Annotated in this window: 194 protein-coding genes, 4 tRNA genes, 1 pseudogene and 1 riboswitch (2 of these 200 only partly in view); of the genes and pseudogenes, 81 read left to right on the top strand and 118 right to left on the bottom strand. The window is 51.8% G+C overall.

What is annotated here, in order from left to right:
• On the bottom strand, positions 1-848 hold the 5' portion of the coding sequence (locus ACO2Q8_RS19135) for a tryptophan 2,3-dioxygenase family protein (protein ID WP_423346453.1). It extends 100 nt beyond the left edge of the window; 848 of the gene's 948 nt are visible here — the first part of the coding sequence; the start codon lies at positions 846-848; the stop codon falls past the left edge of the window.
• A 102-nt stretch (positions 849-950) separates the two neighbouring features.
• Positions 951-2,324, bottom strand: a complete 1,374-nt coding sequence (gene radA, locus ACO2Q8_RS19130; RefSeq protein WP_423346452.1) for a DNA repair protein RadA — start codon at positions 2,322-2,324, stop codon at positions 951-953.
• 201 nt (positions 2,325-2,525) lie between these two features.
• Between radA and ACO2Q8_RS19125 the strand changes: the two genes are divergently transcribed.
• Together ACO2Q8_RS19125 and ACO2Q8_RS19120 are read left to right on the top strand one after the other, a co-directional pair.
• Positions 2,526-3,218, top strand: coding sequence for a porin family protein (locus ACO2Q8_RS19125; RefSeq protein ID WP_423346451.1), 693 nt, complete (start codon positions 2,526-2,528; stop codon positions 3,216-3,218).
• 170 nt (positions 3,219-3,388) lie between these two features.
• Positions 3,389-4,081 carry an outer membrane beta-barrel protein gene (locus tag ACO2Q8_RS19120; protein WP_423346450.1) on the top strand — a complete coding sequence of 231 codons (693 nt, stop codon included), beginning with the start codon at positions 3,389-3,391 and terminating at the stop codon, positions 4,079-4,081.
• A gap of 114 nt (positions 4,082-4,195) precedes the next feature.
• Here the strand turns inward: ACO2Q8_RS19120 and ACO2Q8_RS19115 are convergent, their stop codons facing one another.
• Positions 4,196-4,609: a LytR/AlgR family response regulator transcription factor gene (locus ACO2Q8_RS19115; RefSeq protein WP_423346449.1), complete on the bottom strand. Its 414-nt coding sequence runs from the start codon at positions 4,607-4,609 to the stop codon at positions 4,196-4,198.
• A gap of 261 nt (positions 4,610-4,870) precedes the next feature.
• Positions 4,871-5,302: a LytR/AlgR family response regulator transcription factor gene (locus ACO2Q8_RS19110; RefSeq protein WP_423346448.1), complete on the bottom strand. Its 432-nt coding sequence runs from the start codon at positions 5,300-5,302 to the stop codon at positions 4,871-4,873.
• A 213-nt stretch (positions 5,303-5,515) separates the two neighbouring features.
• Between ACO2Q8_RS19110 and pheS the strand changes: the two genes are divergently transcribed.
• The 4 genes from pheS to ACO2Q8_RS19090 all read left to right on the top strand — a co-directional run bounded on the left by pheS (position 5,516) and on the right by ACO2Q8_RS19090 (position 10,251).
• On the top strand, positions 5,516-6,568 hold the full coding sequence (pheS, locus tag ACO2Q8_RS19105) for a phenylalanine--tRNA ligase subunit alpha (protein ID WP_423346447.1): 1,053 nt from the start codon (positions 5,516-5,518) through the stop codon (positions 6,566-6,568).
• 261 nt (positions 6,569-6,829) lie between these two features.
• Positions 6,830-8,107, top strand: coding sequence for a DUF937 domain-containing protein (locus tag ACO2Q8_RS19100; protein WP_423346446.1), 1,278 nt, complete (start codon positions 6,830-6,832; stop codon positions 8,105-8,107).
• A gap of 180 nt (positions 8,108-8,287) precedes the next feature.
• Positions 8,288-9,268, top strand: a complete 981-nt coding sequence (locus ACO2Q8_RS19095; protein WP_423346445.1) for an SDR family NAD(P)-dependent oxidoreductase — start codon at positions 8,288-8,290, stop codon at positions 9,266-9,268.
• Positions 9,269-9,333: 65 nt separating this feature from the next.
• Positions 9,334-10,251, top strand: a complete 918-nt coding sequence (locus tag ACO2Q8_RS19090; protein ID WP_423346444.1) for a tryptophan-rich sensory protein — start codon at positions 9,334-9,336, stop codon at positions 10,249-10,251.
• 80 nt (positions 10,252-10,331) lie between these two features.
• Here the strand turns inward: ACO2Q8_RS19090 and ACO2Q8_RS19085 are convergent, their stop codons facing one another.
• Both ACO2Q8_RS19085 and ACO2Q8_RS19080 read right to left on the bottom strand, forming a co-directional pair.
• A complete protein-coding gene (locus ACO2Q8_RS19085) occupies positions 10,332-11,108 on the bottom strand; it encodes a hypothetical protein (protein WP_423346443.1) in 777 nt (258 codons plus the stop codon).
• Between the two features lie 97 nt (positions 11,109-11,205).
• Positions 11,206-12,879 (bottom strand): sensor histidine kinase, encoded by a 1,674-nt coding sequence (locus ACO2Q8_RS19080; protein WP_423346442.1) that lies wholly within the window; start codon positions 12,877-12,879, stop codon positions 11,206-11,208.
• 408 nt (positions 12,880-13,287) lie between these two features.
• Between ACO2Q8_RS19080 and clpB the strand changes: the two genes are divergently transcribed.
• From clpB to ACO2Q8_RS19065, 3 genes are all read left to right on the top strand, one after another.
• Positions 13,288-15,933, top strand: coding sequence for an ATP-dependent chaperone ClpB (gene clpB, locus ACO2Q8_RS19075; RefSeq protein WP_423346441.1), 2,646 nt, complete (start codon positions 13,288-13,290; stop codon positions 15,931-15,933).
• 200 nt (positions 15,934-16,133) lie between these two features.
• Positions 16,134-16,373 (top strand): hypothetical protein, encoded by a 240-nt coding sequence (locus ACO2Q8_RS19070; protein ID WP_423346440.1) that lies wholly within the window; start codon positions 16,134-16,136, stop codon positions 16,371-16,373.
• Positions 16,370-16,747 (top strand): type II toxin-antitoxin system VapC family toxin, encoded by a 378-nt coding sequence (locus ACO2Q8_RS19065; RefSeq protein WP_423346439.1) that lies wholly within the window; start codon positions 16,370-16,372, stop codon positions 16,745-16,747. The genes ACO2Q8_RS19070 and ACO2Q8_RS19065 overlap by 4 nt, the downstream gene beginning before the upstream one ends.
• A gap of 423 nt (positions 16,748-17,170) precedes the next feature.
• Here ACO2Q8_RS19065 and tnpA read toward each other — a convergent pair whose 3' ends face one another.
• From tnpA to ACO2Q8_RS19050, 3 genes are all read right to left on the bottom strand, one after another.
• Entirely contained in the window at positions 17,171-17,635 is a 465-nt protein-coding gene (gene tnpA, locus ACO2Q8_RS19060; protein ID WP_423346438.1) for an IS200/IS605 family transposase, read from the bottom strand.
• A 117-nt stretch (positions 17,636-17,752) separates the two neighbouring features.
• On the bottom strand, positions 17,753-18,835 hold the full coding sequence (locus ACO2Q8_RS19055; protein ID WP_423346437.1) for an SDR family NAD(P)-dependent oxidoreductase: 1,083 nt from the start codon (positions 18,833-18,835) through the stop codon (positions 17,753-17,755).
• An 82-nt stretch (positions 18,836-18,917) separates the two neighbouring features.
• Positions 18,918-20,495 carry an alpha-isopropylmalate synthase regulatory domain-containing protein gene (locus tag ACO2Q8_RS19050; RefSeq protein ID WP_423346436.1) on the bottom strand — a complete coding sequence of 526 codons (1,578 nt, stop codon included), beginning with the start codon at positions 20,493-20,495 and terminating at the stop codon, positions 18,918-18,920.
• Between the two features lie 353 nt (positions 20,496-20,848).
• On the opposite strand from ACO2Q8_RS19050, the gene ACO2Q8_RS19045 reads away from it, so the two are divergent.
• The 4 genes from ACO2Q8_RS19045 to ACO2Q8_RS19030 all read left to right on the top strand — a co-directional run bounded on the left by ACO2Q8_RS19045 (position 20,849) and on the right by ACO2Q8_RS19030 (position 27,380).
• Positions 20,849-21,244, top strand: coding sequence for a T9SS type A sorting domain-containing protein (locus ACO2Q8_RS19045; protein WP_423346435.1), 396 nt, complete (start codon positions 20,849-20,851; stop codon positions 21,242-21,244).
• A gap of 311 nt (positions 21,245-21,555) precedes the next feature.
• The gene (locus tag ACO2Q8_RS19040; protein WP_423346434.1) at positions 21,556-24,393 is read left to right on the top strand and encodes a PAS domain S-box protein; all 2,838 of its coding nucleotides are present in this window, start codon (positions 21,556-21,558) and stop codon (positions 24,391-24,393) included.
• Between the two features lie 118 nt (positions 24,394-24,511).
• On the top strand, positions 24,512-25,483 hold the full coding sequence (locus tag ACO2Q8_RS19035; RefSeq protein WP_423346433.1) for a Na/Pi cotransporter family protein: 972 nt from the start codon (positions 24,512-24,514) through the stop codon (positions 25,481-25,483).
• A gap of 25 nt (positions 25,484-25,508) precedes the next feature.
• Entirely contained in the window at positions 25,509-27,380 is a 1,872-nt protein-coding gene (locus ACO2Q8_RS19030) for an alkaline phosphatase (protein WP_423346432.1), read from the top strand.
• Positions 27,381-27,404: 24 nt separating this feature from the next.
• On the opposite strand, the gene ACO2Q8_RS19025 is transcribed toward ACO2Q8_RS19030, so the two are convergent.
• The gene (locus ACO2Q8_RS19025) at positions 27,405-27,611 is read right to left on the bottom strand and encodes a helix-hairpin-helix domain-containing protein (RefSeq protein ID WP_423346431.1); all 207 of its coding nucleotides are present in this window, start codon (positions 27,609-27,611) and stop codon (positions 27,405-27,407) included.
• A gap of 238 nt (positions 27,612-27,849) precedes the next feature.
• On the opposite strand from ACO2Q8_RS19025, the gene ACO2Q8_RS19020 reads away from it, so the two are divergent.
• Positions 27,850-29,052: an NAD(P)/FAD-dependent oxidoreductase gene (locus ACO2Q8_RS19020; RefSeq protein ID WP_423346430.1), complete on the top strand. Its 1,203-nt coding sequence runs from the start codon at positions 27,850-27,852 to the stop codon at positions 29,050-29,052.
• Here the strand turns inward: ACO2Q8_RS19020 and ACO2Q8_RS19015 are convergent.
• Together ACO2Q8_RS19015 and ACO2Q8_RS19010 are read right to left on the bottom strand one after the other, a co-directional pair.
• Positions 29,049-29,558, bottom strand: a complete 510-nt coding sequence (locus ACO2Q8_RS19015; protein ID WP_423346429.1) for an O-acetyl-ADP-ribose deacetylase — start codon at positions 29,556-29,558, stop codon at positions 29,049-29,051. The two genes, ACO2Q8_RS19020 and ACO2Q8_RS19015, sit on opposite strands and share 4 nt — an antisense overlap.
• 335 nt (positions 29,559-29,893) lie before the next feature.
• Positions 29,894-31,039, bottom strand: a complete 1,146-nt coding sequence (locus tag ACO2Q8_RS19010) for a redoxin domain-containing protein (RefSeq protein ID WP_423346428.1) — start codon at positions 31,037-31,039, stop codon at positions 29,894-29,896.
• 261 nt (positions 31,040-31,300) lie between these two features.
• Between ACO2Q8_RS19010 and ACO2Q8_RS19005 the strand changes: the two genes are divergently transcribed.
• The 4 genes from ACO2Q8_RS19005 to ACO2Q8_RS18990 all read left to right on the top strand — a co-directional run bounded on the left by ACO2Q8_RS19005 (position 31,301) and on the right by ACO2Q8_RS18990 (position 36,896).
• Positions 31,301-32,776 (top strand): M48 family metalloprotease, encoded by a 1,476-nt coding sequence (locus ACO2Q8_RS19005; RefSeq protein ID WP_423346427.1) that lies wholly within the window; start codon positions 31,301-31,303, stop codon positions 32,774-32,776.
• Between the two features lie 101 nt (positions 32,777-32,877).
• Positions 32,878-35,061: an alpha-galactosidase gene (locus ACO2Q8_RS19000; RefSeq protein WP_423346426.1), complete on the top strand. Its 2,184-nt coding sequence runs from the start codon at positions 32,878-32,880 to the stop codon at positions 35,059-35,061.
• 313 nt (positions 35,062-35,374) lie between these two features.
• Positions 35,375-35,710: a hypothetical protein gene (locus ACO2Q8_RS18995; RefSeq protein ID WP_423346425.1), complete on the top strand. Its 336-nt coding sequence runs from the start codon at positions 35,375-35,377 to the stop codon at positions 35,708-35,710.
• A gap of 118 nt (positions 35,711-35,828) precedes the next feature.
• Positions 35,829-36,896 (top strand): NADH:flavin oxidoreductase/NADH oxidase, encoded by a 1,068-nt coding sequence (locus tag ACO2Q8_RS18990; RefSeq protein ID WP_423346424.1) that lies wholly within the window; start codon positions 35,829-35,831, stop codon positions 36,894-36,896.
• A 28-nt stretch (positions 36,897-36,924) separates the two neighbouring features.
• Here the strand turns inward: ACO2Q8_RS18990 and ACO2Q8_RS18985 are convergent, their stop codons facing one another.
• The 3 genes from ACO2Q8_RS18985 to ACO2Q8_RS18975 all read right to left on the bottom strand — a co-directional run bounded on the left by ACO2Q8_RS18985 (position 36,925) and on the right by ACO2Q8_RS18975 (position 39,189).
• Positions 36,925-37,410, bottom strand: a complete 486-nt coding sequence (locus ACO2Q8_RS18985; protein WP_423346423.1) for a VOC family protein — start codon at positions 37,408-37,410, stop codon at positions 36,925-36,927.
• A gap of 90 nt (positions 37,411-37,500) precedes the next feature.
• Positions 37,501-38,013, bottom strand: coding sequence for a DinB family protein (locus tag ACO2Q8_RS18980; protein ID WP_423346422.1), 513 nt, complete (start codon positions 38,011-38,013; stop codon positions 37,501-37,503).
• A gap of 18 nt (positions 38,014-38,031) precedes the next feature.
• A complete protein-coding gene (locus ACO2Q8_RS18975) occupies positions 38,032-39,189 on the bottom strand; it encodes a serine hydrolase domain-containing protein (RefSeq protein ID WP_423346421.1) in 1,158 nt (385 codons plus the stop codon).
• A 220-nt stretch (positions 39,190-39,409) separates the two neighbouring features.
• Here ACO2Q8_RS18975 and ACO2Q8_RS18970 point away from each other — a divergent pair, with 220 nt between their 5' ends.
• Positions 39,410-40,651, top strand: coding sequence for a DEAD/DEAH box helicase (locus ACO2Q8_RS18970; RefSeq protein WP_423346420.1), 1,242 nt, complete (start codon positions 39,410-39,412; stop codon positions 40,649-40,651).
• Positions 40,652-40,733: 82 nt separating this feature from the next.
• Here ACO2Q8_RS18970 and ACO2Q8_RS18965 read toward each other — a convergent pair whose 3' ends face one another.
• Positions 40,734-41,804, bottom strand: coding sequence for a sensor histidine kinase (locus ACO2Q8_RS18965; RefSeq protein WP_423346419.1), 1,071 nt, complete (start codon positions 41,802-41,804; stop codon positions 40,734-40,736).
• Between the two features lie 137 nt (positions 41,805-41,941).
• Positions 41,942-43,018 (bottom strand): sensor histidine kinase, encoded by a 1,077-nt coding sequence (locus tag ACO2Q8_RS18960; RefSeq protein ID WP_423346418.1) that lies wholly within the window; start codon positions 43,016-43,018, stop codon positions 41,942-41,944.
• A 214-nt stretch (positions 43,019-43,232) separates the two neighbouring features.
• On the opposite strand from ACO2Q8_RS18960, the gene ACO2Q8_RS18955 reads away from it, so the two are divergent.
• On the top strand, positions 43,233-43,997 hold the full coding sequence (locus ACO2Q8_RS18955; protein ID WP_423346417.1) for an SDR family NAD(P)-dependent oxidoreductase: 765 nt from the start codon (positions 43,233-43,235) through the stop codon (positions 43,995-43,997).
• A 224-nt stretch (positions 43,998-44,221) separates the two neighbouring features.
• The gene (locus ACO2Q8_RS18950; RefSeq protein ID WP_423346416.1) at positions 44,222-44,650 is read left to right on the top strand and encodes a YopX family protein; all 429 of its coding nucleotides are present in this window, start codon (positions 44,222-44,224) and stop codon (positions 44,648-44,650) included.
• A 104-nt stretch (positions 44,651-44,754) separates the two neighbouring features.
• Here ACO2Q8_RS18950 and ACO2Q8_RS18945 read toward each other — a convergent pair whose 3' ends face one another.
• The 4 genes from ACO2Q8_RS18945 to ACO2Q8_RS18930 all read right to left on the bottom strand — a co-directional run bounded on the left by ACO2Q8_RS18945 (position 44,755) and on the right by ACO2Q8_RS18930 (position 48,479).
• Entirely contained in the window at positions 44,755-46,104 is a 1,350-nt protein-coding gene (locus ACO2Q8_RS18945) for a hypothetical protein (protein ID WP_423346415.1), read from the bottom strand.
• 72 nt (positions 46,105-46,176) lie between these two features.
• On the bottom strand, positions 46,177-47,592 hold the full coding sequence (locus tag ACO2Q8_RS18940) for a Dyp-type peroxidase (protein WP_423346414.1): 1,416 nt from the start codon (positions 47,590-47,592) through the stop codon (positions 46,177-46,179).
• Between the two features lie 12 nt (positions 47,593-47,604).
• The gene (locus tag ACO2Q8_RS18935; protein ID WP_423346413.1) at positions 47,605-47,964 is read right to left on the bottom strand and encodes a hypothetical protein; all 360 of its coding nucleotides are present in this window, start codon (positions 47,962-47,964) and stop codon (positions 47,605-47,607) included.
• The gene (locus ACO2Q8_RS18930) at positions 47,961-48,479 is read right to left on the bottom strand and encodes a DUF5675 family protein (RefSeq protein ID WP_423346412.1); all 519 of its coding nucleotides are present in this window, start codon (positions 48,477-48,479) and stop codon (positions 47,961-47,963) included. Before ACO2Q8_RS18930 ends, ACO2Q8_RS18935 begins: the two co-directional genes overlap by 4 nt.
• Positions 48,480-48,678: 199 nt before the next feature.
• On the opposite strand from ACO2Q8_RS18930, the gene ACO2Q8_RS18925 reads away from it, so the two are divergent.
• Positions 48,679-50,646 carry a tetratricopeptide repeat-containing sensor histidine kinase gene (locus ACO2Q8_RS18925; RefSeq protein ID WP_423346411.1) on the top strand — a complete coding sequence of 656 codons (1,968 nt, stop codon included), beginning with the start codon at positions 48,679-48,681 and terminating at the stop codon, positions 50,644-50,646.
• 16 nt (positions 50,647-50,662) lie between these two features.
• Here ACO2Q8_RS18925 and ACO2Q8_RS18920 read toward each other — a convergent pair whose 3' ends face one another.
• From ACO2Q8_RS18920 to ACO2Q8_RS18905, 4 genes are all read right to left on the bottom strand, one after another.
• On the bottom strand, positions 50,663-51,067 hold the full coding sequence (locus ACO2Q8_RS18920) for a hypothetical protein (protein WP_423346410.1): 405 nt from the start codon (positions 51,065-51,067) through the stop codon (positions 50,663-50,665).
• 34 nt (positions 51,068-51,101) lie between these two features.
• Complete coding sequence (locus ACO2Q8_RS18915) at positions 51,102-51,743, bottom strand: response regulator (protein ID WP_423346409.1); 642 nt, start codon at positions 51,741-51,743, stop codon at positions 51,102-51,104.
• 212 nt (positions 51,744-51,955) lie between these two features.
• Positions 51,956-53,899 (bottom strand): C1 family peptidase, encoded by a 1,944-nt coding sequence (locus ACO2Q8_RS18910; RefSeq protein ID WP_423346408.1) that lies wholly within the window; start codon positions 53,897-53,899, stop codon positions 51,956-51,958.
• 44 nt (positions 53,900-53,943) lie between these two features.
• The gene (locus ACO2Q8_RS18905) at positions 53,944-56,568 is read right to left on the bottom strand and encodes a VWA domain-containing protein (protein ID WP_423346407.1); all 2,625 of its coding nucleotides are present in this window, start codon (positions 56,566-56,568) and stop codon (positions 53,944-53,946) included.
• Positions 56,569-56,801: 233 nt separating this feature from the next.
• On the opposite strand from ACO2Q8_RS18905, the gene ACO2Q8_RS18900 reads away from it, so the two are divergent.
• The 6 genes from ACO2Q8_RS18900 to ACO2Q8_RS18875 all read left to right on the top strand — a co-directional run bounded on the left by ACO2Q8_RS18900 (position 56,802) and on the right by ACO2Q8_RS18875 (position 63,946).
• The gene (locus ACO2Q8_RS18900) at positions 56,802-58,199 is read left to right on the top strand and encodes a glycosyl hydrolase (RefSeq protein ID WP_423346406.1); all 1,398 of its coding nucleotides are present in this window, start codon (positions 56,802-56,804) and stop codon (positions 58,197-58,199) included.
• Positions 58,196-59,074: a sugar phosphate isomerase/epimerase family protein gene (locus ACO2Q8_RS18895; RefSeq protein ID WP_423346405.1), complete on the top strand. Its 879-nt coding sequence runs from the start codon at positions 58,196-58,198 to the stop codon at positions 59,072-59,074. Before ACO2Q8_RS18900 ends, ACO2Q8_RS18895 begins: the two co-directional genes overlap by 4 nt.
• Before the next feature lie 154 nt (positions 59,075-59,228).
• Complete coding sequence (locus tag ACO2Q8_RS18890) at positions 59,229-60,374, top strand: Gfo/Idh/MocA family protein (protein ID WP_423346404.1); 1,146 nt, start codon at positions 59,229-59,231, stop codon at positions 60,372-60,374.
• Positions 60,371-61,141: a 3-ketoacyl-ACP reductase gene (locus ACO2Q8_RS18885; protein WP_423346403.1), complete on the top strand. Its 771-nt coding sequence runs from the start codon at positions 60,371-60,373 to the stop codon at positions 61,139-61,141. The genes ACO2Q8_RS18890 and ACO2Q8_RS18885 overlap by 4 nt, the downstream gene beginning before the upstream one ends.
• Before the next feature lie 133 nt (positions 61,142-61,274).
• Positions 61,275-62,576 (top strand): Gfo/Idh/MocA family protein, encoded by a 1,302-nt coding sequence (locus ACO2Q8_RS18880; protein WP_423346402.1) that lies wholly within the window; start codon positions 61,275-61,277, stop codon positions 62,574-62,576.
• A gap of 125 nt (positions 62,577-62,701) precedes the next feature.
• Positions 62,702-63,946 carry an MFS transporter gene (locus ACO2Q8_RS18875; RefSeq protein ID WP_423346401.1) on the top strand — a complete coding sequence of 415 codons (1,245 nt, stop codon included), beginning with the start codon at positions 62,702-62,704 and terminating at the stop codon, positions 63,944-63,946.
• Between the two features lie 16 nt (positions 63,947-63,962).
• Here the strand turns inward: ACO2Q8_RS18875 and ACO2Q8_RS18870 are convergent, their stop codons facing one another.
• Positions 63,963-66,365, bottom strand: a complete 2,403-nt coding sequence (locus ACO2Q8_RS18870; RefSeq protein WP_423346400.1) for an ATP-binding protein — start codon at positions 66,363-66,365, stop codon at positions 63,963-63,965.
• Positions 66,366-66,596: 231 nt separating this feature from the next.
• Positions 66,597-67,016, bottom strand: a complete 420-nt coding sequence (locus ACO2Q8_RS18865; protein ID WP_423346399.1) for a response regulator — start codon at positions 67,014-67,016, stop codon at positions 66,597-66,599.
• A gap of 467 nt (positions 67,017-67,483) precedes the next feature.
• On the opposite strand from ACO2Q8_RS18865, the gene gyrA reads away from it, so the two are divergent.
• The 3 genes from gyrA to ACO2Q8_RS18850 all read left to right on the top strand — a co-directional run bounded on the left by gyrA (position 67,484) and on the right by ACO2Q8_RS18850 (position 72,020).
• Complete coding sequence (gene gyrA, locus ACO2Q8_RS18860; protein WP_423346398.1) at positions 67,484-70,033, top strand: DNA gyrase subunit A; 2,550 nt, start codon at positions 67,484-67,486, stop codon at positions 70,031-70,033.
• 73 nt (positions 70,034-70,106) lie between these two features.
• Positions 70,107-71,540 (top strand): hypothetical protein, encoded by a 1,434-nt coding sequence (locus ACO2Q8_RS18855; protein WP_423346397.1) that lies wholly within the window; start codon positions 70,107-70,109, stop codon positions 71,538-71,540.
• A gap of 87 nt (positions 71,541-71,627) precedes the next feature.
• Complete coding sequence (locus ACO2Q8_RS18850) at positions 71,628-72,020, top strand: hypothetical protein (RefSeq protein ID WP_423346396.1); 393 nt, start codon at positions 71,628-71,630, stop codon at positions 72,018-72,020.
• Between the two features lie 225 nt (positions 72,021-72,245).
• Here ACO2Q8_RS18850 and ACO2Q8_RS18845 read toward each other — a convergent pair whose 3' ends face one another.
• From ACO2Q8_RS18845 to ACO2Q8_RS18825, 5 genes are all read right to left on the bottom strand, one after another.
• Entirely contained in the window at positions 72,246-72,950 is a 705-nt protein-coding gene (locus ACO2Q8_RS18845; protein ID WP_423346395.1) for a diphthine--ammonia ligase, read from the bottom strand.
• Positions 72,951-73,074: 124 nt separating this feature from the next.
• Positions 73,075-74,190 carry a YncE family protein gene (locus ACO2Q8_RS18840; RefSeq protein WP_423346394.1) on the bottom strand — a complete coding sequence of 372 codons (1,116 nt, stop codon included), beginning with the start codon at positions 74,188-74,190 and terminating at the stop codon, positions 73,075-73,077.
• Positions 74,190-76,109, bottom strand: coding sequence for a TonB-dependent receptor plug domain-containing protein (locus ACO2Q8_RS18835; protein WP_423346393.1), 1,920 nt, complete (start codon positions 76,107-76,109; stop codon positions 74,190-74,192). The genes ACO2Q8_RS18840 and ACO2Q8_RS18835 overlap by 1 nt, the downstream gene beginning before the upstream one ends.
• 84 nt (positions 76,110-76,193) lie before the next feature.
• A riboswitch (cobalamin riboswitch) is annotated at positions 76,194-76,396 on the bottom strand.
• Between the two features lie 175 nt (positions 76,397-76,571).
• Entirely contained in the window at positions 76,572-76,982 is a 411-nt protein-coding gene (locus ACO2Q8_RS18830) for a helix-turn-helix transcriptional regulator (protein WP_423346479.1), read from the bottom strand.
• 150 nt (positions 76,983-77,132) lie between these two features.
• Positions 77,133-77,951, bottom strand: coding sequence for a 2,3,4,5-tetrahydropyridine-2,6-dicarboxylate N-succinyltransferase (locus tag ACO2Q8_RS18825; protein WP_423346392.1), 819 nt, complete (start codon positions 77,949-77,951; stop codon positions 77,133-77,135).
• Between the two features lie 1,013 nt (positions 77,952-78,964).
• Here ACO2Q8_RS18825 and gap point away from each other — a divergent pair.
• Positions 78,965-79,954 carry a type I glyceraldehyde-3-phosphate dehydrogenase gene (gap, locus tag ACO2Q8_RS18820; protein ID WP_423346391.1) on the top strand — a complete coding sequence of 330 codons (990 nt, stop codon included), beginning with the start codon at positions 78,965-78,967 and terminating at the stop codon, positions 79,952-79,954.
• Between the two features lie 34 nt (positions 79,955-79,988).
• Here gap and trmB read toward each other — a convergent pair whose 3' ends face one another.
• From trmB to ACO2Q8_RS18790, 6 genes are all read right to left on the bottom strand, one after another.
• Complete coding sequence (gene trmB / locus ACO2Q8_RS18815; protein ID WP_423346390.1) at positions 79,989-80,648, bottom strand: tRNA (guanosine(46)-N7)-methyltransferase TrmB; 660 nt, start codon at positions 80,646-80,648, stop codon at positions 79,989-79,991.
• Positions 80,649-80,650: 2 nt separating this feature from the next.
• Positions 80,651-81,946, bottom strand: a complete 1,296-nt coding sequence (locus ACO2Q8_RS18810) for a bifunctional folylpolyglutamate synthase/dihydrofolate synthase (protein ID WP_423346389.1) — start codon at positions 81,944-81,946, stop codon at positions 80,651-80,653.
• Between the two features lie 6 nt (positions 81,947-81,952).
• Positions 81,953-82,891, bottom strand: a complete 939-nt coding sequence (locus tag ACO2Q8_RS18805; RefSeq protein WP_423346388.1) for a hypothetical protein — start codon at positions 82,889-82,891, stop codon at positions 81,953-81,955.
• A 170-nt stretch (positions 82,892-83,061) separates the two neighbouring features.
• Entirely contained in the window at positions 83,062-84,132 is a 1,071-nt protein-coding gene (locus ACO2Q8_RS18800) for an SPOR domain-containing protein (RefSeq protein WP_423346387.1), read from the bottom strand.
• 21 nt (positions 84,133-84,153) lie between these two features.
• The gene (locus tag ACO2Q8_RS18795) at positions 84,154-85,848 is read right to left on the bottom strand and encodes a TonB-dependent receptor (RefSeq protein WP_423346386.1); all 1,695 of its coding nucleotides are present in this window, start codon (positions 85,846-85,848) and stop codon (positions 84,154-84,156) included.
• Positions 85,849-85,920: 72 nt separating this feature from the next.
• Positions 85,921-88,953, bottom strand: coding sequence for a tetratricopeptide repeat protein (locus ACO2Q8_RS18790; RefSeq protein ID WP_423346385.1), 3,033 nt, complete (start codon positions 88,951-88,953; stop codon positions 85,921-85,923).
• A 106-nt stretch (positions 88,954-89,059) separates the two neighbouring features.
• Here ACO2Q8_RS18790 and ACO2Q8_RS18785 point away from each other — a divergent pair, with 106 nt between their 5' ends.
• Positions 89,060-90,916, top strand: coding sequence for a M61 family metallopeptidase (locus ACO2Q8_RS18785; RefSeq protein ID WP_423346384.1), 1,857 nt, complete (start codon positions 89,060-89,062; stop codon positions 90,914-90,916).
• Positions 90,917-90,935: 19 nt separating this feature from the next.
• On the opposite strand, the gene ACO2Q8_RS18780 is transcribed toward ACO2Q8_RS18785, so the two are convergent.
• Positions 90,936-91,184: a hypothetical protein gene (locus tag ACO2Q8_RS18780; protein ID WP_423346383.1), complete on the bottom strand. Its 249-nt coding sequence runs from the start codon at positions 91,182-91,184 to the stop codon at positions 90,936-90,938.
• Positions 91,185-91,237: 53 nt separating this feature from the next.
• Between ACO2Q8_RS18780 and ACO2Q8_RS18775 the strand changes: the two genes are divergently transcribed.
• Complete coding sequence (locus tag ACO2Q8_RS18775) at positions 91,238-92,308, top strand: tetratricopeptide repeat protein (RefSeq protein ID WP_423346382.1); 1,071 nt, start codon at positions 91,238-91,240, stop codon at positions 92,306-92,308.
• Here the strand turns inward: ACO2Q8_RS18775 and menD are convergent.
• The 6 genes from menD to ACO2Q8_RS18745 all read right to left on the bottom strand — a co-directional run bounded on the left by menD (position 92,305) and on the right by ACO2Q8_RS18745 (position 99,816).
• Positions 92,305-94,050 (bottom strand): 2-succinyl-5-enolpyruvyl-6-hydroxy-3-cyclohexene-1-carboxylic-acid synthase, encoded by a 1,746-nt coding sequence (menD, locus tag ACO2Q8_RS18770; protein WP_423346381.1) that lies wholly within the window; start codon positions 94,048-94,050, stop codon positions 92,305-92,307. The genes ACO2Q8_RS18775 and menD overlap by 4 nt on opposite strands.
• A gap of 156 nt (positions 94,051-94,206) precedes the next feature.
• Positions 94,207-95,070, bottom strand: a complete 864-nt coding sequence (locus tag ACO2Q8_RS18765) for a sigma-70 family RNA polymerase sigma factor (RefSeq protein WP_038118528.1) — start codon at positions 95,068-95,070, stop codon at positions 94,207-94,209.
• A gap of 119 nt (positions 95,071-95,189) precedes the next feature.
• On the bottom strand, positions 95,190-97,331 hold the full coding sequence (pnp, locus tag ACO2Q8_RS18760; RefSeq protein WP_423346380.1) for a polyribonucleotide nucleotidyltransferase: 2,142 nt from the start codon (positions 97,329-97,331) through the stop codon (positions 95,190-95,192).
• 199 nt (positions 97,332-97,530) lie between these two features.
• Positions 97,531-97,806: a 30S ribosomal protein S15 gene (rpsO, locus tag ACO2Q8_RS18755; protein ID WP_379841009.1), complete on the bottom strand. Its 276-nt coding sequence runs from the start codon at positions 97,804-97,806 to the stop codon at positions 97,531-97,533.
• Positions 97,807-97,896: 90 nt separating this feature from the next.
• The gene (locus ACO2Q8_RS18750; protein WP_423346379.1) at positions 97,897-99,417 is read right to left on the bottom strand and encodes an LptF/LptG family permease; all 1,521 of its coding nucleotides are present in this window, start codon (positions 99,415-99,417) and stop codon (positions 97,897-97,899) included.
• 6 nt (positions 99,418-99,423) lie between these two features.
• Positions 99,424-99,816, bottom strand: a complete 393-nt coding sequence (locus ACO2Q8_RS18745) for an START-like domain-containing protein (protein WP_423346378.1) — start codon at positions 99,814-99,816, stop codon at positions 99,424-99,426.
• A gap of 111 nt (positions 99,817-99,927) precedes the next feature.
• Here ACO2Q8_RS18745 and ACO2Q8_RS18740 point away from each other — a divergent pair.
• Positions 99,928-100,001 (top strand) — tRNA-Met (locus ACO2Q8_RS18740).
• A gap of 86 nt (positions 100,002-100,087) precedes the next feature.
• Here ACO2Q8_RS18740 and holA read toward each other — a convergent pair.
• From holA to ACO2Q8_RS18710, 6 genes are all read right to left on the bottom strand, one after another.
• Positions 100,088-101,107, bottom strand: a complete 1,020-nt coding sequence (gene holA, locus ACO2Q8_RS18735; RefSeq protein ID WP_423346377.1) for a DNA polymerase III subunit delta — start codon at positions 101,105-101,107, stop codon at positions 100,088-100,090.
• Positions 101,108-101,148: 41 nt separating this feature from the next.
• Positions 101,149-101,754: an ACP phosphodiesterase gene (locus ACO2Q8_RS18730; RefSeq protein ID WP_423346376.1), complete on the bottom strand. Its 606-nt coding sequence runs from the start codon at positions 101,752-101,754 to the stop codon at positions 101,149-101,151.
• 12 nt (positions 101,755-101,766) lie between these two features.
• The gene (locus ACO2Q8_RS18725; RefSeq protein ID WP_423346375.1) at positions 101,767-102,267 is read right to left on the bottom strand and encodes a deoxycytidylate deaminase; all 501 of its coding nucleotides are present in this window, start codon (positions 102,265-102,267) and stop codon (positions 101,767-101,769) included.
• A 226-nt stretch (positions 102,268-102,493) separates the two neighbouring features.
• Positions 102,494-103,837, bottom strand: a complete 1,344-nt coding sequence (locus ACO2Q8_RS18720; protein ID WP_423346374.1) for an ABC1 kinase family protein — start codon at positions 103,835-103,837, stop codon at positions 102,494-102,496.
• Between the two features lie 95 nt (positions 103,838-103,932).
• Positions 103,933-104,601 (bottom strand): TetR family transcriptional regulator C-terminal domain-containing protein, encoded by a 669-nt coding sequence (locus ACO2Q8_RS18715; RefSeq protein ID WP_423346373.1) that lies wholly within the window; start codon positions 104,599-104,601, stop codon positions 103,933-103,935.
• A gap of 31 nt (positions 104,602-104,632) precedes the next feature.
• Positions 104,633-105,124, bottom strand: coding sequence for a YajQ family cyclic di-GMP-binding protein (locus tag ACO2Q8_RS18710; RefSeq protein WP_423346372.1), 492 nt, complete (start codon positions 105,122-105,124; stop codon positions 104,633-104,635).
• Positions 105,125-105,326: 202 nt separating this feature from the next.
• On the opposite strand from ACO2Q8_RS18710, the gene ACO2Q8_RS18705 reads away from it, so the two are divergent.
• Positions 105,327-106,595: a T9SS type A sorting domain-containing protein gene (locus tag ACO2Q8_RS18705; protein WP_423346371.1), complete on the top strand. Its 1,269-nt coding sequence runs from the start codon at positions 105,327-105,329 to the stop codon at positions 106,593-106,595.
• A 3-nt stretch (positions 106,596-106,598) separates the two neighbouring features.
• On the opposite strand, the gene ACO2Q8_RS18700 is transcribed toward ACO2Q8_RS18705, so the two are convergent.
• From ACO2Q8_RS18700 to ACO2Q8_RS18685, 4 genes are all read right to left on the bottom strand, one after another.
• The gene (locus ACO2Q8_RS18700; RefSeq protein WP_423346370.1) at positions 106,599-108,692 is read right to left on the bottom strand and encodes a ComEC/Rec2 family competence protein; all 2,094 of its coding nucleotides are present in this window, start codon (positions 108,690-108,692) and stop codon (positions 106,599-106,601) included.
• On the bottom strand, positions 108,692-109,141 hold the full coding sequence (locus ACO2Q8_RS18695) for a GNAT family N-acetyltransferase (RefSeq protein ID WP_423346369.1): 450 nt from the start codon (positions 109,139-109,141) through the stop codon (positions 108,692-108,694). The genes ACO2Q8_RS18700 and ACO2Q8_RS18695 overlap by 1 nt, the downstream gene beginning before the upstream one ends.
• 105 nt (positions 109,142-109,246) lie before the next feature.
• Complete coding sequence (locus ACO2Q8_RS18690) at positions 109,247-110,524, bottom strand: M43 family zinc metalloprotease (protein ID WP_423346368.1); 1,278 nt, start codon at positions 110,522-110,524, stop codon at positions 109,247-109,249.
• Between the two features lie 40 nt (positions 110,525-110,564).
• Positions 110,565-111,512, bottom strand: a complete 948-nt coding sequence (locus tag ACO2Q8_RS18685) for a PhoH family protein (protein ID WP_423346478.1) — start codon at positions 111,510-111,512, stop codon at positions 110,565-110,567.
• A gap of 378 nt (positions 111,513-111,890) precedes the next feature.
• On the opposite strand from ACO2Q8_RS18685, the gene dnaB reads away from it, so the two are divergent.
• A complete protein-coding gene (gene dnaB, locus ACO2Q8_RS18680; protein WP_423346367.1) occupies positions 111,891-113,537 on the top strand; it encodes a replicative DNA helicase in 1,647 nt (548 codons plus the stop codon).
• Between the two features lie 75 nt (positions 113,538-113,612).
• Here the strand turns inward: dnaB and rlmD are convergent, their stop codons facing one another.
• Positions 113,613-115,058, bottom strand: coding sequence for a 23S rRNA (uracil(1939)-C(5))-methyltransferase RlmD (rlmD, locus tag ACO2Q8_RS18675; RefSeq protein ID WP_423346366.1), 1,446 nt, complete (start codon positions 115,056-115,058; stop codon positions 113,613-113,615).
• Between the two features lie 68 nt (positions 115,059-115,126).
• Between rlmD and ACO2Q8_RS18670 the strand changes: the two genes are divergently transcribed.
• A complete protein-coding gene (locus ACO2Q8_RS18670; RefSeq protein ID WP_423346365.1) occupies positions 115,127-117,376 on the top strand; it encodes a gliding motility-associated C-terminal domain-containing protein in 2,250 nt (749 codons plus the stop codon).
• Positions 117,377-117,649: 273 nt separating this feature from the next.
• Here the strand turns inward: ACO2Q8_RS18670 and ACO2Q8_RS18665 are convergent, their stop codons facing one another.
• Positions 117,650-118,111: a CHRD domain-containing protein gene (locus ACO2Q8_RS18665; protein WP_423346364.1), complete on the bottom strand. Its 462-nt coding sequence runs from the start codon at positions 118,109-118,111 to the stop codon at positions 117,650-117,652.
• Positions 118,112-118,288: 177 nt separating this feature from the next.
• Between ACO2Q8_RS18665 and ACO2Q8_RS18660 the strand changes: the two genes are divergently transcribed.
• Positions 118,289-119,098, top strand: coding sequence for an SDR family oxidoreductase (locus ACO2Q8_RS18660; RefSeq protein ID WP_423346363.1), 810 nt, complete (start codon positions 118,289-118,291; stop codon positions 119,096-119,098).
• A gap of 74 nt (positions 119,099-119,172) precedes the next feature.
• Here the strand turns inward: ACO2Q8_RS18660 and ACO2Q8_RS18655 are convergent, their stop codons facing one another.
• A complete protein-coding gene (locus ACO2Q8_RS18655; RefSeq protein ID WP_423346362.1) occupies positions 119,173-119,715 on the bottom strand; it encodes an SH3 domain-containing protein in 543 nt (180 codons plus the stop codon).
• Between the two features lie 308 nt (positions 119,716-120,023).
• Between ACO2Q8_RS18655 and ACO2Q8_RS18650 the strand changes: the two genes are divergently transcribed.
• The 3 genes from ACO2Q8_RS18650 to ACO2Q8_RS18640 all read left to right on the top strand — a co-directional run bounded on the left by ACO2Q8_RS18650 (position 120,024) and on the right by ACO2Q8_RS18640 (position 120,989).
• Positions 120,024-120,096: transfer RNA gene (locus tag ACO2Q8_RS18650), tRNA-Lys, on the top strand.
• 70 nt (positions 120,097-120,166) lie between these two features.
• Positions 120,167-120,239: transfer RNA gene (locus tag ACO2Q8_RS18645), tRNA-Lys, on the top strand.
• A 207-nt stretch (positions 120,240-120,446) separates the two neighbouring features.
• A complete protein-coding gene (locus ACO2Q8_RS18640) occupies positions 120,447-120,989 on the top strand; it encodes a DUF4136 domain-containing protein (protein ID WP_423346361.1) in 543 nt (180 codons plus the stop codon).
• A 47-nt stretch (positions 120,990-121,036) separates the two neighbouring features.
• On the opposite strand, the gene ACO2Q8_RS18635 is transcribed toward ACO2Q8_RS18640, so the two are convergent.
• Positions 121,037-121,426: a DUF3127 domain-containing protein gene (locus ACO2Q8_RS18635; RefSeq protein ID WP_423346360.1), complete on the bottom strand. Its 390-nt coding sequence runs from the start codon at positions 121,424-121,426 to the stop codon at positions 121,037-121,039.
• A gap of 134 nt (positions 121,427-121,560) precedes the next feature.
• Between ACO2Q8_RS18635 and elbB the strand changes: the two genes are divergently transcribed.
• The 3 genes from elbB (at position 121,561) to ACO2Q8_RS18620 (ending at position 123,400) form a co-directional block, all read left to right on the top strand.
• Positions 121,561-122,250 carry an isoprenoid biosynthesis glyoxalase ElbB gene (elbB, locus tag ACO2Q8_RS18630; RefSeq protein ID WP_423346359.1) on the top strand — a complete coding sequence of 230 codons (690 nt, stop codon included), beginning with the start codon at positions 121,561-121,563 and terminating at the stop codon, positions 122,248-122,250.
• A 308-nt stretch (positions 122,251-122,558) separates the two neighbouring features.
• Positions 122,559-122,640: transfer RNA gene (locus tag ACO2Q8_RS18625), tRNA-Leu, on the top strand.
• Positions 122,641-122,782: 142 nt separating this feature from the next.
• Positions 122,783-123,400: an SOS response-associated peptidase gene (locus ACO2Q8_RS18620; protein ID WP_423346358.1), complete on the top strand. Its 618-nt coding sequence runs from the start codon at positions 122,783-122,785 to the stop codon at positions 123,398-123,400.
• A gap of 8 nt (positions 123,401-123,408) precedes the next feature.
• Here ACO2Q8_RS18620 and ACO2Q8_RS18615 read toward each other — a convergent pair whose 3' ends face one another.
• Positions 123,409-124,011, bottom strand: coding sequence for a deoxynucleoside kinase (locus ACO2Q8_RS18615; RefSeq protein WP_423346357.1), 603 nt, complete (start codon positions 124,009-124,011; stop codon positions 123,409-123,411).
• Positions 124,012-124,096: 85 nt separating this feature from the next.
• On the opposite strand from ACO2Q8_RS18615, the gene ACO2Q8_RS18610 reads away from it, so the two are divergent.
• Positions 124,097-125,053: a rhodanese-related sulfurtransferase gene (locus tag ACO2Q8_RS18610; RefSeq protein ID WP_423346356.1), complete on the top strand. Its 957-nt coding sequence runs from the start codon at positions 124,097-124,099 to the stop codon at positions 125,051-125,053.
• On the opposite strand, the gene ACO2Q8_RS18605 is transcribed toward ACO2Q8_RS18610, so the two are convergent.
• On the bottom strand, positions 125,033-125,545 hold the full coding sequence (locus ACO2Q8_RS18605; protein WP_423346355.1) for a GNAT family N-acetyltransferase: 513 nt from the start codon (positions 125,543-125,545) through the stop codon (positions 125,033-125,035). The two genes, ACO2Q8_RS18610 and ACO2Q8_RS18605, sit on opposite strands and share 21 nt — an antisense overlap.
• Before the next feature lie 90 nt (positions 125,546-125,635).
• Here ACO2Q8_RS18605 and surE point away from each other — a divergent pair, with 90 nt between their 5' ends.
• Together surE and ACO2Q8_RS18595 are read left to right on the top strand one after the other, a co-directional pair.
• Entirely contained in the window at positions 125,636-126,463 is an 828-nt protein-coding gene (surE, locus tag ACO2Q8_RS18600) for a 5'/3'-nucleotidase SurE (protein ID WP_423346477.1), read from the top strand.
• Positions 126,464-126,488: 25 nt separating this feature from the next.
• The gene (locus tag ACO2Q8_RS18595; protein WP_423346354.1) at positions 126,489-128,069 is read left to right on the top strand and encodes a GH3 auxin-responsive promoter family protein; all 1,581 of its coding nucleotides are present in this window, start codon (positions 126,489-126,491) and stop codon (positions 128,067-128,069) included.
• A 376-nt stretch (positions 128,070-128,445) separates the two neighbouring features.
• On the opposite strand, the gene ACO2Q8_RS18590 is transcribed toward ACO2Q8_RS18595, so the two are convergent.
• Together ACO2Q8_RS18590 and ACO2Q8_RS18585 are read right to left on the bottom strand one after the other, a co-directional pair.
• On the bottom strand, positions 128,446-129,081 hold the full coding sequence (locus ACO2Q8_RS18590) for a LysE family translocator (protein ID WP_423346353.1): 636 nt from the start codon (positions 129,079-129,081) through the stop codon (positions 128,446-128,448).
• Positions 129,082-129,083: 2 nt separating this feature from the next.
• Positions 129,084-129,632 (bottom strand): NUDIX domain-containing protein, encoded by a 549-nt coding sequence (locus ACO2Q8_RS18585; RefSeq protein WP_423346352.1) that lies wholly within the window; start codon positions 129,630-129,632, stop codon positions 129,084-129,086.
• Between the two features lie 870 nt (positions 129,633-130,502).
• Between ACO2Q8_RS18585 and ACO2Q8_RS18580 the strand changes: the two genes are divergently transcribed.
• Complete coding sequence (locus ACO2Q8_RS18580; RefSeq protein ID WP_423346351.1) at positions 130,503-131,438, top strand: sugar phosphate isomerase/epimerase family protein; 936 nt, start codon at positions 130,503-130,505, stop codon at positions 131,436-131,438.
• Positions 131,439-131,525: 87 nt separating this feature from the next.
• Here ACO2Q8_RS18580 and folE read toward each other — a convergent pair whose 3' ends face one another.
• On the bottom strand, positions 131,526-132,257 hold the full coding sequence (folE, locus tag ACO2Q8_RS18575) for a GTP cyclohydrolase I FolE (protein ID WP_423346350.1): 732 nt from the start codon (positions 132,255-132,257) through the stop codon (positions 131,526-131,528).
• Complete coding sequence (locus ACO2Q8_RS18570) at positions 132,220-132,636, bottom strand: 6-pyruvoyl trahydropterin synthase family protein (RefSeq protein ID WP_423346349.1); 417 nt, start codon at positions 132,634-132,636, stop codon at positions 132,220-132,222. The genes folE and ACO2Q8_RS18570 overlap by 38 nt, the downstream gene beginning before the upstream one ends.
• Before the next feature lie 657 nt (positions 132,637-133,293).
• On the opposite strand from ACO2Q8_RS18570, the gene ACO2Q8_RS18565 reads away from it, so the two are divergent.
• Positions 133,294-134,526: a sugar MFS transporter gene (locus tag ACO2Q8_RS18565; protein ID WP_423346348.1), complete on the top strand. Its 1,233-nt coding sequence runs from the start codon at positions 133,294-133,296 to the stop codon at positions 134,524-134,526.
• Between the two features lie 241 nt (positions 134,527-134,767).
• On the opposite strand, the gene ACO2Q8_RS18560 is transcribed toward ACO2Q8_RS18565, so the two are convergent.
• On the bottom strand, positions 134,768-135,844 hold the full coding sequence (locus ACO2Q8_RS18560) for a hypothetical protein (protein ID WP_423346347.1): 1,077 nt from the start codon (positions 135,842-135,844) through the stop codon (positions 134,768-134,770).
• A 536-nt stretch (positions 135,845-136,380) separates the two neighbouring features.
• On the opposite strand from ACO2Q8_RS18560, the gene ispG reads away from it, so the two are divergent.
• The 5 genes from ispG to ACO2Q8_RS18535 all read left to right on the top strand — a co-directional run bounded on the left by ispG (position 136,381) and on the right by ACO2Q8_RS18535 (position 141,080).
• A complete protein-coding gene (gene ispG, locus ACO2Q8_RS18555; RefSeq protein WP_423346346.1) occupies positions 136,381-138,402 on the top strand; it encodes a (E)-4-hydroxy-3-methylbut-2-enyl-diphosphate synthase in 2,022 nt (673 codons plus the stop codon).
• Positions 138,403-138,501: 99 nt separating this feature from the next.
• Entirely contained in the window at positions 138,502-138,690 is a 189-nt protein-coding gene (locus ACO2Q8_RS18550; protein WP_423346345.1) for a DUF6728 family protein, read from the top strand.
• Complete coding sequence (locus ACO2Q8_RS18545; RefSeq protein WP_423346344.1) at positions 138,687-139,040, top strand: MmcQ/YjbR family DNA-binding protein; 354 nt, start codon at positions 138,687-138,689, stop codon at positions 139,038-139,040. The genes ACO2Q8_RS18550 and ACO2Q8_RS18545 overlap by 4 nt, the downstream gene beginning before the upstream one ends.
• A 63-nt stretch (positions 139,041-139,103) precedes the next feature.
• The gene (locus tag ACO2Q8_RS18540) at positions 139,104-139,652 is read left to right on the top strand and encodes a tetratricopeptide repeat protein (RefSeq protein ID WP_423346343.1); all 549 of its coding nucleotides are present in this window, start codon (positions 139,104-139,106) and stop codon (positions 139,650-139,652) included.
• Between the two features lie 216 nt (positions 139,653-139,868).
• Positions 139,869-141,080, top strand: coding sequence for a hypothetical protein (locus ACO2Q8_RS18535; RefSeq protein ID WP_423346342.1), 1,212 nt, complete (start codon positions 139,869-139,871; stop codon positions 141,078-141,080).
• Position 141,081: 1 nt separating this feature from the next.
• On the opposite strand, the gene ACO2Q8_RS18530 is transcribed toward ACO2Q8_RS18535, so the two are convergent.
• The 3 genes from ACO2Q8_RS18530 to ACO2Q8_RS18520 form a co-directional block, all read right to left on the bottom strand.
• Positions 141,082-142,275: a DUF255 domain-containing protein gene (locus ACO2Q8_RS18530; protein ID WP_423346341.1), complete on the bottom strand. Its 1,194-nt coding sequence runs from the start codon at positions 142,273-142,275 to the stop codon at positions 141,082-141,084.
• A gap of 118 nt (positions 142,276-142,393) precedes the next feature.
• A complete protein-coding gene (gene gldC / locus ACO2Q8_RS18525; protein WP_423346340.1) occupies positions 142,394-142,744 on the bottom strand; it encodes a gliding motility protein GldC in 351 nt (116 codons plus the stop codon).
• Positions 142,745-142,891: 147 nt separating this feature from the next.
• Positions 142,892-143,644, bottom strand: a complete 753-nt coding sequence (locus tag ACO2Q8_RS18520) for a DUF4197 domain-containing protein (protein WP_423346339.1) — start codon at positions 143,642-143,644, stop codon at positions 142,892-142,894.
• A gap of 192 nt (positions 143,645-143,836) precedes the next feature.
• On the opposite strand from ACO2Q8_RS18520, the gene ACO2Q8_RS18515 reads away from it, so the two are divergent.
• The 3 genes from ACO2Q8_RS18515 to ACO2Q8_RS18505 all read left to right on the top strand — a co-directional run bounded on the left by ACO2Q8_RS18515 (position 143,837) and on the right by ACO2Q8_RS18505 (position 147,080).
• Positions 143,837-145,090, top strand: a complete 1,254-nt coding sequence (locus tag ACO2Q8_RS18515) for a competence/damage-inducible protein A (RefSeq protein WP_423346338.1) — start codon at positions 143,837-143,839, stop codon at positions 145,088-145,090.
• A 12-nt stretch (positions 145,091-145,102) separates the two neighbouring features.
• Complete coding sequence (locus ACO2Q8_RS18510) at positions 145,103-146,443, top strand: dihydrolipoamide acetyltransferase family protein (protein WP_423346337.1); 1,341 nt, start codon at positions 145,103-145,105, stop codon at positions 146,441-146,443.
• Between the two features lie 109 nt (positions 146,444-146,552).
• A complete protein-coding gene (locus ACO2Q8_RS18505; protein WP_423346336.1) occupies positions 146,553-147,080 on the top strand; it encodes a 5' nucleotidase, NT5C type in 528 nt (175 codons plus the stop codon).
• Between the two features lie 69 nt (positions 147,081-147,149).
• On the opposite strand, the gene ACO2Q8_RS18500 is transcribed toward ACO2Q8_RS18505, so the two are convergent.
• The 6 genes from ACO2Q8_RS18500 to ACO2Q8_RS18475 all read right to left on the bottom strand — a co-directional run bounded on the left by ACO2Q8_RS18500 (position 147,150) and on the right by ACO2Q8_RS18475 (position 153,796).
• Positions 147,150-147,962 carry an acyl-CoA desaturase gene (locus tag ACO2Q8_RS18500; protein ID WP_423346335.1) on the bottom strand — a complete coding sequence of 271 codons (813 nt, stop codon included), beginning with the start codon at positions 147,960-147,962 and terminating at the stop codon, positions 147,150-147,152.
• 116 nt (positions 147,963-148,078) lie between these two features.
• The gene (locus ACO2Q8_RS18495) at positions 148,079-148,750 is read right to left on the bottom strand and encodes a DUF4159 domain-containing protein (RefSeq protein WP_423346334.1); all 672 of its coding nucleotides are present in this window, start codon (positions 148,748-148,750) and stop codon (positions 148,079-148,081) included.
• 89 nt (positions 148,751-148,839) lie between these two features.
• Complete coding sequence (locus ACO2Q8_RS18490) at positions 148,840-149,544, bottom strand: 16S rRNA (uracil(1498)-N(3))-methyltransferase (protein WP_423346333.1); 705 nt, start codon at positions 149,542-149,544, stop codon at positions 148,840-148,842.
• Between the two features lie 17 nt (positions 149,545-149,561).
• Complete coding sequence (locus ACO2Q8_RS18485; protein ID WP_423346332.1) at positions 149,562-150,131, bottom strand: hypothetical protein; 570 nt, start codon at positions 150,129-150,131, stop codon at positions 149,562-149,564.
• Between the two features lie 92 nt (positions 150,132-150,223).
• Positions 150,224-151,432: a M28 family metallopeptidase gene (locus tag ACO2Q8_RS18480; RefSeq protein WP_423346331.1), complete on the bottom strand. Its 1,209-nt coding sequence runs from the start codon at positions 151,430-151,432 to the stop codon at positions 150,224-150,226.
• Positions 151,433-151,606: 174 nt separating this feature from the next.
• A complete protein-coding gene (locus tag ACO2Q8_RS18475; protein WP_423346330.1) occupies positions 151,607-153,796 on the bottom strand; it encodes a glutamine synthetase III in 2,190 nt (729 codons plus the stop codon).
• A gap of 308 nt (positions 153,797-154,104) precedes the next feature.
• Between ACO2Q8_RS18475 and ACO2Q8_RS18470 the strand changes: the two genes are divergently transcribed.
• Together ACO2Q8_RS18470 and mtaB are read left to right on the top strand one after the other, a co-directional pair.
• Positions 154,105-155,937 (top strand): LTA synthase family protein, encoded by a 1,833-nt coding sequence (locus ACO2Q8_RS18470; protein WP_423346329.1) that lies wholly within the window; start codon positions 154,105-154,107, stop codon positions 155,935-155,937.
• A 121-nt stretch (positions 155,938-156,058) separates the two neighbouring features.
• Entirely contained in the window at positions 156,059-157,390 is a 1,332-nt protein-coding gene (gene mtaB / locus ACO2Q8_RS18465; RefSeq protein ID WP_423346328.1) for a tRNA (N(6)-L-threonylcarbamoyladenosine(37)-C(2))-methylthiotransferase MtaB, read from the top strand.
• Positions 157,391-157,538: 148 nt separating this feature from the next.
• On the opposite strand, the gene ACO2Q8_RS18460 is transcribed toward mtaB, so the two are convergent.
• From ACO2Q8_RS18460 to ACO2Q8_RS18450, 3 genes are all read right to left on the bottom strand, one after another.
• Positions 157,539-158,867, bottom strand: a complete 1,329-nt coding sequence (locus tag ACO2Q8_RS18460) for an ammonium transporter (protein WP_423346327.1) — start codon at positions 158,865-158,867, stop codon at positions 157,539-157,541.
• 73 nt (positions 158,868-158,940) lie between these two features.
• Positions 158,941-160,158: a porin gene (locus ACO2Q8_RS18455; RefSeq protein ID WP_423346476.1), complete on the bottom strand. Its 1,218-nt coding sequence runs from the start codon at positions 160,156-160,158 to the stop codon at positions 158,941-158,943.
• A gap of 362 nt (positions 160,159-160,520) precedes the next feature.
• On the bottom strand, positions 160,521-160,874 hold the full coding sequence (locus ACO2Q8_RS18450) for a 4Fe-4S dicluster domain-containing protein (protein WP_423346326.1): 354 nt from the start codon (positions 160,872-160,874) through the stop codon (positions 160,521-160,523).
• Between the two features lie 185 nt (positions 160,875-161,059).
• Between ACO2Q8_RS18450 and ACO2Q8_RS18445 the strand changes: the two genes are divergently transcribed.
• Positions 161,060-162,079, top strand: a complete 1,020-nt coding sequence (locus ACO2Q8_RS18445) for an acyl-CoA reductase (protein ID WP_423346325.1) — start codon at positions 161,060-161,062, stop codon at positions 162,077-162,079.
• Between the two features lie 26 nt (positions 162,080-162,105).
• On the opposite strand, the gene ACO2Q8_RS18440 is transcribed toward ACO2Q8_RS18445, so the two are convergent.
• Both ACO2Q8_RS18440 and ACO2Q8_RS18435 read right to left on the bottom strand, forming a co-directional pair.
• Positions 162,106-162,903: a glycoside hydrolase family 16 protein gene (locus tag ACO2Q8_RS18440; protein WP_423346324.1), complete on the bottom strand. Its 798-nt coding sequence runs from the start codon at positions 162,901-162,903 to the stop codon at positions 162,106-162,108.
• Positions 162,904-162,940: 37 nt separating this feature from the next.
• Positions 162,941-163,768: an alpha/beta hydrolase gene (locus ACO2Q8_RS18435; protein ID WP_423346323.1), complete on the bottom strand. Its 828-nt coding sequence runs from the start codon at positions 163,766-163,768 to the stop codon at positions 162,941-162,943.
• A 158-nt stretch (positions 163,769-163,926) separates the two neighbouring features.
• Between ACO2Q8_RS18435 and ACO2Q8_RS18430 the strand changes: the two genes are divergently transcribed.
• The 6 genes from ACO2Q8_RS18430 to ACO2Q8_RS18405 all read left to right on the top strand — a co-directional run bounded on the left by ACO2Q8_RS18430 (position 163,927) and on the right by ACO2Q8_RS18405 (position 169,665).
• A complete protein-coding gene (locus ACO2Q8_RS18430; protein ID WP_423346322.1) occupies positions 163,927-164,634 on the top strand; it encodes an esterase family protein in 708 nt (235 codons plus the stop codon).
• A gap of 158 nt (positions 164,635-164,792) precedes the next feature.
• Positions 164,793-165,278: a DinB family protein gene (locus tag ACO2Q8_RS18425; RefSeq protein WP_423346321.1), complete on the top strand. Its 486-nt coding sequence runs from the start codon at positions 164,793-164,795 to the stop codon at positions 165,276-165,278.
• A 50-nt stretch (positions 165,279-165,328) separates the two neighbouring features.
• Complete coding sequence (locus ACO2Q8_RS18420) at positions 165,329-166,432, top strand: ATP-grasp domain-containing protein (RefSeq protein WP_423346320.1); 1,104 nt, start codon at positions 165,329-165,331, stop codon at positions 166,430-166,432.
• A 25-nt stretch (positions 166,433-166,457) separates the two neighbouring features.
• Entirely contained in the window at positions 166,458-167,558 is a 1,101-nt protein-coding gene (locus ACO2Q8_RS18415; RefSeq protein WP_423346319.1) for a carboxylate-amine ligase, read from the top strand.
• Positions 167,559-167,601: 43 nt separating this feature from the next.
• Positions 167,602-168,411 carry a type 1 glutamine amidotransferase gene (locus ACO2Q8_RS18410; protein WP_423346318.1) on the top strand — a complete coding sequence of 270 codons (810 nt, stop codon included), beginning with the start codon at positions 167,602-167,604 and terminating at the stop codon, positions 168,409-168,411.
• 63 nt (positions 168,412-168,474) lie between these two features.
• Complete coding sequence (locus ACO2Q8_RS18405) at positions 168,475-169,665, top strand: hypothetical protein (RefSeq protein WP_423346317.1); 1,191 nt, start codon at positions 168,475-168,477, stop codon at positions 169,663-169,665.
• An 87-nt stretch (positions 169,666-169,752) separates the two neighbouring features.
• Here ACO2Q8_RS18405 and ACO2Q8_RS18400 read toward each other — a convergent pair whose 3' ends face one another.
• Positions 169,753-170,652 carry a hypothetical protein gene (locus ACO2Q8_RS18400; protein WP_423346316.1) on the bottom strand — a complete coding sequence of 300 codons (900 nt, stop codon included), beginning with the start codon at positions 170,650-170,652 and terminating at the stop codon, positions 169,753-169,755.
• 97 nt (positions 170,653-170,749) lie between these two features.
• Between ACO2Q8_RS18400 and ACO2Q8_RS18395 the strand changes: the two genes are divergently transcribed.
• Positions 170,750-171,937, top strand: a complete 1,188-nt coding sequence (locus ACO2Q8_RS18395; protein ID WP_423346315.1) for an aspartate aminotransferase family protein — start codon at positions 170,750-170,752, stop codon at positions 171,935-171,937.
• Positions 171,938-171,969: 32 nt separating this feature from the next.
• On the opposite strand, the gene ACO2Q8_RS18390 is transcribed toward ACO2Q8_RS18395, so the two are convergent.
• The 4 genes from ACO2Q8_RS18390 to ACO2Q8_RS18375 all read right to left on the bottom strand — a co-directional run bounded on the left by ACO2Q8_RS18390 (position 171,970) and on the right by ACO2Q8_RS18375 (position 177,853).
• Positions 171,970-173,103 (bottom strand): efflux RND transporter periplasmic adaptor subunit, encoded by a 1,134-nt coding sequence (locus ACO2Q8_RS18390; protein ID WP_423346314.1) that lies wholly within the window; start codon positions 173,101-173,103, stop codon positions 171,970-171,972.
• On the bottom strand, positions 173,087-176,374 hold the full coding sequence (locus ACO2Q8_RS18385; RefSeq protein ID WP_423346313.1) for an efflux RND transporter permease subunit: 3,288 nt from the start codon (positions 176,372-176,374) through the stop codon (positions 173,087-173,089). Before ACO2Q8_RS18385 ends, ACO2Q8_RS18390 begins: the two co-directional genes overlap by 17 nt.
• Before the next feature lie 48 nt (positions 176,375-176,422).
• Positions 176,423-177,097: a FadR/GntR family transcriptional regulator gene (locus ACO2Q8_RS18380; RefSeq protein ID WP_423346312.1), complete on the bottom strand. Its 675-nt coding sequence runs from the start codon at positions 177,095-177,097 to the stop codon at positions 176,423-176,425.
• A 117-nt stretch (positions 177,098-177,214) separates the two neighbouring features.
• Positions 177,215-177,853: a Uma2 family endonuclease gene (locus ACO2Q8_RS18375; RefSeq protein WP_423346311.1), complete on the bottom strand. Its 639-nt coding sequence runs from the start codon at positions 177,851-177,853 to the stop codon at positions 177,215-177,217.
• 182 nt (positions 177,854-178,035) lie between these two features.
• Between ACO2Q8_RS18375 and ACO2Q8_RS18370 the strand changes: the two genes are divergently transcribed.
• Positions 178,036-180,141, top strand: coding sequence for an HRDC domain-containing protein (locus ACO2Q8_RS18370; protein ID WP_423346310.1), 2,106 nt, complete (start codon positions 178,036-178,038; stop codon positions 180,139-180,141).
• 92 nt (positions 180,142-180,233) lie between these two features.
• Here ACO2Q8_RS18370 and ACO2Q8_RS18365 read toward each other — a convergent pair whose 3' ends face one another.
• Positions 180,234-182,411, bottom strand: coding sequence for a penicillin acylase family protein (locus ACO2Q8_RS18365; protein WP_423346309.1), 2,178 nt, complete (start codon positions 182,409-182,411; stop codon positions 180,234-180,236).
• 210 nt (positions 182,412-182,621) lie between these two features.
• A pseudogene (gene trxA, locus ACO2Q8_RS18360) lies at positions 182,622-182,948 on the bottom strand (thioredoxin); the annotation flags it as partial.
• A gap of 264 nt (positions 182,949-183,212) precedes the next feature.
• Here trxA and ACO2Q8_RS18355 point away from each other — a divergent pair.
• A complete protein-coding gene (locus ACO2Q8_RS18355; RefSeq protein WP_423346308.1) occupies positions 183,213-183,641 on the top strand; it encodes a hypothetical protein in 429 nt (142 codons plus the stop codon).
• Positions 183,642-183,694: 53 nt separating this feature from the next.
• Here the strand turns inward: ACO2Q8_RS18355 and ACO2Q8_RS18350 are convergent, their stop codons facing one another.
• From ACO2Q8_RS18350 to ACO2Q8_RS18285, 14 genes are all read right to left on the bottom strand, one after another.
• Positions 183,695-184,039 (bottom strand): DUF86 domain-containing protein, encoded by a 345-nt coding sequence (locus tag ACO2Q8_RS18350; RefSeq protein ID WP_423346307.1) that lies wholly within the window; start codon positions 184,037-184,039, stop codon positions 183,695-183,697.
• A complete protein-coding gene (locus tag ACO2Q8_RS18345; protein WP_423346306.1) occupies positions 184,036-184,347 on the bottom strand; it encodes a nucleotidyltransferase family protein in 312 nt (103 codons plus the stop codon). Before ACO2Q8_RS18345 ends, ACO2Q8_RS18350 begins: the two co-directional genes overlap by 4 nt.
• A gap of 13 nt (positions 184,348-184,360) precedes the next feature.
• On the bottom strand, positions 184,361-187,915 hold the full coding sequence (gene dnaE / locus ACO2Q8_RS18340; RefSeq protein ID WP_423346305.1) for a DNA polymerase III subunit alpha: 3,555 nt from the start codon (positions 187,913-187,915) through the stop codon (positions 184,361-184,363).
• A complete protein-coding gene (locus tag ACO2Q8_RS18335; RefSeq protein WP_423346304.1) occupies positions 187,915-188,175 on the bottom strand; it encodes a type II toxin-antitoxin system RelE family toxin in 261 nt (86 codons plus the stop codon). The genes dnaE and ACO2Q8_RS18335 overlap by 1 nt, the downstream gene beginning before the upstream one ends.
• On the bottom strand, positions 188,168-188,359 hold the full coding sequence (locus ACO2Q8_RS18330) for a hypothetical protein (RefSeq protein ID WP_423346303.1): 192 nt from the start codon (positions 188,357-188,359) through the stop codon (positions 188,168-188,170). Before ACO2Q8_RS18330 ends, ACO2Q8_RS18335 begins: the two co-directional genes overlap by 8 nt.
• Positions 188,360-188,490: 131 nt before the next feature.
• A complete protein-coding gene (locus ACO2Q8_RS18325; protein ID WP_423346302.1) occupies positions 188,491-188,661 on the bottom strand; it encodes a DUF6922 domain-containing protein in 171 nt (56 codons plus the stop codon).
• 10 nt (positions 188,662-188,671) lie between these two features.
• Positions 188,672-189,703 (bottom strand): PD-(D/E)XK nuclease family protein, encoded by a 1,032-nt coding sequence (locus ACO2Q8_RS18320; protein WP_423346301.1) that lies wholly within the window; start codon positions 189,701-189,703, stop codon positions 188,672-188,674.
• A 6-nt stretch (positions 189,704-189,709) separates the two neighbouring features.
• The gene (locus ACO2Q8_RS18315) at positions 189,710-190,234 is read right to left on the bottom strand and encodes a hypothetical protein (RefSeq protein ID WP_423346300.1); all 525 of its coding nucleotides are present in this window, start codon (positions 190,232-190,234) and stop codon (positions 189,710-189,712) included.
• A 1-nt stretch (position 190,235) separates the two neighbouring features.
• Positions 190,236-190,685, bottom strand: coding sequence for an RES family NAD+ phosphorylase (locus ACO2Q8_RS18310; RefSeq protein ID WP_423346299.1), 450 nt, complete (start codon positions 190,683-190,685; stop codon positions 190,236-190,238).
• Entirely contained in the window at positions 190,685-191,086 is a 402-nt protein-coding gene (gene parS / locus ACO2Q8_RS18305; protein ID WP_423346298.1) for a type II toxin-antitoxin system Xre/ParS family antitoxin, read from the bottom strand. The genes ACO2Q8_RS18310 and parS overlap by 1 nt, the downstream gene beginning before the upstream one ends.
• Before the next feature lie 81 nt (positions 191,087-191,167).
• On the bottom strand, positions 191,168-191,971 hold the full coding sequence (locus ACO2Q8_RS18300; protein WP_423346297.1) for a hypothetical protein: 804 nt from the start codon (positions 191,969-191,971) through the stop codon (positions 191,168-191,170).
• A gap of 91 nt (positions 191,972-192,062) precedes the next feature.
• Positions 192,063-193,256 (bottom strand): NRAMP family divalent metal transporter, encoded by a 1,194-nt coding sequence (locus ACO2Q8_RS18295; protein ID WP_423346296.1) that lies wholly within the window; start codon positions 193,254-193,256, stop codon positions 192,063-192,065.
• A gap of 88 nt (positions 193,257-193,344) precedes the next feature.
• The gene (locus ACO2Q8_RS18290; protein WP_423346295.1) at positions 193,345-197,109 is read right to left on the bottom strand and encodes a hydantoinase B/oxoprolinase family protein; all 3,765 of its coding nucleotides are present in this window, start codon (positions 197,107-197,109) and stop codon (positions 193,345-193,347) included.
• A 170-nt stretch (positions 197,110-197,279) separates the two neighbouring features.
• On the bottom strand, positions 197,280-199,805 hold the full coding sequence (locus ACO2Q8_RS18285) for a PIG-L family deacetylase (RefSeq protein ID WP_423346294.1): 2,526 nt from the start codon (positions 199,803-199,805) through the stop codon (positions 197,280-197,282).
• A 222-nt stretch (positions 199,806-200,027) separates the two neighbouring features.
• On the opposite strand from ACO2Q8_RS18285, the gene ACO2Q8_RS18280 reads away from it, so the two are divergent.
• A complete protein-coding gene (locus ACO2Q8_RS18280; RefSeq protein ID WP_423346293.1) occupies positions 200,028-202,235 on the top strand; it encodes a sodium-translocating pyrophosphatase in 2,208 nt (735 codons plus the stop codon).
• A 91-nt stretch (positions 202,236-202,326) separates the two neighbouring features.
• On the opposite strand, the gene ACO2Q8_RS18275 is transcribed toward ACO2Q8_RS18280, so the two are convergent.
• From ACO2Q8_RS18275 to trpS, 4 genes are all read right to left on the bottom strand, one after another.
• Positions 202,327-202,893, bottom strand: coding sequence for a 50S ribosomal protein L25/general stress protein Ctc (locus ACO2Q8_RS18275; protein ID WP_423346292.1), 567 nt, complete (start codon positions 202,891-202,893; stop codon positions 202,327-202,329).
• Positions 202,894-203,017: 124 nt separating this feature from the next.
• Positions 203,018-203,959, bottom strand: coding sequence for a ribose-phosphate pyrophosphokinase (locus tag ACO2Q8_RS18270; RefSeq protein WP_423346291.1), 942 nt, complete (start codon positions 203,957-203,959; stop codon positions 203,018-203,020).
• 141 nt (positions 203,960-204,100) lie between these two features.
• Positions 204,101-204,667 carry a phosphatase PAP2 family protein gene (locus ACO2Q8_RS18265; RefSeq protein ID WP_423346290.1) on the bottom strand — a complete coding sequence of 189 codons (567 nt, stop codon included), beginning with the start codon at positions 204,665-204,667 and terminating at the stop codon, positions 204,101-204,103.
• A 104-nt stretch (positions 204,668-204,771) separates the two neighbouring features.
• Entirely contained in the window at positions 204,772-205,746 is a 975-nt protein-coding gene (trpS, locus tag ACO2Q8_RS18260; protein ID WP_423346289.1) for a tryptophan--tRNA ligase, read from the bottom strand.
• A gap of 142 nt (positions 205,747-205,888) precedes the next feature.
• Here trpS and ACO2Q8_RS18255 point away from each other — a divergent pair, with 142 nt between their 5' ends.
• Together ACO2Q8_RS18255 and ACO2Q8_RS18250 are read left to right on the top strand one after the other, a co-directional pair.
• A complete protein-coding gene (locus tag ACO2Q8_RS18255) occupies positions 205,889-206,599 on the top strand; it encodes a DUF2461 domain-containing protein (protein ID WP_423346288.1) in 711 nt (236 codons plus the stop codon).
• Positions 206,600-206,656: 57 nt separating this feature from the next.
• Positions 206,657-207,661: a type I glyceraldehyde-3-phosphate dehydrogenase gene (locus ACO2Q8_RS18250; protein WP_423346287.1), complete on the top strand. Its 1,005-nt coding sequence runs from the start codon at positions 206,657-206,659 to the stop codon at positions 207,659-207,661.
• Between the two features lie 6 nt (positions 207,662-207,667).
• Here the strand turns inward: ACO2Q8_RS18250 and ACO2Q8_RS18245 are convergent, their stop codons facing one another.
• The 3 genes from ACO2Q8_RS18245 to ACO2Q8_RS18235 form a co-directional block, all read right to left on the bottom strand.
• Entirely contained in the window at positions 207,668-207,970 is a 303-nt protein-coding gene (locus tag ACO2Q8_RS18245) for a GNAT family N-acetyltransferase (protein WP_423346286.1), read from the bottom strand.
• Positions 207,971-208,136: 166 nt separating this feature from the next.
• Positions 208,137-208,547: a DoxX family protein gene (locus ACO2Q8_RS18240; protein ID WP_423346285.1), complete on the bottom strand. Its 411-nt coding sequence runs from the start codon at positions 208,545-208,547 to the stop codon at positions 208,137-208,139.
• Positions 208,548-208,654: 107 nt separating this feature from the next.
• Positions 208,655-210,733, bottom strand: coding sequence for a TonB-dependent receptor (locus ACO2Q8_RS18235; RefSeq protein WP_423346284.1), 2,079 nt, complete (start codon positions 210,731-210,733; stop codon positions 208,655-208,657).
• Positions 210,734-210,893: 160 nt separating this feature from the next.
• Between ACO2Q8_RS18235 and ACO2Q8_RS18230 the strand changes: the two genes are divergently transcribed.
• The 5 genes from ACO2Q8_RS18230 to ACO2Q8_RS18210 all read left to right on the top strand — a co-directional run bounded on the left by ACO2Q8_RS18230 (position 210,894) and on the right by ACO2Q8_RS18210 (position 215,855).
• Positions 210,894-211,982, top strand: coding sequence for a sensor histidine kinase (locus ACO2Q8_RS18230; protein ID WP_423346283.1), 1,089 nt, complete (start codon positions 210,894-210,896; stop codon positions 211,980-211,982).
• Between the two features lie 16 nt (positions 211,983-211,998).
• The gene (locus ACO2Q8_RS18225; protein ID WP_423346282.1) at positions 211,999-213,045 is read left to right on the top strand and encodes a sensor histidine kinase; all 1,047 of its coding nucleotides are present in this window, start codon (positions 211,999-212,001) and stop codon (positions 213,043-213,045) included.
• A gap of 82 nt (positions 213,046-213,127) precedes the next feature.
• Positions 213,128-213,706 carry a Crp/Fnr family transcriptional regulator gene (locus ACO2Q8_RS18220; RefSeq protein ID WP_423346281.1) on the top strand — a complete coding sequence of 193 codons (579 nt, stop codon included), beginning with the start codon at positions 213,128-213,130 and terminating at the stop codon, positions 213,704-213,706.
• Between the two features lie 73 nt (positions 213,707-213,779).
• Positions 213,780-214,892: an NADH:flavin oxidoreductase gene (locus ACO2Q8_RS18215; RefSeq protein ID WP_423346280.1), complete on the top strand. Its 1,113-nt coding sequence runs from the start codon at positions 213,780-213,782 to the stop codon at positions 214,890-214,892.
• Between the two features lie 186 nt (positions 214,893-215,078).
• Positions 215,079-215,855 carry a LytR/AlgR family response regulator transcription factor gene (locus tag ACO2Q8_RS18210; protein WP_423346279.1) on the top strand — a complete coding sequence of 259 codons (777 nt, stop codon included), beginning with the start codon at positions 215,079-215,081 and terminating at the stop codon, positions 215,853-215,855.
• A gap of 9 nt (positions 215,856-215,864) precedes the next feature.
• On the opposite strand, the gene ACO2Q8_RS18205 is transcribed toward ACO2Q8_RS18210, so the two are convergent.
• The 7 genes from ACO2Q8_RS18205 to ACO2Q8_RS18175 all read right to left on the bottom strand — a co-directional run bounded on the left by ACO2Q8_RS18205 (position 215,865) and on the right by ACO2Q8_RS18175 (position 224,199).
• Positions 215,865-216,335: a hypothetical protein gene (locus ACO2Q8_RS18205; RefSeq protein WP_423346278.1), complete on the bottom strand. Its 471-nt coding sequence runs from the start codon at positions 216,333-216,335 to the stop codon at positions 215,865-215,867.
• Positions 216,332-216,778 (bottom strand): hypothetical protein, encoded by a 447-nt coding sequence (locus ACO2Q8_RS18200; RefSeq protein ID WP_423346277.1) that lies wholly within the window; start codon positions 216,776-216,778, stop codon positions 216,332-216,334. Before ACO2Q8_RS18200 ends, ACO2Q8_RS18205 begins: the two co-directional genes overlap by 4 nt.
• A 104-nt stretch (positions 216,779-216,882) precedes the next feature.
• A complete protein-coding gene (locus ACO2Q8_RS18195) occupies positions 216,883-217,452 on the bottom strand; it encodes a Crp/Fnr family transcriptional regulator (protein ID WP_423346276.1) in 570 nt (189 codons plus the stop codon).
• Positions 217,453-217,552: 100 nt separating this feature from the next.
• On the bottom strand, positions 217,553-218,890 hold the full coding sequence (locus ACO2Q8_RS18190; protein WP_423346275.1) for a sensor histidine kinase: 1,338 nt from the start codon (positions 218,888-218,890) through the stop codon (positions 217,553-217,555).
• Between the two features lie 277 nt (positions 218,891-219,167).
• Positions 219,168-221,435 (bottom strand): aconitate hydratase, encoded by a 2,268-nt coding sequence (locus ACO2Q8_RS18185; protein WP_423346274.1) that lies wholly within the window; start codon positions 221,433-221,435, stop codon positions 219,168-219,170.
• 210 nt (positions 221,436-221,645) lie between these two features.
• Complete coding sequence (locus tag ACO2Q8_RS18180) at positions 221,646-222,419, bottom strand: glycosyltransferase family 2 protein (RefSeq protein ID WP_423346273.1); 774 nt, start codon at positions 222,417-222,419, stop codon at positions 221,646-221,648.
• Positions 222,420-222,492: 73 nt separating this feature from the next.
• Positions 222,493-224,199 (bottom strand): LIC_10190 family membrane protein, encoded by a 1,707-nt coding sequence (locus tag ACO2Q8_RS18175; RefSeq protein WP_423346272.1) that lies wholly within the window; start codon positions 224,197-224,199, stop codon positions 222,493-222,495.
• Between the two features lie 258 nt (positions 224,200-224,457).
• Here ACO2Q8_RS18175 and topA point away from each other — a divergent pair, with 258 nt between their 5' ends.
• Entirely contained in the window at positions 224,458-227,004 is a 2,547-nt protein-coding gene (gene topA, locus ACO2Q8_RS18170; RefSeq protein ID WP_423346271.1) for a type I DNA topoisomerase, read from the top strand.
• Positions 227,005-227,100: 96 nt separating this feature from the next.
• Entirely contained in the window at positions 227,101-227,814 is a 714-nt protein-coding gene (locus ACO2Q8_RS18165; protein WP_423346270.1) for an SIR2 family NAD-dependent protein deacylase, read from the top strand.
• Here ACO2Q8_RS18165 and ACO2Q8_RS18160 read toward each other — a convergent pair.
• Together ACO2Q8_RS18160 and ACO2Q8_RS18155 are read right to left on the bottom strand one after the other, a co-directional pair.
• On the bottom strand, positions 227,792-228,682 hold the full coding sequence (locus ACO2Q8_RS18160; RefSeq protein ID WP_423346269.1) for a YitT family protein: 891 nt from the start codon (positions 228,680-228,682) through the stop codon (positions 227,792-227,794). The two genes, ACO2Q8_RS18165 and ACO2Q8_RS18160, sit on opposite strands and share 23 nt — an antisense overlap.
• 173 nt (positions 228,683-228,855) lie before the next feature.
• Entirely contained in the window at positions 228,856-229,191 is a 336-nt protein-coding gene (locus ACO2Q8_RS18155) for a hypothetical protein (RefSeq protein WP_423346268.1), read from the bottom strand.
• A 193-nt stretch (positions 229,192-229,384) separates the two neighbouring features.
• Between ACO2Q8_RS18155 and ACO2Q8_RS18150 the strand changes: the two genes are divergently transcribed.
• The gene (locus ACO2Q8_RS18150; RefSeq protein WP_423346267.1) at positions 229,385-230,266 is read left to right on the top strand and encodes a bifunctional 5,10-methylenetetrahydrofolate dehydrogenase/5,10-methenyltetrahydrofolate cyclohydrolase; all 882 of its coding nucleotides are present in this window, start codon (positions 229,385-229,387) and stop codon (positions 230,264-230,266) included.
• Between the two features lie 55 nt (positions 230,267-230,321).
• Here the strand turns inward: ACO2Q8_RS18150 and ACO2Q8_RS18145 are convergent, their stop codons facing one another.
• Positions 230,322-230,686, bottom strand: partial view of a hypothetical protein gene (locus ACO2Q8_RS18145; RefSeq protein ID WP_423346266.1) — the end only. Its footprint extends 2,524 nt past the window's final position; only the last 365 of its 2,889 coding nucleotides appear in the window; its start codon lies beyond the right edge, outside the window — the gene reads right to left on this strand; it ends in the stop codon at positions 230,322-230,324.

Here is a 230,686-nt window from a genome sequence, read left to right as displayed (position 1 = left end):
CAGTTGGTTCCGCCGGTGGTTTTGATTTCGTCGGTATTTCGGTGCAAATACCGCATGGCCGATCGGAGGTGCAGCGATTTCCAGCGGACGTTAAGCCGGTGGTCGTATTCGCGGAGCTGAGCGATCAATGCATCGGTTTCTTCGCCGGTTTGCCGGACTTGAAGGAACCGTTGCCAAAGGTTGCGACTTCGGTATTCGTCGGCGAGCCGGATGAGCCGGTCGGTGTAATGACTTTCAAACTGCTTCAGCGTCAGGGTTTTCTGCTGGGTAGCTAATTCTGTAGCACCAGCCAGCCAATACAGGAATGGGAACCAGTTGGCCACGGATTGCTCCGGATCGGTTTTGGCGGGAAAATCACCGGCCAGCAAACGAACGAAATCCGTCGAGACGATTTCGATTTCCCGAAACTGCACGGATTGAAAACCGCTTGACGGTAGCAGGGCCATCCTGAATTTCAGAAATTGTTCTTTCTCCATGCCGTCGATCATGACGGCATACGAATTCTCCAGCAGTTCGAAATAGCGGTTGATACGTTGCAGCCGTTCGGCGAAGAACTGAGCCGTCAGGGCCGGATGGTAGGCAATCTGATGGACTTCGTGCAAAATCAGCTTGAAATACAGTTCGGTGCTTTGGTGATACGTAATAAAAATCAGTTCATCGGGGTAGGCCGTGCGCGGATTCTGGAGCGATAACAGGGTTTCCAGGTGAATGTAATCCCAGTAGGTCAGGTAATCGGCCTGCAACAGTCCTTCCAGGTAAGCCGACAAATCCTGGCCCATAGCCGCGTATTTTTCAGCGAGTTGATGGAGTTTATCGGTCAGGTCGGCCGGGAGCGTTTCGTTGGTCATACTAATGTGGAGACGGTTTTCAGGAACAGCCCCTAATTTCCACAAAAATCGGTTCAGAAACCCGACAACTATGGTAAGCTATCGGGTTTCTGAACCATTTTTTTACATCAAAACCCCCTGAAAAACTTCGTCAAGTTTGCTGACGGGCCTGATTTTGATCTTAAAGCTACTGGTATCCAAGCCTTTGGTATTGTACTTGGAGATGAAGATCTGTTTGAAACCGAGCTTCTCTGCTTCCAAAATTCGCGCTTCGACCCGGTTGATGGCCCGCACCTCACCACCCAGGCCCACCTCGGCCGCAAAGGCGATGGACGGCGAAATCGCAATGTCCTCATAACTCGACACAATGGCAGCACAGACCGACAAATCGATGGCCGGGTCCTCAACTTTAAGGCCACCGGCGACGTTCAGAAACACGTCCTGCTGGCCGAGTCGGAATCCCCCTCGTTTTTCCAGAACGGCCAACAACATCTGCAACCGCTTGGCATCGAAGCCGGTGCTGCTCCGTTGCGGAGTGCCGTAGTTCGCTACGCTCACCAAGGCCTGAATTTCAATGAGTAACGGGCGGTTTCCTTCCATCATCGAGCCGATGGCCACCCCGCTCAGGGCTTCGTCGCGCTGTGAAATCAGAATTTCCGACGGGTTGGTCACCTGCCGTAAGCCGGTGCCCTGCATCTCGTAAATCCCCAGTTCGGAGGTGCTGCCGAAGCGGTTTTTGGTCGTTCGCAAAATCCGGTACGTCGTGTGCCGGTCGCCTTCGAAGGTTAGCACCGTATCGACCATGTGTTCGAGTACTTTCGGACCGGCCAGCGAACCTTCTTTCGTGATGTGCCCAACCAGGAAAACCGGCGTGCCGCTTTCCTTGGCGTATTTCATGAATTCGGCCGTACACTCCCGGACCTGCGAAACGCTGCCGGACCCGGATTCGACGAGCGAAGAATTCATGGTCTGGATGGAGTCGATGATCAGGACTTCGGGCTCGAAATGTTCGACGGTCCGGAAGATGTTCTGGGTCGAGGTTTCCGTCATGATGTAACAATCACTAACGGGGACGGGCAGCCGTTCGGCGCGCATCTTGATCTGCTGTTCGCTTTCCTCCCCCGAAACGTATAACACCCGCGTGTCGGTCAAACCGAGCGCAATTTGCAGCAACAGCGTTGACTTCCCAATACCCGGCTCTCCGCCGATCAACACCAGGGAGCCGGGAACGATACCGCCCCCCAGCACTCGGTTCAGCTCGGCATCGGGTGTCAGGACGCGCTCCTGCTCCTCGTAATTGATTGCATGAATGGCTTTGGGTTTGGCCGCCGTTTTGGGCGTAGCGGTGGAGCGCCAGTTGCCCGGCGAAGGCTCATCCTTCGTCAGAACCTCTTCCACAAACGTATTCCATTCGCCACAGGCCGGGCACCGACCAAGCCATTTGGGGGCCTGATGGCCACAATTCTGACAGAAAAAAGTTGTTTTTGTTTTAGCCATTAAACCTTTGGTTACAATCGGGCTTCTAAGCAGGGTGCATGGGCGGGTAGGGGACAAACCGCCGTTGCGTGTCTTGCCTGAAAACCAGATTTGCAAAGAACGTGGTATACACGTTTAGTAACAATATACGAAAAAAAACCGGCTTTACATAGTACTCTAACCACCGTTCTCGTTATCCATTCATTCTAACTGATCATCTACATGAAAAAAATCCTTCTTTTGGGTTTGGTACTGTGTTTACCAGCCCTGACGTTCGCCCAGTTCAGCATTGGGATCAAGGGCGGGGTCAATCTGTCGAAATTTACGATGGGTGACTTCGTGACGACCCGGCTGAACGCCAACGGCACCCCCCAGGTGAATGTCAGCGGCCAGGTCATTCGGGATAACCTGCGGGAGAGCTTCGACAGCAAAACCGGCTGGGCCTACGGTATTTACACTCGATTCGGGCGCAACCTGTACATTCAGCCCGAGTTGCTGGTGTCGTCGAAAGGGGGCTCGTTTGAAATTGTTCGGGATGTTGATGGGCAACCCACGAAAGAAACGGTTTCGATCCGAACGACCAATTTCGATGTGCCTTTATTGCTCGGCCTGAAAGGCGGACCCATCCGGGTCGTAGCCGGGCCGATTCTTTCATTCCGGGTCAGCGATGATCAGAAATTGCGGGATGCCCTGCGCGATTATACATCCGGCAGTCTTAATAATGCCCTCGCCAGAGCTTCCTATGGCTACCAGCTTGGCGTGGGCCTGGACCTCGGGCGGTTTGGGATCGACGTTCGGCGGGAGGGCAGTCTATCCGATGTTTCCGCCGTCAATCTGGGGAATGATGCCGACTCCGAGCAATTCAGCCAGCGGTTGAAATCGTGGCAGGTAACACTAGCCATGCGGTTATTTTAAATAACGGATTTGATCGGGTAGCCCCGCAGGCTCAGACGTTGCGCTGAACCTGTGGGGCTTTTTGTTAAATGACCATTGTCATTCACTACCGTTTGCACACAATTTGAACGGAAAATAAGTCCTGGCTACTACCTTTCGGTCTATTTTTCATTTACTAAAAAACAATACTGATGAAACGTTTTCTTGCCGTTCTTCTGCTGGTACCGGCTTTTTCGTACGCGCAGTTTGGTGGGCGTGGTAAATTTCTGACCGTTGGCCTGAAGGTGGGGGCTAACTTCTCGCAACTCAAAACACTCGAATTGCAAACTCCTCGTTTAACGGCGGGCGGAGTGCCGGTTACTTCCGGGGGGCAAATTGTGTATGATTTTTTCCGGAATAACGACAGCCGGACCACCGGAATCGTTGGAGGAGCTTTTTTCCGGTTTGGCCGCAAATTATACCTGCAACCGGAAGTGTTGATTTCGGCAAAAGGCGGAAAATTTGATTTGATTCAAACCGGGCTGGCCACGCAGTCAGTCAATGTCAACTTTACGACCTTCGATGTGCCGGTTTTGCTGGGTTTTAAACTGGGGCCGCTCAGGCTGAACGCGGGACCGATGATGTCGCTCACGATTTCGGAAGACAAAAAGCTGAAGGATGCTTTTAATCAATATACCACGCAGCCCATCGAAGAAACGTTCAAGCAGGCGGTTTTTGGCTATCAGGCCGGAGCCGGACTCAGCCTGGGCGGTATTCAACTCGATCTGCGTTACGAAGGAAACCTGTCGGATTTGTCCGAGATCGGTATCGAAGCACCGAATAACGATGCCCGGTTTAGCACCAAAACCAGCCTCTGGCAACTGACGGTCGGATTTGCTTTTTAAGAAGATAAAGATAAAAAAACATGCCGTTGTCCCGTCCCGAAAGGGAGCCGACAACGGCTGTTCTGCTCAACTAACCCAAAATAAACCGTATAAGTACAAATTTTATCGGAACAATCAGCTAAAAAGTGATTGCATGAAGCCATTCAACCGCTGGCTGATTTCTTTCATCCGGCGCCGAGAGATAGTAACTTCCTGCCCGTCAGTCAGTCGAACGATCCGCTCAGTAGCAAAAACACTGAACTGAACATAAGCGAGGTTGATGATCGTCGATTTGTGGATTCGCAGGAACATTGACTGATCGAGCATCTGCTCGAAGGCTTTCAATGTTTTGGAAACCAGGTACCGTTTTTTGTCGCGCGTCGTGATAAACGTGTAATTTCCTTCACCGTGAAGGCTCACCACGTCATCGACCGAGATCATGATGTTGCGGTTCAGATAAGGCAGCGCGATGCGGTGGGCGTTGCGCTGGTACATCCGGGGGAACAGCGGTTGTAAGGTCGAGGTAGAAGGATAAGCGAGCGTTTCCATAGCGATCGTGCGATTAGAGTGTCTTGTTTCGTTTTTTGTTGTTACTGATAAGACAAAACTAATCCTTTAGACCGTTCGCTAAGAAAGAAGGCTTGACATTCAGAGGCTCAACTAATTGTTAAGCGGCTGAATATCAAGCCTTTATGTTCTAGATTGTCTGATTCGTTCCCGTATATCTCCTTGACCAATCACGTATTTCTACGTATGGACGGTTTGCGTATACTCCGTGTCGGGCTGCGCGGTATACGCGGTAACTGTGGATTACCGGAGTGGAGTGGGCTGAAAATTACGGATGCGGTCCATAAAGTTTTGAGCCCGGCGACGGGAGATTTTCACTTGCTGGCCATCGTTCAGTTCCAGTTCGCCTTCTTTCTTGACATAAAACCGACGGACATAGCCCAAATTGACAATGCATGATTTATGAACACGAACGAAGGCTTCGCCGTCCAGCAACTCTTCGTATTCTTTTAAGGTACGCGATACCAGCATGCGGGTGCCATCTTTCAGGAAAAAATTCGTGTAATTCCCGGAACCTTCCAGCCTAACAATTTCTTCCAACGAGATGGTCCGTTTGCGATCATAGAAGGGGATCAACAGTTTTTGGGCAATTGAGGAAGTGGACTTTTTTTCCACACTTTTGGGGAATTTTGTGGACACTTGGTCGAAGAGATTTTCCTTCAGGATGGATTCCATAAGAGATCAAGTAAGAAAGTGTAACAATGGATACCGACTGACTATGAACGCTTTACCTCTGTATGTGCATGTGAATCAAGGCAGTTCATCAATCGTCGTTTAGCTATACCGTTCCCAAGAACCGTACCGCAGACGGGATGAACGGTCAATAGCCTTGTTTAACGGAGTTGGTAAATGGTTATCTTTGCACGATCAGGATTGAAGAAAAATCGTATGCTGAATAAGGTAAAGGAGATCTATCAGGAAATTGAGCAATGGGAAATCCAGTCTAAAGATAATCTGGAGCAATTCCGGCTGCGTTACGTTGGTCGAAAAGGGATTATTGCAGAATTATTTGAACAACTCAAGCAGGTGCCGCAGGAAGATCGGCGTGCCGTGGGGCAGGAGTTGAATACCCTGAAAGATTTCGCACTACAACGGTTTAAAGAGTCCAGCACGTCGCTGGAAAATGCCCGACACGAAGAGATCGAGGTACCCGTCGACCTGACGTTGCCTGTTGTTCCTAACCTGTACGGGACGCAGCATCCATTGACTATCGTTCGTCAGCAGATCATTGATATCTTCGGCCGGATTGGGTTTAGTGTGGCCGACGGCCCCGAAATCGAATCGGATTGGTATAATTTCGGAGCCCTCAATTTTCCGGATAACCATCCGGCCCGCGACATGCAGGATACGTTTTTTGTGGAAAAGAAAAGCGAAGGTGCCCCCGCCGATTTGCTGCTCCGGACCCATACCTCGAACGTGCAAATCCGGCTGATGGAACATCAGCGTCAGAATACGGCATTCCGGCCGATTCGGGCGATTATGCCGGGTCGGGTTTACCGCAATGAGGCTATTTCGGCCCGTGCCCACTGCATGTTCCACCAGGTCGAAGGGCTGTATGTTGATCGAAATGTTGGGTTCAAAGACCTGAAAGATACCCTCTACCACTTCGTTAAGGAGATGTTTGCCAAGGATGTGAAAATTCGTTTTCGTCCGTCGTACTTCCCGTTTACCGAACCGAGTGCTGAAATCGACATCTCTTGCCAGATTTGCCATGGCAAGGGTTGCAACATTTGTAAATACAGTGGCTGGGTCGAAATTGCCGGTTCCGGCATGGTTGATCCGAACGTATTGAGCAATTGCGGTATTGATCCCGAGGAATTTACCGGTTATGCCTTTGGGATGGGAGTGGAACGGATCACACAATTACGTTATGGCGTCAACGATTTGCGGCTTTATACGGAAAACGACATTCGCTTTTTGCGACAGTTCCAGGGAGCTTGATCGATCAGGGGGAGAGATTGGGGTGCGAAGGAAGAAGTAGTTGAGGAGTTTACATATATTTTCTCCTATTTATTAACTCTTTTTTCTAACTTCTATCCTTTTGCTTCTTTTTTTTGTCTAAAACTTAAGGCAGGAACGTAAGATCCTGCTTCTTACTTCCTTTTTTTGTCTAACTTTATCACTCCTATTGTATTCGTCAGCCGTGTGTTTTCGGATGTGGGCTTTGTGTTGATGTAAGAGTTACCTGGCAATCGAGTATTTATGAATTTATTGGTCGAACTGAAAGAAAGCTTAACCGATGCGGTCGTTTCCCGCGCAGCGTATTACGTGGATGAAAACCCGGATAAAACGCGCATTGCGCTGGAAGGGTTGATTCACACCGTGGTAGCTGGTCTGATGAAACGGACGACGACTGAAATCGGTGTCAACCAACTCTATAATGCAATCCAGAAAGGGAAATTTGACGGTCAACTCGTCGTCACGTTTCCCGAACTGATTCGCGATCCTGAACAAACAAACCGGCTGGCCGAACAGGGGAGCAACAGCATCAGCCACTTGCTTCCGGCCATGAAAAGCGCCATTGGTCTGGCCATTTCCGGCTATGCCGGTATCAAAAACTCTGCGGCTATTACCCTGCTGGGTTTGGTGACTCCGTTGGTATTAGGGACCCTGAATCGGCTGGTGATTGAGAAGAAACTGGATGCCGACGGTCTGGCGGTTTTACTAGCCGATCAACGGGATCATTTGGTCGAAACGACGCCGGAGCGGCTCCTTGACCGCATCGCCGAAGGATTGAATATTCAACAATTGCTGGCGGTAGGGGTGACGCCCGCCAAACGAACCGGTTTTGCCGAACGTGCCCCGATCCCGGAACGGCAGCGGTTTTTGCCTGAGCCCGAAGAAGAAAGCAACGGCTCGCTGGTGAAGTGGGGCGTTGGAGCGCTGGTCTTGCTGGCCCTGGCCGGAGCGGCTTATTACATCTGGAACAATACGCAAAGCTATTCTTCCGAAAATGAGCAGGAGGCCTTCTCGACCGAATTTGTTGACTCGACAGCTATCCCGCCAACCGATAGCGCCCGGCTTCGGGCGGTGAATTCCGTACGGCCGGATTCAGCCGCATCGACGACCTTGACCTCGCCCGCTGGTGCATCGACAACGGCGCTGGCGGCCTACCTGACCAATCCCCAGCTTCCCGCCGGAAAAAGCTTCCGGATGCCGACCCTGGATTTTGAACCGGGAACCGACCGGCTAAAACCCGCCGGAACCGCTACGGTTGAAGCACTGGCGGCCTTGCTGAAAAATAATCCCACAGCCCAGATTCGGCTGGTAGGCTATGCTAACGATGCCATTCCACCGATGGGCAATAAAGCGTTGTCGATTAATCGGGTTTTAGCCATTAAAAACCAACTCATCCGGTCGGGAATTAACTACATCCGTGTTGATGCCATCGGCCTGGGTACAGGCATCAAACCCGGCGACTCGACGGCCATCGGCAAACCTCGTCTGAAGCAGGTCGATGTAAAGGTTGTGATTAAGTAATATTGAGAAAAGACAGTAGAGGTGGACGGTTCTTCCCCTCACCTCTATTGTCTTTTAACCCACAAACAAATTTTTTCCAACATCTGCCGTTGCTGCTGGTTAGCTGTGAAGGATCGGGTGGCCGATGCTATTGCCTGGGCTCCCGTCTGTTTATTCAACGGGTTAATCTACACAAACGGTATGGAAGCAAAAACCGGAAAAACCGCGCTGGTCACCGGAGCCACCAGCGGTATTGGTCGTGAACTGGCCAATCTATTTGCGAAAGATGGGTACAACCTGGTGCTGGTTGCCCGCAGCAGCGAAAGTCTGAACCAGATTGCGCAGGAATACGAGCAGCAGTTTGGCATCACGGCCACGCCCCTTGCCAAAGATCTGACAGACCCCAAAGCCCCCGAAGAAATATTTGACGAAACACAGCGGAGAGGTATTCAGATCGATATGCTCGTCAATAATGCCGGGATGGGCGAGTACGGGCATTTTGCCAATGAAACCGACCTACACAAAGAACTGAGCATCATTCAATTGAATGCGACGGCTCTGGTGCATTTGACAAAACTCTACCTCAAAGAGATGGTGAAGCGGAATGATGGTAAGGTGTTGATGCTGGCGTCGATTGCCTCCGTCATGCCACATCCGTTGATGGCGGTATACGGGGCGACAAAAGCGTTCATTTTGTCGTTTACCGAAGCGTTACAGAACGAGTTGAAAGATACCAATGTCAGTGTGACGGCTCTCCTACCGGGTGCTACAAACACGGATTTCTTCGCTAAAGCCGGAGCGGAAGGCACACGGGTGCATCAGATGGCGCAGCAAACCGAGGCCGAGAAAGTAGCCCGGGATGGTTACGAAGCCCTGATGAAAGGAAAGGAAAAAATCATTTCCGGCCTGATGAACAAAGCACAGGTAGCCATGTCCCACCTATTGCCGGATGAGATGGTGGCGGGTTCAATGCGGAAAATGCTGGAACGTCCGGTAGAATCGAAAAGCGAATCTGATCAGACACAGTTGATTACAGCCATTGCGGTTAGCGTGGTGGCGGTTACGACCCTGCTCTGGGCGTTCGGAACCATCGATCGGACCTGGAAACCGGATGCCGGGGCGTTTCGGCGCAAGGCTCGTTCCACTGGCAAGTCGTTGCTGGACTCCCTGTCCATGAATTGATTGAACCAGTACAGGAACCGCAAGCGGAGCGGTTCCTGCCCATTCTTATCAATCGCCTAAGCAACATGAAAACTTCACTATGGTGGCGCATCGGCACCGCTGCGCTGGTGCTTGGCAGCATTGTATACACCTCAACCGCTCCCCGAAAGGCGATAGCTGCCCGAAAGAACAAAGAGGAAGAGATTGACGGAGACACGGTGTTGCCTGAATACCGACGCACATTTGATGAAAATCCGCTTTTGCCGGACACCTGGACGTTCGGAGCGGTTTGGTCGACCATTTACGCCGGAACCGCAGCATACGCCATCCACCAGGCACTGCCGTCGCAGGAGAACAACGCACGGTATCGGCAAGCATTACCCTGGCTGGCAGCCAGTTATGCCCTGAACGCCGTTTTTGGGAAATTCTTTGCCAAACCGGGGATGGAAGACCAGATTGGAGCGGATTTGGTCACCAAAGCGACTTTGCCGTTAAGTATTGGCTTGCATCAGGCGCTGGAAATTGGGCAGACCAGGGTAGAAGGGCCGGAAAAATACCTCCGGATTCCGTTTAGTCTGTACGCGGGCTGGCTGACGACCGCTACGGTAGTCGGAACGCCCAATTTGTTGCTGAATTTGAAGGTCTGGAAGCCCGATTCGCAGCGCGACACCCCGGTTTTTGTGGGGATTTTGGGTGCCACTACCGGAGCCGCCTATACCATCGCCCGCCGGCTTAACGACCCATTTTACCTGTTGCCTTTTGTAGCCGGTTTTGCCGGAATTGCTACAAAACAGTACGGAAAAAACAAGGTGGTTGCTCTGCCCGCGGCTACGTTTTCGCTAGTCACGGCCGGTATTGTCGCTAAATGGGTACCTAAAGGGAAATTTGAACCGATCAATCGCAAGGTCATCGAGATTCAACCCGGTGAGGAAGTGATTGTCTTTGACCGGGACGACGAACCCCAAAACGAGGAAGCTGAGTCATATTCCTATACCTCGCTTTGAGGGGAGTGGGGCAGAGGGCAAAGGGCATAGGGTAGCTGACAACGATCTGCGGAGCCCCCTTTGCCCCATGCCCCATGCTTTTACTCACAAGCATACGAATAAACCTTCTTCCGGTTAGAAACCGCCGGGTTGCCGGTTTCCTGTAACAACAGCGACATCTCTGCTGGAAGATCGTTGCGATAGACATAGGTGGCGGTATAGCCGTAACCAAAATCCCGGTATTGAACCGGATTGTTAACGCTCAGGTAATGGCTTTTATCCACCAGCATGGAGATCAGCGGGATAAGTTGAAAAGCCGGTTGGCCAACGAAAGGTGATTTCTTGGCGTCGTACTTGTACTCAGCTTGCAGTTCTTCGGGGCTATCGTCCTCGGCAACGAAAACTTTGGTTACATTTCCAGCAGCATCGTATTCCATGCGTTTGTAATAATTCCGCAATACGGCCTGTCCACCGACGGTAATTTTCGTAATCCGGTTCTGGGCGTCATACGTGGGAATAGCCGTGGTTGTCCGCCCATTTTCCTGCGCGCTGATCGTAGCGATTCGGCCATTGGCGTCGTAGGTAACGGTGTGTACTTCATTGCCCAGGTTTTCGAGTTGGGAAGTGCCGACGGTAAACGTTGTGATCCGACCCTGAGCATCGTAGGTAAATGCAAACACATCAAAGGAGAATTGCCGAATGGCCGACACCCGGTTTTGGTTGTCATACACAATCGTTACTGAGCCAGAGTCAAAGTATAAATCAGGCACTTCGGTCACCCGGCAGTTTTGGCTCACCGGATCCGGTTTGTCATTGCCCCCGCAGCCGGTAAGACAAAGGAGTACGATATAAGTGAGTAGCTTGGTTCGGGCCATCATCTGCAAAAAACAGCGGTTTTCGTCGTAAACATCGGAATTGTCCGGATTATTTCATAACAGTCTACTCTTCGTTTTGAGACACCGATGCTCGCTTGAATCATACTTTAAATTTTATCTCGAAAACCGTCCCACCGATGGCGGGATCAGAATCGAAGCGAAAAACGGCATCCAGTTGAACCGCCTGCGCCTGAATCAACGACATTCCGAACGAAGACTTCCGAGACAGCAAGAGCGTATCGGCATGCGATGCCACCAGCGGCTCGGGGCCGCTCAGGCCGGGGCCGTTGTCAGTAACGGTTAATTCGATGCTGTTCTTCGTACGCACACACTGGATTGAATACCGGGGAAAGGCCGTATACGGGAAGGCATACTTGCAGGCATTCGTCGTTAACTCATTCAACAACAACCCCAGCGGAACCGCTTTGTCGGCGTTCAGGTAACCGGCGTTTAGCTCAAAGTCCGGATGGAGATGAAGATAGCCATAGGCCTGAAGAACCCCCTCAACCAGTTCCCGGATAAAGGTATTGACGTTTACTTCGGCCAGCCGGTCGCCATCATACAGTCGCTGGTGGAGGATGGCCATGGACTGGATGCGAAGCTGACTTTCGGCCACGGCTTTTTTGGCCGCCGGGTCCGACAACCGCCGGGATTGCATTTGCAGAAGACTCGATACGACCTGCAAATTATTTTTGACCCGGTGATTTTGCTCCTTGATCAATTCTTCATTCTTCAGGCTTATGCGCTGATTTTTACGGGAAAGCTTGAAAAACAAAAAACTAGCCCCAACAGCCACCAGCGCCAGCGTAGCCAGTGTAATCGTCAGGTATTCCTGGGTTTGCAAAGCAGCTTTCCGAAGGGAGATCTCCTGTTTCTGCGCTTTCAACTGGTGTTCCTTCTTCTGCGTTTGGTATTCCACTTCCAACCGGGCGATGGCTCCCTGGCGGTCGGCCAAAATGGCTGATAATTCAAGGTCATGGGCTTTTTGTGCGTGTTCGAAGGCTTTTTTCCAGTCACCAATAGTCGTGTAGTACGCAATGTAATTCTGCTGAAGATACCGATGCTGAATGTATTCCGTCACCTGAAAACGTTTGTACAAATCGTCGGCCTGTTTTACCATTTCTTTTGCCAGGTCCGGTTTCTTTTGGATAACGTGGATCGAGGCCAGGTTGAGCAGGAGATTGATCTGATCGGGGCGATTTTCCAGACGGGTTTGAATCGCCAGCGCGGTGTCCAGATAGGGTTTAGCCTGCGGACTTTTTTGGGTTTGCCACAGATAAGTGCCTAATGCTGTATTGACAGTGGCAATCGCCAACGGATCGTAAAGCTGATGAGCGATGTGTTGAGCTTTGTTCAAGTAATATAGGGTACTGTCGGTTTTCGACGTACGGGTTTTGGCTAAAACCGGATCGGTCGTGTGCAAATCGGCCAGGGCCAGGTAAGCCCGGATCAGCCCATTCTGGGAACTGATCCGCTGAAAAACGCCCAGCGAAAGCAGGGCAAATCGGCGGGCCTCTTTGGTATGACTTTGCTGGGTTTCGGTAATATACAACCGGTGGTAGAGCCGTCCTAACTCAAACGAGTCGCCGTGGGGTTCGAGCACTCGCAATGAATTCAGCAACCACCGTTGAGCTGTTAAAAAATCACCGGCAGCGTTGTAAATTTTTCCGTACAAATAATACGATTCGGCCAGGAGCCGATAATCATCTTTCTGCTTTGCTACCCGATGAACGGAATCGGCATAGGCTATTTTTTCGGTTTGCTGATTAAGCAAGGAGTTATCAGGATTTAATTGAGACGCCACTGAGTCGATTGGATGAAACAGCAACCACAACCACCAACAACAGAAAAGGTAAAAAATAAGCTTCATAACGTGCATTCACAATATCTACGCAGCAGGGCAACTAAAGTTACAGGAAAGTCTAGAGACTATAAAAGTTTGTTACCAGCTTTAGAGAATTCTGATCAAACCTTACCTTGTGTTAATTCAGCCAACTACCACCAATGTGGCCGTGAACTTACTATTTCTGTGCCAAAATGACGTTTTAAGTTCTTCTTTTCGACGAATAAACGACAATATGTCCGGAAAAAAGACTTGGCCTTTGGTTTGTTATTTCAGGTATGACATTGAAAACCGATACGGGTCCGAAAAGGTTAAAACCGTATCCAACTGCCCACAACCATGAACTTGAATACGTACACCATCAAAGCGCAGGAGGTTATCCAGCAGGCAGCCCAGATTGCGCAGGGAAATCAGCAGCAGACCGTTGAAACCGGGCATGTGCTGAAAGCGATATTGGACGAAGACCCGAATACGATGGGTTTTTTGTCGAAAAAAACCGGTGTCAACGCCAGTCGGCTTACACTGGCGCTGGATGCCATCGTGAACGGATACCCGAAAGTGTCGGTCGGAGCACAGGGTACACCGAATATTTATTTGGGAAATGACCTGAATGCCGCCCTGCAGCGGGCTACGGGTTTCTTGAAAGAGTTTGGCGACGAATACGTCAGCATTGAGCTGATGCTGCTAGGCTTGGCGAGCGGGAAAGACGCCGTCGCCACTTTGCTGAAAGATGTCGGTTTCACCGAGAAAGTTCTGAAAGAAGCGATCAAAGAATTACGCGGAAAAAATAATCCAGTGAAAGATCAAAACGCGGAAGCTAAATACCGTTCGCTCGAACGGTACAGCAAAAACCTGAACGAACTGGCCGAAAAAGGGAAAATCGACCCCGTGATCGGTCGGGATGAAGAAATTCGGCGGGTGTTGCAAATCCTGAGCCGCCGGACCAAGAACAACCCCATGCTGCTGGGCGAACCCGGTGTTGGGAAAACCGCCATTGTAGAGGGGCTGGCGCAGCGGATTGTGCAGGGCGATGTACCGGAAAACCTGAAGTCGAAGATCATTGTGTCGCTCGACATGGGTTTGCTGATCGCCGGGGCTAAATATAAAGGCGAGTTTGAAGAACGGCTGAAAGCGGTAATCAAGGAAGTGACCGATTCGGAAGGCGAAATCATTCTGTTTATTGACGAAATTCACACCCTGATCGGGGCAGGTGCCGGGGGCGGAGAGGGCGCGATGGATGCGGCCAACCTGCTGAAACCGGCCTTGGCTCGCGGGGAACTGCACGCCATCGGGGCCACCACGCTGAAAGAGTACCAGAAGTATATTGAGAAGGACAAAGCCCTCGAACGGCGGTTTCAGGCCGTGATGGTCGATGAACCGGATGTTCAGGACGCCATCTCAATCTTGCGAGGTATTAAGGAAAAATACGAACTGCACCACGGCGTCCGGATCAAGGACGATGCGGTAATTGCCGCTGTCGAACTGTCGAACCGCTACATTTCCGACCGGTTTTTGCCCGACAAAGCCATCGACCTGATGGACGAAGCGGCTTCCAAAATGCGGCTGGAAATTGACTCGGTTCCAGAAGAACTTGATGAACTGAATCGCCGGATCATGCAGTTGGAGATCGAACGCGAAGCCATCCGCCGGGAGTCGGACCGGGAGAAGGAGAGCGTCCTGAACAAGCAGATTGCCGACCTGAACGAGCAGCGCAACAGCCTGAAAGCCCGCTGGGAGGTCGAGAAACAGTCGGTAAATGAGGTTCGGACGTTGAAAGAGCAACTTGACCAGCTCAAGTCGGAAGCCGAGCAGGCCGAACGCTCCGGTGATTATGGCAAAGTGGCCGAGATTCGTTACGGTCGTCTGCCCGAAGTTCAAAAACGGCTGGACGAACTCGTTAAAAAGGAGGGCGACGAACAGAACCTGTTACAGGAAGAAGTGACGTCGGACGATATTGCCGAAGTGGTGGCGAAATGGACCGGGATTCCCGTGAGCCGGATGATGGAATCCGAACGCGAAAAACTGCTTCATCTGGAAGATGAACTGGCCAAACGCGTTGCCGGGCAGGAAGAAGCCATTCAGGTGGTGGCCGATGCTGTGCGCCGGAGCCGCGCCGGGATGCAGGACCCCAAACGACCGATCGGATCGTTCATCTTCCTGGGAACCACGGGGGTCGGCAAAACTGAGCTGGCGAAGGCGCTGGCCGATTACCTGTTCAACGACGAGAACTCGCTGGTGCGGATCGATATGTCCGAGTTCCAGGAGCGTCACGCTGTTAGCCGCCTGATCGGGGCTCCTCCGGGTTATGTTGGTTACGACGAAGGTGGTCAGTTGACCGAAGCCGTGCGCCGAAAACCGTACAGTGTCATTTTGCTGGACGAGATTGAAAAAGCGCACCCGGATGTGTTCAATATCCTGTTGCAGGTGCTCGACGACGGTCGGCTGACCGACAGCAAGGGCCGGGTTGCCAACTTTAAGAATACGATCATCATCATGACCTCGAACATCGGCAGCCACATCATCCGGGAGCGGTTTGCCAACCTGGAAGACTGGAACCGCGAGCAGGTCATCGAGGATACGAAAGACGAGGTGTTCGAGTTGCTGAAACAAACGCTGCGCCCCGAATTTCTGAACCGGATCGACGAGCTAGTAATGTTCCAGCCGCTGACCCAGCGCGAGATTCGCAAGATCGTCAACCTGCAATTCAAACACATTCAGGACCGCTTGTCCGACCAGGGCATCACGATTGAAGCCGATCAGGAAGTGCTCGACAAGCTGGCGAAGGAAGGCTTCGACCCTCAGTTTGGTGCCCGTCCGCTGAAACGGGTCATGCAACGGCGCATCCTGAACGCCCTGTCGAAAGAGATTCTGGCGGGCCGGATTCAGAAAAACGCGATCGTCGGCATGATGCTGAACGAAACGGAGGAAGGCAAAGACGACATCATCTTCTACAACCTGGACAAGGTCGTGCCGGAACTGGATTAATCGAGCAGTTTTCAGTATTCAGTTTACCGTATTCGGTGCTTCGGTGGAATGGCCTTTTGGGCCGATACACCGTAAATCGAATCACGGCTTGTAGACGACAAAGTGAGTAGGGAGTTGGAACGCCCGGTTGCTCCTCGAAGCGGCCGGGCGTTTTTGGTTTCTGTTCGGAATCTGATTACCTTGGTTAAAATTGGATGCCTATGCAAACGTTCGTTGTGGAAGTGCTAAATGAGAAAGCCGTCTCTCTGTTAAAGGACCTCGAAAACCTGGACATTATTCGGTTGATCCCGCAGGAGTCGATGCCAACAAAAACCGCATTAGCTGACCCGGCGGCCGGGCGACTTTCCGAGCAATTCCGGGGTTCTATTTCTCCGGACGTGGCGGCTGACCTTCATCGTCAACTGGAAGAAATGCGGAACGAATGGGAGAGAGGCATTTGATTGATACCAATGCATTCATTGATTATTTTGTCGGATTGATGCCGCCAAACGGTCTGAACTTTATGGACGGTATTTTCAATACCGGGCCGATCATCACATCCGTCATTTGCCAGATTGAGCTATTGGGTTTTCAAATGGCTGAAAACGATTATCAAACGATTCGGAAATTACTTACAGTCGCCGAAATAATCCCATTAGTCGATTTGACTATCATCGAAAAAGCAATTTTGGTGCGCCGGGAAACGAAGCTTAAATTACCTGATGCGGTAATTGCGGCTACAGCCCTAATTCGGGATTTAACTCTTATAAGCCGAAACGAGAAGGATTTTGCGCGTGTCTCGGGCTTAACGTTGCTAAATCCGCATTCACTTTAAACGCAGTTCCATCGTCGGCCTGATGCTGAACGAAACCGACGAGGGCAAAGACGATATTATTTTCTAGAACTTGGATAAGTTCGTGCCGTGAACTGGATTAAAACCGGTGATTACTAAGTGAGTAGAAATTTTAAACGCCCGGTTGCTTGTCGAAGCGGCCGGGCGTTTTTGGTTTTTAGCAGAAGGTCGCGTTAGCGACCCAATGTTTGTAGAAATCGTTGCTGACCACAATCACAAGTCGCATAGCGACGAAACCGTCGTTTGAGATGGTCCTGGTTCGGTCGCTACGCGACCATGACGCTAGGTTCGCCCTGGTTTCTACAAACATTGGGTCGCTAACGCGACGTTTTAGAGCATGAAGTGGTCAGCTTCTTCTACCGTTGGGTCGCAACGCAATATATTTAAAACAAAGAGGTTGCTGTTCTACTCTTCTAGTGGTTTGAACAAATATCGTTCGTCGTAGGACACGTTGAATTTCTGTAGAAATGTGGTGTATTCTTCCAGGAATGTCTTCTGGCGATGGTGTTCTTCCTGATTAATAATGTATTTGACGACCTTGTCAATCTGAGAGTGGCTATATGAGAAAGCGCCATAACCGGCCTGCCACTCAAAACGGCCAGTGACCAACTGTTGGGTGTTAATCCAGCGGGAGGAGTCGCCTTTAAGATCCTGTAAAAGGTTGGAGATCGACTGATTAGGGTTTAACCCCAGAAAAATGTGGACATGGTCGGGCATGCCGTTAATGGCCAGCAATTTATGTCCCTGATTCTGCACAATTCCCGTCATGTAACGGTAGAGGTCTTCTTTCCAGGTGCTGCGGATTAAACCGTGTCTGTTTTTAACTGCAAATATGATGTGCAGATAAATTTGCGTGTAGGTGTTTGGCATCGGACAGAGGAATGGTATGGCCCTACAATAAACGAAAACCCGCCAACAAACCGAGGTCGTTTTACACCACCGGATTTATTGACGGGTTAAATAAGCGAAACGAGATAGCCCCCTCCTTTACGCCAGCGCCGACGCAACGGTTTCCCTCGCCTTAGCGACGACTTCCTTCGCCGTCGAAACCGCATCTTTGACGCTATTCAGACCGCTGATCAGGGAATCTTTGACATCCTCGTAGGTGGCATCGGCACCGGACTTAAGCTTACCGGCCTTGTACCGATACCGGGCTTTGTCGTAAGCACTGCTGTTTGAATACGCCAGCGCGACGGCGGCTCCGGCAATCACAACCGCAGCCAGGCCGATCCCCCAGGCCCAGGCAGCTTTGTGGGTGTTCTCTTCGGCAGGGTGTTCTTTTTTCGGCTCCATGGTCTTGCGCATCATGCCCGCCACCATTTCCTGAGGAGCCATGTAAGCCATGATTTCCTGCGCTTTGTTGCCCAGACCGCCCGGAATAACTTTGTGCGAGCCTTTCATCAGGGCGTTGTAGGCATCTTTGGCCACAACCGCCGGATCGTCCAGGTTCTCCGTTACTTTGGTATTCGAAGCACCGGCTTTGTTAAAGAAATCCGTGTCCGTGGCGTTGGGCAGCAGGGCCGTTACCGTCACCTTCGTATCCTTCAGTTCGTTGACCAGCGATTGCGTGAAGTTGTAAACGTAGGCCTTAGTCGCAGCGTAAACCGCCATCAGCGGCATGGGGGTGATCGATGCCAGCGACGCCAGATTGAGAATTTTACCTTCATTCCGGGCTACCATGTCGTTCAGGAAAAGTTTGGTTAGCAACGTGGTAGTCAGCACGTTGAGGTGAATCAGCGCTTTTTCTTTTTCCCAATCGGTTTCGTTGGCAAACTTGCCGTACAAGCCAACACCGGCATCGTTGACCAGAATATCAACCTTAATATCCTTGGCCTTAACCTGCTCATAAACATCGCGGGCGGCATCTTCTTCCGACAGATCTTTCGTGATCACCACGGTTTCAACGCCGTACTCATCCCAAAACCGGCCACCCAGTTCGTTGAGCTTGTCAGTACTGCGGGCCACCAACACCAGGTTGTACCCATCTTTTGCAAACAAGTTGGCCAGCTCCTGGCCGATTCCACTGGAGGCTCCCGTAATCAGGGCTGTTTTGCTTTCCTTCGTTATCATATCCGTATGCAGGGTTGATTGCTGAGAACCTAACTCCCAAGACGGTCAGATGGTTGGAAAAAAACGACTGATTGACCCATTTTCAGGGACTTTGCAAAACCAGGCGTGTCGACAAATCGACCGTTGCCGGTTTGCTACCGGCATTCATGAGGTTGAGCATTTTCTGCGTAGCCTGGATGGCCGAAACCGTCTGATCGGAGTCGAGACCGCGCGTTTTCACCTCCCGGTTATCGATAATCCAAGTAATGATGGTTTCGCAGAGGGCATCGGTTTTTCCGCCGGGCGGAATCCGGACGGCGTAGTCGGTCAAGACAGGTAAATCGATTTGTTTGCGGGCGTATATCTTCCGCAGGGCGTTCATGAAGGCATCGTACTGGCCATCGCCTTGTGCATTTTCTTCGAATACTTCGTCCCCAATCTTAATCTGTAACGTTGCCGACGGACGCAATCCGCGCGAGTGCGTCAGCACGTAATTCTGAATCACAACGTGCTCTTCAAACAGATTGCTGTCGAGCACATCCGAAATAATGTACGGCAGGTCGTCGGGGGTCACCATCTCCTTACGGTCACCGAGTTCGATAATGCGCTGGGTGACTTTTTTGAGATCTTCGGGCGATAGCTGGAGCCCAAGTTCCTTCAGATTTTTTTCAATGTTGGCTTTACCGGATGTTTTGCCGAGGGCGTACCGCCGTTGCCGACCGAAGCGTTCGGGCATCAGGTCGTTGAAATACAAGTTCTTCTTGTTGTCACCATCGGCGTGTATCCCGGCGGTTTGCGTAAACACATTTTCCCCAACGACCGGTTTGTTGGCCGGAATCCGAAAACCGGAAAACGTCTCGACCAGCTTGCTAACTGCATACAGCGCCTGCTCATCGACGCTGGTTTCAATCTCGGGCATAAAATCGTTTAAAACCGCAATCGCCGACGCCAGCGGAGCATTCCCGGCCCGCTCACCCATGCCATTGACGGTCAGGTGAATACCGTGTGCGCCCGCCCGCACGGCTTCCATAACATTCGCAATGCTCAGGTCGTAGTCGTTGTGGGCATGAAAATCAAAATGCGAAGACGGATAGCGGTCGACGATTTGCTTTACAAATGCATACGACTGTGCGGGCGTGAGTACCCCAAGGGTATCGGGCAGCAAAATGCGTTCGATGGGCAGCGTCGTCAGGAAATCGAGAGACTGAAAGACGTATTCGGGCGAGTTCAGCATGCCGTTGCTCCAGTCTTCCAGGTAGACGTTGCATTGAATGCCGCAGGTCCGCGCCAGCGTAATCACCTTTTCAATATCCGCAAAATGTTCTTCCGGTGTTTTCCGAAGCTGATGGACGAGGTGATTCAGCGAGCCTTTCGTCAGCAGGTTCATGACCTGCGCCCCGGCTTCGAGCATCCAGTTGACGGAGGTGTCGCCATCGACAAAAGCCAGTACTTCAATTTTATCAAGAAAACCGTTGTCGGCTGCCCATTCGGTGATTTTTTTGACGGCGCGAAACTCTCCGTCCGAAACCCGGGCCGAGGCCACTTCGAGCCGGTCAACCCTCACTTCCTGGAGCAACAACTGCGCAATCGTCAATTTTTCGGCAGAGGAAAACGACACGCCCGAGGTTTGCTCGCCATCGCGCAGCGTCGTGTCCATGATTTCAAGGTAACGTCTGGTCATTTTGCGGAATAAAAACAGAATTAGTCGCAAATTTCCGGATTTCTCTTTGGATCACCTACAAATGAGCCGAATATCGTTTGTATCTACTTAAAAATATCAGCCTTCAAGTCCAACCGAACATTTTAGTTTGGGGATTTTGGGATAGGAACACGGATTAGAGGGATCAAATGGATTAAGACGGATAATCCGTTCTAATCCGTGTTCCTATCCCACTCGTTTACCATTCAACCGGTTTTGCGACCGTTAAAGTACTATGTATTGCAAGGTACCTTAAGAGTCGACTACCTTTGACTCATCAAAACGCCACAATGGCAGTAAACAACAAAGAAAAGAACCTGTAAACAACAAATCGTATGAAAACGCTATTCACTTCCGCATTAATTGCCCTGACGTTTGCCGCATCAACTTCATTTGCCACTGACAACAAAGACGAAAAAGCGAAACCCAAATCAACGTTCCAAACGGGAGTTTACCCGATGGCAAACAGCATGAAAGTGGGTGTGAACATCCGCAAGGAAAAAGAAAGCAACGTCAACGTCCGATTGATCGATAGCAACGGCTACACCCTCGCAACAAAACGGCTGCGGAAAGGCAGCGAGTCGGCAAACCTCCGTTTTGATTTGCAACAATTGGCCGATGGGCAGTATACCGTCGAAATCTCGGATGGCTCGATGACTGAAGTAAAAACCGTAAAACTGCAAACGAGCACGCCGGTTGTTGAAACCACCCGCTTAATCAGCATGAACTAAGTAAAATTGCACGGTTTTTGAAATCCGGCTGAAAAGCCGGATTTCTGCGTTTTAACGGAATTTAATCAGATTCAGTAGTTCATTCTGGCGGCTCACGGCATAGTTGTTGCTTGAAAAAGGATGATATTACTGCTATATTGGCAACGCGTTCATTTTTCACTCAACGTAAACGACACGCTCAGCTAATCCGGTTCTAGAGTTACAGCAAGGGGAAATACTCAGGCGGTTTGTTGAAAAACGGTTCGACATGGTAAGTACCTGATTGCGAAGGGAGTAACTTAAGACGGTTTCAGCGATGACAGCCCGACTCTATGATGTCCCCACAAGAAGACCTCGAACGCCGGCTTGCTCTGGAGCGGCAGGCTCGTCAACAGGCAGAGGCCATTCTGGAAGAAAAAGAACGGGAACTTCGGGAGGTGCGTCGACAACTCTACCTGCTGAAAGAAAGTCAATCGGCTACCCAAGATTCGGCCGAAAGCGAAGGTGAGTTTCGGCATTTGGTGGACTCGGTCCAGGACATTATCTTCAAAACCACCCTCGACGGTTTTTTTACCTTCGTGAATCCGGCGGTCGAACAGTGCCTTGGCTACTCAAAATCGGAAATTATCGGTCTCAACTTTGTCAACCTGGTCTTACCTCCTTGGCGGGCCACACTCATCGATTTTTACCAGAAAATGATTCGACAAGGGCTGTCGGGAACGTATACCGAGTTCCCGGTCAGAGCCAAGGATGGTCGTACGGTCTGGATTGGGCAGACCGTTCGCCGAATCGAAGAAGAAGCCGGGCCGGAACTGGTTGCGGTGGCCCGCGACATTACCGAACGGGTCATTAACGACGATGCATTCCGGAGTACGCAGGCCCGGTTAGCCTCGCTCATCGCCAACCTCCAGACCGGTTTGTTGATTGAAGATGAAAACCGTAACGTCGCGCTGGTCAATCAATTGTATTGCGACCTGTTCGGGATCACACTGACTCCCGATGCCCTGATCGGAAAAAAGTACCTGGAATGGGCTAATCCCTCCCCAACGCTCTTCACCGACTCCCAGCTATTCATTCACCAGACGGAGGAGCTTGTTCAGGCCCGGCAAACGGCGGTCAACCAGGTTTTTGAGCTGACCAATGGCCGTGCGCTCAAACGAAATTATTTCCCTATTTTTCTGGAAGGACAGTATCGGGGCCATCTTTGGCAATACAACGATATTACGGAAACATTCCGGACCAATGAAGAAACCCGGAAAAGTGAAGAGAAATACCGGGGCATCATGAACCGGATGGAACTGGGTCTGCTCGAAGTAGATAAAAATCAGGTTATAAAACGCGCCTACGACCGATTTTGCCAAATGGTTGGCTACAACGAGGAGGAACTGATCGGGCAAAGGGCCGACTTGTTGCTGGTGCCGACGGAGTTTAATGAGCATTTGAAAACCCAACAGGAGCACCGGGAAACGGGTGGAGCCAGTTCGTATGAATTGCAATTGATTCGGAAAGACGGTTCGCGGATCTGGGTATTGGTCAGCGGGGCGCCGATCCTGGACGAAACCGGCCAGGTCGTCGGTTCGATGGGTATTCATTACGACATTACCGGTCGAAAAAACCTGGAAGTCGAACTGGCGAAGGCCAAGCAGGTGGCCGAGAGCGCCCGCCATACCGAAAAGCAATTCCTGGCTAACATGAGCCACGAAATTCGGACGCCCCTCAATGCGATCCTGGGCTTTTCAAATCTGCTGGAATCGACAGCGCTGAGCAAAGAACAGAAGGAATTTGTCGATTTTATTCGGACGGCGGGCAAAAACCTGCTGACGATTGTGAACGATATTCTCGATATTTCAAAGATTGAAGCGGGCATGTTGCCCCTCGAAAGCATTCCGTTTTCGATCACCTCGCTGGTCGATTCGATCCGGACGATGCTCGATGCGTCGGCTACGGATAAAAACCTGATGCTGAGCGTCTCGACAGATTCCGACCTCCCCGAAGTGGTGTTGGGTGACCCGACCCGCCTGACGCAGATTTTGCTTAATCTGCTCAGTAACGCCATCAAATTTACCCGTCAGGGCGGGGTCAGCGTACGGATTGAAAAACGGGAGGAAATCGACGGTGAAGTCCGGGTGCGGTTTACGGTTGAAGATACCGGCATCGGTATGGATAGCGCCATCTTGCCCCACATTTTCGAACGCTTCCGACAGGCCAGTGACTTTACCACCCGGTTTTACGGCGGTACCGGTTTGGGGCTGAACATCGTCAAATCGCTCACGGAAATGCAGGGGGGCTGGGTGACGGTGGAAAGCCAGCTTGGGGTAGGATCGCGGTTTACACTCGAAATACCGTACAAAATTGCGCCCCCACAGGTCGATCAAGGCTTAATGACCAGCGAGAACTCCAAAGTTGTCGTTCCGCATGAGGTAAAAATCCTGGTGGTGGAAGATAATGTGATGAATCAACGGCTCGCACTCCAGGTCCTGAACCGGCTGGGGTACACTGCCCAGGTCGCCGAAAATGGGCAGAAAGCACTCGACTGGCTGGAAACCGAAAATGCCGACCTGGTGCTGATGGATATTCAGATGCCGGTGATGGACGGATACACCACAACGTACCACATTCGGAATACGCTGAAGAGCCGGGTTCCGATTGTCGCCATGACGGCTCACGCGCTGGCTAATGAACGCGAACAGTGTTTACAGGCTGGAATGAATGATTTTATACCCAAACCGTTCCAAATCGAAGAATTACAGCGAATCATGCGAAAATACTTGCCTACTGTTCCCACTCCGGGGCAGAGCCATAAGCCTTCATCAACACCCCAACCATCGTTTACCGTCGAGCCGCTGCTGGACGCCGTCGGTGGGGATATGGAATTCGCGCAGGAAATGATGAGTTTGTTCCTGGTGCAGACCCCGACCGAAATTGACCAATTGCGGGAATTTATTCAGGCGGGCGATGTGATGGCCATCAAACGGCTCATTCATACCCAAAAGGCTGTCATCCAGACGTTTGGCCTCACCGAAGCCGCCCGGTTGATCACGACCACCGAAAGTCAGATTGCCGACAAAAAACCAATGGCCGACTTGTTACCGCTCCTGAATCAGTACCTGCAAGTCCTCGAAGCCGAACTTCCCGCGATCCGAAAGGTTCTGGAGAGCCCGGATAAATAAACGCCTTGACGACGCTCATCGGACTATTGCCGGTTTTTTTAACAAAAAGATAACCTTTTCAATCGATCGATTCCGCGCTCCGGGCCGTACCTTCCCTTCCATTTAATCGTTGGACGCGATGCCCTACGTCAAAATTGGATTGCTGGTGCTGGCCGGTCTGGTGCTTTTTTTATTTGCCCTCAACTACCTTTCGGAAGGACTGAAGGCGGTTTCCGGTGAAAAAATGCAGGACTGGCTCCGGAAATTCACCCGAAATGTCGTTTCGGGCGTGCTGACCGGCATGGTGGTTACCACGCTGCTCGACTCTTCCTCGGCGGTTATCATCATGACCATTGCGCTTGTCAATTCAAAGGCGCTGACCTTTCGGCAGGCGGTCGGGATCGTACTGGGTGCCAACATCGGAACCACGTTTTCCAGCGAACTGATCGCGTTCGACATCGGACAGTGGTCGGGTGTACCGATGGCGGTCGGGTTCGGCCTGATGATTCTGGCCCGGCGCGAAGCCCTCGCCCAGTGGGGACAGGTCATACTCGGCTTCGGCATGCTGTTTCTGGGTTTGTTTTTGATGGAAGAAGCCGTCGAACCCCTGAAAAACCTGCCCGCCGTGGTGGAATGGATGAAAGGCCTGGCCGAACCCTGGCGCGGAGCCCTGACCGGTGCGGGCGTGACGGTGTTGCTGCAATCGTCGTCGGCCACCGTGGGTATGTCGGTGGTGCTGGCGGGGCAGGGGTTGCTGACGCTCGAAGCCGGAATTGCCGTCATGATGGGGGCCGAACTGGGTACCTGTGCCGATACGCTGGTCGCGTCGGTCGGCCGAACGAAAGCCGCCGTTCGCACCGGCCTGTTTCACCTGCTTTTCAACCTGACATCAATTGTCGCGGGCTTGTTGCTGATTGAACCCTTTACCGAACTGGTTCACGGGCTGAGTCATTCCGCTCCTCTGGGCCGTCAACTGGCCAATGCCCATGTCCTGTTTAACGTGATTGGGGTGCTAATGGTGCTACCGTTTGCGGCTTCTCTGGCGGGCCTACTCGAACGGTGGATTCCGGATCGGGCTTCTGCAGAACACCAAACCGTTTTATCCCACTGAATTTAGCTGAATCCCACTCCGATTCATGAAAAAGCTTTTTGTTGTTACCGGTATGCTGACCGGTTTTTTATCCCTTTCTTCCCTGGCTCAACCCAAGATGCTCTACACGACCGCACAGGCGCATTCGCACAATGATTACGAACAACAAATTCCATTCTGGCAGGCCTACCACCAAGCGTTTGGTTCGATCGAAGTGGACGTTCATGCCCAAAACGGAACGTTGTATGTAGCGCACGACGCCGGGGATATCGATCCGTCCCGCACCTTCGAAACCCTGTACATTCAACCCCTTGTTCATCAAGTTCAGATCGGTAAGGGGCAGATTTACCCAAAAACCGCTCAGCCGCTTCAACTGCTGGTCGATCTGAAAACCCCCGCTGAACCGACGCTCTCATTGCTGGTGAAAAGCCTTTCCGTTTACCCCGAAGTCTTCGGGACCGGCGGACCGGTTCGGGTGGTCGTCAGCGGCAATGTGCCAAAACCCGACCAGTTTACAAACTACCCGGACTGGCTGCTGTTCGACGGTCGACCGGAGGTGGATTACACAAGTGAGCAATTGAAACACATCGGGCTCATCAGCCAGTCGTTTCTAAACTACACCCGCTGGAACGGCAAGGGGCTGATTGTGAAATCGGAACGGGAAAAGATTCGGGAGGTGATCCGGAAAACGCACGAGCAAGGCAAGAAATTGCGGTTCTGGGCCACACCCGACAACGTAAACACCTGGAAAGCACTGATGAACCTGGGCGTCGATTACATCAATTCCGACCACATCACCGACCTCGCCAACTTTCTGAACAGCCGACCGACGGCCGAATACCGGAACGAACGTGCGCACCCGGTTTACCAGCCCACGTTTCGGAACAACGACAGCCGGAGTCGGGTTAAAAACGTTATTCTGCTCATCGGAGACGGCATGGGACTCGCCCAAATCTACGCCGGAATAACCGCAAACCAGGGCCAGTTGAACCTCACCCAACTGCTGAACATCGGTTTTTCCAGAACTAGTGCGGCTGATACCTACATCACCGATTCGGCGGCCGGAGCGACAGCGATGGCGACGGGGGAGAAAACCAATAACCGTTCCATCGGGGTCGATTCGCTGGGGAAAAAGCGGCCCGCCATTCCAACGCTCATTAAACCCTGGCAGATGGTCAGCGGGTTGATCAGCGCCGGAAGTATCACCGATGCCACCCCGGCTGCGTTTTATGGTAACCAGCCCGACCGGTCGTTCGAGCGGGAAATTGCCGCTGATTTTTTGCAAAATCCGGTTGAAATTCTGATTGGCGGGGGCTACCGGTTTTTTCAGGAAGAAAAAGTCCTCGACACCCTGCGGCAACGTGGATATGGTGTAGGCAACCAGTTCGACCAACTGGAAACGCTGAAAGCTCCTTTCGTTTTGCTCGACGATCAGGCCGTGGTTTCGGTCGGGCAGGGCCGAAAGGATTTTCTGACCACCAGCCTTCGCAAGTCGCTCACGGAACTGGGCCGCAATCCGAACGGGTTTTTCGTAATGGCCGAGGGGGCTCAGATCGATTACGGGGGCCACGCCAACGATGTCCGGTATGTGGTGCAGGAGATGCTCGATTTTGACAAAGCCGTGGGCGAGGCCCTGAGGTTTGCCGACCAGAACGGCGAGACGCTCGTGGTTGTGACGGCCGACCACGAAACCGGCGGGCTGACGCTGCTCGATGGTGATCTGAAGCGGGGGTACGTGGATGGGCATTTCAGTACGAACGACCATACGGGCGTTATGGTGCCGGTTTTCGCCTATGGGCCACACTCGCTCGACTTCCGGGGCGTGTACGAAAATACCGTCATTCACCACAAGATCATGACCATTTTGCGCCAGTATCACCGCCAGCCCCGGGCGCTTCAGAGCGCGGTCGCGCATTGAGCAACTGCCTGGAAATGATATAATTTAGGTCCTGGGCGGAGAGGCAAAGGAGAGATTTTGCTCGGCCAGGGCTGTTTTGAGGACTTGCAGTGCTTTTTTCCCAATGCCATGCAACTGCAAAAATTCTTTTTCCGAATACTGCGCCAGTTGCTCCAGCGTGTGGATGCCCGCTCCAGCCAGCGCGCGTTGGGTGGGTTTCGCTAGTTTTTCGAGCGGAAGAGGACGAGCCATTAGTGGTCGAATTTAGGAGTTCAATGACCGTAAATGTAGCGTGAAAAACCGGGTTCGAGAGGGGAGAAGGCGACAAAGGGAGGGTGTTTTGCGCCAAAATAGACCACCTGTTTTGGTAAAATTCAGTAAACTGCCTGAATGCCAAAACCGTGTGCCTGTACACAGCGTTAACCTTCGGAAAGAGCAATGGCGAAAAGGATAGAACAATTTTTGCCAATTGTCTTTTTATTCACCAATCATGAACGTCCACTCGAAAGAACCTTTTTGGCTGTTGAAAAACGGCCTGATGAATCCGTATCCATCCTTACGCAAACCCCTCACCTGTGAGGTGCTGGTGGTGGGGGGCGGCATTACCGGCGCACTTATGGCTTATCACCTCGTTCAGGCCGGTTTTGACACCGTTGTGATCGACAAGCGCAACGTCGCTACGGGGAGTACGGCCGCCAGCACTGCCATGCTCCAGTACGAAATTGACACGGCGCTGCACGATCTGATCCCGATGATCGGCGAAGAGGGAGCCGTTCGAGCGTACCGGTCTTGCCTGGAAGCCATTGGAAAAATCGACCGGCTGGTGAAAACCGTGAAAAGTCGGTCCGGATTCCGCAAGAAAAAAAGTCTGTATGTGGCGGCCCGGCCCGATGACGAGGATTTTCTTCGTCAGGAGTACGAAACCCGGCGTCAGCACGGGTTTCGGGTCGAATGGTTCAACCGGCCGAGCCTGAGCAAACGGTTTGGGCTGGCAGCCAATGCCGCCATTTGTTCGTCCGACGCGGCTGAAATCGATGCTTACCATTTCGCGCATGATCTGCTTCAGGCTGCTGCTGAAAAAGGCGTTAAGATTTTCGATCACGTGGAAATTCAGTCGACCGACTACGATCCGAACGGCGTTCGGGTTCTGACCACGGATCTGGCGCAGATCGATGCCCGGCATGTTGTGTACTGCACCGGGTATGAGTCGCAGGAAATGTTGCCCAACAAGGTAGTGAACCTCAAAAGCACGTTTGCTATCGTCAGCGAACCCATACCGGAGCTTCCGGCGGCTCTGCGGACAATGCTCTTGTGGGACACTCAAAAACCGTATCTCTACCTGCGGACGACGGACGATAACCGGATTCTGGTGGGCGGTGGTGACGAACCGTTCAAAAATGCGGTTTTACGTGACCAGCTCATCGACAAAAAACAGGAGATGCTAACTGAGCAGGTACGCGAATTGTACCCGGATTTACCCTTCATCCCCGATTTGGCCTGGGCCGGAACCTTCGGCGAGACGAAAGACGGCTTGCCGTATATCGGAGAGCACCCAGACTTTCCGCACAGTTATTTTGCCCTCGGTTTTGGCGGCAACGGCATCACGTTCAGCGTAACAGCCGCTGAATTAATTCGCGATCGGTTGCAGGGAAAACCGGCTGACGAACTGCACTGGTACCGATTCGGCCGCTAATCCGTTTCGGCTAGTTTTTGCCCATAAAGCTGGTAATTTTCTTCATCAAAACACACAAACGTAACCTGACGGATGGACGTGGTTTCGTTCGTCAGGTAACTTTGGACAGTATCTATGGCGATCTCACAGGCTTTTTCTTTCGGAAAACCGTACACACCGGTACTGATATTGGGAAAGGCTATGGTATGCAGGCCCTGTTCGGTCGCGATTTCCAACGCCCGGCGGTAGCAGCTTGCCAGAAGGCCCGGTTCATCCAGATAACCACCCCGCCAGATTGGTCCGACCGCGTGGATTACGAACCGGGCTGGTAGCCGGTAGCCTTTGGTCAGCTTGGCGTCGCCGGTGGAACAGCCGTTCAACGCCCGGCACGCTTCGAGGAGTTCGGGTCCGGCCGCACGATGAATCGCGCCATCGACCCCGCCCCCGCCGAGCAGGCTCGAGTTGGCGGCATTGACAATCGCATCAACCGATAGTTGGGTAATATCACCCTGAATAACCTGTATCATCTGGATTAACGTGAATTAAGGACTATTCTCTGGTTAAGTTTTTGACATTAAGCGCCTAATGAACTAGGCGATGAGATTTGTACTGCCAACTGAACGGTCCAACTCATGCCCCTTTGTCCTTGCGCCAGGCAATATCGCCGACAACAATGGGGCGTTATGGAAAGCTTTATTCACTGCTATAGGGAGCCAATGCTTTGGCAACCGAGGGTGTTTGAACAGGTTGGTTACCGAGTTCGATCAGCAGGGCATACCGTTTGTTCCCCAACTTCGTCGCAAGATGAAGAGTACCCTGCTGGCCGAACTTACATAGACTAAACGGGGCCGACCCGGAGGCACTATTGAATCAGTTCCTGAATTTTCTTCGCCAGTTCCGCGCCCCGCAGGTTGCGGGCAATGATTTTGCCGCTGGGATCGAGCAAGAAATTGGCCGGGATGCTGTTGATGCCGTATTGTTGGGCAACCGCGTTTTTCCAGCCTTTCAGGTCGCTGACGTGCGCCCAGGTGAGGTTGTCTTTCCGGACCGCGTTCAGCCAGTTTTGCCGGTTATTGTCGAGCGAAACGGAAAATATGGTAAAATTTTTGTCCTTAAAGGTAGCGTAAGTTTGCACGAGGTTCGGATTCTCCTCCCGGCACGGACCGCACCAACTTGCCCAGAAATCGATCAGCACATATTTCCCTTTAAATGATGAGAGCTTGATCTCCTTTCCAAGGGAGTCGGTCTGTGAAAAATCAGGCGCTATTTTACCTACATTCAGGCGATTCATAATGTCGATCTGTTGCCGGAAAAACTTTGCCTGCATCGACTGGCCGATTTCCCGCGTTTCCAGAAAGGTCAGCATGCTGTCGGCACCGGCCAGATCGTTCAGGCTCATCAACAAGCCTACTACATTCACACTGGCCGCGTTGTCGGGGTGATCTGAAATGAACTTCTTGAAACGAACCTGATCCTGCCGGACGGCTTCGTCGCGCTCCCGAACGGCCTGTTCCATAGCGAGGGCGTTGTTGGTGGCCCGGGCACTGGCGTACTTCGTTTCGGATCGTTTGTACCGGTTGACAATGGCGGTGTCGGTCATCATTTTTTCCAGTTGCTGCCGAAGGGCTTCCTCTTTAGAGCCCGTAATTCGAATGGCCCAAAGGGAATCGGCGTTGCCCGTTATGCGGATAGGGGAGTTTTCGAGATAGAAAAACTGCCGACCCGGTTTTCCTTCTACGCTGAGACCGAAAAAGGCGACCTCGTCGAGTTTGCCTTTAAATGAAAACTGTCCTTTGGCATTGGCCGTCGTCGTGTCGGAATGCTGTTTGGTTTTATAGAAAGAGTTTTCGGTTAAAATCACCTTTCGATTGGCCGCATTTTTCAACGAACCGCTGATCGTATAGCCACTCCCTGGAGCGGGGCCAGCGTTTTTTTTGACGGAAGCGGATTGGGAAAATCCTTCCGAAGCCAGAAGCGATAACAACGTACAGGCGACAACGAACTTCATAAGTCAGGTGTTTGTGAAACCGAATTTACATAAAAAAACAGGATACACTTCGGGAAGTGTAGGTGCATATTTTCGGGTTCGTCGTGAATTTACATGGCAGAAAACTCTAATTTACCGCCTGAAGAATTCCCTGCAAACAAAATGGGGGGGATTTCCGGTTTTAGTGAAAACCGGTTTTCGGAGGAAGGAGGACTAAAACCGGTCACTAACGGTTGCCCAAAACCGCGTTGAATCAGTCAACTCCTGAAAATCCATCTCGTCATGCACATGAATCGTACGTTCACCCGACTGCTTTTATGGAGCGCCTTGCTCAGCTTTTCCGCCTGTTCCCGCAACCCGGTTACCGGAAAACGCGAATTATCGCTGATGTCGACCGAGCAGGAAATCGCCATCGGTAAAGAATCCCATCCTTCGGTTGTTACCAGCATGGGGCTGTATGAAGATAAGAGGTTAAATGAGTTTATTAACGAAAAAGGCAAGGCAATGGCGCGGATTTCGCACCGGCCGGATCTGCCGTACCAGTTTTACATTGTCGATTCACCCGTTGTCAATGCCTTTGCCGTTCCGGGCGGTTACGTTTATTTCACCCGGGGCATCATGGCCCATTTCAATAACGAAGCCGAGTTTGCCGGTGTCCTGGGGCACGAAATCGGGCACATCACAGCTCGCCATTCCGCCCGCCAGCAAACCAGCCAGTTGCTCGGCACGCTCGGCATGATCGGTGGGGCTATTCTGGTGCCGCAACTTGGGCAGAACATCGAAGCGTTGCAGCAGGGCCTGGGGCTTTTTCTGTTGAAATACAGCCGCGATCATGAATCGGAATCGGATAAAATCGGGGTGGAATATTCGAGCAAAATCGGCTACGACGCCAAGCAGATGGCGAATTTCTTCGGAACCATCAAGCGGATTTCGGATAATGCCGGGCAAGTCGTGCCGACGTTTATGTCGACGCACCCCGACCCGGGCGACCGCAATGCCAAGGTGAAGCAAATGGCGACAGCCTACCAGCAACAAAATCAGGGGAACTTCAAAGTCGAACGGGAGCGGTACCTGCGGATGATCGACGGGCTTCTGTACGGTGAAGACCCCCGGCAGGGTTTTGTCGAGAACGATGTATTTTACCATCCCGAACTGCGGTTTCAGTTTCCGGTTCCCAAAGGCTGGCAGCACCAGAATTCACCTTCCCAGTTCCAGATGGCGCCCAAAGACGGCAAATCGGCCATGATTCTGATGCTGGCGAAAGGTAAATCGCTCGACGAAGCCGCGCAAACGCTGGTGCAGCAACTGAGCCTAAACGTTCTGGAAAACGCAAAGACGACCATCAACGGCAATCCAGCGTATGTGCTCATCTCCCAGCAAAAACAACAGCAGCAACAGGGCCAACCCCAACAACAGCAGGACCCGCGCAGCACGCTTCAGATCGGTACCTGGCTGATTCAGTATAACAACGCCATTTACGCCCTGCACGGGCTGTCGGCTGCAAGCGATTTTCAGGCCGCCTTTCGGACCTTCAAACCCGTTGCCGAAAGTTTTCGGGCGCTGACCGATTCGGAGAAAATCAATCGTAAAGCCGACCGTGTCCTGGTCCGGGAAGTTCCTCGGGCCGGAACGTTCCGCGAGGTCATGGGCAGTTTGGGGATGCCCGCCAGTCGGCTGGAGGAACTCGGCGTTCTCAACAGCCTGCGTCCGGACGATAAACTGGAAAAAGGAAGTCTGATCAAAATCATCGGCAAATAGCCCAAAACCGGATCGGAGACGTAGTAAAGGTCAGGCAGGAATGATTGGCAGGGTGCTAAAAAACGGCTAAATTTCCCGCCTGACCCGAAACCGTCCGTCCGATGTTCTTCAAAAACTGGCTACCTGTCTGTTTACTGGCCACCTCTTCGTTGGCTCAACCTTTACCGGCTTACCAACCCACGGCAGTTAAAGGCGACTGGCTGCTAGCGCCGGTTGTCCAGAAAGCGGGTGTTTTTCAGGCCAATCAGGGCCGGGAACTGGTACTAGCGAATGGACTCATTCTTCGGCGATTTCGCGTGCAGCCCAATCTGGCCACCATTGATTACCGGAATCTGACGACGAATGAGCAGTTTATCCGGTCGGTGAAGCCCGAAGCCCTGGTGGTGCTGGACGGGCAGAAATACCGGGTCGGTGGGCTGGAGGGGCAGACTGAACATGCGTACCTGAAAGAAGAATGGGTCGATGGCTTTACGGCCAATCCGGCTGACTTTCAGTACCAAGGCTTTCGGGTATCGGCTCTCAAACCGGCCGTTACCTGGCAGCCCCGGACCTGGACGATGAATCCAAAACAACCGGCCGGGCAGGAACTGAGCCTGACGTTCGTGTCGAAGCAACCGGCCCTGCAGGGCGTGGAGGTGGTGGTGCATTATGCCCAGTACGACGGCATTCCGACCCTTTGCAAATGGGTGACAATCGCAAACAAAACCGGTCGGACGCTACGCATCAACCAGGTTGTCAGCGAGGTGCTGGCGACGCCGGAAGAGGAGTCGGCGGTGGTGGGCAAGCCCGACCAGATGAAAAAACCGCAGCGGATTTATGTCGAAAACAACTTTGCGTTCAACAACGCCATGCGGTACGAGTTGTCGGACCAGGCCAGCCACTGGAAAACCGACTCGCTTTATACCTCGCAGGTTAACTACAATTTCGAAACACCCTGTTTGCTGGAAGTGTACCCCACAGCAGGCGTCGGGATCGACCTCGAACCGAATCAGACCTACACCTCCATCCGCTCGTATGAACTGCTGCTGGATTCGTACGACCGGGAGCGGAATGGCCTGGCCCGGCGGAAGTTTTACCGAACCATCGCACCCTGGACGACCCAGAATCCGATCTTTATGCACCTGGTCAGTACCGACCCGGCGGTGGTTCGGAACGTAATCGACCAGTGCGCCGAAACCGGGTACGAGATGGTCATCCTGAGCTTCGGCAGCGGTCTGAACATGGAAGACGTGAGTCCGGAAAACATTCGGAAGTTTAAAGAACTGGCCGATTATGCGCATTCCAAAAAGATTCTGCTCGGTGGTTACTCGCTCTTCAGCAGCCGCCGGATCGACGACGAAACCGACGTGATTGACCCGAAAACCGGCTTGCCCGACAAGGGCGCTTTTTTCGGTCATGCACCTTGTCTGGCCAGCGCCTGGGGCCTGGCGTATCAGGACAAGCTGAAGAAATTTATCACCGAAACCGGTTTTGATTTGCTGGAACACGACGGCCCGTATCCGGGCGATGTCTGTGCATCCGTCAAGCACCCCGGCCACAAAGGCCTGCATGATTCGCAGTGGGTGCAGATGGAAATGCAGAAGGGGTTGTACCGGTTTCTGAACGAAAAGGGCGTGTACATCAACGCGCCCGACTGGTATTTTCTGGATGGCACGCATAAGATTGCGCTCGGCTACCGGGAAGTGAATTTTTCCCTCTCTCGCGACCAGCAGAAGCTGCTCAACCGGCAGAATATTTACGACGGAACCTGGGAAAAAACGCCGTCGATGGGCTGGGGATTTGTGCCGCTGACCAAGTACCAGGGCGGAGGCCCCGAGGCCGTGCTCGAACCGCTCAGCGAACACCTGGGCGACTACGAACAACTGATGATGCAGTATTACGGGGCCGGGATTCAGGCCTGTTACCGGGGGCCACGGCTGTATGATACCGAAGCCACGCAGCAGACCGTCCGCCGGGTGATTGATTGGTACAAACGGTACCGGCTCATTCTCAATTCCGACCTGATTCACCTCCGCCGACCCGATGGCCGGGATTGGGATGGTATGCTGCACGTCAATCCGGCTTTGCCCGAAAAAGGTCTGGCGATGCTCTACAACCCGTTGAAAACCAGTATTAGACGAACCATCAAATTGCCCCTGTATTACACAGGCTTACAGGAAACCGCTTCAATTCGCGTGGGCGAGGGAAAGCCCCAAAAATACCCGCTGAACCGCAATTACGAAGTGGAATTGACCGTAGAACTGGGCCCGGAAAGCTACCAGTGGTTAGTCATCGAGGGGCCGTAAATCGCGGAATGAGCTGGCTTTGTATAGAAATAGTTATAAAATAGACTAGTTTTCTTATTTAAGGTTTTTGCTATATTTTTCGGAGAATATGTTGATAGTTTGGTGATTAACATATACGTTTGCGTCATAGACTTCAAAAGCGTTGAGGCCGCTTTCGCTTAAATATTCAATTTGTGCCTCCGGTCAGCCTGCCGAATTCACCATCGGCTGACTCATTTCCCAAACGTATTTATTCATCCGGGCAGTTGTCGTTTATTGCAGACTACAGACAAAGCGCATCCGGTTTTGGCAACTGCTCCCAACTTTCAGCACCATGAGCCGTTATTCCGTTTTATATCAGTTCCGAAAAACCTATTTCCAGCTTCCCTGCGAAACGTTAGCCGAAGCCCGTCAGACGCTGCGTCGGCTGTATACCAAAAAGAATAAAAAACCGATTGGCATCTACGATGCCAAAACCGAGCTTTTCGAGTGGGAAACTGTCCGCCAACAGCAATTTAATCGCTTAACCGTGGAGGAGCAGGGCCGACTGGGCAATGAAATGATTGCGATAGTACAGCAGTTGCGAAGTCGCGAAGAGCACGCCGGACCGTCGGCAAGCGAACTTCAGCCCGACATTCTGCAACGCCCGGTTTTCCTGTTTCACGATTGATTACCCGTGTTTCGCACCAACAGAGATCTGAAAACTCAACCGGTTTTTCGAACTCCAACCGTTTACGCTTGGTTTACAGGATACGGTTTACAGTATACCTATCCCCATTTACAACATTATGCCTGATTTATTTAGCCCACTCACCATCCGCAGCATTACGTTCAAAAACCGGATTGCGGTTTCGCCCATGTGTCAGTACTCCAGCGAAGACGGTTTTGCCAATGACTGGCACCTGGTTCATCTGGGGAGTCGGGCCGTGGGCGGAGCGGGCCTCGTGTTGACGGAAGCCATTGCGGTTTCGCCGGAAGGTCGGATTTCGCCCGACGATCTGGGCATCTGGAAAGACGAACACCTGCCGTTTCTGAAACGGATTACGGCCTTTATCGAAGCCCGGGGCGCCGTAGCGGGGACGCAACTGGCCCATGCCGGCCGGAAGGCGAGCCATACCCGGCCCTGGGATGGCGGAAAGATCATCACGCCGGAGGCTCCACGTGGTTGGCAAACGGTAAGTCCAAGTCCGGTTCCCTTTATCCCGGCCGAACCCGAGCCGCTGGAACTGGATGCAGAAGGTATTGAGAAGGTGATTGCCGACTTTACGGCTGCGGCCCGGCGGTCGCTGGAAGCCGGTTTTAAAGTGATTGAAATTCATGCCGCCCACGGCTACCTGATTCACCAGTTTCTGTCGCCCCTGAGCAATCAACGAACCGATCAGTACGGCGGTTCATTCGAAAACCGGACGCGATTTCTGCGTGAAATCATCGAGCGGATTCAAACCGTGTGGCCGGAAGAATATCCGATATTTGTGCGTGTTTCCGCTACCGACTGGACCGAAGGCGGCTGGACGCCCGACGATGCCTCGGCCCTGGCCACCCAATTGAAACAAAAAGGTGTCGACCTGATCGACTGCTCCACGGGTGGGAATGTGGCCGGTGCGAAGATTCCGATTGGACCCGGTTATCAGGTGCCATTTGCCGAAAAAATCAGGAAGGAAACCGGGATTCTGACCGGAGCCGTCGGCCTGATCACCACGCCCGAACAGGCCAATGCCATCATCGCCGACGGTCAGGCTGATCTGGTGCTGATGGCCCGAGAACTCTTGCGCGACCCGTATTTCCCGCTGCATGCCGCCCAGGCGCTTGATGCCGAAATCACCTGGCCGTCGCAGTATTTGCGGGCGAAGCGCTAAAAACCGGTCGGATACGCAGGTTTGGAAGTCAGGCCGATTCCTGCAACAGCACTTCCAGATCCAGCGGCCGGGTGTACATTTCCAGCGAACCATCCGGTTTTTGCGGCCATTGCTCACGCGGCCGGTCCCAGTACAGTTCGACACCGTTCTGGTCAGGATCGTTCAGGTAGATGGCTTCCGAAACACCGTGGTCCGAAGCCCCGGTGATGCCGTAATTCGCTTCGACCAACCGGCGAAAGGCGACCGACAAATCCCGGCGCGTAGGGTACAGAATGGCCGTATGAAACAAGCCCGCGCTCCGAACCGGGGCCGGGGGCGCATCCTTGCTGTACCAGGTGTTCAGCCCGATGTGGTGGTGGTACCCCCCCGCCGAAATAAAGGCGGCATCTTTGCCATATGTGGTGACCAGCGTAAACCCGAGCAGGTCGCAGTAGAACGCCAGCGCCCGCTCCAGGTTCGAAACCTTCAAATGAACATGGCCGATGCGTGTATTATCCGGTATGGTGTAAGCCATAAGGAGTTAAGAGTTAAGAGTTATGAGTTAAAACTTCCAATATCCAGTAGCAAGCAGCCGCTCTGCGGCATCTAGTAGCCAGCATCCAGTTTATCCAGCCTCCACCACCCGGGCGGTGACGAGGAGTTGGCCGAGGTGCCGCTGGGTGTGTTCGGCGGCATGGAACAGCAGACCGAGAACCGTGGAAGGCAGTTGCGCCCGGCCAATGCCCCGGAAGTCCGTCAGCGTTTGCTCGTCGGTGGCTTTCAATTGGTCGAGAGCTTTGTCCACCTGTTCATGAAACCGATTGAGCAAATCCTGAACCGGCGTTTCGGATTCGAACGGTTTTCCTTCGGCCGCCAGCCAGTCGCGCTGGGGTTGGGAGAGGGGTTCAGCGCGGGCGTAGGTAAACAGCCGGTCGAGTACGCCGGTCAGGTGCTGCAAATGGAAGCCGACGGAAGCCACGCCCGCCGGTTTTTGCCAGAGTTGATCGGCCGGAAAATGCGTCAGGGCTTCACTGAGTTCCTCGCGGGCCTGTAACAAAGCGTGAGCGACGGGTTGCAGCAGGAGCGGAATGCCGTCGATGGGCCCGCGTTGCCAGACTTCCAGTTTGGGTGTAGACATGAGTAAAGCGGTATTGGGTTAGTTCATAGCGGCCAGGACGCGCCGGATCAACTCGTCCGGATTGCCGTCGTGCCAGCGCCAGACGATCACCAGATCGTGTTCCGGATCGATCCAGATGAGGTTGGAACCCGCTCCGATGGCGGCAAAACTCGTGGCTGGTGCGCTCGGCCAGGCTTTCTGTTCGGTGTTGAGCCACCACAAGTAGCCATAATCCGGCCCAACCGGTCCCCGCTGAACCGACTCTTTGAGCCAGTTGGCCGACAGGAGTTGCTTGTCCTGCCAACGGCCGTTTCGCAGCACCAGGTAACCAAACCGGGCTTCGTCGCGGGTGCTGATCCAGAGACCACCGCCCCAGCGCGTGCCGCCACTGACCGACGACATCATCTTGCCGTCGATGTTGACCCGGGCATTCGGGTAGCCAACATAGTGCCAGGTGTGCGACGCGCCAATGGGGTCCATAATTTCGTCTTTCAGCACGTTCGGCAGCGGTTTTTTCCACAAGCGAAGCAGCGACAGGGCCAGCCGGTTGACCCGCACGTCGTTGTATTCGTAAAACGTACCCGGCGACTGCACGGTGCGCGGTTTGCGTTCTCCGCGCCCGTAGGCTTCCTTACCGACAAAATCGTGCTTTTTGCCCCACAATTCACCTTCCCATTCGCTCGTTTGCCGGAGGTGATGTTCCCAGGTGATGGGGCGGTTTTGGTCGGAGTCATAACCACCGTCCTGAATGGATTTCGCCACCGGATCGTGTACATCCCGGATCAGGCCCCGGTCGAGAGTCAGACCCACGAGGGTTGACAGGAAACTTTTGGCTACGCTGTACGTTGGATCGGGCCGGTCGGTTTCACCCCATTCAGCCACGATGTAACCATGCCGGAGAATCAGGCCGTTCGTCCGGGCGCGGTCGGCGGGAATGGGGCCGAGAAGGCTGCCGAAGATCTCCTCCTGGGTCGAAAAATCGGGCGGCATCTGTTTCGTTTCCTGTTGTTGAGCGAAAGTCACGGCCTGCTTCAACCGGTCCGCATTCATGCCGACCTGCTCCGGCAGGCGGGTTTCCCAGGCTGGGCCGGGGGGCGGATAATAGGGGTTTTGCGCAGAAACCGAAACCGTAGCCCAGAAGGCCAGCGAAAGGGAAAACCAAAGGGCAAAAACCGGCGTATTGTTGAAACGGATCATATGGAAAGCTATTTCGAACCGGTTCGGGGGCGTCGCGCTGAATCGAGTCGGATAAATCGGCAAAATAAACGAATCAGACGAAAACCGGAAGCCCCTTCACTGGTAAAATCGAAGGACGGTTTATCTCGCTAAATCCGGCCGGGCACGGAAAGAATTTGCTTAAATTCACGTATTGTTGTTATATTGACCAAAATCTATCTAAAACCTACAGAAATTAAACTTGAAATTCTCAGACTTTGGCTTCGATGATCGATTAATGGAAGGGATCGATGCCATGAATTACGATACCCCCACACTTGTTCAGGAAAAGGTAATTCCGCTCATTCTGGAAGGAAAAGACCTTATCGTTTCGGCCCAGACGGGTACGGGCAAAACCGCTTCCTACCTGCTTCCGATCCTGAATAAGATTACCACTGCCGGGCCCGATGATCACATCAAAGCGCTGGTGATCGTCCCGACCCGCGAACTGGCCATTCAGATTTCGCAAAACCTCGAAGGCTTCTCGTACTTCACCTCCGTCAGCTCGATTGCGGTGTACGGCGGGGGCGACGGCGCTTCTTACAGCACGGAACGCCAGGCGCTGTCGGTCGGGGCCGACATTGTGATTTGCACGCCAGGCCGGATGATTAGCCACCTCAACATGGGGTACGCCAAAATCGACAAGTTGCAGTACCTGGTGCTGGATGAAGCCGACCGGATGCTCGACATGGGTTTTTATGGCGACATTGTCAAAATCATCTCGTTTTTGCCGACTAACCGGCAAAGCCTGTTGTTGTCGGCCACGATGCCGCCCAAAATTCGGGAGCTGGCCCGGAAAATCCTGCGGTCGCCGGAAGAGATCACTCTCTCGCTTTCCAAACCGCCCGCCAAGATTGTGCAGGAAGCGTTTGTGGTTTACCAGAAACAGAAGATTGCGCTGGTGAAGTACCTGCTGAAAGAGCATAATTTTCCGTCGGTGCTGATTTTCTGTTCGCGTAAAGAAAACGTCAAGCAGTTGGCCCGGGAGTTGAAACAGGCCGGTTTTGCCGCCGAGCCGATTCACTCGGATCTGGAACAAGCCGAGCGGGAACAGGCGTTGCTGGCCTTCCGAAGTCGGAAACTCAACATTCTGGTCGCGACCGACATTCTCTCGCGCGGGATCGACATCGACAACATCGACCTGGTCATCAACTACGATGTGCCGCACGACGGGGAGGATTATGTTCACCGGATTGGTCGCACGGCCCGGGCCGAAACCACCGGAATTGCTTATACGTTCATCAGCGAAACCGAGCAACGCAAGTTTGCCGCCATCGAACGCCTAATCGGCACACCGGTCACGAAAGTCTCGCTCCCGGCGCACCTGGGCGAAACGATGGAATACAACCCCGGCAAAGGCATTGCGAATGCCCAGCGCAAACGCCGGATGAACGCCAAAAAACGCCCCTCTCATCGGAAAAAAGGCAGCAATCCTGAAAAATGAAGAGTTAAGAATGAAGAGTTAAGAGTTGGCTGACGCATTCTATTCCTGCGGAGCTAACTCATCACTCTTCATTCTTAACTCATCACTCTTTTTTCGGTTCCATCAGCGGCAGGGCGACGGTAAAATGCTCGGAGTCGGCGGTTACGATGGGGTCGTTTTGGGCAAGCAGGCGGTATTTAGCTGCGATGTTGGTCAGACCAACCTGATTCGATGCGATTCGGCCGGTTTTTTGCTGGCGATTGTTACGGACCACCAGACGGCCTACTTTGGTGGTTTTGATTTCGATCAGCAACGGTTTGTTGGGGTGAATCACGTTGTGCTTCACGGCGTTTTCGACCAGCATCTGCAGCGTCAAGGGCGGGAGCAGGTATTGTTCGAACAGCTGGGCTACCTGGATGTCCAACTGAATACCGGCCCCATACCGGGTTTTCAGCAAATGGAAATACGACTGAATAAAGGTCAGTTCGGTTGCCAGCGTCGTCAGTTCACCTTCGTTGGTCTGGAGCAAATACCGGTACACTTTCGCCATCTCATCCACAAATTCTTCGGCCCGATCAGGTTCGTCGGCAATCAGCGACGACAGCGAGTTCAGGCTGTTGAACAGAAAGTGCGGATTGACCTGGCTTTTTAGACTCTCGTACTGACTTTGCAGGTTAATTTTCTTCAACTGTTCTTTTTCCAGGGTATTTTCCCGCCAGCGATTGAGGGAGTAAACGCTTTCGTCGATTCCGACCGAGACCAGGTTGGCAATCAAATTTATGGCGAGAATACGGCTGGTTGCTTCGGGGTTGTGCTGGTAGCCAAACAGGTGAAATGTATCGTAAAGGTAAATGCCGCCCAAAATAAAAAAAGGCGTCACCAATATGAAAACAAGTAGTAACCGCCAGACTCGTTGCCAGGTCTGGCCCAGGTTCGGATACCGGCTGACAACAAACTGGGTCAACTGATCGAGGGTCAGCAGACAAAAACTGGCAATGATCAGATTCATCAATGTTGCCAGTGCAAATGTACTTATGTCCGAAAGATACCGGTCGCCGACTACCCAATACGAGATTATCGGAATAAACCAGGGAAACAACAGCAGGAAGTGCCATTGGCTTTGCTTCCGCAACCGGGGAAATCGTTGAAGTAAGTTTCGTAAAGCGGATCTCATGGAACGACTGTCTCCTTAAAGCTAGGGGTTTTGGCACACGTAGATGCGGGCAAACGGTTTAACTGCCAAATTCCAGGGTTGAATTGATGCTAAAAAGCCATGAAGCGGGATTTTTCTGGCTACTTCCTGGTACATCACTAACTAGTCTGTTGCCGCAGGTAGGTGGGAAGTAACGGCAGTGAAACCTCGAACTGAGTATCGGTTTCGGTCACCTGTACATCCTGCTGACTCCATTGACGGTATTTTGTCATGAGCGTGGCCAGCCGGGTCTGCGATAAATCCATACGGACGGGTTTGCGCTGTAAGGAATTCCGGACGACCAACCGGTTTTCCGGCGTGGTTTCGATCCGGATTTGTAACGGTTTGGCAGCACTCATGCTGTTATGTTTGATGGCATTGTCGATCAACGTCTGGAGGGTTAACGGAGGAAGCAGGTGATCTCCCAAAACCGCATTGACAGCTAGTTCGACACGCAGACTTGCCCCATACCGAGTTTGGAGCAGGTCGGAATAGCTGGTTATGAAATCAAGTTCCTGCTGAAGCGAGACGTGTTGGTGCGTATTTGCCTGAAGCAGATACCGGTATACTTTTGAGAGCTGGTCGACAAACGCTTCGGCTCGCTGCTGGTCTTCGCCGATCAGCGAGGAGAGGGAGGTCAGGCTATTAAACAGAAAATGCGGATTAATCTTCATTTTAAGGGTATCAAGCTGGTGCTGAAGCGTGGCTTGTCGCAGCAACTCGTTTTCGGTTTGGTCGAGATACCATTGACGATAGGTATAAAAGGCATTCAGGGCGACACAGAAACAGAGATCGAAAACCAGGCCCAGGACCAGAATGGGTTGAACGGTTTTCCAGGAAAACGGAACGCCCAGATCCGGAAAAAGACTGTAAGTGTACACATCCAGCCCGGCCAACCCGACTGTCAGCAACCCAACCAGCGCCACCATCACCAGCGTCCGGAGCGTCGATTGGTGAGCCCCCGGATACCGGCGAATGACTCCACGGACCGCCAGGGTCAACGTAATAACCGAAAACCAGTACAGAACAAAGATAAGAGCCGTCCCCAGCAGAAATGTATCTCCTTCTTCGAAATAACGGGGACCGATAAAGTAGTAGTTACCAATTGGAAACAGCACGGGCATCATCAACAGATGGTACCCAAGTTCCCAGCGGGAAAAGAACGAAGTAAGTCGTCGGAGAGACGGGTGAATCATGAGCAAGGCCATCAAGAGGCCAAACGTTCAAAGTTTTCCTAAAGTTACGGTTTTTGAACGATATCGGGATGCAAAGAGAAAGTATACCTGCTCACCGTGACACTGCAAAGAGCAGAATTGTGTAACCGAAAGCCCTGTTTTGCACGAAACGTTGTCAAAGTTTTCAAATTTGGAACATCTTTGTGCCAGTTGTTTCCGCCAATTGTTTTATTTCATGAATTTCCAAACCCAGACTGCTGTTGTAACCGGTGCGGGGATCGGCATTGGATTCGCCATTGCCCGCGAACTGGCCCGGCAGGGCGCATCTGTTCTGCTCAATGACCTTGACGAATCCCTGGCCGAGCGGGCAGCCGCAGCCATCCGGCAGGAGGGTGGCCGTTGCGTGGCCTGTGCGGGCGATGTTTCCGACGTGACGTTCATCCAGAAGCTGGTCGACCGGGCCGTCGCTGAATTCGGTAAATTAACCATCGTAGTGGCCAATGCCGGGATTACCATTTTTGGCGATTTTTTTGACTATCAGCCCGATGCTTTCCAGAAAGTGGTTGATCTGAACCTGCGGGGTAGTTTTTTTCTGACCCAGTTGGCTACCCGGCAGATGCGCACCCAGCGTGAAGGTGGTAGTATTCTGTTGATGTCGTCGGTCGTGGGCCATCAGGCACATCCGGGTCTGGCGGCTTACGCCATGACGAAAGCCGCCTTGGAGATGTTAGCCAAAAATCTGGTGCTGGATTTGTCGCCGTATGGGATCAATATCAACGCGGTAGCTCCCGGCGCGACACAAACCGAACGGACCCTGGACGATCCGACCTACGTGCCAATCTGGTCGCGCATCACGCCAATGGGCCGCCCGGCGACCGTCGAGGATATTGCGAATGCCGCCCTGTTTCTGGTGGCTCCCCAGTCAAGGCATATCACGGGCCAGAGTCTGGTTGTCGATGGCGGCTGGACGGCCGTCAGCCCTCCGCCGGTAGCCGAATAAACTCAAAAACAGCCAACGGGCCGGTTTTAGGTGCCCGGATACCAATGCCCAAAAACCGTTTGTGTATATCCGTTTATTGGGCTAAGCCAATTAACCGTAAATCTTATGTCGTTAACTTAAAAGTTTTAGAAATCCGATAAAAAGGTACTTTCCGGTTTTAAATCTTTCGATTTATAACATATATTTGCTAGTATCTATAGTATAACTAAAATAGGGTTAAGTTTATGCAACCTCTTCAATCGCGCATCTGGGACGGTCAGAAAATGCACTACCTGACCGGACTACCCTTAACCACAGAACCTTTTCTGACCATCTGGTTGCAGGATGCTCTGGCGCTGGCCAGCCAGTTCCCGGAAACGGACGAGTTGACGCAGACCAACAGCGCTTCCTGGCGGTTGATGCGCACCATCGGTCAACCGGATCAGCTGGGAACGTTGTTGTACGAAAATGACTTGGTCGAGTGGGACGGTCGTATCTTCGAGATTGCGTGGTCGAGCCAGCGGTGTGGGTACGCCCTGTTTCAGCCTTTCGGAACCGGCGGTTTTCCGGCGTTTTCGCTTAGTGCTCCGCACGCCCGCCAACTGCGGGTTCTGGGCAACCGGTTTGAAACGCCCCAGTTGATGGAACGGCGGTTTTTGCGGCAGGCAGCATGATGAGAACCTGCTAAATGGACTTTGGTCTTTCCCGTTCGAAAAAGGCCATAAGATCAAATCTTATAGCCTTTTTCGAACGGGAAGTAGAATTGGAAATATTTGAGCTAATTGCGTTCAACACGATTGGTGATGTTGTATGAGATTCCCAGAAAAAGGGAGGGTCTCAAGACTTTTTCAGTTAAGTCGTCAATTTTTGTTGAATCAATGGGATAGTCGTCTCCCCGGATATAGCCTGCTTTTAACCGGTTGACTTGTAGGAAACTGACACCACCATTAATCATAAGACGCTCTGTTTTTCCCAGAACAAGAGAACCGCCCAGGTAATACGCTGCTGTGAGTGCGTTTTCTTCCTTGAACCCTGCGCCAACTCCCATCATGATTCCGGCGGCATAACTCTTGCCGGTACGCTGGTAAGCATGAAGCATGGCGGCCACGCCCGGGCGCAGGAAATTGGAGTTTGCGCCCCGGGTCAAGGCTCCCTTTCCATCTGACGTTGGCTTTAAATAATACCGTTCATCCCTGGCTTCGTATCCCACGGAAAAATTTGATCCTACGCTGAAATCGGCTTTCCAGCCTTTTCGAACGGGAATTTCTACGTTTACTTCTTTTGATGCTTCATGTGGCAGTAAAGCATTGGTTTGATCAGGCTCGATGGAAATGGTAAAAGCCAGGTAATCGCCTTCTGCTTGGATTGCCGGTGAGATGACTGAAAAGTTTTTGGGATCCAGCAGGGCATTTTGCAGGAGGTCGACATCTTCAATCAACTTGATCAAATCTTCCTCATCCACATCATGATACCCTTCTTCAAATCGTTCGAGAGCGCTTTCAATACGTTCGTCATCGTCGGTGGATGGCGTACTTTTAGCCGCCTGTTTAGCCGCTTCATACTGCATTTCTGCTTTTTGGTAAGCGTCCATAAAACCCTGGACGTGAGCCTGCATAACCGGGACAGTGAATCGAGTCGGCAATGTACCAAGCATTGTACTGTGATTACGCCAATTCTGTTTGGCAATCGAAATAAGAGTAGCTCTTCGGTATTTTATTGACCGAACCGCATTGGCTTCAACCACAAACAAACTGCATAGCCTCACCAACTCATCCATGACTACTCGAAAGTTTCCGGCGGTAGCGACCTTTAACTTATCCATATCATTTTTAGCCGCTTCTGCTTTCGAGGCTCCTTCTGTTGCTTTTGAAGCCGATTGTGTAGGTTCAGGTAACCGGAATAAGGTCTGTAGTTCGGTTGGAATAGGCGTGACATAGGTGATGTTTGAGCCTTTAATTGTTACTTTATAGCGAAAGGTGTTAACATTATTTACCGTAAACTTGACCATTTCGCCGGTTTTTTGGGCGTTCAAATTGTCAACTATGCCTGTTTCGAAGTCAAATCGTTGACCATAGGCCAGCCGCATACTCACAGTTGCGACAAGGAATAAAGTTAAAAAGGGTTTCATGATAGGTCGGATTAAGGGGACATACTTTTTATTTGTGCTGGTCAAAGGCCTTCGTTCTGTCGATACCGGTTATTATAATCGATCGACGTTTTCCAAAAAATTCATGCTGGGGGCAAAGAAGTACTCTCCGCCTTTCATATGCACAAATTGGCCGAAGGCAGCGGATTTCAGGGTGCTGAGGTCCCCATATTTTGTGGCATAAGTACCCTCTACTCGGGGTAAACCCTGACCAATAATTGGATCCAAACCATCCAGTTTTTGGGGGTCAAAATTTGGAAATTTCGAATTGTTGGCCCAGGACTTCTGTATGAATTCAAATTGATTTTCAATACTGGCCTGGTAGCTCATGAACAGCAAGCCTACTCCTTTCTCGGGTTTGTTATAGATCTGACCGTCGCTCGGGTCGTCGGTGCGGGTGCCAAACGGGATGCCCCGCCGGGCCATCATATGCGTTTTAGCCTGGGAAACCCCACCCGGCACGTCCGAGCGTGGGTTGGTTTTTCGGGTGTGGCCGTGGAAAGGACACTTTGAGTTTTCGCTTTTTGTGTAATCAAAATTGTTCCAAACGGCCCCGTGAATCATTCCTTCGCGGTCACTCATTTCAATTGGTGTCCCATCTTCAAATCGGCCGACCAGCATAGCTCCGGCTCGTTCCCTGGCCTCATTCGTCAGCCCCAGTAGGTCGGCCAGCGCGCTTTCGGCCAGCTTGAAACCCTTCACATCCTGCTCCAGTTTTCGGAAAACGAAGTAGCTGCCAAACGCGCTGGCATTAGTCTGGTCAGCAAAAGGGTCTTTTACCAACACTAATTCCTTTTCGGCACTGGGGTTGAATTTAAAATCGGCCGCTGCCTTGATGTTGTTGGCGGCTTTGTAGGCATCCAGTTCATCTGTAAAAAACAGGGGCTGAGAGACTCCATCGACGTAGCCGAAGTGTTCGATTCCGGCCCCTTCGGCATTAAATAGCGCTTCGCCCCGTTCCAAGGTGGTGATGCGTCCGAAATCCCGGATAGACTCCCCGACCCGTTCAATGGCCTCCGTCAGGGCATCGGGATTTGCGTGGGCTAGTAACAACATGAAGTGGTTATCGGCCTGATGACCAATTTCCCACTCTGATGGACCTGGGTCATTAAGCTGGGCTTTCTTCATTCCCTGCTGAAAAGAGTTGTCCGAAAACCGGTTTTTGGCTCCTGTACCGAACAGGTACTCATACCCAGCCGCGCTGATGTGAACACAGGCAAATAAGCCGGTATCGACTTGCCCTTTGCTTTCTTTGAACAGGATGTTATTCCGCAACTGCTCATAACCGGAGTGAACAATGGCTTCTTTGCCGGTTACCAGGCTTTTTAACCAGGCTTTCGCTTCCGGAACCTGACCGGCATAGCCAAGGATAAACAAATTAGCCGTATGATGCCGACCGTGGGCTTTGAGAATGTTGCCCTGAATGCCTTCAAACAGGGGGCGGTTTTGCGGATCGAGTGGGTTTAACATGGGGAGTTTGATTTATTTTTTAGGTAAAACTTTAGTCAATACACCTTCTATAAAATCAGTTCCGGCGTACCCGGCGGCAATAATCGCGAGTTGGACTTCCTTCGTAAATTCGCCATCCGGGCGGCCCAGATTCGCCAAACAACCGGCGACGAAGCCGATAAACAGCGACAGCCAGAGTTGCCGGACATCAAAGTGGTTGTCGAAGGCGGTTTTGGCGTCTGCGGTACTGGTGGAGGCTTCCGCAGTGGCTTCTTCGCGCAATTTTTTCAAGCCGACAATGACCCGAATGCCCTGCCCAATCAGGCCGAGCAGTCCGCTCAGCAGAAGGTTGATCAGAATACATTCGGCCGAGGTACATTCAGCGTTCATCATTTTAGGAGATTAGAGGTTGATACCAGATGGTTACGGTGGGGAATTCGATGCGGCTCAGGGACCAGGTCCGGCATCACGGGCCTGTGTCCGCTGATTTCAATGAATATTTTTTCTTTTTTGGCGGTTTTGTTCAGCAATTTCATCAAGCTGTTCAGGGTGGCTCTCGAATTGCCGACCCGATTGGGGAGGATGCCGGAACCCACCAGCAGACAGCCTTCCGTGTGGGCCGCTACGTTGCCGCTGTGAATCCGGATTCCCTCAAAACCTGGTACGTTCAGGAGTAGCGGCAACTGCTTTTGAAACCGTTCCGAAAAACTAAGGATGATTTCGTACCTCCCTGTGGGGATGGCGGTTTTCCCGAAGACCTTGTTTGCCAGTAACTCGGAGTGGCTCATGGCGCTGTGCAGCCCACGCTCCCGGTCTTCCAGAACAAAACAGAAAAAATGCCCGTCGATCGAGAGCGCGCCCAGGGTCGACTGATCACTGAAATCCTTCCGAATCAGGCTGAGGTTCATGGGAATTAATTCCGTTAAGAAAGGTTTTGAATCACTAGGGTCGGACGAACGTTTCCGGCCGTTGACTAACCCAAAGGTCGATAAGCCATGCTTGTTACCAAATCCTTGATTCTGACGATTTTGTATCCTGTAATTTGAGGATATTTACCTGATTGAAAATAGGTTCATCTTGCGTAAGTTTGTTCCAAACCGGTTTCCTATGAAAAAACTTCTGCTTTTTTGCTGTTTACTGGCGGGAACGGGATCGGCGCTGGCGGGCGAAATTGATAGCCTGAAGCGGGAATTGAGTGCGTTTCGAATTAAGCCTGAAGGCCCTGCCCGCGACTCACTCCGCTGCCAGATTTTGATGGGACTCATGCGGGCTTACATGGATGTCGACGTTGATTCAGCCGAGTATTATAACCAGTTGTTACGCACATTTTGCCAGATGGCCAAACGGCCGAATGAACTAATTTATGCGTACCAATACAAGGGCTATCTGTATCAGGTTCGGGGCGATTATCACCAGAGTGTCTGGCACTATTTCAAAGCCCTCACGCTGGCAGATTCACTGGACCGCTACGCCCGGATGGCGGGATCGCACCGGGGACTGGCCCATGCCTACGCGAGTCTGAAGCAATTCGACAAAGCGAAACACCACATTTTGGAAGGGTTACGAATGCTCCGGAAAGAATCGGATGCCAACGTCGAACTGGGCATTCTGAACGTTCAGGGAGCCATGTACCGGGAACAGGGAAAACTGGCCGAAGCCCTGGCGGTTAACCAGCGGATGTATTCCCTGGCCCGGCGCGAAGGCGAAACCTGGTACGAATCGCACGGCTTACACGCGATCGGTTGGGTTTACATGGAAATGGGCGACCTGACTACTGCACTCCGTTGCTACGAACAGGCCCTGTCGCTGTGCCGACAAATCGGCAGTATCGACCTGGAAGGCAGCATTCTGCTCCATATTGTTGACGTATACGTCCGACGTCAGAAATGGAAAGTGGCGTTGCGGTATTGTTATCGGGCCCGCCAGACCGCCCGTCAGGTCAAAAACAGTAGCTTGGTGGCGGAAGCCGAAGAAAAATTATACCGGATTTTCCGCCAAACCAACCAGCCCGCCCCTGCCCTGGAAGCGTACGAAAATTTTGTGAACCTGAAAGACAGTTTGTCGAGGGAGAAAAACCAACACCGGATTGAAACGCTTCAGGCCCAGTATGATAATGAGCAGAAAACCAATGCCTTGCAGGCCGAACGGATGAGTCGGCTGGCCGAGCGGAACCGAAGCCTGCAACTTGCAAAAACCCGTGATGGCCTGTTTCTGGGCATCGTCGTGGTGGTGCTGATTGTCGCCCTGCTTTTCTGGAATAACCGGCGGTTGCAGGCCAAGAACCGGCAGATCAACCGGCAACGGGTCTTGTTGGAAATGGCCCGGAAAGAACTGGCCGATGTGAACAAAAACCTGGAAAACCGGGTGGAAGAACGCACCCGGGAGCTTGTGAAAGCCAATCAGGAATTGATCCGGAAGAATGAGGAAATTAAACAGGCTCACTACCGGGGGCAAACGGTTGAGCGCAAACGTGTTGCGCTCGAATTGCATGACAATCTGAGCAGCCTGCTGAGCGCGGTAAGCATGAGCATGCAATCGATTAATCCGAAAAACCTCACGGAACCGGAGCAATCGGTCTACCAAACCGTTCGGCAACTGATTCAAAACGCCTATGCCGAAGTCCGGAATATTTCGCACAACATTCTGCCCGCCGAACTCGAACGGGAAGGACTGACCCGCACCTTGAGCACGCTGGTCGACAAACTAAACCAAAGTTCCCCCTTGCAAATTTCGCTGACCATCACCGGTTTGCAGGAACGGCTGCCCATCGAAATCGAATTCAACCTTTACAGCATTACGCTGGAATTACTTAACAACGTCATCAAACACGCCCAGGCTACTACGGTCGGCATAAGCCTGTTCCGGACCGATGCCGGGGTCGACCTGACGGTCACCGACGATGGCATCGGGCTGCAACCCAGTCAGGCCAAACGGGGTATCGGGTTGCAGAACATTCAGACCCGGCTGGACGCCCTCGGCGGTACCTTCAACACGGTTTTACCCAGTGAAAAGGGCACCTGGATACTTATAAAAATTCCCATTGAAACCGTGAGGATCAATGGGAATCTTCCATAAAGCGATTTCAGACCAATTAGCCACGGGATTTGGGCGGTCCCGATGGGTTCATCTCGGGAGAGTCCGTTGAGGCCTGGAGGGTGTCCCAGTCGCCAATCCCAGGGTTCAGGTGCCTGATGGTAGCAATATTTTGATCAAAACCCTCTTTGTTAAATTCGGCAATTAGGTTGATATCAAGTACTTTAACTACTTCGTCTTTGTGTAAATACACATAAATCGGTTTTAAGGCCGAAATAGGCTCAAATTTATCATCAAGGGGAGTCAGGACCAGGGCCGGACCCGGTTTGGCCGCTGCTGGATCGGTTTCGGTCAACGATTGAGGGTCGCTGATGTACCCAAGCTGGACGCGTCCCTGTAACAAAATGTACTTTAATGTGGAATTAGTTGTTTGGGGGATGGGGTAAGGAATTGGATTTTCCATCTGTAAAGCGAGCGTTAAAAGTGAAACAGTTTGGTTAGATAAGATTATATTTAATCGCGTACTTCACCAACCCAATCGTAGTCTGTACGCCGAGCTTCTGCATCAGGTGCTTGCGGTGCGTCTCCACGGTGGTCGGGCTGATGAAAAGTTTCTCGGCAATCTGCGTTCCCGAATATTCCTGCGCAATCAGTTTCAGCACATCCAGTTCGCGCTGTGTAATCGCAATTTTCTGCGGTTTTTCGGCATCGGGCGTAAACTCGATACCGGTGTCGTTGGCTAGTTGCAGCATCACCTGTTCACTGTAAAATTTGTTGCCTTTGGTAACCAGCTTCAGGGCGGTTTCCAGTTCATGCCGTTCGGCGCTCTTCAGCACATAGCCGTCGGCCCCGGCCCGGATGGCTTCCTTGATCGCTTCGGGCTGATCGGCCACCGTCAGCAGGCAGATTTTGACCTGCGGAAACCGCTGACGGAGCTGAAGCGTGAGTTCAATCCCGCCCATAACGGGCATCTGCACGTCGGAAACGACCAGATCAATGGTGGGATCAACTTCCAGGGCAGTTAGCACCTGTTTTCCGTTCGTGTGTTTGGATACCACCTCAACCCCTTCGATACTCGCAAGAAGCAGGGCGAGGCTGTCCAGTAAAATTCGGTGGTCTTCAGCAATAAGAATGCGCATAAGCTTGACTGTCAGTACTACAATCTGGTCAATAAACCACCATACACCAACCGCTATCAATCAAAATGTCGATTTTTACCGGTATGTGCTCCTGACCTGAAAAGAAGGTGGGGTGGATATAGATTTGATGGTAAAGGTCGGGGACGGAACCGTGCGATTCCATCCCCGGGTTTACGGATTTTACATCCTTAAATTTGAGGATATTCGCGAGGCTAATTCATCAGTTGCAGGCGTTTTTCCCGATTGGAGGATGCCGACCGCATAAACGTCAATTCAGGCATAGCAGCTTGTTTGCTGCTGTCGAGAATGCGCGCCAGCGTGGCTTCCACCGTTGGCCGGTCGTCGTCGAAATCGCCGTGGTGCCGGGCCGTCGACTTCTTGCGCGGATCTTTCGACTCCGTGTTGGGCGATTGAATCCATTCGGCCCGTTTGGTTTTGAACAGCGCGGTCAGTTCCGGGTCTTCTGCGACAAACTTCGCCATGCCCAGAATGGGTTCGCCGTCCCGGAAAAGCGGAATCCGGGGTTTGGCTTCAAACGCGTTGGACACCAGATAAAGCAGCGACTTGTTGTAAATTCGGGCGCAATGATCGTCCTGCTCGGCTTCATCGGTCAGGGTGAAAAGCGAAAACCGGTTGATTTTCCCCGATTGCAGCGAGGGCATGTACAACTCTTTGAAAAGTTTGACGGTAATCGCCGGTGCCCACAGGGTACAGGAGGCAATTTTTAATCCGAATTCGTCCGTCAGGGCCTGCACAACCGGCGCATGAAAGATACTGCCCGCGCTATGGCCGACAACATGAATTTCAACGTCTTCTTTTTTCGCCAACTCGGCCAGTTGTTCCAGGGCGAGCCGGGCACCACCGGTTTTCCGCATGGCCAGGCTGGCGTTTTCTTTCATTTCATCCCACTGCATTTTGCCCATCAGCAGCCGGGCAACCGGTTCCAGGGCATCGTCGAGCCGGTCGAGCATAAAGTCTTTGCTGGCATCCAGAATTCCTTCGGGGCGCCGACGTTTCAGGGCATCCTGCAAAATATTCGTGGCCGTCGACCAGAAATCGGTGTGCCAGATGAAGGAAATCGGGTAAATTTCGGCTTCCAGCAAGGCCGGACGGTAGTCGGCCAGTCGCTGGACGGCCGCTTCTTCACCGACCAAACCGCCGTGAGCATAGAACAAAATCCGCTTCTTTTTCCAGTTTTTGGTTTTCTCGGGGAAATCTTCCTGAAAAATTGTTTCCACCTCGGCGGCTGAAGTGCCAAAACTGCCGCCCTCATTCAGCCGCCCGTCGTTACCGATGCTGATGATGTGGGGACGAAGTTCGGAGAAGGCGTAGGCGTTGGACTTGCCGGAAGCCGCTGCGTTGCTGATGGCCACCGACTGCGGTTCGGCCAGCCGGATTGGCGCTCCCAATCGGGCCACCCACACGTCCGTTCCATTGACCAGCCAGTCGTCGTAGGTAATCAGGGCAAAACCGCCACTGCCCCAGTCCGGCCCCCAGGAGTTCTGAATCCAGAAACCGCGCTCTTCGTAGGCAACAATAGCAAACGCGTGCCCGCCCAATACCTGGTTCGAGAATCGGATAATCCCGCTTTCGTTTACCTCCTGCCAGCCCTGGTGGACCGTTGCGGTGGCATACAAAATGCCCACTTCGGCCATCGCGCTGTGCATCGCCACCAGGTCTTTGTGATTCACCCGGTAGTAAGCGCCCAGCGGCCGCTTGCGGGCATCGGAGGTACGCCTTTCGGTCAGACGCTCATTTTTGGCTGTGGCTACGTAGGGCCAATGTTCATCGGCGCAGATGCCGTGTTTGTGCCAGCCTTTCATGGCACCCCTCGCGCTGGAACCGCTGTAATCTTCCCCGGGCCATTCGTCATACCGCCGGGCCATTTCATAAATCATGCGTGCGCTCACCGGAACCGGGTCGGGTACAACTTTCCGCCGAAGCAGCAGGTAATTGGCCACCGTTGCCAGCCCGAAACCGGTGCAGGCTCCTTCCTGACCCTGGTCCAGAATCGGGACTTTCCAGTTTAGGTATTCCTCCAGATCGATGCGAACCGGAACTTCATACAGATTGGAGACGTAAATTTTGTCGCGAAAATCAAGCGTATCAGGCCGGGCCGTAAACTGTCGTTCAATGGGTTTCTTGCGGGCAGACATAGGAAGTTAAGAGTTAGGAGTTAAGAGTTAAAAATGGGGGTAGGTCAGGGAGATTTTTTGGCCTGGGCTTCGAGGATGAGCTGTAACTGAGCTTTTTCTTCCGTTACGTGGTCATAACTGCCTTGTCCTAAGGTGGCTAGCTTTTTCAGATTTGCTGAATTGACAACGTTTCGGCCAAAGGTTAACACCGTTAAGTGAATGTCTTTTCGGGCGTGTTCTCCGACCGATTCATAGGTGGACTCGCTGATCGGAAACTCCCCGTCGGTGGCCAGGATGATGCGGTTGTTGCCGCCCAAAATGAAGTGTTTGTCGGACACTTTGTAGGCGGTTCGGAGGCCTTCGTTGCCGTCGGTTTCTCCGGTCGATCGGAGTTGGTCGATGGCGTGGGCAATTTCTTCCCGATTAGAACCGGAGGTTGGCGGCAGGACTACTTTGCTCTTTCCTGAGTATACCACAACCGAAACCTGGTCTTCCGCCCGCAACAGCGGCAGCAGGGATTTAATGGATTTTTTTAACAACGGCAGCTTGTACGGCGATTCCATCGACGCCGACACGTCGAGCAACAACACCAGGTGGTTGGTAGCAAAACCGTCGAGGGTCAGAGCGGCTTCGGTCGGCACCGGCTTCGGTTCTGCAGGGACTCGTTCGGGTTCAGAGACGTTGGGGGACTCAACCGGTTTCGCGGGTATCGGACGTTGAAAAGCAAACCAGTTCGGCTGGTTGATCATTTTCAGTACCCCGGTTTTTGCCAGTTCGCTGAATTTGTTGTATTCATACACCAATTGGTTGTTGTAGAAGTAATAAAACGATTCGTAGGGATGCGAACCGTAATACGCACCCATTGCCGGAATCGGTTTTACGTTTGGCACCAACTCCGCAAACCGCCCGGAGTTTTCGGCCAGGTCCTCATACGGCGAATACGGGCACAAACCGTTGTTTCGTCCGTAGCGCGTGAGCCCTTTTAGGTTTTTGTATTCGTCGGTAATCAGCGTCCGAACTTCGTTTTCTGCCGTTTTGGTGTCTGGTAATTGACCGGTTTTACCCTTAAAATAATCCTTCATTCCGAATAAAACCGCCCGGTCCAAATCCAACGCTTTCAGCAGCGCCTGACCCGCCACGTGCCATGAACTGGTGGGATTGCCCGGTTTATAACTCTCGTGAATCCGGCGCACGTCGGCATATAATTGCTCCTTTTTCTGGTCGAAGGTGTCGAACAAAACCGCGTACCGGTCCAGAATGGCGTCCGAGCGCTCCAGCCGGTCCTGTTCGTACTGTTTCGCCTGGGTGTAGCCAATCAGCTCGATGCTCAGGCCGTCCATCTCCTTCAGGATGTTCATCAACACCTCGGCCTGCGAATTGAGGACGGTCCGGTAGGGCTCGGGAACGGCCCGGCTCCGGTTAACCAGCAAGGAATAGTCGGCCGCCGGAATTTTAAACTCATCGTGCCGATACGTCAATGGGCCGCGCCGACGGTGCCATTCCGGATAGCGGTGGTACTCAGCTTCTGTCTGATAATTCCGCGCCTGAAGCTGGAGATGATTCATCTGCCGCAGCGACTCGTTGATGAATTCCACGTACGCATTCAGGGCGTGGAAGGTAGCATCGGGAGCCGGACTGGCCGACGGTTTTGTCTGGAACGGAATCAGGGGGGCGTCTTTAAACGGGGGAGTACGGGTAATTCGCGGTGCTTCTGCCTTCGGGGCTTCCAGCGCAAAAACCGGACTGAATTTTGGGTAGTCGAGCAAGTGCCGGGCTGGTTTGCTGTAGTTGACAAACGACTCGTAAAAAGCCAGCAAATCGTTGTTGTAGTGGTTGATCAGGCTGAGATACACCTCGTTTCCGTGCCGGGCCGACTGCCGGGCGGCAAAGGTGTAGTTGTTGATTGCGGTTTGTTTTACATCCTGAATCGAGTGCAGGGCGCTTTTGAACGAACCAATCATGCTGGAAGCCGGGTAAGCGATACCGGTTTCGTCGCCAAAACCGCTCAGTTTTCGGGCGTCGGCCAGCATGCTGTCGCGGATACTGTCGACGGGCCAGTCGGCTTTCAGGCTTTCGTCGAGGTAATACGGCCAGAGCGCCATCGTTCGTTGTTCGCGCTGCAAAATCTGGTGCATTTCGCGCTCCAGTTTCAAGTAAGGGTCGCGGGCATCATAGGGCTGGTGCTGGCGGTAAATCCGCTGAATCTGGCGGTACATGGCATCTCGTTTGCGGCTAATCTGGCCCGCTTTTTTTTGCAAGTCGGCCAGCAATTCATCCGATTTTTTCAGCCCGTCGCGCTGGTAATCTTTTAGTCGGACGTAGGTTTCCAGTGCTTTTTCCGATTGATCAAAGGCTTCGAGCAACTGCCAGAGGGCTTCGGTTTCTTTATTCAGTAGCTGAAATTCCTGGGCGCTTAGACCAGATTGGGCGGTTTCGAGGGCTTTCCGGTATTCGTATTCTTCCAGTGGGCCCGACGATGATAAGCGGAGTAGCGTTTCCGTTTTTTTTCGAACCTGTTGACTGGCTTCGTAGTAGGAATCGAGCATTCGCATCCGCTCGAAAACCACATCGGCCGAGCGGTTCAAAAAGGCAACGTAATGATTTAGCGCCTGCGTGGGTGGGTTCCGCTGAGCGAAAACCGGGCTGAACGCAGCGGCAAATAACAGGGTCAGGAAGACGGTGGTGTGCATAATGGTTTCAGAATCAACCGGTCCGCAAGTTCTGATCTTTGTTGCAGGATACTGTTACCGTTCACGAAAAACCGCCCGGATATGCGGTTCCAATTGGACCGTGCTGCGACAACAATCCGGCATTTTCTTGAAAATTGACACTATTTTTCCCGGAATACGGTAATTCCGGGGCGGTTTTGACTTCTATGGATAAATTAATGCCCTTTCGCCTGTTTCCCGATTTTTCCTGACCAATGATTCAAATCAACAACGCCCTTCAACCGGCCGACTTTACCACCCGACTTCAACAGTTCTGGGACTTATCCGCCCAAAAAATTAACCTGATCGACACCCACTACGACACCGCCAAAGGCTCCCCGGTTTTCACGGTGCAGGGTCATTACACCACGCGCGGCTGGACCGAGTGGACGCAAGGCTTCCAGTTTGGTTCATCCATCCTGCAATTCGACGCCACGGGCGATACGCATTTTCTGGAAACGGGTCGGCAAAAAACGCTCACGGTCATGGCTCCGCACATCAGCCACGTCGGCGTCCACGACCACGGGTTCAATAACGTCAGTACGTACGGCAACCTGCTGCGACTGATGCACGAAGGCCGGATTGCCTTCAACGAGTGGGAAAAGAATTTTTACGAACTGGCGCTCAAAATCTCCGGGGCCGTGCAGGTCAACCGCTGGACGACCATCAAAACCGGCGCAGGATCGTCTGCCGGTTTTATCCACTCCTTCAACGGGCCGCATTCGTTGTTTGTCGACACCATCCGCTCGTGCCGGGCTGTGGTGCTGAGCCATAGCCTGGGTCACGTTTTTCAGGGCGAGGGCGACGTGGTGATCAACCTGCTCGACCGGGCGCTGCAACACATGAAAGCCACCGCCGACTACTCAGTTTTCTACGGCGAGGGCCGCGATACGTACGACCTCTGGGGCCGCACGGCGCACGAAAGTGTATTCAACACGAAAGACGGGAATTTCCGCTGCCCGAATTCACAGCAGGGCTACACCGGTTTCTCGACCTGGACGCGCGGCCTGGCCTGGGCCATGTGCGGTTTTGCTGAACAACTGGAATTTCTTGATACCTTCGAAAAATCGGATCTGGAACCGTTCGGCGGCTGGATGGTTATCGAAGCCTACCTGCTGAAAGCCGCCCGGGCCACCTGCGATTTCTACATCGAGCACACGCCGGTGAATGGCATTCCGTACTGGGACACGGGTGCGCCCGGTCTGACAAAAATGGGTGATTACCTCAATCGGCCCGCCGATCCGTACAACGATTTCGAACCGGTCGATAGCTCAGCGGCTGCCATCGGGGCGCAGGGAATGCTTCGTCTGGGCAAGTATTTGTCCGAAAAAGGAGAGATCGAAAATGGCCTTCGGTACTGGCAGGCGGGATTAACGGTGTTAGATTCGCTGTTTGCTGAACCCTACCTGAGCACCGATCCGGATCACCAGGGATTGATTCTGCATTCCATCTACCACCGGCCTAACGGCTGGGATCACGTTCCGCAGGGCAGCAAAATTCCGTACGGCGAATCGAGCATGTGGGGCGACTACCACGCCCGCGAAGTGGCGCTGTACCTCCAGCGGATACTGAAAAACGAAAAATACTACACCTTTTTCGGTGCCCTGGCATGAGTACGACCCAACCCACCGAACCGGCATTCCGGGAATCTCCATTCGGGGAATCTCCATTCGGGGACTTTTCAAAACTGTGCGTGCATACGATCACGACCAAACCGTGGTCGGTTGAGGAAGCCGCCGAGCAGTTTGCCCGCTCGGGCATTGGCGGGATAACCGTGTGGCGCGATGCCCTCGCCAACCGAAACATTCACCAAACCGGCCAACTCCTGCGGGATCACAACCTGACCATCGTATCGTTATGCCGGGGCGGTTTTTTCCCGAACCTGGAAGCGGCTGGTCGTCAGGCGGCCATCGACGACAACCGCCGGGCCATCGACGAAGCCGCGGAACTGGGCGCACCCCACGTCGTGCTGGTGTGCGGGGCTGCACCGGGTCAGCCGCTGACGGAATCCCGCAAGCAAATCCGCGACGGCATTGCTGCCCTGTTACCCCACGCCGAAGCCAATAATGTCCGGCTGGCGATTGAACCTTTACATCCGATGTATGCCGATAATCGCTCGGCAATCAACACCTTAGGGCAGGCCAACGACATGGCCGAGGAGCTCAATTCGCCGTATGTGGGCGTGGCCGTCGATGTCTATCACCTCTGGTGGGACCCGACGCTGGAGCAGGAAATTTACCGCTGCGGTAAAAACGGGCATTTGTATGCTTTCCATATCTGCGACTGGAAAACGCCGACGCTCGATCTGCTCAACGACCGGGGGCTGATGGGTGAGGGCTGCATCAACGTTCGCCAGATTCGGTCGTGGGTCGAAGCCGCCGGTTTTGGTGGATTCAACGAAGTCGAAATCTTTTCAAACCGGTATTGGGCGGAAGATCAGAAGGAATTTCTGGAAAAAATCAAGCACGGTTATTTGTACCATTCGTGAAAAATACCCCTAAATCCCCTGAAGGCCGGGCGGCCGGTGCCGGACTTTTTGCATCCGGATGTTGCTGTGTCCAAGTCCCCTTCAGGGGATTTAGGGGTATTTTTATCCATTAAACCATTCAATCATTGTTAACCATTAAGCCATCCATTTACCAGTGAAAGAACACAAAGTCGGTATTATCATGAACGGCGTTACGGGCCGGATGGGTACCAATCAGCACCTGCTGCGCTCCATTGCTGCGATTATGAAACAAGGTGGCGTTCGGGTTGGATCGGACGAGGTCATTATGCCCGATCCGATTCTGGTGGGCCGAAACGCCGATAAACTCGAAAAACTCTGCCAGCAGTCGGGCGTCACGCGAATGACAACCAACGTCGATGAAGCCCTGGCCGATCCTAATAACCTCATTTATTTCGATGCCCAGACCACCGGTCGCCGGGCTGAGGGCGTCCGCAAAGCCGTCCAGGCCGGAAAACACGTTTACTGTGAAAAACCGACGGCCGTCAGTACCGAGGTGGCGCTGGAATTGTACGAACTTTGCAAAGCCGCCGGTTTGAAAAACGGGGTCGTGCAGGACAAACTCTGGCTACCCGGTTTGCTGAAGCTGAAGCGGCTGATTCAGAATGACTTCTTTGGGAAGATTCTGTCGGTTCGGGGCGAATTTGGCTACTGGGTGTTTGAAGGCCATACCATTCCGGCCCAACGGCCTTCTTGGAACTACCGCAAGGAAGACGACGGCGGGATCATTGTCGACATGCTCTGCCACTGGCGGTATGTACTCGACAATATTTTCGGCAAAGTGAAAGCGGTTTCCTGCCTGGGGGCGACGCACATTCCGGAGCGGATCGATGAGCTGGGAAAACCGTATGTCGCCACCGCCGACGATGCCGCGTACGCGACGTTTGAACTCGAAGGGGGCGTCATTGCGCAGTTCAACTCCTCCTGGACCACCCGCGTCCGGCGCGACGACCTGCTGACGTTGCACGTGGATGGCACAAAAGGATCGGCGGTGGCCGGGTTGCGCGAATGCTACATTCAGCACTACGGCAACACCCCAAAACCGGTCTGGAACCCCGACATTGAACAGCCGATCAAGTTTTTTGAAGGCTGGGCCAAAGTGCCGGAGCAGGAACCGTTCGACAACGCCTTCAAGGTTCAGTGGGAATTATTCCTGAAGCACGTCGTGAAAGATGAGCCGTTCCCCTGGGATCTGCGGGAAGGTGCCAAAGGCGTTCAGTTGGCCGAAAAAGGCATCGAAAGCTGGGAAAAACGGTGTTGGATCGACATTCCGGAGTTATGAGAAAAGTAGCTTTCGTAACGGGTGGTAGTCGGGGAATCGGCTATGGCATTGCCGAGCACCTGGCGAAAGCCGGTTTTGACCTGGCGATCAACGGCGTTCGTCCGGAAGAAGCGGTTGGGGAAGCTCTCAACGGTTTGCAGGAACTGGGAGCCGACGTAATTTACTGTCAGGGCGATATTGCGTCGAAAGACGATCGTAGCCGGATGCTGGAGCAGATTAGGGCGCATTTTGGCCGTTTGAATGTGCTGGTCAACAACGCGGGCGTAGCCCCGAAAGAGCGCCGGGACATTTTGGAAGCAACGGAAGAAAGCTTTGAGTACGTACTCTCGACCAATTTGCAGGGCGCATACTTTCTGACGCAGGCGGTGGCCAACTGGCTCGTACAGCAAAAAACGGAAAGCGCTGATTTCGAAGGAGGTATCATTACGATTTCCTCGATTTCGGCGACGGTGGCGTCGGTCAACCGGGGGGAGTACTGCATTGCGAAAGCGGGTCTGAGCATGGCGACGCAGTTGTTTGCGGCTCGCTTGGGTGAGTTTAACATTCCAGTGTACGAAGTTCGGCCGGGCATCATCCGCACAGACATGACGGCGGGTGTGGTTGGCAAATACGACAAACTGATCGACGAAGGGCTGACCATCCAGAAGCGCTGGGGGTATCCCGACGATGTGGGCCGGGCGGTGGCCGCACTGGCCCGCAACGACTTCCCGTACTCCACCGGCCAGGTGATCATGGTGGATGGCGGGATGACGATTCCGAGATTGTAAGTTTGAGTGAGGTTGTTACACAGGGTTAATCAGGGAACATCAGAGGTAACCGGAGTATCCCTGATAACCTCTGATGTCCTCTGATCAACCCTGTGTAACAACAACCTTAAAATTCTCCTAAACCCCCTAAACCATGAAAAACGCAGACTCCCGGAGGACTTTCCTCAAAACCGCAGCCACCGGCTCTCTGGCCGTGCTGGCTTTGCCAACCATTATTCCGGCGCACGCTTTCGGCGCTAACGACCGCATCCGGGTCGCCGTCATCGGCGTCAACGGGCGCGGTAAAAGCCACATTTCCGGATTTTCCGCTTTGCCCAACGTGGAGGTGGTCACGCTCTGCGATGTCGACAACGTAGTGTCGGCCCAGCGCGCGGCTGAGTTCGAAAAAACGTATGCCCGTAAAGTGAAAACCGAACAGGATTTGCGGAAGGTGTACGACGACAAGAACATCGATGCCGTGAGCATTGCCACGCCCAACCATTGGCACGCGCTGGCGGCCATCTGGGCCTGTCAGGCCGGAAAGGATGTGTACGTTGAAAAACCGGGTACACACAATTTGCGCGAAGGCCGAAAATTGATCGAAGCGGCTGCGAAATACAATCGCATCGTGCAGCATGGGGTGCAACTCCGCAGTTCGACGGCCATTCAGGAAGCCATCAAACACCTGCGCGACGGCCTGATCGGGAAGGTTTACATGGCACGGGGCCTGGTGTACAAATGGCGTCCGGATATTGGCAATCAGGGCAACGGCCCGGTTCCGGAAGGACTGAACTGGGATTTGTGGCAGGGACCGGCCAAAGCCCGGGCGTTCAGCAAAAACTACGTCCACTACAACTGGCACTGGTTCTGGGACTACGGCAACGGCGACATCGGAAACCAGGGCATTCACGAAACCGACCTCGCTATGTGGGGCCTGGATGTGGGGTTGCCCGAAGAAATCAGTTCGGCCGGGGGGAAATACCTCTGGAAAGACTGCAAGGAAACGCCGGAAGTGCTGACGTCGACCTACAATTACCCCAAAGAAGGCAAGGTGATTCAGTTTGAAGTGCGTCCGTGGATGACCAACAAGGAAGATGGCGTCGAAGTTGGCAACCTGTTTTACGGCGACAAGGGCTACATGGTCATCAATGGTTATAACGATTATAAAACTTTCCTGGGCAAAGAGCGCACACCGGGTCCGGCGGGCCATGCGGGGGGCGACCACTACCTGAACTTCATCGAAGCTGTGCGCTCGCGCGATAAATCAAAGCTGAACGGTCCGGTCGAAACCGCCCATTTGGCGTCGGGGCTGGCCCATTTGGGGAACATTGCCTACAGGTTGGGTCGGCAGTTGAAGTTTGATCCGAAAAAAGAAGAATTCATCGGCGACTCCGAAGCCAATTCGCACCTGAGCCGCCAATACCGCGCCCCCTACGCGCTGCCGAAGCAAGTATGATTTTTCGTTTAAGGTTTGACGTTTAAGGTTTAACGTAGCCTGAATATCCACTTAAACTTCGTCTGAACACCTTAAACCTCATTCGGACAACCTTAAACGTCAAACCTTAAACCTTAAACGAAAAAATGATTCCGCAACCGAAAACTGAAAAAAGCCTGAGTAGTCAATTGCTGCAATTGCCGGTCATTGTGGCCGCATTAGGCTACCTGGTGGATATGTACGATCTGTTTCTGTTCAGTGTCGTGCGGGTTCCGAGTCTGAAGGCGTTGGGCGTCGAAGGCCCCCAATTGTTGCCTGAAGGGATTGCTCTGCTGAACTGGCAGATGGCTGGGATGCTGCTGGGGGGTATTTTCTGGGGCGTTCTGGGTGATAAAAAGGGGCGGTTGTCGGTGTTGTTCGGGTCTATTCTGATCTATTCGCTGGCGAACATTGCCAATGGATTGGTTAACAGCCTGCCGATGTATGCGCTGCTGCGGTTTGTCGCCGGGGTAGGGCTGGCCGGAGAACTGGGCGCGGGGGTGACGCTCGTGACGGAAGTGCTGCCGAAGCAGATTCGCGGGTATGGAACCACAATCGTCGCGACGATGGGCGTTCTGGGTGCCATCCTGGCCTATTTCGTGGCCGACCTGTTTGCCTGGCGGGTGTCGTATTTTGTGGGGGGCGGTTTAGGCCTACTGTTGCTGATCCTGCGGGTGAACGTGTTCGAGTCCAGTATTTTTGAAGTGGTGAAAGAACGGCAGGTGAAGCGGGGCGACCTACTGATGCTGTTTAACCATTCCGGTCGGTTTTTGCGGTACATCCAGTGCATTCTGGTTGGCTTGCCGATCTGGTTCGTAGTCGGGATTCTGATCACCTTTTCGCCCGAATTCGGCGAAGCAATGGGGCTCGACGAACCGGTGGTCGCCGGAAAAGCCGTCATGCTGGCTTTTACCGGGCAGGTTTTTGGCGACATCGCCAGCGGTTTGTTGAGTCAGTACTTCAAAAGCCGCCGGAAAGTCATTGCCGGTTTTGTGCTGGTTTCACTAGTCTTCGTGCTGGTCTACCTGCTGGGATCGCTCAAAGACCTGAACACGTTCTACCTGGTGTGCGTCCTGCTGGGTGTAGCCAACGGTTACTGGGCCTTGTTCGTGACAATTGCGGCCGAATTGTTCGGAACCAACCTGCGGGCGACGGTGGCGACGACCGTGCCGAACTTTGTCAGGGGCGCAGTTATTCCGCTGACCTCCCTGTTTGTTTACGGAAAAGAACAGTTCGGTACGCTTAACAGCGCACTCGGCGTTGGTTTACTCACGACGGCTTTGGCACTGGTGGCCTTATACTTCATGGAAGAGACGTTCAAAAAGGATTTGAACTATGTAGAAACGGACTAGATTCGGGCCCATTTTTTCATTCCGACCGGGAGAGGTGGTGCAGGATCATGCGGGTGAGTGTGCCGGTATTGTACGGTTTAACGAGGACTTCATCGAGTCCGGCGCGCCGGGCTTCCTCGCCCACATCCTGGGCCAGGCTGGCTGTTACGGCGATAATGGGCAGGGTTTCCCGGCGCTCCCGCATGATGCGGGTGGCTTCGAAACCGTCCATAACCGGCATTTGCAGGTCCATCAGCACCAGTTGGTGGCGGGTTGAATCCAGCATGTCGACGGCTTCCCGACCGTTGTTCGCTACATCGACCGTAGCGCCCAGCCGTTCGAGCACACTTTTGGCTAATATAACGTTCATGGCGTTGTCTTCCACGAGCAGAATACAGATGTCTTTCAACGGTTTTTCGCCAGGCCCGGACTTGGTTTCGGTCATGGTTTTGGGGGAAGGAGGTACTTTGGGAAACGTCTGGGTAAAATAAAATCGGGAACCTTTGCCGGGGGCACTGCTCAGGTGCAATTCGGTTCCCTGAAGCTGTAAAATCCGGTGGCTGATGCTCAGACCCAGCCCCGTGCCGCCATAGCTGCGCGAGTGAGACGAATCAGCCTGCGTGAAGCGGTTAAAGATCAGTTCCTGTTTTTCAGGGGCAATGCCGATCCCGGTATCGTCAACGGCAAACGTAACGGTGATCGACGAATCGGTTTGCGCGTCGACCACCAGACTCAACCGAACTTTACCTTCCTGGGTAAATTTTAGGGCATTGTCGACCAGGTGGGTTAAAACCTGGGCCAGCCGGGTCGGGTCGCCGATCACCTGGTTTTGGAAAGCCGGGTCGATTGATACATTCAGATGGAGCCCTTTTTCGTCGGCAGCCGGGCGGTACGTCGATGCAATGTTGGTCAGGATGCTGGCTGGATTCATCAGAACACTCTCCATCGTAATTCCGACCGCATCCATCCGGTTAAAGTCCAGAATATCGTTGACAATGTGCAGCAGATTCCGGGCTGAAAACAGGATGGAATCCAGATGCGGTTTCTGATCGGGGCGGGGTTTGTCCTGCTCGAGCAGTTGCGTCATGCCTAGCACGGCGTTGAGTGGGGTCCGGATTTCGTGGCTAATCGTGCTTAGAAATTCATTTTTAGCCCGTAAGCCCTCTTCCGCCTGATTGCGGGCTTGCTGAAGATTGAAGGCAAACCGGTACGACAGTACCAGGGATTGCAGAAAGAAAAAGCTAACGTAGCCGACAAACAGGACGAGATTTTCCGGGTAGGCGATTTGGAAATACTTAAAAATGATCATGATAAAAACGGCCAGCAAAACGCCGGTGCTCATCAGCGAATAGATTGCTCCGGGGCGATTCCGGCGGGCGGCCAGCCAGTAGATATAAAAGGCATAGGTGATGTACAGAAACATCAGACCCAGGAAAGGATTGATCAGGCGCGTGAAGACGGTGGGAGGGAAGACAATAGTTATGGCCGAAAATAAGGCGCAAATCAGGGCCATACCCCGAATGATCCACGGGTTAACGTCGGCAGGATACAGTGAGCCTGTATAGAGGACGAATACGAGCACACCCAGAAACAGCGACAAATATTCAAGATGGAGCGTCAGCGACCAGGCAGTGTCCTGAAACAGCGAATGAAGTGCGTAGTGATCCGTGCCGATGACCCGATAACTGTACAGCAGACAGAATAGTGAAAAATACAACATGCTGATTTCGTGCCGCCCGAACCAAAATAAACCCAGAAAAAACAGCCCGCCCATAAACAGGCAACCCGTCAGAAAAAACGTAAGCGATCGGTCCCGTTGAAGGGTAAGTTGCAGGGTATCGACAGGCCCGAGCCGGATCGATTTATAAACACCCCCTTTCGAGTGTTGAAAATTGGCAACCTGTAGCAGCAGCCGTAGTGTATCGCCGGTGGACGGAATGGGTTGGACCTGCGTTGACCAGAAGGGCGTTGTCGTCTGCCGGTTTGTTCCGGGAAAACCGCTGTGTGCCAGTTCATTTTGATTCAAAAATAGCCGGTAGGAGGTGTAGGCATCCGGCAGAAAAAGGGCTAGCTTCGGTCGGTTGGGGGGGAGCAAAACCGTTAACGCATAGGTAGCGTACCCGTAGGCCGGAATGGGATTGCCCTGCCAGGTGTGCAGGGTCCAGCGTTGTGGGAAGCGTGTGAATTCGAAGCGGGTTTCGGGATCGCCGGGTTTTCGCAGCGACTGCCAGTACCATTTCCAGGTTCCGTTCAAGGCAAGTGTTTGGCGTTGAAGGTCAACCGCTCGCAGATCCAGTAACCCCTGACGGGCAACCGGCAGGTCCGATTTTCCGTTTCCTATCCCCCAATAAGTACATCCTGACACCAGAAAAATCATCAAACCGAGAAGTCCCGGAACAGGACGACGATCGGCCATTCCTGAAAGGGAACGGTTTTTCATACCACTTTTCAATTCCTGCGTTGAGTTCAAAAGACTATCGATTACCAGACAAAGACCTTGCCAGGGACCCGTAGTATTTACTTAGGTTAAATTCGGCCCGAATCAGCCCGGCTGCCAACGAAAACGTGTTGAACCAGTGCGTAATTATACGCATCCGTAACCCTTCGTCCAACAGGTTCGATTACAGGGTGCACGGATACGGCTTATCAGTGTTGATTAACCGGGTTTTATTTAGTTATTGGCAGGAATGCGGGCGGTGTTTAACCAAAATGAACGAATTTGTTCCACCAGTTGGGTAAGTTGCTGGTAGCCGGGGGGTTTGATCAAATATGAATTGGCTCCCAGTTCATAGCAGCGCGTAATGTGTTCGGGCAGCGAAGAGGTCGTTAGGATGATAACCGGAACCGAGCGATAGATCGGATTGGAACGCAGTTCGTTGAGGGTGGCAAACCCGTCCATGCGGGGCATATTCAGATCCAGAAAGATGAGCGCCGGTAGTTGCCGCGTACTTTCTAACTGATTGAGTAGTTCGACTCCGTCTTCCGCAAAAAGTACCTCGCAATCAACCCAACCGGCATCGAAAACAGACTTGAAAAGTAGCCTATCGTCGTCATCGTCGTCAGTAATAATGATACGGTATTTGCGGGTCATTCAACTCAGGGATTGGGGCCAGTGGATAGTGCTTCTTCATTCAAAGATAAGTAATATATATCAAATACAATTTCTCCCTGTCACAAAGATTTCCATTAGCAGTATATACTATGTTTTGTTATAAAGCATACATTTTGGTAAGATTTGGCTGTTTGTTACTAAATAGCAATATTTTGTAACTTATTTGCACGCCGGGAGACTGGGTGTTATTTGGTAGTCGATTGGCCTGATCGGCCCGATTCGGGCATTGGCCGGGTTTGCGGTTCCGCGTACCTGTCCGGAGGTAGTAAACCCCGCAAAAATTGTACTTCACACGGCAGATACTTTTATTTGTGGCGATTTTTTTGCATATTTGTATGATACGCGCCTTGTCTAACAGACCGTGTCCCGTTTGACAGGTTTCGATCAGACGGCTCCACTTTTTAATCATCGCTTCGTCCGTTTATCGGACAGAGATTGAACTTCTTATGGCAGAAGAGACAGAAGAACCAAACGAATCCACCAAGATTATTCCCATTAACATTGAAGACGAAATGCGCGGAGCTTACATCGATTACTCGATGTCGGTCATTATTTCCCGCGCCTTGCCCGACGTCCGCGACGGCCTGAAACCGGTACACCGCCGGGTGTTGTTCGGAATGGCGGAGTTGGGTGTCAATTACAATAAACCGTTCAAGAAATCGGCCCGGATTGTCGGGGAGGTGCTGGGAAAATACCACCCCCACGGCGATGCCTCCGTGTACAGTACGATGGTGCGGATGGCCCAGGACTGGTCGCTGCGGTATCCTTTGGTGGACGGACAGGGAAACTTCGGTTCCATCGACGGTGACTCTCCGGCGGCCATGCGGTATACCGAAGCGCGTCTGAAGCGGATTGCCGAAGAACTGCTGACGGATATTTACAAAGAAACCGTTGATTTTCAGCCGAACTTCGACGACTCGCTGGAGGAGCCAGCCGTGATGCCGGCCAAACTTCCGAACCTGTTGTTGAACGGTTCTTCGGGTATTGCCGTCGGGATGGCCACAAACATGGCGCCCCACAACCTGACCGAAGTCGTCAACGGCATCGTGGCGTATATCGATAACCACGACATTACCATCGATGAGTTGATGGAACACATCACCGCGCCGGATTTTCCGACGGGGGCCACGATCTACGGCATTGAGGGCGTCCGGAGCGCTTTCCGCACCGGCCAGGGTCGGGTGGTGCTGCGGGCGCACGCGACAATCGAGGAAAACAAGGGCAAGACTCAAATTATCGTTACTGACATTCCGTATATGGTTAACAAGGCCGTGATGCTTGAGAAAACGGCGGAGTTGATCAACGACAAGAAGATCGAAGGGATTTCAGCATTTCGGGATGAGTCGGACCGCGACGGCTTGCGCGTCGTTTATGATCTGAAACGGGATGCGGTGCCCAACGTGGTTCTGAATAACCTTTACAAGCATACCCAGTTACAATCGGCGTTCAACATCAACAACGTGGCCCTGGTGAAAGGCCGCCCGGTTTTGTTGAACCTGAAAGACCTGATCCGGTATTATGTAGAGCACCGTCAGGAGGTGATTACCCGCCGGACGCAATACGAACTGCGTGAAGCCGAAAAGCGGGCGCACATTCTGGAAGGGTTACTGATTGCTCTGGATAACCTGGACGCGGTGATCGAATTGATCCGGAGTTCGCGCGATCCGGAAGTAGCCAAAACTGGGTTGATCGAACGCTTCCAGTTGTCGGAAGTGCAGGCGAAGGCCATCCTCGAACTGCGGCTGCAACGATTGACGGGACTCGAACGCGACAAAATCGTGGCCGAATACGAAGAACTGGCCCGTTTGATTGCGGATTTGAAAGCCATTCTGGCCAGCGAAGAGAAGAAGCTGGAGGTGATCCGGGAGGAACTCCTCGAACTCAAAGCCCGCTACGGTGATGTTCGCCGGACGGAAATCAACGTGCTGGGCGATGGCAACATCAGTGACCTGTCGCTGATTGCCGACGAAGAAATGCTGATCACGATTTCGCACCAGGGGTACATCAAACGGACTCCGCTGACCGAATACCGGGCGCAGAGTCGGGGAGGGGTTGGTTCGCGGGCGGCCAAAACGAAGGAAGATGATTTCACGGAGCATCTCTTCATGGCGACCATGCACAACACGCTGCTGATTTTTACGCAGAAAGGCCGCTTGTACTGGTTACCGGTGTATGAATTACCCGAAGGTGCGCGTGATTCGAAAGGACGGCCGTTGGCAAACTTCATCAACATTGAGTCCGATGACAAGGTGCGGGCGGTGATTAACGTGAAGGACCTGAAAAACGCCGATTACATCAACAACAACTACATTGTAATGTGTACCGAGCAGGGGACGATCAAGAAAACCCTGTTGGAAGCGTACTCACGCCCGCGCCAGAATGGAATTATTGCCATTACAATCAATGAAGAGGAGGGCGACCGGCTGCTGAACGTCTGTATGACCAATGGACAGAACGACATCATCATTGCGTCGAGCCAGGGCAAAGCCGTCCGGTTTAACGAAAGCCGGGTTCGGCCGATGGGTCGGACAGCCGCCGGGGTTCGCGGGATCAACCTGGAGGAAGGCGTGAAAGCCGTCGGAATGGTGTGTATCGGCCGCGACGACGCCCAGTTGCTGGTTGTATCGGAGAAAGGGTTCGGCAAACGTTCGCCGATCGATGAATATCGCACGACCGACCGGGGCGCTAAAGGCGTCGGAACGCTGAAAGTGACCGATAAAGTGGGTAATCTGGTGGGCATTCTGGAAGTGACGGACTCGGATGACCTGATGATCATCACCAAAGCAGGAACCGCGATCAGGATGCATGTCGAAGAGGTACGGGTCATTGGCCGGAATACCCAGGGTGTACGGCTGATCAACCTGCGTGATGGCGACGAAATCACGTCGGTAACCCGGATTCCGCGCGAGGAAGATGAAGAAACGGAGGGGCCGACTGAGGGTACTGAGCCCCTGGCGGAAGGGCCGGAAACGGCTGAGCCCGATCAAATGGCTTGATATTCCCATAAATTATTCGGTACTTTCCAGCATTAAAGTGAGAAACCAACGTTCAACCCCAAATTCTAGTAATATGAAACGACTCTCGTTCTTTCTACTGGCGGGATTTTTATCAGTAGGAGCGTACGCCCAGCAAGGCCTGGATGCTCTGACGGAGAAAACTTTCCAGGCTGAGAAAGAAAAAAGCGACAAGGCCATCACGGATGAGAAAGCCTCTGTCAAGCCGAAAACCTGGATGGACCGCGCTAAAACCTACGAGTCTATTGCCACGCAGGCCATCAAACTTGACTCCAATGCTGCTAATGTTGCTTACGAAGCGTACAAGAAAGTCATTGAGTTAGACAAGGATAAAAAAACCGGTGGTCCGGGCAAAATGGCCAAAGAAGCCGAAGAAGCCCTGAAAGGGCAGGCGTTGTTCCAGGCTTTTATGAACTCGGGTATTTACAAATACCAGGCTAAGAATTTCAAAGACGCTTCGGCGCTGATGACCCGGGCGGGCGAGATCAATCCGAAAGATACTACGGCCGCTTTGTATGCTGGTATTTTCTCGCAGAACGCCGAGAATAAAGACGCTGCCAAGGCTAATTTCGAGCGGTACATTGCCAATGGCGGGAAAGATGTGTCGGTGTATACGACGTTGGTAAGTCTATACTACCAGGATAAGGAAATTGAAAAAGCCCTGGCCACGATTGACAAAGGAGTTGCCAGCCTGCCGAACAGCAAAGACCTGAGTACGCAGAAAGTAAGCATCCTCGTGTCGACGGGTAAAGAAGACGAAGCGGTGGCTGGTTTGAAAGAGCTGATCGCCAAAGAGCCCAATAACGTTCAGAACCTGTTAACGGTTGCCTCCATTTATGACAACCGTGTCATTAAAGGATCGGATGAACTGAACAAGCTGGAAAGTAGCGCGAAAAAAGGTCCGAACGCGGCCAAGCAATTGGAAGAAGAAAAAACCGTCCTGAAGGAGTCGCAGGCAGAGCTGGCCCGGTTGACGGCCCGCCAGAAACGCGAACCCAAAAATGTAGACGTGAAAAACCAGATTACCCGCGTGAAGCAGATGATCACAGAAGCACAGGGTAAGGTTGCCAACCTGGAGAAAGAGGTACAGGCACAGGCCGGTCAGGCCAACAGCGGTTCTGAGCAGAAAATTGCCGATCTGAAGAAACAAATCGACAGCGATCGCGCCGTTGCCCGGGAGTATTACGGCAAAGTGTTGCAGGTCGATCCGAACCATTATGATGCCAACTTCAACCTGGGTGCTTCGTACTTCAACGAGGCCATTCAGGTGCGGAGAGTGGTCGAGTCGATGGATATGAAAGATTACCAGACCCGCGGTAAAGAAGTTGAAGGCCTGGCATGCGGTAAATTCAAACAAGCGCTGCCGTATTTCAAAAAGGCAAAAACGATCAAGGACAACGAACAGGATCTGAACGATAACCTGACGAACCTGGAAAATGTCCTGAAACAGTTTGAAGAAAAGAAAGTTGCCTGTGTCGAAAGCAAGTAACGAAAACCAGTTCTGATAAACAGGGCACTCAGCAAAGGGTGTCCTGTTTTTTTGCCAGTATTTTGAATCGCCAGGATAACGACTGTGATGCGGATCATCTATTTTTTAATGGCATTGGGCATAGCGCTAGTGTTCTACTTAAGTTGGATACCGTCTCCGTCGATGGAGCGAGTATGGTTTATTCCTGATTGGTTGGCGCGCTGGAGCGATAGGCAAACCAATGGCGATTTACGAACTGCGATTCCGTTTTTGTTTTTAGGAACCATGATCGGAGTCCGGTTTTCCCAAAACACAACTCCCGCAGTCACCCGGTGGATACTGGCTTTTCTGGGACTGACTTTTATTGCAGTCATTGCTGAGTTGGGGCAATTGCTGCTGCCGCATCGGTATTTTAAAATAATGGATATTGTGTGGGGTAGTGTGGGTGCGTTCGTCGGTTTGAGTATGGGTTACCTTACCGGACGTTTGATGCGGGGGTGATAATTAAATTATGGGGAATTTTAGTTAACATAATATAAATTATGCAACAATTATTTTGAGCTAAAGTTAGGCTGGATTCTGGATTGTAAAACGCTGATTGGTAGATCTTTGTATAAAGTAGTGTAGATGAACGGTTTATGGATTCACGTGGAACAATTTCCCTGATAACCTTTGATGTTCTCTGATTAACCCTGTGATCCAACAGGTGTTATTACACAGAGTTGATCAGAGAACATCAGAGGTTATCAGAGTTAGATCCTGAAATATAAACGCCGTATCCCAGTTCCCGGCTTGCGAATACGACCGCCAGGCAACCTCGCCTTTCTGAAACAAAACCGGTTTTTGAAAAACTGGACCGTCGTAAACAAACGAATGATACTCGCCATTTTCCCCACACGGATCGACGTTCGGCGGTAGCTCATCCAGTAGCGTTTCATTCAGCTCCCGACCAGCCCAACTTTCCGGCAAATGATTGGCATTCAGGCAAACCAGGACGGCTTTGAAGCCGGTTTGCGAAAATAACCTGATCAATGAAACCGTATCCTGCTGCCATAACGGAAACACGCCAATCAAGCCAAGTTCGTTCAGCAGTTGTTCGCGGTATTGCCGTAAATCTTCCAGAAAAATGTCACCGTAAATGACGTGTGAAATTCCCTGAGCCTTCAACTCCGCCAGTTGGTGTTTTAGGATGTTGGTGTAAACTTCCATAGAAACTTCACCCGGTAAGTTGATGACATACAGCGGTAATCCAATCGAGATCGCCTGAGCTTCGATGAGTTCGGTCCGGACGCCGTGCATACTCACCCGATTGAATTCCGTGTTATCGGTTGTGAGCAGACCAACAATCTCAATGTCGTCAAACTGACGCCCCAAAAATAAAGCGAGGGCTGAATCTTTGCCCCCGCTCCAACTGATAATGGCTTTGTTCATACAAACTGGATGAGCTGGATGCTAGATGTTTTGGATACTGGATGCTAGATACTGGCTGTTCTGGATTTCATCTACCTTTTTCAAGTATCCAGAACAGCCAGCATCCCATCCAGTATCAAGTTTCTCATTTAAAGTAAAAACCGGTTGGTGCGATTTCTGCCCGGACTGAATCGATCAGGGTGCCGTTGGGTTGGAATCGGTACACATAGCCTGCCTGACCGTACGATGGCGTGAAACCGGCGTAGATCGTTCCACTAGTGGGATCAATGTCTAAGCCGGAAAACAGGCGGTTGATAAACGGTGTCGTGGCCGGAATGGTCGTATCGTTTACTGAAAAGCGGTACGTCTCTCCTTTCTGTTTGAAGTTATCGGCCGGATCGTAAAACGAATACACGAAATAAATCGTCTGTTTGTCGGGGCTCATTCGGAACGTGCCCGGCGATTTGGTGGTGCTCGTGCCGACTTTTAGGCGGTTTTCGACAGCCTTTGTCTGGGGATTGACCCGGACAATTTCATTGCCTGAACTTATCCAGAGCTTGTTATTGGCATCGACGCCGACTGGACTTGGATTGGTACCAATTTCAACTGGCGCTTTCACGGCATCGGTATTGATATCGATTACGGTCAGATTTTTTACCTCCCCGACTGAACCCAGGAAAACCTCATTGCCGACAACGACCATCGCTTCCGGACCTTTCGGTACGTTGATCTTTTTCGTAACCGTATTCGTGCTCAAATCAACAACGGCAACGTAGCCCGGATCTTTGTAAAAGGTGCCGTTAGCAAAATCGCCCGAAACATCCCAGCAACTTACATACGCTTTGTTGGTTCCGACTTTGACGGCATACCGGGGATTTTCAATTTCCGGCGTTTTTAGCGTTGCCAGCGATTTAAATGTATTCGCATCGATAATTTCCAGTTTATCCTGAGCGGCTGTGCTGTTGTCCACCAGGATGAGACCTTTCCCGTCGACTTCTGCGTAGCCCTGCACCCCGCCAGTAAGCGTTCGTTGGTTGACGAGGGAAAAAATGTCATAACTGGCCGTTTTGGAAGAGCGGTTAAGAAACGACAACGAGCCGTTGTTTTGCAGGAAGTTACCGGAATTGATCACTACCACGCCGGAGCCGTAGGGCACAGCGGCCGGGTCGTCGTTGTCATTCTTGCAGGACCAGTTCAAGGCGACAAGCAGCGAAAGAGCCAGCTTTAGGCGGACTGCTGAGGCAGTATTCATTTTTTTCATCAGATTTTATTACTAGTTAGATTGCAAACTACTTGGACGGAATATGAGCGCCCCGGCATGGCGTTGCGCTTGACATTGAGGTAAACGGTATCGAAGACGTTGTTGATTTGTCCCTGAATGCGGGTTTGTACCGGACCGAATTTGGCGGTGGTTTCGAGCATTATGTTGGTCAGCACGAAACCGCGCAGGAACTGAATGTTATCGAAGGTGGTGTATTGCCGGGAGTTGGCCTGAGTCTGCACGGTCAGGCGGGTATTTCGTCGGGCAACAAAGGCGGTGAGTCGTCCACTGTGTTTGGGAACGAACACGAGTTGTTTGCCAACAATGTCCTGGGCGTATACGTTGTACACACGCTCCTGGCTGGAACGGGTCAGCGCGTAGCCGAGCGTCAGACCTGATTGCCAGGTGGGCGTTGAATAATTGAGGGTTACAGTCCACTCCAAACCCCTCGATACGACCAGTTGCAGATTCTCGACCCGGTAGCCGTAGTCCGGATTCCAGTACGACCAGTCGTCGATGCGGTTTCGAAAAACCGTGGCTTCCGATGAAACCTGCCACCGTTCATTCGGGGACCACTTGGTCAGTAAACCGGTTTCGAGGTTAAAACCGTTTTCGGGCTTCAGGTTTGGATTACCGAGTTCTTTCCAGTACCGTTCATTCAATGTTGGCACGCGATAGCTCCGCCCGGCGGATGCTTTTGCCGTAAGGGTATTTTTTCCGCGCTGAACGAAAATATACTCCGCACCCAGCGAAGGTGTTATGGGCGGATCAAACCGGGTAACAAAAGCTTGTCGCAGATTCGCGGAAAGACTTAACCGGCTCATCTGATACCGGAACAAAGCAAAGAAATCCGCCCGATCTTCCTGAATGGTTGTTCCGCCGTAGCCATCGACCCGCGTCCAGTAGTGCGACCACTCACCCCCTACCCGTAGTGATGCCTTTCCCAATCGGTATGTCTTCGTAAATTCCCGCTCGATTCGACTGACCAGTCGATCGGTTTCAGAATGACTGGGCGTTTTAAAATTTCCCTTGGCGTAATCGATCACGTCACGAATCAGTCCCAGCCGGGCCGTCCATTTTGGCGTTTCGTATGTAGCCAAAAACCGGTACGATTGCATCCGGGTCCGCTCCCGCACAGTCGTATCAAAAGGCGAAACGATCAGATCGTTGTCCGTCAGCCAGGTATTGACCGAGAGTTGCTGGTTCCGCTGGTTCCGGAAATACAAATCCTGGATGAACCCTTCTTGGCGGGTGGTCGACTGTTCGACAAAATAGTTACCGCGTTCCCGGTATGGGAAGTTATTGGGAAGCCGGTTTCTGTATAAAAAGGTTTTACCCGCGATTTGCCAACTCTTGTTGGTCGGGCTAACAAACCGCACCCCGGCCTGTGTGCCCGAATTCCGGAAACTGCCAAGTTGTTGCCCGACCGAGACGGAAAAACCGGGTTGTTGCCATTTCGGATTTGCCTGAAGTAGAATGCTGCCACCCACGGCATCCGACCCGATGCAACTGGCTGATGAACCATACTGAACCGAAAGCTGCTCGAAACCCGCGATGGGCAGTGTCGAGAAATCCGTCTGGCCAAGTGTCGGTTGATTAATGTTGATACCATTCCAGAGCACGGCCGTGTGATTCGCCGAGGTACCCCGGAATGAAGCCGTTGCCAACTGACCAGGACCGTATACCTTAAACGCAACCGGAGTGGTGTACGTCAGCACGTCCGTCAGTGTTTGAAACCGGAATTGTTCCAGCGTCAGGGAATCGATGCGCTGCGTTTTTTGCCCGGCCGAGAACCGCTCAGGTGTAGAACCCCGAACTGTTACGGACGGTAACGTTTGGTCAATACCGCTGGTCTGTCCGTTGGCGAGACCGAACGAACCCAACAGCATGGACAGGAAAATCCCGTCTCTATACCGCATACTGTTTCTGTTAACTAAAGCAAAAGTGGCCGGTCAATACCGTCCTGACAGGCCTGATTCCCTTTACACCCGAAAGAAATAAGGTCGAAAAAGCGATATGAGGCAGGTCTCCTGGCTTTACCCACCGATTTCGGCCTTCCCATCCGATCGAGACCAGACAGTGGCATGAAGAGGAAATCGGTTTGTACAGGTTTACAGTTGCGGGGACAGCGCCGGTTTTGCACCGGCTTCCCTATTAAGCCATCGCTGACCTGAAGTCAGGCGGCACCTCATGCGGCAAAGGTAAGTAATGTCGAGGAATATGCAATAACGGCTTAACAAGCTGCTCATAGCAAAGCTCTGGCCCGAATGGCGATGTGCTGAATGCGTCCAGAGCACTACAATGTTTCGGCCTGTTCACGATAAACCGCCGACAGATCCGGTAGCCTCCTGAAACTATGTCGGTCCTACAGAATGCAAACCTTACAAGGGAGAGTACTCGCGAAATGTGCCATCCGTATAGAAGACGAGAATTCGCTCTATGATTTTTTCTTCTTTATTTTTCGCTACAGACGTCTGTGGAGGGGCATGGTAGACCGGTTTTTCATCCGTGATTTCTGGTTGTGCAATGAGTTTTCTAGGCATTGTCCGGGCAGACTCAGTTGGCTGAGAATTTACATTTGTAAAAGTGCCCGGTTCGTCTTCCAGTATCCAATCATAGCCTAGCTCAGGAAATCTTCGGATAATTTTTTGAATGATATCAAAGCTAGGGCGATTTCGACCCGACAAGATATGAGAGATGCTTGAACGCTGAACGCCAATTTCGTCTGCAAAGTAAGACGGTGTCATATTCCGGTCTTTCAACACCTGTTTAATTTTGTCATTTACATTCATAAATCGCGTATTTTTCACAAAGTTAATCGATATACAACAGTAAGCAAATGTTAAATTTATAAGTGTAAATTGAAAAGTGTGAATAGCGGCAACAAAATAGACCAACCTACAAATGTAAATTGGTCTATGGTAAATGTTAACTGTTTACAATTATACCGTTACGTTGTTTTCACGCAATGCTTCGTTCAGGGATGTTTTCAAATCGGTTGATTCTTTCCGCTGGCCAATGATAAGGGCACACGGGACATGAAACACACCAGCCGTAAATTCTTTAGCAATACTGCCAGGAATAACGACAGAATTAGCCGGGACATAGCCGCGATATTCAACTGGGTCAGATCCGGTAACATCGATTACTTTTGAACTGCCGGTGATGGTAACACCAGCGCCTAACACAGCTCTTTTTCCGATGTGCGCACCCTCGACAACGATGCAACGTGAACCAATAAAGGCTCCGTCTTCCACAATCACAGGCGATGCCTGAGGTGGCTCCAGCACTCCACCGATGCCAACTCCCCCACTGAGGTGAACGTCCTTCCCGATCTGTGCGCAACTGCCGACCGTTGCCCAGGTATCGACCATTGTTCGCTCATCAACGTATGCGCCGACGTTGACATAAGAAGGCATTAAAATAGCACCCGGTGCAATGAACGATCCATAGCGAGCAACGGCAGGTGGCACCACTCGAACCCCACTCCGACTGTACTCCTTTTTCAGCGGTATTTTGTCGTGGTACTCAAAAATACCAACTTCGTGCGTCTGCATAGATTGAGAGACAAAATACAGCAGTATCGCTTTTTTGACCCATTCGTTGACCTGCCACTTCTCCTCTTCAATGCCCGGCTCAGCCACTCGAAGCCGGCCTTTATCCAGTTCTTGAATGATATGGTGAATTGCTTCCAGCGTAGCTGAATCGCTCAGCAAACTGCGGTCTGTCCAGCAGTTTTCAATAAGAGATTTATACTCCATTAGTTCAAAATATTATGTATATAAGCACTAGATTTTAAAGTAATTAAATGTCTCGTTATCAGTTATTTAACTGATTAGTGTATTTTGGATTCTAATTGGAAAAGTTAAATTATTTACATAAAAATTTTTAGCCTGTAAGCGACGGGTTTATTGAAATTAATTTTCCAAGATATCGCAGAATCAAGAATGGTAATTCGGTATAGTAAATTTCTCATATAATACAATTGTATCATAGCAATTCTGGCAGAAAAGTTTAGGGGTGGACATAAATAGAATCTGCCATAGAAACTGAATTACAAGGTCAGTGTTTCATTATTTAATCTTCCTGGAGACTAGCTGAGTGAATCAGAGATTCGTGAAAGTTAACGTCTACCCTGTCATCCTATTTTGTCTAGCCCCATACCTAGTTGGTCGAGTGTTAGGGATAGAATAAACGATATTTTTGGAAACCACAGATAATGGTGTTACCTCGCCAAAAATTCAAATAGGACTAAAATTTTATTTAGTTGATCATCTCTCCACTAGTTGAATGAAACAGATAAAATCAACTCCTAGAACCAAGAAACAAGTCTCAAATAAATTAAATAAAATAAAATAAAATTTGAAGTATACCCAAGGTGTCTGTTCTCAGTCTCGCATAAAAGCGAACTAGAAAATAATGACATAAATGTAAAGGTGATTTGGATAATATCCTAGGTGTTTTAGAGATACCACATAATACACAAAATAAAGGCTAACTATATACTATTATATTTAGTAAAAAATAAGCCATATATTAGTAATATACTAAATATATAAGCATATAATACTAATCTATGCTGGAAAATAGTTGCACAATTACTATTTATTACTAAATATATTGACAACTATTTTCTCACTACTTATAAACTAAATTGAATCAGAGCGATTCTTGGCTGCTAACCGACTGACCTAATCTCTTTTCACAGGCCCTTTCTGTTTCAATTTGGAATAGTATCTTTGCAGCGTTCATGCTAACTAATTATTCACAAACAATGGGCAAAATTAAAGTCGCCATTAACGGTTTTGGTCGTATCGGCCGGCTGTCTTTCAGAAGACTTCTAGAAAAAGAAAATGTAGAAATTGTTGCCATCAACGATCTTACTGACAATGCAACATTAGCTCATTTGCTGAAATATGATTCCGTTCACGGTAAGTTTCAAGGCGAAATTGCGTCTGACAGCGATAGTTTAACCATCAACGGAGTTCGTATTCACGCTTATGCCGAACGCGATCCTAAAGCTTTGCCCTGGGCTAATTTAGGCGTCGATGTTGTATTGGAGTCTACCGGACGATTTGTCGATGAAGCAGGTGCAGGTCAACACCTGACCGCAGGTGCCAAAAAAGTAGTAATCTCCGCTCCCGCCAAAGGGAACATTCCAACGGTTGTTTTGGGAGTAAATGAAGATACCCTGACGGGTACCGAAACCATCCTATCTAACGCATCCTGTACGACAAACTGCCTCGCTCCGATGGCTAAAGTACTGGACGATGTTTTCGGCATAGAAAAGGGGTACATGACAACGATTCATGCTTACACTGCTGATCAGAATCTCCAGGATGCTCCTCACTCCGACCTGCGCCGGGCTCGCGCAGCCGCTCTTTCAATTGTTCCGACTTCGACCGGTGCTGCTAAAGCCGTTGGCTTAGTCCTTCCACAATTGAAAGGAAAACTAGACGGCTACGCCCTTCGCGTGCCCATTCCGGATGGTTCGGTAACGGACCTGACGGCAATTTTGAAGCGGGAAGCGACGAAAGAAGAAATTAATGCCGCAATGAAAGAAGCCGCAGAAGGTCCGTTAAAAGGAATTCTGGAGTATTGTGTCGACGAAATCGTTTCAACCGACATCGTTGGAAACCCTAGTTCCTGTATCTTCGATTCGAAACTAACCTCAGCAAACGGAACGCTGGTGAAAATCGTTGGCTGGTACGACAACGAATTTGGCTATTCCAGCCGGATTGCTGACCTGATCGCTAAATTGTAATATAGTAAGATAAGGCGACAAAAAAGGCGGGAAACTACCCCGCCTTTTTGCATTTTAAATATTTTATCGAAAAGCCTTTTCGGGTGAAGATCTCTTCGTATTTGGTTTTGATTCCCAAATGCAGGTTGTTCATTTCGGAGGCATACAAGTCGTCGGTAGCTACCATATCCTGAAAACCGTACGCTGACAACGTTTGGATACTATACTCAAAAAAATCGGAATGATCGGTTTTTAGGTGCAGGGTTCCTCCTTGCGAAAGCACTTGCTGATAGAGCGGTAAAAACCGCGGACCGGTCAGGCGGTTTTTGACCTGGCTGACTCTCGGCTGTGGGTCCGGAAACGTAATCCAGATTTCCTGAATCTCATCGTTGCTAAAAAACTCCAGCAACCGAAAGACATCCGTACGCAGAAACGCCACATTCGTCAAACCGCCTTCCAGCGCCCGCATACTCCCCTGCGCAATTCGATCGCCTTTTTTGTCGATACCAATAAAATTTAGATGAGGGAAATGCCGGGCCAGACCAACGGTATACTCACCCCGTCCACACCCGATTTCGACCACGATAGGGTTGGCATTCTGGAAATAATCCCGGTGCCAGTTTCCTTTAATCGATTCAAAAAGCGCTTTACCCGGTTCCAGGACATTCGGGCTCAGCCGATTGTGCTCAAAACGGGCTAACTTATTCCTACTCACGTTTATAATTGATTTAATTCGGCTACAACATACGTGCTGCCGGTAACAAGGATACAATCTTCCGGTTCTGCCTGTTGGAGCGCAGCTTGCAAGGCCTGATTTACATCTTCAATAACCGTCCCGGAATACCCCAATGCTCGAAAATCCTCCGCTAGATGGGAAGCCTCCAGCGCCCGCGGAATATCTGGCTGGCAAAAATAATAGGCAGCATCGATTGGAAACAACCGAATTACCTTCGACAGATCTTTATCTTTCACAAAGCCCACCACCAGATGCAATTTGCGGTGCGGAACCGACTGCAACGATTCCAATACCGAGCGCAAACCGGGTTCATTGTGCGCGGTATCACAGATAACCGTCGGATTTTGCTGCAAAATCTGCCAACGACCTTTCAACCCGGTCAATTCAACCACCCCGGCCAGGCCGGTTTCAATAGCGATTTGAGAAATAACGAAATAATTTTTCAGTGCATCAAGTACTGTCAATACCCCCGCTACGTTTTTTAGCTGATACGACCCCAGCAAACCAATGTGCAGAGGAAGGGGAGATTCCATCCCATCCCGGTTATTGACCAATACCCGCCGTCCCGAGGCACTCACGCCAAGATCAGAAATGGTAAAAACACCATCTGACGCAAACAGAATTGGACTTTCACCCTCCTCCGCTTTTTGCTGGAAAACATCCTCTGTTTCGGGATCGCGTTCGCTGATGACGACCGGCACCCCCGGTTTGATGATCCCGGCTTTTTCGTAAGCTATCTTGGAAAGTGAATCACCCAGGATATCGCTGTGATCCCAGCCAATGTTCGTAATCAGCGAAACGAGCGGGGTGATAATGTTCGTTGAATCGAGACGCCCCCCCAACCCTACCTCTATAACGGCGATATCGACCTTCTGACGGGCAAAGTAGTCGAAAGCCAGGGCAACGGTTACTTCAAAGAAAGAAGGCTTCAAATCCTCGATAAACGCGCGATGCTTCATGACAAAGCTGCCCACCTCCTCTTCCGGAACAGGCAGACCATCAATCCGGATTCGTTCGGTAAACGATTTGAGGTGGGGCGACGTATACAAACCGGTTTTATAACCGGCCGATTGCAGCACGGCCGCCAGCATATGCGACGAACTGCCCTTGCCGTTTGTGCCGCCTACATGAATGCTTTTAAATTGCTCGTGCGGATTACCCAGATACGCACAAAACTGAAGAATGTTGCCCAGGCCTGGTTTGATGGCCTTCGCTCCTACGCGGTGAAAAACCGGGAGCTGTGCATACAGGTAGTCAATGGTTTCCGAATACGTCATTCGGCACTAATTAGATCGGATATTGATGGTGTAGGTACCGGTGGAAATTGGCGGAGCCGACGATCCTTTGGGTACCAGTTGCAATTTGTACACCTGTTGTTTATAGAATTCGGTCACCGTTGGACTTAATCGCGTTTCTCTTACCCGAACGTAAGTAACATCACCTTTGTCGTCGACCTTGATTTCAAACACAATTTTACCGCTTTCCCCGGAATTATCCTGAGCGATCCGGCTACTGGCCAGGCGCCAACCCGCCATATTCAGCGAAACTCCGGAACCGCTCCCTCCCGGCGTACCATAGAATTGCTTGGCGTTGATGTTACCATCCGGATTTCCTTTATCACCAACCCCCGAAGCATCGTCCCCATTGTTGTTCCCTCCTACGCCGGATGCTTTCCCGACAGTCCCGTTCGATCCTCCGGCGGGTGCTTTTTTATATAACGCATTGGCGTCCACCTTCTTCGGTTCGGCAACCGGTTCGGCTCTCGGCGGGGCTGGTGTTGGTTTCGGTGTCGTAGCGGCTTCGGTTTTCTTTGGTTCGGCTTTTTCCGGAACCGTCACGGGGCTTTCCAGTTTGCTGGCGATATCCGGTTTTTCAGTCACTACCTTACTTGGTTTGGCATCTGCGATTTTCGGAACCGGAGACGTCGGCGTTTTTTCCACCCGTGAGGTCGTGGTAACTTTCGGATTCGGTTTATCCTCCTCCTTTTTCACATCCTCTTTATTCTTCGAATCACTGGCCTTGTTATACGTCTGAATGGAGCCACTTCCGATCAGATCTGTTCCGAAGTTGACATCCACGTATTGAATTGGCGGAGGATCGGGAATCGATTGCCACAGCCGGATATACAACAGCAGGAAAAACAACAGGGCACAGATGGCGAACGACCCAGCCAGCGCCGTAACCCGGTATTCGTTCTCATTTTCCAAGGTGGTGCGATTCATGGATGCAGTGTTTAGGCATTAACGGAAAAACCGGTGTCGTGTATTGTCCGGCCCCGGCAAAAATAAAACGATTTCCTGGAATCTAAGGTTCATCAATGCAAAAAGGCAACCCAAAGGCCGCCTTCCTACTTATCTCATAAAAATCAACACTATCATTTCAATCACCGTAATCACTGGTCAATCTTGTGCACCCAGGCTTGTGCGCCCGACAGTTTGCTGACCGTCTCCAGCGATGCCAGCACTTCGTCCCGGTTTTCCGACCCCACCGCAGCGACTTTCACGAGTTCTTTCGATTTCGACTGGGGCAAAATGTACGCGGTCTCAAAACCGTTTCGGCGCAACCGGCGCATCAATCGTTTGGCATTGGCTTTACTGGCAAAGCTCCCCGCAATTGCGAGGTAAAACGTCTCCGGCTTTTTCACTTCCACTACCAGAGCCCCCGACTCAGCAACCACGGCCGGTTTTGCCGGTTCACGAACCGAAGCCGGATTCGCAACTGAAACGACGACCGGTTTTGTTTCAGGCGTTTCAACACGAGCCGCCGGAACTTCCGTCACAGGTTCTGCCAGAGCCTTATCGTCGGGAACAAAAAGCGCAAAAGGGTTGAGACTTGAAACCAACGATGGTGATTTCTGAACCGAGACGATGCCCAGTGAACAAATCAGGAGTACCGCAGCCGCCCAGGCCAGGTACTGACGCCGGTTTCGGGTGACGGGCAATTCCACCACTGTCGAGGGTACTTCCTCCGCTTCGACCGCTATCAGGCTTTCTTTACCCGGTTTCAGCAAGTCGACAACCGGTTTTTCGGCGACCTCGAGGCTGTTCACCAACTGGGCCGGTACGGGCTGAAAACCGTAGGATTCGCCCTGAAAATTATGTCGAATTTCGGGGTCAAATTGAAGTTTATTCTCCTCATTTTCCGAGAATAAGCCCAGTCCTTCTAACGTAAAGATTCGTTGCTGACGGACCTCCTTTTTTAAACGATCGACAAACTGACGGATTTCCTGTAAAGCCTCTTCCCGCGTACAGCCTTCGTGCAACATCAGGTAGCTGATCAGCAAGCCATCGTCCAGCTTCAGCGCTTCGTTGAAAGCGATTTTCTTCCGGGGAGGCATATACAGACCGGTACTCTCCACAAAAGTAGCCGGAATGTAGTGCAAAATGAAGCCTCCCAACTCGGGAACCACGATGCAATCGTACTGAAACAGCAGTTTTTTGAGATAATCCGATACAGGTGTCATGGGCATTTCGGTTTAGGCGTGTCAGAAGCTGTACGACAATCCTCCGAGAAAGTTAAGCCCTTGTTGCGGATAATACAAATAGCGCTGATAATTACGGCCGGTAATGTTATTTAACGAAACAAACGCTGAAACCTGTTTTCCCAGGAAATAGTCAATTTTCAGGTTAACATCCCAGATGGGTTGAAGGGTGAAAATCTGATTAGTAACAAAGTTTTTTCCCTTTATGCCCTGATAATGGTACAAATCCGCCGTGATGAATAATTTTTTATTCACAATAAACGAATTCGACCACGAACCCGTAACCGTCGGGCGGTGCCAGGCTTCTTCCATCCGGCTCAGGCTGTAGTCGTAGAAGTCGGCCCGAAGCGTCGAGCGGAAAACCTCCTTATAGGTGTACCCCACCTGACCCGTCACCGTCAGCACATGCGACCGGTTCCCGTCGTACACCACGAAAAACTGAGACGTGTCCGGCCAGGTGTTGTTGAAACCGTAAAAATTGCGATACCGGGCATACGAGACTTTCCCTTCGTACGAAATACCGCCCCCGAGTTCGCCTTTGCTCCCGCCGTAAATATCCCAGGTTTTTTCGGTGTTGGCCAACACGGTTTGCGGAGCCAGCCAGCGGTTTTCGTTCAATAAACTGCGCAGCGTGTTGCGGTTGATGTCGCCATCGACTCCAGCGAAAAAGTGAATATTCCCAGCCGGAACCACATCCAGGTCTAACACCGGAAAAGCCCGCGTCCGGTTGATATCCAGCCGTTTATCGGATTCGTTAACAGCGTTAACCCCGAATGTAACGGTCAGCAACGAATTTGAATATTTAAAGGTCGGCTTTACGCGGAACAAATTTCGGTTATCGACCGGCCCGTCCGTCCGTTGGGTCACATAGGCATCGGCGGCAAAGAGTGCGACAAAGTTATCCGAAATGCCCACCGATCCTTTTAGGTTGGTTCCCCAGTCGAGTTCGGTCGCTTCATAATTATCCGACAGATTGATGATGCCGGTTTTTAGTGAGTAGTCGATCGCCCGCTCGGGGTCGACGTTTTCAATTCCCAGCCGGAACTGCGAAGTCTTCAGCACCTGACGAATCGACTCCCGGTCGATTTCCTGGGGTCGCCGGTAGCCGTAGAAATAAAACGCTTCGCGGTCGTAGCCCAGGTTGGCCGTTAGTTTGAATGCATCGGTTTGGTAACTCCCATTCAGCTTGAGCCGGTTTTCGCCGGTCGCCGAGTTTTTGCCATCCACTGGTCCCATCGACGACGAGAGGTGTTTGAATGAGCCATCCACGGCAATGTTCTCCATGACTTGCCCACTCCCAAACGCTTCGCCGTAGAAAGTTCCGTAATTCCCGGCACCGGCTTTGACGTAGTTGTTGAACAATTCCTGTTGCTCGGCCTGGGCTGCCGGAATGGGCAGGGCCGAAGGCGATAGCTTCGGATCGCCCACCGACAAACTCCGGTCGTTGAACTCATACGTCAGCTTGCGTTGCTCGGTTGATGGTTTGACGGAAGGAATTTTGTTGAAAAGCCGGTTGGCGGGCGGCATTTCAATTTTCCGGTTCTTCTCGATGGTAATCTCCTGGTCATCGACTTCGCCTTCCCGCACGGGCGGGCGTTGGGGTTGCTGCGCCCGGGCCTCAACCGTCGTGAACAGCAGACTACCGGTTACCAATGAAATCAAAGCCAGGTGATCGAGAGACGATTTGGGGACGAACATGTAGCGATTCAGTTTGAACCCGAACGGTTCGGATAAACGATTTAAATGATGGTAATGATGTGATGCTGAGCCTTAGTTCTTCGCGTCGAGGGCAGCTAACTTTTGCTTGGCTTCGGCGATGATCTCTTCGTTCTCCGCATTTTCGATGATCGAATTCAATACAGCCTTAGCCTGCGCGACTTCGTTCTGCGCTACGTTGTTATCGGCTACCAGAATAAATCCTTTGCCTTTCCAGTAATCGAACTGCGCAAAATCGGAGTTAAACCGCAGCAGCGCATCGATGGATTCTTTGTACTTTTTATTTCGGTACAAAATATCGGCGATCCAGTAATTGGCTTCGGCCCCCTGTTCATCTTTCGCCAGGGCGATGGTTTTCTCGAACTCGGTCGTCGCCTGTTTGAAATCCCCTTTCGCATACGCTACTTTACCCAGCATGAGCTGAGCCCGGTTTTGGGCACCCGGCACGACGTTTCCCATCGACAATACCTCGCGGGCCAAGACCTGGGTTGAGTCGTAATTACCGATTGCGTAATAAGTATCCATCAACCCAAGCACAGCCTGCGACTGTTCGTTCTTGCTCCGAGATTGCACCATGACCGTCCGGTAGTTCCGAATCGCACGCGGATAGTTCTTCTGCTGGCGTTCGATATCACCCGCCCGGGAAGCCGCCCTTGTTACAAAATCTGACTTGTTATCGTTGACCACGGTGTAGAAATACCGAAGGGCATTAGGCAGATCGCCGGAACGATAATACGAATCGGCCAGGTAATACCGCGCTTCATACGCTAGCAGGCTCGATGGATTGTCGTCAATAAACGCTTGTAAGGTCGGAATTGCCTGAACATATTTTTCATTGAAATATAAGCCTTTAGCATTTTCAAACTCAACCTTTTGTAGATCCGTATTACCCGGATTATTTTTCTTGTAGCTCGACAGGGCATTGCTAAACTCCTCCGCGCGGCCGGCATCGCTCAGGGCGTTCTGCAACCCGAGTAGGGCTCCGGAAGCCGACGGACTGCCGCCGAACTGATCCAGAATCCGGCGGTAATCCTGTATAGCCGGTTCATACAATTGCAGGTTGGTATTGGCCGTTGCCCGTTTCAGCAAAGCAGCCGGGATCAAGTAGCTTTTCGGTTTGTCGTTGATCAACCGGCTGAAGCCGCGAATCGCCGATTGGTACGCCCCTTTTTCAAAATCGACATTCGCCATCTGGAACAGGGCATCATCGGCATAACGCGAATTCGGGAATTGGCTCAGCACCCGCTCAAACTGGGCCTTGGCTTCCACATCCCGTTCCATAAAGGCCAGAATCATCCCTTTCTGGTACGCAGAATAATCACGGTCGATGCGACCCTGCGCGATGGCATTGTCGTAATACCGCATCGCTTCGTTGTAGTTCTTGGTTGCAAAATAACTGTCGGCCACCCGCACCGTCGCATCTTCGAGTGCCTGCTTGTCCGAAGATCCGGATTTGGTGATGAAATCCCGGAAATACGTAATGGCCTGGGCATAATTCTTTTTGTTGTAAGCCGCATACCCCAGCGCGTACAAGCTCTTGCCCTGCAACTCAGCGTTGGCGTTTCCGCGCATGACCTGCTGGTAAAGCGGAATGGCTTCATCGTATCTTTTCTGGGCCGAGTAGGTTTCCGCCTTCCAGAACAGGGCATTGTTCCGCAGTTCAGTATCGACGGGATATTTCAATGATTTATCCAGGTTGACAATCGCCTGTTCATAGCGTTCGGCATTAAAATCGTTTACAGCCTGGTTGTACGTAATCCGCTGGTAAGAAGCATTGATCCGCGGAGTCCGGCGTTTCAATCCTTCAATGTACGAAATGGCGGTGGCGTAATTATTCGACGAGAAATACGCTTCACTGAGCAATTCGTTCGATTCGTTCTCAAACTTGCTGTCCGGATACCGCTTCAGAAAATCCTGAAACTCCCGAACCGCTTCGCCCCCATTGTTCAGATCGAGTTGCAGCTTGGCATGGTTGAACGCCGACTCCTCCTGAATGGCTTTGTTAAAACCTAACCGGGCCGACTGGTCGAAGGCATTCAGGGCAAAGCTCGGATTGGCAGTTTGCAGGTAGCTAATGCCCAAGCGGTACGCGGAATACTGCGCAATGGTGTCTTTGCCTGCCGAAACCGTCTTCAAGGCCGTGATGGCACCCGGGTAATCGCCGGTTTTGAACAAGGCGTCGCCATAGCGAAACTGGACGGCGGACGGAACACTGCGGCCTTTGATGTTACTATATTGTTTATAAAAAGGAATCGCTTTGGCGTAATCGCCTTTTTTGTAGAGCACCTCCGCCGTAAACAGCGCTACTTCCGCCAGTTGGGTGGCGTTGCCCCGGTTTCGTTGCAAAAGGGGTTGAGCATAGGCCAGCAAATCATCATACCGACCAGCTTTGTACATCGACTGCACAATCCAGTTCGGCACCTCGTTCTGGTAAGTCGGATTTTGTTCAATCCGGCGGAAGTCGGCAATGGCTTCCCGGTAATTCCCCTGCCGAAAGTTGATCACCCCGGCGTAGTACGAAGCCGCCGGAGCCTGCTCCAGACCCGGATCCTGCTTGATCTGGTTCAGCAACGGCAGCGCATTCCGCAAGTCCTGTTTCGAATAGTAGGCCATCGCCAGCAGGTACTTGCTTTCAGCCTGCCCACCGGCATTGGAATTATTTTTCAGGGCTTTTTCCAGAAACGTGATCGCCCGGTCGTAATCGCCCTTGTCGAAATAATATTTCCCCAGATCGCCGTACAACAGCCCGGCTTTCGGGTGTTCGCGGTGATTCTTCACAAACCGATCGACCTGCACCTCGGCTTCGGGCAAGTCCAGGTACAATCCCGACAACGCGATGTAGTATTCGGCCGAAATAGCATTCTGGTCGCTGATGTTGGTGATCGGCTTCTTCCGTTCCAGGTACTGCAGAAATTCCTGCCGGGCGGCTGCATAATTATTTTTCTCGAACCATTCCAGACCGTTCCGGAACAGCGCGTCGGGTTCGGTGTAACTGAGGGTTCGCTGGGCTGAAACGGTCGTCGACAGGATCGAGCCAATGACTAAAACCGATACTTGGAAGGCCTTTCCAAACGGGTTCGAACGCATACGTTGGAGTTAAACAGATTTTCGGAATCGTAGTTACATTCTTACTTTTGTAAGCTATAAGCACGGGTTTTCACCATCTGAAAACGAAAGTACACGCATTTTCCGTATGAAAAAAAATCATTGGCTTTTCTTTTTACTCGGTTTGCCCCTGTGGGTAAGCGGGGCCATCCCGGCCATTCCCAAGCCGGAAACGCCCCCCCCAGCGGCCCCGGCTTCGGTTGCGTACACCCTCTCCATGCCCGAGCCACAGACGCATTATTTTGAGGTGGAAATGCAGCTAACCGACGCTTCGACGGGTACTAAGAATGCCACTGCCGGATACATCGATGTAAAGATGCCAGTCTGGACTCCCGGTTCGTACCTGATTCGCGAATACGCCAAAAACGTGGAAGGGTTTAGGGCCACGGCTGGAAATCAGCCCGTTCGCTCGGAAAAAATACGAAAGAACACCTGGCGGGTTTACTCAACGGCCAACCAACTCACGATTCGCTACAGGGTATATGCCAATGAATTGAGCGTCCGGACCAGCTTTATCGATGCTTCGCACGGCTACCTGAACGGTGCGAGCGTTTTCCTGTACGTCGATCAGCTTCGCAATTTGCCGCATCGCATAGTCATTCAGCCATACCAGGAATGGAAAAAGATATCGACCGGTCTGGTTGCTGTTTCTGGTCAATCCAATACGTTTGAAGCGACTAACTATGATGTGCTGGTCGACAGCCCCATTGAAATCGGTAACCACCATACGTTTTCGTTCACGGCGGCCGGCGTTCCGCATACGGTGGCGATGTACGGCGAGAAGCTGTACGACGAAGCCCGCCTGGCCGACGACATGAAGCGCGTTTGCGAAGAAGCTTTTCGGGTCATCGGCGAACACCCGTGTAAAGACTATACCTTTATTATCCACCAAACCCCAACCGGCGGGGGTGGCCTGGAACACGCCAATTCGACGACGCTGCAAATTACCCGCAATGCCTTCCTCAACGGTCAGCTTTACCAGAATTTCCTGAGTCTGGTGGCCCACGAGTACTTTCACCTTTGGAACGTCAAGCGCATCCGGCCCAAAGCCCTCGGGCCGTTTGATTACGAGAATGAAAATTACACCCATCTGCTGTGGGTAGCTGAAGGCATCACGAGCTTTTACCAGACCGCCATTCTCCAGCGAAGCGGTTTTCTAACCTCCAATGCTTACCTGCGTTCGGTGGGTAGCGAAATCACCGGTGTCGAAAATTTACCGGGAAACCGGGTACAGTCGGTTGCCGAATCCAGCCTGGATGCCTGGATCAAGTATTACCGTCCGAACGAAAATTCGGTCAACAGTACGGTATCGTACTACAGCAAAGGGAGCGTTCTGGGCGGGTTACTCAACCTGGCGATCGTTTCGAACACCAAGGGTCAGAAGAACCTCGATGATGTCATGCGGCTATTGTATAGCACGTACTACAAAAAGCTTCAGCGCGGTTTTACCGACGACGAATTTCAGATCGCCGTCGAAACGGTAGCGGGTCGAAAACTGGACGATTTTTTCCGAAATTACGTGTTCGGAACCGAGCAAATCGACTACAATGCATTCTTCAACCCGGTCGGGCTCCAACTCGTGGATGCCAGCGCCAGCAAACAGGACGCCTACCTGGGTGCCATGACGAAACAAACCGACGGGAAAGTTACGGTTTCGGCCATCCGGCGCGACTCACCAGCCTGGACAAGCGGTTTGAATGTGAACGACGAAATTTTGTCCATCGACAACCTGCGGATTGGTGCCGATCTTGAAAAAGTCCTGGAAACGTATCACCCCGGCACGACGATTTCGGTATTGATAAACCGAAGTGGACAACTCAAAACATTGTCGATCCCGTTAACCGGCAATCCACTGGCTGCTTATCGTTTAGAACCGGTTGCCAGCCCAACCCTTGAACAGCAGGTGTTATACAGAAAATGGCTGAATTTACCCCCGGCCCCCTAAAGGACGGTCGGGGGTAAATTCAGTCAAACTCGTGCCGCTCGACGGTTTTCGTAAAATCCTCGTGCATCTGGGCAAAGCGCTCGTTCACCCTCTGGAGAAATGGTTCGTCCACCAGCCGAATCACCTCCTCGGGGGAACTAACATCCATCTCACTGATCTTATACGTCTGTTCGTACATCCCAGCCTCGATCTTGATCAGGTATTTGTTGTTCCAGGCATACAGGCCAACTCGAAAAGCCGGATGCGGAATTTCTTTCAAATAGCGCATTCTTTACTGATTAACAGTGTTAGACGGTTAATTTTGTATCAACTTTATATTCCATGACCCGACAATCCCCCAACCGCCCCCTTCGTTATTCATTATTCGCCATTCACTATTCATTATTCTTTATTCATTGTTCATTCTTTCTACTTGCCTGTTCAAATTCGAATAACGAGGAAGCCGTGGTCTTTTTCCAGCGTGCCAACCGTCTGTATCAAACCGGTGAATACCGGCAAGCGATCCGATTTTACAACGAATCTATCGAAAAAAATCCGGACTTTGCCGACGCCTACAACAACCGTGGACTGGCCTATTACCGAATCGGTGATCCGCAACGGGCACTGACTGATTATGACCAGGCCATCGAAAAGGATCCCGAATTCTGGCAAGCCTATTTCAACCGCGCCGAAGTCCGGTCGGATTTGAACGATCTGAACGGTAGCAGCGCTGATCTGGTAAAAATCCAATCGGTTTATCAGGATTCTTCGTATTATTTTGTTCGGCTTGGCAATTTGCAGATCAAGCAAGAGAATACCTCCGCGGCCCAAGCTTCGTATGAAAAAGCGCTCACACTGAATCCGAAAAATGCCGAAGCGCTCACCAACCGGGGCGTGTTGTATTTCAACCAGAAACAGTACGAACTGGCAAAAGCGGATTTCCGGGCGGCTACGCAACTCGATCCGAAACAGCATTTTGCCTTCAATAACCTCGGCCTGCTGCTGGGTCGGGAGCAGAAGTACGCGGAAGCGCTGCCTTTGATCGACCGCGCGCTGGCCCTGCAACCCGGACAACCGTATTACCTCAACAACAAAGGGTATCTGCTCTTGCAAGCCAATCAGCCGGACGAAGCCCTGAAATTCATCCAGCAATCGTTGAAACTGGACGATCAGAACGGCTGGGCTCACCGCAACCTGGGCTTGTATTACCTGGCGAAACAGCAAGCCAATCAGGCCATTACCGCGCTGAAAGAAGCCGAACGACTCGATCCGTCGGTGGAAAACGTATACGGTTTTCTGGGTCAGGCCTACCAACTGGCCAATGATCCCGCCCAGGCCTGTCAGGCGTGGAAAACCGGCAAATCGGCTGGCGACGATCTCGCCCGGCAGTTGGCCGACCGGTTTTGCCGCTAAGGCGTACGGAAGGTCTCCTGCACCATTTGCTTATAGCGCTGAAACTGTTCCGCGTTGATTCGGCGGTCGGTTTCAATTTCCAGTAGTTTGCCCGTTGCACTTTCGGCAAAGAAATGGGGCAAAACCGCTTCTAGTTCCTCAAAAGACGTCACTTTTTGGTAGAATAACCCGGCATCTTTGGCGGTATTCCTGGCTGACAGCGGTTGACTGGTTTCAAAATAGGGCTCCAGTTCGGGCTGCTGGTTGGGTCCATCGATGATCCGAAAAATGTTGCCACCGTGGTTGTTCAGCACGATAACCCGCAAATTGGCCGGAATCAGGTTATTCCAGAGCGCATTCCGGTCGTAGAAAAAAGCCACATCGCCTAGCAAGGCGGTTACGATTTTTTCCGTCGTTAATGCCGCGCCAACGGCCGTGCTCAGACAGCCGTCGATGCCGCTGGTTCCGCGGTTGGCAAACACCTCAACCCGCTGGTTTTCAGAAATTCCGCTCAAATTGACATACCGAACAGGCATACTGTTGGCGACGTGCAGTTGGCTGTTGGTTGGCAGTGCATCAAGGATACGCTGGATCACCGCCCATTCATGAAAAACCGCATCGTCGTTCAGAAACTGCTGCACCAACCGTCTGGCTTTGCGGTCGAGCGTTTGCCAGTTTTCCTGAAAGCTATCATCAGAGTCGGTTTCGTGGTCGTTACTGACAAACCGCTGATAATCAATATCCGAAAAGAGTTTTTGGAAAAAAGCCACCGGTTCGTGCGGAATCAGACGGGTCAGCGACTGAAACGGGTCGGCCAATCGTCGGTGCGGTTGAATCTGCCAGTGCTGACGGGGCGGATAGTTGCGCAGAAACAGCTTCAACTGCTTGGAAATGAACGACTGCCCGCAGGTGATCAGCAAATCCGGCACCAGATTCTCCTTGACGGTTTCATCCGAGACACCAAGAAAAACATCGGTTTGGGTGATAAATTCGCCATTGCGGGGCAGATTGGAAATCACATCGCCCACCACCGGGATCTGCCATTCGTCGCTTATTTTTTTCAGAACCGCCAGCATCGCCGGGTCGTGTGGCCCCTGCCCGATGGCAATCAGTTTTCGCTCCGCCGATTCCCATTCATCCTGAAGCTGGTGCCAGGTTTCCGATGACAAAACCGGACTGGCCGAAACCTGCTCGATTACCCGAACCGGACCAAATTGAAACGTTTCGTCGCCGGTGGGGTACAACGGTTCGCGCAGGGGAAGGTTGATGTGAACCGGGCCGCGCGGTTCGGTCCGGGCCAGGTCGATGGCTTCGTTCGAAACCCGCCCGGCAAACCAACTGGCGTCGGGATGCACAAAATCGGCGGGCAGTTCAAAGGACTTTTTGACATGCTGGCCAAAAATGCCAGTTTGGTAAATGGTTTGCCCATCTTGTTGGTGGGTCCACTCCTTCGGTCGGTCGGCGGTCAGGAGCAGCAACGGAATTTCCTGAAAATACGCTTCGGCTACGGCCGGAGCCAGGTTGTAAACCGCGCTGCCGGATGTACAGACTACGATCACCGGTTGGCGGATTTGTTGGGCAATTCCAAGGGCAATAAAACCGGCGGAACGTTCATCGGCCACCACACGCGTTGTCATTGCCGGGTGCCGCGCCAGGGCTAGCGTCAGCGGAGCGCTTCGGGAGCCGGGCGAAATCACTGCCTGCCGGACACCTTTCCGAACACACAATTCAACCAGATTTAGGACATGCTGATGAATAGCCACAAAAATAAAAAGCTAAGTTGCCGAAAAAACGCAATAAAAAAGCCGGATCTGCAAAGTTGCCCTGCATCCCCGGCTTGATGATCTGTTGGCGGTTCTCGGTTTACAGTTTTCGGTGTTCAGAAACCGTATACTGAATACTATAAACCGAATACCGTCTTATCCTAAATACGTCTTCAACGCTTTCGAGCGCGAGGTATGACGCAGACGCCGGATGGCTTTTTCCTTGATCTGCCGAACCCGCTCGCGGGTCAGGTTGAATTTTTCGCCGATTTCTTCGAGCGTCATGGCGTGTTCGCCGTTCAGGCCAAAGTACAGCGTTATCACGTCGGCTTCCCGCTGAGTCAGCGTCGACAAAGCGCGTTGCACTTCTTTCCGGAGCGAGTCGTTGATCAAACCGGAATCCGGTTTGTCTTCACCGTCGTTTTCGAGTACATCAAGCAGGCTGTTTTCTTCACCCTGCACAAATGGCGCATCCATCGAGACATGCCGACCCGAAATTTTCAGCGTATCGACGACCTCGGCGGCCGAAATTTCAAGCACGGCGGCCAGTTCTTCCGGCGACGGTTCGCGCTCGAATTTTTGCTCCAGATCGGAGAACGTTTTGGAAATCTTGTTCAGTGAGCCTACCCGGTTCAGCGGCAACCGCACAATCCGTGACTGTTCGGCCAGGGCCTGCAGAATCGACTGACGAATCCACCAAACGGCGTAGGAAATAAACTTGAAACCCCGGGTTTCGTCAAACCGTTGGGCAGCTTTGATCAACCCCAGGTTTCCCTCGTTGATCAGGTCACCCAGCGACAACCCCTGGTTCTGGTACTGTTTTGCTACGGAGACAACGAACCGCAGGTTGGCTTTCGTCAGCCGTTCCAGCGACAACTGGTCGCCTTCGCGGATTTTCTGGGCCAACTGTACTTCTTCGTCCGGCGTTAGCAGGTCCACTTTACCAATCTCCTGCAAATATTTGTCAAGCGATTGGCTTTCGCGGTTGGTAATCTGTTTGGAAATTTTTAGCTGTCTCATGTACGGAATACTGCCTAACGCAGTCCGGTTTTTTATACTACTTCATCGGGCGCTATGCTCTTGCAAGTCCAATTAGTAACGAAATCATAAACTGATTCGATACACTAAATTGTAACAAATCAAGCCGGATTTTTGTTCGCAGGCTTCGGTAGCAAAACCTTCCGCGAGAGACGGTATTTTCCGGTTTTTTTATCGATTTCAATCAACTTCACCCGGACTTCTTCACCGACCTCCAGAACGCCCTCCATCGTTTCCAGACGATCCCACTTGATCTCGGAAATGTGCAATAAACCGTCTTTACCCGGCAGGAACTCCACGAACGCGCCGAACGGCATGATGGTTTTTACTTTTCCGTCGTAAATTTCACCGACTTCCGGAACCGTGGCAATGCCCTTGATCCGCGAAACAGCTTTATCCATCGACACCTGGTTCGTCGCAAAAATGTTGACGTAACCGGCATTGTCCTTCTCTTCGATGACGATCGTAGCGCCGGACTCTTTCTGGATTTCCTGCACCACTTTGCCACCCGGCCCGATCACGGCACCGATAAATTCCCGGTCGATCTTGATCGTCACCGCACGGGGCGCATGCGGTTTCAGGTCCGGACGTGGCGTCGATAGCGACTTGTTCATCTCGCCCAGAATGTGCAGACGACCAACCCGCGCCTGTTCGAGCGCTTCGGCCAGCACTTCGTACGACAAGCCATCGACTTTAATGTCCATCTGGCAGGCCGTGATTCCGGATTCGGTACCGGTCACTTTAAAGTCCATATCGCCCAGGTGATCCTCGTCACCCAGAATATCGGACAGGACGGCGTATTTACCGGCCTCATCCGTGATTAAGCCCATGGCGATCCCGGCCACCGGCGCTTTGATTTTCACTCCGGCGTCCATCAACGCCAGCGTACCGGCGCATACCGTAGCCATCGACGACGACCCGTTGGATTCCAGAATATCGGAAACTACCCGAATTGTGTACGGATTGTCGGCATCCGGCGGCATCACTTTCTTCAGGGCGCGGTGTGCCAGGTTCCCGTGACCGATTTCGCGCCGACCCGCTCCTCGGTTCGGTTTCACTTCACCCGTTGAAAAACCGGGGAAGTTGTAGTGCAGCAGGAATTTGGCAAACCCCTGAAACATGGCCTGATCGACAATCTGCTCGTCCATCTTGGTGCCGAGCGTCACCGTCGTCAGCGACTGGGTTTCTCCCCGCGTGAAAACCGCCGATCCGTGCGCCGACGGCAGGTAATCCACCTCGGTCGTGATTTGACGGATTTCGTCCAGTTTCCGGCCATCCAGCCGGGTCCGTTCGTCGAGTACCAGCCGACGCGACGCTTCCCACTGGACGTCGTGAAAATATTGCTTCGCCAGCGTCAGTTTGGCCGGATCAACTTCACCTTCCGGAAACAGCGTGGCTTTAAATTCTTCAAAAACCGCCTTGAACGACTCGCTGCGCACTTTCTTATTCTTGTTCTGCTGAAGCGCTACGGCGTACACTTTGTCGTAGGTCTGTTCACGAACCAACTGGCGCAGTTCTTCATCGTGCGTTTCGTGGCTGTACACGCGCTTCTGCTGTTTGCCAACGGCAGCTTCCAGTTCTTTCTGCGCAGCACACTGAATTTTGATGACTTCGTGGGCGGCTTTCAGAGCCTCGATGACTTCCTGCTCCGAGCATTCGTTCATCTGTCCTTCCACCATACAGATATCTTTGGCCGTAGCCGCTACGATCAGGTCGAGCGTGGCCCGCTCCAGATCGGAGGTTTTGGGGTTGATCTGGTATTCCCCGTCAATTTTCGCCACCCGGACTTCCGAAATCGGACCGTTGAACGGGATGTCGGAAACCGCCAGGGCCGACGAAGCCGCCAGAGCCGCCAGCGAATCGGGCAGCACCTCGGTATCCGCCGAAATCAGGGTGATCATCACCTGAGTATCAGCGTGATAGTCCTCCGGAAAAATCGGACGCAACGCCCGGTCGACCAACCGGCTGATCAGGACTTCGTGATCGCTTAACCGACCTTCCCGGCGCTGAAAGCTGCCCGGAATCCGGCCGGATGCCGCAAATTTTTCCTGGTAATCGACGGAAAGGGGCAGAAAATCGACGCCTTCTTTCGCTTCTTTCGTCGATACCACGGTGGCTAGCAGCATGGTATCGCCCAATCGAACGACGACAGCCCCATCGGCTTGTCGGGCCAGTTTGCCCGTTTCGATGGTAATCGTTCGTCCGTCAGGAAGGTTAGTGGAGTGTGTGATGATTTGTGACATATACTAGAGAATATTACCCGCGACAGCCGCTTTTTCAACCGATTGCTTCTACGAAAAGACCGCAACAATAGCTACTCTACTCACTGACCGCTCGTTCGGACCATCCGAACGGAATAAATGAACCAAAAATGGGAGACTTGGTACGTAAACATGAAATCAGGGAACCTGTTTGATGGATTCCCTGATTCGAACGAAGTTTTTACTTCCGGAGACCTAACTCAGCAATGATGGCCCGGTACCGACTAATGTCTTTTTTATACAGATAGTCGAGCAACCGACGGCGCTTGCCGACCAGTTTCAGCAAGCCCAGGCGGGTGCCGTAATCATGTTTGTGCTTTTTCAGATGCTCTGTCAGGTGGTTAATCCGGAAAGTGAACAGGGCGATCTGAGATTCAGCCGACCCAGAGTCTTCCGTGGTTCGTTTGAACCCCTGGGCAGCAAAGATTTCTTGCTTTTTTTCGGTGTTTAAATACATCGTCAGACAGCTAAAAACAAATGGATAATTGAATGAAACGCAAAATTATAAATTTTTTTAGGATATCCGGTAAAACCGGTTGAGAATATTTCAGGCAACTCGTGTCTGCGAACGACCCGCCCGCCAGGACTGGAATTGCTTTTTCAGCCGCTCCCAGCCGATGACATACACATCTTTATCAAACAGCCGGGAATCGTTGCGGGCCTGTTTCATGAGGTAGAGCCCAATCGGCAGCAGGATCACATTGGCCATCCAGGCACCGGCCGGAACCCAGATCAGATCGTCCTTGGCGTACTTGTCGCCGGTCAGGGTTAAGACATAGAGCAGAATGAAAAACAGAATCGATACCAGCACCGGAACCCCAAAACCGCCTTTTTTGATGATGGCCCCCAACGGTGCCCCGATCAGAAACATGATGAAGCAGGAAATCGCCTGCGTAAATTTGTGGTGGCTTTCGAGTTCGTAACGGTTGACGGTTTTCTGCTTTTCCTTTAAATAGGTCTGATTCGACTCGGCATACGACAGCATATTCCGGGCCTGCGACAGCGCCATGTCCACGGTTTCACCCTTAATCCGGGCTTCGACCGGCCGGGCCAGCAGCGAATCGATCCAGTTGCCGGACCGAACCGTTGGCGGAGTTGTGACCGTAGTCGACGCAACGGGCGTGACGACGGGGGGAGCCGGTTTGAACTGGTAACTGTAGTATTGCCGGGAGGTCGTCGCCGTACTGGCCTTGGTCGTCTTCAGGTCTTTTTTGAGCGAATCGGTCAGGGTGGCCAGCTCGGCCAGGTTTTTCATGTACTCGTGGTACTCGAACTGCTGCTCGTCGGTTCGCTTCAAACCGTATGAATCCAGGCTGATCCGGAGTTTATAATGTTGAAACCCGTTCCGCAGAAATTTGGCTAGCTGATTCTGTGATCCGGTACTGGCATATGACACGTTCGAATTGTCGGTGTATTCGGTATAATCGTTGCCGTTGTACAGCTCAAAGATCAGGTATTGTTTATCGGGTGTAGTATACATACGCCCCGAATCCGCCAGAATGATCTCGCGGTTTCCGGTTTCCATCCCGCTTTCCTGGTGTTTGTAGATGACCATACCGCGCAGGGTTTCACCGTTCTTCTTATCAGCTTTGATGCTGTACCCGGGCAGGTCGTTGTAAAAAATACCTTCTTTTATACTCAGTGTCGCTTTGGCGGATTTAATATCCCAAAGCAAACTATAGCCTTTCAGGTTGGCCCAGGGCGCTACCTTGTTATTGAACCAGAAGGAAAAGATAGCAATTCCGGTCGCTACGATCAGCATGGGACGCATGGCCCGGGTGAGGGAAATTCCGGCGCTTTTAAGGGCCGTCAGTTCGAAGAATTCGCCGAGATTCCCGAAAGTCATCAGCGAAGAGAGCAACACCGCCAGCGGCAGGGCAATGGGAATGGTGATGAGACTGAAATAACCGATTATTTTGCCAAAAACCAGTAGATCAATGTCTTTCGAGACGAACTGATCGATGTAAAACATCATCAGCCGCATCAAAAAAATAAAAATAACCACACAAAGCGTCAGTACGAACGGTCCCCAGAACGACTTCAGTACGAGCTTGTCAATTTTCTTCATAGACTCCTAACTCCCCACAATTTCTTTAAGCTTATCAATTAAACTGTTCCAGAGGGATTTAAGTTCGTCGGCATCGGCATTGGAGGAGTAATCCGTAATCCGCAGGAAGGTCGACTGGGTCAACTCACTGACGTCCACCCGAAAATCGATGTAATTATGTTCTTCGGAGGAACCGTTACCGTTTAAAAACTCAAACCGTACGCTTTTATTCTGCCGGATGGAAACCTGCCGGGCGAGGTGACTTTCGTTATCCCAGAAAAAATCAAACTGATGATCGGGCCGAACATTCACTTTATTGGCAAACCATTGGGAAAGGCCCGAAGCGGTGCTGATATAAGGAAAAAGAACTTTGGGTGAAGCCCGAAGCTCGTATTCCGCAACGAATTTGTATTTTTCCATATCAGTGAATTTTAAAGGGTAACGGGGCAAAGTTAGCAGAATTTTAACACGGTGGTCAAAAAGTTGTTGGAGCAGTCTTTTTTTTTCCTACTTTTGTGGCACGAAAAATTTGGCGGGGTAGCTCAGTTGGTTAGAGCACAGGATTCATAACCCTGAGGCCACGAGTTCAAATCTCGTCCCCGCTACGAACGCAAAACCGCCTTAGACAAGGCGGTTTTTTGCTAAAACGGTGTTGACGATAAATACTGGTTATTGAGCAATTGCCTTTTCTTCAGTGCAAAATTTCAAAAATCAACTGCTTTAAAATGGCTCCCTCGCTCATCGAAGGCGTATCAATGCCTTTGGACCAGGCGTCGGCTTTGCGGATGGAATGCACGATCCCGGCCACTTTCCATAACGGATACGCCCGGGCGGTTTGGAGGTAATCTTTCACAAAGAACGTATGGACTCCGAGCAGCGTCGCCAGGTGTTTTTCAGACTGGTCGCGCGAAGCCTGAACCATCAGTACTTTCGTAAAAAACTGGTAAAGAATGATCAACATCGGCGGCAAAGGGTTGTCTTTCGGGTTGCGGCCGAAATAATCGACAATGCGGTTAGCTTTTACCACATCCCGGAGTGTCAGCGCTTTCTGCAATTCAAACACATTGTATTCCTTGCTGATACCGACCAGCCGTTCCACCGTCTCGGCGCTGATTTCCTCGCCCGGTTTCAGGTTGATCATGATCTTATCAATCTCTCCGGCCAGCCGTTTCAGGTCATTGCCAATGGCTTCAAACAGCATCTGAATGGCTTTAAGACTTACCTTAGCGTTTTGCTGCCGACAGTAGTCTCCGATCCAGTCGGGTACCTTGTTATCATAGAGTTTTTTCGAATTGAACAGAACGCCTTTCTGCCCGATGGCCTTCGCCAGCGCCTTCCGTTCGTCAAAATTACCGGTATGGCTCAACACCAGAATAGTCGATGAAAGGGGCGCTTTGGCGTAGTCTTCCAGCAAGGACACATTGGCTTTCTCCCCAAAACCGCCCAGTTGCTGGGCTTCTTTGACTAGCACCAGTTGCCGCTCCGCCATAAACGGATACCGCCGGGCCATGTTAATCACCGCACCGACCTGTACGTCCTTTCCAAACACGACAAACTGGTTGAAGCCCTTCTCGTGTTCGGGAATGGCTGCTTTTTCAATTTCTTCCGTCAGCAAATCCAGAAAATAGGGCTCATCCCCGTGCAACAGGTAAACCGGCGCAAACTGTTTTTTTCGAATGTCTTTCAGCAACTGCTCAACGGCGGGGGTCATAACGATAGCCTATATACGTCCTTTTAATTCATTTACGATACTCAGTCAGCCGGTTGGGTAACCGTCAGGAAATGACGCACATGAGTCTGCAATTCGGGGAAAAACCGGCTGAAATAGTCGTCAAAAGTAAGGTAATAATGATGGAAATCCTCAATGGCCGTTTCCAGGTTCGAGGGAAAAACCGTCCGGCGCGCCATGCCTTTGAGACTGCGGTCGATTCCTTCCGCGAATTGATAATTCGTCAGCCAGTCGTATTGAATCATGGCATCGGCCATGCGCCGGGCCGACTCGGGCAAGTCGTTTCGATTTTGCCGGATGATACCGTAAAACTGGCGAATAAAAACCGGCAGGGATTGATCGGAATAGACCGAAAACCGCCGGGCCAGAAAGTGATCGAGAAACACATCGATGGCCGCTCCCGCGTATTTGTGGCAGCGCGGACGAACCAACACGCGCATGGCTTCCACCAGCGGGTGCTGGTCGGTAAAGGTATCGATCTGGCGATGCAACCAAATCCCGCGCTGCACCGCAATCGACAGGCCATGCCGGGGGTGTCCGGGATTTCCTTTAATGAAATCCGCAATAAAATTGCCAATGATTAAGCCTTCATCATTACCCGATAGGAATGCGTGCGCCAGTATATTCATTCAGAAAACCGCCTACAGATGTGGGTCACCCTGCACAAACGTCGCTTCAAACCCTTCTGAAGGCTGGTATTGGATCGTTTCTACCCCGAATTTACGCAAAAATTCGACACCCTCGTCGGTCGGAATGCCTTTGTAGCGGGCGTAGGAATGCAGAAAAACCACTTTAGCGATTTTCATGCTGTAAATAATCCGGGCGCAGGCAATGCAGGGGGAGAGTGTCACGTAAATCGTGGCTCCGTCGACCACTGCGCCGTTTTTTGCTGCATACAGGATAGCGTTCTGTTCAGCATGCAGCGCCAGCGAACAACTGCCTTTCGAGTCGCGCGGACAACCCACCTCCGGAAATTCTTCGTCGCAGTTGTGAGTTCCCGACGGCGGACCGTTGTAGCCAATGGAAATAATGCGGGTGTCTTTCGTCAAAACCGCCCCCACCTGCGCCTTGATGCAGTGGGACCGTCGCGACAGATTGACGGCAAGTTCCATAAAAATATCGTCAAAACGGGGTTTGCTCATCGGCGGTACGGCGTTGCGGATACAGCCTCAAAGTAAGCGAAAAAACGGGAAATCTGTTTACAGGTTTACGGTATTCCGTTTTCGGTATTGGGATGCCAACTTCGTTATTCAGTGTTCGTTATTCGGTATTCGTTATTCAGTGTTCGTTATTCAGTGTTCAATATTTAAATAACGAATAATGAATAACGAACATCGAATAACGAAATTAAAAACCGCCCCCCCCCGCTCAAACCGCACCTTCCATTTCCCGGCGCAGTTTTTTCGACACCAGCCAGTCGGGTTTGTTGGTTACGATGTTGGCTTTCAGTTCATTGAGCATCGAATACAGTCCGAAATACGTCCGGTTGATGTACAGGCCGTGCTGTGAACCCCGGGCCACTTTTGAGTTTTTCAATTCCGGTATGTTCGCCAGGTCCTCGGCAAAGGCATACACCGTATCGAAATAGGAGTTATCGCCAAAATCAAAAGTCTGGGTGGCAAATGGTTTGCCGAGCAGCACGATCATTTTCTTGAACAGGTCAGTAAAAAAGGCCTGTTCTTTCGGCGAATCCTCCGGAACGATAAACTCCAGGTTCCGGAAAATGGCCGTCGTCGCACCTTCGTCGTCGAGTGTGTCGAAATTGATCAGCCGGAAATAATTTTCGTAGAAAAAGTCCGGAATCACCTTCACGCAGCCGAAGTCGATGACGCCCATCGTGCCGTCGGCCCGCATCAGGAAATTGCCGGGGTGCGGATCGGCATGGACCTGTTTGAGGTCGTGAATCTGGAAGTTGTAAAAATCCCACAACGCCTGCCCGATCTGATTGCGAATTGCCTGCGACGGATTCGTTTTCAAAAAATCCTTCAGGTGCAGTCCGTCCAGCCAGTCCATCGTCAGAATGCGTTTGCTCGACAATTCCGGATAATACTGCGGAAAAACCAGGTTCGGAATAGCCGCACATTGCTCCGATATATAGATGGAGCGCTTCAGTTCAAGGTCGTAATCGGTTTCTTCGAGCAGTTTCGACTCCACCTCGCCCATGTAGCGGTTGATGTCCTTTTCGTTCAGGTTCAGCAACCGGATGGCGAGCGGTTTGGCAATCCGCAGATCCGAACTGACACTGTCGGCCACGCCGGGATACTGCACCTTGACAGCCAGCTTTTTACCGTCTTTCCAGGCTTGATGCACCTGCCCAATCGAAGCTGCATTGACCGCGTTCATGTCGAACCGGTCGTAAATCTGCTGGGGTGTTTTTTGAAAATACGTTCGGAATAGCTTGACCACCAGCGGCCCCGACAGCGGGGGGGCCGAGTACTGCGACATCGTAAATTGATCGACATAGGCCCGGGGCAGCAGATTTCGGTCCATGCTCAGCATTTGCGCCATTTTCAACGCACTCCCCTTCAGTTCGCTCAGGGCATTGTAAATATCAGCCGCATTGTCCTGGTGCAGTTCCTCCTTCGACAAATCAGGTTGGAGGATCTTCTTGCTGTAATGTTTCAGGTAATTCCCACCAACTTTCACCCCCGCTTTCACAAACTGACTCGCCCGGGCCACTTTTGTCGTTGGGATATGGTTCTGTGTCTTCATGCTTGAGGAGTTAAGAGTTTAGAATTAAGAATTAAGAGTTAAAAATTGCGCTGCGGTAGCCAACTCTTAACTCATAACTCTTAATTCTTAACTCCTCACTTGTTTTGGTAGATGAATTTGGCCAGGTCGAACAACGAATCCAGCGGGGAGCGCCCAATCAGATCGAAGGCGGTGTTGACCGATTTTTCGATGGCTGTATCGGTTTTTTCAAAGTTCTTGCTGAGATCGTTGACCCAGAAATTCAGAATGAACAGCGTCTGCATCCAAAAGCCGTCGGCGTAGCGATCCGACAGGAACGGACGGGGTTCGACCTCCTTGCTTTCGCGCCCTTCGGCCAGCAAATCCCGGACAAAATCGAAGTAGGTTTCCCGGAACGGCTCTAAAATGCGGGGCGTCTGCCGACGCATCCGGACTTTCGCAACGGGCGAAGCAGACTGGCTGGCCTCGCGGATGCGCTGGTGGCTGTAGACCACAAAACTACGCTGCGACCGCAGCACTTCGATCCAGGTGTAGTAAAACGCCAGCAGTTTTTCCCGGACAGAATACGTCTGGTAAACCGGGTCGGCTTCGATGGTTTGAACCGCCTGTTGAAAGAACGCCAGCCAGACATCCGCTTCGATCGATTCGAAAGACGGATATTCCTCGTAGAAGTCAGCTTCGGTCAGCTTCAGTTTCTTGGTAAATTGAAAAACACTCGGCGGTGGGGTTCCGTGTTCCAGCACATATTCTGTGTAGGCTTTACGGATTTTTTCCTGCTTTTCCATACTTCGCAAACGAAGCGTGGAGCAAAAAAGTTTAGCTTTTCATGTTCACAAATTGCAACGAAATGTCCAATTCCGCCCGGCGCAGCATTCCGATGACGGCCTGCAGTTCATCGATCTTTTTACTCGTCACCCGAACCTGATCGTCCATTGCCTGGGCAGTGATCTTAGGGAACTGATCCTTAATCAGTTTCAAAATTTTTCGCTGCTGATCCTTGTCAAGTCCCTGGCGCACTTTCAAATCCCGGCGCAGGCGGTTTCCCGAGGGTTGCGGCTCAGCCGAAAAATCCAGACTTCGCCCATCGAGGCCTTGTTTCACCATCCGGCTCAGGAGTATATCCTCCACCGATTTCAAACTCATGTCATTATCGGTTTCGATGCGAAGGTTCAAATCTTTCTTGTTGAGCTCAACGCTGGTTTTACTGTTACGAAGGTCATACCGATTGGCAATTTCTTTGGTAGCTACATTAATCGCATTATCCAGCAACTGAAGATCTACCTTACTAACAATATCAAACGAAGCCATACTTTCTGAAAAAACGCCAGCCGGATCGCTGGTCGGATACCCTGTAAAGGTAAGGTCATTTCCAATTCTCTCCAACCGGGTTTCGGACAACAGCCAACGGACCAGTTCACCCGATCTTGACAAGTTTCAGATTCAAACCCAATATTTGCATACACAAGCAATAAATTTGTAGGTTTGTAGTTTCGTATTCTCTGTTTACCTCATGAAAAAACTCTTTTACCTGATCGGTCTGGTGCTTTACCTGACCTCCACGATTGTATTGGGTCAATGTTCGCCCCCGGCTCCTACCTGCGCCGGTTGCATGCCCCTCACGGCAGACAATCAAAATCTCAGTTCCGGAACCTTTTGCATCACAACTGCAGTCAGTAACATCAACATTGGCTCGGGCGCCGTGGTTTGTCTAAGCGGTTCCGGCTCTCTGATCAATTCAAACCTGAATGGTGGTACACTGATCTTCAACGGAGGCACCCTCACAAATTTTGGGGCCAACTCTGGCGATCTGCGGGTTTTCGGCACCTTATCCAATCCAGTAAATACCAACTTCAACGGTGCCCGGGTGGTGATCGAATCCGGCGGGGTGATGAATGTGACCAACTTTGATGTCAACGGTCCCCTGGTCGTCAATGGTGGCACCCTCAACACCTCCAACCTGTTACGAATCAACGGCAGCGGAACGGTGTGTATGGAGAATCTGGGTCAGATTCACACAACCTACTTCCAGAATAACAGCACCAACAGCACCAACGCTCAATCCACAAAAGGGTGCATTTCTATCGCACAGCCTCAAAACGGGCAAACGTTTCTGAACAACTCGCTGACCAATTCCAACAACGTCCTGGTTTGTTTACCGGGTTCTTTTGTTCCATCGAATCTGGGATCGGCCCTGGTTACTGCCAACTGCAGTGGCTGCTCGGTCGCCATGCCGGTAACTTATGCCTACTTCCGGGCTCAGCCGCTGTCGCAGGGGGTCCGGCTGGACTGGCAGACGGCCTCCGAGCTTCACCACAGCCACTTTTTAGTCGAACGATCGACCAATGCCCTGGATTTTCAGTCCATCAGCGGTTCTGTAGTGGACCCACTAGGTACTCAAAATGGCAGCAAGGTCTATCAGTTTACAGATCGTGATGTTCAACAGGGTACGTACTATTACCGGCTGAAACAGGTCGATACCGACGGTTCGTTCGATTATTCCAAGCTCATCGCTGTTACCCTGGGCGAACAAACTCCGGCCCTTCGACTCTATCCTAATCCGGTCATTTCTGTTTTAACTCTCGGGTTTGAATCGGAAGAAACGGGCATTGTCGACATAGAAGTGACGGATGCCAGCGGCAATCTATGGATCAGCCAAACCGGAAATAAAACCGCCAAAAGCCATGCCCAGACGCTGAATCTGCAATCACTGCCCAAAGGTCTTTACCTGGTTACGGTTCAGCTGGGAAATCAGTTTTACATCCGAAAAGTGCTCAAGTGACATTCATAACCGGACCAGATAAGCCCCCTGCTGACGGACCGAATGGCAGGAAATGCCCCGCTGACGGGCTTCAGCCAGCAAGCGGTCCGTCAGCGGGGTCTTGTTCGAATCGTCAAAAATCAGGTGCCTGGCCGCCACCCGGCCTTTGAGCTGGTCCCACGACTGGATGGCATTCCGGCTGATGATGGCATAATCGACCACCATCGGCACTCGCCAGAACCTTCGTTTAGGAATTCGGTTAATCAGCAACACACTCCGCCCCTGCCAGCGAATCAAGACAATCGACCGGTTTTGATAGAGCGCCAGTGACGGGGTCATCTTTTGTGGACGGGTGTAAACAACCCGGCTGATTCCCAGGCTATCCCAGGTATTTTTTACATAAAAGCGTACTTCCCGACTTTGGTCCGTCAGCGTATCTTTCGTCAGAAAAACCGCCGACTTTCCGGCAACCAGGCTGATGGCCGATTCGTGCGGAACGAAATGGACGACCAGCAACCGTTGGTGTTTGCGCCCTACGGTCGTCCAGCCCACCAGGGAAGTCAGCAAAATCGAGCTACCCACCAGCAGCCAGCCGCAGCGTTTTTCGCGGGACAGGGCTAACGCGATTCCAAAGACCAGTACGGCATACAGCCAGATCAATTCCCAACCCGTAACCGTCAGCGGAGCGATCAGCGCATTCGGTAGTTGCTCCGTCAACAAAATGGCCTGATTTAGCAGCCACATGGCCCCAAAAAGAATCTTGCCCACCCAAACGCCGACAAACGGAATCCAGCCGACCGCCAGCAAACCCATTGCCAGCATCAGCACTACCGACGACAAAGGCACTACGACCGGATTCGCCAACCAGAAGTAGGTTGGAAACTGGTGGAAATAAAAGACGCCCAGCGGAAACGTCACCAGTTGAGCCACCAGCGCCATCGCGGTTAACCGCCAAAGCTGGTCTAGTAGCCAATTACTTGCGGTAAATAGCTGATAGAAAGGCTGATACCCGATAAGTAAACCGCCCACGGCCAGGTAGGAGAGCTGAAAACCGGCCGTCGTCAGCGCGTAGGGATCGAACAAAAGGATCAAAAAAGCCGAAGCGGCCAGCGTATTAAGGGGGGTATTGGCCCGGCCAATGGTCTGGCCGATCAGCAGTAGCGAAAACATGAACGCCGACCGCAAAACCGGGGCCGAAAAGCCCGTCATCAGCGCATAAAACCAAAGCAAACCCAGCATCAGGGCGGCAAAGGCGTACGTTCCTCCTTTTCGTTTTCGCAAAAAACCCAGTAGTAAACTCAGCGCGCTGAACAGCACCCCGACATGCAAACCGGAAACCGACAGTATATGCACGGCACCAGCCGCCGAATAGGCCTGTTGAAGTTCGGGATCGATGCCGTCTCGGATGCCCAGAATCATGGCTTTCACGATGGCAAACTCCGCACCGCTGCCGAGATTGGCGGTATACACGCTGTCCGCCCAGTCGTTGATGGTATACGCCAGCGCGGTGATCTGGTTCAGGGGCTGGTAGCCGGTTACCCGCCGGTCCGATGGACGCAGATACTGCTGGTAATAGATTCCCCGATTAGCCAGAAACCGTTTGTAATTGAATTCGCCGGGATTCAGGGGCGGGTCGATCGGGCGGGGTTGCCCCCGAACCAGCCAGACATCGCCGTACCGGGGTTTGTCCGGAACCGACTTATCCAGGTAAACAATCAGCCGACCGCTGGCCGGTTGCCAGGCGCTATCCGTCCGAATTCTCCGCACTTCCAGTTCTACACGAAAGGTTTTAGTGCGGTTTTCAGCCTGGGAGCCTACCACCGCTTCGTACGCCCGGATGGGACGTTGACCGTGAATTAGATTGATCGGATCGTTGGAAGCCGTGTGCCAGGAAGTGATCAACCATCCAAACCCGTTAAAAACAAACAATCCGGTGACTCCTTTCAGAGTATGCCACTGAATCGATTTAACGAAGAACGACAAAATAAATATGGTTGTACTAACAATATAAATGGTACATAGAACCGGTTTTAAGCTGGGAAATAGTAAATAGGCCACGATTCCGCCTGTAAGAGCGGCCACGTACCGAATGAAAGGAAAGGCATTCCAGCGTAGCATCAGGAAGGAAATGACGAGCCCGGTAAAACCATCTTATAATGCTGAATGCCACATTCTTCGAACATCGGCCCAACGGGTTTGAAGCCGAATTTGGCGTAGAGCGGCATAGCCGTTACCTGGGCATTGAGGTACACCGATTCGATGGGTTCGGGTTGCTGACTGAATACATCGTCCAGTACCGCTTGTACCAAAGCCTGTCCCACGCCCTTCCCCCGGAAAGCCGCCAAAACCGCAAACCGCTCCAGTTTGATGCCTTTCGAAGTCGTACGCCAGCGGGCTGTACCACAGGGCGTTCCGTCATGCAAAGCCAGAAAGTGGCGACTTGTGGGTTCAAATTCATCGTATTCGTCTTCCTTTCGAACATTCTGCTCTTTCACAAATACCTCCTCCCGAATAGCAAAAATCTGCTGGAGTTCAGCCGGACGATTTACCTGAATCACCTGGATCATACGGTGGACTATTTACAGTATACAGTTTTCGGTTTACGGTATGCGATTTACAGTGGCTAACGCTTTCAGGGGTCGCACCGTATACGGGAAACCGAAAACCGTTCATCAATATATCATTAATCGTTTGGAAGTGGTCTCTTTATCAGTAGAAACTTTGACAAAATAAACACCACGACCGAGTGTTTCAAGCGGCAGATTGATGGATGAACTGGGGTAGTCCGTAAATTTCTGGGTGCGAATGACGCGGCCCGACAGATCAACCACATCGACCTGAAATGTCTGGAAACCCGTAAACAATACCTCCAGGGTTGATAGTCGCTGACTGGCCTGGATCGGATTTGGGTAGACGTTGACTGTGAGTGTTGCCGGTTGGGGCAGCGGTTCCGCCGACCGAACGACGCGCTGCCGCCGAGGACTCGCTTCGATCACGGCCCGCATCCGGGCTTTCTGATCCTGCGTAAACAGGTTCATGCAGGCATCCGGCGTGTAATCCAGGTAATTTTCAATCTGGTTGCGGGTACGGGTGCCGTTGCAGGTCGAAAACCGTTCGGAACAGGACGTGGTCTGGTTGGCGCTTTCGGTGGGTGGGGTGTCGTCGCAATAATCATCCCCGCAAACCGAATCACCCCAGGTGTGAATCAGGCCCAGCCAATGCCCAACTTCGTGGGTCGTCGTACGTCCGTACCGGTACGTCGGGCTGGTGACGGCACCGATGTCGCTCCCAAAATAGCGGTAATCAATAATAACCCCATCCGTCAGCTCATTTTCATACGATGATAATCCGGGTATATTCTGAGCTTCTGGAAACTGCGCATACCCCAGGTAATCATTTCGTAAAGTCGTCACCCAGATATTAAGGTATTGATCGCTTGGCCAATACGCAATCCCGGATAGCACGCGATCATCTCCACTAACCGAATCATAGATGTCGAAGCTGGTGCGCTGGGTGTAATTTCGGGTAATCCCGGAGGTTGCGTTACCTTCGGGATCGACCCGGGCCAGAAAAAATTCAATGCCGGTATCCGCTCCAACCGGGTCTGTGTTGAACCCGCGGGTATTGGCCATTCTCCGGTAATCCTCGTTCAACACCCGTATCTGGGAGGCAATCTGCTCGTCAGAAATATTGGAATTGTTGGCACCGCCGATAAAACCGGAGGAGTTGTTGTGCACGACATGCACCACCACCGGAATCCGGTAGACGTCTTCAGAAATTCGTGCTGACCTTGGCTCCAATTTGTTTCGGAGCAAAATCTGTTCAACCTGTTGATTGAGTTGCTGCCGCTTCAGGAGCCGCTGCGGATCGCGTCGTTGCAGGGTGGCCTCCCGCTGGTCAATGCCACAGCGTTGGGGAGTCACGGCCGTTTGGGCGCGCGACTCCGTCAAGACCAAACCAAGAAGGAAACTCAGGGTTAGAACAATAGCGTTATTTTTCAGCCCGCTCATACGCCGTGATAATTTCTTTGACCAGCCGGTGCCGCACCACATCGCTGCCATCCAGTTCAACGAAGCCGATGCCTTTGATATTTTTCAGCAGGTCTACCGCTTCAATCAAACCGGAGCGTTGGTTTTTGGGCAGGTCAATCTGCGAACGGTCGCCGGTAATGATGGCTTTTGAATTCGGCCCCATCCGCGTCAGAAACATCTTCATCTGCATGGGCGTGGTGTTTTGGGCTTCGTCCAGCAAAATGAAGGCATGATTGAGCGTACGTCCGCGCATGTACGCCAGCGGAGCGATTTCGATGGTGCGGTTCTCGATATACGTTTTCAGCTTTTCGGCCGGAATCATATCGTCCAGGGCATCGTAAATCGGGCGCAGGTACGGATCGATTTTTTCCTTCAGATCGCCGGGCAGAAAGCCCAGGTTCTCGCCCGCTTCCACCGCCGGTCGGGTAATGATGATCTTTCGGACTTCTTTGTTTTTCAGCGCCCGGACGGCGATGGCAACGGCCGTGTAGGTCTTCCCGGTTCCGGCCGGACCGATGGCAAACACCAGGTCGAATTTTTCCGACACATCGACCAGCTTTTGCTGATTGGCCGTTCGGGCCCGAACAATAACGCCTTTCGTCCCGTAGACCAGCACGTTATCCTCCGATTGCACGACCGGCATGGCTTCGCGCTCGGTGTGTTGCAGGAAGCTTCGGACGTTTTCATGGGTGAGTTTCCCGTACTTCTGGTAATGTTCGATCAGCGAGTCGAGGATGTCGGTGATGCGGGAAATTTCCGGTGTGGTTCCTTTGATGCGGATTTCGTTGCCACGGGAGATGATCTTGCTCATCGGGAAGGCAGCCGCGACCTCTTTGATGTTGTTGTTTTCAACGCCCAAAAAGTCGATGAGCGATACATTGTCAAGAGTGATTACTTTTTCTACCAAATCCTGGTTCATATTTTCAGGGTGAACAATCCGATTTCCCTTCTAAATTTAGAGGTTCGTACGTACTAAACAACAAAAACCAGCAAATATTATCTCCCGTCAAGGGTATTTTCGTGCAAATCATTCATCGTTAACCAGTTGTCGAAACCCTACTGCCTAACTTGAATACATGCTCTATTCTCAATACGAATCAGCAAGTTAAGCCGTAAAAACCGTAAGCTAAATAGCGGTTTTTTTTTCACTTTTTTTTCCGCCGGACGAGCCGGAATATGTACTTTAGGGACAAGAACTTACTGCCCCGGTTTCCAGCCACACCCAATTCCGACATCCACCTGACAGCTTTTCATTCTACCGATGAATGGCTATACTTGCATTGCAATGGAAAACGATCGTCCCACCAACTCCCCGTTTCGAAAGACCCCGTATCTGGGCGGTAACCGTCGCAGTATGTCCGACGGTGTCAACCACATGCTCACGCCCACCGGCCTGGGCAAATTGCCTCCGCAGGCCATCGACCTGGAGGAAGCCGTGCTGGGGGCACTGATGATCGAAAAGGATGCGCTTTCGGCGGTGATCGATATCCTGAAACCGGAAAGTTTTTACAAAGAAGCCAATCAACGAATCTATAACGCCATCGTGACCCTGTTCGGCAATGCCGAACCGGTGGACATGCTGACGGTTACGCAGCAGTTGCGCAAAACCGGTGAAATCGAAGTCGTCGGCGGGGCGGGCTACATCACCGAACTCACCACCCGGGTGACCTCGGCCGCCAACATCGAGTACCACTCCCGCGTCATTGCCGAAGCCGCCATCAAACGGGCGCTCATCACGGTCGCCAACGAAATCCAGCGCGACGCCTACGAGGATACAACGGACGTTTTCAACCTGCTCGACCGCATCGAACAGTCGATGTTCCGGATCTCGGAATCGAACATCCGGAAAAATTACGCCGACATGGGCACGATCATGCGGCAGGCCCTCGACGAACTCGAACAGAAGAAAAACATGAAAGATGGCCTGACGGGCGTTCCGTCGGGTTTCAGCGCCCTCGACCGAATTACTTCCGGCTGGCAGCGGTCCGAATTGATCATCCTGGCCGCTAGGCCGGGGATGGGGAAAACCGCTTTCGTTGTCAGCGCCTTACGAAATGCCGCCGTGGATTTCGGGCAGGCCGTGGCGATTTTCTCCCTGGAGATGTCGTCGGTGCAGTTGGTCAACCGGCTCATTTCGGCCGAAGCCGAGATCGATAGTGAAAAGATCAAGAAAGGGAACCTGGCTCCGCACGAATGGGCCCAGCTTCACCATAAAATTCAGCGACTGACCGAAGCGCCGATTTTCATCGACGACACCCCGGCCCTCTCCATTCTGGAAATGCGGGCCAAATGCCGCCGGTTGAAAGCCCAGCACGATATTCAGTTGGTCGTCATCGATTACCTTCAGTTGATGTCGGGCGACTCCTCGGGCCGTCCGGGCGGAAACCGGGAACAGGAGATTGCCTCGATTTCGCGGGCGATGAAAAACCTCGCCAAGGAATTGAACGTGCCGGTGATTGCCCTGTCGCAGTTGAGCCGGGCCGTCGAAACTCGGGGTGGCGACAAAAAACCGCAACTCTCTGACCTTCGGGAATCCGGTTCCATCGAGCAGGATGCCGACATGGTTATCTTCCTCTACCGTCCTGAATACTACGGCATTACGGCCGACGAGAACGGCAACTCGGTCTCTGGAATCGGCGAAGTGATTCTGGCCAAAAACCGGAGCGGTTCGCTCGATACCGTCCAGCTTCGGTTTGTTGGGAAATACACAAAATTTGCTGACCTGGATGCGTTCTTCATGCCGCAGCAATCCCCCGCGCCGTTCAGCGGACCGTCCGCCGGTTTTGACAATAACACGACCGGTTTGCAATCCTTCGAAAGCCCCGGAAGCACCCTGAAAAGTCGGGCCAACACCCTCAACACCCCGAACCCACCCAACAACTTCACCAACTTCGGCCACGTCGACCCCAACCAGCAGGAAACACCTTTTTGAGTTAAGAATTAAGAGTTAAGAGTTGGCTGACGCATTAAATTGCATTGAGACAGAGCAACTCTTAATTCATAACTCTTAACTCTTTTTTTCCAGCTTCACGACGTTCTCAACGTGGTGGGTGTGGGGGAACATGTCGACGGGCTGGACGGCTTTGACTTCGTATAGTTCATCCAGAATGGCCAGGTCGCGGGCCTGGGTGGCGGTGTTGCAACTGACGTAGACGATTCGTTGCGGGGCTGCTGCCAGTAGATTCCGGGTTACGGCTTCGTCCATCCCGGCCCGGGGCGGATCGGTGATGACCACATCCGGAGCGCCGTATTGCCGGAATAGCTCCGGGGTCAGAATTTTGCCCATATCACCCGCCAGAAACTCGGTGTTCCCAATGTTGTTGATCTCGGCATTGACCCGGGCATCCGCCACCGCCGATTCAACGTACTCGATACCAATCACCTGCCGAGCCTGCCGGGCCACGAACAAAGCGATGGTTCCGGTTCCGGTGTAGAGATCATAGACCCGCTCGGAGCCGGTCAATCCGGCCCAGTCCCGCGCGATATTGTACAACTCAAACGCCTGTCCGGCATTGGTCTGGTAAAACGATTTCGGACCGACCCGAAACGTCAACGGTTCCCCGCTGCCATCGTCCATCTGCTCCTCGATGTACGGTTTTCCGCTGTACGGAATCACGTCCTGGTCCTGGTACGAATCGTTCAGCTTCTGATTCAGGATGTAATTCAGGGACGTAATCTGCGGAAACCGCTGTTTCAGCATCTCCAAAAGCCCCTTCAATTCAGCCGGGCGATCCTCGGCGACCTGCACTATGACCATGACCTGACCCGTTGACGCCGTCCGAATGATGACGGTCCGAAGAAAACCGACGTGGGTGTTTAAGTTGTACATGGATAGCCCGTGCTCCATCGCATAATCGGCCACGGCCAGCCGGATCGCATTCGAGGGATCCGGTTGGAGGTAACAATGAACAATGGGCAGAATTTTATCGAACCGTTTCGGAATGTGAAAACCCACCGCCCGTTTATCGACCGACGCGCCGGCCTTGATTTCCTCGTCGGTAATCCACCGGCCATCGGCGCAGGTAAACTCCAGTTTGTTGCGATAGTAAGTCGTTTCCTGTGATGCAAAGGTGGGTAAAACCGGCGGCAAGTGCACCTTGCCAATGCGGGTCAGGTGGTCGACCACCTGCTGGCCCTTGAACCGCAATTGCTCCTCATACCGGATATGTTGCCATTTGCATCCTCCACAAGTTCCAAAATGCGGGCAAAATGGCTCGGCACGACTTGGCCCATAAGCGTGAATGGTTTCGACCACAGCTTCCCGGTACTGTTTTTTTTGCTTCACAATCCGGATGTCAACCAGATCGCCCGGCGCCGGAACCGGCCCGCCGAGCCGCCCTTCCACAAATATCACGCCTTCCTCGGTTCGAATCAGGCATTTTCCTTCCGCAGCAACGTCGTCAATCCGCAGGTTTTGCAACCGTTGCGGCATCTTTTGGGTCTTTCCACGCATAAGTAACCTTAAAAATTCTGTAAATTAAGCACCGTATTTTGGTTTCGACAAACCCAGCTCTTTATTGAATGAAACAGTTTTATCGGATTACAGTCGGGTTCAGTTGGTGGATGTGGTGTTGGCTCGGCCTGGCTTTGTCGGCATCGGCTACCCACATTGTAGGGGGCGAACTGGAATTGAAGCGCGTAACCAACCAGAGCGAATACACGCACCTGATCAATCTCAATCTGTATTTTGACGACCTGAACGGCAACCCGCAGGCCGAAGACCGCTTTGTGAATGTTTTTATTTACCGAAAAGGAGACAATGCCTACGTTGGTGATCTGAGTCTGCCCCTGGTTTCGTCACAAATCGTGGATTACACCAAACCCGAATGCGCCCTTCCCTCCCTCCGCACCCGTTTGTTACGCTACAGCAGTCCGGTCGTCTTCAACCTACGGGCGTTCAACGACCCACGCGGCTACTACATGGTCTGGGAACGGTGTTGCCGGAACAACAGCATCAACAACATTCAGAACCCAGGAGCCGCAGGGTCCACGTTTTACCTGGAATTTCCGGCCCAGCAGGCTAGCAACGGTACCGATTTTATCAATTCTTCGCCTTCGTTCCAGCCCGTCCGGGGTGATTACATCTGCATTAACCAACCGTTTACCTTCAATTTTGGGGCGACGGATTCAGATGGGGACAGCCTAGCCTACCGGCTGGTGACGCCCTACAACGGCTTTAGCACGGCTTCCAACCCCATTCCCCAGATTGCGCTGCCCAGTTCAGCGTATCCGGAAGTACGGTGGGTGTCAGGGCTGAGTCAGACGCAGGCCATCCCCGGCCCCGATCCGTTGCGGGTCAATTCCCGGACGGGTTTGCTAACCGTGACCGCCGGGCAGGTGGGGCTTTATGTGTTTTGTGTGCAGGTGGAAGAATACCGGAAAAATGCCTCGGGCGTCTGGCAGCGCATTGGTCTGGTACGCCGGGATTTTCAGCTAAAAGTGATTGATTGTCAGAAAAATAACCCACCCTCAATGGCCATGCGCCCGACTGGTCAGGTTAATTTTTACAAGGAAGGAACGCTGCTGACGATTACCGACAAAACCGCCAATTGCTTCGACCTGTACATTACCGACTTAGACCCCAATCAGCGCGTCCGGCTGACGGTTTTGGATGGAACGACCCAGGGCATTACTTTTTCGCCGAACGAAGTCCTGATCCGGACTCCGGGCGATACCGCCCGAACCCAGGTCTGTTTCGATCCCTGCCTGGCCGAAGGAAAACCGTTTAACCTCTCGGTACTGGCCACTGACGAAGGCTGTCCGCAGGGCTTGAAAGATACGCTGGTCATTACGCTTCAAATGGACCCGCAGTTGAATCGAAAACCGGAAGCTGAAACGACTCTGCCGGGTAACCTGACCACCGTACAAACCGGCAAAACGCTCACCTTTCAGGTCAACGGGACTGATGTCGATCTCGATCCGCTTACCCTGACTGCCGTCGGGCGCGGTTTCAGTCTGGCGCAGGCCGGGATGAGTTTTGCCGCCGTTTCGGGGCAGGGAAAAGTCAGCCAGCAGTTTAGCTGGACTCCGCAGTGTAATCAGGTGACCAGCGCGGAGTATGTAGTCGATTTCATCGTGACCGACACCCGGTGCAACCGAAACCAACGCGACACGGTCACGGTGCGACTCAAGGCTGCGCCGGAAACCAGCCGCCCGCCCACGGTCAAAACCACGCTCGACCAGCCCGTGGTCGAACTGACCATCACCCACGGCGACTCGATTCCCGCTGCGGTTCGCTTCGATGTGATCGGCGAAGACCCCGATCCGGGAACCATCAAGCTTACTGCCGTGGGCAATAATTTCGATTGGCCGCGCATCGGGATGCAGTTTGAAAACAAAACCGGCCCGAGTCCGGTAATCTCAAAGTTTGTCTGGCAACCCGGCTGTCCGGTATTGCAGGGCAAGTCGGAAATGACCTATGAACTGGATTTTATTTCGGAAGACAGCGGTTGTCCGGCGCAACTGGACACCACCCGCGTGACATTCGTGGTCAAAGACATTCCGGTCGATTATGACATTGAGATTACCAACGTGATTACGCCGAACGGCGATGGCAAAAACGATGTGTTCAGCGTGCCGAACCTCCCGGCCGACAACTGCACCGATCAGTTTAAACGGGTCGACATTGTGAACCGTTGGGGGAAAGCGGTTTTTTCGTCCACCAACCGAAATTTTCGCTGGGATGGCGGGGATTATCCACCGGGGCAGTATTATTATTTGATTCAGTATGTGAATCGTTCGTACAAAGGAAACCTGACGGTTTTACGGTAATAGCCTAATTATGAGTTTGATAAAAGGAAAGTAAGAACTCCAAGATGGATGATTTTTACTGATTTTTGCCCCCAACCCCCTGAAGGGACTTTTGAATCCGGATGTTTCAGCCCCTTTAGGGGGTTGGGGGTAAAATCAGCAAAAAACTTAATACCTTCAGAAAAACAAAAAAGAGCAAACCCCGCAAGGCCTGCTCTTTTTTGTAAAATTCTTTTCAGGTTTCTCCGGCAAATTGCCGGTTACCTTTACCGATTTACTCTAAAACCGGGTGGGTTAGTTTTCAAACTTAACCCGCATGATGTTGCCCCGGATTTCACCACCCGGATAAGCCGCCGTGTGCAGATTGACGTACAACCGGCCTTCCATCAACGCATTTTCCTGTGGTTGCGTCAACGTAGCTCTTCCGCTGATCGGGCTCGTTAAGGAGGGGAACGGAATGATGACACCCCCGTTCGTACCCGGGCCACCGGGTGCCAGGTGAATGTGCCCGGCTGTGGGTGTTAAACCGGTATAGTTTACGGTATAACTCAACTCTTTTGTCGGTTTATTGTACGTTCCGGTCATGGTTCCGGTAGCCGAGGAAGCATTGGAAGGCACCTCCTGACCGCCGTTCAGGGTCGCTTCAAATTCAACCGTATCTTTTTTGTCGGGGGCATCTTTGATGGGTGAACAGGATGTTACCGCCAGGGCCGTTGCCACGAAGGCGGTCATCAGAAACGCAAATGTTCTTTTCATAAATGGAGTATGTTAAATGGTCCAGATTGCACCGCAATAATACTAACTTTGCCGTAATTGTTTACAACCTAAGGCGGGCAATAGCTATATAACTTTTTTGGACGGGAAGTTTCTTACCCCGCCACACAATTATTTATCGGCCTTCCCGATTGCCTTATATCCGGTAATTAAGTGTTCATGAAAGACAATGTTGTTTTGATTACGGGGGCCTCTTCGGGCATTGGCCGGGCCCTGGCATTTGCGTTCGGCCGTCAGCAGGCCATCATCGTCATCTGCGCCCGGCGCGTCGAATCGCTCGAAACCGTCAGCGCGGAGTTGCGTCAGGCGGGCATTGAAAACCTGGCCCTTCAGGCCGATGTCAGTGTCGAGACGGATGTCAAAAACCTCATCGATGCCACCATCCACCGCTACGGCCGTCTGGATATTCTGATCAACAACGCGGGCATCACGATGCGCGCGATGGTGCAGGACCTCGACCCGGAGGTCATCCGGAAAGTAATGGACATTAATTTCATGGGTACGGTTTACGCCACTCGGTACGCCCTCCCCCACATTCTAAAAACCAAAGGCTCCATTGTCGGCATTTCATCCATTGCCGGTTTTCGCGGCTTGCCGGTTCGCAGTGGGTATTCAGCTTCCAAGTTTGCTATGAACGGTTTTCTGGAAGCCTTGCGCACGGAATTGCTGAACACGGGTGTTCATGTTCTGGTGGCCTCTCCGGGCTTTACTACGTCCAACATCCGGTTTTCGGCCCTGAACAACGAGGGGAAAGCGGCCGGCGAAACCATGCGGGATGAGAGCAAAATGATGAGCGCCGAGGAATGCGCCGACCACATACTGAAAGCCGTCAAACGCCGGAAACGCGACCTTATCCTGACCACCCAGGGCAAACTGGTCGTCTTCCTTAACAAATGGCTCCCCGGTTTGACCGACCGGATGGTGTACAACACCCTGGCCAAAGAAAAAGACTCTCCGTTGAGGAAATAGCAGAGGGCATGGGGCAAAGGGCGTGAGATGTGGGGAATGCGTCAGCCACCCTCTGCCCTATGCCCTCTGCCCTTTCAAATCACCCAGACATTGTCTTTGCGGACGTAATACAGGCCGTCGTTCCAGAAAACGTACAGCCAGACATCCTGACTGCCCAGCACTTTGACCCGGTGGCCCCGGTTGATCACATCAGCTACCGGAGCAGCCGCCGATGGGTCACGTCGCAGAAAAACCCGGTCACGGTTGACAATGCCGGACTGGTAGGTTTCGGGCAGGTTCAACAGCAACAGCAACCCCATCAGGTAGGCCATAATGATCAGCTTGTGCCGCCGGTGCGTGGGCTCCCGGTTGCGGTGTTTCAACCAGAAAATCCCGAAAGCGTACGTTCCGAGCAACACCAGGGCCAGGGTGATGTACAGGCCGTACTGCTTATAAAACAGGTAAAAATAATTCAGGTCGTCGGTTTCGTACCCCCGCAGGTTGTATTGGGTGGCTACGTCGTGCATTTTCCGGAGTACCGCTTCGTCGGGGTGTCGGTCGAAGTAAACCTGCAAATAATACAGCATTCGGGCCACATCACCCTGCTTTTCCCAGCCATACGCCAGTTTCAAGAGCATGGAATCAGTCGGTTTGTAGCCCGTTCGGATGTGATTTTCGTAACCTTCAACAGCCGCCGAATAACGGCCTGCAGCAAACAGAGAATCAGTCTGATACAAGGACATCGGAGCCTTCCGCCCCTCAGCCCAAACCAGGGGGCTCAGCAGGATGAAAGAAAAAAAGTAGACCAATTTTGAACGGTATCCTTGCATTATCACCTCAGAAAGGGTACTTTTGCATCGCAATTTTGGAAAGCAGCCAAAATTACAAAAGGTAAAAGTAGAAAGAGTACGAACTTCGTCATTTCTTTTCATCTTCTCCTTTTTTTGATCTGGTAGCTCAGCTGGTAGAGCAATACACTTTTAATGTATGGGTCCTGGGTTCGAATCCCAGCCGGATCACTGAAAATCTAATGAATAATTAATAATGTACAATGAATACTCCGGCTCATTATTCATTGTTAATTCCTCCGATCTGGTAGCTCAGCTGGTAGAGCAATACACTTTTAATGTATGGGTCCTGGGTTCGAATCCCAGCCGGATCACTAAAAATCTAATGAATAATTAATAATCTACAATGAATTGCCCCCTTCATTATTCATTATTCAACCCGCACTCTTCCCAGGGGCGGGATTTTTTATGCCCAGCCTTACTCCTTTCAACATTCATGAGTCAGATCCGTTATAAGGGTGGCGACAGAAGAAGAAACCAAAAACGGTTTTTCCATCCTGTCCTAAACGGAATTAGCACGCATGAAAACGCCCGTTCAGTTTCTCTTTTTTCTCTTGCTGCTGGTGGGCAGTAGTTGCAGTTCGGTGCGGGTCGTCAAAACCGAACCGGCCCCGAATTTCTCCCTGACGAATTACCGCACGTTTGCCTTTTCTGATATCGAGTCCACCGGCGATATTCCGCAGAGCGGTTTTTACCGTTCGCAGGTCGATGCGCTCAAAAACGCCATCACCCGTCAACTGGAGCGGAAAGGCTTGCTCCGGGTGGACGCACAACCCGATTTGTTGATGAATATTGGCGTGGCCATCGACGAAAAAGTGCAAACCCGGCAGACCGATATCCGAACCGATCCGCCGTTTTACATCGGCCAACGGCGGTATAGCTGGCGAAGCCGGGAAGTGGAAGTGGGACGTTACCGGCAGGGAACGATCGATATTCACCTGGTCGATCCGAAGCGAAATGAAATGGTTTGGCGGGGAATCGTTGAAGGAATTGTGCCGGACAAACCGGCCAAATTGCAGAAGCAGATTGATGAGGGCATGGAAAAGTTATTTGCCCAATTATGATTCGGGTGAATTTCCAGGGCTGAAACCCACCCGAACCGGGGCGGTATTTAGAACGGCAGTCCGTTGTCTTCTTCTTCGAAGGTCGTCAGCGGCCGGTCGTTGGCTGGCCGCCCCTCCGACCGGCGGGGTGCCGAAGCCGGGGTTGGCGCGGGTTGTGACTCACCGTCGGCGGCTTCGATGCGCCAGGCTCTCACGTCGGTATACCAGCGGTCGTTGTATTCCCGCGATTCGATGCTGATGGCGACGCGCATCGTATCGCCGGGTGCAAATTGGGCCAGGTCGCCAGTTTTGTCGCCCCAGGCCATCAGGCAAACTTGTTTGGGAAACTGGTCGATGGTTTCAATCACAAATTGCTGTTTGGTCCAGGTTCCATTCCGTCCCTGGCCCGTCTGCTCGGGTAAAACTTTCACCAGTTTTCCAGTTAATTCCAGTGCCATAACAAGGTTTTGATTTCGATTTGGTTACGTGTCCACAAAACTTTTTGGGTGGACGAAGGTTGAAACGAAACGTTGAAGTTACAACTTTTTGGCTTAATTTCCGTCAAAAAACCCTCTTAACGATCTCCGAAACGATGAAAATAGGAGTCTTGCTACACGGAAACGGCGTTTACGACGGCACCGAAATTCACGAAGCGGTTTTGACCTTGCTGGCCCTGGCCGAAGTGGGTGCGGACGTGATTTGTTTTGCTCCGGATGTTCCGCAACACCACGTCATCAACCACCTGACGGGCGAGGAAATGCCCGAAACCCGCAACGTGCTGGTCGAGTCGGCCCGGATTGCGCGGGGGAACATCCGGAACCTGGCCTCGCTGACGGCCGACGAACTCGACGCCCTCGTCATGCCGGGCGGTTTCGGAACGGCCAAAAACATTACGAAGTGGGCTTTTGAAGGACCTCAGGGCGCGATTCTGGAACCCGTTAAACAACTGATTCTGGATTTGGTAGCCCTCAAAAGACCGATCGTTGCGCTGTGCATGAGCCCGACCACCCTGGCCAAAGCCCTGGAAGGCAGTTCGGTTTCGGCGCATCTGACCGTGGGAACGGATGCCGAAGACAGTCCGTACGAGATCAGTGGCATCGCGGCCGGCATCCATTCGCTGGGCCAGCAGGCCGAAATGCGCTCGGTGCGGGAAATTGCCATCGACCGGGAAAACCGGATCATTTCGGCACCCTGTTACATGATGGAAGCCACCATTCTGGATATACGCAATAACATCAAATCGGCCATCGACGCGTTGGTCGCGATGCTGGAGGAAGACTGAAAACCGGGAAAGGCACGGATAACGGTTCGGTGTTCTCTTAAAAAACACTGGCTCCTCTGTCGGGAGAAGAGCCAGGTCCCGTGCTAACCTATGATGAACGAACCAGCCGGTATCCCGGATACCGACTGACCAGGGGCACCCGGTACCGTGCAGGTCGCAGTACGGGATACATCCTATACGTTCTGATAGCCAAAGCTATATACGTTGACGGTTTACTCATCTCTCCTTCTTTTTTCGTTAAAATAGGTCATGCCTTGATTTTTTCGATCCGGACCGCTACTTTTGCATCCACAAAAACAAGGCGTACTGTCCATGTGGTGGAATTGGTAGACACGCCATCTTGAGGGGGTGGTGCCGCCAGGTGTGAGGGTTCGAATCCCTCCGTGGACACAGACCAAACTGAGGAGTCCTGCAAGCAATTGCAGGACTTTTTCTTTTTCAAGACGGATAAATTGAAGCCGGTATCGCAACCCGAAAAGGCGGTTTTTTGTTATCCTGGTAGACTTTATCCACTGCCAACTCCCCAGCCGCCATGTGTTATTCCATCAACGCCATTACCGAATTAAACGAATTAGCCAAACTGTATAAAGCAGATCAGGTTCCGGACGACTATAAGCCCACCGGCAAGATCTCCGGGTTTGCCCACCCGCTCCTGCCGGTGATTGCGCAGGATAGCCCCCGGGAAATTCAGTTGTTTCGCTGGGGCCTGATTCCGGCCTGGGCAAAGGAAGACAAAGCCGCTGAACTGGCCAACATGACCCTGAACGCCCGCGAAGATTCGGTGTTTGAAAAACCGTCCTTCCGCGACAGCATCGGCGCGCAACGGTGCCTGCTGCTGGTCGACGGTTTTTACGAATGGCGGCACGAGGGCAAAGCCAAAATCCCGTATTACCTCACCCTCGCCGACGGCAAACCGTTTTCGCTGGGCTGCATTTATTCCGTCTGGAAAGGCCAGCCGACGTTTTCGATCGTGACCACGAAGGCCAATCCGCTCATGGAATACATTCACAACACCAAAAAACGGATGCCGCTGATGCTGAGCCACGACGAAGAACGGCGCTGGCTCAACCCGGACCTGACCAAAACCGAAATCAAGGAGCTGATGCAGCCGCTGGATGAAGAAGCGATGCGGGCGGAGGTCATTGCCTGATCCCGTTGTCAGATGACCTGATCCACGGCAGACAGAACGGTCTGTAAATCAGCCGGATTGTTGACGTAATCCAGGTTATTGACGTCGATGATCAGCAATTTCCCGGCGGTATAGTCGGCCACGAAGGCTTCGTAATACCGGTTCAGGTTTTCGAGGTATTCCCGGCTGATCGACTTTTCGTAGGTGCGTCCCCGCTTGCGGATCTGTTCCTGGAGCTTCGGCAAATCGGCGCGCAGGTAAATCATCAAATCCGGGGGCCGAACCAGCGCCAGCATGTTCTCGAAGACGCGCCCGTAAGTATGATAATCGCGCGGACTCATCAGGCCGCTTTCGTGCAGGTTCCGGGCGAAAATATGAGCGTCTTCGTAAATCGTCCGATCCTGCACCACCGACCGGCCGCCCGCGTTGATCGTCAGCATCTGCTCAAACCGGCTGTTGAGGAAATAAATTTGCAGGTTGAACGACCAGCGGCTCATGTCCTGGTAAAAATCCACCAGGTACGGATTGCCTTCCACGGCTTCTTTCAACACTTCCCAGCCGTACTGAGCCGCCAGCAAATTCGCCAGGGTGGTTTTTCCGGCCCCGATGTTTCCGGTTATTGCAATGTGCATCGTAACGTGTTTTAAGCCCGACGTGAACGTCAGGGATACTTTTTGTATCTTTGTGTGTTTATCGAAGACAGGTACCCCTTTCATTATGAAGCCCTATCGCGTCTTATTATATTACTGTTATACAACCATTGAAGACCCCGCGCAGTTTCGGGATGAACACCACCGGCTGTGTATTCGGCTCAATTTGCTCGGCCGCATCATCGTAGCCGCCGAGGGGCTGAACGGCACGGTTTCGGGCACACCCGCCGATTGTGACGAGTACATGCGGATTGTCAAAGCCGACTCGCGCTTTTCCAGCCTGGAGTTTAAGGTCGATGAAGCCGACGAGCATGCTTTTCAGAAGCTGAATGTGCGGCTGAAAGACGAGATTGTCAATTCCGACCTGCCCGTCGACCCGCGCGTCCGGACCGGCGTTCATCTGGAGCCGGAGGAGTTCAAAAAATTAAAAGATGCCGACGATGTGGTGCTGATCGACATGCGCTCCAATTACGAACACGCGGTCGGGAAATTCAAAGGGGCCATCACGTTCGACATGGAAAACCTGCGCGAATTGCCGCAGCACATGGACGAGATCAAGCACCTGAAAAACAAGAAGGTGATTACCTATTGTACGGGCGGCATCAAGTGCGAAAAAGCGAGTGCGTACCTGATTGAACAGGGCTTCGAGAACGTCTACCAGTTGCACGGCGGGATCATCAAATACGGCTTGGAAGCGGGCGGTGAAGATTTTGACGGCAAGTGTTACGTATTCGACAACCGCGTGGCCGTGGAAGTCAACCAGGTCAACCCGGTTGTTATTTCGACCTGTTACCGCTGCGGACAGCCCTCCGACCGCATGATCAACTGCGCCAGCCCGGCCTGCAACAACCACGTGCCGCTCTGCGAAGCCTGCGGTGACGAGCACCAGGGAACTTGCCGTGACGACTGCAAAACCGACCCGGATTTGCGGCCCTACGACGGAACCGGCTACTACGCCAAAGAAACCCGGGGCTACTCGCCCCTGCTCGGGTACCGGAGTCAGTTAGCGACCGTCAACCGATAGCGGTTTTTCCATCACGTAGTCATTCATCCAGTACGGTCCGATCGGAATGTCTTCTTCCCGGACCACCCGAAAGCCCTGCCGTTCGTAGAACTGCCGGGCTTTGTTGTATCGGTTGACGTTCAGGTACAGCCAGTTACCGCCGTCCTCCCAACACCGCCGAACGACCTCCTCCAGCAAAAACCGCCCGGTACCACGCCCCTGTTCCGACGGTAACACGTAGATTTTATGCAACTTAAACCGGTCGGCTTCCGATGCGCTCCGGGAGAAAGCCGCAAAACCGGTCAGGCGGTCTTCGGAATAGGCCAGTACAAAAACGTGCTGCTGCGTAGTCATTTGGTCGAGCAGAGCCTCTTTCGAATAAATTCGCTGAAACATATAGTCGATCTGTTCGCGGTCGAGAATGGCGCGGTAGGTGGGTTCCCAAATCTGTTCCTGCAAGGCAATGATGGCGTCAATATCGTTCGGCGTAGCGGTTTGGAAAGTCAATGACATTTGGAAAACGGTTTTGGAAGGCAATAATAGCAGAAAGCGCGGAGTAATGCTTACCTTTGAAGACCAGTAAACACGCTAACACACGCTATGATATCGGACCGAAAACCGCTTATATTAGTAACCAACGATGACGGAATTACGGCCCAGGGAATCCGTAACCTGGTCGAACTGATGACCCAACTCGGTGAGGTCGTGGTAGTTGCTCCCAACAGCCCGCAGTCGGGCATGGGTCACGCCATCACCATTAACGCCCCCCTGCGGCTTTACGAAGTGGACCTGTTTCCCGGAATTCCGGCCTACGAATGCTCCGGCACCCCAGCCGATTGCGTCAAACTCGCCAAGCATTTCATACTGAAAGACCGCAACCCCGACCTGGTCGTGAGTGGGATCAACCACGGCAGCAACACCTCCATCAGTGTGTTGTATTCCGGGACCATGTCGGCAGCCATCGAAGCGGCCATTGAAGGCATTCCGGCCATCGGTTTTTCGCTCTGCGACTACGCCCACGACCCCGACTTTTCGCATACCCACGACCATATTTTGAAAATTGCCGGACACGCGCTGGAAAATGGTATCCCAAAAGGCGTCACGCTGAATGTCAATTTTCCGGCCAAATCGGATCATCCGCTGCGGGAAATCCGGATTTGCCGACAAGCCGATGCGCGCTGGCAGGAAGAATTCGACCAGCGGAAAGATCCGTATGGGCGTAGTTATTTCTGGATGTCGGGCAAATTTGTCAACGACGACACCGGGCAGGATACCGACGAGTATGCCTTGTCGCAGAATTGTACCTCAGTAGTTCCCTGCCAGCTCGACCTCACGGACTACAACAGCATTGGTGTGTTGCAATCCTGGAACATCAACGAACGGAATGGTGCGATTCCTGAAACTCCCGCCCATTCCCATCCAAACACTTAGTCAACGAACCCAAACAGACAACCCTATGGCTTTATTGGGCAGTTTATTGAAAGGCGGTATTTCATTGACCAACGTGGTCAGACGAAAAAAACTGAACGCGCTTAAATTGCAGAAAAAGACTTTTGTGAAGTTGATCGGCAAAGCCCGCTACACGCAATTCGGTCAGGCGTTCCAGTTTGAAGACATTGAGAATGCCGCTTTTTTCGACGACGAGAAGGAATTTTACCGGAAATTCAAGGAACTGGTTCCGATTTACGATTACAACAAAATCTACAAGGACTGGTGGAACCGGGCGGTTAATGGGGAGAAGAATGTTTGCTGGCCGGGGCGCGTGAAGTATTTCGCCCTGAGTTCGGGAACGTCGGAAGCGGCCTCCAAATACATTCCGGTGACGAAAACCATGTCGAAAGCCATTCAGAAGACCAGCATTCGGCAGATTCTGAGCCTGGGACGGTACCAGCACCTGCCCGCTCAACTGTATGAAAAAGGCTTTCTGATGCTGGGCGGCAGCACCAACCTGAATTATCGAGACAATCATTTCGAAGGCGATCTGAGCGGCATTACGGCCAGTCAGATTCCGTTTTGGTTCCAAAAATTTTATAAGCCCGGCAAAGAGATTGCCCAGGAACGCGACTGGGCCCTGAAACTGGACGAAATTACGGAGCGGGCTTCACAATGGGACATCGGTTTTGTCGTCGGCGTTCCGGCCTGGATTCAGTTGCTGATGGAGAAGATCATCGCGCACTATAAGGTCAAAACCATCCACGACATCTGGCCGAACCTGATGGTGTTCTGCCACGGTGGCGTCTCGTTCGAACCCTACCGACAAGGATTTGAACACCTGCTGGGCCGCCCGATCACCTATATCGAGACCTACCTGGCTTCGGAAGGCTTCATCGCCTACCAGACCCATCCCAACGCCGAAGGCATGCAACTGGTGCTCGACAATGGGATTTTCTTCGAGTTTATTCCGTTCAACGATGAGAACTTCAACGCCGACGGTGAGGTGGTCGAAAAGCCGCAGACGCTGATGATCGACGAAGTGGAAGAAGGCCGGGAATACGCCCTGTTGCTGACGACTTGCTCCGGGGCCTGGCGGTACCTGATCGGGGACACGATCCGGTTTGTGTCGAAAAAACGCTGCGAAATTGTGATTACCGGCCGAACGAAGCATTTTCTAAGCCTGTGCGGGGAGCACCTGTCGGTCGACAACATGAACAAAGCCGTTGAATTAGCCTCGCAGGAACTTAAAATCAACGTGCGGGAATTTACCGTTGCCGGAATTGCTCACGAAACTCTCTTTGCACACCATTGGTACATCGGTACCGACGATGCGGTAGACGAAACCGTATTGCGTGATCGGATCGATGCCAAACTGAAGGAATTAAATGATGACTATGCCGTCGAACGTCGCCATGCGCTCAAGGAAGTTGTCGTGACGGTATTACCCTCGGCGACTTTTTACAAATGGATGGAAGCTAAGGGCAAGCTGGGCGGTCAGCATAAATTCCCGCGTGTGCTGAAGAAGAACCTGATTGCCGATTGGGACGGTTTTCTGAAAGACCGGGGGATTGAAGTAGCCTCCGTTAGCGGGCCGCGATCTTGATTTCCCTGTTAGAGCAGTTAAGTGCTCAAGAGACGACCATAGAAAGTGACAATTTCCGGCCTTTTTTCGCCCCCAACCCCCTAAAGGACGGTCGGCCGCTGCCGGGCTTTTTGATCCGGATTCGTTGAGCCCCTTTAGGGCTGGGCTGTTAAGTGCTTGAATTATGACCATATTTTGAAAAATTCCGGACTCTTTTTACCCCCAACCCCTTAAAGGGACCTGAAACATCCGGATTCAAAAGCCCGGCAGCGGCCGACCGTCCTTTAGGGGGTTGGGGGTGAATTTTAACAGCATTGCCCTTTAGGAGGATGGGGGCAGAGTTTTAATAGCACTTAACACCCGCTATCAGGGCCAATGGCCGCTGACAGGGGTTTTGCTATTTCAGCATGGCTACGAGGGGATCATATAGCCGGGTCCAGGCGAGTTGCAGGGCAATGAAAATGAAAACAACGCCGGTCGTCCGGTTGAAAATTAAAACCACTTTGGGCGTAAAAAACCGTTTGAGTTTGTGGGCAAAAACCGCCAGGGCCGATTCGGTCGCAAAAATTCCAACCAGACTCGACAGCATGAATACATAGCGTTCGGATGCGCTGTAATGAAGCGATTTGTGCAGGTACGCGGCCAGCGTGACCCAGGTGATGAAATTGATCGGATTGATGGCATTCAGCACAAAACCCGTCGAAAAATAATACAGAAAATTCCCAAACCGGGTTTTGGGATAAGCAAGCCGGGGCGTTCCTTTGAACAAGTTAGCTATTCCCATCGCCAGCAGCAAAATCACCCCAAACAGCGTTAGATAGAGCTCGAATCCATCGACTTTTGGTAAAAAAGCGGTGCCGAACAGCGCACAAACGACGAAAATAGCATCGCAAACCACCACCCCAAACGCAATCTTGATGCCTGAGCGGTATCCATTGTCGACACTATTCTGTAGTAAGGAAAAAAAGACGGTGCCAAAGGTCAGACACAACAAAATACCCGCCACGAAACCGAATAAAATGGCTTCAATCATCCTCAAATCTGTTTCAAACGAGCCACTTTTAAGATCGCGCAGACAGTCAGCGCATCGGTAATTTCACTGTTCATGACCATATCGACCGCCCGGGCCAGCGAAACGCGCCGGATTTGTAGCTGTTCGGTTTCTTCCGGTTCGTCGGAACCTTGCGACAATTCTTCGGCAATGTATAAAAAACCTTCTTCGTCGGTTGCGGAGTTCGAGGTGTGAATTCGGCCAATCATCGTCCACTTTGCGGCTTCCAACCCAGTTTCCTCCTTCAATTCCCGACGCGCCGACTCCAGTAAGTCCGTACCGATCGGTGCTCCACCTTCCGGAATTTCCCAGGAATATTCATTCAGGGGATACCGGTATTGTCCGACGAGATACGTGTACCCTTCTTCATCAATCGGCACCACGGCAACGGCTTTATTCTTAAAACTGACGACACCATAGATACCATCGGTATTTGAGGGCGTGATCACCTCTTCGTGCCTGATCTTCAACCAATTATTCTCATAAGCGACGGTTGAAGTAATCGTCTTCCAGGGATTGTTGGTAAACTCCATAAAAGCAAAAGTAACGAGAAATCCTCAACAGTCGGCAGCAACCGGTGCAGAACCAGTGAATGGCCTATGTTTTTGTGTCGAACTGAATCGAAAAATTCGTCTGGTAGAGGCTTAAAAAAGGAAAAAGGCCCTCTCCGTTGCTAGGAAGGGCCTTTTTAACCGGGATATGAATACAACCTGAATTAAGTATCTCATTTGAGCACTAAATTCTCACCGAAAATTACAAAATAGTTCCGAACGACCAAGCATTTTGAAAGTATTTTTATAATTTTTTTTTGAACAGAATAGTAGTAAATCGCTATGACCATTCCTTAGCGATTTTTGCCTGATTGCAATGGCTACCTTTGAATTTTTCAAAACAGCTTTTTCTCCAAATTCACTCCTACCCCTGTTGCACTTTTTAAAGAAATTGTGTAAACTAGCGACAAAGTATGTAGGTAACTAATAGGAAAAAACAAATGGATAATCTAACAGACCGTTTAGCCCGTCTGAAGCGGGAAACTAATGCGTTGGCGGTTATGATCTCCAATTTGAAAAGATCGCCCCTGCTTCAGTCACCGACAACCGCTCCCGAAATCGTTCAAACGAAATTGAATGAAATTGCCCGACAGGAAAAAATTTATGAAATGAATCTGACCCAGATCAGGGACCTGGAACAGCAACTTCAGACGGTTTGACGTCCAGCAAGTTGCCTGATCCACCTATCCAACCCGGTATTCCGTCAGGAACCATACCGGGTTGGCGCATTTTTAGCGGAGTCCGTTCCGGAAAAGCTCACGATTACTTGATATGCTCAAGCCAAGCTTTTTCGTTATCTTGCCAGCCGACTACAAACCCGATACCGGGATCACCCAACCTTAATCGAATTTTATGTCATCACGTCGCCATTTTTTTAAGCAACTCGGCGCTCTGACCGCCCTCTCGGCCTCCTTGCCAGCCCTGGTCGAAGCAGCCGCCAAAAAACCGTTCTTCGAAATCTCGTTGGCCGAATGGTCGTTGCACAAGGCGCTTTTTAACGAGAAAAAAATCACGAACCTCGACTTCCCGGCACTGGCCAAAAACGAATTCGGCATTGAGATTGTCGAATACGTCAACCAGTTTTTCAAAGACAAAGCGAAAGATGCTGCCTATTTGAAGGAATTGATGATGCGCTGCAAAGACAACGGCGTGCGCAACCACCTGATCATGATCGACGGGGAGGGCTACCTCGGCGATACGGATACCAGCAAGCGCAATGAGGCCGTTGAAAAACACAAACCCTGGGTCGAATGCGCCAAGACGCTGGGCTGTAAAACCATCCGGGTAAATGCGTTCGGGCGCGGAACGGAAGAAGAAGTAGCGAAAGCGGCCATCGATGGACTGGGGAAACTCGGCGAATTCGCTAAAACCATGAACATCAACGTCATCGTGGAAAATCACGGTAGCTATTCCTCCAACGGCCAGTGGCTGACGGGCGTGATGAAGCAGGTAAACATGAAAAACGTCGGAATTCTGCCCGATTTCGGCAACTTCTGCATCAAGCGCAGTGACAATTCCGAGTGGGGCGGCAAATGCGTCGAAGAGTACGACCGCTACAAAGGCGTTGCGGAGATGATGCCGTTTGCCAAAGGGGTCAGTGCCAAAACCCACGACTTCGATGCCAACGGCAATTGTACCGATACCGACTACACCCGCATGATGAAAATCGTCAAAGACAGCGGTTTTAAAGGCATCGTTGGCATCGAATACGAAGGTTCCACCCTCAGCGAGTACGAAGGCATCAAAAAAACCAAAGCCCTCCTCGAACGAGTAGGAGTTATGAGTTAGGAATTAAGAGTTAAGAGTTGGCTGACGCATTCTACTGGTGCAGAGCCAACTCTTAATTCCTAACTCTTAACTCTTAATTCCTAACTCTTAACTCTTAATTCCTTCGCTGATATAGCGAAGGAATTCCTGGCGGGTAGCTTCGTCGGTTTTGAATTTGCCGCTGTAATGTGCCGTAACCGTGGAACTGCTCACATCCTGAACGCCACGCATGGAGACACAGAGATGCTTTGCGTCGACGACGACGGCCACGTCCTCCGTTCGCAGGACATTTTTCAATTCTTCGGCAATCTGCACCGTCAAGCGTTCCTGAACCTGGGGGCGTTTGGAAAAATACTGCGCGATTCGGTTTAGTTTCGAAAGACCGATGACTTTTCCACTCGAAATGTAAGCAATGTGCGCGCGACCGATGATCGGCACAAAGTGGTGTTCACACTGCGAATGAATCGTAATGTTTTTCTCCACCAGCATTTCGCTGTATTGATAACGGTTTTCAAACAGCGTGGCTTTCGGTTTTTTGGCCGGATTTAAGCCGCTGAATATTTCCTTTACGTACATTTTGGCCACGCGTCGCGGTGTTCCGTTCAGGCTGTCGTCGGTCAGGTCAAGCCCCAGGATGTTCATAATTTCCCGGAAATGATCCTCAATTAGATCAATTTTGGCATCATCACTCAGTACAAATGCATCCTCACGCAGGGGCGTGTCGGTAGAGGATGCCAGGTGATCATCCCCAATCTCATCGACCGTCAACTCTTTCAGCAACTCGTAATTCAGCGGGTGGCCGTTAGACCGGGTATTCAACGAAGTTCCGTTCGGTTTCATAAAGTCTGATTTTCAATTCCAATGGTGAATCAAGCTGACTGCGCAGCGAATCGTAAATGACAATAGCAATATGTTCGGCGGATGGATTGAGGGTTTTGAATTCTTCGGTATCCAGATTCAGGTTTTTGTGATCAAATTTGTCGATCACATGCGTTTTAATCAAGTCGCTCAGCACCTTCATGTCCACCACATAACCGGTTTCTGGATTCACTTCGCCGGTTACCTGGACGATCAGCTCATAATTGTGACCGTGATAGTGCGGATTGTTGCATTTTCCGAAAATCCGTTGATTTTCCTCCTCCGACCAGGCCGGATTATGGAGACGATGAGCCGCATTGAAGTGTTCTTTGCGGAACACCGCTACCCGTTTTTTGTGCATGCTGTCAGCGCCGATGCTCCGGCTTTTGATGAAACTGTCTCGACCAAAATGTCGTCAGAAAGGTTGTCTGCAACACATTTAAGCCGTCAAGCGGTGGCCAAAACCGCTTTCTGGAGATATTTCAGTGAGTTCTGAAACGACAACAGGGTGTTCATGGATTTGGTTCAAAGAATAGAGTCTGATAGCCTGAAATAATCCATTTGCGTATATTGACTGACCCTTCATTCTGGGTTTGGTCAGATTCCTGGTGGGTTCTTTGGTTCAGCCAGCTTTTTTCTGTTTTATTACAAATTATTCTTTATAAGGGCAAAAATAACGAACTATTTGAAAACGAATCGACCGCATTTTCTGGGTTCAGAAGCAACCCGTGTTTCGTCTGACCCCTTGTTTCCAGCGGTGGTGATCGGCACTACCGTTCAGCAAAAAAAGCTCATCTGGCCTTCGTCGACTTAGAACGATCGTTTCGGACAGGTGCCTTACCGGCCGAATGAGACCGTTAGGGATGTATCAATAACCCAGTTTTTGCTGTAAACGATAAGGTTTGACGGAGAACTTCGGGATGAGCAAAATAAAAAACCGTATTTATAAATTTTTTTAAAATATTGAGTAACTGTCTCGTATATTGCAGACTGGTTTACACCTTAATCCTCCAATACAATGACCCCAACCGCAACACAAAACTCAACCAAAAGTTACCTGGGGCCGCTCCTGATCGTCGGCATGTTATTTTTTATTTTCGGATTTGTTACATGGGTGAACGGGGTCCTGATTGCCTTTTTCAAACAGGCGTTCCAGCTTAGTACAGTCGGTTCGAACCTGGTAGCATTTGCGTTTTTCATTTCCTATACCCTGATGGCGATTCCGTCGTCCTGGCTGCTGCGAAAAACCGGATTTAAAAACGGGATGTCGGTAGGCCTGATCATTATGGCCGTCGGTACGCTCATCTTCATTCCGGCGGCTAAATCGGTCTCCTATCCGCTGTTTCTGGTAGGTTTGTTTCTGATTGGTATTGGGCTAACAGTGCTGCAAACCGCTTCAAATCCTTACGTTACGATCCTCGGCCCTCGTGAAAGTGCCGCCCAACGAATTAGTTTCATGGGCGTTGCCAATAAACTGGCCGGCATTATTAGCCAATTTATATTTGGTGGTCTTTTATTAACGGGTGGCAATGTTATTTCAGCCGCCGAATCGCTGGATAAAGTCGTGACACCCTACCTGATTCTGACGGGTGTACTGGTAGTGCTGGCGCTGTTGATCCGGTTTTCGACCCTACCGGAAGTCTCGGAAGAACAGGATGATAACGATTCAACAACCGCCAGGATCGCGACGAAAAACAGCATCTGGCAATACCCCAACCTGGTACTGGGCGTCCTGGCTATTTTCTGCTACGTGGGCGTCGAAGTAATTTCGGGCGATACAATTATCAACTACGGCACGGCGTTGGGCTTCTCGAATGACGAAGCGAAGTATTTTACAGCCTACACCCTGTACGGCATGCTGGCCGGTTACATTTTGGGCATCATTCTGATTCCCCGGTTTCTTTCCCAGCAAAAATCGCTTGTTCTCGGCACCAGTCTCGGTTTGATTCTGACCGTAGGAGCCTTACTGACCGACGGTTTTACCTCCGTTCTTTGTATTGCCCTGCTGGGTTTTGCTATTGCGCCGATCTGGCCCGCCATGTGGCCGCTGGCTTTAAATAAACTGGGGCGGTTTACCAAACTGGGTTCGGCCCTGTTGATCATGGGGATTTCGGGGGGGGCTTTACTGCCTCTGCTTCACGGCTACCTGACTGATACCGTGAGCCCTAAGATGGCCTATGCCATGATTTTGCCTTTACTGAGCTATATTCTGTATTATGCTCTTTCAGGAAACAAAAAAACCGACTGGTAATGAGTCAATTAATCATTTCGACACCCGGCTGCATCGGTTAGTTTAGCGAACAAATGGGTGCCCCATCACTGATTCAGGTGGGGGCGTCTGCCTGGTAGCTTACGCCCCCGGTCACGTGCGTGTGGCCTCGCGGAAACTATTGAATGCGAAGGGCAACGGCCTCGATTATTCGATGGAGGAAGAAACGAAGGCTTAAGAATACCGAGCCATTCGTTTCAACAGCCCAAACATGCCGCCTTTACTATCTGGCGAGTCTAATTCCGTCCAGATCAGCGAATCTGGCAATCAGGCCCCATCCGTAAAAATAGTTTGCCAAGCCGACCAGCAATTCGTTCCTGCCTTGCTTCAAGGGTACTGATACGGTTGCATTCTCAATGGTACATCGGCCTTTTTGCTTCGCGTTGGGAGTACCAAAATAATTTTTATCGACATAAACAATCTGCCCATTCACAAAGAGCCATACTTCGTCACTAAAGCCTAGATTCAAGGTTTTTTGCTGCACGCGATCCGAATCAATCGTAGTCTTTAACCAGGCCAGTCGGCGTCCGTCCTTTTCGACCCCGGCATACCTGGCAGACAGATTGACCATCGCCTTCCGATCAGCCTGAATCGTTACCCATTGGGCCGTGCTATCCGGTATGTCGGATTTGGTTAGCGTCCCATACATGCTGGGAAGTGGGAAGACAAGGTCTTTCCCAAAGGGAAAGTCGATGACCCCATGTACCTGCCAATTCCTCAGATACCGGGTGTCCGCTGCGACTGGATTGAAACCAGACTCAGCAGGTAGTCCTTCAGGCCGTGCAGGATCAATTTTGAAATTAGCATAGATCACATTTCCAGTCAGCGAGATGGTTCCCGTATTCGTATTCGCTTCCAAATGAGGAATATGAAGAACAGGAGCCTTCATGTCATTGACATAGACTTTCATTTGTCGACCGGAAACAACAAGCTTTACATGATTCCACCCTTCCTGGTAGATGATGGCTCCTGTCTGATACTCGTCTGCCAGATCCCACATACTTAACCCATTCACAATCGGCGCATATTGCAAGGTGGAGCGCTCTTCGGGCGAAACGGGACCAAAGGACCTGATGTAGAAATTTTCGCTATTCTTTCGATCTGCCGACATCCGAAAGTTGATTCCCGGAAACCCCATGCCAATGAGTTCAACGTCAAACTCAATCGTACCGTCGGTGAACGGCTGGTCCTTGAGAAAAATCTGATAATTGGTTTTGTTTTTTCCCCGCACAGCCTTTACCGACCGATTCGTGAAAAACACAACCTTACTGGAATCAAACTCCCAGTACCTCGGATCCATCGGTATGTTGATGATCCCGGTTGGTTTTCCGGCCGTTCTGGAAGACTGAGCCGTCGCTGACGGTATACTGAATAGACCCGTACAAAGGATCGTAACTAGCAAGGATTTTATCCGGTTCATGAGCATTTGTTGTTTGATTGGCAGCGTGAAAAATTATTGAATGAAGCCAAAGGTAGCGCGCGTTGATTAAGAGCCGTGTTCAAGGGGTGTTCAAATTAATTCAACTTGCATAGCTCTGATTATGAACGCAAACTGTTGGTCAGGAAGCCATTCAACAAAACCGGGTGCCCCGTCCAGTCGGAAGATCAGTACAACTTTTCGGAGCCGATAAACCTGAAAATCGCCATTGGATTCCAGGCTTTCCCTTACAAGCCACTTGGCAGACCATTCTTTCTGATGAAGTATGTGGTGACAGTAGGGATTGAACCCATTCCGGGCTGAACATTTTCGTCAAAAACCGGGTTCTAGTCCTAACAAAGCAGGGAAAACGGTATGGTTTTGTACCTTTGTTCTCTCTTCCGCACGCGCTGTAGGTTATGCTTGATCTGGTAACACCACCCACTCCCTCTTCGGCCGGAAAACCGGCTTTGTATTGCCCATCTCTCACCGAATACGCCCGTCGCAAGACGATTACGGTTTCCATTGGCTCGGTGCCGATGGGGTCAGCGTATCCGATTCGGGTTCAGTCGATGACGACCGTGGATACAATGGATACGGAAGGCTCGATCGAGCAGACCATTCGGATGATCGAAGCCGGATGTGAGTACGTCCGAATTACGGCACCGAGTGTCAAGGAAGCCCAAAATCTGGAAAACATTCGGAAAGGATTGCGGGTCCGGGGCTACACGACTCCGCTCGTGGCCGATATTCACTTCACGCCGAATGCCGCCGAACTGGCCGCCCGGATTGTCGAGAAGGTCCGGATCAATCCCGGCAATTACGCCGACCGCAAACGGTTTGAAACCATCGATTATACCGATGCATCGTATGCGGCTGAACTGGAACGGATCCGCGATAAATTCTTACCGCTGGTCCGCATTTGCAAGGAGTACGGAACCGCGATGCGCATCGGTACCAACCACGGTTCGCTTTCCGACCGGATTCTGAGCCGCTACGGCGACACGCCCCTTGGCATGGTGGAATCGGCCCTCGAATTCCTGCGAATTTGTGAAGACGAGAATTATTATAACATCGTGCTGTCGATGAAGTCGAGCAACCCGCAGGTGATGGTAGAAGCGTACCGGCTGCTGGTTCACCGGCTGGATGCGGAAGGACTGAAACCCTATCCACTGCACCTGGGCGTGACGGAAGCCGGAGAAGCCGAAGATGGCCGCATCAAATCCGCCGTCGGCATCGGAACACTGCTGGAAGACGGCCTGGGCGATACCGTTCGGGTATCGCTGACCGAAGATCCTGAACGGGAAGCGCCGGTTGCCAAGGCCCTGATTGACCGGTATACCAACCGCAGCGGCCACGCGCCGATTCCGGCCATCGATTCGTATCCGATCGATCCGTTCCAGTACACGCACCGGAAAACCCACGAAGTGGCCAACTTCGGCGGCATCAACGTGCCCCGCGTTGTGGCCGACTACTCCGGTATTGTGGTGACCGAGCACGAACAACTCCGGCCCATCGGCCACTTCTACCTGCCGGTTCCCGACAAATGGCGAATGAACGATCTGGGCGCTGATTATCTTTACACGGGCTCGAAACCGGCTTCGTTCATGTTGCCGAATGGGCTGAAAGAGATCCTGGACTATCCCGCCTGGCTGGTGGCTGGTGATCCGGTTCATAAATTCCCGCTCCTCGAAACGAGTCGGTATTTGAGTCTTCGTCAACAAACTGGCAATCTGCATCCGCTTTTAAATTTCGTCCAAGCCCGACTTTCCGACTGGTCTGATTCATTGGCAGATGCGCTGCGGGAAGACCGTCATGTGGTGTTGGTGGTTCGGACCGAAAACGCCCACGCGATGGCCGAGCTACGGCGGTTGTACGTTGAATTGATTCAGCACGGCATTAGTTGCCCGGTCGTATCGCTGCGAAGTTACCCGGACCGCCAGGGCGACACGCTTCAACTTTACGCAGCCACCGACCTCGGTGGTTTGCTCGTCGATGGCCTGGGCGACGGCGTTTGGCTAGGCACCGACTTGTTATCAGAATCCTCACCGGAGGAACAATTGCAAACTGCTCACCGTTACAATTCCATCGCATTCGGTATTTTGCAGGCCGCTCGTACCCGGATGTCAAAAACCGAGTATATTTCCTGCCCGTCGTGCGGCCGAACGCTGTTCGATTTGCAGGAAACAACGGCCATGATCCGCAAGCGCACCGATCATCTGAAAGGGGTTAAAATCGGAATTATGGGTTGCATCGTCAACGGTCCGGGCGAAATGGCCGACGCGGATTACGGATACGTCGGCATTGGGAAAGACAAAATTTCCCTGTATCGCGGCCAGCAGGTCATTAAAAAATCAGTCCACGCCGACCACGCCGTCGATGAACTCATCGAACTCATCAAAGAAGACGGCCGTTGGACGGAACCGGAAAATGAATTATGAGTTAAGAGTTATGAATTAAGAGTTTGCTCCGCCGTTTCCTGTAAAGTGGCAGAGCCAACTCTTAACTCTTAACTATTAACTCTTAACTGATAATTCCTTATGTCAAGAATAGGCGATTATTTCAAATTGGGGGATGTTTTTCGGTATTTTTACCAGGTTTTTCAAAAACCGGACCCGAGCCGCCCCACGAATGCCAATATCCGGATGATGCACGGCATTAACCGGATTTCGATCATTATGTTTTTGATTTGTGTGATCGTTATGATCGTTCGCGCTATCCTCCGATGAACATTGAAACCTTGCGAGATTATTGCCTGAGCAAGCCCGGAGCTACCGAATCCTTTCCGTTTGGCCCCGAAACACTGGTTTTCAAGGTAGGCGGTAAAGTGTTCGCGCTTACCTCGCTGGACGCAAGTCCGTTGAGCGTCAACTTGAAATGTGACCCTGAGCTGGCGGTTCAGTTGCGCGAGGAATATGATGCCGTTCGACCGGGTTATCACATGAATAAAACCCATTGGAACACCGTCATCATCAACGGAACGGTTCGCGAAAGTGAGGTCAAACGATGGATCGACCATTCGTATGAGCTGATTGTCGGCAGCTTACCGAAAACCGTTCGTTTGTCGCTCGAAAATTAGCTTTTTGGTTGTAAATACCGGGTTTTTCGATTATTTTCGGTGGTTTCGTGAACCCTGAAGTTTATGGAAGTTGCACTCTTAGGGCTGTTCTTTATTCTGTATCTTTTCGTCCGGTATTTCGTCATCGATCACGACACACCGGCGGAGAAAGACCGTCGTCGGTTTGCCGATGGCATCCAGCTTGTTCAACTCCACCGCTATAACGAAGCTTTCCGCTATTTCAACGAAGCAGTTCAGCACCACCCAAAGTCATCACTGGCGTTTGGCTACCGCGCCAAGTGCCATTTGCACCAGGAGAACTTTTACTCAGCTCTTTTCGATCTGAACAAAGCGCTCAGCCTAGACAATACCCTCTCCGACTCGTACCTCGACAAAGGAATTGCGCTGTATCGGCTGCATGAACTAGACGAAGCGTTCCGGGAATTCGATAAAGCCATCTGGTATTCGCGGGGTCTGGACCCCGATGCCATCCGCTGGCGGGCGCTGGCGGCTCTCCACCTGGAAAAATACGCCCAGGCCCGTAATGACCTGGTGCGCGCCATCGAACTTGGTGACGAAAATGCGGCTTACCTCTTGAAGCAGCCGCCGTTCTCGAATGTTATCTATTCTTAATTCTCAACGGTTAGGATACGTCACTTTACCACTCTCTTTTCCCATTTGCTGCCTTACGTGTACTACCTTAACTCTCCACTTTTGGCAGGATTAATACGCCTTTCGGAGTAAGTATAAATTCAAGTAGAGAAAATCCAACGCCGACAGTTATTTTAGGGTCAACAACAAACCAACTACCCATTACTTGATCAAATGGGCAAAAAGCGTAGGCAATGTATGACTCGCTTGGTTCTGCTTTCCGTAGGAATCGCTATTGGGCTGCTGGGATGCAGCAGTGGGAAAACAGCGCTCAAACGGGGTCATTTTGACCTTGCCGTCGAAAGAGCTTCGCAACGACTGACTCAGCCTCGCGGACTTTTCAAACGAGGGTACGAAACAGCTCCCCAGGTACTGAAAGAAGCCTTTGTTCATGCTTATAACCAGCACCAAAGTACCATCCGGCGGCTTTCTTTGGCAACACCAACAGACCCCAATCAGCCCCCTGCCTATCGTTGGGAAACCGTCTATCAGGAATATACCAAACTGCAAACCCTGACGGATAATGCCCGGCGTGGATTCATCCGGCGTGGACAAACCTTTCCATGCGAAGCCTGTATGGAGTGGTTGGCGGCCTATCCCAGTTCGTACGCGGACCGGCAAAAGGAAGTTCGCGAATTAGCCGCAGCCGATCGTTATCAGGTTGCAGAAGAGGCTTTTGCTTTCCGCGATGAAAACCGCCTGGCCGCCAAAGAGGCTTACCTCAACTATCATAAAGCGATGGACTGGGTTCCCGACTACCGTCAGGCCCGGGCGAAAGCGGCCGAAGCCCTTCCGTTTGCCATCCTGCGAGTGATTATCGAACCCCTTAGCCCGACACCGGAAATCAGCCCCGGCGACAACCGGGAATTGCAACAGTTAATCTTTCAACGGATTGGCCAGAATACTACCCCCTCTACTTTTGTGCGGCTTTATTTACCCGATGAGCAGGCCGGTGACGGCTATCTGTTACACCAGGCCGTTCAGATGCAGGTAACCAGTTATTGGCCATATCAGGAAACCACTACTACTACTTCCACCACCGTCTACAGTAATAAAACGTATAAAGTTGGGGAGAAGAAAATCAACGATTCGACAAAAGTCGACATTATGGAAAAAGTGAGTGGGACCCTAACGACCCACCGGCGGGAAATTCGTGCCAGCTTGACATTGAGCATGCGCGCCCTGGATACACAAACGGGAAAGGTGTTGTGGGAGGAACCCATTTGGGAAAGCCGGAACTGGGTGACGGAATGGGAAACCTTCAGTGGGGACGAGCGGGCGCTGAACGGAAATTCGCTAAAAACCGCCGACATTTTTCCCCCTTCCCGCTGGCGGCTCTACGCCAGTATGCGCGACGACCTGGCCTACGATGTTGCCCGGCGATTGCGCGCAAAGTTTGCCCGGGATTAGCTTACTTCAACTGGCTGATCTGCGTCGTGTTGCGCCGGGTATCCATTTTGGCAGCTTTCGCTATTTCCAGTGACTTTTGGGCGGCTCTTAACCCTTCGGCGGTTTTTCCGGCACGGCGGTAAACTTCCGCCAGTTCGAAGTATAGATCGGCCTGTTCATTGGCACCTTTTGCCTGCGGAATGGCCTTGTTGGCCCATTTCGCAACGGTCGGGGCGTCGCTGGCATCCGGGCTTTTGCGGTTGAACAACCGAATCACGTACAGGTATTCCGGCGTTGAAAACTGGCTCTGGGCAATGTGATCGTCCATCCGGCTGGCGGCCCGGGCGGATTGTCCGGCCCGGAAGTAGGCGTTCACCTCGGGCAACAGAGTCCGGTTGTTGGCAACCCGGCCATCGATCCCGATTTGCTGCAACTGATTGCGGATGGTGATAATCTTACTGGCCGGATACTGATTGCCCCGGCTGCTGTATAGCGACGACATTAGAATGTTTTCCGCAGTTTGCTTCACGGCTTCGGCTCCGTACGGTTTTACGTACTGATCCAGGTGCCCGATCATGTATTGAAACAACGGGTTATCAACATCCAGAATCAGCTTCTGCAACACCAGCCAGTTGGTTTGGTTGGCATAACTCCCCGCGGGTTGCCGCGCTGCATACTCATTCATCACGGCAAGGTTAGTGACCGTATCGCGTGTCACCCGGGCAAACATCCCGTAATCGATCAGAAAATTGGCTGAGCGTTCGCCCGCTTCGTAGCGTTTCCGCATGGCCGACGTACGCAGGTTCGGATTCAGCGCCGTCGTGCCGTGCCGGATCACTTCTTCCGTGGTGTTGTTACTCATCGCCATGTGAATGAGCTTACCCTGCCCGTTAAAATACAGAAACAGTGGCAACGATGGTACAAAAAGACGGTTTTTATCCAGAAACGCCACCGTATTTTTTGAATTGATATCAGCTTTCGTGCTGATAAACCGGGAATTATAAAATTTACCGACGCTCTTATCGGCAAACGTCGGTATAAAACTCTGGCAAACGTGGCAGGTTTCCGAATACACCTCGACAAAAACCGGTTTATTGGCTTTCCGGGCGGCACTGAACACGGCCGACAGATCGCCCGGCCGAAACTGCACGCCCTGCGCCAGCGCTGAACCAATCGTAAGCCAAACAAGTATCAAACTTGCCTTCAAAGTTTTCATAGGTCAAGGAAGTCGGGTTTCGGTTTATTGTTTATGGTTTATGGATTATAGTTATCGTCCTACCCAGTGAAGATCGATAACTATAAATCATAAACAATAAACCATAAACAAGATTAAATTAGGATTGCTGTTGCTGAGCGCGGTACTCTTCTTCTATTTTTTTACTCAGTGTCCGGCACAGGTTATCGATTTCGTCGGCCATCGACTGGTCGCCCGTTGCCGTAACGATGGTGTCGGCCAGGCTGCCCAGCACTTCAACGCAAAACCGCTTCATGTCCGTCACCGGCATGTCTTTGGTCCACAGGTTGAGTCGCAGCGTACCCTGGTTGTAATGATCCCATACCGAGACAACCACCGCTTTGGTGTCGCTCAGGCCTTCGTTCGGATTATCGGTAGCATTCCAGAAGATTTTTTCCGGAATATTCTGGTTGTCAAGCTCAACGGAGAAATTAATGTCTGATTTTTTCATCGGTTTGATTACGCATTAAAAACTCCGCCCCAGCAAAACCGCCCGACGACGGCCCTGGATTGGGCGGAGCTTTTCGACCGCAAAGGTACGAATTTGTAAAAGGGATTTGCAATTCTGCCGGAACGAATCCCGGGTCGATCAGCCTGCTTACTGCTGACTAAACACTTTTTTAAGCAAATCATTCACCCGGGCAGCCGGGTTTTCACGGATGCGTTCTTCTTCCTGGGCAACCAGCACAAAAATCCCATCGACGGCCTTGGTGGCGGCATAGTTTGTCAGATTGGGATCAACCTTCTGGGTAGCAATGGGTAATCGGTTGTAAGTCTTCACCAAATCGCTGTAGTACCGGGTAGCCTGATTTTTCTTCAACGTGCTGTCAATTACCGGTGTAAAAGCCGCCATCAACTCGTCAGACGTTGTTCGCTTCAGGTATTGGGTGGCCGCATTTTTTTCGCCCCGCAAAATGCCGACGGCATCCTGGATCGTCATCGAAGTCAGTGCGTTCAAAAAGATCGGTTTAGCTTTTCTGGCCGCATCTTCAGCGGAGCGATTCAACGACAGAATAAATTGATCGACCTGTTTGCCCAAACCAATTTTCCGAAGTGCCGACTCAACCTTCTGGGCTTCCGGCGGCATCAGAATTTTGATAAGCGCATTTTTATAATAGCCGTCCGTGGCTGACGCCTGATCGGATCCCTTGCTGATGCCAATGCGCAGGGCTTCTTTCAAACCACTGGCAATTTCGTCGCTCGACAACGAACCACCCGTAGCGGCTTCACCTACTTTTTCCAGAATCTGCCCAAATACGGTTTTCTTTTTCGGTTGAGTGGAGTCGGATTGGGCCATCGCCGTCCCCGAAAGGGCCGTCAGCATCAGACCAATTACTACGTGTTTTTTCATGGTTATTCCAGGTTGATTCAATGAATGAACGCGCAGACCGTCAATTGGTGGCAAGAGATAACCCGTTTTTTACGTACTTTTGGCACTTAGGGGTTGGTCACTGGCTGGATTTTCAACAGGCTGCTGTTCGTTAAGACAAGATTTCCGGTCAAAAGTATAAGGCCGATCCTAAAAATTTTTAGATTCTTCTGCATGAAACCCATTCTGGCCGAAATAATAACGATTGGAGATGAAATACTGTTTGGGCAAATTACGGATACCAACACGCAGTGGATTGGGGCCGAACTGACTAAAATTGGCATCCGCACGGTCCGAAAATCTTCGGTTGGTGATCAGCGGGAGGCCATATTAACCATTTTGCAGGAAGCCACTCAACGCGCCGATCTGGTGATTCTGACGGGCGGTCTTGGCCCAACGAAGGACGATATTACCAAAGTTACCCTCTGCGAATTTTTCAACACCTCGCTGCGACGAAATCCCGATGCACTGGCTTTTGTGACCGGTTTTTTTGAGCGCCGGGGTCGACCGATCACCGAAATCAACGCCCGTCAGGCCGATCTGCCGCTGAATGCCACCTACGTTCCGAACGACTGGGGCACCGCGCCGGGCATGTGGTTCTACGAAAACGACACAGTGTATGTTTCCCTGCCGGGCGTGCCGTTCGAAATGAAAAACCTGATGCAATACCGGATCATTCCGATGGTCCAGAAGCATTTCGAGACGCCGGTAATTGTTCATAAAATGATCAAAACCGTCGGCATCGGGGAATCGTTCCTGGCCGAAACTATTGCAGACTGGGAAAACAGCCTGCCGAATCATATCAAATTGGCGTATTTACCCAACTTTGGGCAGGTGCGGCTGCGGCTAACCGGTACCGGAACCGATTCTGTCCGGTTACGACAGGAAATTGAGGAACAGGTTGACGCCGTCATGCCGCTCATTCAGCCGTATGTGTTTGGCTACGACGACGATGAACTGGAAACCGTCGTTGCGAAGTTATTGTCGGGAAAAAGCTGGATGCTGGCCACGGCCGAAAGCTGCACGGGCGGATTTGTCGCCAGCCAGCTTACGAAATACGCCGGTTCTTCGAAATATTACGTCGGTGGCGTCGTCAGCTACAGCAATACCGTTAAGGTCAGCCAATTGGGCGTACGACCCGAAACACTCGCTCAATTCGGAGCGGTAAGCGAACAAACCGTCCGCGAAATGGCGGAAGGGGTCCGGAAAGCCCTGGGTGCCCACGTTGGGATCTCGACCAGCGGCATTGCCGGTCCGGACGGCGGAACCCCCGAAAAACCGGTCGGCACGATCTGGATTGCCTGTTCGACGGAAAAACAAACCGTGGCCCGCTTGCTGAAACTCGGCCCTTACCGCGAACAAAATATTCAGCAAACTTCAGTCTATGTCTTAAACCTTCTGCGGCAAACGCTGCTGGATGAACAATAAAACCACTCCACTATGGCACTCGTTGACATGGTTATGCCCAAAATGGGCGAAAGTATTGTTGAATGCACGGTTATTTCCTGGCTGAAACAACCCGGCGACCGCATCGAAGCCGATGATTCCTTGCTGGAAGTGGCCACGGACAAAGTGGATACCGAAGTCCCGGCTTCGCATTCCGGTATTTTGAAAGAAATTCTGGTGAAAGACGGCGATGTGGTCCCCATCGGAAGCCCGGTGGCCCGGATTGAAGTGGTTCAGGAAGAAAATGAACCGGTCGGTCCGCCTTCTCCTCCTTCCCCGGTAATCGAAGCGGCTTCGGCGGGCGAAACCGACGAACAGGACGTTGCCAGCGTGGCTGCCCAACTCGAAGCAGATGTCTCTCAGCTTTCGTCACGCAATCCGGATTTTCCGCCACCCGTTGAAGCGAGCCCCGCCAACGCTAACCGGTTTTATTCCCCGTTGGTGCTGAATATGATTAAAACCGAAGGCATTTCGGAGGCTGATTTAGCCACCATAGTCGGGACTGGAGCCGAACACCGGGTTACGAAAAACGATATCCTGGCTTTTCTCGAAAAACGGAAGAACCAACAAGCAGCCTCCGTGCCTGCGGAACCCTCGCTCCCGAAAGCGGTTTCGGTCAATGGGCAGAGCGACATTATCCAGATGGACCGGATGCGGAAGATGATCGCCGAACGGATGGTCGAATCGAAGCGAATTGCACCCCATGTAACCTCCTTTGTCGAAACCGATATGACGGTTTTAGTCCAATGGCGCGAACGAGTCAAGAAGCAGTTTCAGCAGCAATACGGCGAAAACATTACCTACACCCCGCTGTTGATCGAGGCAGTTGTGAAAGCCATTGGCGATTTTCCGATGATCAATATCTCGGTAGACGGCGACCGGATTCTGGTCAAAAAAGCCATCAACATCGGCATGGCCGTGGCCCTGCCCAACGGCAACCTGATTGTCCCGGTCATTCACAACGCGGATCAATACAACCTGGTGGGCTTGACGAAAAAAGTAAATGACCTCAGCCGACGCGCCCGTGAAAACAAACTCACCGCCGACGATCTGGCGAACGGCACGTATACGGTTTCTAACATCGGCACATTTGGCAATGTGATGGGCACCCCGATTATCGTCCAGCCGCAGGTAGCCATCATGGCGTTTGGCAGCATCGAGAAAAAACCGGCCGTCATCGAAACGCCCCAGGGAGACCTGATCGGCATCCGGCAAAAAATGTTTATCTCCCACAGCTACGACCACCGGGTTGTCGATGGCTCCCTTGGTGGCCAGTTTGTCAAACGGGTTTCGGATTACCTGGAAAGATTCGACGCGGACCGAAAGATTTTGTAAGGGGACAATTCAGCCGCCGGGTAAAAAAAGAAACCGAAGAAGCCAAAAAACCGATTGATGCCATCGTATATTCAAGCGGAAAAAGAGCTATTGGCGTAAAATTTAACGAATGAAACCACGCATTGCGATTGACATGGACGACGTGCTGGCGGACACTGTCGGCAAGTTTATTGACATTTACCGTCGTGATTTTGACACCACCGTCCTCCCGACATTTTTCCGGGAAAATTCCTTTCACGAAATTCTGGAAAAAGACGTTTATCAGCGATTGGCCGATTCCGTTCACCAACCCGGTTTCTTTACCGACATCGCCGTGATGGAAGGTGCTCAGGAAGTAACCCGGGCTTTGTCGGAGAAGTATGATCTCTACGTCACCTCGGCGGCTATGGAATTTCGGAACTCGCTATCGGAGAAGTACGATTGGCTGGACGAGCATTTTCCGCACATTCACTGGAAAAACCGGGTTTTCTGCGGGGACAAAAGCATCATTCGGGCCGACGTCATGATTGATGACATGCCCTATAACCTGGTGAGTTTTCAGGGGAAAGGCTTGCTGTTCGATGCGCCCCACAACCGCGATAACACGCTCTTTGAACGGGTAAATTCCTGGGAGCAAGTTGGCCGGATTTTACTTTAAGACGAACTGACAATATGAAAAAGCCCCGCCAGTTTCGCTGGCGGGGCTTTTTCATAGGTTGCAGAACCGTTAAACCGATTGGGTCTCATTTTTCTCAACCAGCCGCTCGTGGCCGGTTTCAAATTCGCCGGTGGTTACTTTGGCCGGGCGCATTTTGATAATTCCCAACGCAGAAAGCAACTTGATCACCGGGTACGTTGGGTCAACTTCCCACCATTTAGCTCCGAAGTTGGCAGCATTCGGGCGTTTGTGGTGATTGTTCTGGAACAGTTCACCCATCATCAGCCAGTCGATAAACAGCGAGTTTTTCGACCGGTCGTGGTTGTCGAAGTTAGCATACCCGTATTTGTGACCGCTCCAGTTCACAATAGCACCGTGGATCGGCCCCATCAGGAAGTGAATCGGCAGCAGAAAGAAGAACGCCCAGTGCATATCGAGGTAAACATACGCAAAGATGTAAAACAGGGCATAAACCGTACCCCAACCTACCCGTGAAATCCAGGAATCACCGATTTTTTCGATGGTTTCCCAAACCGGGTAATTGCGGTCAAATTTAGCCTCGACCGGACGAGTCCGGTTCAAAACGGCGTTGTAAATGTCTTTCGTCTTCCACATCATCGTGAAAACGTTCTTGGTATGATGCGGAGAGTGCGGATCCTTGGGCGTGTCGCTAAAGGCGTGGTGCATCCGGTGCAGCACGGCATACGCCCGGGGGCTCAGGTAGGACGAGCCTTGGGAGACATACGTCAGGAAATAGAAAAACCGTTCCCACACTTTGCTCATTGTAAACATTTTGTGAGCAGAATAGCGGTGCAGGAAGAACGTCTGGCAGAAGAGAGACAGGTACCAGTGAAAAACAAAGGCAATAAGGACTATTACCACAGGCGTAATGTTGTTAAAGGTGAATGGCTAAAAACCAACTTCAGTACAATTGAATTCTACAAATCTAAACAATAAAGCCGATAGTTAACCGAATAAGACAAAAAAATATTTTTCGATCAAAAAGCCGTTGTCGAGTATTGTAACAGGTTGGCACCCATGCGAAGCGCTTGTTGGCGAGCCTCTTCCGGGTCATTATAAACAGATTGATCCTCCCATCCGTTCCCCAGATCACATTCGTAACTGTAAAAACAGATTAAACGACCTTCCCAGATTAATCCAAATCCCTGAGGAGCTTTTCCATCGTGCTCATGTACTTTCGGCAACCCATTTGAAAAATTAAACTTCTGGTGGTAAACCGGATGATTGTACGGTAATTCAATAAATGACAGTTCCGGAAAAACCTTCTTCATCTCCCGTCGAATAAACTTATCGAGTCCATAATTGTCGTCGATGTGCAGAAAACCGCCCGACATCAGGTACCGGCGCAGATTTTGGGCTTCGGCGTCCGAGAACACCACGTTCCCGTGGCCCGTCATGTGAACGAACGGGTACGAAAACAACTCCGGACTCCCGACCTCCACAATGTCTTCTTCCGGGAAAATATTCATCCGCAGGTTGGCATTGCAGAACTTGATCAGGTTTGGCAGTGAAGTTTTATTGGCATACCAGTCACCCCCACCATTGTATTTCAGCTTGGCAATCTTGTACGAGTATTGAGCCCGAACTACCGTAACGGATACCAATGTGACCAACCAAACCGTCAACAGAAGTCGAAAAGCGTGTCTCATGAAAAGCTTCAGGGTTGTATCGTCAACGTCGTTTCATTAAATATACGAAAAAAACCACCTAACTAGTATGGCTTTCCGGAAAAACCAGTTCAGGCCCGCAGCGCATTCACCAGATGAATGGTGTGGCAGGCAACCAGAGCTGCGGTTTCGGTACGAAGGCGGGTGGATCCCATCGTAACCATCTTGAATCCATTTTGGATCGCCAACTGAAGTTCATGGCCCGAAAAGTCCCCTTCCGGACCGACTAGCACGAGCACGGTCTGCCCCGGCTTTACCGATTGAGCCAGCGGCTCAACAACCTCGTTTTCAGGGAGGTGAGCAATGTATCGTTGTTCAGCTAACACCGTTAGGATGTCTTTAAAATCCAGCAAGGGGTCAATGGCGGGTTTAAACAACTGCAACGATTGCTTCATGGCGGCCACGGCAATCTTCTCGATCCGGTCGGTTTTTAAGGCCCGCCTTTCCGAGTGCTGTCCGAGAAAAAAACTGATCCGGTCGATGCCCAGTTCAACCGCTTTTTCGACAAACCATTCGATTCGGTCAGCGTTCTTGGTGGGTGCCACAGCCAGATGAATCCGGTAGGGTCGCAAGGTTTCGGTGTACGTTTCGAGAATCTGGAACGTACACCGGCGCGAATCGGCGGTTTCGATGACGCATTTATGACGCTTACCTTCCCCATCGGTCACATTGATGGTATCGCCCCGACCCAATCTCAGCGTTTTGACACAATGCCGGGATTCTTCCTCGTTCAGATACGGTTGGTTTTCGGCATCAGGCTGATAAAACAAATGCATGGCAACGGCCCGGGCGGTTATTCTTCGGTCTCTTCGCTCGTGAAGGAATACAGCGTCGTATCCAGTTTCAGGGTATTGTTATTAAACTGTTCAATGAAGTCTTCAATGACATCTTCCGAAATTTCCTCGACGTTCAGGCAGACATCCAGGCTGATGCCGAACTCGAAATCAAGGTCGGTTTCGATATGCTCCTGTACCTTCACCGACTCATTCTCTTCGATTTCCTCGATCAGTTCGGTCAGAAACAATTCGATTTCTTCTTCCAGTTCGGGGTCGATGCGATAACCGGGTTTGCGATCTTCAACGGGGACGTACTGCGGAAAGGACTTTTTTACTTTTTCCATGGCCATTTCATACACCAGGCTGCTGTGGTGAAGCCGCAGCGTGTAAATAATGGCGTCATAAATTACTTCATCCCCTTTGTATTTCCCGACAAATTGAACATGCACACATTCGCCGGAATTGAGCACTTCCAGATCGTCGTCTTCATCTTCTACATAAACGAAGGCACTTCCTTCCGCCTGGCATTCCTCTTTCAGACGCTGAATGGTTGCCGGGTCAAATCCTTCATTTTTATACGTGGCCATGTGTGAATTGTTAAAGTATGCGATTGATTCTATCGGCAAAGCTACAAACCTGCTTACGATTTTCAACTCATTCCCCCCTCCTAGTGTTTCGATTAGATACGCTCGGCGGTTAGTTCAAAAGCCTGATAATAGCGAACCAGGGTCTGAATGGCGAAGTCGACCGCAATCGGGATGCTTGACAAATCCGTAACCAGCAATTGATCATCCGGCCGGTGAATGTTGGGCATCCGGCCACGGGCATCCATTGCTGTCAGGGTCATAACCGGAATCTGTTTACGGACAAACCAGACACTATCGAATTCGGCCGTGTGCCAGCGGGCGGGTTGCACTACGCCCCGAAACGGTGTTTCTTCCAGCAATCGTTCCGCCCGGTCCATCAACGGATTCGAATATTCAATTTCTTCCACCGTGCCGGTATGTTTGATCAACCGGGGGGAGCCATTCCCCAACGTATCAAAATTCACCGCCACCGTACGGCCTGGGGGCCAATCGGCAACGTGTTTCTGCAAATAAACACGGGAGCCGATATTGCCCGCTTCTTTCGCACTGGTAAAAACGAGGTCTATTTCAACACCGGGCAGATTGAGCTGCCGAAGCCGTTGGGCCGTCGCAATAGCCGCCACCACGCCCGTTGCGTTGTCACTGGCCCCGTTCGAATACCCATAAAGCCAGTAGCCGAGCGTTGCCAGCAGAGCCTGAAGGACAAAAAATGCCACCAGGCCGTATCGAATCCAGGGTAGCCAAGTTGAATCGATGCCAAGTTGCTCTGCCAACATCAGTAGTCCGGCCGCCAGCATCAGGAATAAGGTAATGATCAGGGAAACATGGAAACTTTGTATGCGGTTATTTCGATAAATCAGCGAGATCGGTGCCGTATCGTAATGAGCCATTAGGATGACTTTTAAAACCGGTTTTTCCCGATCACCGGCATATCCTCGCTCCTTCTCCCTCCAGCGCCCAATGAGGTTGTGAGCCGTACTGAGGGGGGGCAATTTGGTTACGGGAGAGAAGCGCCAGTTGAAGTAGAGCCAGGTCAAGCCAATCCACCACCAGGTCCAGATGACTGCCCCCCAACCCAGCCAGGGAAAACCCAACAGGCCGGATGCAATACCAAACACGAGCCAATAGAGGGTCGTCACATACGTCCGAGGGGTTTGAAACGACTCGACCGTCACCTCCACCTGAAGATCCTTTAGGGTTGCCGAAAGGATATCTAAGGCTGATTTTTCCAACATCGTTGCAGCTCCCCGATGCGGCAGGCGACACAAATCCCGCATCATTGTCTCAACGGTAAACGGCATGCCGCATTGGTTTAAGGTTAACAGTCCTAATTCGGGAAGAGCTGGAGAATCCCGGAAATGTACAGAAACCGACGCTCATTACAAAGTTTACTGGTTAACTAATTACGGTTGCTTAAAAACAAAAGCCTGCGCCAATTGGCGCAGGCTTTGTGCAGCAGTATGGTTGGAAATGGATTACTTCACAAAAAGCATTTCGCGGTATTTTACCAGCGGCCAGTCTTCGTCGTCGATAATCAGCTCGAGTTTGTCAACTTCGTAGCGGATCACATCGAAGAAGTCTTTTACTTCCGTAGCGTAGATTTTGGCCGTTTCAGCGGTTGAGCCTAGGTTATTTGCTTTTTTACGGGTCTCGGTCATGGCTTCCACATTCATTTTGATCGTATTAACCCGACCCGAGATCTCAGCAATCAGGGCTTTGATTGGCTCAGCTTCATTGGTCATCCCGAGGTCAACTAGCGCCTTGGCCGTTTCAGCTAGTTTATTGAGGTATTTCAATGCCGTCGATACGACGTGGTTCATGGCTAAATCACCCACCACACGCGACTCGATCTGTACTTTTTTAATGTATTTTTCGAGTTCGATTTCGTAACGTGATTCAACCTCGGCATGGCTCAGCACCCCTACCCGCTCGAACAACTCCAGCGATTCGGGTTTCAGGTAAACTCCCAGGGCTTCCGGCGTCGATTTGATGTTTGACAGACCGCGTTTGGCCGCTTCTTCAACCCACTCGTCGGAATACCCGTTGCCTTCGAATAGAATGCGTTTCGAGTCCGCATAGTATCCTTTCAGAATATCGACAATAGCCAGTTCCTTTTTCTCGCCATTGGCCAGACGGGCATCCAGATCTTGCTTGAATTTATTCAACTGGTCGGCCATGATCGCATTCAGCACCGTCATGGTCGATGCCGAGTTGGCACCGCCCCCGACAGCGCGGAACTCGAATTTGTTCCCTGTGAAAGCAAACGGTGACGTCCGGTTCCGATCAGTATTGTCGCGCAACAGCGATGGAATCCGATTGATTCCCAGTTTATAATAAACGTTATCGCCTTTGTTAACGATCACTTCGGACTTGGTTTCGAGGTCTTCCAGCGCTTTCGTCAATGACTCGCCAAGGAAGATCGAAACGATCGCCGGGGGGGCTTCGTTGGCACCCAGACGGTATTCGTTGCCGGCCGAAGCGATGCTCGCCCGTAACAAATCGGCATGGTCGTGAACGGCCTTGATGACGTTGACCAGGAAGGTCAGGAACCGCAGGCTTTCTTTCGGTTTCGAGCTGGGAGCCAGCAGGTTCACCCCAGTATTGGTTCCGAGCGACCAGTTATTGTGTTTTCCGCTACCGTTGATGCCAGCGAACGGTTTTTCGTGGAATAAGACCTTAAAGTTGTGACGCTCAGCCACTTTCTCCATCAAATCCATCAACAAGGCATTGTGGTCGATGGCCAGGTTTACCTCCTCAAATGTCGGTGCCACCTCAAATTGGCCGGGGGCCACCTCGTTGTGACGGGTCCGAACCGGCATACCGAGTTTCATGGCCTCGAATTCGAAATCAACCATGAACGAGTTGACACGCGGAGGAATGGTACCAAAGTAGTGGTCTTCCAACTGCTGACCACGCGCCGGAGAATGACCGAAAACCGTGCGACCGGCCATAACCAGGTCCGGACGGGCGTAAAACAGTGCCTTGTCGACCAGAAAATATTCCTGTTCCGGTCCAAGCGTCGGTGTTACTTTCGTCACATTCCGGTCAAAATACTGGCATACGGCCGTGGCCGCTTTGTCGACGGCGGATAGCGCCTTCAGCAAGGGTGTTTTATAATCCAGCGCTTCGCCGGTATAAGAAATGAAAACCGACGGAATACACAGGGTTTTTCCACCCGCCCCATTGTCCATCAAAAAGGCTGGTGAACTGGGGTCCCAACCCGTGTAACCACGCGCTTCGAAGGTGTTGCGCAATCCACCGCTCGGGAATGAAGACGCATCCGGTTCCTGCTGAACCAGCGCACCACCTTTGAATTTCTCAATCGCTTTTCCTTCCATCGTTACATCGAAGAAGGCATCATGTTTTTCGGCCGTATCACCAGTCAGCGGCTGAAACCAGTGGGTGTAGTGAGTAGCTCCTTTCGCAATCGCCCAGGATTTCATGGCATTTGCCACTTCATCGGCAATATCCCGGTCGATTTTACCGCCGGTTTCAATGGCCTGAGTGATTTTGAGGTATGCTTCCGGCGAGAGCAGGGAACGCATAACTTCGTTGTTGAACGTATACGAACCGTAGTATTCCGTGACACGTTCAGCTGGTGGCGGAACAGACAGAGCTTGCCGACTTTGTGCAATTTCGAGCGCTTTAAACCGAAAGTTTGACATATTAGGTTTGAGGTGGTTTTTGGATTAAAAACGCTCAAAAATACTGACATTTTGATCTAATTTCCAAAAAATCACTATCGTTTTAACCTTAATTCCATAAAAAAATGTCATAATTGACAAAAGTCACATTTGATTCGCTCGTAAATCATATTCTCAAAAAAGAACTATTTTCAAGATATTTTGCATCGAAGTTAGATAAAATTGTACCCAGCCCGGTTTAAGTTTATTTTGTCAGTCGAACCGTTCACATAATTCCCTGTAAAAAATTATGATTTCATAATACCTTTGTGGCTCTCGCAACTGTACTAATGAAGAGTCGTTTTTTATTTATTCTTGCCGTTTTGTTAAGCTGGACGGGCTGGCTGGCGTTCAATCGCCTTGTGTTTTTGGGTTATCAAACCCAATCCCGGGAATTGGATTGGCCGACCCTGACCGGAGTTTTTGCGCACGGTTTTCGGATGGACCTGTCCACGGCGGGTTACCTGACGATTTTGCCAGCCCTGGTTATAACCTTCTTTCCGAATACACCCGCCCACAGACTAACGACCACCCTGCGCGTTGTGGCCCTGTTTGAATTAGCCACCGTATCGCTGATTACCGTTGCTGATCTGGAAGTATTCCGAACCTGGGGCTTTCATCTGGACGTAACACCCCTGCATTATCTGAAATCACCGCACGAAGCGGCTGCATCCGTAGCCGCTTCGCCCCTTTTCCTGTTGGCATTGTTGTTTGGCGGTCTGATGGTGGTTGGTTCATACGGATTTCAGCAACTGCTTCGACCGTTTACGCACCGGTTCCGACCAGTCCGGCGTAGGATGGCCACCCCCGTTCTGCTGGTCGCGACTTTCGCCCTGATTATTCCCATCCGGGGTGGTATGCAACTGGCCCCCATGAACGTGAGCACGGTTTATTTTTCTCCGATAGCCTTTGCCAATTATGCGGCCGTAACTCCCCAGTGGAATTTTATTCACTCCTGTCTGGAACAGAAAAACTACGGCAGCAACCCGTATACCTTTCTCCCCCGGCAACGGGCCAGTCAGACGCTGAAGGTCCTGTACCAGCCCGTCACCACCCCCAAGTCGCTGCTGACCAACCCACGGCCAAATGTGATCATAATTATCTGGGAAAGTTTCACGGCTAAGTCCGTTGCGACCCTGGGTGGACGAACCGGTGTGACACCCCAATTTGAAAAACTGAGCCACAAAGGATTGTTTTTCAACCAGATATATGCAAGTGGTGACCGCAGTGAAAAAGGACTTATTGCGCTGTTGAGTGGGTTTCCGGCTCAGGCCACAGCCTCCATCATGACGCTGCCCACCAAAGCCGCCAAATTGCCCACCCTGGGTCAGGTGTTTAAAAAAGCCGGGTATCAGACTTCTTTTTACTACGGTGGAGAAACCGAATTCGCCAACATCAAGTCCTATCTGTACCACAACCAGTTCGACCGGATCGTGTCGAAAAGCGATTTCGATGCGCGGGACTGGAACTCGAAATGGGGCGCGCACGACCACGTGGTTTATAACCGGATTTTGTCGGATCTGGGCAGTGCAAAACAACCTTTTTTCCTTTCCTTATTCACGCTGAGCAGCCACGAGCCGTTTGAGGTGCCGATGCCCGCCGTTTTCTCCGGCGACGATGAAGAATCCCTTTTTTTGAATTCATTATACTATGCCGACCATAGCCTGGGTCATTTTATTGCACAAGCGAAAAAGCAACCCTGGTGGGCCAACACCCTGGTAATTATTACGGCTGATCACGGTCACCGGCTCCCAGTGCTGACCAACGACCGCGTTCGGGATTTTCACGTGCCGATGCTCTGGCTGGGTGGAGCCCTAAAGGCCAAACCACAGCTCATTGACCAAATCGGCTCACAAACCGACCTGGCTGCTACCCTACTCCACCAACTGAATCTGGATGCGACCCCTTTTTCCTGGAGCCGTGACCTGTTGAATCCGCAAAACCGTCCTTTTGCATACTTTGCCTTCAACAATGGATTTGGGGTCGTTCAGCCTAACCGCCACCTGCTTTTTGACAATACCAGTCGACGGGTTATCTCGTCCAGCGGATCCGTTGATAAACAAGATGTTGAGTTAGGAGAAGCTTACGAGGAAGAATCGTACCAGGATTTTCTGAACAAATGATGTACCCACGGACTTTAGTCCGTGTATTTCCCTGCAATTCGAGTTTCTGGGTAAAGAACATGGACTAAAGTCCGTGGGTACTAATCCGTGAATACTGAAATACTTCGTACCTTTGCAGGTCATGAAAAAAGTTGCATTTTATACGCTCGGCTGTAAACTGAATTTCTCCGAAACCTCGACCCTGGCCCGAATCCTGGAGCAGAAAGGGTACGAACGCGTCGAATTTAATCAGAAGCCGGACATCTTCATTATCAATACCTGCTCGGTTACGGACAATGCCGATAAAAAATGCCGCAAAATTGTGCGGGAAGCCCATCAGATCAATCCGGATGGTTACGTAGCCATACTGGGCTGCTACGCCCAGCTCAAACCAGACGAAATTGCTTCCATTCCCGGCGTCGATGCGGTTTTGGGTGCGGCCGAAAAATTCCGGCTGGCCGACTTGCTCGGTGATTTTGTCAAGGAACCGACCGGAAAAGCCCGGGTGTATAATTCGCCTATTGAAGAAGCCGTCGACTATCACGCATCGTATTCGCTCAACGACCGGACCCGGACGTTTCTGAAGGTGCAAGACGGCTGCGATTACCCCTGCGCTTACTGCACTATTCCGCTGGCCCGGGGTAACAGCCGGAGTGATTCAATTGCCAACGTGCTTCATGCGGCCCGGGAGATTGCCGACCGTGGGGTGAAAGAAATTGTGCTGACCGGTGTTAACATCGGCGATTTTGGGCTTGATTCCCGAACCGGGCAGAGGAACGAATCCTTTCTGGACCTGATTGGGGCGCTTGACGAAACTGAAGGCATCGAACGGTTCCGCATTTCGTCCATTGAGCCCAACCTGTTGACGGATGAAATCATATCATTTGTGGCCAGTTCGAAGCGGTTTGTTCCTCATTTTCACATTCCACTGCAATCAGGCTCCAACCGGGTACTGGGGTTGATGCGTCGTCGGTACAAGCGCGAACTTTACGCCGACCGGGTTGCGAATATCAAAGCTCTGATGCCCCATGCCTGCATTGGGGTCGATGTGATTGTTGGCCATCCGGGCGAAACCGACGATGCTTTTCTGGAAACCTATGAATTTCTGAACGGACTGCCGGTTTCTTATTTCCACGTCTTTACCTACTCCGAACGACCAAACACCCACGCCCTCACGATCCGGCCCATTGTTCCACCGGCGAAACGTTCAGAACGTTCGAAAATGCTGCACATTCTTTCTGATAAGAAAAAGCGGTTTTTCTACGAACAGCAAGTCGGCCGTGAAGCGACGGTTTTATTCGAGGAAGATATCGAAAATGGTCAGATGCAGGGTTTTACCGAAAACTACGTCCGCGTTACGGCCATTTACGATCCTCTCCTCATCAACGAACCCAAGCGAGTGTTGCTGACTGGCCTCAATGCCGACGGCCTGATGGAAGCCGCTGAATGCGAGGTTTATGAACAACATATTTAATGATGAATAATGGATTATGAGTTGCTGCGCTGCGGTAGCCCATTCATCATTCATTATTAAAAAAGAAGGTATCCGTCAAAGACAGATACCTTCATCGAGTACAACAAAACCACAGGCAACCCCTGTGGCTCTGTCATAATATCGTAGACTAAGCGTCGACCAGGAATTCGTCGTGCTGGCTAATATCCAGACCGACTTTTTCATCTTCTTCGCTAACCCGCAGCGGCAGGATTGCATTGGTAACGATCAGCAGCAGGTAAGAAGCTGCGAAAGCAAAGACCGATACGATCACCAGTGCCATCATGTGGGTAAAGAACAATTTCGTATCTCCGAACGCCAGACCTTCGTCGGCAACGGCTGAGTTAACGCCTTTCGTGGCAAAAATACCGGTCATTACCATACCGACCATCCCGCCAACGCCGTGGCAGGGGAATACGTCCAGCGTATCATCCAGCGTTGATTTCGTACGCAGGTGAGCCACGAAATTGCTAATCATGGCAGCAATGGTACCGATGAAAATCGAAGTCGGGATGGTGACAAAACCGGCAGCCGGGGTGATGGCAACCAGACCAACTACAGCGCCGATGGCGAAGCCTAAAGCCGATACTTTTTTGCCTTTAGCGGCATCGAACAGCACCCAGCTTAAACCAGCCGCAGCCGCAGCCGTGTTAGTCGTTGCGAAAGCCGAGGCTGCCAGAGCCGAAGCACCCACCGCCGAACCGGCGTTGAAACCAAACCAGCCGAACCACAGCAACCCAGTACCCAACAACACAAACGGAATGTTAGCCGGTGGGAAGTAGTTTGATTCGGCGTGCGATTTCCGGCGTTTCAGGTATAAAGCCCCCGCCAGCGCAGCCCAGCCAGCCGACATGTGAACCACCGTACCACCGGCAAAGTCGAGCACACCGAGTTTGAACAGGAAGCCATCCGGGTGCCAGGTCATGTGGGCCAGGGGCGTGTAAACAACCAGGCTGAACAGGACCATGAACAGAACATACGATTTGAAATTGATCCGCTCAGCCATGGATCCCGTTACCAGCGCGGGCGTAATCATCGCAAACTTTAACTGGAAGAAGGCAAAAACGACCAGCGGTACGGTAGCCGCCAGCGACCAGGGCTTTCCATCAAGTACGCCGTTGAACATAAAGAACGTAGCCGGGTTGCCGATAAAGCCCCCAATGTCTTCGCCAAAAGCCAGACTGAAACCAACAACTACCCAAAGAATACTGATCACCCCCATCGCAATGAAGCTTTGCAGCATCGTTGAAATAACGTTTTTGTTGTTCACCATCCCTCCGTAGAAGTAGGCTAAGCCCGGCGTCATCAACAAGACTAATGCAGCCGAAACGAGCATCCAGGCGGTGTCACCGGTATCGATTCCTTCCGTGACGATGGTCGTTGGAACGGCCGGAAAAACGACACCCAATACACTGACAATCAGCAGTAATACAAGGGGTAAGTAAGACGGTTTTTGCATGGTACTGATAAACGGTTTAGTTGTACATTAAGTTAGTTCGGCCCGGATGGACCGGTGTGGGGTTGCGTATAAATTAGAATTTGTAAATGAAAGCCAGGCCAAGCGTTGATTGTGAGGATTTGGTGTAATTGCCGTCACTGTCTTCAAATTGCTGTTGCTCTGCGGTATTGCTACCGCCTGGTTTGGCGTAGCTATCGAGCCGAAACTCGGGCTTGATCAACAGGTTGCCGTCAGCCGCTGTAATGTTACCAGTAATCGTGATCGAATTTACACTGGTACCTTCGCCGTTGAAGTTGCGCAGCCCCCGTGCGCCATCTTTGTTATCGAAATATTCATACCGGGCACCCAGAGCAAATTTGCTGCTGATCGCATAGTTGGTGTATAAGGCGACTCCGCTCCAGTTGGATGTACCGGTTTTAACAGGTGCATATCCCTGAAAATCTTCTTTTTGCGAACCGATGGCGGCATTCAATCCCAGGTAAAATTTCTCGGTAATCTGGTAGGTAGTCGTCAAGTCAAATACAGTGTACATGCCGTCCACAGATTTTCCGGTCGAATCCGGGTTGGCTTCGTTACTGACGATCCCGTTCAGGTACACGTTCCAGCCCGATACCGGTGCGAAAAACAATTGCCCAATGATCCCTTTGGCCTTGTTGTTATCTCGCCAGCTATCGACGTTGTTGACAACCCCCAGCATCAAGGATGCTTTATCACTGAAGGCATACGTTCCCTTGATCCCCGTATGGTAGAACGGACCGTTGTTGAAAAGATTGGAGAGCGAATAGTTGAAGTTGACCGGGGCATCGATGACCTCATAACCGATGTGTGTACCGAATTGACCGATCTGGATGGAAAATTTATCCGAAGTTTTCCAGTTAATATAAGCCTGTTTGATGGCAGCGAGAGAAGTTCCTGACCCGAGTGGCCCGATAACGTTTCCATAGTTCCCCAAGTCCGCATTTGGACCGAATGTGAGATCGAGTACGGCATCTACTTTATCGGTGCTGTATCCGATTTTGGTTTGGATGAGTCCCAGTGAGAACTGTCCGGCGCGCTGATCGAAAACCCGGGCCGTACCGGCAGCTCCTAAATTACTCCGTGATAAGGGGTTATTTAAGTTACCAGTGTAATAGGCATCGATATACCCTGAAAACGTAAATTTCCCCTTGTTTTCGGTTCCCGTTTCGGGAGCAGCGGCAACGGCAGCCTCTGGTGGCTTAGAAGTACTGTCCTGCGCTTTAGACAATAAGAAAGAAAACGAACAACATACCAGTAAAATAGTTTTCTTCATAATTTTCTTTGGTTTTGCTGAGGGATTATTGATAGTTTGAATAGACGCACAAATATTATTAACGAATATATTATTTGCAAGCATTTGATAAATTTTAATCTAAAATTCGGCAGTTTCTAACATTAAATTGCCAGATGTTACTTAAAACTAAACACATATTCACAATTTTATTACCTTTTTTGATGATTTAGCTTATTTTGAAATAATGAATTATTTTAAAATATTCTATAAGTTTGACCAAAATCGGTTATTCAATTATTTATTAGAATAATACCATTATAGTGGCTACTTCTTTTTATAAGAGGCATAAAAAAAATCCCGAATCGACGATTCGGGATTTTCTGGTGTATGGGGTAAGTCAGTTAGACCGCTTCCGCGTGAAGCCAGGCTTTTTTCGCCAATAATGTCTCTTCGTCTTCTTCGTGGTCAGGATCGGGCACGCAGCAATCAACCGGGCAGACAGCCGCACACTGCGGTTCCTCGTGGAAACCAACGCATTCCGTACATTTGTCCGAAACAATGTAATAAAACTCGTCGGAAACCGGATTTTGCGGATCTTTCCCGTTGACGACCGTACCATCACCAAAATCGACGACATCCAATTCGGTGCCTCCTCCCCAAGTCCATTCCACCCCACCTTCGTAGATGGCCGTGTTGGGGCACTCGGGTTCGCAGGCACCACAATTGATGCATTCATCTGTGATCATGATTGCCATTTGCAGGTAGAAATTTAATGATTCGAAACGGATCTGACCGACCGGAAAGCAGACCAGCACCGTACGAAACCGTTGCTTGATGGATTATTTCGACTATTAATCAACAAATATAATTATTTAAAGGTTGGCACCAAACTATAATTTATTTTTGCCGGTTCACTCATTAGACTTATTTCTTACTTTCAATGCATTTAACTGACCGCATCCATACATTCGTTGAGTTGGGTAATTATTTACAAAAACCGCAAAATTCGCCTGTTTTGCGGGCTATTGCCGAAAAAGCGTATGCCGCCAACACCTGGTTCACGCCCGATAACAGCCTGAAAGCACTGCACGCAATCGCTACCGAATTCCTGAATGAAGAAAAGTTATCGGCCTGGATAAAAGGTTATAACGTTACTTCCGAATCTATTAAAAATGTGGGGGTTGTTATGGCTGGTAATATTCCGGCTGTCGGTTTTCATGATTTGTTGTGCGTCCTGATGAGCGGTCATCGCTTGCTGGTGAAACTAAGTACCCCAGATTTTGTACTAATTCAATTTTTTATACAAAAAATCATTGAGATCAATCCCAAATTCGCCGAATTTATTCACATCTCGGAACGCTTGAACCAGGCTGATGCCTACATCGCAACGGGCAGTTCGAACTCGGCCCGGTACTTTGAGTATTACTTTTCGAAAAAACCGCACATTATTCGCCGAAACCGCTCTTCAGTGGCCGTGCTGTCCAACCGGGAGACATCAGCAGATTTACAGGCATTAGGCAGGGATATGCTGGACTATTTCGGTCTCGGTTGCCGCAACGTTTCGACGCTGTTTGTGCCCGAACATTATGATTTTGTGCCCTTGCTTCGGGAACTGGAACCCTTAGCTCCGTTCTTTACCGGACAGCATAAGTATAATAACAACTACGATTACAACAAGTCGATCTACCTGATCAATGGCGTTCCGCACTTTGACAACGGTTTTCTGATGGTTACCGAGAATGAAGGCTTGGTCTCTCCAATTTCAACGGTTTATTACCAGACATACGCCGAACTTGAAGCGCTGGAACAGAAACTCAGCGGATTGGCAGAAAGGATTCAATGTGTAACATCAAAAGATGGTTTTTTTCCGGGCAGTGTGCCACTTGGCCAGACCCAGCGCCCCGGACTAAACGATTACGCCGATGGCGTGGATACGATGACCTTTCTGACAACCTTATAAATCGGAATCGGGAAGGTCGAACGCAATCACTGAAATACCCGCACGTAATCGACTTCCATCCGCTGTGGCCAGATGGTATCATCTACCCCTTTCTGCCCGCCCCAGTTTCCGCCCACGGCCACGTTCAGAATCAGGTAGAACGGCTGATCGAGCGGCCATTGTTCGTAGCTACTGCCGGTTTCCTGTTTAGTGATCGTAAAGTATTTCGCATCATCGATCAGGAAATCGATCCGGTCGGCCGACCAGTCGATGGAATAAACGTGGAAGTCCTGCGTGGCTCCCGGCACCTTTTTGATACCGGTTTTTTCAGTGTGTTTCGTATGATTATAAGCCTCGGTATGAATAGTACCGTGAATCTGGTCCTCGTTGAAACCAACATGCTCCATGATATCGATTTCGCCGTCGAGGGGCCACTTCATCGGTGTTTTGGCACTTAGCATCCAGATGGCGGGCCAGGTTCCGCGTCCTTTCGGTAGTTTGGCGCGCACATCGATCCGACCATACTGCCATTGAGCCAAGCCTTTCGTAATTAATTTAGCAGAGGTATAAGCCCGGTTTTCGTGCTGTTCTTTCCGGGCTTCAATGATCAGGATTCCGTTTTCAACCCGGGCGTTTTCAGTTCGGGGACCAAGGTAGTACTGCAATTCATTATTGCCAAAACCGTGTCCACCCACGTCGTATTTCCATTTGGCAGCATCGGGCAAACCGGGTTTATCAAATTCATCGGACCAGACTAGCTTTCGCTCGGAGGCCGGTTTGGGCGTCTCAACAAGTTGACAGGCGAGCAAAGCCGCCAGCACGGGTACGCACAATACGATTCGCATGGGTTCAGGATTTTTAGCCTAGTTACATAATTTCGACTTAGGACCCAAACGCCCAAACTAGAAATTCCGGCATCACCTGTCCCCAGGTTTCGGGATCGTGCCGACCGCCTTCAACCTCCACATACCGCACATCTTGCCCCCAGCGAAACCCTTTCCGTTCGAGTTCAGCAATCAGATCCAGCGTGTCGTCGATGGAATCGATGACGCCGTCGTGGTCGCGATCGTCGGTTTCGTCGAGGGTGCCGGTCTGAAGCCAGAAAGACGAACCTACGGGCGGGGCGGTTTTTCGGACCTGGGCGTGCATGATGCGGTCGGCATCGGAATAGCCGTCGTTCAGGCCGCGCTGCCGCCACCAGAATGACCCTGAGAAAACACCCGCTTTCCGAAACCGCTCCGGATGGTTCCAAACCAAATCGAAAGCCGACAAGCCGCCCAGTGAAAAACCGGCAAAAACCGCCTGCGCCGGATCGTCGCTCACCGAATAATGTTTATGAATGTACGGAAGGAGTTCCTGGAGCACAAAATTCGTGTAGGCACCCGCTTTGGCCCCCCGATGCAGGTAATCGGCCTGCGTGGCAATGCCGTACTCCTGGATACGGTCGCTGGCGTGAATGGCCACCAGCACAAACGGCCGAACAGCCTGTTGGGCATAAAGTGAATTAAGCCGCGAGATCATTTGAAGCCGCTCCAAATCCTGCCCGTCGTTGAGGTACAGAACCGGAAACCGCTGATCTGCGCCGTCGAAAGCCGGTGGCAGCACCACGTCCAGCCGCACCGAACGGTTCAAAAACGCGGAAACCAGCCCCGTATCAATCCGGTGCGTGACGCTACCTGTAACTGCATTCCAAGATAATAACGTACTCATCAACAACTGTTTACCGATCAACCGAATAGCTTATAAAACCGGAAGATGATTTTAGTTAAAGAAAGGACAAGTGCCAAAAATACACACAGATTTCTTGGAAATTCGTAATAATGGTTATATTTCCTCCTGATTCATTCGCAAACTAACCGAACAATATTTTGCACGAAGATTACCACAAATGGTATTCGCACCAACTGGGCCGCGACATTGAAATGCTGGTTTATGGCGATTGGGGCTATCCGGTTCTGGTGTTCCCGACCACGATGGGCCGGTATTACGAAGCCAAGGATTTTAAACTGATTGAGTCCGTCCGCTGGTTTATCGATAACCGAAAAATCAAGCTTTTTTGCATTGACAGCATCGACCGGGATAGCTGGTACGCCAAACACCTGCATCCGGCGGTCCGGGTTCAGAACCACATCTGGTACGATCGCATGGTCAATGAAGAACTCATTCCGTGGATGCAGCACGAGTGTCAGGTCGATAAAGTTGGGGTGGCCGGTTGCAGCTTCGGTGGTTTTCAGGCGCTGAACTTTGCGTTCCGGCATCCCGAAAAGGTAGCCTACCTCTGGTCGATGGGGGCCAAATTTGACATTCGATCGTTTTTAAACGGGCATTACGACGACAATGTGTACTTTAACAACCCGCCCGACTATATGCCGAATGCCCACAATGACCATTTTTACCGGATGAAAATTGTGCTGGGAACGTCAGAACACGATTTCTGCAAACCGGACAACATCCGAATGTCGGAGTTGCTCAATCGGAAAGGCATTCACCACTGGCTCGACATCCGGCCCTGGGGGGAGCACGACTGGCCCGTCTGGCGCGAGATGTTTCCGCATTACCTATCGATGGTATCGTAGGTTTCCAATACTTCGATATTCGTTATTCAACATTCGATATTCGTTATTTTGGTTCTCAGTTTAAATTTCGGAAATATCGAATAACGAATAACGAATATCGAATAACGAATAACGAAATCGCCTGCCGATCCGGAAAACCGTAAACTGAAAAAACCGCCTTGAAATACGGATACGACCACTTGCATCAGCCTTACCGCGAATCACTGGCACAGCTCCGGCGGTACATCAAGACGCTGCCGGACCAGATTCGGGAGTTTAACGACGACGAACTGACGGCCCATGCACCCGGCAAATGGTCGCGGAAAGAGATTTTGGGACACCTCATCGACTCGGCGCTCAACAACCTGAAGCGATTTACCGACGCCCAGTTTCAGCCCGCACCGTTTCCAATTCTGCGCTATAATCAGGCTCAATCGGTGGTGTATAATCGCTATCAGGAACTTCCCACGGAGCACTTACTGACGCTCTGGCAGGCCTTGAACCAGCAGATCGTATATGTCACCGAGTCTATTCCGGAAGCGGTTTTGCAGCAGCCGGTTTTGCCCCCGGATGCCGCCGAAACCGTGCCGTTGTCGTGGCTGATCATCGACTATGTCGCGCATATCACCCATCACGTTAAACAATTCGAGTTCAAATCGCTTTAACCACACGTTTACCAATCAAAAACCGCAACGGCTGATCCCGTGACAACCTTATGAAGAAAATAGGCATTCTTTTTGGACAGGAAAATTCGTTTCCGCAGGCCTTCGTGGACCGGGTCAACAGCAAAAAAGAGACGGATATTGTGGCCGAGTTTGTCAGCATCGACAAAGTCGTGCAGGGCGACCCCACCGAGTACGCCGTGATCATCGACCGGATTTCGCAGGACGTGCCGTTCTACCGCGCATACCTCAAAAACGCGGCCCTCACTGGCACCGCCGTCATCAACAACCCGTTCTGGTGGAGCGCAGACGAGAAGTTTTTCAACAACTGCCTGGCAACGAAACTCAATGTGCCTGTTCCCAAAACCGTGTTGCTGCCCTCCAAAGACCGTCCCGATGACACCAACGAAAATTCGTTTCGAAACCTGAAAATGATGGATTGGGACGCTATTTTCAACTACATCGGTTTTCCGGCTTACATGAAACCGCACTCGGGCGGGGGCTGGAAAAGCGTCTATAAAATCTACAACGCCGACGACCTGTGGACGAAATACGGCGAAACCGGGCAGTTGGTGATGCTGTTGCAGGAAGAAATTGTGTTTGACGATTATTTCCGCTGTTACTGCATTGGGGGCAACGATGTCCGGATTATGCCTTACGAACCGCGCAACCCGCACCACCTCCGCTATGCCGCCGAACCCAAAGCCACCGGCGACGCGTACAAAAAACTGATGACGACCGTCAAAAATTACGTCATCGCCCTCAACCGCGCGCTCGGTTACGATTTCAACACCGTCGAGTTTGCCGTGCGCGATGGCATTCCGTACGCCATCGACTTTTGTAACCCTGCCCCGGATGCCGATATCTATTCGGTCGGTCAGGCCAACTTTGAGTGGGTGGTTGAAGCGGCTGCCAACATGGCCATCAACCGGGCCAAAGCCCAAAAACCGGGTCAGGATAACCTAACCTGGGGATCCTACGTGCAGAGTTCGGCGCGGGGGCGCGGATTTTCGCCGGAAATCGAGGTCGTAGAATCCACGGAAGAGTTGCCCGACAAGAAAAAAGACAAAAAAGCCGACAAGCCGAAGAAGAAAGCCAGCGTTCAAGCGGAAGAACCGGCTAAAAATGGCGGTAAAAAAGAGAAAAAGGCCAAGTAATCATTCGTCATCAGCCCGCTGTTTCATGCCAGTTTTCACCTTAGGAATCGAAGAAGAATTTCAGACGATCGACCCCGTCACGCGGGAGTTGCGTTCGCACATGTCGAAAATCGTGGAGGGCGGTCAGATAACCTTGCAGGAACGGGTCAAATCCGAGATGCACCAGGCCGTGGTGGAAGTGGGCACCAACATCTGCACGAACATCCACGAAGCCCGCCAGGAAGTCACGTACCTGCGCAAGATGATTCTGGATTTGGCCGAAAAGCAGAACCTGAAAATCGCAGCCGCCGGAACGCACCCCATTTCCGATTGGCAGGACCAGCTCATTACCGACAACGAACGCTATGATAAACTCATCGACGAGATGCGTGATGTGGCCCGCTCGAATTTGATTTTCGGGCTGCACGTGCACGTCGGAATCGAAAGCCGGAACGAGGGGCTGCACATCATGAATGCGGTGCGGTATTTTTTACCCCACGTCTACGCGCTCTCGACCAATTCGCCGTTCTGGTGTGGGCGCAATACCGGTTTTAAGTCGTACCGCTCAAAGGTGTTCGATAAATTCCCGCGAACGGGCATTCCCGACTACTTTGCCTCGGCTTCGGAATACGACGACTACATCAACCTGCTCGTCAAGACGAACTGCATCGACAATGGTAAGAAAATCTGGTGGGACATTCGGTTGCACCCGTTTTTCAATACTATCGAGTTTCGGATTTGTGACGTGCCGATGCGGGTCGATGAAACGATCTGTCTGGCAGCCGTGATGCAGGCGTTGGTAGCGAAAATTCACAAGCTGCAAAAACAGAACCTGAATTTCCGCCCCTACCGGCGGATTCTGATCAATGAAAACAAATGGCGGGCCGCCCGCTACGGCATCGAAGGCAAGCTGATCGACTTCGGCAAGCAGGAAGAAGTGCCGTACCATACCCTGGCGCAGGAGCTACTGGAGTTTATCGACGATGTGGTGGATGAACTCGACAGCCGCAAGGAAATCGAATACGTAAAAACCATTCTCGAAATGGGCACCGGCGCCGACCGGCAACTGGCGGTTTTTCGCCAAACCAATGATTTGAAACGCGTTGTCGATTACATTGTCGAGGAAACTTCTCACGGCCTGATCTAGTTATTCCTGGACGACCCATCGTCAATTGAATCGTGCGAGTTTTATGGAATCACTGAAAGTAGCCGTTCTGGATCTGTACAATAACGTCCCGAACGAAGGAATGCGCTGTATTCTGCAATTGATTCGGAATACGAGCCAAAAAGAAAAGGTAGAACTGGCTTACACGGTTTTCGACGTGCGGGGCAAACAGGAAGTGCCGGGACTGGATTACGACATTTATATATCGAGCGGAGGCCCCGGCAGTCCGTTACCCAGCGAGGAGCCCTGGGAAGAACCGTATTTTGCGTTGATCGATCAGCTATTCGCCCACAACCGGACGAGCGAACAAAAGAAGTATTTGTTTCTTATCTGTCATTCGTTCCAACTGGTGTCCCGGCATCTGGGCATCGGAACGGTCAGCAAGCGGAAATCGACTTCGTTCGGCATTTTTCCGATGCATAAAACCGTCGAAGGCCAGCAGTATCCGCTGTTTCAGCAGCTTCCCGACCCGTTTTTTGCAGTCGATTCGCGGGATTACCAACTGATTGAACCGAACTGGGAGCGAATAGGCAAACTGGATGCGAAGGTATTGTGTCTGGAGAAAATCCGCCCGCATGTGAAGTTGGAACGTGCCATCATGGCCGTCCGGTTTACCGACGAGATTTTTGGGACTCAGTTTCACCCGGAAGCTGACGGTGAAGGCATGTTACGGTATTTCAGTCAGGACGAAAAGAAGCAGCAGATTACGGAAAACCACGGCGAAGCCAAATACAATGAAATGGTCGCATCGCTGCAGGACCCGCAAAAAATAGCCCTGACCGAATCGGTCCTCATTCCGGAGTTTTTGCGCCACAGTATGCTGATTTGCAAATAGTCACCCGAACGAAACGGTCAACCCGGGAAAGTGGTTTTTCGTTCCGTTTTAGCATTTACCATCATGCAAGAATCCATTCGTCGGGCTTACAATGAGACCTTTAGCCCGGAGCGGTATCGGGCTTTTGTAGACCAGATTCACCGGGATTATCCGGGGCAGCTTGACTTTCGGGTGGCCGAAACGCCCGTTTTTGTTCCGAAAACGCTGAAAAACCGCCTGCTGGCAGCCTGCGATTCCATCATCGAAACCATCACCCGGGAAGACTTCAAAGATCTTTCGGAAGCCGCTATTCCGCCGGGCCAGCGAGTTCCGAACGAAAATGACCATAGTTCGTTTTTAGCCATCGATTTTGCTATTTGCCGGGATGAAACCAGAGATTTAACTCCTCAACTCATTGAACTTCAGGGCTTCCCATCCCTGTACGGATTTCAGTCATACCTGGCTGGAAATTTTCGGAACTACTTCCCTATTCCTGACGGGTTCAGTCATTTGTTCGATGTCGATTCGGATGAAACGTATCGGCAGCACCTGCGCCGGTTGATCGTTGGGCTGGAACAACCCGAGAATGTGATTCTGCTGGAAATCTATCCCGAAAAACAGAAGACTCGCATCGATTTCCGGATAACCGAAGAAATGCTGGGCATCGAAGCGGTTTGCCTGACCCGGATTCAGAAGGAAGGGCGACAGTTGTTTTACGAAAAAGACGGACAGCGCCATCACATTAAACGCATTTATAATCGTCTGATTTTCGATGAACTGGCGACATTGCCAGACTTGAAAACCGACTTTTCGTTAACCGACGACGTGGATGTGGAGTGGGTCGGTCACCCAAACTGGTTTTTCCGAATCAGTAAACACACGCTCCCGTTGCTCAACAGCCCCTATGTGCCGGAAAGTCGTTACCTGAACACCCTCGGAACGTACCCGGCCGATCTGGAAAATTACGTCCTGAAACCACTTTTCTCGTTTGCGGGGAGTGGCGTAAAGCTGAACATTACCAAAGCCGATTTGGATGCCATCGAAGACCGTCAGAATTACCTGCTACAGCGTAAAGTCAGCTACGAGCCCGTGATCCAATCGCCCGACGGGTTGGTGAAGTGTGAAATTCGGATGCTCTACATCTGGCACGACAAAGACCCGCATCCGACGCTCCTAACCAACCTGGCCCGTTTGAGCCGGGGAGAAATGATCGGTGTGCGGTTCAACAAGGATTTCGATTGGGTCGGCGGTACGGTTTGTTTTTTTGAAGAATAGGGATAGGAACACAGATTGAGCCGATTTGACGGATTAGAACCGATTTAATCCGTTTTGATCCGTCCAATCCGTGTTCCTATCCAATCATCACTTCCCAATTCGCACCATATAACTTAGGTACGGCACGGGGCTTGTCCGGACCAAACCATCGTTGATGTAAATGGGCAGTAATAGGGCGGTATCGAACGCATGACGACGGCGGTTGAACCGCAACCCGGCGGAAGACAAACCGGTCAGGTAGGTATACTGCGGTTCGATGGCATCACCGACCAAAATGTTGTTCTGGCTGATGAAGGTTAAATCCGGGGTAATTTTTCGAACATACCCAATCGTGACCACCCCTGACGATGCAATACCCTGCCGCGAAAATGTCACCCCCGCCCCCACTGTAATATTGCGGTCGGAATTGCCAACCGTAACAATGCCCTGAGCCAGTCCGATTTTGGTTAGCAATCGTTCGTTTAGCCGAATCCCGATGTATTGCATGTTCAGGGCAATGTGGCTGCGGGACGTCAGCCGGGTGCCCAGCTTGGTCGAGACCGTGTGGAAATTCTGTGGACTCAGGGTCTGAAATGTCGTGCCTACGCTCCAGTGTTTGGTAATCCCAACGTCGAGCCGACTGAACAGCACGTAGCTGCTTTGAAAATACAGGCTTCGTTTTTCAAGATTGTAAGCCGTAGGCATGAAATATAGCCGAAACGGAAACCCGTTCGGAAAGTCGGGTCCGCTGCGGAGCGTCCCTCCCACTAGGTCCGCCCGGAGAATATCGTGAATGGGCAGAAGTTGATCCCCTTCTTTTTTAGTCCGAATCAGGTATGACACACTATCCCGGCGAACGAACTGTCCGCGGATAATGTTGCCATTTTTCAGGACAAAATCGTAGGTACCGGGAATGTGAGCCTGACCGGGTTCGTAGTATACATCCTGCGACCAACTGCTCGAAATTCCCCAAAATACCAGAAATACAGACAGGTAAAATAGCTTCATAGGCACCCAATTGAGTATTTACGAAAGGTAGGAAACTTAGCGGTTTCGCCCAAGTGTTGAAATGGTGTATTTTTATACCGGCTAATAACTATTTCGATTGACGACCAACCCCTTAGTAACCCATCGGCAACTGTTTTTCCAGCACGTTGCCCAAACGTCCGACTTTCCGCTGGCGCTCGAAATTGAGCGGGCCGAAGGCATTTACCTGTACGGACCCGAAAACCGCTACATCGACCTGATCTCGGGCATTGGTGTCAGCAATGTCGGCCACCGGCACCCGCGCGTGTTGGCGGCCATTCAGGAACAGCTCGACAAGTACCTTCACCTGATGGTGTATGGCGAATATGTGCAGTCGCCCCAGGTTGAACTGGCGCAGGCCCTGGCGCAAACCCTTCCCGCGCCCCTGAGCCATGTCTATTTTACCAATTCGGGCACGGAAGCCATCGAAGGCACGATGAAACTAGCCAAACGGTTTACGCGCCGGAATGAGATCATTTCCTGTTTCAATGCCTACCACGGTGCCACGCAGGGGGCTCTGTCACTCTCGGGCAGCGAAAATTTCAAGCGGAGTTTTCGGCCCCTTTTGCCCGGCATCCGGCACATTCAGCACGGCAACTGGCAGCATCTGGCGCACATCACCCAGCGAACGGCGGCCGTGATCATGGAAGTAGTCCAGGGCGAAGCGGGCGTTCGGGTGCCCGACCCCGCCTATTTGCATGCGGTTCGGCAACGGTGTACGGAGGTCGGCGCGTTGCTGGTTTTCGATGAAATTCAAACCGGTTTCGGCCGAACCGGCACGTTCTGGGCGTTCGAGGGTTTCGATATAGTGCCGGATGTGCTGGTTTGCGCCAAAGGCATGGGGGGCGGTATGCCCATCGGGGCTTTTATCAGTTCGCCCGAGATTATGGGTGTGTTCAAAACCAACCCCATTCTGGGCCACATCACGACGTTTGGTGGTCACCCGGTTTGCGCAGCGGCCTCGCTGGCGACTCTGCGCGTTGTGCAGGACGAAACGCTTTATGAACAGGCCGAAGCGAAAGGACAACTATTCCGGCAATTGCTCGTACACCCCGCCATCCGGGAAGTTCGGGGCAAGGGGCTGATGCTGGCGGCTGAATTTGAAAGTTTTGACGTACTCAAACCGGTTATTGACCGGGCTATCGAAGGCGGAGTCATCACCGACTGGTTCCTGTTCTGCGACAACTCGATGCGCATTGCTCCGCCCCTGATCATCACCGAGGAACAAATCCGGGAAGCCTGCGCGGTGATTTTGAATGCGATCTGAAGCCCTGCCAGCGGTCGCAGACCCCGGCAGGGCTAGGAAGCCTGTTTCACCGACCGAACCGCCGAACCGTTCCGGACTTCTTCGGTGGCCGTGGTCATGATCTGGTCGCCTTCTTTCAGGTCACCAAAAATTTCCACCTGATCACCGTTTTCGAGCCCTTTCTGAACCGGAATCCATTCGGCTTTCTGGTTTAGGACTTTAACGATGAAAACGCCCGTCGATGAGTTAATAACCGCCGATTTGGGCACGACAAAGGTGTTGCTCTTGGTCGGCAGCGGAATGGTCACTTCGGCAATCATGCCGGGCAGTAATTTCCGGTCATTGTTTTCCACGTCAACCTCGGTGCGTTCGGAACGCAGCCGCTTGTCCAAGGCACCGGCCAGACGTTTGACCTTGCCCGTAAATTTCCGGTCGGGGAAGGCTTTTACCGTGAAACTCACCTCGTCATTCTGGTTGACATAGCCGGTATACGCTTCCGGAACGGCCACGACCAGCCGAAGGCGCTTCTGCTCGGTCAGCACGAAAAGCGGCAATTCTGAGCCTTTACCCGACGGCCCGATGTACGCGCCGGTGCTGACATTCCGCAGGCTGATGATGCCGCTGAAAGGGGCCCGGATTTCGAGGTATTTCCGCAGATCCGACACCTCGCGGTAGGCCGCTTTGGCGGCCTGAAGCTGGGCATAATCCGATTCTTTTTTGGCAAGGGTCTGTTCCAGCATCGATTGCGCGACGGTTCCCGGCGTTTTGGCAGCATCCACGTAGCGATCGTAATTGGATTTGCTGGCGATGTACAGGGCTTCCTGCGCCTTCAGCTTCGACTCGGCTGCGGCCAGTTGGGCGTTCAGTTCGGGCGCTTCGGCCAGGGCCAGCAACTGGCCCTCCCGAACCTCCGTTCCGACATCGGCATGAATGGACTTGATAAAACCGCTCACTTTTGCGTAGAGATCCACATCCCGATAAGCCACCAGTTCCCCCGGAATCCGGAGCGAGGACGACAGTTTGCCTTTTTGCAACGCAAACACCTCCGTCGGTTCGGGTTCATCCACCACCGCTGCGGTTTCATTTTTTCCCTCCGAGGAATGACACCCCTGAAACATACTGATCACCAACAATCCCAAACTGAGTGTCAGCAGGGAAGGCACACCCTTTTTAATTAACCGATTCATAGACACCGGAAACATAATGTTTACTTTCTTTATCTTCAGGATCAAGCGAAACCGACTGCACCGAAGCCTTAGCCTGCACCCAGGCAAACACCATCGGCAGAATGTGCAGGGCGGCAAACGTTGAAGCAATCAGGCCCCCGATAACCGCCCGACCGAGGGGAGCGGTTTGCGAGCCTCCCTCCCCAAAACCCAACGCCATCGGCAACATCCCGACCACCATCGCCACACTGGTCATGATGATCGGGCGCATCCGCAAGGCAGCGGCTTCCTGGGCCGCCAGCAACGCATTGTGATTTTTCATTCGCAACTGCTCGGCATTGGTCACCAGCAAAACCGCGTTGGAAATCGATACGCCCACCGACATGATCATGCCCATGTACGACTGCAGATTAAGTGTCGAACCGGTCAGCAGCAGCAGCGCCAGCGAACCGGCCAACACCGCCGGAACTGTACACAAGACCACAAGTGACACCTTAAATGACTGAAAATTTGCTGCCAGCATCAGGAAGATTACGATGATGGCCGTTAGCAGACCGGTTTGCAGACTATCCAGTGTTTCGGTCAGCACCTGCGACAGTCCGCGTAGTTCGACGGACAATCCGCGCGGCAGTTCGCCCAGATCGGCTATGGCTCTTTTGACGTCAGTCGTGGCAGTTCCTAAATCCATGTCGTTCAGATTGGCCGTGACTGACAGCACTGGAACTGCGCCAATGTTGTCGTTTTCGCCGTAGGTGGTACCGGTTTTGATCGTAGCCACATCACTCAGCACGGGCCGGTTGGTATTGGGCAAAACCGGAATTTCGCCGATATCACCGATATTTGTCATCTTATTCTCAGGCACCTGAACCTGAACACTATACATCTGACTGCTTTTTGGGTCGATCCAAACACTTTTTTCCGTTAATCGTGACGACGAGGTTGAAGCCGTCAAAGAGCGCGAAATAGCTGAAATATCCGTTCCCAATTGCGCGGCTCGCACGCGGTCGATATCGATGTTAATCGCCGGGTATTTAACGGCCTGACCAATCTGCACATCGCGGAGATACGGTATTTGTTTCAGCCGGGCAATCACTTTGTTGGCGTACTCTTCGTTCTGGATCTTATTCTTCCCGATCACCTTCACTTCGATAGGCGTCGGTGAACCCTGACTCAAAATTTTATCCGTCAATTCCAAGGGTTCAAATGAAAGTTTTACATTCGGTAAAACCGCTTTCATTTTGGCTCGGTAACGGTCTTTTAACTGATCCAGATCGACTTCATAGTCGTGATTTAAACTAACCTGCAAAACGCCTTCGTGCGGTCCGGCCATGAACAAATAAATTGGGCTTGTGGAAAATTGTGAGCCGTGCATACCGACCATGGCGGACGTAATGGCTACATTTTCCTTGCCAACCAGCTCCTGCAAAACGTCGATGGCTTTGAGCATCGTCGTTTCGGTTTTCTCCAGACGTGTCCCGTCCGGTGCCCGCAGCCGAACCTGGAATTGTCCGCCATTGACCCGGGGCAATACATCGCGTCCAATCATATTCAGGAACAAAACCGTAGCACCAATGGCAATAACAAAATACCCGAGGGTAATCAGTTTTTTATGCGGTATTGTCCACTCAATGAACCGAATGAAATAGAGCCTCAGTCGTTCGAAAAGGCTGATTTTTCCATCACGATTTAAATCTTCCTGATGGGCCAGATGCGCTTTCCCGTTCAGTGTACGGTTTTCAGTGGAAACCAATACGCCGTTACCATTCGGGTAAATAACCGGGCCGTTTTTCCCTTTTAACTTCCCGTTTTTGGTTCCGTGCCCTTTCATTAGCCAGTTGGCCAAAACCGGTACCAGGGTTTGGGCCATTACGTACGATGTAATCATCGAAAAAGCTATCGCCAGCGAGAGCGGTAAGAACAACGCTCCGGGGATCCCTTTCATCGTAAATGCCGGAGCAAAAACCGCCAGAATACAGAATAAAATCAGCAGTTTGGAGAACGCAATCTCCTGGCAGGCGTCCCAGATCGCGAGCGCTTTCGGCTTTCCCATATCCAGATGCTGGTGAATATTTTCAATCGTAACCGTTGATTCATCCACCAATATTCCGATCGCTAATGACAAACCGCTCAGCGTCATAATATTGATGGTTTGGCCGAATAACGACAGAAATAAAACGCCGGAAATGATACAGATTGGAATCGTAATAATGACGATCAAAGCGCCCCGGGGATCGCCCAGGAAAAGTAGCACCATTAGCCCCGTTAAAATTGCGCCAATGATGCCTTCCGTCACCAGACTTTCCACCGAATTGATCACATAAACCGACTGATCGAATTCGTACGAGAGCTTGACATCTTCGGGGAGCAAGGACTGAAACCGGGGCAGTTCTTTTTTCAGATTCTGTACGACTTCCCAGGTCGACGCATCGGCAGATTTGGTGATCGGCAGGTACACCGAACGGCGTCCGTTTACCAGCACATAACCCGATGTGATATCCGCACCGTCTTCTACTTTGGCTACATCGCGCAGGTAAATATTCTGCACTCCTCCGGTGTAGATCGGGATGTTCTCAAAATCCTGGACGGTTTTGATGGTCGTGTTGGCTGGCGTAAAGTAATTCAGATCGCCGACCCGCACGTTTCCGGCCGGCGTCGCCTGGTTGTTGACCCGCAGAGCCGCCACCACCTGATCGGGTGTCAGGTTATGCGAACGCAGCAATTCCGGGTCGGCCTTGATGACAATCGTCCGGGAGTTACCACCAAACGGGGCCGGAGCCACCAGACCGGGAATGGAGCTAAAACCGGCCCGGATGTAAACGTTGGCCATGTCCTGCAACTCGTTGTTCGTCCGGATGGGACTGCTCAGAACCAACTGCCCAACCGGTAGCGTTGAGGCATCGAAGCGCAGTATGAACGGCGGCTGCGACCCAGGCGGAAAAATGGCCTGCGCCCGGTTGGTATATGACGACACTTCGGCGGCTGCCTGGGCCATGTTCGTACCTTCATAAAACGACAGCTTGATCAGCGTAAGCCCCTGAATGTTGCGGGTTTCAATGCTTTTTACGCCCGAAACGTATAGCAGCAGGTTGACATATTGCTTCCCGAAAAACGACTCCATCTGGTTGGGCGTAAACCCACCGTAGGGGTGCGAGATGTAGATAACCGGCAAATCTAGGTTCGGAAAAATGTCGATTTTGATCGTGCGAACCGCACCAACCCCGAAGTAAAACAGGCCCGCCACCAGCACCAGCACCGTGATGGGTTTTCGCAAAGCCGAACGGATTAAATCCATAACGTGAGGTCCAGATTAAAAATGGGTTAGCTTATTTCAACTGTCTGATTACTGAATTTGTCCCGTAATTTTGGCGGCCCAGAACCAGGCTTTTTTCGGGTCCTGATCGGCGACGCTTTGTAACAACGCGGTGTGCATGCTTTGCGCACTCAGAAGCGTTTCGGTCGTGATAAAAACCTCCATAAAAGACTTCTTCATTTTTTCGGCAATAATCGTGTACAGATCGGCCAGCACATCGTTTTTAGACGCTATTGCCAGCCGGATGTGAAACTGAATATCGGCTTCGATACAGGCTTCCGGATGGTTCTGCAATGCCGCTTCGTGGCGTTTTTGCAGAAAAACCGTCATTGCTTCAATGTCTTCCTGCGTGCGGTTCAGGGCGGCTTTTTCGGCAATTTTCAGTTCCAGCAATTGGCGAACTTCGTTTACTTCCACACCCTCGGCCCGCGACAAACTCTGGTGAAACGGCTCCACATTCTGGTACTGGGCCTGTACAAACGTTCCCACGCCCTGCTGCACCCGGACAAGTCCCTTGTTCGTCAAAATCCGGATGGCTTCCCGGATGGTCGAGCGCCCAACGCCAAATTGCTGCATCAATTCCGGTTCGGAAGGCAGCTTTTCACCCAGTGAATAGTGGTTCGCGGCAATCTGTTCCTGCAATCGGTTTACCACGGCATCGGCCAGACTTTCACGCTTAATCGAGATGGTTTCGGGAGTCATCATATCATCTGATGAGTAAAGATACAAGTTCAGGAGGTCTATACTCGTTTCAATAAATAATTTTATCTTGTTTTAATAGAGAAATGTAAATCATTGAGATATTATCACCATTATTTTGCATTATTCCGCTTCAAAATTAAACGGAAGTCCTGAGCTTTCGAGAAGATTTTTGATGGAAAACCGGTAATGATTAAATAACATGATTTCTTCCTGCCAATCGACGGTTAGCCAGGGTTTGCCCGGTTCGGCAATCACCACTTTTCGCACATCGGTAAAAAACCAGATCACTTGCCGGACGCCAAAATCGAGGAGTTTCTGCGTTTTTTTCAGGTAATAATTGGCAAATTCCTGCTGGTTTGGAAAATCACCTTCGATATCGATTTCGATGACGACGCGGGGCGGTCTTACGGAGTAATTTCTAGAAATAGGACTTGTCTTGAACTGCTCTTTTTCATAAACAACGACATCCATGCTCAGGTTGTTTCTCTTCTCGATGTGCAAACCGAGTTCGTTGCTGGCAATTTGATATTTCTTCCGATCAAGATGGTCGTACAGATACTCCAAAATAACACTTGCCACAAGTGATTGCAGTTCACTAGCCCCCATAATGTCTTCAATGGTTTTCGTTCCGGACAGTACGTCCCGGTAGCCTTTGTAATAAACGGGCTTACCGTCCAGTTCTTCAGCAACCAGGTAAGCAGGCACCTTCTGAGTCATTTTCGCCGAAACGTTCCGCTTCTTTTTCTCTACAGCTTCCATGTTGAGCAATGGTTCGTTACAGCAAGATACGAACTTTCCCCTGTTTTTTACCAAGCGTGCGAGATGTTGAAATATAAAATCCGCTGGCTCACGATGTTTTCTTTTCGTATCTTGACTGTCTTTTTCAGGCCGGATTAGCCTTTGTAAATAACTTCCAAGATTCGTTTATTTATTGCTACCATATGCCCACCATCGTTAACGAAAAACTCCAGCTTGCCCACGACTTTGTGCTGCACACCAACCGCAACGTCTTTCTGACGGGCAAAGCCGGAACAGGTAAGACCACGTTTTTGCACCAGGTCAAAACCCTGTCGTCCAAACGCCTGGCGGTGGTGGCCCCGACCGGCGTGGCCGCCATTAATGCCGGGGGTGTCACGATTCACTCGCTGTTTCAATTGCCTTTTGGTCCGCTGGTTCCGGGGACGTTGACCCGGGAAACCCGCAAGTTCACCCGCGAGAAAATCAACCTGCTCCGAACGCTCGACCTGCTGATCGTGGACGAAATCAGTATGGTGCGCGCCGATGTGCTCGACGGCATCGATCAGGTGCTACGCCGGTTTCGCCACCACCCCGAACCGTTCGGCGGAGTTCAATTGCTGCTCATTGGCGACATGCAGCAATTACCGCCGGTGATCCGGGACGAAGATTGGGTGTTGTTGAAACCGCATTACGAAACCGGATATTTTTTCGGCAGCCGCGCTTTGCAGAAAACGCCTTACGTTTCAATCGAACTGGACCATATTTATCGGCAGGCCGACGAGCGGTTTATTGAGATTTTGAATAGCGTGCGGGAGAAACGGGTGACACGCGCGCACCTGGATGAACTGAACAAACGGTATATTCCCGGTTTTACCCCCGATGATGAGGAAGGATACATTACCCTGTCGACACACAACCAGGCGGCCCAGCAAATCAACAACCAGAAACTTCAAGCCCTGACAACACTTCTGCACACGTTTGAAGCCACGATTGAAGGGGAATTTCCGGCCCATGCCTATCCCACCGAAGCCAGTCTGGAATTGAAAGTGGGTGCCCAGGTGATGTTCAACAAGAACGACAGTTCGCGGGACAAACTGTTCTACAACGGCAAAATCGGCCGAATCACCGACATTGACGATGATGTTATTTATGTAAAATGCCCGCACGATCCGGAAACGCTGGCCGTCAGTCCGATGGAATGGGTCAACGTGCGGTATTCACTGGATGCGACAACGAATGAGATCAAAGAAGAACCGATCGGCAAATTTGTTCAGTACCCCCTCAAGCTGGCCTGGGCCATAACGATCCATAAAAGCCAGGGCCTGACTTTTGAAAAAGCCATCATTGACGCGGCTGCGGCTTTTGCCCACGGGCAGGTCTATGTGGCTCTCAGCCGATGCAAAACGCTTGAGGGTCTGGTTTTGCGGGCTCCCCTGCCCTCACACAGCATAAAAACCGAGTTGTTGCTGGAGGAATTTCACGAGCAGGTACAACAACAAACGCCCGATGAACAGGAATTGTGGCAGTCAAAGCAGGCAAATCAGGAGTTTTTGTTGCTCGACCTGTTTTCCTTTGACCGAACCGACTATCTGCTCAACAAATGCCGGCGGGTAGTGAGCGAGCACGCGGCCAGTCTGGACGAAGGTCTGGAACCGGCCCTAAACCAACTCCAGGCGGTTTTTCGCGAAAAAGGGCGCGGGATCACCCAACGATTCCGGCAACAACTCGCACACTATTTTGCCGAAGGATTGCTCCCGGAGGAGAATCAACACCTTCAGGAACGGGTCCGGAAGGCGAGCACTTATTTTAAAGAACTGATTCAGAATGAATTGATTTCGTCCCTGGAAGCCTGCCCAACGGACACCGACAACAAGCAGGTCCGCGATTCGCTGCGCGAATCCATCGGAGAATTGAGCAAAGAACTTTTCGTTAAACTACGTTGCTTTGAAAATTCCCTGACTGGTTTTGAAGCACTGGCCTACCTGAAAACCCGTAACCATGCCGAGCTCGAATTCCAGTTCAATCAAAAAAAGGAAAACCGCAAAACCGCCGATAACCCCGAAACCGGTGGCAAAGGACCAACCAGTTTATACAAAGCCCTGGAGAAATGGCGCGATGATCTGGCCGGTGAACATGACACGGCCGGATACATGATTTTGCCCCGAAAAACCATTCTGGAATTGTGCCGCATCCAGCCCAACACCCCCGACGAACTACTGACGGTTAAAGGATTCGGGAAAACGAAAGTAAAAATGATCGGCGAAGAGGTGCTGGACCTTATTCAGAAATTTAAGAGTAAACAATTATGAGTTAAGAGTTAAGACGGGGCCGCCCGGCGGTTAGCGGACGCATCCTGTTTAGCAGCGCAACTCTTAACTCATAATTGTTTACTCTTAACACCTCACGGGTGATAGGTTCGGGCAGCGTGTTGCCGGACTTCTTCGGGATAAAACCAGACTTCTTTAAACTTCCCTGCACAAAATAGCGCGGCCTGGTCGTTGAAATGCGGAGATGCCGGATCGCTGCTGTGGCCGCCGTTGACCACCGTCCGGGCCTTTACCCGGTCGCCGAACTCGACTACGGCTACAAAACTATTGCCGACCGTGCCGTAGCGCTTTTTGGTGCTGGGGTAAGTTTTGGCCCCAAAAGCCGCCAGTGAACCCCAGGCTGAAGACGTAAATCCAACCGGGAGACTCGGTTTCTGGTCATCGAAGGTTTCATTGATTTTGCCCGTCAGGCGTTGAAACCGGTTGATATCTCCCCAGGCGGTTTTCCAGTTTCCAAAATCTTTTTTAAGCTCGTCGAGCGTTTCAGCCAAAACCTTCACTTTTTCTTCGGCGGTTGTGTTATTGATAACAAACTCTGTAAAACTCAGAAAGTCAAGGCGTTGCCCGGTTTTCACGCGTGGTCGGGCCAACCGCTGGATCTTTTCGCCCCAGTGAATGGCCAGGGTTGTTGGTACCGAGGTGGTTCCGTAGGTTTTGTCCCACGCCCGGAGGAGGTCGATGGCTTCGGTCAGGTCGGTCGTTGCATCCGTTGCTTTCCTGCTTTCATAGGCTTTTAGCAGCGCCGGAATCAGGTCGTCAAAACCGGGCAGGTGGGGGTCGTTGGCGGCCGCGATCAGCGTGTCGAGCGTAAACACGGTTTTCTGGCTCAACACCCGCACGGCATTGACTCCCCTGTAATTTTCGGCGTCCGGGGCCATGTAAGCCGGATATTGACTGCGGTTTGGGCTGTCGTTACCCGAAACGGTGAAAGGCGTCGAATTACAGTTTTGGATCCAGCCAATGGCCGGGTTTTTGACCTGCACCACGTCGTCGATATCGTGCAGTCCCTGCCAGTCGGTTTCCGGATTGCTGCCGTCGACGGGCTGGTTCCAGTCGAATTTCGGATTGCGTTTGGGCATAAAATTCCCGTGCCAGTAGGCAATCGTCCCTTTCCGGTCAGCATAAACCGTATTGTTGGACGCATTGCCGTTCAGCTTCATTACTTTCTTGTAACTCGTGTAATCCGTGGCTTTGGTTCGCAGGTACGACTGGGCGAGGGCATTCAGCGGGTCGTCCATCATGCTGACCGTAATCCATTGATCGCCCAGTTGACCGGCCACCGGGCCGTGGTGCGTGCGGTAAATCGTAAACGCTTTGTGTTTGATTCCACTTTCGGTTTTATAGGGCAAAATCACCTGTTGGGTCTGCACCGGTTTCCAGTCGTTGCCGTGTTTGTAATAAAACTTACCGTCGCGTTTTTCGACGGTTTCCAGAAATTCATCCATCGAATCGGCATTGCTGGACGTGTGCATCCAGCCGCAATTTTCGTTAAATCCCTGATAGATAAAGAATTGCCCCCAGGTTACGGCACCATAGGCGTTCAAACCTTTCTGGCTACTCATATGAACTTCCGACCGAAAGTAGAACGATGTGTGGGGATTAATCAGCAAGAGCGCCTTGCCTGACGCGCTTTTTGAGGGTGCAATGGCAAAACCGTTAGAGCCAACCGGCTCGCGTTCGTACCGTTCAAAATCTTGAACTGCCGACGACCACTTGGTTTGGGTGTAAAACGCTTTTACCCGTTCAGTCGAAACCGCACTGATGTTTCCGCCAATGCTGCCTTCGCTGAACATCAGCGGCATCCAGGGCTGAAACCGGGTCAGCAAACGTGGTTTGACGGTGGGGTGCGTATGAAGGTAATAATTGGCTCCGTCGGCAAACGCATTGAGCAGGCTTTTCATCCAGGCCGGGCTTTTCTGGTAAATAGCCATAGCCTGGGTGGTGTCCATAAATAACCGGGCTCGCAAATCGTGGTACAAAGCCGACTCGCCTTCTACCTCAGCCATCCGCCCGATCGCATCAATGTAGTTTTCTTCGACCCGGGCAAAATCGTCTTCACACTGCGTATACAGCAGTCCGAACACCACGTCGGCATCGGTCTTGCCGTAAATATGCGGAATATCCCAGGTATCACGGATGATTGTAATGGCGTTGGCGCGTTGTTTCCACCGGGCGATTTCATCAGGTCGAAACGATTGGGCCTTGGCCAGACCGACCAGCAGCCAGGCGGAGAAAAAGGCGAATAGCTTCATTGTTTAGGTCATATCCAAAAAGGAAAGATAGACCAAAACACAATACCGATCAACCGATTACCCAGGGTTTACCCGGTTTAAATCGTGCGAAACAAAAAAAGCCAGACCCTCGCCCAGCTTTTCTTCAATTTTTCAAAGTGATTTGACTTACGGTTTCCGGCATTGAGGTACCGCAAACCCTAATTCATAAACTCTAACCCGTAAATGCGCTTACAACTGGGCAACCAGTTTTTGTTCCAGAACCGATTTCGGAACGGCTCCGATTACTTTATCGACCATTTTCCCGTTTTTAAAAACCATCAGGGTCGGGATGCTACGGATACCGAATTGAGCCGGAACCTGCGCATTCATATCAACGTCCATTTTGGCGATAACGGCTTTACCTTCGTATTCCCCAGCCAGTTGTTCCACAACCGGACCGATCATTTTACAGGGTCCACACCACTCAGCCCAAAAGTCCACCAGAACCGGTTTATCTGAATTGATTACTTCAGCGAAGTTAGCGTCGGTTATTTCAATCGCTTTTGCCATGACTTTATTTCGATTTTTGTCTTTTTAACACTTATGTACAGACAATGTTTTGAATTTGAAAAAAGTTCAACGGATCGTTGCATTCGTATAACTGCTCCGTTCATCCGGATTTTAAGCAATACTCTACTACTTTTTTACAATTCTACTACCTATTATCCAATCATCCAACCACTCATCAATAAACTTGCAAAACAAGCTACTATGTTTTGCCCAGTATGATTATCAAAAGTAGATTTGATTAAACTTTTAATCCTTAAACATCAAATACATATGAAAAACGTACTCCTGTTACCCTTGCTGTTGATTGGTGTAGCCCCGGTTTTCGGTCAGTGCGACAAAACCGTTGCGTTGTCAACCTCCAAAACCGAATACCTCGACGCCAGTAATACCGTGGAGCGATCGGTAGATGAAAAAAGTTCGATCGAAATGAATGGTTCTGAGGTGATTATCATTCCTGGCGGGAAAACAGATCATAAAATGGTCGGCAAGATTCAGTCGAATGCCTGTGCCTGGAGCGTCCCGTACAAAGATGGAAAGTCTGTGGTGAAAGCCCTTTTTCAGGACCCATCGGGCAACCAGCAAAATGCCACGTTAACGCTCGAAGGCAAAGAAGGAAAGCTGACGTTTCTGATGGAAGTGGCCGAAATGCCGGGCCGCAAAATCCGGGTGAGTGTGGATGAGTTTGCGGAGAAGAAGTAAGTCGTTAATATACCTGCAACATTTTCCCCAAAAGTATCTTTAACAACAATTTATTAATCTTTCAGACGCCCGACAATTTGTTCGATTTCATGCTTTAAAACTGGCAGATGCCTAATAATGATTGACCATATAACGGCGTCATTCACCGCATCGTAGGCATGAATAATCCGATTTCGGGTATCAACAATTCGTCGGGCGTTTGAAAGTGGCAATTCCGGATCTAACCGCAAGGCCGCATTCGTGGCTTCGCCAATAATTTCCAGTTCCCGCTCAACGGCCCGCCGAAGCATCTTATTGGACTGGTAAGCTTGAAATGATCGATTGGCAACCAGGTAGCCATCGATGGAATCTATGGCTACCTGGATATCCGCCAGGTATTTTTTCAACTCATCGCTCATTCCAGGAGCGGTATTTTGGATTGATTGACAGATCGACTAAACCAGGGATTTTGCAGGGTAACTTCTTCAATCAGTTCCACCGGTCGCCCCAGCAACTGTTCCAGTTCTTCCGCCAGGTCAAAGTAATTGTCGGCGTAGTCCTCCAACTCAACCGTATCCCGGTCGAAGCTAAGCAATAAGTCGATGTCGCTTTCCGGAGAGAAATGATCGGTACAAACGGACCCAAAAGCATATAATTTGCTGACGTGATGCCGAAGGGCAATTTGCCGGATTGGCTCTAAATTCTGCTCCAAAATTGGCGGTAACATCGCTTTGCTTGGTTTAATTCAGTCGATACCCAACGCCATCCATCGCGTCCAGCGCTTTTAGCAGTTCGTTGACTGGCGCAATTTTGAACGGTCGGGATAACATACTGACGTTGACCCGTTCTTCTTCATCCGTGACCTTCAGGACCAGGTTGCAGGAACCCGGATAAGCTTTGACGAGGTCGGTGATTTTGGCCACAAACTCATTGTTAATCAGCTTCAAATCCAACTGAACGCAAAGTTCCTTGCTGTACTTTGCCCGGACTTCGGTGAGTAACTGGATGAAGTTCGGGCGGAACTCAAAGGCGTCGGAATTCCAGCGGTTCTGGAGCTTTCCTTTGACGTGCAGAAACAGGCCTTCCTCGATGTAATTGCCCATCCGAACAAAATCTTCCCCGAACAGGCTCATCTCGACCGAGCCATTGTAATCTTCCAGTTTGAAAATTACGAACGGATTGCCGTTTTTGGATTGCCGCAGTTGCTTGCTCGTCACAATACCGCCCACGGTGATCTCCTTGCCCTGATTGACTTCATCGAATAAACGGTCGAGCGTGCAGGTGCAAAAACTTTCCAGTTCGATCCGGAATTCATCCAGCGGGTGACCGGTGATGTAAAAACCGACGACATCTTTCTCAAACTTCAGTCGTTCGATCTCCCCCCAAGGCGGCACATTCGGCGCTTTTGGTCGCGGAATGTTCGGTTCTCCGCCCGCGCCCCCGAACAGCGACTGCTGGGCTGCCGACTTCTCGGCGTGGTAGTTGTTGGCAAATTTGGTCAGTTTTTCGATAAACGTGCCGGTTTCGCCCGCCGGAACGTCGAAATATTGCGCCCGGTGCAGTTCATCGATGTTATCGAAGGCTCCCGCGTAAGCCAGCGATTCGAGCGTTTTCTTGTTCACCGTCCGCAGGTTGATCCGAATCACAAAATCGTACACATCCTTGAACGGTCCGCCTTTTTTGCGCTCCTCGATGATCGATTCCACGGCCGCGTCGCCGGTTCCTTTGATAGCTCCCAGCCCAAACCGGATCTCGCCCTTCTGATTGACCCCGAAAAACCGCTCCGATTCATTCACATCCGGCCCCAAAACCGGGATGCCAATGGCTTTACACTCTTCCAAAAAGAACGTAATCTTTTCGATGTTGCCCAAACAGCTCGTCAAAACGGCCGCCATGTACTCGGCTTTGTAGTGCGTTTTGAGGTAAGCTGTCTGGTAAGCTACAAAAGCGTAACAGGTTGAGTGTGACTTATTAAAGGCATACGAGGCAAAGGCTTCCCAGTCAGTCCAGACTTTCTCGCAGGTTTTCAGATTCAGGTTGTTTTTCTGGCAACCATCCATGAATTTCCCCTTCATTTTATCGAGCGTCGCCCGGTCTTTTTTCCCCATGGCCTTCCGCAGAACGTCGGCATCGCCCTTCGTAAAACCGGCCAGTTTTTGGGAAAGCAGCATGATTTGCTCCTGGTAGACATTGATCCCGAAGGTATCGGCCAGGTACTCTTCCATTTCGGGCAGGTCGTACTTCACTTCCTCGCGGCCATGTTTCCGGTTGATAAACGTCGGAATGTAGGCAATTGGGCCGGGGCGATACAGGGCGTTCATCGCAATGAGGTCCTCAAACCGGTCGGGTTTCAGGTCCTTCATGTACTTCTTCATCCCGTCGGATTCGAACTGGAAGATCGCGTTCGTTTCCCCCCGCTGAAACAGTTCATAGGTTGGTTTGTCATCCAGCGGAATGCCGTCGATGTCGATTTCAACGCCGTGGTTTTGCTTGATCAGCCGCAGGCATTCCTTGATGATGGTGAGATTTCGCAGCCCCAGAAAGTCCATCTTGATCACGCCCGCATCTTCGATCACCCGCCCTTCGTACTGTGTAATGATCAGATCAGATTCTTTGGAGGTCGAAACCGGGACGATGTTCGAGAGGTCTTCGGGCGCAATGATGATTCCGGCCGCGTGAATCCCGGTGTTGCGGATGTTGCCTTCCAGCTTCCGGGCCTGTTTCAGAACCTTGGCCTGCAAATCGTTTCCCGCTTCGATTTGCCGCATCTTCTTCACATTCTCGACCTCTTCCGGCTGAATCATCTGGCCCAGCGAATCAATTGGGTCCTCAAAAATCTTTTTGAGGGTCATGTTGTAGGTCGGCTTGTCGGGCACCAGTTTCGCCAGGGCGTTTGATTCGGCTAGCGGCAACTCCATCACCCGGGCCACATCTTTGATGGCCGATTTGGCTGCCATCGTGCCGTAGGTAACGATTTGAGCCACCTGCTGCTTGCCGTATTTTTTCACCACATAATCGATCACCTTCTGACGCCCTTCGTCGTCAAAATCCGTATCAATATCGGGCATCGACTTCCGGTCGGGGTTCAAAAACCGCTCGAACAGCAGATTATACTTGATCGGGTCAATGTTGGTAATGCCAATGCAGTAGGCCACCGCCGAACCGGCTGCCGAGCCCCGGCCCGGCCCCACCATCACGCCCAGGTCGCGCCCGGCCTTGATAAAGTCCGATACGATGAGGAAGTAACCGGCAAAGCCCATCTGGCGAATCACGCCCAGCTCAAACCGCAGACGTTCGTCAATCTCCGGCGTCAGCACCCGGTACCGCTCCCGGGCGCCTTCGAAGGTCAGGAAGTCGAGGTAATCGTCCTGGCTCGCAAAACCGTCGGGAATCACGAAGTTTGGTAGCAGAATATCCCGCTTGAGCTTCAGTGTCTCAACCTTGTCGACAATCTCGTTCGTGTTGTCGATCGCTTCCGGCAAATCGCGGAACAGCGTCGACATTTCTTCGGTATTCTTGAAATAAAACTGGTCATTGAAAAACGCAAACCGGGTGCCTTTTTTGAAGCCTTCTTCGTCGTTAAACTCCTTTTCGGAGGGCGTACTCAGCTTTTCGTTTGTGTTGACGCACAGCAGAATATCGTGGGCCACCCAGTCTTCGCGGTCGACATAGTGGGAATCGTTGGAGGCAATGATTTTGACATTGTATTTGCGGGCAAACCGCACCAGCACCTCATTCACCTTGATTTGATCGGGAATGTCGTGGCGCTGAAGTTCGACGTAATAATCCTCTCCAAACCGGTCGAGCCACCACTGAAACTCCTTCTCGCCCGCTTCCTCGCCTTTTTTCAAAATCGTTTTCGGCACCGAGGCCCCGATGCAGCAGGTCGACGCAATCAGTCCTTCCTTGTACTGATCGATCAGCGCCTTGGTAATTCGGGGGTACTTGCCGTACAGGCCTTCCATGTAGCCCAGCGAACACAGCTTGATCAGGTTTTTATAGCCCTGTGGAGTTTTCGCCAGCAGCAACTGGTGATACCGAATATCCTTCTGTTCCTTCGTAAACTGCTTTTTAGTGTGGTCTTCGACCACGTAAAACTCGCAACCGACGATCGGTTTGATGCCCTGCTTGGCGGCTTCGGCCACAAACTCGAACACGCCGAACATATTGCCGTGATCGGTGATGGCTACGGCGGGCATGTTATCAGCTTTGGCCTTCTTAATCAGCTTTTTGATCTCAGCTTGCCCGTCGAGCAGCGAGTATTGGGTATGGCAATGGAGGTGGGAAAATTGCATTAACTATAAATGTCTTTACGGTTTCCTATTCGTAAAACTTCAACAATTAGCACCGAGTCCCGGATGCTGTAGATGATTCGGTAATCACCAATTCGTATTCGATAAAGATCCTTGAAACCTTTCAATTTTTTGCACTGCGCAGGGCGCGGATCATCAGCCAATTTCAAAACGGCCTCCTGAATTTGCTGGATAACCTGAACCGGCAGCTTAACTAACTCTTTTTCAGCAGATTTGGTAATGACTAGTTTGTACTTACTCATCGGCCGACTTCGACTTCAAAACTCGACTGACTACGGTTTGAAAATCTTCAGTTGGTTCATCCCGCCGTTCCTCAGCAGCTAAGCCATCCAGAAAATCCTCCAATTCTTCACCGTATGTTTGTAAATCAATGACCACCGCCGTACGTTGGCCTTGATCGTTGGTCAAATAGCTAATTCCTTTCATGAGTTGTAATCTGCTAGCTGTTGCCGTGTATAACATCGAAATTGTTCAGGATTCAGATCAAAGATAACGCAACAAAACGAATGCGTTTTCTTTTTCAGGTAAGCAATTTCGTGTACTTCGGTTTTGACTCGTTAAAAACCGTAATACCGAAACACCTCCTTTATATCGTCCCAAAGCCCATAATTAAGGACTTTTTCAATTACAAACCGGGCCTTTTCGTCAAAGTCAATCTTTTGAAAATCAATATCCCAGAAAGCTGTTGAGGAGAGATTGGGGCGGTTTTTAGCGGATTTTTCGTTCATCGGCTTGTAATCAATTCCTAAATGCTTGCGTTAAGACCTGCTCTGCCTTTTTAAGGTTTGCAAGAGTTTTAGCCATACTAAACTGACCGTCTTCGAAAACCCGGTAGTCTTTTCCTGATGGCCCAGTACCATTATAGCGTAAAATCGTCATCCATTTTCCTAATCGGGACGGCGTTTGTTTAACGTTATAATCTAACCGATCCGCAGTCGCTTTAAGTTTCTCTAACGCTTCCGTGCGTACACTTTTCCCATCCGCTTCACTATTTACTGCAACCTTGAAACATAACCTTTTTTGCTCTAATTGCAAATAGGCTTTGTACCTTGATTCCACATCCGTAAAATGCCACCAAAAGCCGTAAAATCCCCCAGCCGGATTGGCTACATAACTCCAATTTACTTCCTTTGATTTCGTAATTAATGGATACAAATCCAGGTAAAAACCAATCCAATCTGTCGGAGACCAATCACCAAGCGGTTTGGTCTTGTACTGATGAATAGCATTTTCCATCTCTGTTAGATGTTCCAAAAAATCATCATAAATGGAATTTTGAACACCGTTCACCTTCCCCTGATTGAGAACGCTCAAAAAGTCATTTCTTGAGTAAAGATGATAAATACCGATGTCGAAAAACGATTGATAACCGGTTTTGAAGAAAATTGGAACAATTTCTTCTTTCCTGAATCCATATTTTTCTTCCTGCAACAACGAGTAGTAGCGATCAAGCTGTCCGGAATGGTGATTTGTATGGGTTTTATCTTCAATCAATATTGCCAACCGATTTTTTAAGTACCGATTTACAAAAATGATTACGTCAATTCGGTCATCCTGACGCTGAACGTCAACCGTCTCAATTTGAGCGGCTTCGTATTCTCTCCTACCATTTAAAATTAGAGAAATGATAAACTCCTGAGCGGTTTTATGAAGTAATGGATCGAGCGTTTTCAGTTCCGGTTTTGCCCAGGAAGCCAGCCAACAAATGAACGCGTCTTGGGATAATTCACTGGTAGCGAAAGAAAATAGATTTGGTTTTTGGCTGTTCATGGAAATTCACCGACTCAAAAAATACCGTTTAAATTCTTCAACTTCGTTGTTTTCAATTTCGAGGTATTTCCCAAACAATTTCTCGCCCACTTGCGACTGTAAGGCCGAAATTCCGACGTCGATCAGGCGCAACCCCCGGTCAGTCAGCATAATATTGTCGTACTTTTCACCACCCTGATCAGACGGTCTGCAAATGTCGCGGTGCACAAAACCGGCCTTATGCAATTCCTTCAATTCATCCTCAAATACATCCAGCAATAACTCGCGCTTTGAAATTTCAATACTTCGGAAATCCTGCGGATAAAGTCGTTCCATCACCAGCATATCCCATTCATTCGCTTCGTCGTAGTCCAACCGAATAAACCGGGCGATCAAGCCATTGACCTGATTCGCATACTTCATTTTTTCCGCTTCCGAACCGATGTCGGACCGCGTATCACCCCGAAACACCTTGGCGACCTCGGTTTCAGACAAGGCCACCACCAGGTTATTCGCGCCGTAGGACAACTGATTCGGGTAGCGTTTCTGCATATTACTTTTTGATCCTAGGGTCAAACACGAAGGGTTCTGATCCAATCAATTGAATTCGGCCAAATTCGGGATGCAAAGGATTTAACAGATAATTCCATTCGCCAGGGATAATCGCTGAAGGGACCTGCAAAACTGCCGACCGGTTTTTCTGCAACCAGTCATCGCCAATTTGTTGACAAGTGTTGTAATTCTGAAAGGTAAACCATTCATCCGGTAACTGATCGATGGCTATTTTCTCAACGAATAACGCATCCGGAATGTCAATCAACATTACTTTGAAATCGGCCTCCAGACCTTCTCCACTTAAATGAACGACATTTTCCAAGCAAGCCAGCGCCCTTGTGGCAGCGGTATAAATAACATACTGACCTCTTGAATTCCATCGGGCGGCCCCTCCTGAAGCCGTCAATTGCCCGGCATACCGAGCCTTAGTGATCCTATAAACCCGCATCAGGCTAAATCCCCGTACTCAATCCGCATCAATTCATCCATAAGTAGATCAATTCCTCCGGATGTGTGCAATAAGTCAAAGGGGATTTGCCCTCCAATTCCGTAAGCAGGCTTATCCATCCAACGACGAAAGCTCTCCAATGATCCGAAAACATCGGCACCTTTATCAAACAGAGCCATGATTTTCAATATCTTTTCACTGTCCTGCGGATTCAGGTTTTTCGCTTCCCGCTCGTACCGCTGAAACGTTTTGACGGAGGTGTTGAATACTTCCGCCAACTGATCTTTCCGATAACCGGTTAGGTCTGCCGTTTCAAAAAAAGTAGACGCAGGAATTCCTTTCATCGCCAGCAATACGATTTTATTGCGGTCTTGGGGGACAGAAAGATGAGTTGATGCCATGTATGTAAAAGGCTTATGAAAACAAATTTAAGAAATTTGTCCATAAATCCGAGAATTTTGTCCTACGGCTTTGTGAGTGGCTTACTTTTTCCGCTGTTTCTCTTTCACCCACTCCTGCTGAAACGTCAGCATCACCGACTCGGTATCCGAAACCGGGTAGTTAATGAGCATGTACTTCGCATCCCGACTCATGGGCAGGTACACCAGCCCGCGCACCGATTCGCCGGGCCGGAGCGTCGTGGGTTTCATCGAGAGTTCCTTCCAACGGTAGGTTTCGTAATCGTAGCGTTGCATGCGGTCGGCAAACAGGCCGTGGTCGATCATCCGTTTGGCCTGAATTGCTGCGTAGATATTATCGTGCGTCACCCGGTTTTGCACCCAGCGTTCGGGACGATGGTTGTTGCGGTTCGATGAACTGGCTACGTCACTGGCAACGGCAGCCACCAGCAAAACCGTATTGATTACCTTAGCGGTTTTCAATCGTTTCACTTCCCGTTCCTGGTTGTAGGCGGTCCGGTCGGCTTCCCGGATCGGGTCTGCCGCTGAAAACATGAGCGGTTTTTGGGGCGAACTCGTCGTGATAAAAACCGTCTTCTGCTCCTCATCCAGCGCGGTATACTGAAAATCCGCCGGATCAACCTCGAAGGGCCGGTCCGATTTGTTTTTAACCTCGATATCCAGCGCAACGTATTGCAAATCCAGCCGTTCGTACGAAGCAACAACGACGATTCCATTCGTTTCAGCTTTTGTAGTGGGGCGGCCTTCAATTCGGACCACATCCCCCGAAACGGGCCTAAGTTGATACACCTTTGGGGCACAACCGCTTAATCCGGCCAAAATCCCGAAACAAACCCAACTGATCAGTATATTTTTTCTCGTTTTCATACCATCATTTGTTAGTCGTACCGAAGATACAAGTCTGATATGCCATAGTCAAATCATTTTAGGATGAACGTATTATGAACGGGATAACCTGCTAAGCCAGAAGTTTCTGAATAGCCTGCCAGATGTTCCAGCTCCCCAAAAGCAAAGTCACGACCATCACCAGCCCCATCGCAACATTCTGTAACCGTGTATTCCGGTATTCAACCGGAATCAGTCGGGAATCGTTGACGGCCCGAAACAAAAAAATCGTCACAACGGGTAACAGAACACCATTGATCGCCTGGGCCGCAATGATCACCGGCACGGGCCGGCTATTCAGCAAACCGAACGTCAGTCCGACCGCCAGCACACCCAGCCAGACCAACCGATACGACCAGGAGGTTACCGACCAGCCCAGCAAACTTCGGGCCGTCACGGCGGCTGCCAGCGGAGCCGTCAGGGCCGACGTAAAACCGGCCGCAAACAAGCCAAGGGCGAACAGAATCCGGCCCCAGCTTCCGACCCGATTGGCAAGTGTATCCGCCATTATCTGAAACGAGAATTCGCCCAACAGCAACGTACCACTCACCAGAATGGCCATTGAGATACCTCCACCGATTAGCACCGCCAACCCGATTCCCCAGCGCATTTCAGTCAGTGACTGCCCCCGTCCGATCCCTGAAGCCAAAAAAAGATTATAAGGGACAATGGTCGTCCCAATTAGCCCGATCGCCAAAACCAGCGAATCGGCTGGCAAGGTTGGCAGCACTAGCGCCCTTGCCAGTCCACCGAACGATAGTTGGATTTGAGTAGCTACATAGGCAAACGCTACTCCCATTACAAAAACAATGATCCCCAGGAAATTAGCCAATAATTTCTGGGAGCCTCGCCAGAGCAGAACGATACAGCTAACCCCAATCAGGGCGGTTAGGTACGTCGATGGCACATCGGACAGTAAAGCCAGGCCCGACACGGCCCCCAGGATGTTACCGGCCTGGTAAGCCGCGCACCCTAGTGCTACGGCGCCCACCAGCCCAACGGCGACGACCCGGCTTCGTGCACCATAGGAACGCCCGACCACCTCGCCCAGGCTAAGTCCGGAGGCAATTGTAATCCGCGCAACAGCTTCCTGAAGGACAATCGTTCCCAGGGTCGAAAAAGCCAGCGTCCAGAGCAAGCCCAGACCAAACCGGGAGCCCGCCAGCGAACAGGTCGTGACCGTCCCCGGCCCAATAAATGCGGCTGAAATAACCGACCAGAACAGCACACTGCCCAGACCCGAGCGAAACGATAACGACTTTGGCAAAGGAGTTATGAGTTAAGAGTTATGAATTATGAATTATGAGTCATGGAGGATGAATCAAGATAGCGGTTTTTAATTAACTCTTAACTCTTCATTCATAACCCTTAACTCTCTCATCACTCTTCCCAAAACCTCCCCCGCCGGGGGTTTCGATGCGGATGCGCTCACCGGCTTGCATGGAACGCGTGAAAATGCCCGGCAAGGAGGTTGTTTGTCCATCCGTCGTAATCAGCGTTTGCGTTCCGATTTGGCCCGGTTTTCCGCCGTTCAGGCCATAGGGTGCTTCAAACCGGTGCTGACTCAACAAGGTTGCCTGCACGGGTTCTAAAAACTCGATTTCGCGGATAACGCCGTCGCCCCCGCGCCAGGTGCCAGTGCCGCCCGAGCCTTCTCGAATGACAAATTGGCGTACCCGTACCGGATACCGGCGTTCGAGTTCTTCGGGGTCGGTGAGTTTGGTGTTGGTCATGTGTTGGTGAACCGCCGACCGACCGTGGAAACCGTCTCCAGCCCCTGTGCCCCCACCGATGGTTTCGTAATAGCCAAACTGCTGATTTCCAAACAGGAAGTTATTCATCGTACCCTGACTGCAGGCTGCAAGTCCCAGCGCCTTCAGCAACGTATCGACCAGCCGCTGGCTCACTTCGGTATTGCCTCCCACCACAGCCGGGCACTCCGCCGGATCATCAGTGAACGTAGGGTTCAGAAAACACACCGGTATTCGAAGCAAAACCGGTTTCATCAGGCCTTCATTCAACGGAATGTCCTGCCCGCACCAAAGTCGCAAGACGTACAAAACCGCGCTGTAGAGAATCGATACGTTGGCATTCAGGTTGTTCGGATGAACGGGAGACGTTCCGGAAAAATCGATCACGATCTGGCGGTTTTTGACCGAAATTTCAACACAAATCCGGTGACCATCGTCCAGCGATTCCTCAGCCATGAATACCTGTCCATCATGCCGTTCCAGAATGGGTTTCAGGGCATCCGTCGCCGTTTGCTGAAGTCGGACCATATAGTGCTTTACTAAGGCCAAACCATGCAGCAGTACCAGATTTTTTAAAGCTTTTTCACCCGCCCGCAACGAGGCCAGGGCGGCTTCGATGTCGGCCCGGTTTTCGGCCAGGGAGCGGGTCGGGAAAGGCGCGTTTTCAAACCGTACTTGCACTTTATCCCACAAAAATCGTCCGTTTTTGACAATATACTGCGGTTCCAGCACCACCCCTTCCTCCAGCAGTCGGGTTGCATCGGGCGGCATCGACCCGGGCACTTTCCCACCTATTTCGGCGTGGTGCGCCCGGTTGATCACGTAGCCGATTCGCTGGCCTTCGTCGGTAAATACTCCGGCCAGCAGGGTAACATCGGGCAGGTGCGAACCACCGTACTTGGGATGATTCGTAATCACGACATCGCCTGGTTCAAGCGGTAATTTTTGCAGAATCAGCCGGGCACAAATACCCAGACTACCCAGGTGCACCGGAATATGGGGTGCATTCACCAACAATTCGGCCTCGGCATCAAGTAACGCACAGGAGAAATCCAACCGCTCTTTTACGTTGACCGAAAAAGCGGTGCGCTGCAATTGCGCTCCCATTTCTTCGGCCATGGCCACAAACCGGCGGGCAAATAACTCCGCTTGGGCGGCTTCCAGCAAGGCTGGACTATCGGTCGGTTGTTCGTCCGTCAGCCGACCGATAGCATTCCGGTTTGACCCAATCATAACGTTCCAACCCGATCCGAGATACGCCGAAGAGGTCGTGTTCAGAAGCAGGGCTGGTCCTTGAAAATGGTGCCCTTCTTCCAACTTAGACCATTCGTAAACCGGCAGTTCACCCAAGTGGAAGGCCGGTTTAGCCATTTGCCGGATCGAAACGGGTGTTGATTCACTTGCTGATCGGGAAGCATCAGTCACGATCACGCGAATGCTTTCGAGTTCAATGACCCGGTTTTCGGGAACGTGTCCATACAACTGCCGATAACGATCCCGGAAAAGCAATTCCAGGTCACGCATCGGGACGGCTTCACGGTCTGAAACCCGTGGGTACGAAATTTCGACCGAGCTTTCCTGGCCTTTGAAACGCAGAAACAGTAGGACGACTTTCACATCAGGGGCGGATTGAGTGCCGATGTCTCGCTGAAGGTTGTCCGTTGCTTCACTTTTCAAGCCATCTATTTCCGGAGATAAATGTGGAAAAAAATCGGCCAATGGTTTCAGGATTTGCCGGGTAGCCATGCGCTCGATTCGGGCCTGCCCGATGCCGTAAGCGCTCAACAAACCGCCATCGAATGGCAGAATCAGTGTTTTTATGCCCAACAATTGCGCCACCGCACAGCCGTGTAAACCGCCAGCCCCTCCAAACACCAGCAGCGCGTATTCTTTCGGATCAAAACCTTTGACAACCGAAATTTTGCGGATAGCGCCCGCCATCGTCTCGTTCGCAATCCGTTCAAACCCATTGAGTAACAACATCTCCTCGACTGACTGGCCGGTTTTTTCTTCAATTTGCCGACTCAGCGCGTTCAAAGCTTCCTGCGCTTTTTCCAGACTGACCGGAATCCCAAACAAAGCCGGGTGTAACCGTCCCAGAAGCAGATTCACATCAGTCATGGTCAGCGGCCCACCGGCTCCGTAACAGGCCGGTCCAGGCCAGGCCCCCGCACTCTGCGGACCCACCCGCAGGCCGGTTCCGTCGAACCAGCACACGGAGCCTCCCCCAGCCGCTACGGTTTCGACCGCCAGCGAGGGCGATTGAAGTTCAAACGACCCGACTTTGGTCGTAAACTGGTAGTCGACGCGGCCGTCGAACCGAGCGACATCGGTGCTGGTGCCGCCCATGTCGAGGGTCAGCACCTTTTCGATGGAGACAGATTCAGCCACTTTCGCGCCACCGATTACCCCGCCCGCCGGACCGCTCAGCAGGCTGTCTTTCGGTTGGAATAGGTCGGCTTTTACCAGTCCCCCTCCGCTGGTCATCACCCGCACCGGATAACCGCCCAACTGCCGGGTCAGGTTTTCGAGGTATGTACGCAAAACCGGCATTAGGTAGGCGTCCACGAGCGTAGTCTGCGTTCGCGGGACATACTGGATGACCGAGGAAATTTCATGGGAAAGCGTCACGGCAAAACCGGCTTTTCGGAGAAACCGGCCTACTGCTTGCTCGTGCGCCGGATTTTTGTAGGCGTTCAGGAGCGAAACCGCCACTACCTCCGGTTGGGTATGGTGAAGGTAATCCTGCAATTGGTCAAGGGATTCGGTGGTTAATGAAATCACCACTTGACCATCAGCCCCCATTCGTTCGTCCAATTCCCAGACGGTTTCATAAATAACCTCGGCGGATGGTATGTTCAGTTGGAAAAGATGGGGCCGTTGCTGTGTACCGATTTGGAGCAAATCCCGGAAACCTTTTGTAACGACCAGGACCACCCGCCCGCCTTTCCGTTCCAACAGTGCATTGGTTCCCTTGGTAGTACCCAACCGCATCTGCAGGGGTGGAAACGGGCGGTCTAACGGTGTTAACGTAAGCAATCGGGTTGCTAAAACCGGTGCTTCCTCCCCGGTTGACAACTCAACTGTTACTTGAGAACTAACCTGTATACATCTTTCTAACAGCAAATTACCATTGCTATCCAGACGCTGAACCACCGTTTTCTCTCCGGTTTCCAGCACGGTTAGTTCGTACCCGTCGAAAATCGGGGCTTTTAACCAGGGTGCAACCAGTTGAAGCGGATTTCCAGGCTTGATCACCCCCCGAAGACAACGACTGCTGAGCACTTTAGCCCGGTGAACATTTCCATCCGGATCGGTCGCCATCCCGTCCGTAAATGTTCCCCCGGTATCAATCCAGATTTGCCACATTCCGTACCCATGGACTTTAGTCCGTGTGAGTTTGATTATCCAGAATCTGGAAACCTCTCACGGACAGGGCCCGTCTTTTGTGAGTTAATTCTACCTATTTTGTTATTCCAGCCCTCACGGACTAAACGGGGCTGCATCGGCCGTCCGACGCCCGGCGGTCCGTGGGTACGTTACTTGCCGACGGAGATCATGTTGGCAAACAACCGGTAGGCACCCGGTACACCGGCTGGCAGTTCCCGGAAAAACACCAAACCGGTGTACATAAAGTGTCCTTTTCCGTATTGGCAGTAAATCAAACTGCCCTGTTTTTCGGCTTCATTGGTGTCGTGGGCGGAGAAGATGGGTTGATACGCTTTGTCCCACTCCTGGGCATAATAGATACCGCGCTCCTGAACCCAGCCGTTAAAATCTTTCTCGGTAATCTTATTGGGCGTATTCACCAACGGATGTTCGGGTTTGAGGAAGGTCATTTTGGCATCCTCTTCCGTTACGCGTTCCCGACCCACCGTAAACGGATACGGTCCAATCTGATTGACTTTCAGGCCATTTTGAATAAACGATCCACCGGGTGTCACATACTGGACAATCATCCGACCGCCGTTTTTAACGTACTCCATCAGCTTTGGCTGGTAATACCGCAACCAGTCTTCGGTGTTGTACGCCCGAACGCCTACTACGATGGCATCATACCCTGCCAAACCGGCGTTGATCTCGCGCGGCCCAATGGGTGTTACCTGACAACCAATTTGCTGCAAAGCCGCCGGAACTTCGTCACCCGCACCGGCAATGTACCCGATCGTTTTGCTTTTCACTTTAATGTCAAGCTTCACCAGTTTGGCTTCGGCGGCCGGGAAAACCGTCTGGGTCGGAATGTGCTTGTAAGCGACTATGCGCAGGCTGTTCGCGTAAACCGGTTTTTCCGTTGAACCCAAACTCACCATCGCCCGCAACCGACCCTCGCTGTAGGTAGCCGACGGAAACACCCGAAACGAAACCCGAGCCTCTTGCGCTTTTTCCTTAAAATTAAACGAAAGCTGCGCCGGTTCGACCCGCCAACCCGCCGGGACTTCCAGTTTCAGGTTGCCCGACACCTGGTCTCGCCCCGCCCGTAAAACGACCTCCACGGTTTTCGGATTATTGTCGGCAAACACGTATACCCGTTCGGCCAGGTTCGCCATCACGGTCGGCTGAATGACAAACGGCCGGTAGATTTCGCCATCGACCGGATCGGTTGCTTTATAACTCCACCCCCGGCTGAAAGTAAATTTTTCGCCGGCTATGTCAAACGTATACAGGGTAGAGAAGGCAGGCGGATTTTCGGGCAACCCGATCAATGTCTGCTCATTGACCTGAAATAACCCTTTCTGGACCGGTTTTTCCAACCAATAGGGTTGCGAAATGGGCTGATTGGCTGGAATAATGATAGAGGTAGTAAAAACGTTAACATCATTCGGTTTTAGCGTCAGGTTCGTAACCGTATCCTTATCCAGCCCGGGCATTTGCAATCCGATCAGTTTCACAGGCAACTCGCTGCGGTTCACCACGTTGGTACTGACGCGCAACCGTTCGCCCGGGGCAGCGGCATAGTCAGCCGGATTGGTTTCGAACCACAGGCCGAGGCACTGCTGGATCAGGGCTTCCACCTCCTGACGCTTCGTTCTGACGTAAATATTGGCGGTATCCAGTTGACTGAGTGCCTTGTGCGTTTGAATCAAAACCGGTACCGAAGCCGCTGGGCGCTCCGGTTTATACTCCGCAATTGCCTGATTGATCAACTGTTGCACCCTGTCGCTGCCTGGAATCCGCTTCCAGCTCAGGTCGATGTTGTCAAACGGATCGTTCGGGGCTGGGTCACCGCCTTTCAAGAGCAGGTAATCGATTTTCACGCCCCGGCTGGCCGGAACGCCAAAACCCTGGCTCTTGTGTTGGCTCCGGCTTTCGGCCGCTATCTCGCCGTACGATTTCCCCAGCAAGGGATTATACAACCCGGTTTCGACGGCAATCACGCCCGGTTCGTCCGGTTTCTTATTGCTCATAAAGGCTCCCGGAATGAAGACGTTCCAGAAAATCCGCTTCGGCTGCCAGGGTTTTACCCAGTTGAGTTGTTCGGGGTATTTGGTCGGATCGTTAGCAATTTTGAACGCTTCTTCGGCCAGGTAGCCCGATGCGCTGTGGTGTCCGTGTCCGGCCCGACTGTCGGGCGGAAACCGGGTGATGATCACGTCCGGGCGGTATTTCCGAATCATCCAGACCACGTCGCCCAGCACCTGATCCTGCCCCCAGGTTTTGACGGCTTCGTCGGTCGATTTGGAAAAACCGAAGTCGTAGGCCCGGCTGAAGAACTGCTCCGGCCCGTCGATCCGCCGGGCGGCCAGCAACTCCTGCGTCCGGATGACACCAATGTATTCGCCCTGTTCCGGCCCGATCAGATTCTGCCCGCCATCCCCCCGCGTCAGCGCCAGATACCCGGTGCGCAACAGCCGTTCATTTGCCAGATAGGCCAGCATCTGAGTATTCTCATCGTCGGGGTGGGCGGCCACATATAAAACCGTTCCGACGACGTTCAGCTTTTTCAGGCCCTGGAGGATGGTTCCGGAAGCCGCCGGTTTAGGCTGTCCCAAAGCGGGTTGACTAAAAAAAGCACTCAGGAGGAATGCCGTACACAGAAGGAAACGAAAGGTAGATCGGTACATCATCAGCGGAAAGCGTTCGGAATGCAGCAAAAATAGTAAGCCTGACGTAACTATTTGTTAGGTAATACGCTGCTTATGGGCTCAAAAGTTCACTTTTTCGTCGCTATAAAAATAACCTAAGATTTTCCCTAAAAAATCTAGCGAAACCGGTGTATTCGTTTTGGAATGCTGGCATTCCGGTTATATTTGCGACTTTCCCAAACTATAACCTCTTACTCCTTCAGCATGAATTCCAGTATTTACCTTGTTCCCCTCCTGGGTCTAGTCGGCCTGGTGGTGATGTTCACCAAATTTAGTTGGGTTTCGCGCCAGGATGCTGGCAACGAACGGATGCAGGAAATTGCATCCTACATCGCCGACGGTGCCATAGCCTTTCTGAAAGCTGAATGGCGGATTCTCATTGTTTTCGGTATTGTAGTTGCGGTATTGCTGAGCTTTGCCGGAACCCTGGTTGAAAATTCCGACTGGCCGATCGGGATTGCCTTTGCTATTGGTGCATTTACTTCAGCCTTAGCGGGGTATATCGGCATGAAAATCGCCACGAAGGCCAACGTCCGCACGGCCCAGGCCGGTCGGACCAGCCTCACCCGCGCCCTCGCCGTTTCATTTACGGGGGGCTCGGTCATGGGCATTGGCGTGGCCAGCCTGGCGGTGATCGGATTAAGTGTTCTCTTCATTATTTTTCATGGCATCTACGTCGGCACGACCGGCGATGTTAATGGCATTCCGATGGAAAAAACGCTGGAAGTGCTGGCCGGTTTTTCGCTGGGTGCTGAGTCCATTGCCTTGTTTGCCCGTGTGGGGGGCGGTATTTATACAAAAGCGGCCGACGTGGGCGCTGATCTGGTGGGTAAAGTGGAAGCCGGCATTCCGGAGGATGACCCGCGCAACCCCGCCACCATCGCCGATAACGTGGGCGATAACGTGGGTGACGTAGCCGGGATGGGCGCCGACCTTTTCGGATCGTATGTGGCTACCATTCTCGCGACGATGGTGTTAGGCCGCGAAATCCGGATTCCGGAAGCGAGCAACATTCTGGGTCACGCACCGATTGTGTTACCGATGCTCATTGCCGGACTTGGGCTGATCTTCTCCATTATTGCAACGTATTTTGTCCGGGTCAAAGATGATAACGGCAATGTCCAGGGCGCACTGAACACCGGCAACTGGGCGTCGATCATCCTGACGGTCATTGCTTCGTATTTTCTGGTCAACGCCGTTCTGCCCGCCGGTATACTCGAAATTCGGGGCGTTGAGTTTACTCGGCTGGATGTATTCTTCGCCATTTTTACCGGTTTGATCGTCGGGGCGCTGATGTCGATTATCACGGAATATTACACCGCCATGGGTCGCCGTCCGGTGATGACGATTGTCCGCCAGTCGTCGACGGGTCACGCGACGAACATCATCGGTGGTTTGTCGGTCGGAATGGAGTCAACGGTTTTACCGATTCTAACGCTGGCGGCCGGTATTTTCATTTCCTACAAATTTGCCGGGCTGTACGGTGTTGCCATTTCAGCCGCCGGGATGATGGCGACAACCGCCATGCAGCTCGCCATCGATGCCTTCGGGCCGATTGCCGACAACGCGGGCGGGATTGCCGAGATGAGTGAACTACCCGAAGAAGTGCGGGGCCGCACGGATATTCTGGATGCCGTCGGGAATACCACAGCCGCTACCGGAAAAGGTTTCGCCATTGCGTCGGCTGCCCTGACTTCGCTGGCGCTGCTGGCGGCTTTCGTAGGCGTTTCGGGCATTACCGGGATTGACATTTACAAAGCCGATGTGTTGTCCGGTTTGTTTGTGGGCGGCATGATTCCGTTCATTTTCTCCTCGCTGGCCATTGCCGCCGTAGGCCGGGCTGCTATGAAGATGGTGGAAGAAGTGCGTCGCCAGTTCCGTGAAATTCCGGGTATTCTGGAAGGAACCGGCAAACCGGAATACGAAAAATGCGTAGCTATTTCCACCCAGGCCTCCATTCGGGAGATGATTTTGCCCGGCGCCATTGCGCTGATTTCGCCCGTCCTCGTCGGTTTTCTGTTTGGCCCGGAAGTGCTGGGTGGTTTTCTGGCTGGCGTGACGGTTTCCGGCGTTTTGATGGGTATTTTCCAGAGCAACGCCGGGGGCGCATGGGATAATGCCAAGAAGTCGTTCGAGAAAGGCGTCGAAATTAACGGCCAGATTTACTACAAAAAATCGGAGCCACACAAAGCTTCCGTAACCGGTGATACCGTCGGTGACCCGTTCAAAGATACTTCCGGCCCGTCGATGAACATTCTCATTAAGCTGATGTCCATCGTTTCGCTGGTGATTGCCCCGTACATCGCCATCAATTCCGGCGAAACGGCCAGTCAGCCGAAACCGAAATCCGTGACTGAACAGGTGACGACGGTCAAAACAAATTGGGTGTCGGCCAATGCAACCCAGCCCTGATTTACCGATTGTTTTCGCTTTCTTCCCTAAACGAAAAAACCGCTCATTGCCGAGCGGTTTTTCATTTAATCTATTAGTTGATACACAGGGCTTAAGCCGCTGTTTTACCCCGCATCGAGCGCGGAATTTCAATGGTCGCAATCGGGAGTAGCGGACCATCCAGAATTTCAATGCCTTCTAATTTGACGGCACCTACTTTCACGGTTTTGCCCAGATCCAGATCCGCCACGTTCACATCTACAAAGTCAGGAATGCGATCAGCCGGACCCCGCAGTTTCAGTTTGCGGAGTTTCTGAATCAATTTACCCCCTTTTTGCACACCGGGAGCCGTTCCGATAAAGCGGACCGGCACTTCCACTTTTATATCTTTCCCTTCAACAATTTCCAGGAAATCCGCGTGCAGCAACTGGTCGTTGACCGGATGAAACTGCGTATCCTGCAAAATAGCCACGTATTCGTCACCTTCGATGTTCAACGTCACCTGGTACGCTTCGGGCGAAGTCAGCAGTTGGCGAAACAGAATGGCCGGGGCGTAAAAATGAACCTGCGTCTTTCCGCCATACAGCACACCGGGAACATAACCTTCAGCACGAAGAGCCTTCGACTCTGTCTTACCGAGATTCGCTCTGTTATACCCTACAATCTCGTGTTTTTTCATTTTTTGAATTGATTTTGATGGTTAACATGGTTGGATGGTTAGCCTGGCTGGATGGTTGCGTGGGGAGAGACAGATTGCCTAAACCCTTTCAAACCATTTTTAGCCATAAAACCATCTGAGCCATTCAATACTTTATAAACAATGAACTAATAGATTCGTGATCGCGGATGCGGCCGATGGCTTTGGCGAACAATTCGGCCACGGTCAGCACCCGTACTTTTGAGCTCTGTTGCCGCATCGGAAGCGTGTCGGAAACCACCAGTTCTTCAAGGACCGAATTGCTGATGTTTTCGTGGGCCTTTCCCGACATTACCGGGTGTGTACAAATGGCCCTTACCGATTTAGCCCCTTTTTCCAGAATAATCTCGGCCGCTTTGCACAAGGTGCCGCCGGTATCAATCAGGTCGTCGACCAGCACCACGTTGGCACCTTCCACGTCCCCGATGACTTGCATCGACGCAATTTCGTTGGCCCGCTTGCGGTGTTTGTCGCACAAGACAATGTCGGCGTTGAAATGCTTGGCGAACGCCCTCGCCCGGGCTGCCCCGCCCACGTCCGGCGACGCAACCAACAGATTATCCAGATTCAGGCTCCGGATGTACGGCACAAACACCGACGCACCTTCCAAATGGTCGACCGGGAAATCAAAGAACCCCTGAATCTGTCCGGCGTGCAGGTCGATGGTCATCAGGCGGTCGGCCCCGGCTGCGGCCAGCATGTTGGCCACCAGTTTGGCGGCAATGGCCACCCGGGGTTTGTCTTTCCGGTCCTGCCGGGCATAACCGAAATACGGAATGACGACGGTTACGTAGTGCGCGGAGGCCCGGCGGGCTGCATCGACCATCAGCAGCAATTCCATCAAATTGTCGGCCGGCGGATTCGTGGAATGAATCAGGAACACATCGCAGCCCCGGATCGATTCTTCATAGCTGGGCGACAACTCGCCATCACTGAACTTCCGAAGCGTATAGCCGCCCAGGTCTTTGCCATAATACCGGGCAATCTTTTCTGCCAGATAGGTTGATTGACTGCCTGAAAAAATTTTAACCGTATTGAGGGATGCCATTCGGTGCCGAAAATTTGCGCAAAAATACAGAATTCCTCTGATTCTTGGGAGGACTTGCTTAAAGTTTTCTTACCGAGCAACTTCGACAGTAAGAACCCAGTATTTAATATCACTCTGGCAAGATTATCTCACATTGGTCGCTTAACTACTCCAACCCCACCGGCGGCTCATTCGCTGGTACATCGACACGCATAAAACCGCCATGACCACACCGATTGCGGCCCCGGCCAGCACATCGAGCGGATAATGAGCGCCCACATAAATTCGGCTGTAGGAAACGATAAAAGCCCACAAAAAGGCCCATTTGACGACGGGAAAGCGTTTCCCGACCAATAACCACAAGGCCATCGCCAGGGCAAAGGTGTTGGCAGCATGCGACGACGCGAACCCGTAGGTCCCTCCGCATTCCAACACCGGGTGAATCAGCGGTTTCAGAGCCGGTTCGTGGCAGGGTCGCAGTCGCAATGTCAGCGGTTTGAGCACCGACGACGCCATCTGGTCACTCAGTACGACGGCCAGAATCAAGGTCATCACCAGCCCAACGGTTTTTTTCCGGTATTGAAATCCCAGCCAGCCGATCAACAGGACGTAGAATGGTATCCAGGTATTCCGCAGCGTGGCCCCCACCATGACTGGATCAAGCCAGGGCGCATGCTGGCCGTTCAGCCAGAGGAACAGGTCCGTATCGAGTTGCCGGAGGGTTTCCAAAGTTGAAAGAGTGAAAGAGTGAAAGAGTGAAAGAGTGAAAGGCTTCGCCAACTACACTTTTTGCGCGAAGCTATTCGCTCTTTCGCTCTTTGACTCTTTCACCATTAATTAAAGCCAAATTTTTCCCGAACGCGCTGAATAGTTTTGGAGGCCACAGCACGGGCTTTTTCTTCGCCTAAGCGAAGTTCCCGCTCCAGGGCGTCGTTGTTTTCCATGTAGTAGGTAAACCGTTCGCGGGGTTCGGCAAACTGATGGATAATGAGTTCGTAGAGTTCTTTTTTAGCGTGACCGTAGCCATACCCGCCGTTCAGGTAGTTCTGCCGCATGGTATCGACCTTTTCGTCGGTAGCCAGCAGGGCATAAAGTTTAAAGGTGATGTCGGTATCCGGATTTTTTGGTTCTTCGAGGGGCGTCGAATCCGACACAATTTTTTTGATCACTTTGTACAACTCATTCGCAGGCAGAAAAATATCAATGTAGTTGTTGTACGACTTGCTCATCTTCTGCCCATCGATCCCCGGAATGGTCATAATCCGTTCGTCGATCTGCGCTTCGGGCAAGACAAAAACCTCTTCGCCTACCTGGTTATTGACCGCACTTGCCATGTCCCGCGTCATCTCGATGTGCTGTTTCTGGTCTTTGCCGACCGGTATAATGTTGGCATCGTACAGCAGAATATCAGCCGCCATCAGGCACGGATAGGTGAACAAGCCCGCGTTGACGTCCGACAATCGTTCGGATTTGTCCTTAAACGAGTGAGCGTTGGCTAACATTGGAAACGGCGTATAGCAGTTCAGATACCAGGCCAGTTCGGTATGCTCCGGTACGTGCGACTGCCGCCAGAAGACATTCTTCGTTGTGTCCAGCCCAAACGCCAGCCAGGCCGACGCCACCGCCCGGATGTATTCCCGGCGCAGGGCACCGTCTTTAATCGTTGTCAGCGAATGCTGATCGGCAATAAACAGAAACGACTCATTTTCAGGCTGCTGCGACAGCTCAATTGCGGGCTTGATAGCCCCCAGAACATTGCCCAGATGCGGACGACCGCTGCTTTGTATACCGGTGAGAATGCGAGACATAATTCTTGAATGAGTGAATGAGCGAATGATAGAATGTATGAATAGATTCTCGGGAAACAGAATAGGGCGTAGCTATTCACTCATTCGCTCATTCAAAATTGATTTCGCAAACTTCGCGATTTCTGGCTAGCTTTGGAACTGTATGAAGACGAAAAACACGGCAAACGGTCAGCTTACGGTTCAAACGCTTAACTTTCTGCGCGATCTGGTCGATCACAACAATAGGGAGTGGTTTCAGGCGAACCGCGCCCGCTACGAAACCGCCAAAGCGGAGTTCGAAGGCTTTGTGACCCGGCTCCTGAAAGGTATCGAAACATTCGAACACCTGCCCAATACCGCTGTTAAAGACTGCATTTTCCGGATCAACCGCGACATCCGGTTTTCAAAAGACAAAGCGCCGTACAAAAAGAATTTCGCTGCGGCTGTGGGTCCGGGCGGGCGGCATTCGGGCCGTATCGACTATTATTTTCACCTGCAGCCCGACGGCGAGTCGTTTCTGGGTGCGGGCATGTGGCAGCCCACTCCGACGCATCTGGCTAAATTTCGGCAGGAAGTCGATTACAATGTTGATGAGTTAAAAGCGATCATCGAAGACCCTGCGTTTAACGCGTATTTTCCGGAAGCAGTGGGCGAAAGCATGAAGACCACCCCCAAAGGCTATTCGGCCGACCACCCCGAAATTGCACTGCTCCGGCGCAAGGAACTGTTTTTCATTCACCGGTATTCGGACAAAGACGTATTGAAACCAGGGTTCGCCGACGAAGTAGTGAAAGGCTGCCGGTTGATCAAACCGTATTGCGACTACCTGAATTACCTGTTTTTTGACGAAAAGGATGAGCCTGTGGCCCTCTGAGCGGGAATTAAATCGAAGCGCGTCAGTGTTAGCCCATAAACCAACACCACATTTCGTATGGCGACTCTAGCACTGCACGGATTTGGGCGCATCGGACGGCAATTCCTCCGCGTGGGCTTACGTAACAACTTGTTTGTACCGGTTTCAATTTCCGACATCCGGGACGAAGACACCCTGGCGGCCCTGTTTGCCGTCGATACCAACTATGGCCGCTGGCACGAGCCGGTTTCGGGTAGCGCAGGCAAACTGAGCATTGGAGGCCGGGACATTCAGTATATCAATTCTTCCCAGGAAATTCCGGACTGGGCCGCGCTGGGCGTCGATCTGGTGGTCGACTGTACGGGCCGGGCTACGGTTCGGGCGGGTGCGCAGGCTCACCTCGACCGGGGCGCGAAGTACGTGCTGGTCAGCGCCCCGAGCAAAAGCCTGGCCGACTGCGATGCGGTTTTACTTAAAGGCATCAACCTGGACACCTTCGATCCGGCCAGCCACCACATCATCAGCATGGGAAGCTGCACGACCAATGCCCTGGCCGCTCCCATCAAAGTGATTTTGGAGAACTTCGGCATTCAATACGGCTTGTTCTCGACGGTTCACTCCTACACGAATACCCAGTCGCTGACGGATCAGCCCATGAAAGACCGGCGTGATTCGTGGGCTGCCGCCGAAAACATCATTCCTTCCTCATCGGGAGCCGCCCGCGCCTTGCAATTTATTTGGAAAGACCTCAAAATCACCGGAAAAGCCTACCGCGTACCGACCCGGACGGGTAGCATCGCCGAACTGAACCTGATTACGGAGAAAAATCCGACGGTCGACGAAGTGAACGAAGCCTTCCGGAAAGCTGCGGCCGAAGGTCCGTTGAAGGGCGTGATGGATGTTCTGGAAGGCGAATGGGCGTCGTCGCGCATCGTGGCCGACCCGCACACGGCCCTCATCGACCTGCCGCTGACCGCCAAGCAGGGCGAACTTTTATCCATCGCTTCCTGGTACGACAACGAGTGGGGCTTCTCAAACCGGCTGGCCGAAGTAGCCGCTTACCTGGCCGGGAAAATTAGCTAAGCGGTTTTATTCCGCTTCTTCTTTTGACCAAACGTCTTCGTACCGCTCCGGATGGCGCTTAAATTGCGCGTGAACATACGGGCACAGCGGCACGACTTTCAACTGGTGCTGGCGGGCATACTCGACCATCGCGTTGAGCAACTGGCCCGCCAGCCCTTTTCCTTCAAACTCCGGGCTTACCTCGGTATGGTAAACGGTCATGTTGCCGTCAGCGATGTGGAACACCATTTCGCCAATCGGTTCTTCACCCTCACGGAGGTAAAAAGCGCCCCGCCCGCCCTTGGTCAGTACAATCTGAACTGGTTCCATAAACTGGTTTTGTCTTTGGGTCGCCGGGCTGTTACCGACCGGCGAACAGACAATGATACGATAAAATCGTTATCGTTGCCCGGAAATCGATGCAATTCGACGGTTTTCATGTAATCCACAATACATGGCGTTGTGCGACCTGCCGGGAAAATCGCTCCACCAACAGTTAAAAGCCTTGTGATGGTTTACGGTTTTCGGCTTCCCGCAGCAGCAGGTAAAAAGCCAGCACGTGAATAAGTTGAATGCTGACGGCGCTCCATTCTTCCCGAAGGGCTGAGCCAAAGATCAGCGAGGTCATCGTCAGACCGCCTAGTAAACCGCCCCAGACCAGAAACCGCCCGCCCACCAACAACAGCACGCCAATCGCCAGTTCGACAAACGGCAATGCCAGCGCATACCCACGAACCAGAACGGCGGGCAGAAGCGTCGTGGCAAAATCGCCAACCAGTTTGTCGGCAAATTTGGTCAGCTTCGGAATCCGCACCAGCCCATGCATGGCCAGATCGACACCTAGCCCAAGGCGTAAAATCAGTAAGGCAAGCTGTCCGGAGGTTCGGTTAAAACGTCGTTGAATCATAAGAGCGTTTAAGGTTTGAGGTTTAAGGTTTAAAGTTTAAGGCATAACGGGTGAAGCGAATTGAAAACCGTTAAACCTTAAACGTCAAACCTTAAACGATAAAAAAACTACCAGCGAACCGCGAGCCTGACGCCCCCGGTGAAATTCCGGCGGGCGGCCGCGTTGTAGAAACGGCCGCCGAAAGCGTTCAGGTCGTAGCCCAGGCTGTAGGTCTGGTCCAGGAGGTTATCGCCACTCAGGTAGGCGTCGACCGTCCAGCGCCGGGCAAACGACTTCCGGTAGCCCAGCGTCGCGTTCAGCAGGCGGGCGATGTCGGACTGAACGGAGTTGGCATCGTCGAGCGGGAACCGATCGAGGAACTGATGCGTCAGGTGGGCATAAAAACCGGCGCGGGTTTCAGCATCCAGACCGGTCACAACGGCCGTGGGCGGTACGCCGGTCACGCGGTTACCCGACACATCGGTCGCGCCCTGTTGGTAATTTCGGAAGCGGTAATTCGTGAGCGTGGTGCTGTTCCAGACGCGGAGGATTTGCCAGAAATTCGCCGGTTTGGGAATGACAAGATTATACGAGAGTTGTAGTTCCAGCCCTTTCTGATCGGTTTTTCCGGCATTGATAAAAAACTCCGCCCCACTCTCATTGGACCGTCTGACGATGGTTTGCCGCAACCGGAATTGGTAAACCGCTACATCGAACTGAAATCGGCTCAACTGGCCTCGTACGGCGGCTTCGAGGTTAGTGCCCTGCTCGGGGTCAAGCGTCGGGTTGTAAGTTCCTTCCGAGGGCCGAACTTCCTGAATCGTCGGTGCCGAATAACCCGTGCTGACGCTGGCAAACACTGATACAAAATCACCCAGCTTTTTCAGCAGCGCTACGCGCGGTAGCCAAACCGGCTCGAAATAGCGTGGCTGCGTTGTAATCGGCAAAGTCGAAAACCGGGTAAACCGGTAGGACACCTCGTTGCGACTCAATCCCGCCGTGGCAATGATGCCCCACGGCAGGCTGGCTTCCAACTGTGCAAACAGAACTGACTGTGATGCCTTGAACTCATCGTCGGACTGCAAGGTGTCGGGCTGGCCCCGCCGGTTGCCGTAATTGCGGGTGATCGTGAAATTATGCTGCCATTCGCCCCCAAACACCAGGTGGGTCGGAACACCGTCTTCGATCATCTGCCAGCGTGTGACGGTTCGGCCGCCCACCCCCTGATCGGCGCGCTTTTCGTAGTTGGTGATGAATGGGTTGGCAAAGTTGGTCAGGGAGCCAAAGACAACCGTTGTATTCTGGATGCGATCGCTCCAGCGGTATTGGTGAGAAAAGCCTAAATATCCGGTTTTCTGGTAAATAGCCGCCCGTTGGTCGACCGAGCCAGGCACCACGCGGGTCGACGGGCGGGCCTGCCGGGGATTTGCCTGGTACTGAGCGGCCGTCAGCCCACCGGGCGTCTGATACATCAGGTCGGAGTATAAACCGATGAGCGAAACCGTTTGCTTTTCATTGACGGCAAACGTCGCGTTCAGGTTCAGGTTATCGCGGTACATCCGGCTGTTTTCCCGGTACCCATCCGATTGCAGATGGCCATAATTGAGGGATAAAACCGAATTGTTTTTGCCCGTTTGAATCGTATAACTCTGCCCCGACAAACCATAGGAACCAGCCAGCGCGCCCACTTCGGCCCGGTTGGCCAACTCACCTGCCGGACTGCTCAGGCCGTTCAGCAGCACGGTTCCCCCGGTTCCGGCCCCGTACAAACTCCCCGATGGCCCTTTGATCACTTCCACCCGGCCAATCGACCGCACATCCAGCGCGTTCAGGTATGTTCCGCCCCCGGCGTCGGTAAGGGGTAGTTCGTTCCAGTAGATTTTCACGTTCCGGACCCCAAACGGCGAGCGAATCAAACTCCCTCGAATGGAAAGCCGGTAACTGCCCGGTGAACGTTCATCCATCCGTACGCCCGGGAGCGTGTTGAAGGCTGGAACGAGTGCGGGTGTCCCGAAACGCTGGGTCAGATCTTTGGCCGCCAGTACATTGATCGAAGCCGCCGTTTCCAGCAAAGGCCGGTTCGTTTCGTACCCACGGACGGTGACCTCGGACAGTTGAATGGTGTCGGCCGTCAAACGCCCCGGTTCAGGTTGTTGGGCAAATAAGGAAACAGGTAGTAGAAAAAATAGATAACGGTAGTTGAGCATGGGGACTTGGGTTTCCTGGATTTAATACAAAACTACGTTCCTGAAAGCATATTCTCCCTCTTTAGCGGCCACTAAACTCAATTCAACCCCGAAAGTCGGCGTTTCAGGCAGGTCAGCATTTCTCGGGTCGGCAATTACTGCTTATTTTACATTGGAATACATGACCCGAATGAAGGACGTGACGACGCTGGAAAAACCGAATGACCGATGGCTGCGCTGGATGGCAATCCCGATGATTGCACTGGTGGGTAACCTGCTTTATTTGAGGCATGTTCCCTACAACCCGGCGCTGTATCTGGGCTGGGTTTTCATCGGGATGGCGTACATGACACTGGCTTGGGAAGGGTCGGTGCGTTGGGTCCAATACGTCCGAAAGCGGTTTCCGGATACCCGCCATTCCTTCCGTCGCATTGTTATTACATTTGCCGGGTATTTTCTGCTGGCCGTAATTTGCCAGTCGCTGTTCATTTTTTTAACTGATCTGAGCGGCCTGGCCATTCTTCCGATTACAGCCCGCGTGTACCAGGCTTACATCGGTATGGGCCTTTTTGCCGCCGTGATTCTGGGCACGACATACGAAATCATCTACTACCTGCAACAATACCGGCAGCTTATTGCCGAAGCCGAAGGCATCCAGAAATCCCGGATTCAGGGGCAGTTCGACAGCCTGAAAAACCAGGTCAACCCGCACTTTCTTTTCAATTCACTCAACTCGCTGTCGGCCCTGATTTCGGAAGATAAAGACCAGGCCAACCGGTTTCTGGACGAACTTTCGAGCGTTTACCGCTATCTGTTGCAGTCCAACGATCGCAAACTGGTTCCCCTTAAAACCGAGATCGATTTTCTTCAATCCTTTTTCTACCTGCTGAAAGCGCGCTACGGCCCCGCCCTTTCCCTGCATCTGAACATCGATTCGTGCGTACTGGATGCGTACCTGCCGCCCTTCAGTTTGCAGACGCTGATTGAAAACGCCATCCGACACAATGTCATTCTGGCCGAATGCCCCCTCGAAATCACTATTCGGGCTGACCTGGAAACCATCGACGAAACCGTGTTCCTGAATGTTTCCAACAACATTCAGCGAAAGAACCTCCAGGTCAACAAACTTCCGGGCGGTTTAGGGCTGCTCACTGAGCGGTTTACCCAACTGCGGTTACCCAGCCCGATGATTACCGATGATGGGTGTCAATTTAGCGTCCGGGTGCCACTGGTCGTCAAAGGTGCCATTTTTTTGATAAATTTACCCTGATCATTCCGTTCACCGTGTGGCCCTGAATTTAAACCGATACACCCAACGAGACACCTGGATTGCCCTGGCCCTTTTGCCCGGTTATTATTGCTTTTTGAATTACATGATGTTGGGGAGGGTGTATTTTCAGCAGCTCGATTTGTTTCTGGGAGCTTCCCTGATCACGACTATAATCTGGACCCCGGCTTTTTTTCTGCACGCCGTACCGGCGGTGTACCTCCGCAAACGGTTTCCGCATATCCGCCAAACCTGGATGCGTATGTCGCTGGCATTGAGTATTCACATTGCGATGTCGTCAGCAGTTATTTCTTTTCTGTTTTATTTTTTCGACTGGATCAACTTTCCGACTTATACCTTCCGGGCCAGCCAGCTTGGCTGGACCATCCTGCTCGGCAGCATCGGCAACCTGGTGGCCAACATTGTCCACGAAAGTGTGTACACCTTTGAGCGGTGGTCGCAAACGATCGCCGAAACCGAGAAACTGAAAAAAGCCAATCTGCAAAGTCAGTTGGACAGTTTAAAGCAGCAGGTCAATCCGCATTTCCTGTTCAACAGCCTCAATACGCTTTCGTCACTCATCGATGAAGACACCGACAAAGCCGAACTTTTCATCGAAGAATTATCCAGTGTATACCGGTATTTGCTTCAAACCAACGAAAACGCCCTGACCAGCCTGCGCAACGAATTGAAATTTATCGACTCCTATTTTCACCTGCTGAAAACTCGCTACGGCAACGGCATTGAACTGCGGGTGCACATCGCTCCCGAATTTCAGGACGCGCAGTTACCACCCCTGACCCTCCAGATGCTGGTCGAAAATGCCGTCAAGCACAACGTGATTCTGGCTGATCAGCCCCTGCAAATCCGGATCGAAACCACGGCCGACGGACGTCTGACCGTTGCCAATAATGTCCAGCGAAAAAACGTTCGGGTGGCTTCCAACGGCGTGGGGTTAGCCAACATTGCCACCAAATACCAATTGCTGGGTCATTCGAGTTTAGCGATCCAGAACACGGACACGACTTTTTCAGTTACGCTGCCGTTGCTAGTGAACGTATATTAGACAACTATTCGCGAAATAGAGCCGGTTTTGACGCAAGCTTCATTGTTTTCGGTTTAGCCGAAATTACCGACAACTTTCCTGCATGACAGATCTCCTCCGTGCCCATATCCAAACAAAAATTCGGCTGTCCGATGAAGAATTTGCCCTCACCGAGCGGCTGTTTACGCGGAAGGAGCTTAAACGACGGCAATTTCTGCACCGCCAGGGCGAAGTATGCCGGTACGAGAGTTTCGTCGGGAACGGTTGCCTGAAATCATACCATACCGACGACCAGGGTGTCGAGCATGTCCTGCGGTTTTCGGTGGAAGGCTGGTGGGCGGGTGATCTCGACAGTTTTCGAAATCAGACACCTTCCGCATTCGGCATCCAGGCGCTCGAGCCGACGACCCTGCTGGTGATCGACCAGCCAACCCTTCAGGATTTGTACCGGCAAGTGCCCAAAATGGAGACTTTTTTCCGGCTGCTGAACGAAAACGCTCTCATTGCAACCTCCCAGCGGATGATCAAAAACCTCAGCATTCCTGCCAAAAACCGCTACGAACTGTTTCTGTCCACTTACCCACACCTGGCCCGGCGACTTCCGCTGAAAGATATTGCTTCGTATTTGGGCATCACCCCGGTTTTTCTCAGTCGACTGCGCCGACAACGCACGGGCGAGTGAACGATTTCTTAACCTGGTTTCAGAGAAAAGTGCCGGAGACGAGGGAGTTTTGTGCCCATATACAGACCCCTTTATGAGCCATCTTCCTTCCTTTTTCGACCGGGTTCGACTAGGTCGTCATACCTTGTCAAACCGATTTATGGTTGCTCCCATGACCCGTGTCAGCGCCACCGCTGCGGGCGTTCCGACCTCCCAAATGGCGAATTATTACGAAGCATTTGCCAAAGGCGGTTTTGCGGCTATCATCACCGAAGGCCTGTACACCGACTCCATCGCATCCGTTTGTAACCCGAACCAGCCCGGCCTGGTCACCCGAGCGCAGGTGAAAGGCTGGCAGAGCGTTATCAGACGGGTCAAACAACATCCGACGGTTTTTGTCGCTCAACTCATGCACGCCGGAGCGTTGTCGCAGGTGCTCCGCCAGACCCTGGCCCCTTCAGCCATTCTGCCCGTCGGCAAACCGTCGGCTTCGTCCGGTGGTTTCAACGCCTTTCGGATGCCCAAAGCCATGACGCAGGAAGACATTCAAACGGCGATTGACGGTTACGTTCGGGCGGCCCGCCATGCTGTTGAAGCCGGTTTTGATGGAGTCGAGATTCACGGAGCCAACGGGTATTTGCCCGATCAGTTCATCACCCCGTATACCAACCAACGAACCGATCACTACGGGGGTAGCGTTGCCAACCGATTCCGGTTTACGGCCGAAATTATGGCTGCGGTTCGCGCAGCCGTGCCTACCGGTTTTCTAGTGGGCCTTCGCCTGTCGGAAGGCAAGGTGAATAACCTGTCTTATCGCTGGGAAGAAGGATCGGACATGGCAAAAGCTTTATTCAGCGAGGTCAGAAAAGCTGCGCCCGATTACCTCCACATAGCCGCCGAGGGCGGTGGGTGGGAGCGCGAATGCCAGTACGCCGACGGTAGCTCGTCGACCGGTATTGCCCGGCAATTACTCGACTGTCCGGTGATTGCCAACGGCGGTTTGCACAACCCGGACCTGGCTACCCGACTCCTGAACACCGGTCAGGCGGATTTGCTTGCGATTGGCCGGTATGCGATTGCCAACCCGGACTTTCCCCAAAAAGTCGCTCACGGAGTCGCCCTGCTGCCTTTTCAGCCCGGAATGATCAAGCCTTCGGTTTCGCTGGCGAACACACGGCGGTATTTCCTGAGCCGGTCTGTGTCCTGAACATAGCCGCGTAACACGAAACGCTTTCTCACCGGAACGATTCAAAGCCCGGCTCTACCGGTTCGCTGCCGATTTGTGCGGTTTCATAATGATGTGATTTGGAAAAACCGCCCCAAATCTGCTATTTGTAGAGACTATTCAACAAGGAAACGACAACCCAACTATTCGGTAAACCCACCCATTGGTATGGATGTACTGGTAATTGAAGACGAAGAACTGGCCGTCCGCAAACTAACCAAACTGTTGCAGGACGTCGACAACTCCATTCGCATTGTGGGAACAGCCGCCAGCGTGCGGGCATCGGTCAACTGGCTGCAAACCAACGCAACGCCTGACCTGATTCTGATGGATATTGAACTGGCCGACGGGCAAAGTTTCGAGATTTTTGAGCAAACCGCCGTGGAGTCGCCGGTCATTTTCACGACCTCCTACGACGAATATGCCCTGCGAGCGTTCAAGGTTAACAGCATCGATTATTTGCTGAAACCGATCAAGCGACACGAGTTGGAGGCCAGTTTGGAAAAACACCGAAAACTGCGGAATCCCGCCGAACCCGAAACCGGCGGCCGCATGGCCATCGACGCCCTGGTGCAGCAACTCCGGCAGCAAATTCAGCCCACCGAATACCGGAAGCGGTTTCTGGTCAAGCACCTGTCGCAGTGGATGCCCGTGGAGGTGGCCGATATTGCCTATTTTTACTCTGAAGAGGGTGTTAGCCTGTTCCGAACGCGTTCCAACCAGAAGTTTTCGGTCGATTACACACTCGACGAACTGGAAGCTATGCTCGATCCGGTTCATTTTTTCCGGGCCAACCGCCAGTTTATCGTCGACATCAATAGCGTTCAGCAAATTCACCCCTATTTCAACAACAAACTGAAACTCTCGCTCAAACCGGCACCGGAAGAAGAAGTACTGGTCAGCCGCGAACGCGCGACCGAGTTCAAGAAATGGATGGGAAAATAACCGCCGGAGCTATATAAGTCGCCGGGGAAGCTCAATCAGCGGATTGGGCGTTTCTTCCAGCAATTGTTTGACCCGCGCCAGATCGGTCCGCAACAGCCGCTGCAACTGGTGGATCAGCAACGGGGCCATCAAGCGTTGCCACCCTTTCAGTTCCAGGCTCATCTCGTAGGTGAAGAGCGTGTCTTTGGCGACCCGCTCAAAGAGTCGCTGTTCCCAGAGTTGAACCGGGCTGTCGACACTTTCGTGCGCAATCCGGCGATTTGGCGCAGCCGCCGTTACCTCGGCCCAGATGGTCATTTCCTGATCGAACAGTCGTACGGTTTGCTGAAGTTTCATGCCCGACCGGGCCAGTCCGGGCCGATCCTGCGTTAAAGCCCTAAGATTGGTGCGCCAGAGCACATCGTATTCGTAACACCCCAACAACCCATAGACTTCCGTCAACGGCAATCGAATCAATTCGGCATGGCGAACGGTAATCATGAAAGGTGTTTAGGTCGTAGCCGTGATTCTTCAAGCTGGTTTTGTTCGGCGATGAACCGTTCCGCTTCCGACAGGGTTTCAAACAACCGGGTGGGAATCATGGGACTGTGTTTTTCAAACAAGGCTTCGGACGAAAGCTTTGAAAATAAATCCGGCGACAGAATGCTGATGTTGAAGCGAACCCCGGCTTCGTAAGCGCTTGGAAAGTATTCGTTTACGATCCAGTCAACGCTTCCGGCCCAGGCCACATCGAACTCCTTCGTATCGTGCACATGAAACCGGCACCCCCGGGCCTGGCCCACGGTCCGCTGCCAATCCAGCATTGTAAGGGTGGCCTGCATCAACTCTTCATCGGTGCAGAAGCCAATCCACTTCATCAACAAATAATTAGCCGTGGGTTCATCGCTCAAGATTGCGTAGACATCCCCGGCTTGGTTGATCACTCTGGTTATTTCATTCACGGCTGGTTATTGCTTTGCTATCGCTTCCTGATCCGGTCAATGCCATTTACTGCGCACCACGACTAATTCCTGACTACAAAAATATGTCAAACCCCAATACCGGCCCGGTAGCGATTCAGCGTTTCGGGTGTGACGCCCAAATAACTGGCCACATATTCGGCCGGAATCCGATTGAGCACTTTGGGATGTTCTTCCAGCAACCGCCGGTACCGGTCTTCGGGTGAATCCTTTAACAAGGAAGCCTCCCGTCTTTCCACGCGCATCAACTGATCCTGCACCAACACGGTCGCAAACCGTTGCCAGACCGGATAAGCCCGGCAAAGCTGCATCACATCCTCATACCTCATTTCGAGAATGTGGGTTTCTTCCAGCGTAGCCACATGCACATGCGAAGGCTTCTGTGTGAAAAACCCGACGAACGAACCCAGCAGCGAGTTTTCGAAGAGAAACTCCTTCGAGACTTCCCATCCATCGATTTCGTAAAACAACCGACCACAGCCTTTTTCAATAAAGGCAATGGTCGGGCATCGGTCACCCGCCCGCACATACAGCTCATTGGCAGCTAAAACGCGGTGCTGAATGATTTGCTCAAAAGCGGACTGCTCTTCGCGGGACGGTTTGACGATGCGTTCAATGTTGAACAGGACTCGCTGCATAAGAAACGGTATTGGGCAGTAATTTACCTAAAAAATTACGCTGTGCAAAGCCACCCTCCCGGCTCGTTCTGTAAACATACGCGGACAGTGAACCGCCACTTTACCGAATCAGGGGAAGCGTAATCACAAACTCCGTAGCGGTTTCTTCCACCACCGGCGTCGGTTGCCCCAGCATCTGGTATTTGGCCAGGATGTTCAGCAGGCCTTTCTGGGTCGACTTGACGCGGTCTACCGGTCGGCGTTGCAGGTTATTCCGGATGGTCAACCAATTGTCATCGGTCGTAAAAATCTGAATCTCAAGCGGACGCTCGCTCGATACCACATTGTGTTTAACTGCATTTTCAACCAGGAGTTGAAGCGTCAGCGGGGGAATTTGCCGGTTAAGGTATTCATCAGCAACATTAATGGTCAATTGAATGCCGCGTCCGTAGCGGGTTTGAAGCAAGTGAAAGAAGGAATGAATAAATTGCAATTCACGCCCTAGCGACGTCAACTCGAAATCGTGGGTTTGCAAAATATACCGGTACACGCTCGCCATTTCATCGACAAATTGCTCGGCTTTGGCGGGTTCGTCGGCAATGAGCGACGAAAGCGAGTTGAGCGAATTAAACAGAAAATGCGGGTTCAACTGCGACTGTAAGGCCCGCATCTGCACTTCGGACATCTCCTGCCGGAGTTGCTGCACATGGAGTTCGGCTTCGAGTTGCTTGCGCTCGTGAGTCTCCTGCTGCCGGGCAATTTGCTGCTCCAAAATGGCCGCTTTGATGCCAGCCTGCCGTTGCCGATACCCCAGACCAAGCGAAAAGCAGATCAGTTCCAGCAGAATCCCCACCTGGATGGGCGTCAGCGGAGCCTGCCAGAAATAAACCGACGGGCTGAAGTCACTAACCAGGAAGGTCAATACCATCGACGTAACCGCTCCCACCAGCAGACAGGCCGAACCGATGATAAAATACCGAGCGGCCGTGTCTTTCAGTTGCAGAATCTTCACAATACCATAGATCCCGAAAATTGCCATGTAAACCCGCATGGCCGTGTGGGCCGTATCATAAACGGTCAGGTACCAGTCATTTTGAAGAAAGCAAACCGTAAACTGGAGCGCAACGTACAGCAGAATCAGCCAACGGGTGTACTGAAACCACCGAAACAAACCGGGCAAACGATTTTGCAACCCGAGGAAGGCATCCGCAAACCCAAAGTAAACGTAGTATGCCATCATAGGCATACAAGCTTTTATAAAATACCAGACGCTGCCTCCAATCCCGAGCAGTTCCCGGATTTCACTTACCCGAATGATAAAATAGGTCAGCCAGGCCAGCATATAGAGTGTGTATAAGCCGTAAATCCGCTCCTGGTAGGTCACCCACTGCACCACATTCAGGAGCAGGATGGAAATCACCATCCCGGTGAACATGGGTTGCCATACGTCAAATGTCATAGGGATACGGGGGCTTTTCAATAAAAACCGCCAGGGGCGGCTGCCGGTCAAAGATCACTGCTTTCGGTGAAACATCCGAGCTTATTTCCTTTGAAACGGAATTTTCGGGGGATGAAGCGTTAAGGGTGGTTATTACACAGGGTTAATCAGAGGACATCAGAGGGAATCAGGGTGTTTCTCTGATCAACTCTGATTTCCTCTGATTAACCCTGTGTAATAACCAAAACAAAAGCCCCCAAAACTTCTGTTCCGGGGGCTTGTTTGGAAAAACCGTACCTTACGCGTTCTGCTTCTGCTTGATCAGGTTCAGGGCCGAACCGGCTTTGAACCACTCGATCTGCGTTTCGTTGTAGGTATGATTCACCTGGAATTCCTGCGTGGTGCCGTCGGCGTGATTCAGGCGAACCGTCAATTGGCCGTTCGGCGTGAAGTTCGTCAGGCCCAGGATGTCGATCGTATCGTCTTCGCGGATATCATCGTAATCGTCCGGATCGGCAAAGGTCAGCGCGAGCATCCCCTGCTTTTTCAGGTTTGTTTCGTGAATCCGGGCGAATGATTTCACCAGAATCGCCCGAACGCCCAGGAAGCGCGGTTCCATCGCTGCGTGTTCGCGGGAGGAGCCTTCGCCGTAGTTCTCATCACCAACCACAATCGAGCCAATCCCGGCGGCTTTGTAGGCCCGTTGCGTGGCCGGCACTTCCCCGTACTCGCCCGTCAACTGGTTTTTCACCGAATTGGTTTTCTCGTTGTAGAAGTTGACCGCCCCGATCAGCATGTTGTTGGAGATGTTGTCGAGGTGCCCCCGGTATTTCAACCACGGACCTGCCATCGAAATGTGGTCGGTCGTACACTTGCCTTTCGCCTTGATCAACAGTTTCAGGCCGCTCAGGTCGGTACCTTCCCAGGCAGGGAACGATTCGAGCAGTTGCAGACGATCCGAAGTCGGGCTAACGATCACCTGAACACCACTACCATCTTCGGCGGGTGCCTGATAACCGGCATCCTCCACGGCAAACCCGTTCACCGGCAACTCGATGCCTTCCGGTTCATCCAGCATCACATCCTCACCCGATTCGTTTTTCAGTTTGTCTGTCATCGGGTTGAAGGTCAGGCTACCGGCAATCGCCATCGCCGTCACCAGTTCCGGCGACGCAACGAAAGCGTGCGTGTTCGCCAGCCCGTCGTTCCGCTTGGCAAAGTTCCGGTTGAACGAGGTGATGATCGAGTTTTTGCGGTTCGGATCGTCAATGTGCCGCGCCCACTGCCCGATGCAGGGTCCGCAGGCATTCGCCAGCACGACGCCACCGATTTGCTCGAACGTATCCAGCAAACCGTCGCGCTCGGTCGTGTACCGAACCAATTCCGAACCCGGCGTGACGGTATATTCCGAGTGGGTTTTCAGGTTTTTAGCCAGCGCCTGACGGGCCACTGAAGCCGCCCGGGTCAGGTCTTCGTACGACGAGTTGGTGCAGGAACCAATCAGGCCCACATCCAGTTTCTCGGGCCAGCCGTTTTCTTTCACGGCCTGTGCGAATTTGGATAGCGGCCAGGCCAGGTCCGGCGTATACGGACCGTTGACGTGCGGTTCGAGTTCCGACAGGTTAATTTCAATCAGTTGGTCATAGAACGTAGCCGGATCGGCATACACCTCATCGTCCGAACGCAGGTGTTTCCGAACGGCACTCGCAGCCTCGGCTACATCCGCCCGTTCCGTCGACCGCAGGTAATCGCCCATTTTATCGTCGTAGGCAAAGATCGACGTCGTGGCTCCGATTTCAGCGCCCATGTTACAGATGGTTGCTTTTCCCGTAGCCGACAGACTATCGGCACCATCGCCGAAATATTCCACGATGCAGCCCGTTCCACCTTTGACAGTCAGAATACCGGCCACCCGCAGGATGATATCTTTGGCCGAAGCCCAACCCGACAACTTTCCGGTCAGCTTCACCCCAATCAATTTCGGCATTTTCAACTCCCAGGGCAACCCGGCCATCACGTCGCAGGCATCCGCCCCACCAACGCCGATGGCGATCATCCCCAGCCCACCGGCATTGGGCGTATGCGAATCCGTACCGATCATCAGACCGCCCGGGAACGCGTAGTTTTCGAGCACGACCTGGTGGATGATTCCGGCGCCCGGTTTCCAGAAACCGATGCCGTATTTATCAGAAATTGACGCCAAAAAGTCATAAACCTCCCGGTTCTTATTGTTGGCATTTTCCAGATCCTGCGTGGCACCCACCTCAGCCTGAATCAGGTGATCGCAGTGTACGGTCGACGGCACGGCCACTTTCGGCCGACCGGCCTGCATGAACTGCAAGAGGGCCATCTGAGCCGTTGCATCCTGCATCGCCACGCGATCGGGGGCAAAATCGACATAATCCTTGCCCCGATTGAAGGCCTTCTGGGGAATTCCAGCGCTCAGGTGGGCATACAATATTTTCTCCGACAAGGTCAGGGGACGGCCCACAACGTGTCGGGCTGCTTCGACACGTTCGCCAAAACCGTCGTATACGCGCTGAATCATGTCAAAATCAAAAGCCATAGACAGGAGGAATTTAAGCGGTGAATAGTATTATAACCTAAATAGACAACATCATCTCCCGGAAAATGAGTTTCCGGATGAGCGTGTCAAAATTAGATGATTTTCATTCTAAAATAAAACCGGCCCCTATTTTCACGATAATTTAGAAATAGTATTATGAACCGATGGTCGGGGTTTGCCTTCTTCCGTTGGTCAAAATTACTCCACAACCTAATTTCTACTCATCACCGGGTCGGTTGTCTCCTTCGATTGCCGAACATACGTTCGCGCTCCAGATTGGAATAAATTGTACTTCAAAATGCAATAAATGGCCCGAAAACCGTCCCGCCAACCGATTTTTTTGCCTTCCTGGTACGTTCGTCCGTAATAAGAGATTCCTACTTCATAAATCCGAATGCCGGGAATCCGGGCTACGCGGGCCGTCACCTCGGGTTCAAATCCAAAGCGTTTCTCCCGCAATTCAATTCCTTTGATTACCTCGCTGCGAAAGACCTTGAAACAGGTTTCCATGTCGGTCAGGTTCAGATCGGTCAGCATGTTCGAGAGCAGCGTCAGAAAGCGGTTTCCAACCGTGTGCCAAAAATACAGCACGCGGTGTGGCCGTCCGCCCATAAACCGCGACCCGTACACGACATCGGCCCGGCCCGCCAGCAGGGGTTGCAGCAAATGGCCGTATTCGTCGGGGTCGTATTCCAGGTCAGCGTCCTGAATAAGCAGGTACTCTCCGCTAGCCGTCCGTATGCCCGTATGCAGAGCCGCCCCTTTTCCCTGATTGACCGGATGCCGGATGTAGCGAACCGGTGCATCAGAGTTTGTGTCCATGAACCACTGTACGACCCGCTCGGTTTGATCGACCGAACCATCGTCGACCACCACGACTTCCCGGCTTAAGCCCGAGGGCAAAGTCACCTCGCAAACTCGCTTCAGTACAATCGCAATGGTTTGTTCCTCATTGAACACTGGAACAATGATTGATAAAATCATATAAATGAAGACAAAAAGGCGATCGCTAGTTAAATGCTTTTTGTTAACATTTACGCATAAATGGTTACAAATATTATTCGTTTCGGCGAGCACTCCGAAAGCCATCGGCTATGGTTTTGCCGCGCAGTTCCAGGTCCGGGTAAAAATAGGGCGAACAGGGTTTTTCCTGGTCGAAGCAGCTTTGCAGAATCGGCGCGTGAGCAGGCGTCAACACCAGCAAACCACTTTGGGTGCGGTTTTGGACAAAAACCGCTTTCTCCGTTCCCCGGCTCCGGTAAGTCAGGGGTTGCGGCAACAGCCAGTGCGTCTGCAACGGAAACCGCTCCTGCCCAACGTAGTGATACCCAAAGTAAATCAGCAAAACAGCCAGTAATCCGATCAGGATGGCATGGCTCCAGGGCACCAGGTTCCAGTAGGCAGTTTTCGGAGGTATAAACGGCAACCAGGGCAAAAAAGCCGTCATCCAGATGAATGAATAACCAAACCGGAATTCGGGCGCGGATAAAAACCAGAACAGAAAACCGGCCAGCGCCACCAGCCAGGGAACCAGCCATGGTTGAAACCGTTTGCGCCGATCTGCTTGCCACCAATGGCCCAGGGCCACCAGGGGCGAGAAAGCCGCTAAATACCAGATCGGTTTGTTTAAGGCGTAATACTCTTGGTGCTGCAGCCAGCGCGGCACCCACTGCCAGACCGGCGTTTTAAGCAGTTCAGGATTATAATAAGGTTCGAGTATCCGGAATTTCGCCCAAAAACCCACAAAATCCTTCTCAAATTGGACCCGTTCGTTCGGAATTTCCCAATCGAACGAAAACAGGTCAAGCGCCGGAAACGGGTACACTAGATAGCCGGATAAAATGGTGGTGCGAACCAGCCAGGGCACCACCACCAGCAGTCCCATCACCCCGAGCATTATGCCATGCCGCAGGGTCAGCCGTTGCCAGACGCTCCACCCGATGGGCAGTAAACACAGCCCGAGCGGAATCGTAGCCAGTTTGATGGTCAGGCAAAGACACACCAGCAGAAAAATCAGAACATGCCGGATTGTAAAACCACTCGGAAGATCCAACCAGGCAAAAAAGATCGTAAGTCCGAACAAGGTGGCCCATACATCGGGCGTAGGGGAAAAAACCTGCCGGATCAGGTAAAAAAACAGCAACATTAGCATGACAAGCGCCAGAAACCGGTAGGGCTTAACCGACCTGATGAGGCTCAGCAGTCGCCAGCAAACGACCAGAAACACGAAACCGTTGAGCGGAAATAGCGTTTGCCCCGCCCAGTCCGTGAAACCAAAAGCCGCCGAGGTGACAAAAAAACTCGGATTGAACGCCAGCCGTCCGTGCAGATTACCCAGGCCCGGAATCACCCGAAACCGCTCGTACCAACGGATCGATGGCAGATGGTACATCCCACTGTCGACGTTGGCGGGTTCTAGTAGCGAATAAAGCAAAACCGTCAGCACCATCAGCCCGAAAACCGGCATTTGTTTTTTCTGGCGAAGAAATCTCCGCAGGTAGGGCCGCACGGTTTTCCTGGCTCCGAACAACAGAAAGGCAGCCCCGGCCAGCCACACCAGCGCCAGCTCGTAATTGGCCGGTCGAAAAATAGAGGTCAGTTGCACGAACATCACCAACTGAACGAGGCCTAGGAGGCTTAGGTCACTACCCCGGGCCGGTTCCGCCGAATCAACCAACCGCCAGCGGCTAAGGAGATTGTTAAGCCCAAGACCGTACGCCAGACAACTGACCGCCAGCACCGCCCAAAGTAGAAGAAGGATCATTTTTTTAGTTAGAAATCGTTACTCAGAAACGAGGGAAAACCGGGTCTTCGGACCGCCGTGCTGCTCGCTTTGAAGCCGGATTTGTACACGCCCGACCGGAACGATTGGCCCCCAAAATTGGTTAAGAAATTGTAAACATCACCCGCCCGGCGATCTTTCCCTCCCCAGGATTTGTAAGTATTACGTCTTTTGCATCTATATTTGGCACGAGACGAGGGGACGATTGTCGGTGCATTTTACTATTCAACCTGAATTCATATGTCAAAAAACCTGGTTATCGTGGAATCACCCGCGAAGGCGAAGACCATTGAAGGATATCTGGGCAAAGATTTCGTGGTGAAATCCAGCTATGGTCACGTCCGGGATTTACCCAAAGATGATATGGCGATTGACATTCCGAATGGCTTTCGCCCGGTTTATGAAGTTTCACCCGATAAGCGTCAGGTAATCAGTGAGTTGAAAAAACTTGCCAAAGAAGCCGAAGAAATCTGGCTGGCGACTGACGACGACCGCGAAGGAGAAGCGATCTCCTGGCACCTGAAGGAAGCCCTGGGGCTGAGAGATGACACCAAACGGATTGTCTTTCACGAAATCACGAAAAAAGCGATTCAGAACGCCATCCAGTCGCCCCGGCAGATCGACATCGACCTGGTCAATGCCCAGCAGGCCCGGCGCGTGCTCGACCGACTGGTGGGTTTTGAGCTGTCGCCGGTTTTGTGGCGAAAAATAAAATCGGGAAGTTCGATGGCGCTGTCGGCGGGACGGGTGCAATCGGTGGCCGTCCGGTTGATTGTGGAGCGTGAACGCGAGATTGACAGCCACAATACGAAATCCAGCTATAAGGTCACAGCCCAGTTCATTGTCGACGGTGGCAAGGTACTGAACGCTGAATTGCCCAAAAATTTTGCGACGTTGGACGAAGCCCGGGCGTTTCTCGACAAATGCCGTGACGCTATCTTTTCCATCAAAAATCTCGAAACCAAACCCGCCAAGAAATCACCGGCTCCGCCCTTTACAACCTCTACGCTCCAGCAGGAAGCCTCGCGCAAGCTGTCTTTTTCGGTTTCCCAAACCATGACACTGGCGCAGAAACTGTACGAAAGTGGGAAGATCTCATACATGCGGACCGACTCGACTAACCTCTCACAGGAAGCCATCGACAAGGCGAAACAAACGATAACGAGCGATTTTGGCGAGAGATACGTGCATACCCGCCAGTACAAAACCAAGTCGGAGTCGGCCCAGGAAGCTCACGAAGCGATTCGGCCCACCGACTTTTCGGTGAAAAATGCGGGCGGTGAGCGCAACGAACAACGGTTGTACGACCTGATCTGGAAACGGGCCATTGCCTCCCAGATGGCTGATGCCCAACTCGAACGGACGACGGCCACGATTGGCATTTCGACTACGCCGGAAGAACTGATTGCCCAGGGCGAAGTCATCAAATTCGACGGTTTTCTGAAGGTATACATGGAATCGACCGACGACGAAGACGAGGAGAGCAAAGGCATGTTGCCCCCGCTAACCATCGGCCAGGTGCTGAACCTCGACCAGATGAAAGCCACCCAGCGGTTTACGCGCCCTGCCCCGCGCTACACGGAAGCCAGTCTGGTGAAAAAACTGGAAGAAATGGGCATCGGTCGCCCGTCGACCTACGCGCCCACCATCTCGACCATCATCAAACGACAGTACGTGGTGAAGGAAGATCGGCCCGGCAAGGAACGTGAATTCAAGGAATTGACGCTGAAACAGGGTCAGATTCAGGAAAAAACCGGCAAGGAAAACTACGGTTCAGAAAAGGCCAAGCTGTTTCCGACCAACATGGGCTTGGTGGTCAACGACTTTCTGGTTGAATATTTCGAGAATATTGTCGACTACAAGTTTACGGCTACCGTCGAGAAGGAGTTTGATGAAATTGCCAGCGGCAAAATCGGCTGGCAGGAAATGATCAAGAACTTCTACGGCGGTTTCCACCAGACCGTCGAAACCGTGCAGGGGGCTGCGCTGACGGGTTCCAAACCGGGTAGCCGCGAACTGGGCATCGATCCGCGTTCGGGCAAAAAAGTATCCGCCCGTTTGGGTAAATACGGTGCTTACGTGCAGATTGGCGAAGCCACGGATGAGGACAAGCCGCAGTTTGCCAACCTGAAAAAAGACCAGTTGATCGAAAGCATCACGCTGGACGAAGCCCTCGACCTGTTCACCCTTCCACGCGAAGTCGGTTTCTTTGAAGACAAACCGATGGTGATCGGGATCGGCAAGTTCGGGCCGTACGTCAAACACGATGACAAGTATGTTTCGCTGACGAAAGAAGACGATCCGTACACGGTTTCGGCCGAACGCGCCATCGAATTGATTCAGCAGAAGCGGGCCGAAAACATCAGTGAATCCATCGGCGAATTCGAAGGTAAACTCATTACTACGGGCAAAGGTCGCTACGGGCCTTACATCAAGTTTGACGATAAATACATCTCCCTGCCCCGGGGTGAGTCGCCCGCCGGTCTGACGCTGGATCGTGCCATCGAACTGATCCTGCAAAAGCGGGAGGCTGAAAGCAATAAGTACATCAAAGAGTTTCCCGAAAACCCGTCGGTGAAAGTGGTGAACGGGATGTATGGGCCGTACATTGCCGTGGGCAAGCGGAATGTCAAGATCCCGAAAGATACCGACCCCGCTTCGTTGACGCTGGAAGACTGCCTGAAACTGGCGGGCGATACCGGCGTTGAAGAAAAACCGAAAAAAGCCACGAAAGCCCCGGCCGCCCGCTCGACAACGGCTAAAAAAACTGCCGTCAAGAAGAAATAGTGTACCCCGGACTGTTAGTCCGGGGATTTTTCAATCTAAGAGAGTCTCTAAGTATTACTAAAAAATCCCCGTACTACCAGTACGGGGTACACCGCTATGCCATTTCGTCGTAAAATCGTCGTTCTTTCCGGGGCCGGCATCAGTGCCGAAAGTGGGCTGCGGACGTTCCGCGACTCCAACGGGCTGTGGGAAAACTACCGTGTGGAAGACGTGGCAACCCCGGAAGCCTGGGCTCGGAATCCGGATCTGGTCCTGGAATTTTACAACCAGCGACGCAAGCAGGCCCTCGACGCGCAACCCAATGCCGGGCATCGGGCCCTGAAACGGCTGGAGGAATTTTTCGATGTGACGATCATCACGCAAAACGTCGACAACCTGCACGAAAAAGCCGGTTCGTCGAACGTCATTCACCTGCACGGCGAGTTGTTCAAATCGCGCAGCACGCGCGATGAAACCCTGGTGTACGACGTAGAAGGTTGGGAACTGAAGCGCGGGGATCGCTGCGAGAAAGGCTCACAGTTGCGCCCGCACATCGTCTGGTTCGGGGAAGCCGTGCCGTTGATGGAAACCGCCGTCGAGATCGTTCACGAAGCCGATATTCTGATCATTGTCGGAACGTCGATGGTTGTGTATCCGGCGGCCGGACTGATCGATTTCGCCCGACCCGGCGTTTCGATTTACGTCGTTGACCCCAATGTACCGGACATTCGTCCGCGCAAAAGCCTGACGTTCATCCCCGAACCCGCCACGACGGGCTTGTCGCGGCTGGCCGAACAGTTGATTTCCACTAATGCAACGGACGGGGTTTGATCATGCCGCCCTTTACATCGGCGATGCTGTGTTCAATCAGGAACGCTTTTTCATCCACTTCGCTGATTTTATCTTTTAGTCTTGTGATTTCCAGCCTGGTAACAACGGCGTACAGAATGTTCAGGTCATTTTGGCGCAAACCGCGTTTGCCAAATCCTTTTTCGCCTTTTAGCACGGTAACGCCCCGGGCCAGTTCTTCGGTAATCATCTGACGAATCTCTTCGTGCCGGTCCGAAACAATCATGACCGCAATGTACTCCTCGATCCCGTGGATAATAAAATCGACGGTTTTGGAAGCTGAAAGATAGGTCAGCATGGCGTAGAGGGCGGTTTCAACGTTAATTAACAAAGCCGCCGATCCAAAAATCAGGACGTTGATGACCATAATGACATCCCCCACCGACAGAAAAGAACGGCGGGTGACATAAATGGCCAGAACCTCGGTTCCGTCGAGCACCCCGCCCCCGCGCATGGCCAGCCCAATACCGCCACCCAGGAAGAAGCCGCCGAATACGGCAATCAGCAGCTTGTCGGTGGTTACCATTGGATAGGGAATAACGGCCAGGCAAAGCGCCAGAAAACCAATGCCAAAGGCGGTTTTAAGCGCAAACGTCCAGGAAACCTGCCGGAATCCCATCCAGATGAACGGAATATTGACGACTACGACCAGAATGGCGAGGTCGACGCCGGTTTTTAATTGTAGCAGGAGGGAAATCCCAATCACACCCCCATCCAGAAACCCGTTGGGCAACAAAAAGCCTTTCAGTCCCATGCCGGCGCAAAGTACGCCCAGTATGATTAATACAATTTCCTTAAGTTCGCGGTATAGCGCCAGATTTTTTGCGCGCTGGATGCGTTTCGCTACCATAACAGTCTGATACGATTTGGGGATAAATTCCTGTATGACAAATAGTTAAAACAACCAACTCACCCGCTCATTCTACCAGGGCGCAGCAAGTAGTAGTTATCCGTTGGGAAGTAGCCCTTTCGGTGATGGTGAACCCCATCCTGTGAAACGGCCTGACTTTGGGGAGGAATCGATCAGGGGGCGTTAATGGCAATCTGGTTTCCGAACAGCCGCCGGAACCAGGCAAAGAAAAAGTACGATACCGGTTTTGGCAGAATCAGTGAAGCCTTGTTGAAGCGCAGCCGAACCGCCGAAAACAGGGCACCCACCATCGTTGGGATCTTTTGTGAAGCCGTAGAAGCGGCAAACACCAGGTGGAAAGAGGCATGAGGAATGTCGGTTACCGGATCATTAACCGCCCGTTTCGGAGTCTTCCCGATTGTCGAAATGCTCTGGCGGTCTTCCGATTTGACGCAGGTCGACGAACCGCCCCAAAAGGCAAGTGCCCACCCCATCAGGAGTAGGCCCATCAGCGGTATTAGTGATCGGCAAAACTTCATCAATGCGTCTTTTGTAATGAATTATAGGTAGGCCTACAATGCGGTTTTTACAAGTATAGGACTTTTTTACGTAAAAAACCAGCCCGGTTTTGGATTTGGCTCCTGAATTGCGGCATTCCGAGTCCCAAAAACCGCTACCTTTGCGCTTTCATTCAATCGACGCATGCAACTCCTCGACGGAAAACTCCTCTCCCAACAAATTAAGCAGGAACTGGCGGCCGAAGTCGCCGAGATTAGATCCCGAAACGGCAAAATTCCGCATCTGGTGGCTATTCTGGTCGGCACGGCGGGCCGCAGCGAAACCTACGTAGCCAGCAAAATGAAAAGCTGCGAAGAAATCGGCATGACATCCACGCTCATCCGGTTCGACGATTCGGTGACGGAAGACGAATTGATCGCCAAGGTGCAGGAAGTAAACAACAATCCGGACATGGACGGTCTGATTGTGCAGTTACCGCTGCCCGCCCATATTTCAGCCGACAAGGTCATGGAAACCATTTCGCCCGCCAAGGATGTCGACGGTTTTCACCCCATTAATATCGGCCGGATGGCGAAAGGCTTACCTGCTTACGTCTCCGCCACTCCGCAGGGCATTCTGGAAATGCTCAAACGCTACGGAATCGAAACTGCCGGGAAACATTGCGTCGTGGTCGGTCGGAGCCAGATTGTGGGCCTGCCGATGAGCATTCTGATGCAGCGCAACACCTACCCCGGTAACTGTACGGTGACGCTGACACACAGCCGGACGCAGAACCTGCCCGAAATCTGCCGTTCGGCGGATATTCTGATCGCGGCCTTGGGACGGCCTGAATTCATTACCGCCGAGATGGTGAAGGAAGGGGCGGTTGTGATTGATGTGGGCCTGGAACGGGTGCCCGATGCGTCCAAGAAAAGCGGTTTTGCGCTGAAAGGCGACGTGAAGTTTGACGAAGTAGCCCCGAAAACCAGCTTCATTACACCGGTGCCCGGTGGGGTAGGTCTGATGACGATTTGCTCCCTAATGCAAAATACGTTGAAAGCGGCCCGGAAGGAAGTGTACCAATAAGGCCCGTCAGCCATCCATTTTCGAATAGCCGGAGCCGCGCTCCGATTGTTCCCGATCAAATTCCAATCCCGATCACCAGCGGCTGCACGAGCCACTGGCCGGACTGAAAGTTATAAATCGTTCGGACTCCGGCTTCAAACGGCGTCCGCAGCCGCAGCACATTGAAAACAAACGACAGATCAAGCCCACTGGTTGCGTATTGGTCGTTAATCGTTCGCAGTTGACCATTCACCCGAATCCGGCTTTCGCCTTGGGCAACATCGTAAAAACCGGCCGCCTTTACCCGCTGTACGTACAGCCATCGGCCGAGCGCCCAGTGTGGATTCAGGAGCGGCAGACGGTATTCCGCGCTGGCAACGCCCAACTGATCGTAACTGACATACGATTGTCCCCGCGGATAAAAAACCGAGGCCGCAAACC

It is taken from the genome of Larkinella sp. VNQ87 (genome assembly GCF_049445795.1).
Classification (GTDB): domain Bacteria; phylum Bacteroidota; class Bacteroidia; order Cytophagales; family Spirosomataceae; genus Larkinella.
Note: the sequence above shows the minus strand (reverse complement) of the source record. Positions and strands in the feature narration are given on the sequence as shown.

Bases quoted from the DNA above. Each gene is read 5' to 3' on its own strand.
- folE (WP_423346350.1), bottom strand. From the start codon at position 132,257: ATGAAACCGAACGGAACTTCGTTGAATACCCGGTCTAACGGCCACCCG.
- ACO2Q8_RS18330 (WP_423346303.1), bottom strand. From the start codon at position 188,359: ATGAAAGGAATTAGCTATTTGACCAACGATCAAGGCCAACGTACGGCG.
- ACO2Q8_RS18490 (WP_423346333.1), bottom strand. From the start codon at position 149,544: ATGCATTTGTTTTATCAGCCTGATGCCGAAAACCAACCGTATCTGAAC.
- ACO2Q8_RS18300 (WP_423346297.1), bottom strand. From the start codon at position 191,971: ATGAAAACGAGAAAAAATATACTGATCAGTTGGGTTTGTTTCGGGATT.
- ACO2Q8_RS18925 (WP_423346411.1), top strand. From the start codon at position 48,679: ATGAAAAAACTTCTGCTTTTTTGCTGTTTACTGGCGGGAACGGGATCG.
- ACO2Q8_RS18850 (WP_423346396.1), top strand. From the start codon at position 71,628: ATGCGGATCATCTATTTTTTAATGGCATTGGGCATAGCGCTAGTGTTC.
- ACO2Q8_RS18165 (WP_423346270.1), top strand. From the start codon at position 227,101: ATGCCATTTCGTCGTAAAATCGTCGTTCTTTCCGGGGCCGGCATCAGT.
- ACO2Q8_RS18660 (WP_423346363.1), top strand. From the start codon at position 118,289: ATGAAAGACAATGTTGTTTTGATTACGGGGGCCTCTTCGGGCATTGGC.
- ACO2Q8_RS18720 (WP_423346374.1), bottom strand. From the start codon at position 103,837: ATGAAGACACAGAACCATATCCCAACGACAAAAGTGGCCCGGGCGAGT.
- ACO2Q8_RS18485 (WP_423346332.1), bottom strand. From the start codon at position 150,131: ATGGCCACGTATAAAAATGAAGGATTTGACCCGGCAACCATTCAGCGT.
- ACO2Q8_RS18605 (WP_423346355.1), bottom strand. From the start codon at position 125,545: ATGTCATTGACTTTCCAAACCGCTACGCCGAACGATATTGACGCCATC.
- ACO2Q8_RS18665 (WP_423346364.1), bottom strand. From the start codon at position 118,111: ATGAAAAGAACATTTGCGTTTCTGATGACCGCCTTCGTGGCAACGGCC.
- ACO2Q8_RS18390 (WP_423346314.1), bottom strand. From the start codon at position 173,103: ATGAATCGGTTAATTAAAAAGGGTGTGCCTTCCCTGCTGACACTCAGT.
- ACO2Q8_RS18620 (WP_423346358.1), top strand. From the start codon at position 122,783: ATGTGTTATTCCATCAACGCCATTACCGAATTAAACGAATTAGCCAAA.
- ACO2Q8_RS19010 (WP_423346428.1), bottom strand. From the start codon at position 31,039: ATGAAGTTCGTTGTCGCCTGTACGTTGTTATCGCTTCTGGCTTCGGAA.
- ACO2Q8_RS18550 (WP_423346345.1), top strand. From the start codon at position 138,502: ATGTCAAGAATAGGCGATTATTTCAAATTGGGGGATGTTTTTCGGTAT.
- ACO2Q8_RS18585 (WP_423346352.1), bottom strand. From the start codon at position 129,632: ATGGAGTTTACCAACAATCCCTGGAAGACGATTACTTCAACCGTCGCT.
- ACO2Q8_RS19095 (WP_423346445.1), top strand. From the start codon at position 8,288: ATGGAAGCAAAAACCGGAAAAACCGCGCTGGTCACCGGAGCCACCAGC.
- dnaE (WP_423346305.1), bottom strand. From the start codon at position 187,915: ATGCAATTTTCCCACCTCCATTGCCATACCCAATACTCGCTGCTCGAC.
- ACO2Q8_RS18495 (WP_423346334.1), bottom strand. From the start codon at position 148,750: ATGAGACACGCTTTTCGACTTCTGTTGACGGTTTGGTTGGTCACATTG.
- ACO2Q8_RS18535 (WP_423346342.1), top strand. From the start codon at position 139,869: ATGACTCGCTTGGTTCTGCTTTCCGTAGGAATCGCTATTGGGCTGCTG.
- ACO2Q8_RS18180 (WP_423346273.1), bottom strand. From the start codon at position 222,419: ATGATTTTATCAATCATTGTTCCAGTGTTCAATGAGGAACAAACCATT.
- trpS (WP_423346289.1), bottom strand. From the start codon at position 205,746: ATGTCTCGCATTCTCACCGGTATACAAAGCAGCGGTCGTCCGCATCTG.
- ACO2Q8_RS18540 (WP_423346343.1), top strand. From the start codon at position 139,104: ATGGAAGTTGCACTCTTAGGGCTGTTCTTTATTCTGTATCTTTTCGTC.
- ACO2Q8_RS19020 (WP_423346430.1), top strand. From the start codon at position 27,850: ATGAACGTCCACTCGAAAGAACCTTTTTGGCTGTTGAAAAACGGCCTG.
- ACO2Q8_RS18705 (WP_423346371.1), top strand. From the start codon at position 105,327: ATGAAAAAACTCTTTTACCTGATCGGTCTGGTGCTTTACCTGACCTCC.
- ACO2Q8_RS18290 (WP_423346295.1), bottom strand. From the start codon at position 197,109: ATGTGGCAAATCTGGATTGATACCGGGGGAACATTTACGGACGGGATG.
- ACO2Q8_RS18990 (WP_423346424.1), top strand. From the start codon at position 35,829: ATGCCTGATTTATTTAGCCCACTCACCATCCGCAGCATTACGTTCAAA.
- ACO2Q8_RS19030 (WP_423346432.1), top strand. From the start codon at position 25,509: ATGAAAAAGCTTTTTGTTGTTACCGGTATGCTGACCGGTTTTTTATCC.
- ACO2Q8_RS18560 (WP_423346347.1), bottom strand. From the start codon at position 135,844: ATGGATCCGAGGTACTGGGAGTTTGATTCCAGTAAGGTTGTGTTTTTC.
- ACO2Q8_RS18275 (WP_423346292.1), bottom strand. From the start codon at position 202,893: ATGAAAAAACACGAGATTGTAGGGTATAACAGAGCGAATCTCGGTAAG.
- ACO2Q8_RS18870 (WP_423346400.1), bottom strand. From the start codon at position 66,365: ATGAAAAACCGTTCCCTTTCAGGAATGGCCGATCGTCGTCCTGTTCCG.
- ACO2Q8_RS19100 (WP_423346446.1), top strand. From the start codon at position 6,830: ATGAATTTATTGGTCGAACTGAAAGAAAGCTTAACCGATGCGGTCGTT.
- ACO2Q8_RS18875 (WP_423346401.1), top strand. From the start codon at position 62,702: ATGATTCCGCAACCGAAAACTGAAAAAAGCCTGAGTAGTCAATTGCTG.
- rpsO (WP_379841009.1), bottom strand. From the start codon at position 97,806: ATGTATTTAAACACCGAAAAAAAGCAAGAAATCTTTGCTGCCCAGGGG.
- ACO2Q8_RS18810 (WP_423346389.1), bottom strand. From the start codon at position 81,946: ATGACGTATTCGGAAACCATTGACTACCTGTATGCACAGCTCCCGGTT.
- ACO2Q8_RS18950 (WP_423346416.1), top strand. From the start codon at position 44,222: ATGCAACCTCTTCAATCGCGCATCTGGGACGGTCAGAAAATGCACTAC.
- ACO2Q8_RS18155 (WP_423346268.1), bottom strand. From the start codon at position 229,191: ATGGGCCTACTCCTGATGGGGTGGGCACTTGCCTTTTGGGGCGGTTCG.
- ACO2Q8_RS18235 (WP_423346284.1), bottom strand. From the start codon at position 210,733: ATGCTCAACTACCGTTATCTATTTTTTCTACTACCTGTTTCCTTATTT.
- rlmD (WP_423346366.1), bottom strand. From the start codon at position 115,058: ATGCGTGGAAAGACCCAAAAGATGCCGCAACGGTTGCAAAACCTGCGG.
- ACO2Q8_RS18580 (WP_423346351.1), top strand. From the start codon at position 130,503: ATGTCATCACGTCGCCATTTTTTTAAGCAACTCGGCGCTCTGACCGCC.
- ACO2Q8_RS18405 (WP_423346317.1), top strand. From the start codon at position 168,475: ATGCAAGAATCCATTCGTCGGGCTTACAATGAGACCTTTAGCCCGGAG.
- ACO2Q8_RS18150 (WP_423346267.1), top strand. From the start codon at position 229,385: ATGCAACTCCTCGACGGAAAACTCCTCTCCCAACAAATTAAGCAGGAA.
- ACO2Q8_RS18715 (WP_423346373.1), bottom strand. From the start codon at position 104,601: ATGGAAAAGCAGGAAAAAATCCGTAAAGCCTACACAGAATATGTGCTG.
- ACO2Q8_RS18380 (WP_423346312.1), bottom strand. From the start codon at position 177,097: ATGATGACTCCCGAAACCATCTCGATTAAGCGTGAAAGTCTGGCCGAT.
- ACO2Q8_RS18185 (WP_423346274.1), bottom strand. From the start codon at position 221,435: ATGGCTTTTGATTTTGACATGATTCAGCGCGTATACGACGGTTTTGGC.
- pheS (WP_423346447.1), top strand. From the start codon at position 5,516: ATGCTGAATAAGGTAAAGGAGATCTATCAGGAAATTGAGCAATGGGAA.
- ACO2Q8_RS18445 (WP_423346325.1), top strand. From the start codon at position 161,060: ATGCATTTAACTGACCGCATCCATACATTCGTTGAGTTGGGTAATTAT.
- ACO2Q8_RS19115 (WP_423346449.1), bottom strand. From the start codon at position 4,609: ATGGAAACGCTCGCTTATCCTTCTACCTCGACCTTACAACCGCTGTTC.
- gldC (WP_423346340.1), bottom strand. From the start codon at position 142,744: ATGAAAAAATCAGACATTAATTTCTCCGTTGAGCTTGACAACCAGAAT.
- ACO2Q8_RS18435 (WP_423346323.1), bottom strand. From the start codon at position 163,768: ATGAGTACGTTATTATCTTGGAATGCAGTTACAGGTAGCGTCACGCAC.
- ACO2Q8_RS18920 (WP_423346410.1), bottom strand. From the start codon at position 51,067: ATGGAAAATCCAATTCCTTACCCCATCCCCCAAACAACTAATTCCACA.
- ACO2Q8_RS19045 (WP_423346435.1), top strand. From the start codon at position 20,849: ATGAAAACGCTATTCACTTCCGCATTAATTGCCCTGACGTTTGCCGCA.
- ACO2Q8_RS18410 (WP_423346318.1), top strand. From the start codon at position 167,602: ATGGAATCACTGAAAGTAGCCGTTCTGGATCTGTACAATAACGTCCCG.
- ACO2Q8_RS19120 (WP_423346450.1), top strand. From the start codon at position 3,389: ATGAAACGTTTTCTTGCCGTTCTTCTGCTGGTACCGGCTTTTTCGTAC.
- elbB (WP_423346359.1), top strand. From the start codon at position 121,561: ATGAAAATAGGAGTCTTGCTACACGGAAACGGCGTTTACGACGGCACC.
- ACO2Q8_RS18475 (WP_423346330.1), bottom strand. From the start codon at position 153,796: ATGTCAAACTTTCGGTTTAAAGCGCTCGAAATTGCACAAAGTCGGCAA.
- ACO2Q8_RS18980 (WP_423346422.1), bottom strand. From the start codon at position 38,013: ATGTCTACACCCAAACTGGAAGTCTGGCAACGCGGGCCCATCGACGGC.
- ACO2Q8_RS18895 (WP_423346405.1), top strand. From the start codon at position 58,196: ATGAGTACGACCCAACCCACCGAACCGGCATTCCGGGAATCTCCATTC.
- ACO2Q8_RS18480 (WP_423346331.1), bottom strand. From the start codon at position 151,432: ATGCCGTTTACCGTTGAGACAATGATGCGGGATTTGTGTCGCCTGCCG.
- ACO2Q8_RS19125 (WP_423346451.1), top strand. From the start codon at position 2,526: ATGAAAAAAATCCTTCTTTTGGGTTTGGTACTGTGTTTACCAGCCCTG.
- ACO2Q8_RS19025 (WP_423346431.1), bottom strand. From the start codon at position 27,611: ATGGCTCGTCCTCTTCCGCTCGAAAAACTAGCGAAACCCACCCAACGC.
- ACO2Q8_RS18915 (WP_423346409.1), bottom strand. From the start codon at position 51,743: ATGCGCATTCTTATTGCTGAAGACCACCGAATTTTACTGGACAGCCTC.
- ACO2Q8_RS18270 (WP_423346291.1), bottom strand. From the start codon at position 203,959: ATGGCATCCCTCAATACGGTTAAAATTTTTTCAGGCAGTCAATCAACC.
- topA (WP_423346271.1), top strand. From the start codon at position 224,458: ATGTCAAAAAACCTGGTTATCGTGGAATCACCCGCGAAGGCGAAGACC.
- ACO2Q8_RS18255 (WP_423346288.1), top strand. From the start codon at position 205,889: ATGAAGACGAAAAACACGGCAAACGGTCAGCTTACGGTTCAAACGCTT.
- ACO2Q8_RS18250 (WP_423346287.1), top strand. From the start codon at position 206,657: ATGGCGACTCTAGCACTGCACGGATTTGGGCGCATCGGACGGCAATTC.
- clpB (WP_423346441.1), top strand. From the start codon at position 13,288: ATGAACTTGAATACGTACACCATCAAAGCGCAGGAGGTTATCCAGCAG.
- ACO2Q8_RS18440 (WP_423346324.1), bottom strand. From the start codon at position 162,903: ATGCGAATCGTATTGTGCGTACCCGTGCTGGCGGCTTTGCTCGCCTGT.
- ACO2Q8_RS18750 (WP_423346379.1), bottom strand. From the start codon at position 99,417: ATGAAGAAAATTGACAAGCTCGTACTGAAGTCGTTCTGGGGACCGTTC.
- ACO2Q8_RS19090 (WP_423346444.1), top strand. From the start codon at position 9,334: ATGAAAACTTCACTATGGTGGCGCATCGGCACCGCTGCGCTGGTGCTT.
- ACO2Q8_RS18700 (WP_423346370.1), bottom strand. From the start codon at position 108,692: ATGCTACGCTGGAATGCCTTTCCTTTCATTCGGTACGTGGCCGCTCTT.
- ACO2Q8_RS18655 (WP_423346362.1), bottom strand. From the start codon at position 119,715: ATGCTCTTGAAACTGGCGTATGGCTGGGAAAAGCAGGGTGATGTGGCC.
- ACO2Q8_RS18350 (WP_423346307.1), bottom strand. From the start codon at position 184,039: ATGAGCGATGAGTTGAAAAAATACCTGGCGGATATCCAGGTAGCCATA.
- ACO2Q8_RS18230 (WP_423346283.1), top strand. From the start codon at position 210,894: ATGACCCGAATGAAGGACGTGACGACGCTGGAAAAACCGAATGACCGA.
- ACO2Q8_RS18975 (WP_423346421.1), bottom strand. From the start codon at position 39,189: ATGATCCGTTTCAACAATACGCCGGTTTTTGCCCTTTGGTTTTCCCTT.
- ACO2Q8_RS18840 (WP_423346394.1), bottom strand. From the start codon at position 74,190: ATGAAAAAAATGAATACTGCCTCAGCAGTCCGCCTAAAGCTGGCTCTT.
- pnp (WP_423346380.1), bottom strand. From the start codon at position 97,331: ATGTCACAAATCATCACACACTCCACTAACCTTCCTGACGGACGAACG.
- ACO2Q8_RS18215 (WP_423346280.1), top strand. From the start codon at position 213,780: ATGAGCCATCTTCCTTCCTTTTTCGACCGGGTTCGACTAGGTCGTCAT.
- ACO2Q8_RS18520 (WP_423346339.1), bottom strand. From the start codon at position 143,644: ATGAAAAAACACGTAGTAATTGGTCTGATGCTGACGGCCCTTTCGGGG.
- mtaB (WP_423346328.1), top strand. From the start codon at position 156,059: ATGAAAAAAGTTGCATTTTATACGCTCGGCTGTAAACTGAATTTCTCC.
- ACO2Q8_RS18510 (WP_423346337.1), top strand. From the start codon at position 145,103: ATGGCACTCGTTGACATGGTTATGCCCAAAATGGGCGAAAGTATTGTT.
- ACO2Q8_RS18615 (WP_423346357.1), bottom strand. From the start codon at position 124,011: ATGCACATTGCAATAACCGGAAACATCGGGGCCGGAAAAACCACCCTG.
- ACO2Q8_RS18400 (WP_423346316.1), bottom strand. From the start codon at position 170,652: ATGAAGCTATTTTACCTGTCTGTATTTCTGGTATTTTGGGGAATTTCG.
- ACO2Q8_RS18195 (WP_423346276.1), bottom strand. From the start codon at position 217,452: ATGCAGCGAGTCCTGTTCAACATTGAACGCATCGTCAAACCGTCCCGC.
- ACO2Q8_RS18280 (WP_423346293.1), top strand. From the start codon at position 200,028: ATGAATTCCAGTATTTACCTTGTTCCCCTCCTGGGTCTAGTCGGCCTG.
- ACO2Q8_RS18965 (WP_423346419.1), bottom strand. From the start codon at position 41,804: ATGAGATCCGCTTTACGAAACTTACTTCAACGATTTCCCCGGTTGCGG.
- ACO2Q8_RS18725 (WP_423346375.1), bottom strand. From the start codon at position 102,267: ATGAGCAAACCCCGTTTTGACGATATTTTTATGGAACTTGCCGTCAAT.
- ACO2Q8_RS18635 (WP_423346360.1), bottom strand. From the start codon at position 121,426: ATGGCACTGGAATTAACTGGAAAACTGGTGAAAGTTTTACCCGAGCAG.
- ACO2Q8_RS18800 (WP_423346387.1), bottom strand. From the start codon at position 84,132: ATGACACCTGTATCGGATTATCTCAAAAAACTGCTGTTTCAGTACGAT.
- ACO2Q8_RS18375 (WP_423346311.1), bottom strand. From the start codon at position 177,853: ATGGAAGCTGTAGAGAAAAAGAAGCGGAACGTTTCGGCGAAAATGACT.
- ACO2Q8_RS18310 (WP_423346299.1), bottom strand. From the start codon at position 190,685: ATGCGGGTTTATAGGATCACTAAGGCTCGGTATGCCGGGCAATTGACG.
- ACO2Q8_RS19040 (WP_423346434.1), top strand. From the start codon at position 21,556: ATGATGTCCCCACAAGAAGACCTCGAACGCCGGCTTGCTCTGGAGCGG.
- holA (WP_423346377.1), bottom strand. From the start codon at position 101,107: ATGACCCCCGCCGTTGAGCAGTTGCTGAAAGACATTCGAAAAAAACAG.
- radA (WP_423346452.1), bottom strand. From the start codon at position 2,324: ATGGCTAAAACAAAAACAACTTTTTTCTGTCAGAATTGTGGCCATCAG.
- ACO2Q8_RS18590 (WP_423346353.1), bottom strand. From the start codon at position 129,081: ATGATTGAAGCCATTTTATTCGGTTTCGTGGCGGGTATTTTGTTGTGT.
- ACO2Q8_RS18355 (WP_423346308.1), top strand. From the start codon at position 183,213: ATGAAAAACGTACTCCTGTTACCCTTGCTGTTGATTGGTGTAGCCCCG.
- ACO2Q8_RS18450 (WP_423346326.1), bottom strand. From the start codon at position 160,874: ATGGCAATCATGATCACAGATGAATGCATCAATTGTGGTGCCTGCGAA.
- ACO2Q8_RS18960 (WP_423346418.1), bottom strand. From the start codon at position 43,018: ATGATTCACCCGTCTCTCCGACGACTTACTTCGTTCTTTTCCCGCTGG.
- ACO2Q8_RS18910 (WP_423346408.1), bottom strand. From the start codon at position 53,899: ATGTCTGCCCGCAAGAAACCCATTGAACGACAGTTTACGGCCCGGCCT.
- dnaB (WP_423346367.1), top strand. From the start codon at position 111,891: ATGGAAAACGATCGTCCCACCAACTCCCCGTTTCGAAAGACCCCGTAT.
- ACO2Q8_RS18905 (WP_423346407.1), bottom strand. From the start codon at position 56,568: ATGCACACCACCGTCTTCCTGACCCTGTTATTTGCCGCTGCGTTCAGC.
- ACO2Q8_RS18530 (WP_423346341.1), bottom strand. From the start codon at position 142,275: ATGAAAACTTTGAAGGCAAGTTTGATACTTGTTTGGCTTACGATTGGT.
- ACO2Q8_RS18545 (WP_423346344.1), top strand. From the start codon at position 138,687: ATGAACATTGAAACCTTGCGAGATTATTGCCTGAGCAAGCCCGGAGCT.
- ACO2Q8_RS18855 (WP_423346397.1), top strand. From the start codon at position 70,107: ATGAAACGACTCTCGTTCTTTCTACTGGCGGGATTTTTATCAGTAGGA.
- ACO2Q8_RS18160 (WP_423346269.1), bottom strand. From the start codon at position 228,682: ATGGTAGCGAAACGCATCCAGCGCGCAAAAAATCTGGCGCTATACCGC.
- ACO2Q8_RS18710 (WP_423346372.1), bottom strand. From the start codon at position 105,124: ATGGCTTCGTTTGATATTGTTAGTAAGGTAGATCTTCAGTTGCTGGAT.
- ACO2Q8_RS18790 (WP_423346385.1), bottom strand. From the start codon at position 88,953: ATGCGTTCGAACCCGTTTGGAAAGGCCTTCCAAGTATCGGTTTTAGTC.
- ACO2Q8_RS19035 (WP_423346433.1), top strand. From the start codon at position 24,512: ATGCCCTACGTCAAAATTGGATTGCTGGTGCTGGCCGGTCTGGTGCTT.
- ACO2Q8_RS18345 (WP_423346306.1), bottom strand. From the start codon at position 184,347: ATGTTACCGCCAATTTTGGAGCAGAATTTAGAGCCAATCCGGCAAATT.
- ACO2Q8_RS18370 (WP_423346310.1), top strand. From the start codon at position 178,036: ATGCCCACCATCGTTAACGAAAAACTCCAGCTTGCCCACGACTTTGTG.
- ACO2Q8_RS18780 (WP_423346383.1), bottom strand. From the start codon at position 91,184: ATGCGCTATTTGAAAGAAATTCCGCATCCGGCTTTTCGAGTTGGCCTG.
- ACO2Q8_RS18845 (WP_423346395.1), bottom strand. From the start codon at position 72,950: ATGAACAAAGCCATTATCAGTTGGAGCGGGGGCAAAGATTCAGCCCTC.
- ACO2Q8_RS18610 (WP_423346356.1), top strand. From the start codon at position 124,097: ATGAAGCCCTATCGCGTCTTATTATATTACTGTTATACAACCATTGAA.
- ACO2Q8_RS18505 (WP_423346336.1), top strand. From the start codon at position 146,553: ATGAAACCACGCATTGCGATTGACATGGACGACGTGCTGGCGGACACT.
- ACO2Q8_RS19055 (WP_423346437.1), bottom strand. From the start codon at position 18,835: ATGATAACGAAGGAAAGCAAAACAGCCCTGATTACGGGAGCCTCCAGT.
- ACO2Q8_RS18935 (WP_423346413.1), bottom strand. From the start codon at position 47,964: ATGATGAACGCTGAATGTACCTCGGCCGAATGTATTCTGATCAACCTT.
- ACO2Q8_RS18640 (WP_423346361.1), top strand. From the start codon at position 120,447: ATGAAAACGCCCGTTCAGTTTCTCTTTTTTCTCTTGCTGCTGGTGGGC.
- ACO2Q8_RS18955 (WP_423346417.1), top strand. From the start codon at position 43,233: ATGAATTTCCAAACCCAGACTGCTGTTGTAACCGGTGCGGGGATCGGC.
- ACO2Q8_RS19015 (WP_423346429.1), bottom strand. From the start codon at position 29,558: ATGATACAGGTTATTCAGGGTGATATTACCCAACTATCGGTTGATGCG.
- ACO2Q8_RS18900 (WP_423346406.1), top strand. From the start codon at position 56,802: ATGATTCAAATCAACAACGCCCTTCAACCGGCCGACTTTACCACCCGA.
- ACO2Q8_RS18385 (WP_423346313.1), bottom strand. From the start codon at position 176,374: ATGGATTTAATCCGTTCGGCTTTGCGAAAACCCATCACGGTGCTGGTG.
- ACO2Q8_RS19110 (WP_423346448.1), bottom strand. From the start codon at position 5,302: ATGGAATCCATCCTGAAGGAAAATCTCTTCGACCAAGTGTCCACAAAA.
- ACO2Q8_RS18420 (WP_423346320.1), top strand. From the start codon at position 165,329: ATGAAGAAAATAGGCATTCTTTTTGGACAGGAAAATTCGTTTCCGCAG.
- ACO2Q8_RS18190 (WP_423346275.1), bottom strand. From the start codon at position 218,890: ATGACATTTGACGTATGGCAACCCATGTTCACCGGGATGGTGATTTCC.
- ACO2Q8_RS18880 (WP_423346402.1), top strand. From the start codon at position 61,275: ATGAAAAACGCAGACTCCCGGAGGACTTTCCTCAAAACCGCAGCCACC.
- ACO2Q8_RS18775 (WP_423346382.1), top strand. From the start codon at position 91,238: ATGACCCGACAATCCCCCAACCGCCCCCTTCGTTATTCATTATTCGCC.
- parS (WP_423346298.1), bottom strand. From the start codon at position 191,086: ATGGCATCAACTCATCTTTCTGTCCCCCAAGACCGCAATAAAATCGTA.
- ACO2Q8_RS18865 (WP_423346399.1), bottom strand. From the start codon at position 67,016: ATGACCCGCAAATACCGTATCATTATTACTGACGACGATGACGACGAT.
- ACO2Q8_RS18320 (WP_423346301.1), bottom strand. From the start codon at position 189,703: ATGAACAGCCAAAAACCAAATCTATTTTCTTTCGCTACCAGTGAATTA.
- ACO2Q8_RS18315 (WP_423346300.1), bottom strand. From the start codon at position 190,234: ATGCAGAAACGCTACCCGAATCAGTTGTCCTACGGCGCGAATAACCTG.
- ACO2Q8_RS18945 (WP_423346415.1), bottom strand. From the start codon at position 46,104: ATGAAACCCTTTTTAACTTTATTCCTTGTCGCAACTGTGAGTATGCGG.
- ACO2Q8_RS18830 (WP_423346479.1), bottom strand. From the start codon at position 76,982: ATGAATGTAAATGACAAAATTAAACAGGTGTTGAAAGACCGGAATATG.
- ACO2Q8_RS18785 (WP_423346384.1), top strand. From the start codon at position 89,060: ATGAAAAAAAATCATTGGCTTTTCTTTTTACTCGGTTTGCCCCTGTGG.
- ACO2Q8_RS18515 (WP_423346338.1), top strand. From the start codon at position 143,837: ATGAAACCCATTCTGGCCGAAATAATAACGATTGGAGATGAAATACTG.
- ACO2Q8_RS18885 (WP_423346403.1), top strand. From the start codon at position 60,371: ATGAGAAAAGTAGCTTTCGTAACGGGTGGTAGTCGGGGAATCGGCTAT.
- ACO2Q8_RS18765 (WP_038118528.1), bottom strand. From the start codon at position 95,070: ATGAGACAGCTAAAAATTTCCAAACAGATTACCAACCGCGAAAGCCAA.
- ACO2Q8_RS18175 (WP_423346272.1), bottom strand. From the start codon at position 224,199: ATGATCCTTCTTCTACTTTGGGCGGTGCTGGCGGTCAGTTGTCTGGCG.
- ACO2Q8_RS18670 (WP_423346365.1), top strand. From the start codon at position 115,127: ATGAAACAGTTTTATCGGATTACAGTCGGGTTCAGTTGGTGGATGTGG.
- ACO2Q8_RS18570 (WP_423346349.1), bottom strand. From the start codon at position 132,636: ATGCACAAAAAACGGGTAGCGGTGTTCCGCAAAGAACACTTCAATGCG.
- ACO2Q8_RS18245 (WP_423346286.1), bottom strand. From the start codon at position 207,970: ATGGAACCAGTTCAGATTGTACTGACCAAGGGCGGGCGGGGCGCTTTT.
- ACO2Q8_RS18325 (WP_423346302.1), bottom strand. From the start codon at position 188,661: ATGAACGAAAAATCCGCTAAAAACCGCCCCAATCTCTCCTCAACAGCT.
- ACO2Q8_RS18745 (WP_423346378.1), bottom strand. From the start codon at position 99,816: ATGGAAAAATACAAATTCGTTGCGGAATACGAGCTTCGGGCTTCACCC.
- ACO2Q8_RS18210 (WP_423346279.1), top strand. From the start codon at position 215,079: ATGGATGTACTGGTAATTGAAGACGAAGAACTGGCCGTCCGCAAACTA.
- ACO2Q8_RS18460 (WP_423346327.1), bottom strand. From the start codon at position 158,867: ATGCAAAAACCGTCTTACTTACCCCTTGTATTACTGCTGATTGTCAGT.
- ACO2Q8_RS18825 (WP_423346392.1), bottom strand. From the start codon at position 77,951: ATGGAGTATAAATCTCTTATTGAAAACTGCTGGACAGACCGCAGTTTG.
- ACO2Q8_RS18285 (WP_423346294.1), bottom strand. From the start codon at position 199,805: ATGATGTACCGATCTACCTTTCGTTTCCTTCTGTGTACGGCATTCCTC.
- gyrA (WP_423346398.1), top strand. From the start codon at position 67,484: ATGGCAGAAGAGACAGAAGAACCAAACGAATCCACCAAGATTATTCCC.
- ACO2Q8_RS18240 (WP_423346285.1), bottom strand. From the start codon at position 208,547: ATGATTCAACGACGTTTTAACCGAACCTCCGGACAGCTTGCCTTACTG.
- ACO2Q8_RS18335 (WP_423346304.1), bottom strand. From the start codon at position 188,175: ATGAGTAAGTACAAACTAGTCATTACCAAATCTGCTGAAAAAGAGTTA.
- ACO2Q8_RS19050 (WP_423346436.1), bottom strand. From the start codon at position 20,495: ATGACCAGACGTTACCTTGAAATCATGGACACGACGCTGCGCGATGGC.
- ACO2Q8_RS18940 (WP_423346414.1), bottom strand. From the start codon at position 47,592: ATGTTAAACCCACTCGATCCGCAAAACCGCCCCCTGTTTGAAGGCATT.
- ACO2Q8_RS18930 (WP_423346412.1), bottom strand. From the start codon at position 48,479: ATGAACCTCAGCCTGATTCGGAAGGATTTCAGTGATCAGTCGACCCTG.
- ACO2Q8_RS19070 (WP_423346440.1), top strand. From the start codon at position 16,134: ATGCAAACGTTCGTTGTGGAAGTGCTAAATGAGAAAGCCGTCTCTCTG.
- ACO2Q8_RS18985 (WP_423346423.1), bottom strand. From the start codon at position 37,410: ATGGCTTACACCATACCGGATAATACACGCATCGGCCATGTTCATTTG.
- ACO2Q8_RS18595 (WP_423346354.1), top strand. From the start codon at position 126,489: ATGGCTTTATTGGGCAGTTTATTGAAAGGCGGTATTTCATTGACCAAC.
- ispG (WP_423346346.1), top strand. From the start codon at position 136,381: ATGCTTGATCTGGTAACACCACCCACTCCCTCTTCGGCCGGAAAACCG.
- ACO2Q8_RS18995 (WP_423346425.1), top strand. From the start codon at position 35,375: ATGAGCCGTTATTCCGTTTTATATCAGTTCCGAAAAACCTATTTCCAG.
- ACO2Q8_RS18795 (WP_423346386.1), bottom strand. From the start codon at position 85,848: ATGTTCGTCCCCAAATCGTCTCTCGATCACCTGGCTTTGATTTCATTG.
- ACO2Q8_RS18365 (WP_423346309.1), bottom strand. From the start codon at position 182,411: ATGAAGCTATTCGCCTTTTTCTCCGCCTGGCTGCTGGTCGGTCTGGCC.
- ACO2Q8_RS18470 (WP_423346329.1), top strand. From the start codon at position 154,105: ATGAAGAGTCGTTTTTTATTTATTCTTGCCGTTTTGTTAAGCTGGACG.
- ACO2Q8_RS18455 (WP_423346476.1), bottom strand. From the start codon at position 160,158: ATGAAGAAAACTATTTTACTGGTATGTTGTTCGTTTTCTTTCTTATTG.
- ACO2Q8_RS19085 (WP_423346443.1), bottom strand. From the start codon at position 11,108: ATGATGGCCCGAACCAAGCTACTCACTTATATCGTACTCCTTTGTCTT.
- ACO2Q8_RS18695 (WP_423346369.1), bottom strand. From the start codon at position 109,141: ATGATCCAGGTGATTCAGGTAAATCGTCCGGCTGAACTCCAGCAGATT.
- ACO2Q8_RS19000 (WP_423346426.1), top strand. From the start codon at position 32,878: ATGTTCTTCAAAAACTGGCTACCTGTCTGTTTACTGGCCACCTCTTCG.
- ACO2Q8_RS18220 (WP_423346281.1), top strand. From the start codon at position 213,128: ATGACAGATCTCCTCCGTGCCCATATCCAAACAAAAATTCGGCTGTCC.
- ACO2Q8_RS18205 (WP_423346278.1), bottom strand. From the start codon at position 216,335: ATGATTACCGTTCGCCATGCCGAATTGATTCGATTGCCGTTGACGGAA.
- ACO2Q8_RS18835 (WP_423346393.1), bottom strand. From the start codon at position 76,109: ATGCGGTATAGAGACGGGATTTTCCTGTCCATGCTGTTGGGTTCGTTC.
- ACO2Q8_RS18565 (WP_423346348.1), top strand. From the start codon at position 133,294: ATGACCCCAACCGCAACACAAAACTCAACCAAAAGTTACCTGGGGCCG.
- ACO2Q8_RS19005 (WP_423346427.1), top strand. From the start codon at position 31,301: ATGCACATGAATCGTACGTTCACCCGACTGCTTTTATGGAGCGCCTTG.
- ACO2Q8_RS18415 (WP_423346319.1), top strand. From the start codon at position 166,458: ATGCCAGTTTTCACCTTAGGAATCGAAGAAGAATTTCAGACGATCGAC.
- tnpA (WP_423346438.1), bottom strand. From the start codon at position 17,635: ATGCCAAACACCTACACGCAAATTTATCTGCACATCATATTTGCAGTT.
- ACO2Q8_RS18805 (WP_423346388.1), bottom strand. From the start codon at position 82,891: ATGAATCGCACCACCTTGGAAAATGAGAACGAATACCGGGTTACGGCG.
- ACO2Q8_RS18730 (WP_423346376.1), bottom strand. From the start codon at position 101,754: ATGAATATACTGGCGCACGCATTCCTATCGGGTAATGATGAAGGCTTA.
- gap (WP_423346391.1), top strand. From the start codon at position 78,965: ATGGGCAAAATTAAAGTCGCCATTAACGGTTTTGGTCGTATCGGCCGG.